This window comes from Enterococcus saccharolyticus subsp. saccharolyticus, assembly GCF_029023825.1.
GTDB classification, from domain to species: Bacteria; Bacillota; Bacilli; order Lactobacillales; family Enterococcaceae; genus Enterococcus_F; species Enterococcus_F saccharolyticus.
Window position 1 is genome coordinate 635,172 of the sequence record NZ_CP118957.1, and the last position, 197,329, is coordinate 832,500.

General features: G+C 36.8%; 203 protein-coding genes, 2 tRNA genes, 1 rRNA gene, 1 other RNA gene, 6 pseudogenes and 4 other annotated features (2 of these 217 only partly in view). Of the genes and pseudogenes, 167 read left to right on the forward strand and 46 right to left on the reverse strand.

Translation table 11 applies throughout. The features are described 5' to 3' along the window. From celB to PYW32_RS03340, 6 genes are all read right to left on the reverse strand, one after another. A protein-coding gene (celB, locus tag PYW32_RS03315; protein ID WP_016175749.1) for a PTS cellobiose transporter subunit IIC crosses the window boundary here: on the reverse strand, positions 1-23 show its beginning. The gene continues 1,309 nt to the left of window position 1, outside the view; the window shows 23 of its 1,332 coding nt (coding positions 1-23); its start codon is at positions 21-23; its stop codon lies beyond the left edge, outside the window. A gap of 15 nt (positions 24-38) precedes the next feature. Beyond that, on the reverse strand, positions 39-1,430 hold the full coding sequence (locus tag PYW32_RS03320) for a glycoside hydrolase family 1 protein (protein WP_016175748.1): 1,392 nt from the start codon (positions 1,428-1,430) through the stop codon (positions 39-41). A 100-nt stretch (positions 1,431-1,530) separates the two neighbouring features. Further along, complete coding sequence (locus tag PYW32_RS03325; protein WP_016175747.1) at positions 1,531-2,544, reverse strand: branched-chain amino acid aminotransferase; 1,014 nt, start codon at positions 2,542-2,544, stop codon at positions 1,531-1,533. Between the two features lie 248 nt (positions 2,545-2,792). Then, positions 2,793-3,596, reverse strand: coding sequence for a TPM domain-containing protein (locus tag PYW32_RS03330; RefSeq protein ID WP_016175746.1), 804 nt, complete (start codon positions 3,594-3,596; stop codon positions 2,793-2,795). Next, positions 3,593-4,681, reverse strand: a complete 1,089-nt coding sequence (locus PYW32_RS03335) for a TFIIB-type zinc ribbon-containing protein (protein ID WP_016175745.1) — start codon at positions 4,679-4,681, stop codon at positions 3,593-3,595. The genes PYW32_RS03330 and PYW32_RS03335 overlap by 4 nt, the downstream gene beginning before the upstream one ends. Positions 4,682-4,699: 18 nt before the next feature. Beyond that, positions 4,700-5,920 carry an SPFH domain-containing protein gene (locus PYW32_RS03340; RefSeq protein WP_016175744.1) on the reverse strand — a complete coding sequence of 407 codons (1,221 nt, stop codon included), beginning with the start codon at positions 5,918-5,920 and terminating at the stop codon, positions 4,700-4,702. 193 nt (positions 5,921-6,113) lie between these two features. Between PYW32_RS03340 and dnaX the strand changes: the two genes are divergently transcribed. The 10 genes from dnaX (at position 6,114) to dinB (ending at position 14,128) form a co-directional block, all read left to right on the forward strand. After that, entirely contained in the window at positions 6,114-7,835 is a 1,722-nt protein-coding gene (gene dnaX / locus PYW32_RS03345) for a DNA polymerase III subunit gamma/tau (protein ID WP_016175743.1), read from the forward strand. Positions 7,836-7,857: 22 nt separating this feature from the next. After that, entirely contained in the window at positions 7,858-8,172 is a 315-nt protein-coding gene (locus tag PYW32_RS03350; RefSeq protein ID WP_016175742.1) for a YbaB/EbfC family nucleoid-associated protein, read from the forward strand. 18 nt (positions 8,173-8,190) lie between these two features. Beyond that, a complete protein-coding gene (gene recR / locus PYW32_RS03355; protein WP_016175741.1) occupies positions 8,191-8,787 on the forward strand; it encodes a recombination mediator RecR in 597 nt (198 codons plus the stop codon). Positions 8,788-8,826: 39 nt separating this feature from the next. Next, positions 8,827-9,465 (forward strand): dTMP kinase, encoded by a 639-nt coding sequence (gene tmk / locus PYW32_RS03360; RefSeq protein WP_016175740.1) that lies wholly within the window; start codon positions 8,827-8,829, stop codon positions 9,463-9,465. A 28-nt stretch (positions 9,466-9,493) separates the two neighbouring features. Then, complete coding sequence (locus tag PYW32_RS03365) at positions 9,494-9,823, forward strand: cyclic di-AMP receptor DarA (RefSeq protein WP_016175739.1); 330 nt, start codon at positions 9,494-9,496, stop codon at positions 9,821-9,823. An 11-nt stretch (positions 9,824-9,834) separates the two neighbouring features. Then, positions 9,835-10,767 carry a DNA polymerase III subunit delta' gene (gene holB, locus PYW32_RS03370; RefSeq protein WP_016175738.1) on the forward strand — a complete coding sequence of 311 codons (933 nt, stop codon included), beginning with the start codon at positions 9,835-9,837 and terminating at the stop codon, positions 10,765-10,767. A gap of 28 nt (positions 10,768-10,795) precedes the next feature. Beyond that, positions 10,796-11,626 carry a PSP1 domain-containing protein gene (locus tag PYW32_RS03375; protein WP_016175737.1) on the forward strand — a complete coding sequence of 277 codons (831 nt, stop codon included), beginning with the start codon at positions 10,796-10,798 and terminating at the stop codon, positions 11,624-11,626. After that, positions 11,619-11,978 carry a DNA replication initiation control protein YabA gene (locus tag PYW32_RS03380; RefSeq protein WP_211210804.1) on the forward strand — a complete coding sequence of 120 codons (360 nt, stop codon included), beginning with the start codon at positions 11,619-11,621 and terminating at the stop codon, positions 11,976-11,978. Before PYW32_RS03375 ends, PYW32_RS03380 begins: the two co-directional genes overlap by 8 nt. 56 nt (positions 11,979-12,034) lie before the next feature. After that, the gene (gene rsmI, locus PYW32_RS03385) at positions 12,035-12,904 is read left to right on the forward strand and encodes a 16S rRNA (cytidine(1402)-2'-O)-methyltransferase (protein WP_016175735.1); all 870 of its coding nucleotides are present in this window, start codon (positions 12,035-12,037) and stop codon (positions 12,902-12,904) included. Positions 12,905-12,988: 84 nt separating this feature from the next. Then, the gene (dinB, locus tag PYW32_RS03390; protein WP_016175734.1) at positions 12,989-14,128 is read left to right on the forward strand and encodes a DNA polymerase IV; all 1,140 of its coding nucleotides are present in this window, start codon (positions 12,989-12,991) and stop codon (positions 14,126-14,128) included. On the opposite strand, the gene nrdG is transcribed toward dinB, so the two are convergent. Together nrdG and nrdD are read right to left on the reverse strand one after the other, a co-directional pair. Next, positions 14,125-14,727, reverse strand: coding sequence for an anaerobic ribonucleoside-triphosphate reductase activating protein (gene nrdG, locus PYW32_RS03395; RefSeq protein WP_016175733.1), 603 nt, complete (start codon positions 14,725-14,727; stop codon positions 14,125-14,127). The genes dinB and nrdG overlap by 4 nt on opposite strands. Positions 14,728-14,739: 12 nt before the next feature. Next, on the reverse strand, positions 14,740-16,929 hold the full coding sequence (nrdD, locus tag PYW32_RS03400) for an anaerobic ribonucleoside-triphosphate reductase (RefSeq protein WP_016175732.1): 2,190 nt from the start codon (positions 16,927-16,929) through the stop codon (positions 14,740-14,742). A gap of 244 nt (positions 16,930-17,173) precedes the next feature. On the opposite strand from nrdD, the gene PYW32_RS03405 reads away from it, so the two are divergent. The 11 genes from PYW32_RS03405 to map (PYW32_RS03455) all read left to right on the forward strand — a co-directional run bounded on the left by PYW32_RS03405 (position 17,174) and on the right by map (PYW32_RS03455) (position 28,357). Further along, positions 17,174-17,941, forward strand: a complete 768-nt coding sequence (locus tag PYW32_RS03405) for an ABC transporter ATP-binding protein (protein ID WP_016175731.1) — start codon at positions 17,174-17,176, stop codon at positions 17,939-17,941. Then, positions 17,931-19,994, forward strand: a complete 2,064-nt coding sequence (locus PYW32_RS03410) for an ABC transporter permease (protein ID WP_071859173.1) — start codon at positions 17,931-17,933, stop codon at positions 19,992-19,994. Before PYW32_RS03405 ends, PYW32_RS03410 begins: the two co-directional genes overlap by 11 nt. A gap of 3 nt (positions 19,995-19,997) precedes the next feature. Further along, positions 19,998-20,381 carry a MerR family transcriptional regulator gene (locus PYW32_RS03415; protein WP_016175728.1) on the forward strand — a complete coding sequence of 128 codons (384 nt, stop codon included), beginning with the start codon at positions 19,998-20,000 and terminating at the stop codon, positions 20,379-20,381. A gap of 41 nt (positions 20,382-20,422) precedes the next feature. Then, entirely contained in the window at positions 20,423-21,202 is a 780-nt protein-coding gene (locus tag PYW32_RS03420; protein ID WP_016175727.1) for an SDR family NAD(P)-dependent oxidoreductase, read from the forward strand. 92 nt (positions 21,203-21,294) lie between these two features. Further along, positions 21,295-22,380 (forward strand): M42 family metallopeptidase, encoded by a 1,086-nt coding sequence (locus tag PYW32_RS03425; protein WP_016175726.1) that lies wholly within the window; start codon positions 21,295-21,297, stop codon positions 22,378-22,380. Between the two features lie 107 nt (positions 22,381-22,487). After that, entirely contained in the window at positions 22,488-23,228 is a 741-nt protein-coding gene (locus PYW32_RS03430) for an MBL fold metallo-hydrolase (protein WP_016175725.1), read from the forward strand. A 12-nt stretch (positions 23,229-23,240) separates the two neighbouring features. Further along, positions 23,241-24,245 carry a lipoate--protein ligase gene (locus PYW32_RS03435; RefSeq protein WP_016175724.1) on the forward strand — a complete coding sequence of 335 codons (1,005 nt, stop codon included), beginning with the start codon at positions 23,241-23,243 and terminating at the stop codon, positions 24,243-24,245. A 60-nt stretch (positions 24,246-24,305) separates the two neighbouring features. Next, positions 24,306-25,148: an aldo/keto reductase gene (locus tag PYW32_RS03440; RefSeq protein WP_016175723.1), complete on the forward strand. Its 843-nt coding sequence runs from the start codon at positions 24,306-24,308 to the stop codon at positions 25,146-25,148. A 281-nt stretch (positions 25,149-25,429) separates the two neighbouring features. Next, a complete protein-coding gene (locus PYW32_RS03445) occupies positions 25,430-26,638 on the forward strand; it encodes a carbohydrate-binding domain-containing protein (protein WP_016175721.1) in 1,209 nt (402 codons plus the stop codon). A gap of 518 nt (positions 26,639-27,156) precedes the next feature. Beyond that, on the forward strand, positions 27,157-27,624 hold the full coding sequence (locus PYW32_RS03450) for a hypothetical protein (RefSeq protein WP_016175720.1): 468 nt from the start codon (positions 27,157-27,159) through the stop codon (positions 27,622-27,624). Further along, complete coding sequence (gene map, locus PYW32_RS03455) at positions 27,611-28,357, forward strand: type I methionyl aminopeptidase (protein ID WP_016175719.1); 747 nt, start codon at positions 27,611-27,613, stop codon at positions 28,355-28,357. Before PYW32_RS03450 ends, map (PYW32_RS03455) begins: the two co-directional genes overlap by 14 nt. A 40-nt stretch (positions 28,358-28,397) precedes the next feature. On the opposite strand, the gene proS is transcribed toward map (PYW32_RS03455), so the two are convergent. Further along, positions 28,398-29,834, reverse strand: a complete 1,437-nt coding sequence (proS, locus tag PYW32_RS03460) for a proline--tRNA ligase (RefSeq protein WP_016175718.1) — start codon at positions 29,832-29,834, stop codon at positions 28,398-28,400. An 88-nt stretch (positions 29,835-29,922) separates the two neighbouring features. Beyond that, positions 29,923-30,128, reverse strand: a binding site (T-box leader). Positions 30,129-30,238: 110 nt separating this feature from the next. On the opposite strand from proS, the gene PYW32_RS03465 reads away from it, so the two are divergent. From PYW32_RS03465 to recN, 39 genes and pseudogenes are all read left to right on the forward strand, one after another. Then, positions 30,239-30,934 (forward strand): O-methyltransferase, encoded by a 696-nt coding sequence (locus PYW32_RS03465; RefSeq protein WP_016175717.1) that lies wholly within the window; start codon positions 30,239-30,241, stop codon positions 30,932-30,934. A 102-nt stretch (positions 30,935-31,036) separates the two neighbouring features. Further along, a tRNA-Arg gene (locus PYW32_RS03470) sits at positions 31,037-31,110 on the forward strand. 164 nt (positions 31,111-31,274) lie between these two features. After that, positions 31,275-31,682, forward strand: coding sequence for a MarR family winged helix-turn-helix transcriptional regulator (locus PYW32_RS03475; protein ID WP_016175716.1), 408 nt, complete (start codon positions 31,275-31,277; stop codon positions 31,680-31,682). 15 nt (positions 31,683-31,697) lie between these two features. After that, positions 31,698-32,336 (forward strand): nitroreductase family protein, encoded by a 639-nt coding sequence (locus PYW32_RS03480; protein ID WP_016175715.1) that lies wholly within the window; start codon positions 31,698-31,700, stop codon positions 32,334-32,336. A 22-nt stretch (positions 32,337-32,358) separates the two neighbouring features. After that, the gene (locus tag PYW32_RS03485) at positions 32,359-32,721 is read left to right on the forward strand and encodes a DUF1304 domain-containing protein (protein ID WP_016175714.1); all 363 of its coding nucleotides are present in this window, start codon (positions 32,359-32,361) and stop codon (positions 32,719-32,721) included. Between the two features lie 77 nt (positions 32,722-32,798). Further along, positions 32,799-33,350 (forward strand): DUF3267 domain-containing protein, encoded by a 552-nt coding sequence (locus PYW32_RS03490; RefSeq protein WP_016175713.1) that lies wholly within the window; start codon positions 32,799-32,801, stop codon positions 33,348-33,350. A 125-nt stretch (positions 33,351-33,475) separates the two neighbouring features. Continuing rightward, the gene (locus PYW32_RS03495) at positions 33,476-34,315 is read left to right on the forward strand and encodes a transporter substrate-binding domain-containing protein (RefSeq protein WP_016175712.1); all 840 of its coding nucleotides are present in this window, start codon (positions 33,476-33,478) and stop codon (positions 34,313-34,315) included. Then, positions 34,315-34,983, forward strand: coding sequence for an amino acid ABC transporter permease (locus tag PYW32_RS03500; RefSeq protein WP_016175711.1), 669 nt, complete (start codon positions 34,315-34,317; stop codon positions 34,981-34,983). The genes PYW32_RS03495 and PYW32_RS03500 overlap by 1 nt, the downstream gene beginning before the upstream one ends. 227 nt (positions 34,984-35,210) lie before the next feature. Continuing rightward, positions 35,211-35,669, forward strand: a pseudogene (locus PYW32_RS03505) (GNAT family N-acetyltransferase); the annotation flags it as partial. Between the two features lie 93 nt (positions 35,670-35,762). Next, complete coding sequence (locus PYW32_RS03510; protein WP_016175709.1) at positions 35,763-36,944, forward strand: SulP family inorganic anion transporter; 1,182 nt, start codon at positions 35,763-35,765, stop codon at positions 36,942-36,944. An 84-nt stretch (positions 36,945-37,028) separates the two neighbouring features. Beyond that, positions 37,029-37,310, forward strand: coding sequence for a hypothetical protein (locus PYW32_RS03515; RefSeq protein ID WP_016175708.1), 282 nt, complete (start codon positions 37,029-37,031; stop codon positions 37,308-37,310). 355 nt (positions 37,311-37,665) lie between these two features. Further along, positions 37,666-39,189, forward strand: a complete 1,524-nt coding sequence (locus PYW32_RS03520; RefSeq protein ID WP_016175707.1) for a 2-isopropylmalate synthase — start codon at positions 37,666-37,668, stop codon at positions 39,187-39,189. Then, entirely contained in the window at positions 39,186-40,229 is a 1,044-nt protein-coding gene (gene leuB, locus PYW32_RS03525; protein ID WP_016175706.1) for a 3-isopropylmalate dehydrogenase, read from the forward strand. The genes PYW32_RS03520 and leuB overlap by 4 nt, the downstream gene beginning before the upstream one ends. A 33-nt stretch (positions 40,230-40,262) precedes the next feature. Next, a complete protein-coding gene (gene leuC / locus PYW32_RS03530) occupies positions 40,263-41,642 on the forward strand; it encodes a 3-isopropylmalate dehydratase large subunit (RefSeq protein WP_016175705.1) in 1,380 nt (459 codons plus the stop codon). Between the two features lies 1 nt (position 41,643). Further along, positions 41,644-42,231: a 3-isopropylmalate dehydratase small subunit gene (gene leuD, locus PYW32_RS03535; RefSeq protein ID WP_016175704.1), complete on the forward strand. Its 588-nt coding sequence runs from the start codon at positions 41,644-41,646 to the stop codon at positions 42,229-42,231. Positions 42,232-42,315: 84 nt separating this feature from the next. Then, positions 42,316-42,389: a sequence feature (ribosomal protein L21 leader region), on the forward strand. A gap of 19 nt (positions 42,390-42,408) precedes the next feature. Then, positions 42,409-42,717: a 50S ribosomal protein L21 gene (gene rplU, locus PYW32_RS03540; protein ID WP_016175703.1), complete on the forward strand. Its 309-nt coding sequence runs from the start codon at positions 42,409-42,411 to the stop codon at positions 42,715-42,717. Positions 42,718-42,742: 25 nt separating this feature from the next. After that, positions 42,743-43,081 (forward strand): ribosomal-processing cysteine protease Prp, encoded by a 339-nt coding sequence (locus tag PYW32_RS03545; RefSeq protein ID WP_016175702.1) that lies wholly within the window; start codon positions 42,743-42,745, stop codon positions 43,079-43,081. Between the two features lie 18 nt (positions 43,082-43,099). Further along, positions 43,100-43,393, forward strand: a complete 294-nt coding sequence (gene rpmA, locus PYW32_RS03550; protein ID WP_016175701.1) for a 50S ribosomal protein L27 — start codon at positions 43,100-43,102, stop codon at positions 43,391-43,393. Between the two features lie 70 nt (positions 43,394-43,463). After that, positions 43,464-43,679, forward strand: coding sequence for a hypothetical protein (locus tag PYW32_RS03555; RefSeq protein ID WP_016175700.1), 216 nt, complete (start codon positions 43,464-43,466; stop codon positions 43,677-43,679). A gap of 390 nt (positions 43,680-44,069) precedes the next feature. Continuing rightward, on the forward strand, positions 44,070-44,714 hold the full coding sequence (locus tag PYW32_RS03560; RefSeq protein WP_016175699.1) for an SIMPL domain-containing protein: 645 nt from the start codon (positions 44,070-44,072) through the stop codon (positions 44,712-44,714). A 12-nt stretch (positions 44,715-44,726) separates the two neighbouring features. After that, positions 44,727-45,623, forward strand: a complete 897-nt coding sequence (locus PYW32_RS03565) for a diacylglycerol/lipid kinase family protein (protein WP_016175698.1) — start codon at positions 44,727-44,729, stop codon at positions 45,621-45,623. Continuing rightward, positions 45,616-46,176, forward strand: a complete 561-nt coding sequence (locus PYW32_RS03570; protein ID WP_016175697.1) for a GNAT family N-acetyltransferase — start codon at positions 45,616-45,618, stop codon at positions 46,174-46,176. Before PYW32_RS03565 ends, PYW32_RS03570 begins: the two co-directional genes overlap by 8 nt. Before the next feature lie 99 nt (positions 46,177-46,275). Then, a complete protein-coding gene (locus tag PYW32_RS03575; protein WP_455330058.1) occupies positions 46,276-49,095 on the forward strand; it encodes a sigma-54-dependent transcriptional regulator in 2,820 nt (939 codons plus the stop codon). A gap of 179 nt (positions 49,096-49,274) precedes the next feature. After that, the gene (locus tag PYW32_RS03580; protein WP_016175695.1) at positions 49,275-49,757 is read left to right on the forward strand and encodes a mannose/fructose/sorbose PTS transporter subunit IIB; all 483 of its coding nucleotides are present in this window, start codon (positions 49,275-49,277) and stop codon (positions 49,755-49,757) included. A gap of 38 nt (positions 49,758-49,795) precedes the next feature. Further along, positions 49,796-50,782, forward strand: coding sequence for a mannose/fructose/sorbose PTS transporter subunit IIA (locus tag PYW32_RS03585; RefSeq protein WP_016175694.1), 987 nt, complete (start codon positions 49,796-49,798; stop codon positions 50,780-50,782). A 27-nt stretch (positions 50,783-50,809) separates the two neighbouring features. Next, the gene (locus PYW32_RS03590) at positions 50,810-51,622 is read left to right on the forward strand and encodes a PTS mannose/fructose/sorbose transporter subunit IIC (RefSeq protein ID WP_016175693.1); all 813 of its coding nucleotides are present in this window, start codon (positions 50,810-50,812) and stop codon (positions 51,620-51,622) included. Positions 51,623-51,646: 24 nt separating this feature from the next. Beyond that, positions 51,647-52,561: a PTS system mannose/fructose/sorbose family transporter subunit IID gene (locus PYW32_RS03595; RefSeq protein ID WP_016175692.1), complete on the forward strand. Its 915-nt coding sequence runs from the start codon at positions 51,647-51,649 to the stop codon at positions 52,559-52,561. A gap of 116 nt (positions 52,562-52,677) precedes the next feature. After that, positions 52,678-53,052, forward strand: a complete 375-nt coding sequence (locus PYW32_RS03600; protein ID WP_016175691.1) for a DUF956 family protein — start codon at positions 52,678-52,680, stop codon at positions 53,050-53,052. A gap of 81 nt (positions 53,053-53,133) precedes the next feature. Beyond that, entirely contained in the window at positions 53,134-53,373 is a 240-nt protein-coding gene (locus tag PYW32_RS03605; RefSeq protein ID WP_016175690.1) for a GlsB/YeaQ/YmgE family stress response membrane protein, read from the forward strand. 124 nt (positions 53,374-53,497) lie between these two features. Then, positions 53,498-54,562 (forward strand): M24 family metallopeptidase, encoded by a 1,065-nt coding sequence (locus PYW32_RS03610; protein ID WP_016175689.1) that lies wholly within the window; start codon positions 53,498-53,500, stop codon positions 54,560-54,562. A gap of 218 nt (positions 54,563-54,780) precedes the next feature. Continuing rightward, a complete protein-coding gene (locus tag PYW32_RS03615) occupies positions 54,781-55,206 on the forward strand; it encodes an Asp23/Gls24 family envelope stress response protein (RefSeq protein WP_016175688.1) in 426 nt (141 codons plus the stop codon). Further along, positions 55,199-55,648 (forward strand): transcription antitermination factor NusB, encoded by a 450-nt coding sequence (nusB, locus tag PYW32_RS03620; protein ID WP_016175687.1) that lies wholly within the window; start codon positions 55,199-55,201, stop codon positions 55,646-55,648. Before PYW32_RS03615 ends, nusB begins: the two co-directional genes overlap by 8 nt. 181 nt (positions 55,649-55,829) lie before the next feature. After that, complete coding sequence (locus PYW32_RS03625) at positions 55,830-56,684, forward strand: bifunctional methylenetetrahydrofolate dehydrogenase/methenyltetrahydrofolate cyclohydrolase (RefSeq protein ID WP_016175686.1); 855 nt, start codon at positions 55,830-55,832, stop codon at positions 56,682-56,684. Position 56,685: 1 nt separating this feature from the next. Then, positions 56,686-58,035, forward strand: coding sequence for an exodeoxyribonuclease VII large subunit (gene xseA / locus PYW32_RS03630; RefSeq protein ID WP_016175685.1), 1,350 nt, complete (start codon positions 56,686-56,688; stop codon positions 58,033-58,035). Next, complete coding sequence (locus PYW32_RS03635; RefSeq protein ID WP_016175684.1) at positions 58,016-58,237, forward strand: exodeoxyribonuclease VII small subunit; 222 nt, start codon at positions 58,016-58,018, stop codon at positions 58,235-58,237. The genes xseA and PYW32_RS03635 overlap by 20 nt, the downstream gene beginning before the upstream one ends. Then, positions 58,234-59,118, forward strand: a complete 885-nt coding sequence (locus PYW32_RS03640; protein ID WP_016175683.1) for a polyprenyl synthetase family protein — start codon at positions 58,234-58,236, stop codon at positions 59,116-59,118. The genes PYW32_RS03635 and PYW32_RS03640 overlap by 4 nt, the downstream gene beginning before the upstream one ends. A gap of 15 nt (positions 59,119-59,133) precedes the next feature. Further along, on the forward strand, positions 59,134-59,952 hold the full coding sequence (locus PYW32_RS03645; RefSeq protein ID WP_016175682.1) for a TlyA family RNA methyltransferase: 819 nt from the start codon (positions 59,134-59,136) through the stop codon (positions 59,950-59,952). 119 nt (positions 59,953-60,071) lie between these two features. Further along, the gene (argR, locus tag PYW32_RS03650; RefSeq protein WP_016175681.1) at positions 60,072-60,524 is read left to right on the forward strand and encodes an arginine repressor; all 453 of its coding nucleotides are present in this window, start codon (positions 60,072-60,074) and stop codon (positions 60,522-60,524) included. An 11-nt stretch (positions 60,525-60,535) separates the two neighbouring features. Next, entirely contained in the window at positions 60,536-62,221 is a 1,686-nt protein-coding gene (recN, locus tag PYW32_RS03655) for a DNA repair protein RecN (protein ID WP_016175680.1), read from the forward strand. 57 nt (positions 62,222-62,278) lie between these two features. On the opposite strand, the gene PYW32_RS03660 is transcribed toward recN, so the two are convergent. Beyond that, positions 62,279-62,395 carry a DUF4044 domain-containing protein gene (locus PYW32_RS03660; RefSeq protein WP_016175679.1) on the reverse strand — a complete coding sequence of 39 codons (117 nt, stop codon included), beginning with the start codon at positions 62,393-62,395 and terminating at the stop codon, positions 62,279-62,281. A gap of 209 nt (positions 62,396-62,604) precedes the next feature. On the opposite strand from PYW32_RS03660, the gene PYW32_RS03665 reads away from it, so the two are divergent. From PYW32_RS03665 to ileS, 17 genes are all read left to right on the forward strand, one after another. Then, positions 62,605-62,973 carry a DUF3397 domain-containing protein gene (locus PYW32_RS03665; protein WP_016175678.1) on the forward strand — a complete coding sequence of 123 codons (369 nt, stop codon included), beginning with the start codon at positions 62,605-62,607 and terminating at the stop codon, positions 62,971-62,973. A gap of 173 nt (positions 62,974-63,146) precedes the next feature. Continuing rightward, positions 63,147-63,578, forward strand: coding sequence for a division/cell wall cluster transcriptional repressor MraZ (gene mraZ / locus PYW32_RS03670; RefSeq protein WP_016175677.1), 432 nt, complete (start codon positions 63,147-63,149; stop codon positions 63,576-63,578). Positions 63,579-63,592: 14 nt separating this feature from the next. Next, positions 63,593-64,549, forward strand: coding sequence for a 16S rRNA (cytosine(1402)-N(4))-methyltransferase RsmH (gene rsmH / locus PYW32_RS03675; RefSeq protein WP_016175676.1), 957 nt, complete (start codon positions 63,593-63,595; stop codon positions 64,547-64,549). A 5-nt stretch (positions 64,550-64,554) separates the two neighbouring features. Next, the gene (ftsL, locus tag PYW32_RS03680; RefSeq protein WP_016175675.1) at positions 64,555-64,947 is read left to right on the forward strand and encodes a cell division protein FtsL; all 393 of its coding nucleotides are present in this window, start codon (positions 64,555-64,557) and stop codon (positions 64,945-64,947) included. Beyond that, positions 64,948-67,161 carry a penicillin-binding transpeptidase domain-containing protein gene (locus tag PYW32_RS03685; protein WP_016175674.1) on the forward strand — a complete coding sequence of 738 codons (2,214 nt, stop codon included), beginning with the start codon at positions 64,948-64,950 and terminating at the stop codon, positions 67,159-67,161. 17 nt (positions 67,162-67,178) lie between these two features. After that, positions 67,179-68,144, forward strand: coding sequence for a phospho-N-acetylmuramoyl-pentapeptide-transferase (mraY, locus tag PYW32_RS03690; protein ID WP_016175673.1), 966 nt, complete (start codon positions 67,179-67,181; stop codon positions 68,142-68,144). Between the two features lie 46 nt (positions 68,145-68,190). Then, the gene (gene murD / locus PYW32_RS03695; protein WP_016175672.1) at positions 68,191-69,552 is read left to right on the forward strand and encodes a UDP-N-acetylmuramoyl-L-alanine--D-glutamate ligase; all 1,362 of its coding nucleotides are present in this window, start codon (positions 68,191-68,193) and stop codon (positions 69,550-69,552) included. A gap of 20 nt (positions 69,553-69,572) precedes the next feature. Next, positions 69,573-70,664, forward strand: a complete 1,092-nt coding sequence (murG, locus tag PYW32_RS03700) for an undecaprenyldiphospho-muramoylpentapeptide beta-N-acetylglucosaminyltransferase (RefSeq protein WP_016175671.1) — start codon at positions 69,573-69,575, stop codon at positions 70,662-70,664. A 141-nt stretch (positions 70,665-70,805) separates the two neighbouring features. Further along, positions 70,806-71,654, forward strand: a complete 849-nt coding sequence (locus PYW32_RS03705; protein WP_016175670.1) for a cell division protein FtsQ/DivIB — start codon at positions 70,806-70,808, stop codon at positions 71,652-71,654. A 179-nt stretch (positions 71,655-71,833) separates the two neighbouring features. Then, positions 71,834-73,165: a cell division protein FtsA gene (gene ftsA, locus PYW32_RS03710; RefSeq protein WP_016175669.1), complete on the forward strand. Its 1,332-nt coding sequence runs from the start codon at positions 71,834-71,836 to the stop codon at positions 73,163-73,165. A 22-nt stretch (positions 73,166-73,187) separates the two neighbouring features. Beyond that, a complete protein-coding gene (ftsZ, locus tag PYW32_RS03715) occupies positions 73,188-74,426 on the forward strand; it encodes a cell division protein FtsZ (protein WP_016175668.1) in 1,239 nt (412 codons plus the stop codon). 15 nt (positions 74,427-74,441) lie between these two features. Beyond that, entirely contained in the window at positions 74,442-75,116 is a 675-nt protein-coding gene (locus PYW32_RS03720) for a YggS family pyridoxal phosphate-dependent enzyme (RefSeq protein ID WP_016175667.1), read from the forward strand. Between the two features lie 15 nt (positions 75,117-75,131). After that, positions 75,132-75,791 (forward strand): cell division protein SepF, encoded by a 660-nt coding sequence (locus PYW32_RS03725; RefSeq protein WP_016175666.1) that lies wholly within the window; start codon positions 75,132-75,134, stop codon positions 75,789-75,791. Positions 75,792-75,836: 45 nt separating this feature from the next. Further along, positions 75,837-76,079: a YggT family protein gene (locus PYW32_RS03730; protein WP_016175665.1), complete on the forward strand. Its 243-nt coding sequence runs from the start codon at positions 75,837-75,839 to the stop codon at positions 76,077-76,079. An 18-nt stretch (positions 76,080-76,097) separates the two neighbouring features. Then, positions 76,098-76,880 carry a YlmH family RNA-binding protein gene (locus tag PYW32_RS03735; protein WP_016175664.1) on the forward strand — a complete coding sequence of 261 codons (783 nt, stop codon included), beginning with the start codon at positions 76,098-76,100 and terminating at the stop codon, positions 76,878-76,880. 20 nt (positions 76,881-76,900) lie between these two features. Beyond that, positions 76,901-77,599, forward strand: a complete 699-nt coding sequence (locus tag PYW32_RS03740; RefSeq protein ID WP_016175663.1) for a DivIVA domain-containing protein — start codon at positions 76,901-76,903, stop codon at positions 77,597-77,599. Continuing rightward, positions 77,599-77,816, forward strand: a binding site (T-box leader). (Overlaps the previous gene by 1 nt.) A 67-nt stretch (positions 77,817-77,883) precedes the next feature. Further along, positions 77,884-80,679: an isoleucine--tRNA ligase gene (gene ileS, locus PYW32_RS03745; protein ID WP_016175662.1), complete on the forward strand. Its 2,796-nt coding sequence runs from the start codon at positions 77,884-77,886 to the stop codon at positions 80,677-80,679. A gap of 195 nt (positions 80,680-80,874) precedes the next feature. Here ileS and zwf read toward each other — a convergent pair whose 3' ends face one another. The 3 genes from zwf to PYW32_RS03760 form a co-directional block, all read right to left on the reverse strand. Then, entirely contained in the window at positions 80,875-82,392 is a 1,518-nt protein-coding gene (gene zwf / locus PYW32_RS03750) for a glucose-6-phosphate dehydrogenase (protein ID WP_016175661.1), read from the reverse strand. Positions 82,393-82,404: 12 nt separating this feature from the next. After that, the gene (efaR, locus tag PYW32_RS03755; protein ID WP_016175660.1) at positions 82,405-83,052 is read right to left on the reverse strand and encodes a transcriptional regulator EfaR; all 648 of its coding nucleotides are present in this window, start codon (positions 83,050-83,052) and stop codon (positions 82,405-82,407) included. 145 nt (positions 83,053-83,197) lie between these two features. Then, on the reverse strand, positions 83,198-84,433 hold the full coding sequence (locus tag PYW32_RS03760) for an aminopeptidase (RefSeq protein ID WP_016175659.1): 1,236 nt from the start codon (positions 84,431-84,433) through the stop codon (positions 83,198-83,200). A 228-nt stretch (positions 84,434-84,661) separates the two neighbouring features. Between PYW32_RS03760 and PYW32_RS03765 the strand changes: the two genes are divergently transcribed. Next, entirely contained in the window at positions 84,662-85,249 is a 588-nt protein-coding gene (locus tag PYW32_RS03765; protein ID WP_016175658.1) for a TetR/AcrR family transcriptional regulator, read from the forward strand. Positions 85,250-85,283: 34 nt separating this feature from the next. On the opposite strand, the gene PYW32_RS03770 is transcribed toward PYW32_RS03765, so the two are convergent. Next, complete coding sequence (locus PYW32_RS03770; protein WP_016175657.1) at positions 85,284-85,724, reverse strand: flavodoxin; 441 nt, start codon at positions 85,722-85,724, stop codon at positions 85,284-85,286. 159 nt (positions 85,725-85,883) lie between these two features. On the opposite strand from PYW32_RS03770, the gene map (PYW32_RS03775) reads away from it, so the two are divergent. The 12 genes from map (PYW32_RS03775) (at position 85,884) to PYW32_RS03830 (ending at position 95,059) form a co-directional block, all read left to right on the forward strand. After that, complete coding sequence (map, locus tag PYW32_RS03775) at positions 85,884-86,648, forward strand: type I methionyl aminopeptidase (protein WP_016175656.1); 765 nt, start codon at positions 85,884-85,886, stop codon at positions 86,646-86,648. Between the two features lie 16 nt (positions 86,649-86,664). Next, entirely contained in the window at positions 86,665-87,600 is a 936-nt protein-coding gene (locus tag PYW32_RS03780; protein ID WP_016175655.1) for a YihY/virulence factor BrkB family protein, read from the forward strand. Then, on the forward strand, positions 87,600-88,712 hold the full coding sequence (locus PYW32_RS03785) for a glycosyltransferase family 4 protein (protein WP_016175654.1): 1,113 nt from the start codon (positions 87,600-87,602) through the stop codon (positions 88,710-88,712). The genes PYW32_RS03780 and PYW32_RS03785 overlap by 1 nt, the downstream gene beginning before the upstream one ends. Positions 88,713-88,807: 95 nt before the next feature. Further along, positions 88,808-89,749: an ABC transporter substrate-binding protein gene (locus PYW32_RS03790; protein ID WP_016175653.1), complete on the forward strand. Its 942-nt coding sequence runs from the start codon at positions 88,808-88,810 to the stop codon at positions 89,747-89,749. Continuing rightward, complete coding sequence (locus PYW32_RS03795; protein WP_016175652.1) at positions 89,733-90,488, forward strand: ABC transporter ATP-binding protein; 756 nt, start codon at positions 89,733-89,735, stop codon at positions 90,486-90,488. The genes PYW32_RS03790 and PYW32_RS03795 overlap by 17 nt, the downstream gene beginning before the upstream one ends. Continuing rightward, on the forward strand, positions 90,485-91,234 hold the full coding sequence (locus tag PYW32_RS03800; RefSeq protein WP_016175651.1) for an ABC transporter permease: 750 nt from the start codon (positions 90,485-90,487) through the stop codon (positions 91,232-91,234). The genes PYW32_RS03795 and PYW32_RS03800 overlap by 4 nt, the downstream gene beginning before the upstream one ends. A 108-nt stretch (positions 91,235-91,342) precedes the next feature. Then, entirely contained in the window at positions 91,343-91,789 is a 447-nt protein-coding gene (locus PYW32_RS03805; protein WP_016175650.1) for a CopY/TcrY family copper transport repressor, read from the forward strand. Further along, positions 91,786-91,995 carry a copper chaperone CopZ gene (gene copZ, locus PYW32_RS03810; protein ID WP_016175649.1) on the forward strand — a complete coding sequence of 70 codons (210 nt, stop codon included), beginning with the start codon at positions 91,786-91,788 and terminating at the stop codon, positions 91,993-91,995. Before PYW32_RS03805 ends, copZ begins: the two co-directional genes overlap by 4 nt. A 249-nt stretch (positions 91,996-92,244) precedes the next feature. Continuing rightward, positions 92,245-92,784, forward strand: a complete 540-nt coding sequence (locus tag PYW32_RS03815; RefSeq protein WP_016175648.1) for a hypothetical protein — start codon at positions 92,245-92,247, stop codon at positions 92,782-92,784. A gap of 222 nt (positions 92,785-93,006) precedes the next feature. Continuing rightward, positions 93,007-93,336 carry a DMT family transporter gene (locus tag PYW32_RS03820; protein WP_016175647.1) on the forward strand — a complete coding sequence of 110 codons (330 nt, stop codon included), beginning with the start codon at positions 93,007-93,009 and terminating at the stop codon, positions 93,334-93,336. Continuing rightward, the gene (locus PYW32_RS03825) at positions 93,333-93,644 is read left to right on the forward strand and encodes a DMT family transporter (RefSeq protein WP_016175646.1); all 312 of its coding nucleotides are present in this window, start codon (positions 93,333-93,335) and stop codon (positions 93,642-93,644) included. The genes PYW32_RS03820 and PYW32_RS03825 overlap by 4 nt, the downstream gene beginning before the upstream one ends. Before the next feature lie 245 nt (positions 93,645-93,889). Further along, a complete protein-coding gene (locus tag PYW32_RS03830; RefSeq protein ID WP_016175645.1) occupies positions 93,890-95,059 on the forward strand; it encodes a pyridoxal phosphate-dependent aminotransferase in 1,170 nt (389 codons plus the stop codon). Positions 95,060-95,080: 21 nt separating this feature from the next. On the opposite strand, the gene PYW32_RS03835 is transcribed toward PYW32_RS03830, so the two are convergent. Continuing rightward, positions 95,081-95,671, reverse strand: coding sequence for a CGNR zinc finger domain-containing protein (locus PYW32_RS03835; RefSeq protein WP_245558550.1), 591 nt, complete (start codon positions 95,669-95,671; stop codon positions 95,081-95,083). A 62-nt stretch (positions 95,672-95,733) separates the two neighbouring features. Here PYW32_RS03835 and PYW32_RS03840 point away from each other — a divergent pair. Then, positions 95,734-96,000 (forward strand): annotated as a pseudogene (locus PYW32_RS03840) (GFA family protein); the annotation flags it as partial. Between the two features lie 47 nt (positions 96,001-96,047). On the opposite strand, the gene PYW32_RS03845 reads toward PYW32_RS03840, so the two are convergent. After that, positions 96,048-96,539: a GNAT family N-acetyltransferase gene (locus tag PYW32_RS03845; RefSeq protein WP_016175642.1), complete on the reverse strand. Its 492-nt coding sequence runs from the start codon at positions 96,537-96,539 to the stop codon at positions 96,048-96,050. A gap of 150 nt (positions 96,540-96,689) precedes the next feature. On the opposite strand from PYW32_RS03845, the gene PYW32_RS03850 reads away from it, so the two are divergent. Further along, positions 96,690-97,589: a phosphate ABC transporter substrate-binding protein PstS family protein gene (locus tag PYW32_RS03850; protein ID WP_016175641.1), complete on the forward strand. Its 900-nt coding sequence runs from the start codon at positions 96,690-96,692 to the stop codon at positions 97,587-97,589. Between the two features lie 51 nt (positions 97,590-97,640). Here PYW32_RS03850 and PYW32_RS03855 read toward each other — a convergent pair whose 3' ends face one another. The 3 genes from PYW32_RS03855 to PYW32_RS03865 are packed head-to-tail and all read right to left on the reverse strand — an operon-like array spanning position 97,641 to position 100,422. Continuing rightward, on the reverse strand, positions 97,641-98,006 hold the full coding sequence (locus tag PYW32_RS03855; RefSeq protein ID WP_016175640.1) for a YbaN family protein: 366 nt from the start codon (positions 98,004-98,006) through the stop codon (positions 97,641-97,643). 8 nt (positions 98,007-98,014) lie between these two features. Continuing rightward, on the reverse strand, positions 98,015-99,718 hold the full coding sequence (locus PYW32_RS03860; RefSeq protein ID WP_016175639.1) for a sensor histidine kinase: 1,704 nt from the start codon (positions 99,716-99,718) through the stop codon (positions 98,015-98,017). Next, a complete protein-coding gene (locus tag PYW32_RS03865; protein WP_016175638.1) occupies positions 99,715-100,422 on the reverse strand; it encodes a response regulator transcription factor in 708 nt (235 codons plus the stop codon). The genes PYW32_RS03860 and PYW32_RS03865 overlap by 4 nt, the downstream gene beginning before the upstream one ends. A 131-nt stretch (positions 100,423-100,553) precedes the next feature. On the opposite strand from PYW32_RS03865, the gene PYW32_RS03870 reads away from it, so the two are divergent. The 7 genes and pseudogenes from PYW32_RS03870 to PYW32_RS03900 all read left to right on the forward strand — a co-directional run bounded on the left by PYW32_RS03870 (position 100,554) and on the right by PYW32_RS03900 (position 105,586). Next, the gene (locus PYW32_RS03870; protein ID WP_016175637.1) at positions 100,554-101,018 is read left to right on the forward strand and encodes a 2-thiouracil desulfurase family protein; all 465 of its coding nucleotides are present in this window, start codon (positions 100,554-100,556) and stop codon (positions 101,016-101,018) included. Continuing rightward, positions 101,019-101,357, forward strand: coding sequence for a putative DNA-binding protein (locus PYW32_RS03875; protein ID WP_016175636.1), 339 nt, complete (start codon positions 101,019-101,021; stop codon positions 101,355-101,357). It begins immediately after the preceding gene. 15 nt (positions 101,358-101,372) lie between these two features. After that, positions 101,373-102,794, forward strand: coding sequence for a signal recognition particle protein (gene ffh / locus PYW32_RS03880; protein WP_016175635.1), 1,422 nt, complete (start codon positions 101,373-101,375; stop codon positions 102,792-102,794). A 52-nt stretch (positions 102,795-102,846) separates the two neighbouring features. Beyond that, complete coding sequence (locus PYW32_RS03885; protein ID WP_016175634.1) at positions 102,847-103,680, forward strand: S66 peptidase family protein; 834 nt, start codon at positions 102,847-102,849, stop codon at positions 103,678-103,680. Between the two features lie 73 nt (positions 103,681-103,753). Beyond that, a complete protein-coding gene (locus PYW32_RS03890) occupies positions 103,754-103,942 on the forward strand; it encodes a CsbD family protein (protein WP_016175633.1) in 189 nt (62 codons plus the stop codon). Positions 103,943-104,095: 153 nt separating this feature from the next. Beyond that, a pseudogene (locus tag PYW32_RS03895) lies at positions 104,096-105,411 on the forward strand (IS91 family transposase). A gap of 25 nt (positions 105,412-105,436) precedes the next feature. Then, on the forward strand, positions 105,437-105,586 hold the full coding sequence (locus PYW32_RS03900) for a hypothetical protein (protein ID WP_245558548.1): 150 nt from the start codon (positions 105,437-105,439) through the stop codon (positions 105,584-105,586). A 60-nt stretch (positions 105,587-105,646) separates the two neighbouring features. Here PYW32_RS03900 and PYW32_RS03905 read toward each other — a convergent pair whose 3' ends face one another. After that, positions 105,647-106,045, reverse strand: coding sequence for a DUF1801 domain-containing protein (locus PYW32_RS03905; protein WP_016175629.1), 399 nt, complete (start codon positions 106,043-106,045; stop codon positions 105,647-105,649). Positions 106,046-106,688: 643 nt separating this feature from the next. On the opposite strand from PYW32_RS03905, the gene PYW32_RS03910 reads away from it, so the two are divergent. The 6 genes and pseudogenes from PYW32_RS03910 (at position 106,689) to PYW32_RS03935 (ending at position 112,520) form a co-directional block, all read left to right on the forward strand. Further along, positions 106,689-107,510, forward strand: coding sequence for a MetQ/NlpA family ABC transporter substrate-binding protein (locus tag PYW32_RS03910; RefSeq protein WP_016175628.1), 822 nt, complete (start codon positions 106,689-106,691; stop codon positions 107,508-107,510). A gap of 14 nt (positions 107,511-107,524) precedes the next feature. Continuing rightward, the gene (locus tag PYW32_RS03915) at positions 107,525-108,511 is read left to right on the forward strand and encodes a thiamine pyrophosphate-dependent dehydrogenase E1 component subunit alpha (RefSeq protein WP_016175627.1); all 987 of its coding nucleotides are present in this window, start codon (positions 107,525-107,527) and stop codon (positions 108,509-108,511) included. Continuing rightward, positions 108,504-109,505 (forward strand): alpha-ketoacid dehydrogenase subunit beta, encoded by a 1,002-nt coding sequence (locus PYW32_RS03920; protein ID WP_016175626.1) that lies wholly within the window; start codon positions 108,504-108,506, stop codon positions 109,503-109,505. Before PYW32_RS03915 ends, PYW32_RS03920 begins: the two co-directional genes overlap by 8 nt. Beyond that, positions 109,502-110,290: pseudogene (locus tag PYW32_RS03925) on the forward strand (carbon-nitrogen family hydrolase). The gene PYW32_RS03920 and the pseudogene PYW32_RS03925 overlap by 4 nt, the downstream one beginning before the upstream one ends. Positions 110,291-110,301: 11 nt before the next feature. After that, on the forward strand, positions 110,302-111,471 hold the full coding sequence (locus PYW32_RS03930; protein ID WP_016175623.1) for a pyridoxal phosphate-dependent aminotransferase: 1,170 nt from the start codon (positions 110,302-110,304) through the stop codon (positions 111,469-111,471). Positions 111,472-111,563: 92 nt separating this feature from the next. Further along, positions 111,564-111,692 (forward strand) — a sequence feature (ribosomal protein L20 leader region). A 114-nt stretch (positions 111,693-111,806) separates the two neighbouring features. Continuing rightward, positions 111,807-112,520 (forward strand): hypothetical protein, encoded by a 714-nt coding sequence (locus PYW32_RS03935; protein WP_016175622.1) that lies wholly within the window; start codon positions 111,807-111,809, stop codon positions 112,518-112,520. A gap of 42 nt (positions 112,521-112,562) precedes the next feature. Here the strand turns inward: PYW32_RS03935 and PYW32_RS03940 are convergent, their stop codons facing one another. The 3 genes from PYW32_RS03940 to PYW32_RS03950 all read right to left on the reverse strand — a co-directional run bounded on the left by PYW32_RS03940 (position 112,563) and on the right by PYW32_RS03950 (position 113,840). Further along, a complete protein-coding gene (locus PYW32_RS03940; protein ID WP_248636482.1) occupies positions 112,563-113,084 on the reverse strand; it encodes a hypothetical protein in 522 nt (173 codons plus the stop codon). Between the two features lie 195 nt (positions 113,085-113,279). Next, on the reverse strand, positions 113,280-113,489 hold the full coding sequence (locus PYW32_RS03945; protein WP_016175620.1) for a helix-turn-helix domain-containing protein: 210 nt from the start codon (positions 113,487-113,489) through the stop codon (positions 113,280-113,282). 12 nt (positions 113,490-113,501) lie between these two features. Continuing rightward, on the reverse strand, positions 113,502-113,840 hold the full coding sequence (locus PYW32_RS03950; RefSeq protein ID WP_016175619.1) for a DUF2975 domain-containing protein: 339 nt from the start codon (positions 113,838-113,840) through the stop codon (positions 113,502-113,504). Between the two features lie 408 nt (positions 113,841-114,248). Between PYW32_RS03950 and rpsP the strand changes: the two genes are divergently transcribed. The 7 genes from rpsP (at position 114,249) to PYW32_RS03985 (ending at position 119,183) form a co-directional block, all read left to right on the forward strand. Then, a complete protein-coding gene (gene rpsP / locus PYW32_RS03955) occupies positions 114,249-114,524 on the forward strand; it encodes a 30S ribosomal protein S16 (protein WP_016175618.1) in 276 nt (91 codons plus the stop codon). 11 nt (positions 114,525-114,535) lie between these two features. Then, positions 114,536-114,781: a KH domain-containing protein gene (locus PYW32_RS03960; RefSeq protein WP_016175617.1), complete on the forward strand. Its 246-nt coding sequence runs from the start codon at positions 114,536-114,538 to the stop codon at positions 114,779-114,781. A 156-nt stretch (positions 114,782-114,937) separates the two neighbouring features. Continuing rightward, positions 114,938-115,198: a hypothetical protein gene (locus tag PYW32_RS03965; protein ID WP_016175616.1), complete on the forward strand. Its 261-nt coding sequence runs from the start codon at positions 114,938-114,940 to the stop codon at positions 115,196-115,198. Between the two features lie 37 nt (positions 115,199-115,235). Further along, complete coding sequence (locus PYW32_RS03970) at positions 115,236-116,177, forward strand: hypothetical protein (RefSeq protein ID WP_016175615.1); 942 nt, start codon at positions 115,236-115,238, stop codon at positions 116,175-116,177. 155 nt (positions 116,178-116,332) lie between these two features. Further along, positions 116,333-117,196 carry a VOC family protein gene (locus tag PYW32_RS03975; RefSeq protein WP_016175614.1) on the forward strand — a complete coding sequence of 288 codons (864 nt, stop codon included), beginning with the start codon at positions 116,333-116,335 and terminating at the stop codon, positions 117,194-117,196. 145 nt (positions 117,197-117,341) lie between these two features. Then, positions 117,342-118,019 (forward strand): ATP-binding cassette domain-containing protein, encoded by a 678-nt coding sequence (locus tag PYW32_RS03980; protein WP_016175613.1) that lies wholly within the window; start codon positions 117,342-117,344, stop codon positions 118,017-118,019. A gap of 12 nt (positions 118,020-118,031) precedes the next feature. Beyond that, complete coding sequence (locus PYW32_RS03985) at positions 118,032-119,183, forward strand: ABC transporter permease subunit (protein WP_016175612.1); 1,152 nt, start codon at positions 118,032-118,034, stop codon at positions 119,181-119,183. 51 nt (positions 119,184-119,234) lie between these two features. Here PYW32_RS03985 and PYW32_RS03990 read toward each other — a convergent pair whose 3' ends face one another. Then, positions 119,235-119,831 (reverse strand): TetR/AcrR family transcriptional regulator, encoded by a 597-nt coding sequence (locus tag PYW32_RS03990; protein ID WP_016175611.1) that lies wholly within the window; start codon positions 119,829-119,831, stop codon positions 119,235-119,237. Positions 119,832-120,015: 184 nt separating this feature from the next. Here PYW32_RS03990 and PYW32_RS03995 point away from each other — a divergent pair, with 184 nt between their 5' ends. From PYW32_RS03995 to PYW32_RS04005, 3 genes are read left to right on the forward strand one after another with little or no spacing between them, the layout of a single operon-like run. Next, entirely contained in the window at positions 120,016-120,900 is an 885-nt protein-coding gene (locus tag PYW32_RS03995) for an ABC transporter ATP-binding protein (RefSeq protein WP_016175610.1), read from the forward strand. A gap of 14 nt (positions 120,901-120,914) precedes the next feature. Further along, positions 120,915-122,528: an ABC transporter permease gene (locus PYW32_RS04000; RefSeq protein WP_016175609.1), complete on the forward strand. Its 1,614-nt coding sequence runs from the start codon at positions 120,915-120,917 to the stop codon at positions 122,526-122,528. A gap of 50 nt (positions 122,529-122,578) precedes the next feature. Then, positions 122,579-123,004 carry a universal stress protein gene (locus PYW32_RS04005; RefSeq protein WP_016175608.1) on the forward strand — a complete coding sequence of 142 codons (426 nt, stop codon included), beginning with the start codon at positions 122,579-122,581 and terminating at the stop codon, positions 123,002-123,004. A gap of 92 nt (positions 123,005-123,096) precedes the next feature. On the opposite strand, the gene PYW32_RS04010 is transcribed toward PYW32_RS04005, so the two are convergent. Then, positions 123,097-124,575 (reverse strand): helix-turn-helix domain-containing protein, encoded by a 1,479-nt coding sequence (locus tag PYW32_RS04010; protein WP_016175607.1) that lies wholly within the window; start codon positions 124,573-124,575, stop codon positions 123,097-123,099. A 764-nt stretch (positions 124,576-125,339) separates the two neighbouring features. On the opposite strand from PYW32_RS04010, the gene amaP reads away from it, so the two are divergent. From amaP to PYW32_RS04060, 10 genes and pseudogenes are all read left to right on the forward strand, one after another. Beyond that, a complete protein-coding gene (gene amaP, locus PYW32_RS04015) occupies positions 125,340-125,903 on the forward strand; it encodes an alkaline shock response membrane anchor protein AmaP (RefSeq protein WP_016175606.1) in 564 nt (187 codons plus the stop codon). Between the two features lie 13 nt (positions 125,904-125,916). Continuing rightward, positions 125,917-126,111, forward strand: coding sequence for a DUF2273 domain-containing protein (locus PYW32_RS04020; RefSeq protein WP_016175605.1), 195 nt, complete (start codon positions 125,917-125,919; stop codon positions 126,109-126,111). A gap of 23 nt (positions 126,112-126,134) precedes the next feature. Next, complete coding sequence (locus tag PYW32_RS04025) at positions 126,135-126,680, forward strand: Asp23/Gls24 family envelope stress response protein (protein ID WP_016175604.1); 546 nt, start codon at positions 126,135-126,137, stop codon at positions 126,678-126,680. A 41-nt stretch (positions 126,681-126,721) separates the two neighbouring features. Further along, the gene (locus PYW32_RS04030; RefSeq protein WP_016175603.1) at positions 126,722-126,967 is read left to right on the forward strand and encodes a GlsB/YeaQ/YmgE family stress response membrane protein; all 246 of its coding nucleotides are present in this window, start codon (positions 126,722-126,724) and stop codon (positions 126,965-126,967) included. 233 nt (positions 126,968-127,200) lie between these two features. Beyond that, a complete protein-coding gene (tnpA, locus tag PYW32_RS04035; RefSeq protein WP_016174131.1) occupies positions 127,201-127,674 on the forward strand; it encodes an IS200/IS605 family transposase in 474 nt (157 codons plus the stop codon). A gap of 219 nt (positions 127,675-127,893) precedes the next feature. After that, positions 127,894-128,190 (forward strand): methyl-accepting chemotaxis protein, encoded by a 297-nt coding sequence (locus tag PYW32_RS04040; protein ID WP_071859197.1) that lies wholly within the window; start codon positions 127,894-127,896, stop codon positions 128,188-128,190. Positions 128,191-128,487: 297 nt separating this feature from the next. After that, on the forward strand, positions 128,488-128,835 hold the full coding sequence (gene rplS, locus PYW32_RS04045; protein WP_002357176.1) for a 50S ribosomal protein L19: 348 nt from the start codon (positions 128,488-128,490) through the stop codon (positions 128,833-128,835). A gap of 396 nt (positions 128,836-129,231) precedes the next feature. Beyond that, positions 129,232-129,849 carry an FMN-dependent NADH-azoreductase gene (locus PYW32_RS04050; protein WP_016175601.1) on the forward strand — a complete coding sequence of 206 codons (618 nt, stop codon included), beginning with the start codon at positions 129,232-129,234 and terminating at the stop codon, positions 129,847-129,849. A 92-nt stretch (positions 129,850-129,941) separates the two neighbouring features. Continuing rightward, a pseudogene (locus PYW32_RS04055) lies at positions 129,942-130,673 on the forward strand (class I SAM-dependent methyltransferase). A 165-nt stretch (positions 130,674-130,838) separates the two neighbouring features. Then, entirely contained in the window at positions 130,839-131,177 is a 339-nt protein-coding gene (locus PYW32_RS04060; RefSeq protein WP_016175598.1) for a glycine cleavage system H family protein, read from the forward strand. Positions 131,178-131,215: 38 nt separating this feature from the next. Here the strand turns inward: PYW32_RS04060 and PYW32_RS04065 are convergent, their stop codons facing one another. Beyond that, positions 131,216-133,036 (reverse strand): heavy metal translocating P-type ATPase, encoded by a 1,821-nt coding sequence (locus tag PYW32_RS04065; protein WP_016175597.1) that lies wholly within the window; start codon positions 133,034-133,036, stop codon positions 131,216-131,218. A 154-nt stretch (positions 133,037-133,190) separates the two neighbouring features. Between PYW32_RS04065 and PYW32_RS04070 the strand changes: the two genes are divergently transcribed. The 9 genes from PYW32_RS04070 (at position 133,191) to PYW32_RS04110 (ending at position 143,049) form a co-directional block, all read left to right on the forward strand. Next, positions 133,191-133,586, forward strand: coding sequence for a hypothetical protein (locus PYW32_RS04070; protein ID WP_016175596.1), 396 nt, complete (start codon positions 133,191-133,193; stop codon positions 133,584-133,586). A 100-nt stretch (positions 133,587-133,686) separates the two neighbouring features. Next, positions 133,687-134,433 (forward strand): DeoR/GlpR family DNA-binding transcription regulator, encoded by a 747-nt coding sequence (locus tag PYW32_RS04075; RefSeq protein ID WP_016175595.1) that lies wholly within the window; start codon positions 133,687-133,689, stop codon positions 134,431-134,433. Positions 134,434-134,444: 11 nt separating this feature from the next. Beyond that, positions 134,445-135,269, forward strand: coding sequence for a Cof-type HAD-IIB family hydrolase (locus PYW32_RS04080; protein ID WP_016175594.1), 825 nt, complete (start codon positions 134,445-134,447; stop codon positions 135,267-135,269). 29 nt (positions 135,270-135,298) lie between these two features. After that, complete coding sequence (locus PYW32_RS04085) at positions 135,299-138,049, forward strand: sigma-54-dependent transcriptional regulator (protein WP_016175593.1); 2,751 nt, start codon at positions 135,299-135,301, stop codon at positions 138,047-138,049. 176 nt (positions 138,050-138,225) lie between these two features. Then, positions 138,226-138,660, forward strand: coding sequence for a PTS sugar transporter subunit IIA (locus tag PYW32_RS04090; protein ID WP_016175592.1), 435 nt, complete (start codon positions 138,226-138,228; stop codon positions 138,658-138,660). Next, on the forward strand, positions 138,657-139,148 hold the full coding sequence (locus tag PYW32_RS04095; RefSeq protein WP_016175591.1) for a PTS sugar transporter subunit IIB: 492 nt from the start codon (positions 138,657-138,659) through the stop codon (positions 139,146-139,148). The genes PYW32_RS04090 and PYW32_RS04095 overlap by 4 nt, the downstream gene beginning before the upstream one ends. An 11-nt stretch (positions 139,149-139,159) precedes the next feature. Beyond that, entirely contained in the window at positions 139,160-139,978 is an 819-nt protein-coding gene (locus tag PYW32_RS04100) for a PTS mannose/fructose/sorbose transporter subunit IIC (protein ID WP_016175590.1), read from the forward strand. A 14-nt stretch (positions 139,979-139,992) separates the two neighbouring features. Continuing rightward, entirely contained in the window at positions 139,993-140,823 is an 831-nt protein-coding gene (locus PYW32_RS04105) for a PTS system mannose/fructose/sorbose family transporter subunit IID (RefSeq protein WP_016175589.1), read from the forward strand. Between the two features lie 252 nt (positions 140,824-141,075). Continuing rightward, on the forward strand, positions 141,076-143,049 hold the full coding sequence (locus tag PYW32_RS04110; RefSeq protein ID WP_016175588.1) for an alpha-amylase family glycosyl hydrolase: 1,974 nt from the start codon (positions 141,076-141,078) through the stop codon (positions 143,047-143,049). Between the two features lie 51 nt (positions 143,050-143,100). Here PYW32_RS04110 and PYW32_RS04115 read toward each other — a convergent pair whose 3' ends face one another. Beyond that, a complete protein-coding gene (locus PYW32_RS04115) occupies positions 143,101-143,421 on the reverse strand; it encodes a hypothetical protein (RefSeq protein ID WP_016175587.1) in 321 nt (106 codons plus the stop codon). A gap of 107 nt (positions 143,422-143,528) precedes the next feature. Beyond that, positions 143,529-144,353, reverse strand: a complete 825-nt coding sequence (locus tag PYW32_RS04120; protein WP_016175586.1) for a helix-turn-helix transcriptional regulator — start codon at positions 144,351-144,353, stop codon at positions 143,529-143,531. 106 nt (positions 144,354-144,459) lie between these two features. Here PYW32_RS04120 and PYW32_RS04125 point away from each other — a divergent pair, with 106 nt between their 5' ends. Further along, the gene (locus PYW32_RS04125; RefSeq protein ID WP_016175585.1) at positions 144,460-145,344 is read left to right on the forward strand and encodes a DMT family transporter; all 885 of its coding nucleotides are present in this window, start codon (positions 144,460-144,462) and stop codon (positions 145,342-145,344) included. A 216-nt stretch (positions 145,345-145,560) separates the two neighbouring features. On the opposite strand, the gene trmD is transcribed toward PYW32_RS04125, so the two are convergent. Beyond that, positions 145,561-146,298, reverse strand: a complete 738-nt coding sequence (trmD, locus tag PYW32_RS04130; RefSeq protein ID WP_102035478.1) for a tRNA (guanosine(37)-N1)-methyltransferase TrmD — start codon at positions 146,296-146,298, stop codon at positions 145,561-145,563. Next, a complete protein-coding gene (rimM, locus tag PYW32_RS04135; RefSeq protein WP_016175583.1) occupies positions 146,288-146,812 on the reverse strand; it encodes a ribosome maturation factor RimM in 525 nt (174 codons plus the stop codon). The genes trmD and rimM overlap by 11 nt, the downstream gene beginning before the upstream one ends. 113 nt (positions 146,813-146,925) lie before the next feature. On the opposite strand from rimM, the gene PYW32_RS04140 reads away from it, so the two are divergent. The 5 genes from PYW32_RS04140 to PYW32_RS04160 all read left to right on the forward strand — a co-directional run bounded on the left by PYW32_RS04140 (position 146,926) and on the right by PYW32_RS04160 (position 151,963). Further along, positions 146,926-147,612: a response regulator transcription factor gene (locus PYW32_RS04140; protein WP_016175582.1), complete on the forward strand. Its 687-nt coding sequence runs from the start codon at positions 146,926-146,928 to the stop codon at positions 147,610-147,612. Continuing rightward, a complete protein-coding gene (locus PYW32_RS04145) occupies positions 147,609-148,595 on the forward strand; it encodes a sensor histidine kinase (RefSeq protein ID WP_016175581.1) in 987 nt (328 codons plus the stop codon). Before PYW32_RS04140 ends, PYW32_RS04145 begins: the two co-directional genes overlap by 4 nt. A 91-nt stretch (positions 148,596-148,686) precedes the next feature. Beyond that, entirely contained in the window at positions 148,687-149,448 is a 762-nt protein-coding gene (locus tag PYW32_RS04150) for an ABC transporter ATP-binding protein (protein WP_016175580.1), read from the forward strand. Between the two features lies 1 nt (position 149,449). Next, the gene (locus PYW32_RS04155; RefSeq protein ID WP_016175579.1) at positions 149,450-151,465 is read left to right on the forward strand and encodes an FtsX-like permease family protein; all 2,016 of its coding nucleotides are present in this window, start codon (positions 149,450-149,452) and stop codon (positions 151,463-151,465) included. A gap of 63 nt (positions 151,466-151,528) precedes the next feature. After that, a complete protein-coding gene (locus PYW32_RS04160) occupies positions 151,529-151,963 on the forward strand; it encodes a universal stress protein (protein WP_016175578.1) in 435 nt (144 codons plus the stop codon). 55 nt (positions 151,964-152,018) lie between these two features. On the opposite strand, the gene PYW32_RS04165 is transcribed toward PYW32_RS04160, so the two are convergent. Next, the gene (locus tag PYW32_RS04165; protein WP_016175577.1) at positions 152,019-153,452 is read right to left on the reverse strand and encodes a M23 family metallopeptidase; all 1,434 of its coding nucleotides are present in this window, start codon (positions 153,450-153,452) and stop codon (positions 152,019-152,021) included. Positions 153,453-153,645: 193 nt separating this feature from the next. On the opposite strand from PYW32_RS04165, the gene PYW32_RS04170 reads away from it, so the two are divergent. After that, entirely contained in the window at positions 153,646-154,308 is a 663-nt protein-coding gene (locus PYW32_RS04170; RefSeq protein ID WP_016175576.1) for a winged helix-turn-helix domain-containing protein, read from the forward strand. A gap of 12 nt (positions 154,309-154,320) precedes the next feature. After that, positions 154,321-154,785 (forward strand): GAF domain-containing protein, encoded by a 465-nt coding sequence (locus PYW32_RS04175; RefSeq protein WP_016175575.1) that lies wholly within the window; start codon positions 154,321-154,323, stop codon positions 154,783-154,785. A gap of 297 nt (positions 154,786-155,082) precedes the next feature. On the opposite strand, the gene PYW32_RS04180 is transcribed toward PYW32_RS04175, so the two are convergent. Continuing rightward, entirely contained in the window at positions 155,083-155,577 is a 495-nt protein-coding gene (locus tag PYW32_RS04180) for a hypothetical protein (protein ID WP_016175574.1), read from the reverse strand. Between the two features lie 59 nt (positions 155,578-155,636). Here PYW32_RS04180 and PYW32_RS04185 point away from each other — a divergent pair, with 59 nt between their 5' ends. The 3 genes from PYW32_RS04185 (at position 155,637) to ssrA (ending at position 157,772) form a co-directional block, all read left to right on the forward strand. After that, positions 155,637-156,623, forward strand: a complete 987-nt coding sequence (locus tag PYW32_RS04185) for a lyase family protein (RefSeq protein ID WP_016175573.1) — start codon at positions 155,637-155,639, stop codon at positions 156,621-156,623. A 12-nt stretch (positions 156,624-156,635) separates the two neighbouring features. After that, positions 156,636-157,103, forward strand: coding sequence for a PTS sugar transporter subunit IIA (locus PYW32_RS04190; RefSeq protein WP_016175572.1), 468 nt, complete (start codon positions 156,636-156,638; stop codon positions 157,101-157,103). Positions 157,104-157,405: 302 nt separating this feature from the next. Further along, positions 157,406-157,772: a transfer-messenger RNA gene (ssrA, locus tag PYW32_RS04195) on the forward strand. 53 nt (positions 157,773-157,825) lie between these two features. On the opposite strand, the gene PYW32_RS04200 is transcribed toward ssrA, so the two are convergent. Continuing rightward, positions 157,826-158,596, reverse strand: coding sequence for a Cof-type HAD-IIB family hydrolase (locus PYW32_RS04200; RefSeq protein ID WP_016175571.1), 771 nt, complete (start codon positions 158,594-158,596; stop codon positions 157,826-157,828). Between the two features lie 145 nt (positions 158,597-158,741). Between PYW32_RS04200 and PYW32_RS04205 the strand changes: the two genes are divergently transcribed. Genes PYW32_RS04205 through PYW32_RS04215 form a run of 3 tightly spaced genes read left to right on the forward strand, consistent with a single transcriptional unit; the run spans position 158,742 to position 161,235 of the window. Then, positions 158,742-159,077 (forward strand): SdpI family protein, encoded by a 336-nt coding sequence (locus PYW32_RS04205; protein WP_016175570.1) that lies wholly within the window; start codon positions 158,742-158,744, stop codon positions 159,075-159,077. Then, a complete protein-coding gene (locus PYW32_RS04210; protein ID WP_016175569.1) occupies positions 159,074-159,790 on the forward strand; it encodes a response regulator transcription factor in 717 nt (238 codons plus the stop codon). Before PYW32_RS04205 ends, PYW32_RS04210 begins: the two co-directional genes overlap by 4 nt. Beyond that, complete coding sequence (locus PYW32_RS04215; RefSeq protein WP_016175568.1) at positions 159,790-161,235, forward strand: sensor histidine kinase; 1,446 nt, start codon at positions 159,790-159,792, stop codon at positions 161,233-161,235. Before PYW32_RS04210 ends, PYW32_RS04215 begins: the two co-directional genes overlap by 1 nt. Positions 161,236-161,275: 40 nt before the next feature. On the opposite strand, the gene PYW32_RS04220 is transcribed toward PYW32_RS04215, so the two are convergent. The 3 genes from PYW32_RS04220 to PYW32_RS04230 form a co-directional block, all read right to left on the reverse strand. Continuing rightward, positions 161,276-161,761: a hypothetical protein gene (locus PYW32_RS04220; protein ID WP_016175567.1), complete on the reverse strand. Its 486-nt coding sequence runs from the start codon at positions 161,759-161,761 to the stop codon at positions 161,276-161,278. Continuing rightward, complete coding sequence (locus PYW32_RS04225) at positions 161,740-162,489, reverse strand: hypothetical protein (protein ID WP_016175566.1); 750 nt, start codon at positions 162,487-162,489, stop codon at positions 161,740-161,742. Before PYW32_RS04225 ends, PYW32_RS04220 begins: the two co-directional genes overlap by 22 nt. 117 nt (positions 162,490-162,606) lie before the next feature. Next, positions 162,607-164,751: an LTA synthase family protein gene (locus PYW32_RS04230; protein WP_016175565.1), complete on the reverse strand. Its 2,145-nt coding sequence runs from the start codon at positions 164,749-164,751 to the stop codon at positions 162,607-162,609. A 212-nt stretch (positions 164,752-164,963) separates the two neighbouring features. On the opposite strand from PYW32_RS04230, the gene PYW32_RS04235 reads away from it, so the two are divergent. The 3 genes from PYW32_RS04235 to ybaK are packed head-to-tail and all read left to right on the forward strand — an operon-like array spanning position 164,964 to position 167,395. Further along, positions 164,964-166,130 carry a class I SAM-dependent rRNA methyltransferase gene (locus PYW32_RS04235; protein WP_211210782.1) on the forward strand — a complete coding sequence of 389 codons (1,167 nt, stop codon included), beginning with the start codon at positions 164,964-164,966 and terminating at the stop codon, positions 166,128-166,130. A 16-nt stretch (positions 166,131-166,146) separates the two neighbouring features. After that, positions 166,147-166,896, forward strand: a complete 750-nt coding sequence (gene aroD, locus PYW32_RS04240; RefSeq protein ID WP_414841406.1) for a type I 3-dehydroquinate dehydratase — start codon at positions 166,147-166,149, stop codon at positions 166,894-166,896. Between the two features lie 16 nt (positions 166,897-166,912). Further along, on the forward strand, positions 166,913-167,395 hold the full coding sequence (ybaK, locus tag PYW32_RS04245; RefSeq protein WP_016175562.1) for a Cys-tRNA(Pro) deacylase: 483 nt from the start codon (positions 166,913-166,915) through the stop codon (positions 167,393-167,395). Positions 167,396-167,436: 41 nt separating this feature from the next. Here ybaK and PYW32_RS04250 read toward each other — a convergent pair whose 3' ends face one another. Further along, positions 167,437-168,699, reverse strand: coding sequence for a BaiN/RdsA family NAD(P)/FAD-dependent oxidoreductase (locus PYW32_RS04250; RefSeq protein ID WP_016175561.1), 1,263 nt, complete (start codon positions 168,697-168,699; stop codon positions 167,437-167,439). Between the two features lie 113 nt (positions 168,700-168,812). Here PYW32_RS04250 and gdhA point away from each other — a divergent pair, with 113 nt between their 5' ends. Together gdhA and PYW32_RS04260 are read left to right on the forward strand one after the other, a co-directional pair. Beyond that, entirely contained in the window at positions 168,813-170,159 is a 1,347-nt protein-coding gene (gene gdhA, locus PYW32_RS04255; RefSeq protein WP_016175560.1) for an NADP-specific glutamate dehydrogenase, read from the forward strand. 85 nt (positions 170,160-170,244) lie between these two features. Further along, the gene (locus tag PYW32_RS04260) at positions 170,245-171,591 is read left to right on the forward strand and encodes a glucose-6-phosphate isomerase (protein WP_016175559.1); all 1,347 of its coding nucleotides are present in this window, start codon (positions 170,245-170,247) and stop codon (positions 171,589-171,591) included. On the opposite strand, the gene PYW32_RS04265 is transcribed toward PYW32_RS04260, so the two are convergent. From PYW32_RS04265 to PYW32_RS04290, 6 genes are all read right to left on the reverse strand, one after another. After that, positions 171,513-172,184, reverse strand: a complete 672-nt coding sequence (locus tag PYW32_RS04265; RefSeq protein WP_016175558.1) for a histidine phosphatase family protein — start codon at positions 172,182-172,184, stop codon at positions 171,513-171,515. The genes PYW32_RS04260 and PYW32_RS04265 overlap by 79 nt on opposite strands. Positions 172,185-172,317: 133 nt before the next feature. After that, positions 172,318-172,467, reverse strand: a complete 150-nt coding sequence (locus PYW32_RS04270) for a hypothetical protein (RefSeq protein WP_016175557.1) — start codon at positions 172,465-172,467, stop codon at positions 172,318-172,320. A 298-nt stretch (positions 172,468-172,765) separates the two neighbouring features. Beyond that, the gene (locus PYW32_RS04275) at positions 172,766-174,568 is read right to left on the reverse strand and encodes a glycerophosphoryl diester phosphodiesterase membrane domain-containing protein (RefSeq protein ID WP_016175556.1); all 1,803 of its coding nucleotides are present in this window, start codon (positions 174,566-174,568) and stop codon (positions 172,766-172,768) included. Between the two features lie 87 nt (positions 174,569-174,655). Continuing rightward, entirely contained in the window at positions 174,656-175,249 is a 594-nt protein-coding gene (locus tag PYW32_RS04280) for a TVP38/TMEM64 family protein (protein WP_016175555.1), read from the reverse strand. 83 nt (positions 175,250-175,332) lie between these two features. Further along, positions 175,333-175,800, reverse strand: coding sequence for a threonine/serine exporter family protein (locus tag PYW32_RS04285; protein ID WP_016175554.1), 468 nt, complete (start codon positions 175,798-175,800; stop codon positions 175,333-175,335). Next, on the reverse strand, positions 175,797-176,558 hold the full coding sequence (locus tag PYW32_RS04290) for a threonine/serine exporter family protein (protein WP_016175553.1): 762 nt from the start codon (positions 176,556-176,558) through the stop codon (positions 175,797-175,799). The genes PYW32_RS04285 and PYW32_RS04290 overlap by 4 nt, the downstream gene beginning before the upstream one ends. A 324-nt stretch (positions 176,559-176,882) precedes the next feature. Between PYW32_RS04290 and PYW32_RS04295 the strand changes: the two genes are divergently transcribed. Then, a complete protein-coding gene (locus PYW32_RS04295) occupies positions 176,883-177,455 on the forward strand; it encodes a TetR/AcrR family transcriptional regulator (RefSeq protein WP_016175552.1) in 573 nt (190 codons plus the stop codon). A 55-nt stretch (positions 177,456-177,510) separates the two neighbouring features. On the opposite strand, the gene PYW32_RS04300 is transcribed toward PYW32_RS04295, so the two are convergent. Then, positions 177,511-177,597, reverse strand: a tRNA-Ser gene (locus PYW32_RS04300). 75 nt (positions 177,598-177,672) lie between these two features. After that, entirely contained in the window at positions 177,673-178,476 is an 804-nt protein-coding gene (locus tag PYW32_RS04305) for a Cof-type HAD-IIB family hydrolase (protein ID WP_016175551.1), read from the reverse strand. 283 nt (positions 178,477-178,759) lie between these two features. Here PYW32_RS04305 and PYW32_RS04310 point away from each other — a divergent pair, with 283 nt between their 5' ends. Next, a complete protein-coding gene (locus PYW32_RS04310; protein WP_016175550.1) occupies positions 178,760-180,199 on the forward strand; it encodes an NCS2 family permease in 1,440 nt (479 codons plus the stop codon). Positions 180,200-180,470: 271 nt separating this feature from the next. Beyond that, entirely contained in the window at positions 180,471-181,673 is a 1,203-nt protein-coding gene (locus PYW32_RS04315) for a multidrug efflux MFS transporter (protein WP_016175549.1), read from the forward strand. 43 nt (positions 181,674-181,716) lie between these two features. Here the strand turns inward: PYW32_RS04315 and PYW32_RS04320 are convergent, their stop codons facing one another. Then, positions 181,717-181,899, reverse strand: a complete 183-nt coding sequence (locus tag PYW32_RS04320; RefSeq protein WP_016175548.1) for a YjzD family protein — start codon at positions 181,897-181,899, stop codon at positions 181,717-181,719. A 110-nt stretch (positions 181,900-182,009) separates the two neighbouring features. Between PYW32_RS04320 and dnaE (PYW32_RS04325) the strand changes: the two genes are divergently transcribed. From dnaE (PYW32_RS04325) to PYW32_RS04375, 11 genes and pseudogenes are all read left to right on the forward strand, one after another. Continuing rightward, on the forward strand, positions 182,010-183,617 hold the full coding sequence (gene dnaE, locus PYW32_RS04325) for a DNA polymerase III subunit alpha (protein WP_016175547.1): 1,608 nt from the start codon (positions 182,010-182,012) through the stop codon (positions 183,615-183,617). 685 nt (positions 183,618-184,302) lie between these two features. Continuing rightward, positions 184,303-186,174, forward strand: a complete 1,872-nt coding sequence (gene ltrA / locus PYW32_RS04330) for a group II intron reverse transcriptase/maturase (protein WP_016175546.1) — start codon at positions 184,303-184,305, stop codon at positions 186,172-186,174. Positions 186,175-186,313: 139 nt separating this feature from the next. Then, positions 186,314-188,035: pseudogene (gene dnaE, locus PYW32_RS04335) on the forward strand (DNA polymerase III subunit alpha); the annotation flags it as partial. Between the two features lie 163 nt (positions 188,036-188,198). Continuing rightward, positions 188,199-189,161: a 6-phosphofructokinase gene (gene pfkA / locus PYW32_RS04340; protein ID WP_016175544.1), complete on the forward strand. Its 963-nt coding sequence runs from the start codon at positions 188,199-188,201 to the stop codon at positions 189,159-189,161. Positions 189,162-189,236: 75 nt separating this feature from the next. Further along, positions 189,237-191,021, forward strand: coding sequence for a pyruvate kinase (gene pyk, locus PYW32_RS04345; protein WP_016175543.1), 1,785 nt, complete (start codon positions 189,237-189,239; stop codon positions 191,019-191,021). Positions 191,022-191,250: 229 nt separating this feature from the next. Then, positions 191,251-191,805, forward strand: coding sequence for a YceD family protein (locus PYW32_RS04350; RefSeq protein WP_016175542.1), 555 nt, complete (start codon positions 191,251-191,253; stop codon positions 191,803-191,805). Positions 191,806-191,862: 57 nt separating this feature from the next. Then, the gene (gene rpmF / locus PYW32_RS04355; protein WP_016175541.1) at positions 191,863-192,042 is read left to right on the forward strand and encodes a 50S ribosomal protein L32; all 180 of its coding nucleotides are present in this window, start codon (positions 191,863-191,865) and stop codon (positions 192,040-192,042) included. 191 nt (positions 192,043-192,233) lie between these two features. Then, positions 192,234-193,655 (forward strand): NADP-dependent phosphogluconate dehydrogenase, encoded by a 1,422-nt coding sequence (gene gndA / locus PYW32_RS04360; protein ID WP_016175540.1) that lies wholly within the window; start codon positions 192,234-192,236, stop codon positions 193,653-193,655. A gap of 140 nt (positions 193,656-193,795) precedes the next feature. Continuing rightward, positions 193,796-194,482, forward strand: coding sequence for a response regulator transcription factor (locus PYW32_RS04365; RefSeq protein WP_016175539.1), 687 nt, complete (start codon positions 193,796-193,798; stop codon positions 194,480-194,482). Then, a complete protein-coding gene (locus PYW32_RS04370; RefSeq protein ID WP_016175538.1) occupies positions 194,479-195,996 on the forward strand; it encodes a sensor histidine kinase in 1,518 nt (505 codons plus the stop codon). The genes PYW32_RS04365 and PYW32_RS04370 overlap by 4 nt, the downstream gene beginning before the upstream one ends. A gap of 623 nt (positions 195,997-196,619) precedes the next feature. Beyond that, positions 196,620-197,329, forward strand: a 16S ribosomal RNA gene (locus PYW32_RS04375) (it continues 848 nt past the right edge of the window).

The following is a 197,329-nucleotide window of genomic DNA, read 5'->3' on the forward strand; positions in this document are numbered from 1 at the left end:
AAAAATTGAAAGAGACGATTCATTCGAAATTCTCCTTTCTACGACGGTAATTGATTGGTTTGAATTAATTGTTGGTACCAATAAAAACTATCTTTTTTATAACGTGCCAATTGTTTTTCATTGTCTTCTGTACGATCGACATAAATAAAACCATAGCGCTTGCTAATACCTTCGTGGACACTTACTAAATCAAGCGCAGACCATGGGCTGTAACCAAATAAGTCAACACCCGCTTCAATTGCTTGGAGACATTGTCCAATATGTTGTTCTAAATAGTTAATCCGATAACTATCGTGAATTTTTCCGTCGGCGGTTAGTTCATCACGCGCACCTAAGCCATTTTCAGTAATGATAATTGGTAAGTGGTAACGGTCATATAATGTTTGCAACGTGGTTTTTAAACCATCTGGATCAATCGTCCAATTGAATTCATTTTTTTGTAAGAACGGATTGGTGTATCCTTTGTAAAAGCCCCATTCCATAATATCTTCACTTTGTTGGTCGCTGATGCCATCTGACATCCCATCTTTTTTGACAGGTTTTTCAACTGTAACGGTCGTGTAGAAATTCATGGCAACAAAATCTGGGAAGTGGGTACGCATCATTTCTTCGTCTTCTTTTGCAAAGACAATTTCAACACCTTTTTGCTTCAAATAATCTTTAAAGACGGCATTGTAACGACCAAAGCAAGAAAAATCAAGATATGCCCAGTTACGAACGCTGTTGAAATAAAGTGCGGCTTGATTATCTGCGGGTTTGCTAGTGGCTGGATAGACTAAAGAAATATTGGGAACGGGTCCGATTTTTCCTGCAGCTACGAGCTCATGACAAAGTTTAAACGCATATTTTTCGGCCATCATTAAATGATGAAATTGTTGGTATTTTTCTTGCAACGGAATTTCTTTGCCCAGAATTTTTTTATCGACTAATAACATGATATTTGGTTCGTTAATCGTTAACCAATTCTTGACACGATCGCCATACGCTTCAAACAATGTTTGGGCATAAGCGGCAAAAGCATCTACCGTACTACGAACAGACCAACCACCTTCATCTTCCAACGCTTGAGGTAAATCAAAATGATTTAAAGTAACAAACGGTTGAATATTGTATTTGAGACATTCGTCGATGACCTTGTTGTAATGATCAATTCCTGCTTGATTGACTTCACCGCGTCCTTGAGGAAAAATTCTCGTCCACGCAATGGAAAAACGAAAGACATCTAAGCCTAATTCGGCTAATAAGCGAATATCCTCTTTGTAATGATGGTAATGATCTGAAGCTACCGTAAAGTCGGCAATCTCGTGGTTATCACGTGGTCGTGTATCTTGGACACTTAATCCTTTGCCATCTTCAAGGTAAGCTCCTTCTGTTTGATGGGCGCTAATGGAGGCACCCCATAAGAAATTTTTGGGAAATGGATGTGACATAGCATTCTTCCTTTCAAGATAGATTGTTATACAACTTAGTATAACAAGAGTTGCTAGAAGTACGCAAAAAAAGGACACTGCCCAAACAGTGTCCTTAGGCTTATTCTACGTCAAAAATCCAACCTTCTGGTGCTGGGCGATCACCGTATTGAATGCCAACTAACTCATTGTATAATTTTTTCGTCACTGGACCGACTTCTGTCTCGCTGTAAAAGACATGAAACTCGTCGTGTGTTTGAATACCACCAATTGGTGAAATAACCGCCGCTGTTCCACAGGCACCCGCTTCGACAAATTTATCTAATTCATTTAAGTAAACATCACCTTCAATGGCTTTTAAGCCTAGAGTGTGTTCTGCTAAATGCAATAGTGAATATTTGGTAATACTTGGCAAAATAGATGGTGACTTAGGGGTAATAAATTCATTGTCTTTTGTAATACCAAAGAAGTTTGCAGAACCAACTTCTTCAATTTTTGTATGGGTTTCAGGATCTAAATAAATACAGTCTGAAAAATTCTTTTTATGTGCTTCTTCACCAGGAAGTAGACTAGCGGCATAGTTTCCACCAACTTTAGCGGCACCGGTACCATTTGGTGCGGCACGGTCGTAATCAGAAACGATAAAGTTCGTTGGTGCTAACCCACCTTTAAAGTAAGGACCCACTGGCATACAGAAAACGGTGAAAATAAATTCATTGGCAGGTTTCACACCAATGACATCACCAACACCAATTAAGAGGGGACGGATGTATAAGGTTGCACCAGTGCCATATGGAGGCACAAACGCACGGTTTGCTTTAACTACTTCATTGACAGCCTTTAAAAATAGTTCTTCAGGAACTTGTGGCATTCGTAAACGATCGGCACTACGATTTAACCGTTTGCTGTTTTCATCAGGACGGAATAAATTCACACCGCCGTCTTTACGACCATACGCTTTTAATCCTTCAAAACATTGTTGTCCATAATGCAATGCAGGTGAAGATTCGCTAATATGTAAGACATTGTCTTCGGTTAGTTCGCCGTCATTCCAAGCGCCATTTTGCCATTTCGCAAGGAAACGCCAAGGTGTTTTTATATAATCAAAGCCTAAATTATTCCAATCAATTGTCATAAGACCACTCCTTTATTTTTTGATAGTATATCACTAATTCTAAGTATTGTCATTATTCTGAAAATTTACGAAAACTTTTATTTGCAAAAAAAAAATACCCTGATTTTTATAGAAGAAAGCGTTGATATTTATCCGAAATAACTATATGATAACTGTATTGATAGCACAACGCGTTGAAAAACTATTCAATACACATAAATAAAAACACCTTCGATTGAGTTTTTATACTCAATCGAAGGTGTTTTGTTTTAAAATTTGCCACCGCCGCCGCCAAATGTGCCGCCACCGGTTGAATGCGTAGTACTGCCACCACCGCCACCAGAACCACCACCGCTAGATGTGTTGCGGGGAATTCTTCGAGTAGTGACAAAAGAATTGGTTAATCGATCTTCTTTTTGACTTAATTTTAAAGAAGACTTTTCATTATAGGGATAGCGATAGCCGCCCATTTTTAGTTGGTATTTTGATTTAATTACGAAGAAGAAAATCGCACTAAGAATAGTTGCTGCTAGTAACGCGAAAAAAGCTTCCCAAACAGTTAATGCTTTGTAGTACGTAATTTTCCCTGTTTCACGATCAATGCGATAGTGTCCTTTAGGAACGCCATCAGAAACATATTGACTAGCTTCGACCAAGTAATTTTGCGCTGCTTTAAAATAATTTCCAGCTGAAAGAGATTCTTGAATCGATTCTTTCATACTGTTAATCCGTCGATCGTTTAAATAATCAATCATATTCCCCGATGTTGAAATGTGGTAGTCACGATAGGACATATTAACCATTAATGCCATACCATTATTATCGATGCCCACTTTATCTTTTAAATATAAATCAGTAAATTCTTCTGGGTCACTGTAACTTTGGTTCGTTGTTAAAATAAATACTTCACCTTTAATTTTGTTGTTTAATTCTTCGGCAAGTTGATTTAATTCTTGAATTTCCTGTTCGGTAAATAGTCCAGCTTCGTCATTGACCGCATCGGCTGCATACGCAGGTGCGGCAAAAACAAATAATCCCAAAAAGAGCGTAAAAAGATAGGCAAATTTTTTCATAACAGATACCCCACAATCATAAAGAGAGCTGCTAAGACGGCAAAAATGCCGGCTGTTGTGAATCCCAACTTTTTATAACTAATTGGCAAGACGCCGCTGACTTTTCCAGTTTGTCCATTCATTGCGTAATAGAAGACTTTTTTCGAATGGTCATTGCTACGATAAGTGACTAACCAAACGGGTAGTAAAACATATTGATTATCTTCTTTTGTTAATTGGAAATTTTGATGATTTCGTCTAAAACTTGTATAGCCGCTCACCGAATTGCTCAATAGTTTTTCTCCATAATTGGCTAACTCATTGCGAACAGATGATTGAATATCAGGGTATTCAATATCACGTTTTTCTGCTTGGAAACCCGCCAGGTATTGATTTTTAAATTCAACGGCTTTATCTAGTTGGAATGGTTGCACGCCTTCAACCATTTTTTGTTGTGTGTTTTTAGATAACGCATTTTTAATTAATTCTCTAAAGGCTAATTTCCCTTTGCGATTGACATCATATTGCTTGGTTTCGGTGTATTCTAAGTCACCGACACGCCAAACACGAATCGAAGTACCCGTTCCAGAAATTTCGCCATCAGCTTCTGCATCGACTGCCCAATAAGGGAAATAGACACCAGTTAGTTTTTCCACTTGATCTTTATTGAAGAAGGCGCGAGGAACGAACCATTTTTTTTGTGCCCACTTTAAGAAATTCTCCGTTGCGACTTCTTTTTCCACTGCAAAAGGCAACACTTTATTTGGTAAAAATTTCCCACTAAGCCGACCGGAAAGGACAACAGGATTATGACAGAAATAGCAATACGTCGCTGCAGTCGTCGAATCGGTCACTATCTCAGCGCCACAACTAGGGCAGAGAAATAAGTCCATGGTGCTTTCAGCCGTGTCTTCTGATGAATCAGTCAGTGTTTCTGTGACATCAGGTGTATCAGCTAAACGTGCTTCTTTTTGACTGGCTTCAAAAGCGGTGACTTCTGCTTCTGTGAAGATGCTTAAACAATAGGGACAGTGAAACTTTTGATCGCTTGGATCAAAAGTTAACGCACCGTCACAGTTAGGACATTTATGTGTAATGACTTCCATACCAATAACCTCCTAAATTTAGATTGGTACTCCTTGGAATGGTTTGCCGCATTCTGGACAGAATTTTGGTACACCGTTTGCTAAATCAATAACCGCATCACAAGAAGAACATTTCATTTTGATACTTGCACCTTTGGCTTCAGGTTTTGCTGTTCCACAGTTGCTACAGAATTTACCTGTGTTTTCTGTACCACAATCAGGACAGGTCCACGTATTTTCTTGTTTGGCTGCTTGTTGCTGTTGCATTTGTTGTTGGTTGGTTTGAGATGCTTGATTAAAGAAACCACCTGCCGCATTCATACCAACGCCCATACCCATGAAACTTTGTGCAGCACCACCAGGATTATTACCAGCAGCTTCCATGCCTTTAGCGATAGAGCCTTGAACGAATCCTTCACGAATATTGGCATCACCTAACATTGCTCCTTGGTTGCGCATGTTAATTAATTTCACTGAATCGTCAGTATACGAAATACTTGCCACAGCGACAGAAACAATTTCCATGCCACGTAATTCACGCCAACTATCATCTAACACATCACTCATGTATTTGCTTAGTTCCATGCTTTTTGATGGAACATAAGAAATCCGTTCGCCGTCTGCCGACATTTTGTTAATCGTTGCTTGGAGTGCTGTCAAAAATTCAGCCAGATATTGCTCGTTAATATCGTCGATTTCCACTTGTGTTTTATTGCGAGGAATTGCATTTGTATAAAATAAAATAGGGTCGCTCACTTTGATTGAGTAGGTTCCGTGTGTGCGTAAAAATAGTTCTGCATTATAAAAATTATCAAAATAATTTATCGGAGAAGATGTCCCAAAACGAATACCTTTGATTTCTTGTAAATTAATGTAAAAGACTTGTTGTTTCTGAGGTGTCACGCCACCAAATTTAAAACGGTCAAATGTTTCAGCAATCGCTGCTTTGAGTGAACCGTTAAACATGGAAGGAGCGGAATTGTTTTGTACTGTGTAGTAACCTTCTTCTGCTGTATAATCGATAATTTTTCCACCATCAACTAAAAGCATCATCATATTTGGATACACATGTACAACTGAACCATCTGTAATGACGTCGTCTGTTCCTTTGCGGTTTGACCCGCGTTTGCTATCTTTTCTAACTTTGACACCTTTTGTCATGACGGTTGTGTCACTCATATTGTCCGGTTCGATGATCTCTAGCCATTGGTCAGCAAGTCCGCCGCCAATTGTACTTGTTGCTGCTTTAATTAATCCCATGATGTTTCCTCCTTTAGTGAGTTGAAAATTGTTATTAAACATCTACAATCAAATTATACCACAAGATGAATTATTTCATGTATCCGCCGTAAGTCGTAAAAAAAGTTGATGAGAGTTCCTTCGAGTTGGTAGTTTTTTTTGCAAAAGTTTCGTATAATGATAGATAGCGAATTTTGAAAAGAGGTGGGCAAGTTTGGCATATCAAGCACTTTATCGCGTCTGGCGTTCACAACGCTTTGAGGATGTTGTCGGGCAACAAGCGATTACCCAAACGTTGAAAAATGCGATTATCCAAAATCAGATTTCTCACGCCTATTTATTTACGGGCCCACGAGGAACAGGAAAGACCAGTGCCGCAAAAATTCTTGCCAAAGCAGTCAATTGTCCGCATAGTCAAGACGGTGAACCATGCAATGAGTGTGACATGTGTCGTTCGATTACAGCAGGAAACCAAGAAGATGTCATTGAAATTGATGCTGCAAGTAATAATGGTGTAGAAGAGATTCGCTTTATTCGTGACCGAGCAAATTATGCTCCGACACAAGCAAAATATAAAGTGTATATCATCGATGAAGTTCATATGCTTTCGACTGGAGCATTCAATGCGTTATTAAAAACGTTAGAAGAACCTAGAAAAAATGTGATTTTCATCTTAGCAACGACAGAACCGCATAAAATTCCAGCGACGATTATTTCAAGAACGCAACGTTTTGATTTTAAACGGATACGCACGGAAGATATTGTGGAACATTTGGCACATATTTTAGCTGAGAGTCATATTGACTATGAAGACCAAGCGTTGCAAGTAATTGCACGTTCAGCAGAAGGCGGCATGCGCGATGCGTTAAGTATTCTAGACCAAGCGATTTCGTTTAGTGATGGGAAAATTACGATGCAAAATGCGATGGAAGTAACAGGCAGTCTCACGTTTGAAATGATGGATCAGTTTATTCAACACTGCGCGCAAAAAAATGTAGCAGGTGCATTAGAGATGTTGGGCGAAATGTTGGCATCGGGCAAAGAAGCACGCCGTTTGCTAGAAAATCTCTTAGTGTATTGCCGAGATTTATTAATTTACCAACAAGCACCGCAATTGTTAAATGAAAAGACGGGGTATCTGACAGAAGCGTTTCAACAGCTTGCAGCCCAAACGGCACCGCAACAATTATATCAATGGATTGATATTTTAAATGACACGCAAAATGATGTGCGTTTTACCACTAATCCGACGATTTATTTAGAGGTAGCAACAGTCAAATTAGCAAGTAGTGGTGGCGCACCAGCGATTGCGACTTCGGAGACATCGATGGATGAGCAACAAGTCCAACAGTTGAAAAAAGAACTGCAAGAATTACGTCAAGAAATCCAACAATTAAAACAAACAGGTGTAACGGCACAACCAGAAGCGCCGAAAGCACCCAAACGTAAACCACAAACCAATGGTTATCGGATTCCCAAAGAACGCGTGTTTAACGTATTGAAAGAAGCGACAAAGCAAAACTTAGTCAATGTTAAAATGGTTTGGGAAGATTTGTTGTCTAGCTTGACTGTAACGCAAAAGGCAATTTTGCGCGCAAGCGAACCAAAAGCAGCTAGTCCGAGTGGGTTAGTGATTGCGTTTGATTATGAAATCATTTGCCAAAAAGCAGCAAATGATTCAGAATTTGGTTTAGCGGTACACAATAATTTGAGTCGCATGATTCCAGATTATGCACCTGATCCAATTTTCATTACGGTAGATAGCTGGCCAGAATTGCGGAAAGAGTTCTTATCTGGCGATCATGAAGTCGTGGTAGAGGAAGTATTTGAAGACGCTGGCGATCTTTCTTTATTACCTGAAGAACCAGCAGATGATACTGTAGTGACCAAAGCACAAGAATTATTTGGTGAATTAGCCACAATTGAAGAAAATTAAACAAGAAATGGAGCGATTGAATATGATGCGAGGCATGGGCAATATGCAAGGCATGATGAAACAAGTACAAAAAATGCAAAAGAAAATGGCGGAAGAACAAGAAGTTTTAAATGCCACTGAATTTAAAGGTGAATCAACAAACGGTTATGTTAAAGTGACTGCAACTGGTGACCGTAAAGTGAAAGATATCGTGATTGATCCAGCAGTCATTGATGCAGATGATGCTGAAATGTTGCAAGACTTAGTCGTGATGGCAGTCAATGACGTTCTAGGAAAAGTTGAAAAAGCCACCGAATCAACAATCGGCAAATATACAAAAGGAATCCCAGGATTCTAAAAAAAGGAGTCTTGACTTGTGCAATATCCAGAACCAATTGCAAGATTAATTGCGAGTTATATGAATTTACCAGGGATTGGTCAGAAAACTGCGACACGTTTAGCTTTTCATACGATTGATATGAAAGATGAAGTCGTTAATGAATTTGCCAAATCATTATTAAGTGTCAAGCGTGATTTGACCTTTTGCAGTGTATGTGGGAACATTACAGAAGAAGATCCTTGTAACATTTGTTCCGATACAACGCGTGATCGCAGCACGATTTTAGTTGTTGAAGAACCAAAAGATGTGATGGCTTTGGAAAAAATGCGCGAGTATCGAGGGCTATATCACGTTTTACATGGCGTTCTTTCACCAATGGAAGGAACGGGACCAGAAGACATTAATATTCCTAGCTTGATTCAACGATTGCATAATGATGAAGTGACTGAAGTCATTTTAGCAACCAATGCAACCACTGAAGGAGAAGCCACTGCGATGTATCTTTCACGTTTAATCAAACCAGCGGGAATCAAAGTAACACGCCTAGCACATGGGCTATCTGTGGGTAGTGACATTGAATATGCAGACGAGGTAACTTTATTAAAAGCAGTTGAAGGTAGAAGAGAGTTGTAAAACTGTTAGTCAGAAAATGAATCAATGGAGGAAACCATAGTGAATGGATTATTCATAACAATTGAAGGACCTGATGGCGCTGGTAAAACAAGTGTCATCAATGAACTGTACCCTCGTTTACAGTTAATCGCTAAAAAAGGGATTGTAAAAACAAGAGAACCAGGAGGTGTTCGAATTTCTGAGAAAATTCGTCACATTATCCTAAATCCAGAACATGATGAAATGGACGAACGGACAGAAGCCTTGCTATACGCTGCTGCTCGTCGCCAGCATTTAGTCGAAGTTATTTTACCAGCATTAAATGCAGGGAAAATCGTGATCTGTGATCGTTTTGTTGACAGTTCATTAGCCTATCAAGGAGCGGGACGTCGCATTGGTATGGATGAAATTGCGGCAATCAATGAGTTCGCAACAGAAGGAACAACACCAGATTTTACGCTTTATTTAGACATTGATTCTGATTCAGGTTTACGAAGAATTCAACAAAATAGAGCCTATCAAATTGACCGATTGGACTCTGAAGGGTTAGAATTTCATCAAAGAGTTCGTCACGCGTATTTGAAATTAGCTGAAGAAGATCCATTCCGTATTCATCGAGTGGATGCGCGTATGAGTTTACCTGACGTTGTTGAAGCAAGTTATTCTGCAATCGTTGAAGCTTACCCACAATATTTTTAACTATCATACAAACTAAGGAGATGAGAACATGAAACTAATTATGGCAATTGTTCAAGACAAAGACAGCAACCGTTTAGCAAACGAATTTATTGATGCAAACATTCGTGCAACCAAACTATCTTCAACAGGTGGTTTTTTGAAAGCAGGAAATAGCACATTTATTATCGGGATTGAAGATGAACGTGTAGAAGAAGCGTTAGAATTGATCAAGAAAACATGCCAATCAAGAAAACAATATGTGTCAACACCAATGTCATTAGACGTTTCATTGGATGGACAAGTTCCTTATCCAGTTGAAGTCGAAGTTGGCGGTTCAACTGTATTTGTTTTACCAGTGGAAGGTTTTCATCAATATTAAGGAGGGCTAGTATGGAGGAAGGGAAATTTTTAGCCGAATACCAACCTCTTGTCTATTCTCAAATGAAAAAAAATGTTGAGCATGAGCGTTTGGCTCATGCTTATCTTTTTGAAGGGGACAATGGGACAGGCAAACATGAAATGAGTACATGGTTAGCCAAAACTATTTTTTGTGAGAATCGTCAAGCGAATGAACCATGTTATCAATGTATTAATTGTTTGCGTATTGAAATGAATGAACATCCCAATGTTCAGACGATTTCCCCTGATGGCCAAAGCATTAAAGTCGATCAGATTCGTCAATTACAAGCCGAATTTTCGAAAAGTGGTTTTGAGCGACGACATCAAGTATTTATTATCCAACAAGCCGAAAAAATGAATCCTAGTGCGGCAAATAGCTTGTTGAAATTTTTGGAAGAACCACCCGGTAGCTTTCTAGCTATTTTAGAAACTGATAGTGTCGGTCGCATTTTACCAACGATTCAATCACGATGTCAGATTGTGCATTTTACTCCGTTACCTAAAGGAAAATTACGTGAAAAATTACAAAATGACGGAATTGGTCAGCAGACGGCAGAACTTCTGGCAAGTCTGACAAATAGTTACGACAAAGCAGTTGAAATCTCTCAAGATGAATGGTTTAATGGTGCTAAGGACATTGTTTCAACTTGGTTTGACTACTTGCGAAAGAAAGATCCACAAGGGTTTATTTTTGTACAGAAAAAATTATTAGCCATTGCGAAAGAAAAAGGACAGCAACGTCAATTATTTGCGATTTTGTTGTTTTATTTTCAACGTGAGCGTAATCAATTTTTAACTCAAGGACTCCATGCAGAAGGATTGAATCGAGAACTTGAGCTGATTTTACAAGCACAACAAAAATTAGAAGCCAACGTTTCTTTTCAAGGTGTCGCTGAACAGTTGACATTGCGAATCATTACCTGAAATAAGTCCATAAGAAAGGAGGAGACACATGGTTAAAGTAGTGGGTGTTCGTTACCGACAAGCTGGACGAATCTATTATTTCTCTCCTGGTGAAACTGAATTTTTATATAATGACAAGGTCTTGGTGGAATCCCAGCAAGCAAAATATATAGCGACTGTTGCCATCCCCAATAAAGAGATGAACGCAGAGGATTTACCGGATGACATTAAACCAATCATTCATAAAGCAACCGAATCTGAATTGCAGCAAGATGAAAAGAATAAACAAGATGTGAAAGAAGCGTTACGGATTGGTAAAAAGAAAATTCGTGAACATAAATTAGAAATGAAATTGGTTGATGTCGAATATACCTTCGATCGCAGCAAAATGATTTTCCAATTTACTGCCGATGGACGAATTGATTTTAGAGAATTGGTGAAAGATTTAGCAGCAATTTTCCGAACTCGAATTGAATTACGTCAAATTGGTGTACGTGATGAAGCGAAAATCTTAGGCGGAATTGGTCCATGTGGTCGTCAATTATGTTGTTCCACTTTTTTAGGCGATTTTGTACCAGTATCCATTAAAATGGCAAAAGATCAAGGACTATCTTTAAATCCAACCAAGATTTCGGGTTTATGTGGTCGTTTAATGTGTTGTTTAAATTATGAAAATGATGAATATGAAGCAGCGAAAAAAGAATTACCGGATTTTGGTACTGAAATTGTGACGCCTGATGGCAAAGGTCGCGTGGTAGGTTTAAATTTATTAAGCCGTGTCATTAAAGTCCGTTTATTCGGAAAAGAAACGCCTGTGGAATATGATTATGAAGAGATAAAAGAAGTTGCCAAAGCAGGTGAAGCAAATGTCAATGGATAAACGTTCGATATATGATGGTCTGAATGATTTTGAGAGTGATTTGCAAAAATTATTGACAAATCTTGCTGAAATGAAGGATTCATTACAAGAAGTTGTGGAAAAAAATGCCACACTTGAGTTAGAGAATCAACGTTTACGTGAGCATATCCGTGAATTAAATCAAGAAAGTGAACCGCCTTCTGATACAGCGAAACAAGAAATTTCATCGGCATTATCGAAATCGCGTATGAATTTAGAAAAAATTTATGAAGAAGGTTTCCACGTTTGTTATGATTTATATGGATCAAGACGCGAACATGATGAACCATGTGCGTTTTGTTTAGAAGTAATTTATCGTGAAAGTGGCAATTAAGAAAAAAGACTGGCAGCGATTGGTGTCCAGTCTTTTTGTTTTAAGGAGTGAACAAGTTGAAAAAGCAACGCAGTTTTAAAGAGAAAACGTTTGGTATCTTGTATTTAGTACCCACACCGATTGGCAATTTAGAAGATATGACGTTTCGTAGTGTTAAAACATTACAAACAGTTGATTTGATTGCGAGCGAGGATACGCGCAATACGCAAAAGTTATTGAATCATTTTGACATTAACGTCCCGCAAAAAAGTTTACATGAGCACAATTATAAAGAACGTGTTCCGCAATTTATTGAACTGCTACAAGCAGGAAAATCAATTGCTCAAGTGAGTGATGCTGGGATGCCCTCGATTAGTGATCCAGGTCATGAATTAGTGGTTGCCTGTATCGCAGCAGAGATTGCTGTCGTGGCATTGCCGGGACCAACGGCGGGGTTAACGGCTTTAATTGCTTCTGGGTTAACACCGCAACCCAACTATTTTTATGGTTTTTTAAAACGTAAGAAGAAAGAACAGTTAGAAGAATTGACAAGTTTGGCTTATCAAAAAGCAACAATGATTTTTTATGAATCTCCGTATCGATTAGGCGCGACAATTGAGAATATGATGACGGTTTTTGGTCCAGAACGACAAGCAGTTGTTTGTCGTGAATTAACCAAGATTCATGAAGAATATTTACGTGGTACGCTCGCTGAATTACACGCCTATCTTGCGGAAACACCTGTTAAAGGCGAATGTTGTTTGATGGTTGCCGGCGCCACGGAAGAAGCACCACCAGCAGAAATTGTGGGAACCATCATTGAACAAGTAGACGCGTTAGTTGCAGAAGGAATCAAACCGAATGTAGCGATTAAAGAAGTTGCCAAAAAAAATGGGTTGAAAAAACAAGTTGTTTACAATGATTATCATGGATTGAATGGCGTCTAGGCATACTTGCCTAGACTTTTTTTGTAATAGAGCAGATTTGCAGGGGAATGTTCGTTCGTATATAATGGAGGAGAGGTGAGTAGGATGACCGGATTGCAGTTTCCATTAAAAAATGATACATCCCGTAAAATTATACATATTGATATGGATGCTTTTTTTGCATCAGTCGAAGAACGTGATCGACCAGAACTTGCCAAACATCCGTTAGTAATCGCTCGTCATCCGAGTGATACAGGGGGACGTGGTGTGGTAACCACTGCGAATTATTTAGCACGTCAATACGGGATTCATTCAGCGATGAGTGCGCAAAAAGCCTACGAATTATGTCCACATGCGGTGTTTGTACCAGGAAACTATCAGAAATATCGTGAAATTTCTCGACAAGTTCGGGCTATTTTTTATCGCTACACAGATTTAGTGGAAGTCGTTTCGATTGATGAAGCGTATTTGGATGTGACTGAAAATAAAATTCAAAGCAAATCGGCTATTAAAATCGCTAAATTGATCCAACACGATATTTGGCAAGAAGTGCATTTAACCTGTTCAGCTGGTGTCAGTTACAATAAATTTTTAGCTAAACTAGCGTCTGATTTTGAAAAACCTCGTGGCTTGACAGTGGTAATGCCCCAAGAGGCGATTGCCTTTTTACAGAAGCTACCTATTGAGAAATTTCATGGGGTCGGGAAAAAAACAGTTCCTAAAATGCATGAATTGGGCATTTTTACAGGAGCCGATTTATATGAACGTAGTGAAGCCACGTTGATACACCATTTTGGTAAAATGGGCTATTCCTTATATCGTAAAGTACGGGGCATTCATAATGCACCAGTAAATATTTCGCGCGAACGAAAGTCAATTGGCAAAGAAAATACGTATGGTCAACCTTTAGCGACAGAAGACGAATGTCTGTCACAATTACGCCAATTGTCAAATGCAGTCGCAGAGTCATTGAAAAAAGAACAAAAACATGGCAAAACAGTTGTCGTAAAAATTCGTTATGCCGACTATACGACTATCACTAAACGTGTGACGTTACGAGAATATGTGTTTCGGAAAGAAGAGATTTTTTCCCAAGCAAGTGTCATTTGGGAAGAAATTTTAGGTGTTGAAAAAGGGATTCGTTTATTAGGTGTAACGGTGACTAATTTAGATCCTTTGACGTATGAAAACATTGTATTGCCTTTGTGGGAAACTGGTAACCCTTATGAAAAAAGCAAGCCCTAAATTAGCGCTTGCTTTTTAATTTGTTCATATTGTTGTTCGGCGTCTAGGCATTTGTCCCAAATAATGGCTTGCCCTGCTGCTAACGATTTCGGTACATCAATAATGCGTTGATTACTACTGCCACGGAATTGTAAGTTGAGATTTCGTTTACTCAATTCAAAGCGTCCATCTACTAAGATATCAATTTGTTGTAACAAAGCCAATTTGTCCTCTGTTTCTTGCAATAATTCTTCAAAGGTGTACCCAGACCAACTCCAAATATCTTTTTGATGACCAAAAGTCTGACGTACCCGCTGAACAAGTTGGAGACAAACCGCTGTGTTTAAAAAAGGCTCACCACCTAATAAGGTCAGACCTTGCACGTAATCGTGGGCGAGATCGGCTAGAATTTGATTTTCTAATTCGATGGTATAAGGAGTGCCGTAACGAAAGTTTTGCACAGCTTTATTGAAGCATCCTTCACAAGCGAACAGACACCCACTGACATATAAACTGTTACGAACGCCTTCACCATCGACAAAATTAAAGGGTTTATAATCAGCGATACGTTGTTGACTATACTCTGCACTGCACCATTCTTTTGGTTGTGGATTTCTCATTTTCTCACATCCTTATTTCATATGTTTAACCCGAGCAGAAATTTCTTTATGACGACCATGAACCATGGGACGCGCTTGAGGATTTCCTAAATACCCACAAGTTCGTTTCACAACATCACATGTTTTCGGATCGTGATTGCCACATTCTGGACATTGAAACCCACGTTCAGTCGGTTCAAAATCGCCCTCATACCCACATTGATAACAACGATCGATAGGGGTATTGGTTCCTAAATACCCGACACGATGATAGGAATAATCCCAAACGGCTTCTAGTGCTTTGGGGTTTTGTTGCAAGATTGGGTATTCGCAATAATGAATAAAGCCACCACTGCAATAACGTGGATACTCTTTTTCAAAATCCAATTTTTCAAATGGTGTAGGATTTTTGCGGACATCATAGTGAAAACTATTCGTGTAATATTCTTTATCAGTAATGTTTTCAATAATGCCAAATTTTTCAGTATCCAAGCGACAAAAACGATCAGTTAAACTCTCACTAGGTGTTGAATACACACTAAAATGATAGCCGTATTCATCGGCCCAATCATCAGCATGTTTTTTTAAATCGTGTAAAATCGCCAAAGTAAATTCTTTTGCTTGGGGATTATTTTCCCATTCGCCACCGTAAAAAGCGGCAGCAACTTCATACAAACCAATATAACCCAAAGAAACGGTTGCTCGACGATGACGAAACAATTCATCGACAGTATCGGTGGGCGCTAATTTTTTCCCAAAAGCACCGTGCATATATAAAATAGGAGCATTCGTTGGTGTAGCTTCTTTGCAACGTTCGATACGATATACGAGTGCGTCTTTTACGATTTGTAGACGTTCTTCGAGCAATTGCCAGAATTTTGCTGTGTCTTTTTGTGCTTCGATAGCAATTCGCGGTAGATTTAACGTCACCACCCCTAAATTCATCCGTCCCACGTTGACTTCTTGACCATTCGCATCTTGCCACCCTTGTAAAAAGGAACGACACCCCATCGGTACTTTGAAACTGCCTGTTAGTTCCACGATTTTGTCATAGTTTAAAATATCGGGATACATCCGTTTTGTCGCACATGCTAATGCCAGTTGCTTAATGTCGTAATTCGGGTCTTGGGGGGCGAAATTAATGCCTTTTTTGATAGAGAAAATCAATTTCGGGAAAATTGCTGTTCGGTGTTCACTTCCTAAACCATTGATTCGATTTTGTAAGATTGCCCGCTGAATTTCACGTTCAAACCAATTGGTGCCTAAACCAAATCCAAGAGAAGTAAAAGGGGTTTGTCCGTTGGAAGTAAACAAGGTATTAATTTCATATTCCAAGCTTTGCATGGCATCAAAAATATCTTTTTGCGTTTTTTGGCGTGCAAATAAAATTTGACGCTCGTCGCCGTCAATCCACTCCTTTGCATCAGTTAAATGCTTTTCATAGTTTTTTTTAGCAAAAGGCGCTAATAATTCATCCACACGATCTGCTGAGCAACCGCCGTATTGGCTTGATGCAACATTCGCAATAATCTGCGAGATTTGTGCAGTTGCCGTTTGAATTGATTTCGGTGCTTCGACCTCTGCATTGCCCATTTTAAAACCTTCATTTAACATTTTTTTAAAGTCAATCAAGCAGCAATTGGTCATTGGTGCATAAGGGTGATAATCCAAATCATGGTAATGAATATCCCCTTTTTGATGCGCATTTGCAACATGTGGTGGGAGCATTTTTAAGCCAATGGATTTGCCGACGATTCCGGCTGTTAAATCGCGTTGTGTGTTAAAGACATTGCTATCTTTGTTGGCATTTTCATTCACGACACTTTGTTCTTTATTCATTAATTTTTCAATTGTAAAATTAATGTCCGTTGCTTGACTTCGTTCAAAATCACGTTGGGTACGGTAGCGAATGTATTCTTCGGCAAGTGTATAGTCATGCTGCTGTAATAACGTATGTTCCACGATATTTTGAATTTCATAAATTTTAACCGTCTTTTGGAAACGTGCCATAATTTCCTGAGTGATTTTAGTTACGAGATAATCTAATTGTTGATGATCGAGCGGTGAAAGAGCCCCCTGGATTTGTTGTTTGGCTTTGACTAACGCGTGATAAATCTTTTGGTCATCAAAATCTACAGTTCGTCCATCTCGTTTTACGACCTTGATTTTTATCCTATTCGTTGGCAGGAAAGATTGTTCATCTTTTCTTTTAGTTTCCATCATTTTGCGTCACTCCTTTGTTTGATTCTTCTCTATCATAAAATAAAAAATAGAGAAATACAACTATATATAGTGATCAATAGTGTTTATACACAATATGTAGTGTTTGTTAGAAGGTTTAGAAAAGAAGCAATGTCGGGTTTTTGTCTTGTTTTATCTTGCACAAAATGTATAAAAATTTCTTTGTAGATTTTAGAGAATTACTAGGAAATATGCTAAGATACAAGAGAGAAAAGAGGCGAGAGTTATGAAAAAAATAATTGATGTCAAACATTTAACGAAAACATACGGCACACGTTTTAATCAAACGAAAGTGCTAGATAACTTATCTTTTAGTGTCGATCAAGGGGAATTTGTCGGCATTATGGGACCAAGTGGTGCAGGAAAAACAACTTTGATGAATATTCTGTCTTCCATCAGTTTACCAACAATGGGTTCAGTATACATCGATGGCAAAGATATTACTCGGATGAAAGAAAACGAATTAAGTGATTTTCGTCGACAAAAAATTGGGTTTATTTTTCAAGACTTTAACTTATTAGATACCTTAACGAGCAAAGATAATATCTTATTGCCGTTAGCCATTGATCGACTACCAATTAAAGAAATGGAACAGCGCGTCCAAGAAGTGGCGGAACTATTAGGGATTTCGTATTTATTAAATCGTTACCCGGATGAATTATCCATTGGTCAAAAACAACGAGTGGCAGCAGCCCGTGCGATTGTTGCCCAACCATCAGTCATTTTTGCGGATGAACCAACGGGATCTTTGGATTCCAAATCGGCGACAGAACTATTACGTTATTTAAGTGAAGTGAATTTACACAAGGACACCACGATTTTAATGGTGACCCATGACCCATTTACCGCCAGTTATTGCAATCGAATTTTATTCATCAAAGATGGTGTTTTTTTCGCTGAAGTCGTTCGGCGTGGATCGCGCAAAGAATTTTTTGAACAGGTGATTGATATGCAGGCGACAATTGGAGGAGGCGGTCGACGGAATGCTCTTTAAAATCATTTGGCGTAGTTTTTTACGACAGACGAGAAACTACATTGTGTACTTTTTATCGATGACGACAGCTGTCATGATTTTTTATTCATTTAGTGCAATGACCTATGACCAACCGTTAACGTTACGTGCGCGACAAGACATTCAAATTGAAGGTGTCTTAACATTAGGAAATGTGTTTGTTGCAATGGTGGTCTTAATTTTCATGTTGGGAGCGAACCAATTTTTTATTCAACAACGTCAAAAAGAAATTGGTTTGTATCAATTATTTGGTTTAAGAAAATCACGAATTATTTTTCAATTTCTGATTGAAGGAGTCGTATTAAATGTTTTTTCCTTAATTGTAGGCATCGTCATGGGAATTATTTTTTCTAAATTTTTTGCTATGATTTTGATTAAAGCAATGGATTTAAACCTCGAAAGTCGTTTTTTTATTTCTTGGGCGTCCATTTTAACAACTGTTGTGATGTTTTTTGTAGCGATTAGTTTAATCTCTTTACAAAACATGTGGTTGATTTGGCAGAAACAGTTAATCGATTTGTTTCAACCGAAACGAGTGGTTTCTAGTCGCCGTTTCACTGTGCGTTGGAGTGCATATGTTATTGGGCTATTCAGTGTTTTATTGATTAGTATCGGGTATTATATTGCTGTGAATTTTGTAGAAGTATTGAATCGGTACATTCAACAAACAGAAGATTTTTCTTCGGTATTGTGGGTACCACTCTTGATTTTCTCATTGTGTGTGTGTGGAACGTATTTGTTTTTTGCGTATGGTATTCAAGCCTGCCTTTATTTAACTGCCAAATGGCGAATGTTTAGTTATCGGGATGTTCGTTTCTTTGCCTTGCAAAATACACGTCATTTGCTATCAAAAAGTTGGCGAACACTAGCGCTCATTTCTGTGATTGTGGGGATTGCGATTTCATTAATTGGAGGAGCAATTAGTGTGTTTGAGATGTCTTATCGTTACACAGATTTGAGTCAACCAGTTGATTTTCAAATCACTGCCGATGAATCCAAGCAGTTAGAACAATTGATTCAAGAAAGTGGGGGAGAAATTACGGATAAACTAACGGTTTCGTTGAAAGCCGTGGGTACTCATTCTTTGCAACCAATCCAATTTTTAGAAGACGAAACGTATGAAAATATTGCTATTTTTGATTTGATTTCTGAATCGATGTATCACGATATTCGTCAAATAGTTCCACGTTTGCCTGAACTCAAGTTAACCAAAGCCGATCAAGGAGTGATGGTTGATTTGAGCCCTGCGATGGTGAGTAAACGCCAATTCTCCAAAGCAGAACAGAAAATTACCTTACCGAATGAAAATACGGTTCACTTGACACAACGTTTTTCAACGATGATTGGCGATAGTTTATTACGATATGGTTCTAACTTATTGGTGGTGACGGATGAGTTGTATCAAAAAGTAGAAGGAATTGATTATCAGCTCGTTTATTTGAATGCAACTGGCTACAATGAGGAACAACTACAAAAAAAATATGTCTCACAATTGCCAACCGATTGGGGGCATGACGTAAGTTATCACTATGTATATAAAGAGGGGCAACTAAAAGGTAGCATCAAGCCAGTATCAGATGAAGCGTCATCGGAAAATAAAGAAGAACAACGGATTAGTCGATTAAATCAAACGAGTCGTTATCCCAATGTCCGTTCGGATCGCCGTCAGGGAGGTATTTTCTTGTATGTGGCATTGTTTGTCGGCATGATTGTGTTGATTACCACAGCGAGTACATTAATGGTTCGTCAGTTTTTTGAAGCTGGACGTGAAAAACAAAATTATCAACTTTTGCAACAAATTGGAATTCCCAAAAAGACGTTGCGTCGTGCGGTATATCATCAAAACGCATGGATTTTCTTTCCTACGATGTTATTGGCAACTACGCATGGTTCGTTTGCGATTTACATGCTGACAGAATTGGTGCAAGATGCCAATTATTGGGTAGCCTATCTGTTTTGTTTTATTACTATTTTTATTTTTACATCCGCTTATTTTTTAACAACGAATTTTTATTTACGAATTGTGGAGGAGTAATCAATGGCGAATCAACAAACATCCCAAAGGTATTCAATTAGTCATTTTGCTCAGCTGGTTGGTTTGAGTATTGATACATTGAGATATTATGAAAAAGAAGGTCTAATCACACCTGCTCGCAACCAACAAAATCAACGTGTTTATACAGAAAAAGATAGGAATTGGCTGGCGTTTATTTTGCGTTTAAAGCAAACGGGTATGCCGATTAATGAAATTAAAATTTATACCAAGCTACGTTATCAAGGCGAGGAAACAGTTCATGAACGATTAGAATTACTGTATCACCAACAAGAAGCTTTGGAAAAACAACGACAAGAAATTGATGACCATTTGCTGTTTCTAGCAGAAAAAATCAAGATATACAAAAAAATGATTGACATGGAGTAAACTCCAGCACGTATCCTTCAACTATGAAGGAGGGAATATCATTGAAAAAATATCATGTGATTACAGGGGCAAGCTCAGGGATTGGTGCTGCCGTAGCGATGGCTTTTGCTCAAAGAGGGAAACATGTCATCTTGATTGCGCGTCGAAAAGAAAAATTAGCGGAACTCAAGGAACAGATTCAACAACAATACCCCGCAGTCGAGGTCATTATTCAACCGTTTGATTTAACGAACATCGCGCAACTCGAAGATTTATTTCAACAATTGACACGTTACCATATAGAGACGTGGATTAATAATGCTGGTTTTGGTTATTACACAACAGTTGCGGAACAATCACTGACACGTACCAAAGATTTACTACAACTTAATGTCGAAGCACTCACAATTTTGTCGCTGTTGTATGTGCAAAAGTACCAAAATCAACCGAATACACAATTGATTAACATTTCATCGGCAGGTGGTTATACAATGGTTCCCACAGCAGTGACGTATTGTGCCTCAAAATTTTATGTCAGTGCTTTTACAGAAGGTCTAGCTTTAGAATTACAGGCATCTGGTTCACCTATGCAAGCCAAAGTATTAGCTCCTGCCGCAACTAAAACAGAATTTGGTAAAGTGGCCAATAACAGCACGACATATGATTACGATCAAACATTTCCAAGGTATCATGATGCCAATGAGATGGCCCAATTTTTAATGGAACTATACGATAGGCATCAGATTGTCGGTGCTATTGACCGAGAAACATTTACGTTTGTTTTGAGTGGACATAAATTTGCGGATGCGCGTTCAAGTAACAATAATCAACAAATTAAATGAGAGAAAATTAATTTAGACATAACGGACCTATTCTGTTCATTCTTTTATGGCGTGCTATAATTAAGAGGTAGTATAGAAAAGGAGCGTATGTGATGTTAGAAAAAAAAGAGGAACAATTATTAATTAACTTAACTTCTGCTCGTGGCGTACCTGGCAACGAAGAAGAAGTGCGTGAGGTCTTTAAAGCGTATGCGAAAGATTTTGCGGATGATATTTTCTTTGATGGATTAGGCAGTGTGATTGCCAAACATTCTGGTAAAGGTGGGGGTCCTAAAATCTTTATTTCTGGACATATGGATGAAGTTGGTTTCATGGTCACTAAAATTACAGAAAAAGGCTTTATCGAATTTCAAACACTTGGTGGCTGGTGGGGACAAGTTATGCTCGCGCAACAAGTTGAAATCAAAACGCAAGCAGGAAAATTGATTCATGGCGTGATTGGTTCAAAACCACCGCATGTTTTATCCATGGAAGCACGCAAAAAACCATATGATGTGAAAGAGATGTTTATTGATATCGGTGCATCAAGCGAAGAAGAAGCAAAGTCTTGGGGCATTCGTCCGGGAGACATGATTACACCTTATATCGAATACAAACGAATGAATGATAGTAAATTCTTATTAGCCAAAGCTTGGGATAATCGTGTGGGTACGGCTGTTTCTTTACGAGTGCTAGAAAATCTAGCCAAAGAAGGACATCCAAACTGCTTGTTTGCAGGTAGCGATGTGATGGAAGAAGTGGGCTTGCGTGGGGCACGTACGAGTACACACTTAGTAAATCCTGATATTGCGATTGCTTTAGATACGGGTACAGCAGGCGACACACCAGGAATGACACCAAAAGAAGCTGATTCGGTTCTTGGTAAAGGTCCACAAGTGTTAATTTTTGATGCTTCAATGATTCCACATAAAAAATTATTGAACTTTGTCATTAACGTTGCTGAAGAATTGGAAATTCCTTTCCAATATACGGTGATTACCGGTGGTGGAACCGATGCAGGACAAATGCATTTAACCCGAGATGGTATTCCATCGATTGCAATTACCGTACCTGTTCGTTATCTACATTCACATACATCCATTATTCATGAAGATGACTATTTAAATACTGTCAAATTAGTGACAGAAGTTGTTCGTCGCTTGGATGATAAAAAAGTGAGCGAATTGAGAAGTTATTAAATAAAAATAGAGCTAAGAATCTTTTATTAGATTTCTAGCTCTATTTTTTATTTGCGTGTCGTTAGCGAAACGTTTACACTAAGAACAAAAGGTGAGGAGGAATTTTTATGAAACTAACGGTTTTAGGTTGCCTGGGCGCCTATCCTTACAAAGGTGAAGGGACAACAAGCTTTTTGTTGCAATCAGAAGGCTATAATTTGTTGATTGATGCAGGGAGTGCCACATTGATTCAATTAGAAAAAGTATTCGATCCTTTGGCGTTGGATGCAGTGATTCTTAGTCATTATCATCCAGATCACATTGCTGATTTAGGGGTATTACAACACTACTGGCAACTATTTCCTAAGACAGAGGAACGTCCTGTTTTACCTATTTATGGTCATAGTGAAGATGCAGAGCAATTTGCTCGTTTGACGTTACCGAATGTTTCAGAAGGTCACGATTACCTAAAAGTAGAACAGTTGAACTTAGGGCCGTTTTCTGTTACATTTATGAAGACGATTCATCCTGTCGTTTGCTATGCAATGCGGTTTGTGGAAAATAGTACAGGTAAAATATTTGTATTTACTGGTGACTCTGGTTATTTGGAAAGTTTTGTTGAGTTTGCGAAAGATGCGGATTTATTCTTAGCAGATACGTACCTGTTTGAAGGGAATGAAAATCACATCGCACACTTTACTTCTAAAGAAGCTGGAGAAATTTCACGTCAAGCAAGTGTGAAAAAATTAGTTTTAACGCACTTGCCTCAATTCGGTGATTTAGAACAATTACGTACCGAAGCCAGTGCAGCAGCACAGCATGAAGTGCCTGTCGAATTAGCAAAAGTAGGGAAAACTTTTGAAATTTAGGAGGAACGAAGCATGATTTTTGTACCAAATGATTTAAGAGACCCACGAGTAAATTTAGCGATTGAAACGTTTTTATTACAAGAAATGGCGATTGACGAGCCGATTTTACTTTTTTATATCAATGAACCATCAATTATCATTGGTCGTAACCAAAATACGATTGAAGAAATTAATAAAGAATACGTTGATGAAAAAGGAATTCATGTTGTTCGCCGTTTTAGTGGTGGTGGGGCAGTTTATCACGATGAAGGAAATCTAAACTTTAGTTTCATCATGCCTGATGATGGGGATTCATTCCGTGATTTTGAAAAAGTAACGAAGCCGATTATTCAAGCGTTGCATGATATGGGCGTTGAAGGCGCACAATTAAAAGGACGTAATGATTTAGTTATTAATGACATGAAATTCTCAGGTAATGCGATGTACGCTACAAATGGTCGGATGTTTGCTCATGGAACAATCATGTTTGACAGCGATGTAAATGAAGTTGTGAACTCATTGAAAGTACGTAAAGATAAAATTGAATCAAAAGGGATTAAATCGATTCGTTCACGTGTTACGAATATTAAACCTTTCTTGCCGAAAGAAAATCAAGACATGACAACTGAAGAATTCAGTCAAGAAATCTTATTGAAAATCTTTGGTGTTGATTCGGTGGATGATATTAAAACATATACATTAACGGATGATGACTGGAAAAAAGTAAAAGCAATCTCTGAAAAATATTATGCAAACTGGGATTGGAACTACGGTAAGTCACCTGCTTTTGATATTGAACGTCGTAAACGATTCCCAATCGGTTCAATTGAAGTCCGTTTAAATGTTGCAGAAGGTAACATTACTGATGCAAAAATTTATGGTGATTTCTTCGGTTTAGGAGAAGTAAAAGACGTAGAAGATGCTCTAGTAGGAACAAAATATGAAAAAAATGCGTTAAAAGAAGCGGTTGATGCGATTGATGTGAAAAAATATTTTGGGAACATTGAAACAGCCGATTTATTTGAATTAATTTACTAATCTTGAAAATCTGCAAGAACAATTTTGTTGTTGCAGATTTTTTTATGGGAGGAAATTTCAATGGTAACAATCAATCAGAAGGCTATTTTTCCAATTGGTTTGGGGACTTGGCATATGGGGGATGATCCTCAAAAAAGAACACAAGAAATTCAAGCGTTGCGTGCTGGTTTAGATTATGGCGCAACAGTCATCGATACGGCGGAAATGTATGGTGAAGGCAATGCGGAACGTTTGGTTGGAGAAGCGATTCAACCTTATCATCGCGAAGACCTTTATTTGATTTCGAAAGTATATCCATGGCATGCTTCTCGTGAGCAATTGCCGATTTGTTTAGATCATAGTTTACAACGACTAGGGACAGACTATTTGGATATGTATTTACTTCATTGGCGTGGCAACATTCCCTTGGTTGAAACGGTTGAAGCGTTAGAAAAAGCGAAACAAGCAGGCAAAATTCGTGCGTGGGGTGTTTCTAATTTTGACGTAGCTGATATGGAAGAGTTAATGCGGGTGACAAATGGACAAAATTGTCAAACGAATCAAGTTTTATATAATTTGAGTGAGCGCGGAATTGAGTTTGACTTATTACCATATATGCAGCAACACCAACTGCCATTAATTGCTTATTCACCGATTGCACAAGGTGATAGCTTAGGTGGACATTTAACCGAGCAACGTGTCTTACAAGAAATTGCGCACCAGCATCAAGTAGATATTTTTCAAGTTATCTTAGCTTGGTGTATCCGCGATGGACAAACGCTTGCGATTCCTCAATCTAGTAGTGTGGCACATACGATTAGCAATATTCAAGCAGGACATCTTCAACTAACGGAGGAAGAATTGGCACTAATTGATGCTTTGTATCCCGCACCAACGAATAAACAGCCTTTAGCTATATTATAAGAAAGACCTTTCAATCGTCTCATGAAGATGATTTGAAAGGTTTTTTTGGAATATCGTTTTTTTTTTCAGAGAGTTAAGCTAACTTTAAGTTAAGTGACATATAGTAAACACAGTACTAAGAACGAATACATGACAGAAAAAAGGAGGGAATTATAATGGAGGCAAAGGAACGTTCTGCTTTGAAATTAATTTTTGTAACAGCCCTCGCATTTTCGACAATGGGCTTACTCGCAACGAAAAAAAGACACGTCATAATTTATAGAAGATAAGGAGAAACGAATATGAATAAGCGTAAAAAAGGATTAACCGCAGCTACTTTAGCACTTGCAGTAACAGTGATTGCCGCTTGCAGTCAAACAGAAAGTAGTCAAGCAGAGTCCGCTGCATTAGAAACAAATACCAGTATTGTAGCTACGACATCAACCTCTACCGCGACAACTGAAACACTCGTACAAACTAAAACGAGTGATACTGCTGACGTCGATTGGGATGCTTTGGAAACGACAGAAGTTGACTTAACCGATGAAGGGTTAAACATTACTGAAGCTGGTACGTACATTTTGAGTGGTGAAACCACTGGTCAAGTGACCGTTAATACAGAAGGCAATGTACGAATTATTTTAAACAATGCAACCATTACAAGCAGTGAAGGAGCAGCTATCTCAATTGAAAATGCAGAAAAAACAGTTTTAGAATTAGCAGATGGCACAACCAATACAGTCGAAGATGCGGCGACACGTAGTGATGAAGAAATTGATGGAGCGATCTACTCATCAGATGATATGATAATTACAGGTCAAGGAATATTGAACGTCACAGCCAATTTTGAAGACGGAATTGTAGGTAAAGATGACTTATGGATTGAATCGGGTACTATTAATGTTACGAGCGTAGATGGTGGGATTCGAGGCAAAGATTCCTTAACCGTTTCTGGTGGAGCCTTGACTATTGATGCAGGTGGCGATGGCATCAAATCAAGCAATGACACAGATTTAGGAAAAGGTCAGTTAACCATTAGTGGTGGTGAAATCACCATTACTTCAGGAGATGATGCGGTTAAAGCAGAGCAAAATATCTGGATTACAGGAGGAACTTTAGATATTGAGACTAGTGTAGAAGGTATTGAAGCACCTGTGATTGTTATTGATGATGGGGATGTGACTATCTACGCAACAGATGATGGTATCAACGCTTCTGCCTCTGAGATTATCACAACTGATTTAAGTTTAACTATTAATGGTGGCAATGTGATTGTAGAAGTCGGCCAAGGAGATACTGATGCGTTAGACAGTAACGGCGATTTGACTATTGCTGGCGGTGTGGTGACTTTAACCGCCCAATCTGCAGTCGACTATGATGGCACAGGCAGCTTTACTGGTGGAACCTTAATTGTGAATGGTGAAACGCTAACAGATTTACCAGAAGGTGGCATGATGGGTGGCCCTGGAGGTAATATGGGTGGCGGACCTGGCGGCAATGGAAACCCCTAATATAAAAAGAAACTGGAAACCGTATAGATAGTCTCAATGAATCAAAAATAGCGAGTCAAATTCTTTTTCAAGATGTTGACTCGCTATTTTTTTGATTCCTTATCCTTTTTTATAAATAATTCTTAGGAACGACCAAATAATCCACTACGTCTTTATCTTTAGTGTAGTCAATCGAAACGTTGTAATCTTTAGAGAAATACTCGTCATATTTTCTTTATGAATATCTCCTCCTCAGTCAATAATAAAATAAGCGAATGCGTTTTGCGGTTTTGCTCTAGATAGTAGTACATCCATAGCAATTAACTGCTACTAAGTACATTTTAGATGTACAAAATAGCGTTCTGTGTATGGCATCGAAATAAAATCATGTAACAAAGCATCCGCTGATTCAGTTTTTTTACCATTAAAATTAGAAATTAACCTGTCAGATTGGATTTTATTCTGGTATTTTTTAGAGAAAATAGTATAATTAAGCTTATTAATCGCTATAATAAGCTTAATTATAGAAAGGAAAGAGAATGAGTCCACAATTAGCGAGGGAAAATTTTTTTGTTTTCGTTTTAAATCAAATAAAAAATGAAACAGTCAAAAGCAAAGAAGAAACACAGTTACAGCAGTTGCTTTTAGAAATTGGTGAAGAGTTACTTCAAGCAGGAACAATCAATGAATTGTTAATTGAAAAAACAAATCAAACGTTACAAAAGCGCCATTACTTTGATTTACATGCGCAATTTCATGCAGGGGAGTTAATCGTTACTTCACAATTTTCACCTTCTTTAAGTAAGTTTGATCGTAATTGTATTGAAGCTATCGTGAGTGTCTTAGAAGCTTTAGAACAAGGGCCTATTGAAATGAAACGTTGCGAGCAATGCAGTGAGTGGTTTCTGCCTTATAAGCGAGCGAAAGTTTCGAAATTTTGTAGTAAAAAATGTCGCAATCGTGCCAATTACCTAATCAATAAGGAGAAAAACAATGACCATCATTAAATCAGAACGTGAATTAGACTTAATGCGTAAAGCTGGAAAAATTGTCGCTGAATGTCATCAATTAGTTCGTGAAATTATACGCCCAGGAATCACCACTTTAGAAATTGATGCAGTCGTCGAAAAAACAATTCGTGAGAAAGGAGCAATTCCTAGTTTTATCAATCATCATGATTTTTCGTATTCGATTTGTTCTGCACCAAATGATGTGATTTGTCATGGCTTTCCAGATAACCAACCATTGAAAGAAGGCGATGTGATTACCATTGATATTGGTGCATGTTATCAAGGTTATCATGGTGATTCTGGTTGGACATATGCAGTTGGGACAGTGAGTGAAGACATTCAGATGATAATGGAACATTGCGAAAGAAGTCTCTACTTAGGTATTCAAGAAGCAGTAGCAGGGCAACGAATTGGAGATATTGGGTACGTGATTGATCATTATGCAAGAGAACACCATTATGGCAATGTGTATGACTTTACCGGACATGGTGTTGGTCGAGAAATTTGGGAAGAGCCTACTGTTCCACATTATGGCATTCGTAACAAAGGTGCCCGATTGAAAAAAGGAATGGTAATTGCTATTGAACCTATGTTTACTTTAGGAAAAACGGCAAATTATACGGAGGACGATGGCTGGACAGTTCGAACAGTGGATCATTCGATTTGTGTGCAATATGAACATACAGTTGCTATTACAGAAAATGGGCCAGAAATTCTGACGAAATTATAAAAAAGAAGCAAAATCATTCGTGATTTTGCTTCTTTTCTTATTAATAAGCGCGAGCAATCCATACAGTATGTTTTGCTGGTTTACCGCTCACAATATCCACTGTTTTTTCCATTGGAACGTCAAATGGAATGTTACGTGTAGTGAAGCCAGTTTCTTCTTTGATTTTGGCTTCTGTTTCTTCTGATCCATCCCAACCAATTAGGACAAAACCAGTTACTTTATCTTCTGCTTTACAGTTTTCAATGTGTGCTTTTAAGTCATCTAAGGTTTCGATGTCATAATGTTCATTTTCTTTATTACGTGCACGTGCTGCTTCCAATAAGCGGTTTGGCATAATTGCTAATTGTTCTTTCACGTAGGTTGTTAATTCTTCAAAGCTGACTTTTTCTTTATCTGAAAGGTCACGAACTTTGACCATGACATGACCGTTTTCTAAGTCACGAGGACCACATTCGATGCGGACGCAGGCACCTTTTAATTCCCATTCGTTGAATTTATAACCTGGTGAATTGTCGCTATCATCTAAGCGTACACGGAAACCTTCCGCTTTGAATGCAGCAAAAATTTCATCTAATTTTTCCATAATTGCTGGATTTTTCTTCCAAGGACCAACTGGCATTAAGACAATTTGTGTTGGGGCAATTGTTGGTGGGAAGACTAAACCATTTTCATCCCCATGAGTCATGATTAATGAACCTAATAAACGTGTTGAAACGCCCCATGACGTAGTGTGTGCATGAACGTGTTTATTTTCTTTATTTAGATATGTGATGTCAAAAGCTTCGGCAAATTTTGTCCCCATGTAATGAGAAGTTCCGGCTTGTACAGCTTTTCCATCTTTCATCATTGCTTCGATTGAATACGTTTCTTCTGCACCGGCAAAACGTTCAGACGGTGTTTTTTCACCTTTATAGACAGGGATTGCTAGAAACTCTTCGCATAAACGTGCGTATTCATCTAAAACACGTAACGTACGTTTGCGCGCATCGTCAGCATCAGCGTGTGCAGTATGTCCTTCTTGCCATAAAAATTCAGACGTACGTAAGAACGGTAAAGTTTTCTTTTCCCAGCGGAAGACGTTAGCCCATTGGTTAATTTCGTAAGGTAAATCACGGTAAGAATTAATCCAATCAGAAAAAGCTGTTCCAATCATCGTTTCAGAAGTTGGACGCAATGCTAAAGGTTCTTCTAATTTTTCATCACCAACTTCAGTGACCCAAGGAAGTTCTGGAGCGAAACCTTCGATATGGTCAGCTTCTTTCATAAAGAAACTTTTTGGAATTAACATTGGGAAATAGGCGTTACGAATTCCTTCGCTACGGAGAAACTTATTGAACTCCTCTTGAATGTGTTCCCATAATTCAAAACCATCGGGACGGAAGATGATTGAGCCTCTAACAGGTGAGTAAGACATCAATTCTGCTTTTTGAACGGTTTGTAAATACCATTCTGTAAAATCATTTTTTTGTTCTGCCATTTTGTTTCCTCCTAAATATAATTGACAACAATTGGTATATTGGATTAGCTTTCGAGAGCTGAAAGCAAAATAAAAACACTTCATCCTAAAAAAGGACGAAGTGTTGAACATTCGCGGTACCACCTTTGTTGATTGTATTGTACAATCCAGCTCGAAAAAGGATAAGGGCTTTAACCCGACTGCTTTTCAGTCATTACCATTGGTAGGTTCACAAAAATAGGGGTATCAAGGTTCCAGCCTTGCCTTGACTCTCTAAAACATATTTTTGTTACTAATCCAAATCCTGTCTATAGACTAATCGGAATTACTAAAAAAAGCAAGTAGAAGTTTTTAGAGGGAAAAGATTGCAGGTTGTCTCTGAAATTCGTATAATGAAAAACAGTGAATAAGTAGGAGTGTAGAACATGAGAAACGAAATGATGTATCGACCAGTCGTAAAACCAGAACTTGTCGCGTTTTTACGTAATGAGCAAAAACAATTATCTGGAGAATTAGGTCAGATTGAAAAAGAAGCAAATGAAAATGAAGTGCCCATTATTCCGCACGAAACAGTTGTTTTTATGCAATTTTTATTAGGTCAAATTAAACCAAAACAAGTATTAGAAATTGGGACAGCGCTTGGTTTTTCTTCAAGTTTAATGGCTCAATATGTTGGTGAAGACGGGCACGTGACAACGATTGATCGTTTTGATGTGATGATTCGTAAAGCGAAAAAAACGTATAAACGTCTTGGCTTAGAAGATAGAGTAACGTTGTTAGAAGGACAGGCAGCAGATATTTTACCTGAATTAACTGGACCCTACGATTTTATTTTTATGGACAGCGCCAAATCAAAATACATTGAATTTTTACCAGAATGTCTGCGTCTATTAAAAAAAGGTGGCGTCCTAATGGTCGATGATATTTTTCAAGGGGGCACCATTTTAGATCCAATTGAAGAAATTCCACGTAATCGTCGGACGATTCATCGCAAGCTAAAACGCTTTTTAGATGTCATTAACAGTCATCCAGACTTAACTACCAGTTTAGTACCTTTAGGTGACGGGATTGCGTTAATTACCAAAGAAGCAGATGAAGTGATCATCGAGCCAGCAGAATAAGTGCTTTTAAGGTGTCTCTTGCAGACACCTTAAAAAATAACAGAAAAACAATTGACATTTGTGTGGATATTCCATATAATAATTTTTGTTGCTAAAACATCTGTCATAGTAGCTCAGCTGGATAGAGCATCCGCCTTCTAAGCGGACGGTCGGGGGTTCGAATCCCTCCTGTGACGCTAATGAACCACTAGAAACCTTGGTTTCTAGTGGTTTTTTGTTTGTTTAAATAGTTATTTCTTTCATTAATATAAATGATTCGAGCAAAGTAATTTACAAATATATTTTTTTCTTTTATATTTGACTAGTCAATTATTGATAAGTCAATTGTAGGGGGACAAAAATGAACCTTAGAGAAATAAGTAAGTTATTTTATCAATTAAAACTTGCGAACCAAGAACTGACAGCTAAGTTTGAGAAAGAAACAGGGTTTAGCATTACGCGGTATGAGTTGATGATGTTTTTAAAAGAAAATGGCCCTTGCTCGCAGACTAGTTTGCAACAAGAATTGAAAATTGATAGTGCGGCTGTGACGAGACATTTAAAAATATTAGAAGAAAAAAAGTATGTGACTCGTGAAAGAAATAAACACAATAATCGAGAAGTTTTTGTAAAAATCACACCACAAGCATTCGACGAGTTATCCACATGCGAGCAGAAGTACCATTCTTCTGAAAAGCCAATCAATATCTCGTTGAGTAAGCAAGAAGGAGAACTTCTACTAGAATTATTAACGAAATTAGTCAAATGAAAGAAGGAAATAGAAATGGCAAATAAATTAGTCAACAATGATTTTTCAGCAATTACCTTTGAAAGAAAATCTGTACGTGTGTATGATGAAACATATAAAATTTCTCATGAAGAAATGCTTGAGATGATTCAAGAGGCAACACTTGCACCATCTTCCGTGAATATGCAACCGTGGCGTTTTGTAGTAGTAGAAAGTGACGAGCAAAAAGCGAAGTTAAAACCGTTGATTCGTTTTAACACACGTCAAAATGATACCTCATCTGCGATGATTTTGATTTTTGGTGATATGGCGTGCTATGAATTAGGCGAAGAAATTTATAACCAAGCAGTAGCAGAAGGGAAAATGCCAGCAGAAGTGAGAGACCAACAATTGGAGGCAATTATTCCTTATTATCAAAATTTCACCAGAGAACAAATGAATGATGTTGTGAAAATTGATGCCAGTTTAGCAGCGATGCAATTGATGTTAGTTGCTCGTGCACATGGGTATGAAACCAATCCAATTGGTGGTTTTGAAGCAGATCAATTGGCTGAAATAGTTGATTTAGATAAAGAACGTTACGTGCCAGTGATGATTCTCTCGATTGGAAAAGCCAAGGAAACGGGTTATCCATCTGTCCGATTAGCGGCTGAACGAATTACCACATTCAAATAACATTTTTCTAAGGAGGCAAACGATGTCAATTATTTCCATAGTCTTAATACTTCTCGTTGCATGCGAATTTTTCTATATCATGTATTTGGAAACATTGGCTACCACGTCAGCAACGACAAGCCGTGTTTTTCATCTAAAGCAAGAAAAATTAGCAGATCAAGCGGTCAATACATTGTTTAAAAATCAAGGCGTTTATAATGGTTTAATTGGTGTGGGATTAGTGTATAGTGTCTTTTTTGCGACAGCTTCATTGGAAATTAGTCGCTTAATTTTAGTTTACATTATTTTAGTTGCATTATACGGTAGTTTAACCAGTGACAAAAAGATTATTTTAACGCAAGGTGGTTTAGCAATCCTCGCGTTCATCTCTACCTTTTTTAATTAGTTATTCAAAAGCACAGTCATGATTGGCTGTGCTTTTGGTATAATGAAAGGAAAGTAAGTGAATAAGGAGAGATCCATATGAGTAAGGAACAACGAACGTTAATAAGAGAAATCAATTTATTAGAAGATAAAAAGCTTATTTGGCTATTGAATGTTGCCGCAATTGTGTTGTTTTTTGGCTTTCTGTTGTTATTTTCAGGTGTAACTTTTTGGCATTCTGCGTCGATGTATCAATCATTTAATTTTTGGACACTTATATTGGGGTTGGGACTCTTTATTGTCTTAATCATTATTCATGAACTCATTCATGCGCTTTTTTTCAAAATGTTTCAGCCAACTAAAAAAGTAAAATTTGGTTTTAAAAATGGGATGGCGTATGCGACAAGTCCTCACTCTTATTATAAGAAATACCAATTTATTATTATTTGTTTAGCACCATTTGTTTTGCTGACTTCAGGATTGGTTGTACTATATCTTATGAATCTGTTATCAGCGAGTTTATTCATCTTCTTAGCTTCGATGCATGCATCAGGATGCGTGGGTGATTTTTATTTTACCTATTTAATTTTGCGTGCACCTAAAAATAGTTGGATAGAAGATACGGAGCAAGGGATAAACTTTTATCATTAGACTGTGCAGACAGTCTTTTTTTTATGCGCATCACTTCATTGGTAATCCCTTTTAATATCGGGTATAATCAAAACATTACAATATGTAACAGATAAAAAAACTGTTATAATTTTGGAGGGGAAAATATGAAGAAATGGGTAGTGACAGCGACACTTTTCACGGCAGGTTTATTATTAACTGCATGTGGGACAGAGAAGAAAGAAGCAAAAGATGTGAGTTGGGAAAAAGTTGAAGAAGCAGGTAAATTAACTGTATCAACTTCAGGTACACTTTTTCCATCTTCTTATTACAATGATAACAATGAACTAGTTGGATATGATGTCGATATTGCCAAAGAAGTAGCGAAACGTTTGGATGTTACTGTCGATTTTAAAGAATACAATGTAGATGGTCAAATTGCCGCCTTGCAACGTGGGGAAGCAGATTTTGCTGCCAACGATTTTGGTTTGTCTGGTGACCGTAAAGATAAATTTAGCTTAAGTACACCTATTAAATATTCCTTTACAAGTATGATTGTTCGTCAAAGTGATGATTCTGGGATTCATTCATTAGAGGATTTAAAAGGGAAAAAAGCTGCTGGTGAACCAAACACAAGCTATATGAAAATGGCTGAGAGTTATGGCGCTGAATTAGTCGTTTATGATAATGCGACAAACGATCAATATTTAACAGATGTTGCTAATGGTCGAACGGATGTCATTATTAATGATTATTATTTACAAAAAATGTCTGTGGGTGCATTACCTGATATCCCTGTAAAAATTTTAGAAGATGTTTATTTTGATTTAGCTGAAACAGGATTCTTGTTTGTCAAAGAAAACAACGAGCTACGTGAAAAAGTAGATGCGACATTAAAAGAGATGAAAGAAGATGGAACAATCGCTAAAATTTCAGAAGGGTATTTCCAAACTGATGTTTCTGAAAAACCAAAAGAAGATTTGATTGAAAGTAAAAAGACTGAGTAATGTATATTCCAACCTTTGATTTACAATTGATGTGGGAGTCGCTGCCTTTTGTCTTAGAGGGCTTATCTTATACAATTGGAATTGCGGTCGCTTCGTTCTTTTTTGGAAATATTTTGGGGATTTTATTGACGACACTGAGTTTTTTACCAAACCGTGTATTAAATAAGCTGATACGACTAGTCATTTCCTTTTTTCGTGGGGTTCCAGCTTTGGTCGTTTTATTTCTGTTATATTTTGGTTTGCCGTATCAATTAGATGCGTTGACAGCGACGATTATTTGTTTTAGTTTGACGAGTAGTGCATTTATTGGTGAGATTTATCGTGGTTCTATTGCAGGTGTTGACCGAGGACAATGGGATGCGGCGTATGCTTTAGGTTTTTCGTTTCCAAAAGTGATGCGTTCAATTATTTTGCCGCAAGCATTCCGAATTTCAATCCCTGCGTTAAGTAATGTAGCGATGGATTTAGTCAAAGGTACGTCGCTAGCTGCAATGATTACAATTCCCGATATTTTTCAAAAGGCTAAAATTGTGGGTGGTCGAACATTTGATTATATGTCGATGTATGTACTGGTTGCGATTATTTATTGGTGTATTTGTTTACTCATTGAATATTTACAGAAATATTTAGAACAGCACTATCTAAGACGTTATGGAAAAATAAAATGAGTAAACTGTGTCAGAAGGTAATGATAAACTATTCGAATGATAGACAGATTGTTTTTCAATCGCTATTGTTCGAATAGTTTTATTGTCTTTTTTAAACAGATAGATTGACGACCATCTGAGAAAATAAAATCATCAAAGAGGAAAAAATATTTTTGGGAGGAAGTATGTTAACTATTCGATCAATTGATTTACACGTACCAACAGAAATTTAAGCAGTTGAACAACTCTATGTATCGTCTTTTCCAGTAGAAGAGCGAGTACCTTTTGAGGAATTGATAGATAAAGCCATTCTGAAAAAAGGAAATTATTTTGGTTTATTTCAAGAAGAACAAGTCTGTGGCATGATTTATTATATTCTGTTAGACGACCTGTTGTATATTTTCTTCTTTGCTATTGATGGTACGATTCAATCAAAAGGGTATGGGAAATTTGTTTTAGATTATATGCAAGAAACATTCCCCAATAAGAAACAAATGCTGTTAATTGAAGAATTAGATAAAGAGGCGGATAATTTCGAACAACGCGTGCGCCGTAAAAACTTCTACGAAAAAAATAACTTTGTATGTACGGGTGTAACTATTGTCGCGGCGAATACTCCTTATGAATTGATGTCTCGAGGAAAAGCACTTGCAACAGAGGAAGAATGCGAACGCATATATCGCTATTTTTTCGATGAAGCCGAGTGATTCGTTTGCTTTTTTACAAACAGCAAGCTTTTGCCTTCTCATTCATTTGTGATAAGATGATAAAGTTTTCAAATGAAGTAAAGGAGTTTTAGTATGTTATTTCGAATAGAAAAAAAGGAATGGCTAGGAAATGAGCGCAATGATTTATTTGCTGGTTTAGTTTCTTCGGTGGCTATATTGCCAGAAGTAATTGGTTTTTCGATTATTGCAGGGGTACCGCCACTAGCTGCATTGTTTGCTTCGGCGGTTACTTTATTGGTGATTACTTTTACTGGTGGTCGTCCAGCAATGGTTTCAGCAGCAGCAGGTTCCATGGCATTAGTGATTGCGGGATTGGTGCAGTCTCACGGCTTGAATTATATGATTGCCGCCACGATTTTAACTGGGGTCTTACAAATGCTTTTTGGTTTTTTAGGCATTCATAAACTGATGCGTTTTATTTCTAAAACAGTGATGTTTGGTTTTGTGAATGCATTGGCTATTTTAATTTTTATGGCACAAGTACAACAATTACCAGCGCAAACGTGGACGTCTTATGCAATGGTTATTCTCAGTATTGGTTTGATTTATCTAATCCCTCGTTTTACAACAATTGTACCATCTGCGTTGATTGTGATTGTAGTCATGACTATCTTTGCTTTCTTATTTAAAGGCAATCTACAAACAGTCGGTGATTTAGGGGCGATGAATGATATTACGCCAATGCTCGCCTTACCTGCCGTACCATTGACAGTAGAAACGTTATGGATTATTTTGCCGACATCGTTAGCGTTAGCGATGATTGGTTTGATTGAATCCTTACTAACGGTGCCGATTGTAGATAAAATGACAGAGAGTACAAGTGATAGTCAGCGTGAAGTAAAAGCACAAGGGTTAGCCAATATTGTGACAGGGTTCTTTGGTGGTCAAGCGGGATGTGCCATGATTGGACAAGCCGTTATTAATGTTAAATCTGGTGGACGGAAACGTTTATCCACGTTTATTTCAGGTATGACCTTATTGCTATTTATTTTTGCATTTCGTGATTTAATGATTGGCATACCAACTGCTGCTTTAATCGGGATTATGATGACGGTGGCTGTTGATACATTTGATTGGGAAAGTTTGCGTTTGTTCAAAAATAGACAGATCAAAGACGGCTTTATCTTGATAATGACCGTGGCTGTGATTGTTTACACGCATAACTTAGCAATCGGTATTGTATTGGGTGTAATTGTTACGTTACTTATAGATACCGTTTTTGTCAGAAAATTAAGCGACAGCTCTAGTAAATAGGGCTGTTTTTTCATCTGTTAAAGCGCTCTGTATTGCTAAATATCAGAAGTTGTGTATAATTTTACAAAAAGGAGTGTGATGCAAATGGCAAAGAAAGTAAAAGTCATTGAGAGTTTATGTCAAGATGGTTATGAAAGTGGATATGCAAAGAACAAAAATTATGAATTCAAACGTGAGGATGATGTCGTTTCTTTATTATCTAAGGGCGAAATTTTGTGCCGATTTGTCATTACCGGTTATCGACAAGGACAAGTGGCAGAAGTGAACGTTTCGAATCATCATGAAGCAAATGCTGTTACAACATTTGTTCAATATTTTGGCTCAGAAGACGAATTTGAGGCAGAAAAAAAAGCAGTAAAGAAATAATTCTCAAATAGATAACTTTAGATCAAATGCCTAAAGTTATCTATTTTTTATTTTATGACGAAATATTCAGAAAATTAAAACAAAAGTGTTGACTTCTTTTTTCTTTTTCGGTATCTTTTTATCAAGAACTTATTGATTAGGTGGTTACTATGAAAAATACAGCAGTAATTTCAACAACTACATTTTTATTATTATTATTATAATCCAGGACTCTTTTCTATTTTACATTTAAGAAGAGTCCTATTCGCATTGCATAAAGGAAATCCTTTGTGGAGTGCTTTTTTTATTCATTAGATGGAAATTACGTGTATGTAACATCAAATAAAACGATGAAAAAAAGAGAGGTAGAAGAGTAATGAGAAAGATACAATTTTTTGATACAACCCTACGAGATGGAGAACAAACACCGGGGGTAAATTTTAATACCAATGAAAAGGTTCAAATTGCCCTTCAACTGGAAAAATGGGGCATTGATACAATTGAAGCGGGCTTTCCGATTGCTTCACCTGGTGATTTTGAAGCTGTCCAAGCGATTGCCCAAGTAGCAACGAAGATGACTGTTGCGGGTTTGGCACGTTGTCAGAAAAAAGATATTGATTGTGCGTATGAAGCCTTAAAAGATGCCAAACATCCTCAATTGCATGTATTCTTAGCAACAAGTGATGTGCATTTAAAATATAAATTAAAAATGACCCGTGAAGAAGTGCTAGCTTCTATTAAAGAACATGTTAGTTATGGGAGAGAACGTTTTGAAAAAGTCCAATTCTCACCAGAAGATGCGACACGAACGGATAAAGCCTTTTTATTAGAAGCTATTCAAACCGCAATTGATGCCGGCGCAACAATTATTAATGTTCCAGACACAGTCGGTTATTCTAATCCAACTGAATACGGCGCGTTATTTGCGTATTTAATTGAAAATATTAAGAGTGACGAAGAAATTATCTTCTCTTCTCATTGCCATGATGATTTAGGTATGGCGACAGCCAACGCATTAGCAGCGATTGAAAATGGTGCTAATCGTGTAGAAGGTGCGATTAATGGCATTGGCGAACGCGCAGGTAATACTGCATTAGAAGAAGTTGCCGTCGCATTGCACATTCGTAAAGATTTTTATGAATGTGAATCGACAATTGTTTTGAGCGAAACAAAACGTACAAGTGATATTGTTGCACGTCTATCAGGTTTTGCGATTCCTAAAAATAAAGCAGTAATTGGTGGAAATGCTTATGCGCATGAATCAGGTATTCACCAAGATGGCGTCTTGAAAAATCCCGAAACGTATGAAATTATTACTCCACAATTAGTTGGTGTTCATACAAACTCATTACCTTTAGGGAAACTGTCTGGTCGACATGCCTTTACAACAAAAATGGCAGAACTTGGCTATGATTTGTCAGATGAAGAAGTGCAACGTCTCTTCAAGAAGTTTAAAGAATTAGCCGATAAGAAAAAACAGATTACTGATGAAGACTTGATTGCTTTACAAGCCGATGAAGTTCGTCGTAGTGAAGAAACCTATCAATTAAAAACAGTGCAATTGCAATATGTATCAAATGGGTATCAAGGTGCTGTGGTATCTATCGCAGATGCTAACGAAGAAGTTCAGACGGCTTCTGCCATTGGTGCTGGAAGTATTCAAGCAATTTATAACTCGATTGATCAAATTTTTGGGCAACAACCACGCCTTGTGGAATATGACATTACGGCGTTAACCAGTGGCGAAGATGCGCAAGCAGAAGTCCATGTATCTATTGAGTGTGAAAAAACCAAAGAACGAATTAACGGCATTGGTGTTGATTTTGACGTATTGCAAGCTTCTGCAAAGGCATATACGCAAGCGAGTGCTATTCTTAAAGAAAAGGGAGAACGCAAATGAAAAAGAAAATTGTAGTGTTAGCCGGTGACGGTATTGGACCAGAAATTATGACAAGTGGCGTTACGATTCTAAAAAAAGCAGTAGAAAATTCAGAAATTGCGTTTGAATTTGAAGCACATCCTTTTGGGGGGGCTGCAATTGATGCTAAAGGAGAACCTTTACCCGAAGAGACGTTAACTGCTTGTCAGCAAGCGGATGCGATTTTATTAGGTGCGATTGGTGGACCAAAATGGGAACACGCAGCGCAAACACCTGAACAAGGATTATTGGCCTTACGTAAAGCGTTGCATCTCTTTGCAAATATTCGTCCAATTTCTGTGCCAAATGCGTTATTGCCACTTTCTCCTGTTAAAGAACAGATTGTCAAAGGAACAGATTTTGTGGTTGTTCGTGAATTAACGAGTGGCATTTATTTTGGTGAACCACGTCATTTAGGTGAAGCAGAAGCGTATGACACCAATCGTTACCAAGAAGATGAAATTCGTCGAATCATTCGTAAAGCCTTTGAAATTGCGCAAGATCGCCGGAAACATGTCTTGTCGGTAGATAAAGCCAATGTTTTAGCTACTAGTAAATTATGGCGTAAAATTGCTGAAGAAGTTGCACAAGAATTTCCAGATTGTACCTTAGAACATCAATATGTTGATTCAGCCGCAATGCGTATTGTGCAAAATCCAACTGCTTTTGATGTCATTGTCACAGAAAATTTATTCGGAGATATTTTAAGTGATGAAGCTTCTGTCTTACCAGGAACACTGGGCGTTTTACCAAGTGCTAGTCATAGCGAATCAGGCGTTTCATTGTACGAACCGATTCATGGTTCTGCACCAGATATTGCTGGTAAAAATATTGCTAACCCTGTGTCGATGATTTTATCGGCAAGTTTGATGCTACGTCAATCGTTTAATATGAACGATGAAGCAGATCGTATTGAAAATGCCTGCTTTGAAGCAATGGAAGAAGGTATTTTAACTAAAGATTTAGGTGGAGAAACAACGACTACCGCATTCACTGAAGCCATTCTAGAAAAACTAAAGTAATTGTGAAATCAAGAAATTAAAGGAGGCTTTCACATGGGAAAAACACTATTTGATAAAGTCTGGGAACGTCATATTGTCAGTGGTGAAGAAGGAGAAGCGCAACTCCTTTATATTGATTTACAAATGATTCACGAGGTAACATCACCTCAAGCGTTTGAAGGATTGCGTGAAGCTGGTCGTAAAGTTCGTCGTCCAGATAAAACATTCGGGACGATGGATCATAACGTACCAACAAAGGATATTTTTAACATTACCGATTTGATTTCAAAAAAACAAATCGATACATTGAGAAGAAACTGTGAAGAATTTGGTATTACCCTTTGTGATAATGGTTCGGCGCGTCAAGGAATTGTGCATATGGTAGGTCCTGAAGTTGGTTTAACGCAACCAGGGAAAACGATTGTTTGTGGCGATTCACATACAGCAACGCATGGCGCATTTGGTGCGATTGCGTTTGGGATTGGTACGAGTGAAGTCGAGCATGTATTAGCAACGCAAACCATTTGGCAAAAGAAACCAAAACGTTTAGGAATTCATGTTACCGGTAAATTGCAACCGGGTGTGTATGCGAAAGACATCATTCTTGCTTTAATTGCGACTTATGGCGTTGATTTTGGTGTTGGGTATGCAGCTGAATTTTATGGAGATACCATTCAAAATCTGACAATGGAAGAACGTATGACCATTTGTAATATGTCGATTGAAGGTGGAGCTAAAATGGGTATGATGGCACCTGATGAAAAAACCTTCGAATATGTTCGTGGCAGAGAATATGCACCAAAAGATATGGAGGCAGCGATTGCTGATTGGCAAACCTTGTATACCGATGAAGATGCTGAATATGATCGCGTGATTGAATTAGATGCAAACACGTTGGAACCATATATTACTTGGGGCACCAATCCAGAGATGGGTGTGTCAATCAATACGCCATTCCCAGAAATCAAAGACCACAATGATCGTCTTGCCTATGAATACATGGATTTACATCCTGGACAAAAAGCTGCCGATATTAATATTGAGTATGTCTTTATTGGTTCGTGTACGAATGGTCGTTTATCTGATTTACAAGAAGCTGCCAAAATTTTAAAAGGCAAAAAAATCAAAGAAGGCGTCACAGGAATTGTCGTTCCTGGATCAAGACCCGTTCGTCATGCCGCAGAAAAAATTGGACTAGATAAAGTCTTCATTGAAGCCGGTTTTGAATGGCGTGAACCTGGATGTTCTATGTGTTTGGGGATGAATCCAGATAAAGTTCCTGAATTTATCCATTGTGCGTCTACTTCAAACCGAAACTTTGTGGGGCGTCAAGGAAAAAATTCACGTACCCATCTATGTAGTCCGGCAATGGCTGCCGCAGCCGCAATTAATGGTCGCTTTATTGATGTACGAGAAATTATAGGAGGGGAATAATATGGAACCTTTTACAGTCTATGAGGGGAAAACAGTCCCCTTTATGAATGATAATTTAGATACGGACCAAATTTTACCGAAAACTTATCTAAAGTTAATTGAAAAAACTGGTTTTGGTGAATTTTTATTCGATGATTGGCGTTATATCAAAGGTCGTAAACCCAATCCAGATTTTGTTTTAAATTTTCCAGAATATAGTGAAGCCTCTATCTTAATTTCTGGAGATAACTTTGGTGGTGGTTCTTCTCGAGAACATGCTGTGTGGGCAATTTCCAACTATGGTTTCCGCGCAGTCATTGCGGGAAGTTTTGGGGATATCTTTTATATGAACTCATTAAAAAATGGCTTATTGCCAATTTCTCTTCCACGACCAGCATTGGAACAACTGGCAGCATTGGAGTCAACTGACAAAATTACGATTGATTTACCTAATCAAAAAGTCATCTCTGGTGACAATGAATATACCTTTGACATTGATGCAACATGGAAACACAAAATGTTAAATGGGTTAGATGAGATTGGAATTACGCTAAAAGAAGAAGAAGCCATTACGGCGTATGAACAAACAATTCCTGCTTATAGACAATAAGAAAAACTTTTGTAAAAAATTCAAAAGTTTTCATTGACTATCGTTTCATTTTTTGATAAAGTAGTATTGTTGTAATTGTGGACTCCACAGCTACAACCGCACAGAACAAGTTTTTAAGTACAAGAATGTCGCTTGGGATGGCGAGTCTAAGTATATTACAAGGAGGTGCTGTATAGCATGTACGCAATTATCAAAACTGGTGGTAAACAAGTTAAAGTTGAAGTTGGTCAAGCAATCTACGTTGAAAAATTAGACGTTGAAGCAGGACAAAAAGTAACTTTTGACGAAGTAATCTTAGTGGGTGGCGAATCTACAAAAGTTGGTGCTCCAACTGTAGCAGGTGCAACTGTTGAAGGAACTGTTGAAAAACACGGTAAACAAAAGAAAGTTGTTACTTACAAGTATAAACCTAAAAAACACACTCACCGTAAACAAGGTCACCGTCAACCTTACACAAAAGTTGTTATTGAAGCAATTAACGCATAATTCTTACAAAAAAGTAGGGTAAGCTATGATTAAAGGAACATTTAAACGCAATACTTCTGGAAGAATCGTTTCGTACGAGATTTCAGGACATGCAAATGCTGGAGAGTACGGGAATGATATTGTTTGTGCAGCCGTTTCGGCCTTAGCAATTAGCGCGGTGAATGGGATTGAAGCCTTAGCGGGTATTCAACCAATTCTCGATGTTAATCATGAAGAAGGTGGCTACTTATACGTAGAAGTACCTGCTGATATGACGCAAGAACAAATGAATATCGTGCAAATTCTATTAGAGAATTTGCTACTAGGTCTTCAAGCTGTTCAAGAAGAGAATAGCGAATATATCCAAATTAACACACAATTATAACCACAGGAGGTGCATCTCATGTTGATGAAAATGAATTTACAATTATTCGCCCACAAAAAAGGTGGCGGTTCTACATCTAACGGACGTGACTCTGAATCTAAACGTTTAGGCGCTAAACGTGCAGACGGTCAAACTGTTACAGGTGGTTCAATCCTTTATCGCCAACGCGGTACTAAAATCTACCCAGGCGTAAACGTAGGTATTGGTGGAGACGATACTTTATTTGCTAAAGTTGACGGCGTAGTACGTTTTGAACGTAAAGGTCGCGACAAAAAACAAGTATCTGTATACCCAGTAGCTCAAGAAGCTTAATTAGATATGTTTAGCTAGAAACTTTTCGGAGTTTCTAGCTTTTTTTTATTTTAGAAAGGAATGTTGTTTCATGTATGTACCACCAAGATTAGATGACATTGTGAATGGTACACAATTGAAGGAAGAAATAGTTGATGAAAATGTTGTTATTCAAGGAAGAGCGATGATTTTGTTTCCAATTGCGGAAAATTCTTCTTTTATCAAAGTGGTACCAAAAGTTGCTATGGAAGGACATGATCCAAATAGGCCGATTGAATTGTCATCATTCAACATTTATTTTGAGTAATCTTTCTCCACCTTTTTAGTTGTCTAAAAAAACGACGCATAGTATAGTAGAAGTGAAAAGAGGTCATCTACTTTTCAGAAACCCCAAGTTCATAAAAAGGACGTGAAGTTATGGAAAACGTATACCGAAGTAACTTATGCAAAAGAAAAATCAACAAGCTATTGATGAGCATGGGATTAATCAAAAAACCGCCAGATAATTGGATTAAGCTTTCGAATAACCGAGGTACTCGGGGAAAGGACGCGTGATTCACTATCTCGTAGCTATGCGTTAAATAGTAGAGAAATTCGATAAGATACAGCCCGTTGAAAAACGGGTTTTTTGTTTATTCACGCATTTTTTTGAACTTTCGTGTAAAATAAATTTAATGAAAACGAAAGGAATGATTTAGTGGGAAAATTAGTGACAGTCAAAGGGATTGGTCATGTGTCTATAGCACCTGATACAGTGAGTGTCTTTTTACAGGTGATAACTGTACATGCAGACTATGCGCAAGCAATTCAAGCAGCAAAAGAAAAAATTGCTCAATTAGAAAATGTCATTACGGCACAGGATTTTTCTGGTAAATCATTGAAGACACATTCATTTTCAGTCGATGTAAAAGAAAAAAGCGAATTAAAAGAAGATGTTTGGCAAACAGAACAAATTGGCTATGAAGTGAGTCAAACGGTTGAATTACAATTTCCGATTGATCAAAACCGTTTGAAAAAATTGTTAGCGAATATTGCTGAAACGAAAGTGCAACCAGTGATTTCACTGCAATTTACTGTGAAAAATCGGTTGGCGTTACAAAAACAACTACTGGAAAATGCAACAAGTGATGCGCGTTATCAAGCAGAAGTACTCGCCCAAGCTTCAAATGTAGTGTTAGGGGAGCTGGTGGAGATTAATCATAGTCCAACCAATCAACAGACGTTTCTTTCACCAGTTACATTTCAAACAGAAAGCCGTCAAGTTGCGCTACCAACGATTCATCCCGCAATGATTGAAGAAACAATTGAAGTGAATTTTTGCTGGAAATTAAAAAATAAATAGGAGGAACCAACAATGACAAAAGCCTTATTAATTGTAAATCCAAGTTCAGGTGGAGAAGAAGCAAAGAAATATGAAGACCAAGCAACAGAAAAATTACACTCTTTATTTGATGAAGTAATTGTAAAACATACCGAAGAAGCAGGAGACGCAATTGATTTTGCCAAGGAAGCTGCCCAAGAAAAAATCGACAGTGTCTTTGCAATGGGAGGCGATGGGACAGTTAATGAAGCAATCAGTGGGTTAGCTGAAGAAGAATTCCGTCCGAATTTTGGTTTCTTTCCGCTAGGTACAGTGAATGATTTAGCGCGAGCATTAAATTTACCGTTAGATCCTGAAGAAGCCATTGCGAATTTAGATCTTACACGTACGAAATCATTGGATGTAGGTAAATTGAATGATCAATATTTTATGAATGTGGTAGCTATTGGTAGGATTCCAGAATCGATTAACGATGTGGATGTAGAAGATAAAACAAAATTTGGGAAACTAGCCTATTTTATTTCAGGAATCAAAAATGTTATTGGAACAGAATCGTATGATTTTGAATTAACGATTGATGGTGAAGCACAAGCAGTCACTAGCACAACGATTATTATTGGGTTAACTAACTCTGTTGGTGGATTTGAGCAATTATTATCGGATGCACAAGTCGATGATGGTAAGATGCACTTACTATATCTGAAAGATGAAAGCTTATTAGATACCGTAAAAAGCTTGCCAGATTTATTAACAGGTGTCAAAGAAACAACAGATAACGTAGGGTATGTAACATTTACCAAAGGAACAATTGCTGTGAAAGAAAAAACACTGGTAACCAATGTTGACGGAGACGAAGGTCCAGAATTACCAATCGATGTTGCAGTGTTACCTGGACATTTAACGGTGTATGCAGGAAAAGCGAATGACTAATCTTTTCATTCGACCAGCAACGAGCTTGGATGCAGCAAAATTACTGGCAATTTATGCGCCTTACGTAGAAAAAACAACGATTACATTTGAATATACTGTCCCAACAGTTGCAGAATTTTCACAACGTGTTCAGCAAACACTTGAAAAATACCCGTATTTAGTTGCAGAAACAAAAGACGGTGATCTTCTTGGCTATGCGTATGCAGGAGCTTATAACAAACGTGCCGCCTATGATTGGGCTGTTGAAACAACGGTTTATGTTAAAGAAAATTGTCCGATAAAAGGTGTAGGAACACAACTATATCAAGCACTAGAACAAACCTTAGCTCGTCAACATGTAGTGCAATTATTAGCGTGTATTACTGCGGGAAATCAAAGAAGTGAGCAATTTCATCAAAAATTTGGTTACCAATACGTAGGCAAATATGCAAAAGTTGGGTTTAAGTTTGATCGATGGTGTGATGTGGTGTGGATGCAAAAAACGTTGAATGAACCAACGATTCCACCACAACCAATTATTCCATTTTCAACCCTTGATGAACAAACAAGATAGGTCATTTTTGATCTATCTTGTTTTTTTCGAGTGCCATTGGTAATTCATGATGAGACCGTTTATAATGAAAAGAAGAAGTGTGATGAAGAGGTGAGATGTTTGAGTAAGCGTATGGAAAGAATTTATCAATATATTGTCGATTTAGAAAATGAATCTTCCGGTGTAGAAAAAGTTACAGTAACCACTGCTGAAATTGCTGGAGCACTTCACATTCAACGAAGCAATGTAAGTAAAGATTTGAATCAACTGGTGCGTGAAGGTCGTTTACTTAAATTAGAGGGGCGTCCAGTCGGCTATACACTAGCAGCTACGATTCACAATGTACAGGAAAAATACGTCCCAAGTTATAAAGAAACAAGGCAACCGCGGGAAAAAAGAAAACCACAACGCGTATCCCAACTTTTGTCAGCAAGAGATATTTTCTCACGTATTATTGGGATGAACGGTAGTATGAAAAATGCTGGGGAGCAAGCCAAAGCGGCGATTTTGTATCCACCGCGTGGGTTGAATTGTTTAATTACTGGACCCACTGGCTCAGGGAAGACTTTTTTTGCTCATGCGATGTTTCAATTTGCTAAAGCGAATCAAGTGATTGCCCAAGAGAAAGAAATGATTGTTTTTAATTGTGCTGATTACGCCAATAATCCCGAGTTATTGATGAGTCATTTATTTGGATATGTTAAAGGTGCGTTTACGGGTGCCGATACAGAGAAACTAGGCGTGATTGATCAAGCTGATGGTAGTATGCTCTTTTTAGATGAAATACATCGCTTGCCACCAGAAGGTCAAGAAATGATTTTTTATTTTATGGATCACGGTTCTTATAGCCGTTTAGGTGAAACGGGGAAAAATCATTTTGCAGATGTGCGAATTGTAGGCGCAACGACAGAAGACCCTAATTCAGCTTTATTAGATACATTTGTGCGTCGGATTCCGATTAATATTCAAATGCCTTCGTTTGAAAAGCGACCTGCCAATGAAAAATTAGATTTGGTCAAAGTGATGATGTCCCATGAAGCGAGTCGCATTCAGCGAACGATTTCGTTAACCGAAGATGTAGTTAAAGCACTTATTGGTAGTGTTAGTTTTGGAAATATTGGACAATTAAAATCTAACGTCCAATTGGTTTGTGCTCGTGGTTTTTTAAATCATATGCACCAGTCACAAATTGATATAAGCTTAGATGATGTACCAGAAGGAATTCGATCTGGTTTGATTATGTTAGCAAATAAACGTGAAATCTTAATGGAATTGTCGCATAGTTTGGAACCGAAAATTGTGATTCAACCAAATGAAGACATTTTAAACATTCAATCTGATTCCTATGAATTACCTTACAATTTGTACGATATTATTGGAGATAAAGCAGCTTTGTTGAAAGCGGATGGTGTCGATCAAGAAGCTATTAACCATTTTATTTCAACGGACATTAACGTCCATTTGAAATCATTTTATAAAGACCACGGATTTTCTTTCCATGCAGATAATAAATTAAGTGAGTTTGTCGATCAAAAGATTATTGAATTAACGAATCGGATTTATACGATGGTTCGTAATCGTTTGAATTATGATTTTCAACAAAATTTTGTCTATGCGATGAGTTTACACATTAGTTCGTTTTTGAAAAAAATTCAATTAGGTGAAACGAGACACACGAATGACAATATTCGTGAAATGGTTGCGGATTATCCAGAAGAATTTAAAGTGGCGCAAGAAATTCGCCAGTTTATAGGTGAATCATTTCATGTGACAATTCCAGAAAGTGAAGAGTATTATCTAGCAGTATTGCTGGTTTCTTTAAAAAATAGTTCGGCGGAAGGCAAAATTGGCGTGGTGGTAGCTGCTCACGGGAATAGCACCGCGACAAGTATGGTAGACGTCGTGAAACAGTTATTAGGGATTGAACAAGTCGCAGCTGTTGACATGTCGTTGGATATGCCCCCGAAAATTGCCTTGGAAAAAATGAAACAAGCTGTATTAACTGTGAATGAAGGTAGTGGTGTGTTGTTATTAGTCGACATGGGCTCGCTGGTCACTTTTAATGCCGAAATCCAACGCGAGACAGGGGTATTTGTGCGAACGATTGATATGGTAACCACGCCGATTGTGTTAGAAGCTGTACGCAAAGCTTCGGTTTTAGGAACCAGTTTAGAAGAATTGTATGAGTCATTAGAAAACTTCCGAGGTTATAGCCGTCTAGAAGAGTTTCCTCATGCCGGGATTCAACCGCATTTACCACGAGGGATTTTAGCGATTTGTGCTTCTGGAGAAGGAACTGCACAACAGATTAAAGAAACGATTCAACGTGCGTTAGCTAAAAAACGCATTGCAGATATTGAAATCTTAACGTTGTCAGTAGTAGATTTAAAAGAAAAAGTGCCACAGATTCAAAAGAAATACGACTTAATTGCCACGACAGGCGTGATTGATCCTAAGCTACCTGTGCCGTTTATTTCTTTAGAAAGTTTTGTTACGCAAGATACCGATGAATTGATTGACCGGTTGTTGACAGGAAACCAATTGTTGGCTGAAACAGTCAGCATGAATCAAGAACAGACCAAACAAGTGTGTATCGAATTTTTAGAAAACAATTATACTTTCTTAAACCCGAAAAAGATGATTGAACCACTCTGGCAATTTACATCAGATATTATGAATAATTGGCATATTGCGAGTGAGGAAAAAGGTTTTCGTATTAATTTCTTATTACATGCGGCAGGAATATTAGAACGTGTGTTGTTAAATCAACCATTATCCACGACAAATGAGGAAGTACATTGGTTGCAAGCAAGTGAAGACTATGAGCAACTGCATGTACATGTTCAATCCTTAGGGCGTACATTAAATTTGATGATTCCTTTAGCAGAAGAATATTATTTATTGGCGATGATTCATCGCCAAACGAAAGAAAAAAATTAATACAATACACTAGGATAATACACAAAACACAGTGTATCGTTCTAGTGTATTGTATTTTTTTCTAAAGAAAGTATTAAGTTAACAGTGTATCGTTTAGTGTTTTGGCACGCTTCTTGCTTTTATTAAAGTGTATGGGGAGGTGGAGACTTACTAACAACCAGAGGCGAGGAGGCGAGACAATGGAGATTCGATTAGCAAGAATCGATGATCGACTAATTCATGGACAAGTAGCGACGACTTGGGCAAAGCAAATCGGAATTAACCGAATTATTGTTGTCAGTGATGAAGTAGCAAATGATTCACTAAGAAAGTTTTTACTGCAAGAAGCGGCGCCGCCAGGTATTAAATCAAATGTTGTAACTGTTTCACGTATGTTAGACGTTTACGACAACCAATTATTTCAAGAGCAAAAAGTCATGTTATTATTTACCAATCCGCAAGACGTAGAACGTTTGATTCGCGGAGGAATGAAATTGAACTCATTAAATATTGGTGGTATGCGCTTTACAACAGGGAAACGAATGATTACAAACTTTGTCTCAATTGATGAGCAAGATGCGGATGCTTTTCGTTACTTGAATGAACAAGACATTGAATTAGAAGTTCGTAAAGTTCCAACGGATCGCAAAGTCAATTTAATGGAATTGTTAGATAAATCGTAAGCACGAACATAGAAATTTAGAAAATAGGAGGTAAGAAGATGGTAGGAATTATCCTAGCAAGTCATGGAGATTTCGCTAAAGGAATTTTACAATCAGGAGCGATGATTTTCGGGGAACAAGAAAATGTTGCTGCTTGTGTGCTAGAACCAAGCGAAGGTCCGGATGATATCAAAGCAAAAATGCAAGAAGCAGTTAATTCATTTGATGACCAAGAAGAAGTACTTTTCTTAGTCGATCTTTGGGGAGGAACACCATTTAACCAAGCCAATAATTTATTAGAAGGCCATAAAGATAAATGGGCAATTGTTTCTGGAATGAATTTACCAATGGTGATTGAAGCATATGCTTCTCGTTTTTCTATGAATTCGGCACAAGATATTGCAGCAGCAATCTTAGCTACTGCTAGAGATGGTGTCAAAGTCAAACCAGAAGAACTAGAACCAGAAGTTGCTGCACCCGCTCAAGCAGCTGATGACGCAACACCAAAAGGAGCACTTCCTCCAGGTACGGTTGTTGGCGATGGCAAAATTAAATATGTGTTAGCTCGTATTGACTCGCGTTTATTACACGGGCAAGTCGCAACTGCTTGGACAAAAGCAACACAACCAACACGTATTATTGTCGTGAGTGATGCAGTTGCTAAAGATGATTTGCGCAAACGTTTGATTGAGCAAGCAGCACCTCCAGGGGTAAAAGCAAATGTCGTACCAATCGACAAAATGATTGAAGTTGCCAAAGATCCACGATTTGGTTCAACAAAAGCGTTATTATTATTTGAAAATCCTAATGATGTTGTTCGTGCGGTTGAAGGCGGCGTAGAAATTGAAGAAGTCAACGTTGGTTCAATGGCACACTCAACAGGAAAAGTAGTAGTAAATAACGTATTATCTATGGGCAAAGAAGATGTTCAAGCTTATGAAAAATTAAAAGGATTAGGCGTGAAATTTGATGTTCGTAAAGTACCAAACGACTCTCGAGCGAATTTCGATGAACTATTAAATAAAGCGAAAGCAGAGTTGAAATAAAAAATAAATTGAACTAGGAGGTTTATCATGTCAGATTTAAATTTTATCCAAGTGATATTGGTCGTTGCTGTTGCCTTTTTAGCTGGTATGGAAGGAATCTTGGATGAATTTCAATTCCATCAACCATTGGTAGCATGTACATTGATTGGGTTAGTAACAGGGAATTTAGAAGCAGGGATTATGCTAGGTGGTTCATTACAAATGATCGCTCTTGGTTGGGCAAACATTGGTGCAGCCGTAGCACCCGATGCAGCGTTAGCTTCAGTTGCAGCAGCAATTATTTTAGTTTTAGGTGGCCAAGGAGCCGCAGGTATTCCATCTGCGATTGCGATCGCTATTCCTTTAGCTGTAGCTGGTTTATTCTTAACAATGGTTGTTCGTACGTTAGCCGTACCATTAGTTCATATTATGGATGCCGCAGCCGAAGAAGGAAACTATCGCAAAATTGAAGTGTTGCAAATCTTAGCCATTTGTATGCAAGGTGTTCGTATTGCAATTCCAGCAGCTGCTTTACTATTTATTCCAGCGTCTGTTGTACAATCTGGTTTAGAATCAATGCCTGCATGGTTAACAGAAGGTATGGCCATCGGTGGTGGTATGGTTGTAGCCGTGGGTTACGCATTAGTTATTAATATGATGGCAAACAAAGAAGTTTGGCCTTTCTTCATTCTTGGATTTGTTGTAGCTGCCATTACTGATTTGACACTTATCGGAATTGGTGCAATCGGTGTTGCTTTAGCGCTTATCTACTTGAACCTATCTAAAATGGGTGGTTCATCAACAGGTGGAGGCGGAGGAAACGCAAGTGATCCTCTAGGTGACATTCTAAACGATTATTAATCTTTCAAAGGAGGAATAGGAAAAATGGCAGAAGAAAAAATTCAATTAACGAAAAGAGATCGTTTAGCTGTTGCATGGCGTTCAACATTTATCCAAGGTTCTTGGAACTACGAACGTATGCAAAATGGCGGATTCGCCTTTTCAATGATTCCAGCAATTAAAAAATTATATAAAACAAAAGAAGACCGTGCAGCTGCTTTAAAACGCCACTTGGAATTCTTTAATACACATCCATATATCGCATCACCAATTTTAGGTGTAACCTTAGCCTTAGAAGAAGAACGTGCCAATGGAGCAGCCGTTGATGATGTGGCTGTTCAAGGGGTAAAAGTTGGGATGATGGGACCTTTAGCCGGTATCGGTGATCCGGTATTCTGGTTTACTGTACGACCAATGTTAGGTGCATTAGGTGCCTCATTAGCAATGGGTGGTAACATCTTAGGTCCAATTATTTTCTTCTTAGCATGGAATATTATTCGTTGGGCATTCATGTGGTATACACAAGAATTTGGTTACAAAGCAGGTTCTGCAATTACAGATGACTTATCTGGTGGATTATTGCAAGACGTGACAAAAGGTGCGTCTATTTTAGGGATGTTCGTATTGGCTTCCTTAGTACAACGGTGGGTAAATATTAGTTTTGTGCCAACTGTCTCTGAAGTTGAACTTTCACCAGGTGCTTACATTGAGTGGGATAAAGTACAAATGACAGGTGCGGGTTTACAATCTGTCTTTGGAGATATTGCAGCAGGTAAAGCATTGTCAAATGTTAAAGTCACAACATTACAAGATAACTTAGATCAATTGATTCCTGGTTTAGCAGGTCTATTATTGACATTCTTATGTATGTGGTTATTGAAGAAAAAAGTTTCACCAATTGTGATTATCCTTGGTTTATTCGTTGTTGGTATCCTAGGTCACGTGATTGGACTTCTATAATTATTTCAAACGAAACCAGACAAGAAAACTTCTTCGTCTGGTTTTCTTTACATAATTTCATTTTACAAAGCGAAAGAAAAAACGCTATACTAATAGAAAAATACGAGGTGGAGAACATGGTTCAATCGTTAAATACAAAAGTTGATTTAGTCATTCCTGCGACGGCATTTACAGGATTAACCGATTACGGAAAGATTATGATTGGAGATAAAGGTTTTGAATTTTATAATGATCGAGATGCTCGAAAGTTCATTCAAATTCCATGGGAAGAAGTGGACTATGTTGTAGCTTCTGTGTTATTTAAAGGGAAATGGATTCCGCGATATGCAGTGCAAACGAAACGAAACGGCACCTATACGTTTGCATCGAAGCAACCAAAAGTCGTATTACGCGCGATAAGAGAATATGTCGATCCTAGTCGAATGGTACATTCTTTAAGCTTCTTTGATGTTGTTAAACGGGGTGTTTTATCGATTGTAAAGAAAAAATAACTAATTATATATAGATATCATTTTTCTTGAGGAAGTCGTCTATGTTAGAATAATGTTATCATATATGGGGAGGTGCTTTCTATGCATTGGTTATGGGTACTGATTGTCGGTGCAGTCATCGGCGCAATCGCAGGTTCCATCACAGGAGAAAAACGTGGCTGTTTGTTTAATATTATTGCAGGTATTATTGGTTCTTCAATTGGAGAAAGTTTATTTAGCAGCTGGGGTCCTAGATTAGCTGGCATGGCGATTATCCCGTCTATTTTAGGGGCAGTTATTTTTGCAGCTGTCGTCTCATTTTTCTTTGGAAAAAATAAATAAATAAAAGGTGAACTGACGGATTCGTTGGTTCACCTTTTTGTTTTTTTAAGTCTTCCCTTTTCGCTTTAAGAAGAAGTTTGTTATAATGAAACATGAATTCAAATGGAAAGAAGGAATTAATCACATGTTGCGAGTACAAAAACTACGTGAGCAAATGAGAAAAGAAGACGTGGATGGCTTTTTAGTCACAAGTTCTTACAATCTTCGTTACTTAACAAACTTTACTGGAACAACAGGCTTAGCGGTTATTACGTTAGATAAAGCTTTTTTTGTGACTGATTTTCGTTATACTGAACAAGCGGCAAAACAAGCACAAGGCTATGAAATCGTGAAAAATTCAGGACCAATTTTTGATGAAGTGGCACGAATTTGTCAAGAAGAGGAAATTCATGCCTTAGCTTTTGAAGAATCCTACGTTAGCTTTGCAGAATATACCGTGTTAGAAGATATTATTGAAGAATCATCATTGGTACCAATTTCTGGAATGATTGAAAGTTTGCGTGAAGTAAAAGATGAAGAAGAAATTGCCACAATTCAACAAGCATGTCATATTGCAGATCAAGGTTTTTCACATATTTTAAAAATGATTCGTCCTGGCATGACAGAAATTGAAGTAGCTAATCAATTAGATTTCTTTATGCGTTCATTAGGTGCTACGAGTGTTTCATTTGAGACGATTGTTGCAAGTGGTGTACGTTCAGCGATGCCTCATGGTGTGGCCAGCGAAAAAGTCATCGAACAAGGAGATTTGATTACTCTTGATTTTGGTTGTTACTATAATGGATATGTTTCAGATATGACACGTACGTTTGCCATTGGAGATCCAGGTGAAAAATTAAAAGAAATTTATCAAATTGTGTTAGATGCCCAATTAAAAGTCTTAGATGCAGCTAAACCCGGTATGACGGGCATTGAATTGGATGCTGTTGCTCGTGATTATATTGCTTCTTTTGGTTATGGCGAAGCATTTGGTCATTCAACTGGACATGGGATTGGTTTAGAGATTCACGAAGGACCAAACGTGTCATTCCGTGCAGATAAGGCATTTGTGCCCGGAAACGTGATTACAGATGAACCAGGTATTTATTTGCCAGGAATTGGTGGCGTGCGTATTGAAGATGATTTATTGATTACTGAGACTGGAAATAAAGTCTTAACGCATTCGCCTAAAGAATTAATCATCTTGTAATTTCGACTGAATAAAAAGACTTTTTATAGCTTATCTGGTGATTAAATGATAAACTAGAAGCGAAGTTCAGGCTCATTCTCCACTAGAAAAAAACAGTGGTAGGGATTGTTTGATGACTGTCAACATTGGATTTGAACTGTAAGATTTTTTTCAGTGGTGTCTGTTTACCAAAAATACCACAGAAGGTTAAATCGTATTCAGAGATGGAGGAATTTAGAATGGTCGATGAAAAAAATTTCGTATTAGATGCCAATCAAGAATTAGGAGAAATCGTAATTGCTCCTGAAGTGATTGAAGTAATTATTGGAATTGCGGCTTCAAAAGTAGAAGGTGTCTATCGTATGCAAGGTTCCTTTGCAAATAATGTAACAGAATTATTAGGTCGTTCAGCATACGGAAAAGGTGTCCGTTTAGAAATGGATGAAGTTGGGATCAAAGTAGATATCTATACCTATATGAAGTATGGTGTTTCAGTACCTAAAGTTGCAATGGAAATTCAAAAACGTGTGAAAGAACAAGTCTTGTTCATGACAGATGTTGAATTATCAGAAGTGAATATTCATGTGATGGCAGTAGTTCCAGAAAAACCTGAGCAATTAGATTTAGAAGAATTATTTGGAAATGACGAGGAAGAAAATGAGTAAAGAATTATCGAGACATGAAATCAGACAAATGGCTGTTCAAGCGCTATTCCCGTTAGATTTTAACCAAGATTTAGAAAAAAAAGATGCTATCTTGCATGCCATTGAATTGGAACATGAAGAGATGATTGATGAAGAACACGAAAATTTTGTGCCAACGTATCTAGACTTATTAGTAACAGGTGTTTGTGAGAACAAAGAGCCGCTAGATAAAATGATTCAAGAACATTTGCGTCGTGGTTGGAGTTTACAACGATTGTCTAAAATGGATGTCATTATTTTACGTATTGCATTATTTGAAATGTTGTATGTCGATAATGTACCCAATAAAGTTGCTTTAAATGAAGCAATTGAATTAGCAAAAACATTTAGTGACGATCAATCACGTAAATTTATCAATGGTGTATTGTCAACAATCAATAATAAATTAGAAGCTAGCGAATAAGCTAGCTTCTTTTCTACAATGAATTAACGAAGATTTATTGTGGTGTATCGTTGTTTTATGAATATTTTCAATGAATAGCCGAACGAAAATCAATAATTTGATGAAAATGGTAATGAAAATATTTTTTGGGAAATCAATATGTGTTAAAATGATAAAAAATGCAAGGGGGCTATGTAACAAAATGGGTGTATTAATCAATGGAAAAGAATTAGCAGAAAAAATGCAAGAGGAAATTCGTTTAGAGGTCCAACAATTAGTCAAAGAAAATCTTCAACCTGGTTTAGTCGTTTTATTAGTGGGCGATAATCCAGCAAGTAAAACGTATGTAAAAAATAAAGAATTAGCGGCAACACGTATCGGTATTCATTCGAAAGTGGAACGCTATCCAGAGACGATTACTGAAGATGAGTTGTTGGCTGAAATTGAAAAATACAACCAAGATTCAGCATTTCATGGAATCTTAGTCCAACTTCCTTTACCAAAACATATTGATGAAGAAAAGATTTTATTAGCAATTGATCCGAAAAAAGATGTTGATGGGTTTCATCCAATGAATTTGGGTCGTCTATTAGCTGGCGCACCAGAAATGATTCCTTGTACACCATATGGTATTATGAAGATGTTTGAAGCATATGATATTGATTTAGAAGGAAAAAATGCCGTGGTTATCGGACGTAGTAATATCGTAGGTAAACCGATGGGACAATTGTTGTTAGCAAAAAATGCGACAGTGACAATGACACACTCACGTACAAAGAACTTACCAGAAGTTGCTAAACAAGCAGATATTTTAGTAGTCGCAATTGGTCGTGGTCACTTTGTTACAAAAGAGTTTGTCAAAGAAGGAGCAGTTGTCATTGATGTAGGGATGAATCGTAGCCCAGAAGGCAAGTTAATTGGTGACGTGAAATTTGATGAAGTCGAACCGATTGCGAGCTACATTACACCAGTGCCAAAAGGTGTGGGTCCCATGACGATTACGATGTTAATGATGCAAACCGTTGAAGCGGCAAAACGTCAGGAGTTAGAAAAATAAAATGACACAGAAGTATTTGTCTGTGACTGCGCTGACGAAATACTTAAAGCGAAAATTTGATGTTGATCCATACTTAGAACGTGTGTTTTTAACAGGAGAAATTTCGAATTTTCGCTTGCGTCCCAATCATCAGTATTTCAGTTTGAAAGACGATGGTGCCAAAATTTCAGCAGTAATGTTCAAAGGAGCGTTTGACAAACTCACTTTCAGACCAGAAGAAGGGATGAAAGTGATGGCTGTTGGACGTATTTCTTTGTACGAAGCTAGTGGAAATTACCAAATCTATGTTGAGCATATGGAACCTGATGGTGTGGGGGCATTGTATCAAGCGTATGAGCAGTTAAAAGAAAAATTAAATAAAGAAGGCTTATTTCAAGCACCTAAAAAAGTTTTGCCACGTTATCCGAAACGAATTGCTGTACTTACTAGTCCCAGCGGTGCAGTCATTCGTGATATTATTACCACCACACGTCGCCGTTATCCGATTGCGCAAATTGTTTTGTTTCCAACTGTTGTTCAAGGTGAAAAAGCCGCCGATGATGTGGTAAAAAATATTGCGCGAGTGGAAGCGATGGGGAACTTTGATACCATGATTATTGGTCGTGGAGGTGGTTCAATTGAAGATTTATGGTCATTTAATGAAGAAAGAGTCGCGCGGGCGATTTTTGAAGCAAGTACCCCGGTTATTTCTTCTGTCGGTCATGAAACGGATACGACGATTGCCGATTTAGTCGCTGATGTTCGAGCAGCAACGCCAACAGCAGCAGCAGAGTTAGCTGTACCCGTATTAACAGATGAGATTTTACGAATTGAAGAACGTCAAGCCCGCTTGATTCAAGCGTATGCTAATCAAATGCAACGGAAAGATGAACGTTTTCAACGCGTACAAAATTCGTATCTATTCCGTCAACCTGAGCGTTTGTATGAAGCGCAATCGCTAAAATTAGATCAATTACAGCAACGTCTATTCCAACAAATGCAAACTTTGGTCTACGAAAAAGAGCGCGCAGCGAATCAAACGGTTCATCGATTAGCACAAGTTGTGCCAACTGCCCGTGTGCGTGAATCACAACAACAAGTGAATTATTTGTCGGAACGTTTAGACAAACAAATTCAACGAATTTTTGAACAGAAACAAAGACAATTTCAACAAACAATTCAATCACTGGATTTATTAAGTCCTTTAAAGATTATGGGACGCGGGTATAGTTATACAACAAAAGAAACTGTAGTAAAATCAGTGCAAGAATTAACCGTAGGGGATGTTTTAGATGTCCATTACCAAGACGGTCAAGCAAAAGTTGAAGTTCTTGAAATTAAGGAGGAAGATCATGTCAAATCCGACATTTGAAGAATCATTACAAGAATTAGAACAAATTGTTACGCGATTAGAACAAGGGGATGTCCCTTTGGAAGAAGCGTTAACAGCTTTTCAACAAGGAATGATTTTAAGTAAACAATGTAAAGATACCTTAGCAAAAGCAGAACAGACGTTAACAAAAATGATGACAGAATCAAATGAAGAAGTTCCTTTTGAAGAGGCAGAAAAATGAGTGAATTGACGCGTTTTCAAGCAAAAGAAATCCAACAAACCGAAGCAGAAATGGTTCGGTTTATTCGCGAGCAGACCAACGACCAAACGCTTCAAGAAAGTATGTTGTATTCAATAAATGCTGGTGGCAAACGGATTCGTCCCTTATTATTGTTAGCAACCATTGCTTCTTTTAAAAAAGAAATTTCTTTAGGCGGCTATCAAACGGCGGCTGCTTTAGAAATGATTCATACGTATTCTTTGATTCATGATGATTTACCAGCAATGGATAACGACGATTTACGTCGAGGAAAGCCAACCAATCATAAAATTTTCGGTGAGGCGATGGCGATTTTAGCTGGTGATGGTTTATTAACAACGGCTTTTGAATTATTAAGTATGGCTGAAATTGAACCAACTGAAAAAGTGTTGTTGCTACAATTGTTGGCGAAGGCTTCTGGCACACATGGCATGGTTGCTGGACAAGCAGCTGACATGCAAGCAGAAGGCAAGCAAGTGTCAATCGAAGACTTAATGGCGATTCATCAACGAAAAACAGGAGCGTTAATCCGTTTTGCCATGGTTGCTGGAGGAATCTTAGCAAATCAATCAGAAGCAACTTTGACGCAATTAGATCAAGTAGCGAAACATCTGGGATTAGCTTTTCAAATTCGTGATGATTTATTAGATGTGTTAAGCACAACGGAAGTGCTCGGCAAAGAAACCAATCGAGATGAATTTCTCGAAAAAAGCACGTATCCTGGATTATTAGGTGTCGCAGGAGCAAAACAAGCGTTGTTAGATGAATTGACTGCCGCTGAAACAATTTTGAATGAACTGGCTTCTTTCCCAACATTTGATGCCCGTTTATTGAAAGAAGTTTGTGGATTATTTTATTTATAAAGAAAGAGGAACTACATGAAAAAAGAACGAGTCGATGTGTTGGCATTCCAACAAGGACTTTTTGAAACCAGAGAACAAGCCAAACGTGGTGTGATGGCTGGTTTAGTTTATATGGAAAAAAATAATGAGCGTTTAGATAAACCTGGCGAAAAAATTCCATTAGATACGCCATTACAAATTAAAGGGCAAAAGTTGCCGTATGTCTCTCGTGGCGGATTAAAGTTAGAAAAAGCGTTGAAACTATTTGATTTTACGGTACAAGATAAAACTGTTTTAGACATTGGCGCGTCCACAGGTGGTTTTACAGATGTTGCCTTACAAAATGGGGCGAAACAAAGCTATGCCTTAGATGTTGGTTATAATCAATTAGCTTGGAAAATTCGTCAAGACCCGCGTGTGACTGTGATGGAGCGTACAAATTTCCGTTACTGTCAACCAACTGATTTTAAAAATGGTGCACCGGAAGTAGCGACAATTGACGTTTCTTTTATTTCACTGCGCTTAATGTTGCCCCCATTACATGCTATTTTAGCCGATAATGGAGATGTTATGGCATTGATTAAACCACAATTTGAAGCTGGTAGAGAAGCAGTTGGCAAAAATGGTATCGTTCGTGATCCAGCAACGCATAAAGCAGTGCTAGAAGATATTTTACATTTTGCTAGTCGTGAAAAATATGATGTGCAAAATTTAAGCTATTCACCAATCACTGGTGGTGAAGGGAATATCGAATTTATTGTCCATTTACAAAAATCACTGACGACAGGTGTCATTGCAGAAACAGTGAATATTGAACAAATTGTTGCTGATGCGCATCAACAACTAGATAAATAAAAATAAGATTCTTTAGAAAGAAATAGTTTTCTAAAGAGTCTTTTTTTATCAAGCTGGTTCTTTCTTTCTAGAAGAAAATGAGCTATGATAAATAAGAATTTAACTAGGAGGAAAGTTTTATGAGAAAAAAAGAGCGCCATCGTTTGATTACGCGTCTTTTGACAGAATATGACATTCAAAAACAAGAAGAATTTGTGGCGTATTTAAAGCAAAAAGACGTCTATGTCACGCAAGCGACAATTTCCAGAGATATTAAGGAATTAAAACTAATTAAAGTTCCAGCTGCTTCAGGTGGGTACCGTTACAGTTTACCATTGGAATCGACTGAAGATGTCGTTGAAAAATTAGATAAATTACTAAAAAACGCCTTTGTTTCTGTGGATGAAATGGATAAGTTTGTTATTTTGCGTACTTTACCAGGAAATGCTTCGGCAATTGCGAATTTAATTGATAAACGTTTTAAAGAAGAATTATTTGGTACCCTCAACGACGACGATAATATTTTAATGATTGCACGAACACAAGAAGGACGTAGTCTTTTGTTTAATGAACTTAAAAAATACAACCGCTAGGAGTGAATCGTATGCTACTAGAGCTAACGATTGAAAATTTTGCGATTATTCCCAAACTGCATTTAAGTTTTCATCAAGGCATGACGGCATTAACAGGTGAAACAGGTGCCGGGAAATCTATCATTATTGATGCGATGGGCTTATTAGCTGGCAGTCGTGGTTCCAGTGATTACATTCGCCAAGGAGCAGACAAATGCTTGTTGGAAGGATTATTTGAACTGCCACAACAAAATGGTTTTCAACAAGTGATGGATGAATTAGGCATTGATTGTTCAGAAGACGTATTAATCGTTCAACGCGACATGTCTATTTCAGGAAAAAGTGTTTGTCGTGTGAATGGTCGGACAGTGACCTTAGCAAATTTGCGTCGTATCGGGATGTATTTAGTAGACATTCAAGGACAAAATGAACACCAAGAACTCCTGCAAGCAGACAAACATTTATCATTAATGGATAGTTTTGGTTCGCAAGACTTTCAACATGCTTTAGCAAATTATCAAACACATTATCATGAATTTCGTCAATTAGAAAAACAAGTACGTAAAATTCAATCAAATGAACAATCTTATGTGCAACGAATGGATATGTTACGTTTTCAGCAAGAAGAAATTGAACAAGCCAAGTTACAACCGGATGAAGAAGAACTTTTAGTTGAAGAACGTGATAAGTTAAGTAACTTCCAAAAAATTGTTGATGCACTTGCTAAAGCATATGGCGTACTTTCTTCTGAAACAGGTAATAGTTTGGATGGTGTGAGCATTGCCTTAAATGAAATGCAAGGAATTGCACATTTAGACAATGATTATGAACAGATTAACGAAAATATTCAAAATGCCTATTATTTATTACAAGATGCGGCGAGTGATATTTCTCGGCAAATGGATCGATTAGAATTAGATGAAGGACGTTTAGAAGAAGTCGTTCTTCGTTTAGAAATCATCCGTCAATTGAAGCGAAAATATGGCGATTCAATTCCAACTATTTTAGCGTATTATGATAAAATTTCAGAAGAACTATCTGCCGCTACCATGACTGAAGGACAATTAGAAGAATTAGAAGCACAATTAGCAGAAAAACAGCAATATGTTTGGCAATTAGCAGAAGTACTACATGTCAAACGTCAAGAGATTGCGCAACAACTGGAACAAGAAATTTTACAAGAATTATCAGAACTATATATGGAAAATACCCAGTTTGATATCCATTTTGAAACTGGAAAAACGTTACGTGACACTGGTTTTGATCAAGTAGAGTTTTATTTAAGTACTAATCCAGGAGAACCGCTAAAACCATTAGTAAAAGTGGCTTCTGGAGGAGAATTGTCTCGTATTTTATTAGCGTTAAAGACGATTTTTTCCAAAACACAAGAAATGACCAGTATTGTTTTCGATGAAGTCGATACAGGCGTAAGTGGTCGGGTTGCTCAAGCGATTGCTGAAAAAATTGCGAAGATTGCTGATAATTCACAAGTATTATGTATTACTCATTTGCCACAAGTTGCTGCAGTCGCAGATTACCAATATTTTATTTCGAAAGCAGTCAAAGATGGGCGCACTCAAACCCATGTTGTTCAATTGACAAATGAAGAGCGTGTTGATGAAGTGGCTCGGATGTTAGCTGGCGCTGAAATTACGGAATTAACTTTAGAACATGCACGTGAATTGTTACGAATTGCTGGGAAAGTTGCACATCGATAATACAAAAAAAGAGGTCTGGGTAATTACACTCAGACCTCTTATTTAGAAAGTATTTGCTTATGAGAATGCTGCAAGAGCACCTAAAATGGCTGTACCAATGGTAATAATTAACATTAACCAAATCACAATTTTGGTTACTTTAGCAAAAGTACTTGTTGGTTTTTTGTCGTTCATTTTGAGTCATCCTTTTTTATTGATAGTGACAGTGTACAACCAATAGTCGAATAACTCAAGATTTCTAACCATAAAACTTAAAAGTTTTCCTAAAATCAAAACGGGAAATTTCTCTTTTTTGCCGTTTTAATTTTTGGTATAATAATTTGTTTTCAAGAACTACTTTAAAAATAAAATGAAACATCTGTAAACAGAAAGGATTTAATCTTATGACAACATTTTCACCGATTCTCTTACTTTGGTACATTTTTCCTCTGCTTGTACTGTTAGTGGCACAAGTGATTGTAAAATTATTGTCTTTAACGAAACGATTTCAAATGAAAGCCCCCGATTTAGCTGTGCCATTTTTACTTTACGGCATTCATAAATTATCGGCGACGACATTTGGTACAACTATTTTTCCATATTTTTTAATTTCTTTGCTTTCTTTAGGAATTGGCTTGGCTTTTTTTCACGCGTATTTTTATGCAGAGATTAAATATGGACGTTTCTTCAAAATGTATTGGCGCTCGGTTTATCTACTGTCATTATTGTTACATGCTATTCTAGTTATTTTGAACATTATTTCATTGGTGTAGACCTGTTTTCTTAAAGTTTTTTTAAAATCTTTTAAAAGCTTGTCGTTGCTAGAAATTCCTTTTTTGGTAAGGATAAATCAGAGAACTTCCCCTGCATTTTCGCATAAATTGTGGTAGAAAGTGGGGGATTGTGGTAGACTGTGTTTATCAGGTGGCGACTGGGGGAATCATCGATGTTTATGGGCGAATTTCAACATTCTATCGATGCAAAAGGCCGGCTTATTGTCCCATCCAAATTACGAGATAAACTCGGTGAAAAATTTGTGGTGACGCGAGGATTAGACGGCTGTCTTTTTGGCTACCCTTTACCTGAATGGGAGAAACTAGAAGAGAAATTAAATGAAATGCCTCTTGCGAAAAAAGATGCAAGGACATTTGTACGATTCTTCTACTCCGCAGCAACTGAATGTGAAATTGACAAGCAAGGTCGAATTAATATTCCTGCGACACTACGCAAACATGCAAACTTAGCAAAAAGTTGTGTGATTATCGGCGTTTCTAACCGCATTGAGATTTGGGATGAAGCGCGATGGGAAGCATTTTCGATAGAAGCTGAAGAAAACTTTGATGAGATTGCCGAAACCATGATTGATTTCGGTTTATAGAAAGAGGCAAATAAATGGTAGAGTTTCAACATTATACCGTCATGAAGAAAGAAACGGTTGATGGTTTGAATATAAAACCCGATGGAATATATGTAGACTGTACCCTAGGTGGAGCCGGCCACAGTGAATATATTTTAAAACAATTAAATGAACAAGGGCATTTATATGCATTTGACCAAGACCAAAAGGCCATTGATTTTGCAAATGAACGTTTAGCGTCATATGTAGAAAAAGGGCAAGTAACATTTATAAAACGTAATTTTCGCTATTTAAAAGAAGAATTAAATCAATTAGGTATTACCAAGGTAGATGGTGTTCTTTATGACCTAGGTGTTTCTTCCCCTCAATTAGATGAGGCAGAACGCGGGTTTAGTTATCATCAGGATGCGCCTTTAGACATGCGTATGGATCAGACAGCATCTCTTTCTGCCTACGAAGTTGTAAATGATTATGAGTATCATGCATTAGTTAAAATATTTTTCCGTTATGGTGAAGAAAAGTTTTCTAAACAAGTGGCACGAGCAATTGAGCGCACACGTGAAGTTTCACCAATTCAAACAACGGGTGAGTTAGTTGAAATTATTAAGTCAGCGATTCCAGCACCAGCTAGACGTAAAGGTGGTCATCCTGCGAAGCGAATTTTCCAAGCGATTCGTATTGCAGTAAATGATGAGTTGGGTGTCGTTGAAGATTCATTGGAACAAGCAATTGAATTATTAAATAAGAATGGGCGTATCAGCGTAATTACCTTCCACTCTTTAGAAGATCGTATTGTTAAAAACATCTTCAAAGAATACAGCACAATGAAAGATTTACCTCCAGGTTTACCGGTCATTCCCGAAGAATTCCAACCAGAATTAAAAGTAATTACCCGTAAGCCTCTGCTACCATCGGAAGAAGAGCTGGAAGAAAATAATCGTTCACGTAGTGCCAAACTGCGAATTGCTGAAAAACTAAAGGAAAAGGAGTAGCAGTTATGGCTGAATTAAATGCACATCATGAAGTGCCCTATGAAGAGCATCCAAATCATGAGCCATCGCATACTCCGGAACGTCCTGAAGTTGTTGTTGTCCCTTTATCTCCAGCCCGCAAGTTAAGTCGCATCACTAGTATGGAAAAAGTCATCAGCTTGAGTTTGTTGGTTGCGTTAATTGCTTTAGGAGTATTAATGATTAGCTTACGTACTACGATTAGCCAAGTCGAGCATGATGTTTCCATTCTTCAAGACGATGTGACAACTAACGAAGCAGAAATTCTTCAATTAGAACAAGAAAAAAATGAATTGTCTAAAAGTGAACGAATTCAAAAAATCGCTGAAGAAGAAGGATTATCCATTAATAGTGATAATTTAAGGAAAGTGAAGAAGTAAATGCGAATTATAGAGAAAATCAAGCAGTACTTTAAAAAGAAAAATTTGTCTACAATGAACAATCGCAAAAAAGTAGGAATTATTCTCTTTACTACGAGTATTGGATTGTTCTTTTTATTTGTCACACGATTGAGCTATATTGTTATTGTCGGACAAGTGGCAGGAACTTCTTTAGAAGAAAAAACTCAGAACTTATATAAAGGAAGTCAAGTGATTAAGGCAAAACGTGGCACAATTTATGACCGAAACGGCGTAGCCATTGCAGAAGATGCAACATCTTACTCTTTGTATGCGGTGTTGGATAAATCATATGAAAGTGGCAATAAAAAGTTATATGCCGAAGAAAAGAACTTTGACAAACTGGCAACAATTGTTTCAAACGTATTAAAAGGTCGTGTTCGTAAAACGACCGTTGAAAAAGTTTTAAATAGTGGTATAGAAAACGATAAATACCAAGTAGATATTCCCAACGGTAAAAACATTACTTTACAAGAAAAACAAGCGATTGAAGAAGGAATGAAAAAACAGGGAATTCAAGGGTTGTATTTTGATGAACATCCATCGCGCATCTATCCAAACGGGGTATTTTCTTCGCATTTTATTGGGTATGCAGATATTCAAGTGAATAAAGAAACCAATAAAGAAGATTTATTAGGACGTATGGGATTAGAAGAAGTTTATAATGATGTGCTAGCAGGGAAAGATGGAAAAATGACTTTCCAAAAAGATAATTTCCAAAATCCATTACCAGGGACAACGGCTGAAATTGAACCCGCACAAGATGGGCAAGATATTTATACGACTTTGGATGTCCGCCTTCAAAGCTATTTAGAAACATTGATGGACGAAGCGGTCAAAAATATTCAAGCAGAAGATATTACCGCAGTATTGATGGAAGCAAAAACGGGTGAAGTTGTTGCTATGTCACAGCGACCAACGTTTAATCCTGAAACCAAAGAAGAGTTTACAGAAGATGACTTTATCTGGCAAAATCTTTTTGCACAAGACAATTATGAACCGGGCTCAACCATTAAAATTCTAACAGTAGCAGGTGCCATTGATCAAGGCGTCTTTAATCCTAATGAAACATATAGTACGGATGCCATTCGTATTGGCGATACCACAATTCGCGACTGGGATTTGGGTGAAAAAGGCTCATTAACCATGCGCCAAGCATTATCTTGGTCAAGTAATATCGGAATGGTGAAACTTGAACAAAGAATGCCGGATCGTTGGCAACGTTATTTGAAAGAGTTTGGTTTTGGTCGTAGTACTTATTCAGGTATTGCTGAAGAACATACTGGGAACTTACCAGAAGATAATATTGTCAGTCAGGCAATGTCTTCATTTGGTCAAGCAATCGGCGTCACGCAATTACAAATGTTACAAGCCTTTACGGCGATTTCTAACGATGGTCAAATGTTAAAACCGCAATTTATTAAGAAAATTGTGAATCCGAAAACAGAAGAAGAAATGGTGACACAAAAAGAAGTTGTAGGTCATCCAGTTTCCGCATCGGCTGCACAAGCGGTACGTGAATACATGCGTGATACAGCAGAAGACCCAGATTATGGGACTGCCTATGGTCGTTATGATATTCCCGGGTACAATGTATCTGTTAAAACAGGGACTGCGCAAATTGCACGTGACGGTAGCTATCTATCGGGCGAAAGTGACTATTTGTATTCTTCAGTGGCGATGATTCCTTCTGAGGACCCTAAATATGTGATGTATGTGACAATGAAACGTCCAGATCATCAAGACGGTTCCATTATTCCAAGCATTGCGACACCATTATTAAAACGTGCTATGGATTTATATGATGTCGATTTGGTAGAAGATCCCGATGAAACAAGTACAGAAATGATTACAGTCGAAGATTATCGGAATTTAGATACTACCACCGCAGCTGAGTATGCACAAAGACGCGGTTTATCTGTTGTCGTTATCGGCAACGGGGATGAAGTTAAAAAGCAATCCATTGAAAATGGTAAAAAAGTGATGCCATCTGAAAAACTGTTCCTCTTAACCAATGGTGATCAACGTTATATGCCTGATACGATTGGTTGGTCCAAAGCCGACTTGATTAAACTAGGTGAATTATTAGATGTTGAGGTAACTTTTGAAGGAGAAGGATATTGTGTTGCGCAAAGTATCGCTCCATATGAAGCATTAACAGATACCGGTTTAACGTTTACGTTGAAAGAAAATTAATTTAGGAGAGAAAAAGCATGGAATGGACAAAAATGATTCTGCCACTTGCAAGTAGTTTTGGGATTACAGTGGCGACAATGCCGCTATTTATTGGGTACTTTCAAGCAAAAAAATATGGACAAGAAATTCGCGATGAAGGACCAAAATGGCACAACATCAAAGCAGGAACACCAACAATGGGAGGTTTGGTTTTCTTAGTTGCTTCGATTATTACCGCACTTTGGGTGGGATTATGGCAACAACAATTAACACCTTCACTATTCATTCTATTGTTTATCTTGGTACTTTATGGATTATTAGGTTTCTTAGATGATTTTATCAAGATTTTCAAAAAACGAAATATGGGATTAAATTCCTTACAAAAGTTAATTGGTCAAATCGTCGGAGCAGTTGTTTTCTATTTGGTCTTCTTATATGAAGGAAATGCCAATGTATTAAATCTGTTTGGTCTTTCAGTACCTTTATCTTATCTATATGGTTTGTTTGTCATTTTCTGGTTAGTCGGGTTTTCAAATGCAGTCAACTTAACGGATGGGATTGACGGATTGGTTTCAGGTTTAGGAACAATCTCTTTTGGAACGTATGCCATTATTGCTTGGCACCAACAACAATATGACATATTAATTTTATGTTTAAGTGTGATTGGTGGATTGATTGGTTTCTTTTTATACAATCATAAACCAGCAAAAATTTTCATGGGAGACGTTGGTTCTCTTGCGTTAGGTGGACTATTAGCAGCCATCTCTATCTTATTACATCAAGAATGGACACTGCTTTTAATTGGACTTGTTTATGTCATTGAAACAGCAAGTGTCATGTTACAAGTAGCTTCTTTCAAATTAACAGGGAAACGTATTTTTAAAATGTCACCCATTCATCATCATTTTGAAATGAGCGGTTGGACAGAATGGAAAATTGATAGTGTATTTTGGTTAGTAGCTTTAGGTTGCTCAGCTTTGACACTAGTCATTTATTTTCTATAATTAGTAAATAAGCGTTTGAAAGACACATTCGTAGGAGATGAATAAGATGAAAACTATTACTGAATACAAAAATAAAAAAGTCCTTGTTTTAGGACTAGCAAAAAGCGGATTTAGTGCGGCCAAATTGTTACATGATTTGGGCGCACTTGTTACCGTTAATGACGGAAAACCATTTGAAGACAATCCTGAAGCGCAAGATTTGTTGGCATTAGGTGTCAAAGTCGTGACAGGCAGTCATCCCATTGAACTATTGGATGAAGACTTTTCATTAATGGTAAAAAATCCAGGAATTCCTTATACACAACCATTAGTACAAAAAGCATTAGAAAAAAAGATTCCAATTTTAACAGAAGTGGAATTAGCTTACCAAATTTCAGAAGCACCAATTATTGGCATTACTGGAACAAATGGTAAAACAACAACAACAACTATGATTGAACGTGTATTAAATACAGGTCTATCAAAGGGAACCGCTCGCTTATCTGGAAATATTGGTTTTCCTGCAAGTTCTGTCGCTCAAGAAGTAACGAGTGATGATTGTTTGGTTATGGAGCTATCTAGTTTTCAATTAATGGGTACGCAAACTTTTCACCCGACAATAGCCGTTATTACGAACTTGTATGAAGCACATTTAGATTATCATGGCAGTCGCGAAGAATATGTTGCTGCTAAATGGAACATTCAAAAGAATATGACCAACGAAGATCATCTTGTGTTGAATTGGAATCAAACAGAAGTCCAAGCATTAGCGAAAACGACCAAAGCAACCGTCGTTCCTTTTTCAACTAAAGAAAAAGTGGAAGGTGCCTATTTATTTGAAGGACAACTTTATTTTAAAGAGGAAGCTATCTTACCAGTCGATCAATTAGGTGTTCCGGGAAAACATAATGTTGAGAATGCTTTAGCTGCTATCGCGGTAGGAAAACTTTGGGGAATTGACAATCAAGCTATTGCCAAAGCATTAAGCGTCTTTACAGGAGTTCCTCATCGTACCCAGTACGTGGATAAAATTGAAGAGGTTGTATTCTTTAATGATTCAAAAGCAACCAATATCTTAGCTACAGAAATGGCATTAGGTGGTTTTGATCATGAGCGATTGATTTTGCTTGCTGGTGGTTTAGACCGTGGCAATGGTTTTGATGAATTGGTGCCTTCATTAGAAGGTATTAAAGCGATTGTTTTGTTCGGCGAAACGAAACATAAACTAGAAGATGCTGCAAAAAAAGCAGGCATTCCAACAATTAAATTGACTGAAAATGTAGAAACAGCTGTACCGATTGCCTTTGAATTAAGTGAAAAAGGGGACACAATTTTATTATCACCAGCTAATGCTAGCTGGGATCAATATCCGAACTTTGAAGTTCGTGGTGACCGTTATATGGCCGCAGTTGCTGCATTGAAAAAATAATAAAGAGTGAGGAAGATACAATGAAAGTATTAGTCACTGGTGGTGGAACTGGAGGACATATTTATCCAGCCTTAGCCTTTGTGAAATATGTAAAAGAGCAAGACCCAACATCAAGTTTTTTATATGTGGGTGCAACAAGAGGATTGGAAAATAAAATCTTACCTCAAACCGATATTCCGTTTAAAACACTAGAAATTCAAGGGTTCAAGCGGAGTTTATCCTTTGATAATGTCAAAACGGTTCAATTATTTTTGAAAAGCATTCGTGAAGCAAAGAAAATTTTGCGTGAATTTAAACCAGATGTAGTGATTGGAACAGGTGGATACGTTTCAGGAGCAGTTGTTTATGCTGCTGCTAAAATGAAAATTCCAACGATTGTTCATGAACAAAATAGTGTGCCGGGTGTGACGAATAAATTTTTAGCGCGTTATGTTGATAAAATTGGGATTGCTTTTGAAGATGCTGCTCAATATTTTCCAAAACAAAAAACAGCTTTGGTTGGTAATCCACGTGCGCAAGAAGTAGGCGGGGTTGCCCAATCAACTATTTTAAAAAATTACAATTTAGACCCTGAAAAGAAAACTGTCTTAATTTTTGGTGGTAGTCAAGGTGCGCTAAAAATTAATCAAGCGGTGGTTGCTGCTATTCCAGAATTTGCGACGAAAGAGTATCAAATCTTGTATGCTTCTGGAGAGCGTTATTATCAAGAAATTGAAGAATCAATCGGCATGTCTAAAGACGCTTTTGCTAATATCAGTATTCAACCATATATCAATCAAATGATGGAAGTTATGGTTAACTGTGATCTATTAATTGGTCGTGCAGGAGCGACTTCAATTGCTGAATTTACTGGTCTAGGGTTACCGGCTATTTTAATTCCTAGTCCTTATGTGACGAATGACCATCAAACGAAAAATGCGATGAGTTTAGTGCATGCAGGCGCCGTAGCAATGATTAAAGATAGCGAATTGACAGAAGAAAACTTGGTTGCTAAAGTAGACGAAATTATGAATGACGAAGCTTTGCGCAGTCAAATGGCAAAAGCTTCAAAAGAACAAGGAATCACTGACGCTTCTGAACGTTTGTATCAATTAGTCCAATCCTTGATCTAGAAAAATGTAAAGGAGGCGATTACTATCAGTACGAATGAGGAAGAACCAAAAAAGGTTAAAAAAAATCAAGAAGAAAATTTAACTCCTTGGCAAAAGGAACATTTACTTTATCTTGAGAAAACAGGTCAAAGTGACCCAACAATGGAATTGGAAGAGGAAGAAGAACTCGAAGATTTAGAAGAAATAGAGGAAGTTACTGAAGAAGAGATTGATGAACGGGTCTCTTTTGCTGATCGTCTCCCAAAAATAAAAGAATATCGTAGTAAAAAACTGTATCAACGGTTGATTCTGTTAATTCTTTTATTTCTAATCCCTTTGTTAGGTACATTGTATTACATCTCACCTTTAAGTAAAGTTGCCGATATTACAGTTGTTGGCAATCAAAAAGTACCAGCAGAATCAATTTTAAATGAGTCTAATTTAAAGCGTGATGAAAGTCTATGGACACAATTTTTAAATCGTAGACAAACAGTGAAACAAATTAAAGAGAAAGCACCTCGCGTAGAAGACGCAAGCATTCGAATTGTTCATTGGAATCAATTACAAATCAGTGTCACCGAATATCAAGAAGTTGCTTGGTTAGTCAAAGGGAAAGAATACTTGCCAATTTTAGCAAGTGGTTATGTCATTCAAGAACCTCAAAAAGAAGCTGGTCAGGATAAAGTGATTTTTGAAGGATTTACCGATGAGAAAGTTATTTTACGGACATTACGAGCGTACGATAACTTACCAAAAGAAATTCAAGAAGGCATTTCACAAGTGAAATATGCACCATCAAAAAGTAATGACCAATTATTGAATCTTTACATGAATGATGGCAATCAAGTCATCGTCAATATTTCAAATATGTCTAGCCAAATGAAATACTACCCACAAGTTGCTAAAGAGATGGATGAAAAAGGGGTTATTGACATGGAAGTCGGCATTTTTGCTTACCCATATCAAACTTCTGAATCAACAACTGAAACAACTGCAGTCGAAAAAGAATAAAAAAGCGAGAAAAAACGAAATTTTAACATAATTGTCACATAATTTTTTATTAACTCCTTTCTAAAATGGGCTAAACTATGGTAAAATTGGTAGCAGTGAATAAATGATTCGATATAACTAAATACGAACGAATTTGTTCGAGATATATGGAAATTAGTAGGTAGGAGGGAACCCGATCCATGGCAAAAACGGGAATGCATGTTGGTCTAGATATTGGTACGACTTCTGTAAAAGTGGTTGTAGCAGAATATATTGAAGGTCAAATGAACATTATTGGTGTAGGAAATGCGAAATCAGAAGGAATTAATCGTGGGATTATTGTTGATATTGACAAAACTGTAAAAGCCATTCAGCGTGCAGTGCGCCAAGCTGAAGAAAAAGCAGGAATTCAAATCCACAATGTAAGTGTTGGTGTACCAGCAAATCTTTTAGAAGTAGAAAATTGTCAAGGGATGATTGCGGTAAGTAGTCAATCAAGAGAAATTTCAAACGAAGATGTACGTAATGTAGCTTCAGCAGCTATGGTACGCTCAATTCCTCCTGAAAGACAAATCATCACAATTATTCCACAAGAGTTTACAGTGGACGGCTTTGAAGGAATTAAAGATCCTCGCGGCATGATCGGTGTGCGTTTAGAAATGTTAGGTGTTGTCTTTACTGGGCCAAAAACAATCGTGCATAACATCCGTAAATGTGTCGAAAAAGCGGGATTAAATTTAAGCGAAATGGTTATCACGCCATTAGCATTAACTGAAACAGTTCTTTCTGACGGCGAGAAAGATTTCGGTACAACAGTTATCGATATCGGTGGTGGACAAACAACTGTTGCTGTAATGCATGACAAACAATTGAAATTTACGAATGTGAATCAAGAAGGTGGCGAATTTGTCACAAAAGATATCTCAACTGTCTTGAATACATCATTTAATAATGCAGAAGCATTGAAAATTAACTATGGTGATGCTTATCCAGAACGTACTTCTGCCAGCGAAGAATTTCCGGTAGACGTTATTGGTAAGTCAGAACCAGTAAAAATCGACGAACGTTATCTTTCTGAAATTATCGAAGCGCGTATGGAACAAATTTTTACCAAAGCAAAAGATGTTTTAGATGAGATTGAAGCTTTAGAACTACCTGGTGGTATCGTATTAACTGGTGGTGCAGCAAGCCTACCTGGTATTGTAGAACTAGCGCAAGAAGTATTTGGTGTTAACGTCAAATTATACGTACCAAACCACATGGGCTTACGCAATCCAGTTTTCACAAATGTTATTAGTATTGTTGATTACTCAGCAAACTTAAGTGAAGTTTACCAAATGGCGAAAAGCGCTGTTACTGGTGAAAAAGTTGTCTTAGATCGTCCGGCAGCTGTTCAACAAGAACCAGTCTACGAACAACCACAATATGAAACAGAAGAAGTTACTTATCAAGAGCCTGTCGCAACAGAAAAATCAGCGAATGAAGGATTTACAAGTAAAGTGAAAAACTTCTTTTCTAACATTTTCGATTAATAACTCAGGAGGAAATTAAATTATGGAATTCTCAATTGATAATACAATCAATGACGGCGCAGTAATTAAAGTTATCGGTGTCGGCGGCGGTGGCGGAAACGCTGTAAACCGTATGATTGAAGAAAACGTAAAAGGTGTTGAATTTATTACAGTTAACACTGACGTTCAAGCTTTAAAAAATTCAAAAGCCGAAACAGTTATCCAATTAGGCCCTAAATATACTCGTGGTCTAGGTGCTGGTTCTCAACCAGAAGTTGGACAAAAAGCAGCAGAAGAAAGTGAAGAGTTAATTCGTGAATCATTAGAAGGCGCTGATATGGTCTTCATCACTGCTGGTATGGGTGGCGGAACTGGTACAGGTGCTGCGCCAATCGTTGCAAGCATTGCAAAAGAATTAGGTGCATTAACTGTTGGTGTTGTGACACGTCCATTTACTTTTGAAGGTCCGAAACGTGGCCGTTTTGCAGCAGAAGGTATTGCAAAATTAAAAGAAAACGTAGATACATTACTAATCATTTCTAATAACCGTTTATTAGAAGTTGTTGACAAGAAAACACCTATGTTGGAAGCTTTCCGTGAAGCAGATAACGTATTACGTCAAGGCGTACAAGGTATTTCTGACTTAATCACTGCTCCTGGTTACGTAAACTTGGACTTTGCTGATGTGAAGACAGTTATGGAAAACCAAGGAACAGCATTAATGGGTATTGGTGTTGCGACTGGTGAAGAGCGTGTCATCGAAGCTACGAAGAAAGCTATTTCTTCTCCATTGTTAGAAACTTCTATTGAAGGTGCAGAACAAGTCTTATTAAACATCACAGGTGGTTTAGATATGACGTTATTCGAAGCACAAGATGCTTCTGATATTGTTGCTGGTGCTTCAGCTGGTGATGTGAATATTATCTTAGGTACTTCAATCAATGAAGAACTAGGTGATGAAATTCGCGTAACGGTTATTGCAACAGGTATTGACCCATCAAAACGTGAAAATAAACCAGCTCGTGCAAGACAAAATCAAGTTCAAGCTACGCCTCAAAGACCAGTTTTTGAAATGGAACAAGCAAAACCTACTGAACAAGAAGAAACTGCTGCGACATTTGGTGATTGGGACATTCGTAAAGAACAAAATGTTCGTCCAAAAATTGATGAAACACAATTTGAATCTATTGAAAAGAAAGATTTTGATACTTTCAGTCGTGAAGAAACAAAATCAAATGACGATGAGTTAAATACACCACCATTTTTCCGTCGTAAAAGATAAGAGGAGGCAGAGCACATGATTTCTGACAACTTGCGGGAGGTAGAGCAAGAGCTGCGGGATTCTTGTGCTCTTGTTTCTCGTCAACGAGACGAAGTGACGCTCATTGCTGTAACAAAAACGGTCGATGTTGAAAAAACGATCGAATTAGTGAATTTAGGCGTTCATCATTTAGCTGAGAACCGTGTTGACAAATTCTTAGAGAAAAAAGAAGAAATGGCCGTTTTTTCTAATGTTTCATGGCATTTCATTGGTAATTTGCAACGTAGAAAGGTAAAATCAGTTATAAATGAAATTGACTTTTTTCATGCATTAGACAGTTTAAAGCTAGCAAATGAAATTCAAAAACGTGCAGAAAAAGTGATTCGTTGTTTTATTGAAGTAAATGTTTCTGGTGAAGAAAGCAAACATGGTATTGCGCCAGAGGAAGTGGAAGCATTTATTGATTCACTTGCTACATATGATCGCATTCAAGCTGTAGGATTAATGACTATGGCACCATTTGATTCAACTGTAGAAGAACAACATCAACTTTTCGCAAAATTAAAAAACTTACAAAAAACTATAGCAGCAAAGAATCTACCGCATGCTCCTTGTACTGAAATCAGTATGGGCATGTCAAATGATTTTCCTGTTGCCGTTCAAGAAGGTGCAACTTTCGTCCGCGTGGGTACTGCACTATTTAAAGAGTAAAAGGGGGATTATTACATGTCATTTTTAGCGAAAGTATCAACTTTTTTTGGACTAGAGGATGAAGAGTACATGGAAGAGGCACAAGCATCTCAGCAAAAGCCAGTAGTTCAACAGGCAGCTTCTAGTTCTGCTAGACAGAAAAATACATTCAACCCTAGAGCGCAAACTACAAATACTAAGCCTAAACCTAAACTAAAGCCAAAACAAAAAGTAAAACAAAAACCAAGCTATTCGTCAGAACCTGTCTCTTCACGACAAGTGCTAACACAAGCGACTGAATCAATGTATAAAGAACCTGTGTATACGCAATCAGCGCAACCAGAACCAGAAAAAAAAGTTGTGTCTATGCGTCAATCATCACCGAAAAAACAAGTGAAAACAGAAGTTGCTTCGGTTGATGGAGCAAGTAAGATTATGATTGTTTCACCACGTGTTTATTCTGAAGCGATGATTATTGCGAAGCATGTCCTGAGTGGAGAATCGGTACTTGTTAATTTTCACTTAATTGAAGAGTACCAAGCAAGGAGAATTGTTGATTTCTTGACGGGAACAGTGTACGCTGAAGACGGTGATATTAAACGAGTAGCAGATGAAATCTTTTTATGTACACCAAAAGGTACTGAAATTGATGGGACGGCTCAATCACTAGTTGACAGTAACTTATTTGAAATGTAACTAGAGGAGGAAAAGCTTATATTTATTTATAGTTTAATCGATCTTTTGGGGAAAGCAGTTTATATTTATACTGTATTACTTGTAATTTATGCACTTTTATCGTGGTTTCCCGGAGGCTATCAATCGTCTTTTGGTCGCTTTTTATCGAAAATTTGCGAACCATATTTAAGTTTATTTGATCATTTAAATCTGTCTTTTGGACCAGTGAATTTTAATATTGCATTTGCTATCATCATTCTACAATTAGCGTCAGAAGCACTATTTCGTATTATTCTAGCGATTTTATAATGAAAGGGGTGAGAATCGATGAACGCAAATGTCTATCAGCATTTTCGAACCGATGAACACCCTTTTATTGATACCGTAGAACATTGGATTGAACAAGTAACAATGCAATATGCACCTGTGTTAACAGAATTTTTAGATCCTCGGCAAGCGTATATTTTAGAATCGCTTGTTCGTCAAACATCTGATTTGAAATTTCAATTTTTTGGTGGTTATGAAGCAGCTGAACGAACACGTTGTTTGATATTTCCCGATTATTATGAACCGACACAGGATGAATTTGATATTGTTTTATATGAAATTAATTACCCTAAAAAATTCACGACTTTAAGTCATGGAAAGATTTTGGGGACGCTTATTGGTACGGGTGTCAAACGTGAATTTTTTGGCGATATTATTTCTGATGGCGAGAATTGGCAAGTATTTATTGCTAAAGAAGTACATTCTTTTGTAGAATTACAAGTCACTAAAATGGGCAATGTCACTGTCCGTTTAGAAACACGTGATTATACACAAATTTTAGTACCAAAAGATGGTTGGTCAGAAGAACGAACGACTGTGAGTTCTTTACGACTAGATACAGTCATTTCTAATGTGTTTAATATTTCTCGTCAACGTTCGAAACAATTAATTGAGTCAGGAAAAATCAAAGTCAATTGGACAGAAACCGTGCGACCAGATTTTTTATTGGATTTGTTGGATATTGTTTCTATCCGCGGATTTGGACGATTACAAATTCAAGGATTAGAAGGCGCAACAAAAAAAGAAAAAATTCGCTTGTTGCTCGGTGTATTACGTAAATAACTATAAAGAGGTGTATAAATATGGCATTAACTCCATTAGATATTCAAAACAAAAGTTTCGCAGTGAAAATGCGTGGTTATGAAAAAAATGAAGTCGACGATTTTTTAGAAATTGTCGTTAGAGACTATGAAGATGTTACACAAAAAAATCGTGAGTTAGAAAAAGCATTACGTCATGCAGAAGAAAAATTAGAGTACTTCAACGAATTGAAAGATGCGTTGAATCAATCAATTATTGTTGCACAAGATACTGCTGATAAAGTAAAAACAAGTGCAAGTAAAGAATCTGAAGTTATTGTGACATCTGCGCAAAATAAAGCAGACGAATTAGTTACAACTGCAGAAAAACGTGCGGCAGCTTTAACAGCAGCAGCCGAATTAAAAGCCAAAGAAATTTTAACAGAAGCAACTGCACGTGCACGTCAGTTAGCAACTGAAACAAATGACTTGAAATCTAAAACAAGAGTCTTCCATAATAACTTATTGGTTATGTTGCAAGCACAATTAGAACAAGTAAAAAGTCCAGAATGGGATGAAATTTTGGCACCATTTTCAAGTTATGTTCAAGAAGACCACGAAGTTATTCGTGAGGTTTTATCTAAAGAACTTGACATTGAAAATACTTCTGCAGTAAACTCAGAAGAAGAAATTAACTCAGATGATGACATTTCAATTGTCGAAGCAAGTGGAAAAGTCGTAAAAGTATCTGAAAAAAATTAATACTTGATAGGAAGTAGAACAGAAAAGCTAATTGTATTTTTCCAGCGAAGCGGGGATAGTGGAAGCCCGTCAAAACCCTACAACTAGCCAGATCATCTATGTATCTTGATTTTGAAAGAACAGTAAAAATCAACGGTTAATCTCGTTAGCGATTACTAGAGAAAAACAAATTTTGTTTTTAAACTTTGGGTGGTACCACGACACGTTCGTCCCTATGCGATTAGGGATGAACGTTTTTTTGTTGTCGTTACTCAGATTTAATAGAAGAAAAGGGGCAAACAATAATGAAAATGAAAGAAACGCTACATCTTGGAAAAACAGCTTTTCCAATGCGTGGTAATTTGCCAAACCGTGAAGGAGAATGGCAAAAAGACTGGGAAGAAAAAGATATTTATGGACAACGTCAAAAACTAAATGAAGGAAAACCTTCGTTTGTTTTACATGATGGACCTCCTTATGCGAATGGAAATATCCACATTGGACATTCATTAAATAAAATCAGTAAAGATATTATTGTTCGTTCCAAATCAATGTCGGGTTTTCGTGCTCCTTACGTACCAGGTTGGGATACACATGGATTACCAATTGAACAAGTATTAGCTAAAAAAGGCGTTAAACGTAAAGAAATGGATATGGCTGAATACCGCCAAAAATGTTACGATTATGCGTTAACGCAAGTTGATACACAAAGAAATGATTTTAAACGTTTGGGTGTAGCTGGTGACTGGGAAAATCCATATATCACATTAACACCAGATTATGAAGCGGCTGAAATCCGCGTATTTGGTAAAATGGCTGAAAATGGTTATATCTACAAAGGATTAAAACCAATTTATTGGTCACCATCAAGTGAGTCTTCATTAGCAGAAGCGGAAATTGAATACCAAGATGTTAAATCACCATCTATTTACGTTGCCTTTAAAGTAGCAGATGGCAAAGGGGTATTAGACGAAGATACATCATTTGTTATCTGGACAACAACACCTTGGACATTGCCTGCAAACTTAGGAATTTCAGTGAATCCAGAATATACGTATGTACAAATTAAGGCAGATGGACGTAAATTTGTCGTTGCAAAAGATTTATTAGAAACTGTTCAACAAGCAATTGGTTGGGAATCAGTTGAAGTTTTACAAGAGATTTCAGGTGAAAAACTAGAAAATATGACCGGACAACATCCATTCTATGATCGTACTTCACTAGTTATGCTTGGTGATCACGTGACATTAGATGCTGGTACTGGTTTAGTTCATACTGCTCCTGGACACGGAGAAGATGACTACATTGTCAGCAAAAAATATGGGTTACCAGTTATTTCACCAGTGGATAACCGTGGTTGTTTTACCGAAGAAGCGCCAGGATTTGAAGGAATCTTCTACGATAAAGCCAACTCTATGATTACTGATTTATTAACAGAAAAAGATGCCTTGTTGAAACTTGATTTCTTCACACATAGCTATCCGCATGACTGGCGTACGAAAAAACCAGTTATCTATCGTGCGACACCACAATGGTTTGCATCAATTGATAAATTCCGTCAAAATATCTTAGACGAAATTGAAAAAGTTGACTGGATTATTCCTTGGGGGAAAACACGTTTGTATAACATGATTCGTGACCGTGGCGATTGGGTTATCTCTCGTCAACGTGCATGGGGCGTACCATTACCAGTATTTTATGCTGAAAATGGTGAAGAAATCATTACACCAGAAACGATTGAACATGTTGCCAATTTATTTGAAGAGCATGGATCAAATATCTGGTTTGAACGTGATGCCAAAGATTTACTGCCAGCAGGCTTTACTCATCCAGGTTCGCCAAATGGTGAGTTTACAAAAGAAACAGATATCATGGATGTATGGTTTGACTCAGGTTCTTCACATGAAGCAGTTCTACGTCAAAGAGAAGAGTTAACTTTCCCAGCAGATATGTACCTTGAAGGTTCTGATCAATACCGCGGTTGGTTCAACTCAAGTATTACAACAAGTGTTGCGATTAATGGTGTTGCACCTTACAAAGCTGTGTTATCTCAAGGATTTACTTTAGATGGTGAAGGTCGCAAAATGAGTAAATCTTTGGGTAATACAATTGCTCCTGAAAAAGTGATTAATCAAATGGGTGCAGACATCTTGCGTTTATGGGTAAGCAGTGTGGACTATGAAGCAGACGTACGTGTATCAATGGATATCTTAAATCAAGTATCAGAAGTGTACCGTAAAATCCGTAATACCATGCGTTTCTTATTAGCAAATACATCTGATTTTGATCCAAAAGATAGTGTGGCTTTTGATGATTTACGTTCAGTGGATAAATACATGACGGTTCGTTTAAATCAAGTGATTCAAGAAATTCGCGAAAAAGGTTATGAACAATATAATTTCCTACACATCTATCGTACGGTGATGAATTTCTTAACCGTTGAATTGTCTTCTTTCTATTTAGATTTTGCGAAAGATGTTGTTTATATCGAAGCAGAAGATGATTACCAACGTCGTTGCATGCAAACTGTGTTCTATCAAACAGCAGTTGCTTTAACAAAATTATTGACGCCAATTATTCCACATACGGCTGAAGAAATCTGGTCACACTTGAAAGAAGATGAGGAATATGTTCAATTAGCAGAATTCCCTGAATATCAAGAGTTTCCAAATCAAGCAGAGTTATTAGATACATGGTCTGCATTTATGGATTTCCGCGATAACGTCTTAAAAGCATTAGAAGTAGCTCGTAATGAAAAATTAATCGGTAAATCATTAGAAGCTAAAGTCACGATTTACCCATCAGAGCCGGTTCAAACACTTCTAACAGCAGTAGATACGAATTTAGCGCAGTTATTAATTGTTTCTCCTGATTTCTTTGAAGTGAAATCAGCAGGTACTGATGTTCCAGAACAAGCGCAAAAATTTGAAGATGTTGCAATTTTAGTTGAAAAAGCAGAAGGCGAAGTTTGCGAACGTTGTCGTCAAGTGAAGAACAGTGTGGGTTCTCATGAAGAATTACCTACATTATGCTCACATTGTGCGGAAGTAGTAGCAAAAGAATTCCCAGAAGCAGTATCAGAAGGATTTGAAACAAAATAAGAAAAAAAGCGCAATCGATTTTAGTCGATTGCGCTTTTTTATGGTGGAAATGAATAGGGCTGTGATATAAGAAAAAACAACCGAACGATGTAAAGTGAAAGATGCTCATTTTCAGTCATTTGCGATACGAAACTACTGAATCGCAAGAGCAACTTCTCTATCGTTCGGTTGTTTTACTAGTAAAGCTAATTTCTTTTAATCTAATAAATTGCGTTCACGGTACCATTCATCGGGTGTCCAAATCCATTCGAAACCATCTTTTGCTAATAAATCGTAGGCTTCTTTAGGACCCATTGTACGTGCTGGATATTGAGGGACATCTGAAGAATCTTGATCCCATGCTTGACGAATAACGTCAACGACACGCCATGATTGAGCAACTTCATCCCAGTGTGTGAAGTTTGTCCCGTCACCATTTAGCGCATCAAGCATTAATTTTTCATAGGCTTCTGGAGTGTTTGAAATCACTTCAGCGCTATTACGATGATCAAGGCTTAGTGGTAACATTGTAAATCCTGGGCCAACTTCTTTGCCATTTAATGATAAAGAGAAACCTTCAGTTGGCTGGATATAAATAGTTAACACGTTAGGTGAAAGTTTTTGTTCACATGTTGCACCAACAGATGACTTGAACACGTTAACTGGCACTTGTTTGAAAACAATATTGATACGTGTGCCTTTTTCTGTTAGACGTTTCCCTGTACGAACATAGAAAGGAACGCCAGACCAACGGAAATTGTCAATTACGAATTTACCAGCAACAAAGGTTTCTGTTTTTGAATCCGAATCAACATTTAATTCTTCTTTATAGCCAGGGATTGCTTCACCATCGAATTTACCTGCGCTGTATTGGCCGCGGATAAAGTTTTTAGCTACTTCTTCTGGTGTATACACACGAACCGCTTCTAACGCTTTAATTTTTTCTGAACGAATTTCTTTTTCAGAGAAGGCAACGGGTGGTTCCATTGCTAATAAAGCTAAAACTTGTAAGATATGGTTTTGTACCATGTCTTTTAATGCACCACTTTTATCGTAATAGCCACCACGTTCTTCTACACCTAAATCTTCAGCGATGTTAATTTGAACGTTATCGATGAAACGATTGCTCCATAGAGATTCAAAAATGCTATTTGCAAAACGAATCGCTGAAATGTTTTGAATCATTTCTTTTCCTAAGTAATGATCGATACGGTAAATATCTTCTTCTTCAAATACGGTGGCAATTTCTTCATTTAATTGACGAGCTGTTTCGTAATCCGTTCCAAAAGGTTTTTCAATAATGACACGATGGTAACCAGTCACATTTAACATGCCTTGTGATTTTAAATGAGCAACGATAGTGCCAAAAAAGTTAGGTGACATTGCCAAGTAAAAGAGACGATTGCCTTCTAATTGATATTTTTGATCTAATTCATCAGATAATTTTTTCAACGTATCGTAATGTTCTGTATCTTGAACATCATGTGATTGATAGTAAAAGTGAGAAGAGAATGCTTCTGCTTCTTCGGGTGTTGGATTTAATCCAACAATTGTTTCTTTTACGATGTTACGATAAACTTCATCGCTCCAAGGGCGTCGAGCTGTACCAATAACTGCAAATGATTCAACCAAATCACCTTTGCGGTACAAGCGGAATAGAGAAGGGTATAGCTTTCTTTGGGCTAAGTCACCTGTTGCACCAAAAATTGTAAACAAAACCTTTTTTTCGTTCATTTAGTTCACTCCTTATAGTTTATCAACGAATATTGTGCTGGCTGCTTTGTAACTGACGGCGAGCGTCTTTTCATGATTTTGAATTGTAATAGGACCTTCGTACGCAGCAACATCAATGATTTCATATTCTTCATGTAGCTTCAAATCAATAGAAACAAGATAATCTAATAACTCACGCTCATCTAAAACACGAGCAATTTTGATTCGTGTTCCTTTCGGATAAGTGCTAAGTGTTTCTCTTTTTTTCTCATGAATTGTTTGTGTTTCTTTCGGGATCATGCCACCATGGGGACAATACTCTGGATGATTTAAGTAAATTTCAAGACGATGAGCGAGTGTATCTGATGTGACGTGTTCAAGTACTTCGGCGTCATCATGAACTTCATTCCAAGAATAGTTGAGGTGTTCTACGAGAAATACTTCCCATAATCGGTGTCTGCGAATCAGCGAACTCGCTTTTTCTAAACCAGCAGTGGTTAATTGCACACCTTGATAAGGAGTATGTTTGACTAATCCTTCTTTAACGAGTTTAGAAATCATCTCACTGACAGAAGCAGCAGAAATGGCTAAACCAGATACAATTTGTTTATTGCTGATTTGCCGTTGGTCGCCGCCAAGTTCTAAAATCAGTTTTAGATAATCTTCACGATTTGGTGTCATTATGAATCATCCCTTCTGTATGAAGTAAATTCTATCAAAATTTTTCCTTTTTTACTATGCAAAATGATTGAGAAAATAAAGAAAATATTCAAAAAAATGGAAGCAAAAACGAAATACTCGTTTTTGCTTCCATTTTTCTCGGTTTTTAAGCCCAATCGCCGTTTCTGAAAATTGGTACAGTGCTACCATCTTTACGCACACCGTCGATATTCATTTCAGCAGAACCAATCATAAAGTCAACGTGTGTTTGACTACGATTTAAACCAGCTTCGGTTAATTCTTCTTCCGACATTTCTGTTCCACCTTGTAAGTTAAACGCATAAGCAGAACCAAAAGCTAAATGATTTGAGGCATTTTCATCAAATAAGGTATTGAAGAAAATAATCCCAGATTGAGAAATTGGTGAAGGGTCTGGAACTAAAGCAACTTCTCCTAAGCGACGTGCACCTTCATCAGTATCTAATAATTTGGCTAAGACTTCTTCGCCTTGTTCCGCAGAGAAATCAACTACTTTGCCATCTTTGAAAGTAAATGTCATTCCTGAAATAATTGTTCCAGCATAACTTAATGGTTTAGTACTTGACACAACACCATCGACACGACGACTATCGGGAGCAGTGAAGACTTCTTCGGTTGGCATATTTGCCATGAATTTTTCACCACGTGCATTAAAACTACCGGCACCTTCCCATAAGTGGCCTTTTGGTAAGCCAATTGTTAAATCAGTACCTGGGGCTGTATAGTGTAATGAATCAAATTGCTCTGCATTTAATTCATTCGCTTTTTCTTGTAACGTTTCGTCATGTTTTTTCCAAGCGGCAATCGGATCTTCTGTATAAATACGCGTTGTTTTGAAAATTTGATCCCATAACGCATCTTGCGCAGCTTCTTCTGATAAATCTGGGAAAACTTTTTTGGCCCATTCGCTACCAGCAGCAGCGACAACCGTCCAACTAACTTTATTTGATTGTGTCGCTAAACGTAATTTGTGCATGGCTTTCCCCATTGCTAGTTGGAAAGCAGCGACACGTTCAGGATCAACCCCTGCAAGGGAACCAGGATCAGCAGATACAACGCTAATACGGCTTGCACCTTTCTCAATCCAATCTTCTGTTTGATCGATTTTATGTTGAGGGACTGTCTCGATACGATCATTTGCTGCATGTGTTAAAAATTCTTTTTGAATGGTGTCATCTGACCATTGTACGACAACTTCGTCTGCACCTAATTCGTAAGCTTTTTTAGTAATTAAGCGGGCAAGAGGAGCTTGCTCTACACTAATTTGTAAGACCACTGTATGTGATTCTTGTACATTGACACCAACTTCAGCAATCAGTTGGGCATATTTTTCAAGATTTTCGTTAAAATTTGCTAAAACCATTGTTTTTTTCCTCCTAAAAATCATCTGTTTCCATAATAACACTAACTAAAAATCAATACAATTTAGAAGGGGGCAAAGCGCAAAAATGAAAGTTGTTAAAAAAGGATAAAATTTGTTTTTTTATTGTAAATAAAATAGACTGAATTTTGAATTATTTGAAAAACATGTTAAAATGAACAAAACGTATTTGTGAAAGCGGTATATATTAATGTAAGGAGACCGGAGATTATGGCAAGAAAAAAAACTATCACAAGAGATCAAATATTGAATGCTGCTTATGAAGTTGTTGCAAAAGAAGGTTTTTCCCGTTTTACTGCTCGAAACATCGCAGCTAAAATGAAATGTTCAACTCAACCTATTTATCTAGAATTTAAAAATATGGATGAATTGAAAAAGGTATTAGTGAAAGAAATCATTACAAAACTTTCAACAAAAATGTTAAGTAAAGAAGTGACCGGAAATAAATTAGTCGATTTAGGAATTAATTATATTGAGTTTGCGATTGAAGAAAAGCAATTATATAAAGCTCTTTATTTAGAAGGCGAAACAGAGATTGCCGATTTAGAAGAATATTCGTACGACTATTTTTATCATACAGTTATCCAAGGTACCGAATACGAGGAATTATCTAAAGACAAACTGCTTTCACTGTATACAGGTTTTTGGATTGTTGTTTCTGGCGTAGCTGCGTTAACTTCTTCAAATATTATCACACCGACAAGAGAAGAAATCATCGAATTGTTGGAAGATTCCTTTGATATGATAAAAACAAACAATCGTCCATTGGATCTTTCATTCAAAACATTGCATCTATAAAAAAAAGAACGTCGCAATTTCACGACGTTCTTTTTTAGACTTTTTCCACTAAAGCTTTTGCAAAGGCCTCAAGGTTTTGAATATCTTCTTCTTCAGCTGCTAGGTCAACTTTAACATTTTCTGCACCTTTAACAGCACCCGTTTTAAGGAAGGCTTCTTCAAAATCATCGACTGCTTTACAGAAGAAATCGTAAAAAGTATCACCTGAACCACACACACCAAAGATTTTTCCTGTTAAATCTAATTCTAATAAATCATCATAAAAATCCATGATTTCATCCGGTAAGTGTCCGTCATCATATGTGTATGTAGCTAACACGCAAATATCTGCATCTTCAAAATCTGCTGCATCCACTTGTGTACATTCATCTATTTCAACTTCAATGCCCATATCTTCCATAGTTTCAGCAACGATATCCGCAATTTCTTCGGTATTTCCAGTCATACTTGCATAAATAATTTTTGCTAAGGTCATAATATCCTCCTGTATGTGTTTCAAACTTCTAGATTTAGGTTGATTATAGCAAAATAAACGTCTTATGGAAACTATCGGTTAAACTGGATAGACGGAATTTGGAAAAAAGTTCCTTCCTATGGTAAAATAGATAAGATTTCAACAAAGGGGATAAGAAGAATGATTACATTAAAATCACAAAGAGAAATTGATCGTATGGCAGAATCAGGTGCCTTATTAGCTGATGTTCATAAACAACTACGTACATTTATTAAACCAGGTATTACAAGTTGGGATATCGAAGTGTTTGTTCGCGATTACATTGAAAGCCATGGTGGAGTTGCTGCACAAATTGGTTTTGAAGGATATAAATATGCGACTTGTTGCAGTATTAATGACGAAATTTGTCATGGTTTCCCAAGAAAAAAAGTCTTGAAACAAGGCGATTTGATTAAAGTCGACATGTGTATCGATTTAAAAGGTGCTATTTCAGATTCTTGTTGGTCTTATTCTGTAGGTGAACCAACACCTGAAGTGAAAAGATTGATGGAAGTGACAAAGAAAGCTTTATATCTAGGAATTGAACAAGCGCAAGTCGGCAATCGAATTGGTGATATTGGTCATGCAATTCAAACTTATGCAGAAGCAGAAGGTTATGGTGTCGTACGTGACTTTATCGGTCATGGGATTGGGCCTACGATTCATGAAAGCCCAGCGGTTCCTCACTATGGTGAAGCTGGTAAAGGACTACGCTTAAAAGAAGGCATGGTTATTACGATTGAACCAATGATTAACACGGGGACATGGAAAATGAAAATGGATCCCAACGGTTGGACAGCATATACCTTAGATGGTGGTTTAAGTTGCCAATACGAGCATAGTTTAGCAATTACTAAAGAAGGACCACGTATCTTGACTTCTCAAGGTGAAGAGGGAACTTACTAATATAAAGGAGAAGGCGATGGGTGCACTAAAAAAATTCCAAGCGAATAAAGAGGTGACACGCTTTATCCAAACTGTAAAAGCGCGTGTGACTGATTCAGAATTAAGTACGAGTTCGATTGTTGTCGCGTATTATTTGTTGCTTTCCTTGTTTCCTTTGCTAATTGCTGTGGGGAATTTACTCCCGTTTTTGAAGATTAACCCTAATACGGTGTTGCCTTATATTCAAGAGGTGATTCCAGAACCAGTCTATGATTTTTTAGGTCCAGCAATTCAAGACCTTTTGACACAAGGTTCAGGAAGTATGTTATCTATTTCAGCAATTGCTACGTTATGGTCGGCAAGTCAAAGTATTAATGCGTTACAAAAAGCGATGAATAAAGCCTATGGCGTAGAAGAACGCGGCAATTTTATTATTGTTCGTATCGTATCCGTGTTTGTCGTTGTGTTATTATTAATTGCTATTGTCGGAGTGACTCTAGTTGTCGGTTCAGGTAAACTTATTTTAGATCAGTTGCAACCGATTTTACTATTTTCTGATGATATTATTCGAACGTTCCAAACCGTGAAATGGCCATTAACAATTGTTACGATGATGACGTTGATGAGTGTCATTTATTGGATTGGACCGAATGTGAAAGTTCGCTTGCGTTCTGTTCTTCCAGGAGCCGCTTTTGCCACCATTGGCTGGATGTTATTGTCCCAAGTTTTCGGCTTGTATGCACAATACTTTGCTGCAAGAGTGAGTGGGTATCAAATCATTGGAAGTTTTGTGGTTCTGATGCTCTGGTTAAACTTTGCTGCGACCGTTATTGTATTAGGAGGCGTTCTTAATGCAGTTGTGGAAGAATTTGTAGGTGGCGAAGTTGTGGAGCGGACAGGACCAGTTGATAAAGTAAAAAAAGGATTCAAAAAGCATTGGTTCAAAAAGAGTGATGAAAGTGAGAAAAGCTAATGGGATTTACATTTCAATTTATTGTAAGACTATTTCTAACGATGCTACTTTCAATCATCTTAACACCATTAATCAAACTCCTGGCGTTTAAAATGGGCGCAGTTGATAAACCCGGAGAACGGCGAATTAACAAAAAGACGATGCCGACTGCCGGTGGATTGAGTATTTTTCTTTCCTTCTCCATTGCGGTGTTATGGGAGTTTAGTGATACCTTAGATGTTCATCGGATTTGGCCGATGCTTCTAGGGGCAACGATTGTCGTAATCACAGGCTTGTTGGATGATGTCTTTGAATTATCGCCTATGCAAAAAACGATAGGTTTAACACTAGCAGCGTTAGAAATTTATTTCCTTGCAGGTATTCGGATTAGTACTGTTTCGATTCCATTCATTGGTTACTTTGATTTAGGATGGTTAAGTTTACCAGTAACTTTATTGTGGATTTTAGCAATTACGAACGCAGTAAACCTGATTGATGGGTTAGATGGCTTAGCTGCCGGTGTTTCAATTATTGCGCTAGTCACAATTGGATTAGTTAGTTATTTCTTTTTACCAAGCAATGGTGTGATTTTAGCCGTATTAATCTTTACGTTAGTTGCAGCAATTATTGGTTTCTTTCCCTATAATTTCTATCCAGCAACCATCTTTTTGGGTGATACGGGCGCCTTGTTTTTAGGGTTTATGATTTCTGTCTTTTCGTTACAAGGACTCAAAAATGCGACATTTATTTCAGTAGTAACGCCAATGTTTATTTTGGGCGTACCGATTACGGATACGATTTATGCGATGATTCGTCGTCGGTTTAACAATCAACCTATTTCTTCTGCTGATAAAATGCACTTGCATCATCGTTTGTTATCACTAGGTTTTACTCATCGTGGGGCAGTGTTAACGATTTATGCGATGGCAATGGTCTTCTCATTTATTGCATTATTGATGAATTATGCCAGTAATTGGGCAATTATTTTACTCATCATTTCTACAACATTTGGGTTAGAATTATTTATCGAATTAATTGGTTTGGTTGGTGAAAACCGTCAACCATTGATGAAAACATTGAAATTCTTAGGTAATCGTAGTTATCGTCAAGAAGTTATGAAGAAGAAGAAGTAAAACATTTATCTGCGTGGATAAATGTTTTTTCTTTTTTCAGGAGAAATAGTGGTAAAATAAGTAGTTGAGAAGAACGTAAGAAAGGATTTAATGACATGAAAAAATTACTTGTAAGTTTTGGTTTAGTCGCATTATTGTTAGCAGGATGTGGGCAATCTGGAGATGAAAAAACAGAGGGTTCTAAAGAAACGGCGCCGGTTGTGACTGTCGGGGTGATGCCTTCTACCGATAATATGCCTTTTATTGTGGCACATGAACAAGGATTTGATAAAAAACATGGCGTGACAATTGAGTTAGAAACGTTTAAGTCAGGAAAAGATCGTGATGCTGCCTTTCAAGCAGGAACAGTAGATGGCATTAATGCCGATTTAGTGGGAGTAGCGGCTTATTTACAAGGTGGTATGGATGTTAAAATTACTAGTGCAACTTTTGGCCAATTTGATTTAATTGCTACTCCGGAAACTACATCCGTAGAAGAATTAAAAGGCAAAGAAGTGATTGTTTTAAAAAATCAAGGACCTGAATATGCTGTCGACCAAATTTTGGCACAATCTGGTATGACAGGTGCAGATGTCAAAATTGTAGATGTCCCTCAAGTCCCAAGTCGTGTTGAATTATTACAAAATAATCAAGCGGCAGCGGCCATTTTACCTGAACCATTTGTGACAATGACCACAACAAAAGGCATGACCAATTTAGGCTCAACGCGTAGTATAGGAATTAATCCGTTTGTTTTGTGTTTTACGACAGCTGTCATTGATGAAGAAGCGGAAGCGTTGAAAGGAATGTATGATGCGTATAATGAAGCCGTCGATTGGATGCAAGCACACGATCAATCGGAGTATATTCAATTATTTGTCGATGAGATTGGTTTTCCAGAAGAGTTAAAAGAGGAAATCCAAGTGCCTGACTATCCACATGCCGAACAAGCGACGGAAACCGATATTACGAAGGCCTTTGATTGGGCAACTGAAAAAGGTATTTTGAAAGAAACAATTGAACCAAAGGACGTATTAAGTGATGTCTACTTCAAATAAGCAATTTCAATTAAGAACAGTTTCTTTTCAGATTGAAAAGAAACCGATTCTTCAAGATGTTTCGCTCACGTTGGAAGGACAGAAAATTTATGCGTTAATTGGTGCTTCAGGCGCGGGTAAAACTACGTTACTACAACTTTTGGCAGGATTGAAGCAACCAACGAATGGCACACTTCAGTTTGGGAATCAGACTCCCAAAGAGATCGTTATTTCATTGGTGCCGCAAGAATACGGATTGCTACCGTGGCAAACCGCACGGCAAGCTGTTTTAGCAGGAAGAAAAATTAGTCGCCAACAAGGAATCACGCCAACAGATCAAGCCTTCGTTTCGCAGTTGTTTGAAAAAATGCAGTTGACTGCAGTCGCCGATAAATACCCGAATCAATTAAGTGGTGGGCAAAAACAACGGGTTGCGATTACGCGCGGATTGGCGAGCCAAAGTGAACTGTTATTGATGGACGAACCATTTTCGGCATTAGATGCTTTTACTAGAGAAACAGCCCAACAATTATTCTTAGATAGTTGGCATGAAGCGCCACGATTGACAGTATTTGTAACCCATGACATTGAAGAAGCATTATTGTTAGCACATGAAGTCATTGTGTTAGAATCGAATCCGGGACGTGTTAAGCAGATCATTACCTCGCCTTTTCAAGAAAAACAACAACTTGCTGATGAACGTCAATCTGAATTACTTTTTCAAACCACACGTTTGTTGCGAAAGGAGATTGAAGGATGAAAAAAAGCAGTCGCCAATTAATCGGTGCATTCGCAGCTGTAGCCTTAATCGTAGGTATGTGGTGGATAGGAAGTCTCGCCTTACAAAAACCATTATTGCCGACACCATGGTTGGTTTTTGCACGTATCCCGGAGTTATTTGTAGCAGGCATGTTCCAACATTTACAAGCTAGTTTTTATCGCGTGGTTGTTGGCATTGTTCTTTCGATTATGGGAGGATTTGGTTTAGGCTTAGTGATGGGGAGTTTTCCGAAGTGGAATCAATTTTTTGATCCATTGATTTATTTGACGTATCCGATTCCTAAAATGGCGTTATTACCAATTGTGATGTTGTTAGGAGGATTAGGTGATGCTTCCAAAATCACCATGATTGTCTTAATTGTTTTGCCGCAAGTGACCATTTCTGTGCGCGATGCTGTCAGAGAGGTTCCCAACCATTATTATGATGTTTATCGAGGTTTAAAGGCGAATCGTTGGCAACAGTTTGTTGCTATTACGTTTCCAGCAACTTTACCAGCGATGTTTAGCTCGACGCGTATTTCATTAGGGACTGCCATTTCTATTTTATTCTTTACTGAGAATTATGGAACGGAATTTGGGATGGGCTATTTCATTATGGATGCTTGGACACGCATGGATTATCCAGCGATGTATGGCGGCATTTTGGTTCTAAGCAGCTTTGGTTTCTTTTTATTTCTCTTGATGGATTTTCTTTCAGGGTATTTCTTTAAATGGCAACGCAAATAAGTACAGGTTCCAGAAAAATTATTTCTGGAATCTTTTTTTCAAGTACAAGTATTTATTTTTGACAAAAATAGATTACAGTTGTAAATTATATAAGAAGGAGGGATGTTGATGTCCACAATCAATGAGCCCGTAAAAATTAGTGATTCGGAGTGGGAAGTGATGCGTGTGATTTGGAACAATGACCAAATCGATGCTGCGACAATTAATGAACTTCTAAGTGAATCAAAAGGGTGGAAAATTGCCACAATTAAAACCCTGTTAGGGCGATTAGTAAAAAAAGATGTTTTACATACTGAACGAGAAGGAAAAAAATTTCTTTATTCCGCAAAGGTGAGTGAAGCCGAGACGGTACGTAGTGCAACCGAAAATTTGTTTTCACATATCTGTGCACGAAAAGCTGGTCAAACCATTGCGGATTTAATTGCTGAAGTTGAATTAACTGCCAACGATATTCAAGCGATTCAAGAAGAATTGGCCCAAAAACAACCCGTAAAAGAGATTGCTTGTAATTGTATCCCAGGTCAGTGTGAGTGCAAAAAGGAGGAGCATCAGTGAAACAAAAATTTACGATTAATGGTATGAGCTGTGATCATTGTGCCAACCGTGTTGAGACAACGATTAATGAATTACCTGGTATTCAAAAAGTAAAAATTCATTTGAAAAAAGGGCAAGGTGTTGTGAAATTTGACGACACACAAGTAAGTGCAGATGAGATTGCAAAAAAAGTAACCGAAATTGGCTATGAAACAACTGTCGCTTAACAATCTCAGACAGGAAACTTTTCGCTAAGACTAATTATTTGATAGAAAGTAACCGATAGATAGAATGTAGATTCATCTATCGGTTACTTTTTGTTTGAGGAAAACTATTTTCCACCTAGACACACGAACGTATGTTTGTTAAAATGAAAAAGAAATCGTTTGTGGATTTCACCATATTTTTTTGGTTGGAATGAAATCTATAGGAAAAGTTATGATATAATGTGAAAGTTAAGACAAGGAGGGGAAAAAATGGAACTGAAAAAGTTGGAAGTTCCCACAACTTCAATAACCGAAGTGAAGAAGTCTCCCATGGACGTATTTAGCCAAGCGCGCGAAGCTGGGACAGCTGTGTATGTATTCAATCGTGAAAAAGTCGCAGGTGTGATGCTAACGCAAGAGCAGTATGAAACATTGCTGCAAGAATTACATGAATTACGAGCACGTCCTAGCCAACAGTCCACGCATGAAGTGGAACCTGAACCAGTAACGGTCAGTGGGATGGAAGATTTTTCTCATACATTGCGCAAAGCATTGATTACGGGGGCAACAATGTCTGCGAAAAATGTGGATGAACGAATGGTTGCGTTAGGTTTTATTACGAAAAAGACGGGTTTTGGTGGCGTAGTAGATATGATTCATGAATTAAATGAGACAGGCAAACTTGTCTACCAATTACGTAAAAAAGCAGACGATAAAACAGTTGTTGCGGAAATTATTGCTGAACACGACAATAATTCGCATTTATTTGATAAATTAATTATTCGAAAAATCTATTTAAAAACAATTTAATAAAAAACCGAAGTCACTATAATGTGAAACCTAAAAATGAGACCAAAATCTAACTTTTAGGTTCAGCACATTGCTTCGGTTTTTTGTTAGTTGACTTTAAATGAGAGAATGAGTATAATTCAGGGAAATAAAAAATTCACATCGCCGGATGGACGCAAGAAACTAACTTTTAGGCCTCGTAAGTTAGTTTGTTGCTTTTTTTGCGTTTAAGGAGGAAAAAAGATGGCATTTACAAAATTATTAATTGCCGGATTACTAGAAATTTTATGGGCGTTTACGTTAGGAAAGAGTGCTGGGTTCACACAACTTGGGTGGGGTGTTGCAACAGTCTTTTTGTTACTAATTAGTTTGTATTTCTTAGAATCTGTCGTACAAGTATTTGGTGTAGGAGTGACGTATGCTGTTTTTACTGGAATTGGCACAGCAGGGACAGCAATTTTAGATAGTGTTGTTTTTCATGAACCGACCAATCTATTGAAATTAATTAGTTTGTTTGTTTTATTAGCAGGGATTATTGGATTGAAATTAACCAATCAGGAGGTAAGCCAATGAGTTGGTTATTATTAGGAATTGCTGGATTAATGGAATTGGTATTTGTTATTTGCTTAGAAAAAGCGAATCGTGGACATAAAGTTTGGTTGCTGTTTTCAGTTATGGCCATTTTAATTTCGATTTACTTATTAGGACAAGCCACAAATTATGTTTCATTAGGGGTGGCATATGCGGTATGGACAGGGATTGGTTCTGTTTTGACGGTCGGTTATGGGATTTTATTTTTAGGCGAAAGTCGTAGCAAATTAAAATTATTTTTTGTGGCATTAATTGTTGTTGGGATTATTGGATTAAAAGTATTTAGTTAATTTTTAAAAAGCGCTGAACAAAGTCAAAACAAAAGCGTCGAATAATGACGAGTGAAATCACTCAATCTAATGAGCGAATGTGCTAGCATACATGCTCTCATTCGAACAAGTTGTGCTTAAATGAATCGGATAGAACAGCTTCCGTTGGACTATTTAATTGTTAGAAAATTTCGATAAAAATAATAAAAAAATGACAAAAATCTGTGAATTTATGGTAGGATATCAACAATGAGGAGTGAGGAATAATGACGGATTTAACAAAACGATTCAATAAACAAGTGGATAAAATTGCAGTATCTTTAATTCGCCAATTTGATGAGCGTGTTTCAGATATTCCAAACATTTTAAAATTAACGCTAGGTGAGCCAGATTTTAATACACCAGAACACGTAAAACAAGCTGGGTCACAAGCGATTGAGGATAATTTTAGCCATTATACTGGGATGTCAGGTTTACCAGATATTCGTCAAGCAGCGAGTAAATTTTTAGAAGAAAAATATCAAGTTAGTTACGACTGGCAATCAGAAGTTTTGGTTACTGTTGGAGCAACTGAAGCTATTTCTGCTAGTTTATTAGGAATTTTAGAAGCTGGCGATAAAGTTTTACTACCATCACCAATTTATCCTGGATATGAGCCTATCATCACTTTAGCAGGTGCCGAGCCTGTCTACATTGATACAAGTGACAATGGGTTTGTTTTGGCTCCTGATGCATTAGAAGCGGCATTAAATGAACATGGTGAAGCAGTCAAAGCAGTCATTTTAAATTATCCAAGCAATCCAACAGGAGTTACTTATTCTCGTGAAGAAGTTCAAGCATTAGCAGAAGTTTTGAAAAAATATCCTGTTTTTGTTATTAGTGATGAAATTTATAGTGAGCTAACATATGATGAGGATCACGTATCGATTGCGGAATATTTACGTGAACAAACAATTTTAATTAATGGTTTGTCAAAATCGCATGCGATGACCGGTTGGCGCATTGGTTTTATTTATGCACCAAAAGAATTAACCAAAGAAATTATTAAAGTCCATCAATATTTAGTAACTGCCGCAGCAACGGTCTCACAAAAAGCAGCGGTTCGTGCATTAGTTGAAGGAATCAATGATGCCCAAGTGATGAAAAAAGAATACCAAAAACGCCGTGATTTTGTGTATGATAAAATGTCTAGTTTTGGTTTTGATGTTGCTAAACCATCAGGTGCATTTTATATTTTTGCTAAAATTCCAGCAAATTGTCTTCAAGATTCAATGGAATTTTGTGTAGAATTAGCGCAAAAGGAAGCATTAGCAGTTATTCCAGGTATTGCTTTTGGCGATGCAGGGGAAGGCTATATCCGTATCAGTTATGCTGCCAGTTTAGAAAGTTTAACAGAAGCAATGGCTCGCATGGAACGTTACGTAACAGCGAAATAAGAAGAAAACAAGGCGATGACATCAGGTTTTATGGATGTCATCGCCTTGTTTTTTAGAGGTTGATTTTTTTGAAAAGCGTTCAACTTTATGTCGATTGCCACATATTTTCATTGAGCACCACTTTCTTTTCCCTGTTTTATTGATAAAAACCAAAATACAATCGGGATTGGCGCAATGACACAATTTTTCAATATCATTTGTCTCGATTAATCCGTATAGATGGAGGAGAATAACGCTTTTGAAGCCTTCAAAATGAGTTTCAGTGGGTACAATTATTTTTTTGTTTTTAAAAAAATGCAAGATGAATGCAGCTTGTTGTAAATCGGTCTCGATTCTTTCTTTTAGCATCTCTTTTGAAATGACACCATTCATAAACGCAGCTAATTTTTCGGCTAGCTCTGTTCGGTAATTGGTTATTTCTTTTAGCATGTTTAAGGAATCAATCCATGACTGTAAATAAGAAAATTGGATAGTGACAGCATCATTTAACTGCGCCTCGTTAGTCATCCATATTTTAAATTCTTCTGGTGTACAAAGTAAGTCAATTTTTTTGTTGTTTCGAACAATGGTTGTATTTAAAAAATTTAAGCAGGACCATTGATTCATTGTCATTGTAATTATTGTAGAAAAACACATACTGCTGCGTTTTCATCTAATTTAACTGCAAAAAAACTGATTTTACGCTTACAAGTGGAGAGAACTATATCACGTTCTATGAATCTTCTCCCGGAAAGCAACGTTATTTTTGTTCCAATTGTGGTAGTTCTCTATGGCATGAAAAAAAAGAAACCAATCAATGGATGACAATTAAAATGGGTTCTATTGAAGAGTTTCCAGAATTTGAACAACAAGAATTTACTAGTTTTCATATTCATTGTGAATCAGATAAACCATGGTTAACGTATGAAAATTTAGAAAAACATCAACAACTGCCAAAGTAACCAATAATATAGCGCCCTATTTCTATAACAAGAGATAGAGCGCTGTATTATTGGTTACACTGTTTTTTTTTTGGAAAAATGTTTTTAGTAAAGAAAGTAATGGTCATGTTTTCTTGAATTTCTTGTGTGTCTTTTTGTTGATGATAGCCTGCTTTTTGATAGAAGTGTATTAATTTTTCTTCTTGTAAAATCGTACTTAGTTGCCAAGCCATCACAGTTGGAAAGGTTGTCTCGATTAATTGTAAAACGTGACTACCATATCCTTGATTTTCTTTATCAGGTAAAATCGCAATGGGCGCAATTCGTGCACGAGTCTGGGAATCATAGGTAACCACACGAATAAAGCCAATTGTTTCAGTCGTTGCAATCAAGAAAAAATAATTGTTTGGTAGTCGATATTTTTCTTGTAATCCTGCTAGTGTTTGTGTATAAGGCGATGTTTGGTGGTCTTGGTATTTTTTATATAATTTTTGGAAGGCGGCTTTTTGAATCATGATGATGTCAGATAAGTTATTTTCTGTGATGGGAATTAAACGCATTGTATGTCCTCCTAGGTAGGTAGTAACAAAAGCATAACATGTTTACACAATTTTTACATAGGTTGGTGAATTCTTTACATAAAGTCCATAAGGGATTTACATTCGCTTGTTAAACTATGGATGTTAGAAAGAGAGAGGAGAATTTCATCAATGAAAAAAATCACAGGTTTACTTGTATTAGCAGGTGTATTATTAGCAGGATGTGGCGGAGGAAATGGTTCAACTGACGGTTCAGGATCATCTTCATCAGCTGCGGGCGGATCAAATGAAAACGTAGAAATCGTGGCAGTAGGTTCCACAGCATTACAACCTTTAGTAGACGCTGCGAAAGATAGCTTTAGCGCTGAAAATCCTAACTATACTATTTCTGTCCAAGGTGGCGGAAGTGGAACTGGTTTAAGCCAAGTAGCAGCAGGTGCGGTAACGATTGGGAACTCGGATGTTTTCGCTGAAGAAAAAGATGGCATTCCAGCAGACGAATTAGTCGATCATAAAGTTGCAGTTGTAGGTATGGCACCAGTTGTGAACAAAGAAGTGGGTGTAACGGATATTACGAAACAACAATTAATTGATATCTTCACTGGCAAAATCAAAAACTGGAAAGAAGTTGGCGGAGCAGACCAAGAAATTTCTGTAGTCAATCGTGCATCAGGTAGTGGTACTCGTGCAACATTTGAAAAATGGGGCTTAGATGGTGCTGAAACAATTCAATCACAAGAACAAGATTCTTCAGGAACTGTTCGCAAAATTGTTGCAGAAACACCAGGAACAATCAGCTATTTAGCGTTATCTTACATTGATGACTCAATGCAAGAATTATCAATTGATGGTGTAAAACCAACACCAGAAACAATTCAAACAAACGATTGGACAATCTGGTCTTACGAGCATATGTATACAAAAGGTGAACCAGATGCGAATGTCAAAAAATTCTTAGATTACATGGTAACAGATGAAATCCAAAACGGTGTAGTAAAAGAATTAGGTTACTTACCAATCACTGACATGAAAGTAGAACGTACAGTTGACGGTGACATCAAAGACTTATAAAAGTAGAAAACAAGCGACTATCTTCCCCCTATGAGATAGTCGCTTGTTTTTTTATGCGATTGTTTTAATTTTAAAAGTAAAATACAACATCAAACAACACCAAATACCAAATAACATCAGTTGGAGCAATGGACGCTGGTGAACCATTAGAAAACTAATACTCATCGTAAGAGTAACAGTCACCATCGCGCGACGTTTGGTTTGTTTCGTCATACCTTTGCCGTTGACAAAATCAGCTAGATGATTTTGATAAAGTTTGGTATGGATAAACCATTGATGCATGCGCTCAGAACCTTTTGCAAAGGAATACGTCGCTAACAAGAGAAAAGGGACTGTTGGCAGGACGGGTAGTACTGTACCTGCTGCACCTAAACCCAGGCCTACGCAACCAAGTGTCAGATAAAATATTTTCTTCATTTTTCCTCCTAATTCACCGGCAAGTACACATAAAACGTCGAACCGACACCTAAGTGACTGTCGACATGAATACTTCCGCCTAAAATTTCAACATAATCTTTTACAATGGCTAAACCTAATCCTGTTCCGCCAGAATTCCGTGCTCGTGCTTTGTCTACTCGATAGAAACGTTCAAAAATTCTTGTTTGTTCTTCTTTTTCAATGCCAATTCCAAAATCTTGTACTTGGAAAACCAATCCATTTTTTTCAGCAAATTGAATGTTAATTTGACCATTCGGTAAGGAATAATTAATGGCATTTTCAATAAGGTTTTTACAGATTGGATAAAAAACTTCTACTTTTGTTGTAAATGTTAATTCAGGGTCACCCTCAAGTGTTACAGCGAGATTTTTTTCTTGAATAATTGGTGTATAATCTGCTAGAAGTTGTTGGAGTACTTGCTTTACGTTAAGTGTTTGAATGTGGTAATTGATATCCGCACTTTTCGAAAGTTGAATAATTTCTTGAATCAAACTTTCTAAGCGATAGGCATCTTTTTGCATGATTTTCAAAAAAGCAGTCAGTGTTTCTGGGTCATCTTTGGCACCATCTAACAAGGTTTCTGTAAAACCAATCAATGAAGTGACGGGTGTCTTCAATTCATGTGATACATTGCCGACGAAATCTTTTTGTAGTTTTTCAAGTTGGCGAATGCGTGTTAAGTCATAGGAAACACCCAGAATTTGGTTTGCCTCCTCAAAATAACGTAGTGTAATATCTAAGACACGTTCATGTGACGTTTTGATTTCTTCATGAATAAAAGGATGTCCCTCATTGATTTGATAAATCATTTGAATCAATTGTGTGTCAGTAATGGATTCAGTAAAGGAACGTTGTAAGGGAGCAGCAAAATTACCAAGTTGTTCTTGCATTGTTGCATTCATTAATAATAATTGACCATCGTCATCAATAATAAATACACCGATCATTAACTCATTTAAGAGGGTGTACAATCGTTTTTCACTTGCGCTATATGCTTGGTAAGTATGGCTCATTTGTTCGCTCAATACATTCACACTTTGGTATAATTCTTCCCATTGTGGTGACGATTGCATAATAATCTCGGGGCTATCGGGTTGTTCAATCATTTTTTTTATGACGGGCAAAATTGTTTCCACTGGTCGATTACGACGTCGTAAAATTTGTAAGATAATGCCACTTAAGATTAACCAGAACAAACTATACACAAGAAAAATCGCGTGTTTCATTTTTTGAGCGCTGGGCAAAAAATTGGCTGTAGGTTCCGCAATACGAAGAATGTTTTTTAATTGTCCTTCTTCTTTTATCGGAATCGCGACATAGAGTAATTCTTTATGTAATGTCGGACTCATCCGCACAGCACGACCTAAAGCACTACCATTTAACACAGCATTGACTTCGGGCCGTTTGGAACGGGTACCCGATAGTGTGGAATCATAAGTATCAAATAAAATATTGCCTTTTTCATCGAGCGAAGTAATTCGTTCTTCTGAATCAACGACGTATTTATTCGCAATTGTTTCTAGCGATTGGTTATTTTCTGATAAACGAATAAATAAATCGGCTTTTTGCTCAAGATACGTTTCATGTTGACTTAATACTTGTTGGTCGTAAAAATTTTGAATGAATTGCCAGCTACCAATAAAAATAGCGAGTAGCAGCAGTAACCATCCGAGATAATTTTGTTTTTTCATCCTTCATTTGGCTCCAAAAACTTATAGCCAAATCCACGGACGGTTTGTAAATATTGTGGATGTTTAGGATCTTGTTCAATTTTTTCACGTAGGTGACTGACATGGACATCTACGATTCGACTTTGACCATCAAAGTCAAAATGCCAAATTCGTTCTAATAATGTATCACGATCAATGACGCGTCCTTTACGTTTCATAAAATAAACAAGTAATTCAAACTCTTTTGGAGTTAAAACAATTGGTGTGCCTTTCACTGTGACATGGTAGTTTGTCACATCTGCGACAATATCACCAACGATTAATTCTTCTTCGTTTTCTTCTTGATTGGTTTGTTTGCGTGGCTCCATGCGACGGAAAATAGCTTTCATGCGTGCAAGAACTTCTCGTGGACTAAATGGTTTGGTTAAATAATCATCGGCACCAATTTCTAATCCTAAAATCCGGTCGATAGGATCATCTTTGGCAGTTAATACTAAAATGGGTGTTTCAATTTTTTCTTGACGTAATTTTCGTGTGATTTCAATACCATCTAAATTCGGTAACATGACATCTAGAATTAAAAAATCAAACGGCTGTGTGAGGGCAAGTTCATAACCTTCTAATCCATCACTGGCGCTAGTTACTTGGTAGCCTTCTTTTTCTAAATTAAATGTTAATAAAGTGACAATTGATGGTTCGTCATCAACGATTAAAACTTTTTTCATGGGGAAACTCCTTGTAAAGCATATTTTTGAGACTAGTTACATTTTACCATGAATACACGCTTGGGACTATTGTCTGACTTAAATAAATGTTATAATATAAAACGACTTTAGTAGAAGAAAGGCGTGTCGAAATGATTGGGATTAGTGCGTGTTTGGGCGGTAGTTGTTGTCGCTATGATGGGAAACATCAAGAAGTTTCTAGTTTGAAAAAACGACTGGAACAAAACCAAGCCATTCGCGTTTGTCCAGAAGTGCTAGGTGGTTTGCCAATACCACGTGATCCGGCTGAAATTAGCGGGGGAAACGGATTTGATGTTTGGCAAGGAACGGCGCAGGTGATTACCAATCAAGGAGAAGATGTGACAGACATGTTTAAAGAGGGAGCCAAACGTGCGTATGAAAAATTACAGGCACAAGGAATTACTCACCTCGTCTTAAAAGACAAAAGTCCATCTTGTGGCAGCCAAGTAATCTATGACGGGACTTTTTCGGGAACGAAAGTGCAAGGAATCGGTGTTGCGACAGCGTATTTTCTCTTGCAAGGAATGACCGTTCAATCCGAAGTTCAATGGTTAGCACAGCAAGGAGGGGAATAGATGGAAATTGAAAAAACAAATCGGATGAATGCTCTCTTTGAATTTTATTCAACGTTGCTGACAGAAAAACAAATGAATTATATGGAATTGTATTATGCGAATGATTTTTCTTTAGGAGAAATTGCAGAAGAATTTAATGTTAGTCGTCAAGCAGTTTATGATAATATAAAGAGGACCGAGAAAATTCTGGAAGACTATGAACGGAAACTACATATGTTTTCTGATTATATCGTTCGTAGTGAATTATTGGATCAATTAAATGACTATTTAGCTGAGCATTACCCGCAAGATACAACACTGGCTAATTTTGTGCGGGATATACAAGAAATCGAAGAATAAAGGAATGAATAAAAGATGGCATTTGAAAGTTTGACAGAACGTCTGCAACAGGCGATGAGCAAGCTTCGTAAAAAAGGCAAAGTCTCTGAAGCAGATGTAAAGGAAATGATGCGCGAGATTCGTTTGGCATTACTAGAAGCCGACGTTAACTTGCAAGTGGTAAAAGAATTCACGAAAAATGTTCGTGAACGTGCCGTTGGGGTGGAAGTATTAGAAAGTCTATCTCCCGCACAACAAATCGTGAAAATCGTTGATGAAGAATTAACGAAAACATTAGGTTCTGAAGCTGTTGGTATTGAAAAAAATCCAAAAATTCCAACAGTCATTATGATGGTTGGTTTACAAGGTGCAGGTAAAACAACGTTTGCTGGTAAATTAGCCAACCATTTGATTAAAACCGAAAAAGCTCGTCCGTTAATGATTGCAGGCGACGTGTACCGTCCAGCAGCGATTGATCAATTAAAAGTATTAGGACAACAGTTAGATGTGCCTGTATTTGATATGGGAACAGAAGTGAGTCCAGTTGAGATTGTTCGTCAAGGGATGGAACTAGCCCGTGAAAAGAAAAATGACTACGTTTTAATCGATACAGCGGGTCGTTTACACATTGATGAAGCCTTGATGGATGAGTTAAAACAAATCAAAGAAATTGCCCAACCAAACGAAATTTTATTAGTTGTCGATGCGATGACTGGTCAAGATGCTGTTAACGTGGCAGATAGTTTTAACCAACAATTAGGCATTACAGGGGTTGTTATCACGAAACTAGATGGTGACACTCGTGGTGGTGCGGCACTATCGATTCGTTCGGTCACAGGTGCACCTATTAAATTTACCGGTACTGGTGAAAAATTAACTGATTTAGAAGTCTTCCACCCAGATCGTATGTCTAGTCGTATTTTAGGCATGGGTGATATGTTAACGTTAATCGAAAAAGCCCAACAAGATTACGATGAGAAAAAAGCCGAAGAATTAGCGCAAAAAATGCGTGAAAACAGCTTTGACTTTAATGATTTTATTGAGCAATTTGAACAACTAGAAAACATGGGACCTTTGGAAGATTTGATGAAGATGATTCCGGGAATGAGTCAAATGCCAGGATTAGAAAACTTCAAATTAGATCCAAAAGATGTTGCGCGTAAAAAAGCGATGATCTATTCAATGACTCCTGCCGAACGTGAAAACCCAGATTTATTAAATCCAAGTCGTCGTCGTCGAATTGCGGCGGGTTCTGGAAATAGTGTCGTTGAAGTCAATCGCATGATTAAGCAATTCAAAGAGTCACGCAAAATGATGCAACAAGTTTCAAAAGGAAATATCAACAACATTCCGGGCATGGATCAAATGTTTGGTGGTGGCGTTAAAGGGAAACTTGGCAAAATGGCGATGAATCGTATGGTGAAGAAAAACAAGAAGAAAAAGAAAAAACGTAAATAAAAATTGGAGTCAACAGCGATGTTGACTCTCTTTTTACATTGGAGGAGATAGGATGCAGCTGAAAAAAGGTGATACAGTAGCACTAGTTGGCAATTCGAACCCACAGACCAAACCAGCAGAAGTTGAACAATTAGTTTACTTACTGCAAGCGATGGGCTTAGATGTCCAGACAAGTCCGTTGTTATTTGACACAGCGACAACCAATACAAAAGCTAAAGCAACTGTCTTACAAGATTATTTCGAAAATCCCCATATTCAAGCAATTTTTGATATTTCAGGAGGCGATCGTGCAAATAGTATTTTGCCCTATTTGGATTATGCGAAAATTGCGAAACATCCCACCCCTTTTTTTGGTTATAGTGATTTGACAACTGTTTTAAATAGTCTATTAGTGGTGCAATCCACAAAACTGTTTCAATTGAAAACACTTCTGTGGGATGAAAGTGGGCAACAGCGTCAAAAATTTTATGAGACCTTTTTCAAACAGCAGACCAGTTTATACGATGTGGCGTGGGAATTTGTTCAAGGAAATGACATTGAGGGCTTGGTAGTAGGTGGGAATATCCGTTGCTTGCTTAAATTATCAGGAACGCCTTATTTACCAGACTTGCGCGATAAAGTGTTGTTTCTTGAAAGCTTTGGTGGTGGTAAAGATGCCATTTTTTCAATGTTGCATCATTTGGTGCAATTGCCACATTTTGAACAGGTGAATGGGATTTTATTAGGAACTTTTACAAGCTATCAAAAAGAAGAAATATATCCCATTGAACAATTAATCAAAGATGTTTTACCAGTGGAATTGCCAATTGCTAAAACAACACAGATTGGTCATGGAAAGGATTCACACGCTCTTTCTTTAGGAAAAGTTATTCAATTACGTGCTTGATTACCATATCATTGGTTCTTTCTAAAAAAGGATGTTATCATAAAGATATATTCATGTAAAGGAGAGATACACTATGGTAAACAAAGAACAAGTTGAAGGTAAAGTAACCGAAGCTAAAGGGAAAGTAACTGGTGACGACTCCGAGGAATTAAAAGGCAAAATCAAAGAAAAATATGGTGAAGCCAAAGAAAAAGCCGAAGAATTAGTAGATGAAGTCGCTGGTAAAGTCAACGATTTATTCGATAAAAAAGATAAGAAATAGCCACCAAAAAGTATAAAAGTCAGAGATTGTATTGTTGCAATCTCTGACTTTTTTGACATTAAAGGGATTATAACATTTTGAGGGGATAGAAAGATTGATGTGTCAATCTTTCTATCCCTGTTCATTTGTCCAAAAAATGCGTAAAATGAAGATATGAAAAAGAATCTACTCCAAGCTATTTTCTTTGATGAATATAATCATTGGGATCGATTCGTAGAAAAGTATGGGCGAAGAATTCGTCCAGTCGTAAAAAAGGAAGTCAAAAAGTTTCGAAACTGCAGAGATATAAGAAAAGGTTATCGCTTGTTTGTATGCGAATGTTGCCATGATGTTAAAACAGTCCCTTTGAGTTGTAAAGGAAAGTTTTGTCCAAGTTGTTCTATTGGAGAAAGTCAAAAATGGGCGGAAGTAACTTCAAATGATTTGTTCCGAGTGGTTCATCGACATGTGATATTTACGATAGATGAAGGATTAAGAGATATCTTCTTGTTAGAGGAATATCGAAAAGAGTTACTAAAAGGACTGATGGATGAAGCTGCCCAAATTATATTGAACTTCTATAAAAAGTCTGGGCTACAACCAGGAATAATAGCGACCTTGCATACATTTGGCTCGAAACTAGAGTTTAATCCTCATGTTCATATGGTGGTTACCATGGGAGGTGTAACCAAAAAGGACAGTGGGAAAGCTACGACTATCTACCTTATACGATGTTAAGAAAGTATTGGCAGAACGCGGTCTCAAAGCTCATCCGAAAAACCTTATCTGATTGGCATAAAAGAAGAGTTCAACCAGCGCTTCAAAGAGCCTATACCAAAAACGGAGAAGGTTTCTATGTCAATGCGCCGAAAAGAAGCACGACTGATTCGCGATCGTTGTTAGAATATATCAGTCGTTACATGAAACGAGGCCCAATCGCCTTGAAAAACTTGTTAATGTATGACGGAGAACAAGTGATGTTTCACTATAAAGACAAGCGGACCAATACAAAAGAAACGATGACGATGACAGTAGAGGGATTCATAAGAGCGTTAATCCGACATATCCCAGACAAATATTTTAAAACGATTCGACGATATGGCATCTATAGTCGTAGGTTAAAATCACTGATGGAAAAAATATTAAAAAGCTATCAAAAATTAGTGAAACGATTATTGGTGAATGTCAAAAAAGCGTTAAAGCCAAAGACTTGGTCAGAGAGAATCTTCGAAGAATTTGGCATAAATCCAATGGAATGTACGGAATGTGGCGAGAGTTATGAGTGCCTAGGAATGAGTGTGCGAAAAAATGGGTACCTGCATATTCAATATGCGAAGGATGAAGAAGCGAGAAGATATATGGGAGAGGAGAATCGAAAGATTGAAAAAGAAGAATTTCAAACAGCTTACCAAAAAGCAGAAAAAGCAGCTTATGAAGCAATCCGGTTTGATTGGGACAAACAAGGTGAAATTTATATGTCTCGGATGTGATGAAAAAGAAGAAGTCCCACGAGATGTGGTTGAATTTTTAGATGGCATGGATGTCGACCACGACCCATTTAATCCTCCACAATTTACGTGTAAAAAATGTGGAGAAGAAATGTATCCAGAGTATTATAAGAATGAATTTGGCTATGAATTTCATATAAGTGATGTTCATCCGTAGGTTACACCAAACAAAGAATCCCTAGGAGTGGTTTTCTCCTAGGTTTTTTTTACATTAACCTTAGTTTGCTTCATTCCAAGCAATCGAGTCACGCACAATCGCTTCTAAAATGTCGAAATCTAGTTTTTTTACATTTTTTAGGCGGAGACAGATTTTGCCAACGTTTGATTTGGCAAAGTGTTCTTCGTAACTTTTTAAAATTGGTTGACCATTTTTTTCGCCACCAATATAAAAAGAAATATTGTTCTTTTGCGGCGCCAAACTGAGTAGGCAAGTATAGATATCATCAGCCGGATTTTTTAAATCGCCATAGCCAATAAAAGTAATCGTCCCACTAGCAATTAAACGTCTAGATAATTCAGGGAAAGTATCTTGCATCCAATGGTCTAAAGTTTGAAATAGTTCGCAATGGTCGCTTGAATCAATCAGTTCTTCAATTGTGTTTGCTTGGATATTCATTTGTTGACCTCCGATTTGTATGTGTTAAAAGTAAGCATAGTATAGCATGGGAGAATGGGAAGTGTTAATATCCAACCTGCTTATTTGAGAAAAACGAAATGACATTTAGTTATTTGAAAGCTAAGCGAAAATAAAAAAAAACAGTATCAAAACGCAAACTAAAATTTCAAGCGATTCATTTTATCTATCGGTTACAAATTTTTGTGCTTGTTCTATTTCTTAGCTAGGAAGCTTATAATTTGTTTGATTAAATTGCTTCTGTAATCGAAAAAAACTATGAGGCGTCTCATTGACTTCTTGATTTTTGAAGGCTATGATGACTCCAATAAAAAATTTATGCAATAAAAAGAAGAGTACAATTAGTTTTTTCTTTTAAAGAGAGCCTCGGTTGGTGAAAAGGGGTAAGGGAAGATAGTTGGAAGATGGTCTTTTTCGCATTCAACTGTGAGTTCGAAGAATAAGCAGTTGACGGGAGTGCCCGTTATAGTGACGCGGTCTGATCTTGAGTTAAAGATTGTACTGGCAGAGTTTCTATGTTGTGAGACATAGAATAAATGAAGGTGGTTACACGAGTTCATTCGTCCTTCCAGATTAATTTCTGGGAGGTTTTTTTATACTTAAATTTAAAAAGGAGGAAGTATGAATGAAGAAAATTAAAAGGTTAAGTTCAATAGTAATTTTGGCTGCAGCCGTGGTTGGTTTAGCAGCTTGTGGCAATGACTCAGCGGAAGAAACGGAGTCAACACTTGTCAAAATAGGAGTTGTTGGTGATAGTAATGAAGTCTGGGCGCCAGTGATTGAGCATCTTAAAGAGGAGAATATTGAAATAGAGTTAGTAAAATTTACTGACTATACGCAACCAAATGAAGCTTTAGAAAATGGCGATATTCAGCTTAATGCTTTTCAAGGATATATTTTGATGGATGATTTCAATGCGTCGAATGATGGTCATCTAGTGGCTATCGGTGAAACAGTATTAAATCCAATTGGTTTATATTCGGATAAGTATAGTTCTGTGGAAGAGATTGCAGATGGAGTAGAAGTGGCAATTGCTAATGACCCAGTGAACGCTGCACGCGGACTGTTGCTTTTACAATCAGCAGGTTTAATCAAACTTGAATACGAAGAAGGAACAAATCCAGCAGCAGAGGATATCGTTGAAAACCCTAAGAATTTAAAAATCTTAGAAATGGAAGCTGCCCAGACTGCTCGTTCGCTGACAGATGTTGGTGCTAGTGTAATCAACGTATTTATGGCGTTGGATGCAGGATTTATTCCTAAAGATGATGCGATTTTTATCGAACCAGTCAATGAAGAATCAAAGCCTTATTATAATATCATTGTTGCAAGAGAAGATGATAAAGATAACGAAGTCTATAAAAAAATCGTGGATGCCTATCGCACTGACGAATCCAAAAAACTGATTGATGAATTATATAAAGGTTCTGTATTGCCTTTATGGTAAAACGAGGTGGGAAGATGTCGACAAATCTAACTAAAGAAGAAGTATTGAAATTATATTATGAGATGCGACGAATTCGTCGTTTTGAAGAAACAGTGAAAGAAAAAAGTGGAACAGACATTGTTGGCCCAACACATTTATATATTGGGGAAGAGGCGATTGCTGTTGGAGTGTGTAGCAATCTGACAAAGGATGACTATGTGACTAGCACCCACCGTGGTCACGGTCATACTTTGGCTAAAGGTGCCAAACTGGATCGATCATTAGCTGAACTTTATGGGAAAAAAACAGGATACTGTAAAGGAAAAGGCGGGTCAATGCATCTGGCAGATTTTAGTGTTGGGATGTTGGGAGCAAATGGCGTAGTCGGTGGCGGATTCAATATTGCCACTGGCGCCGCTTTGGCAATACAGCAAAGAGGAGGAAAAGAGGTCGCTGTTTGTTTTTTTGGAGATGGTTCAAGTAATCGTGGGACATTTCATGAGGCGGTAAATCTAGCAGCAAGTTGGAAATTACCAGTAATCTTTGTCTGTGAGAATAATGGTTGGGCATCTACAACTAGATTTAGCGAAACGGGGTCGATTCCGCGATTGTCTGAACGAGCGAAAGGTTATGGTATTCCAGGAATTACGATTGATGGCAATGATGTTGAAGAAGTCAAAAACATTTCTGCTGAGTTGATTAATCGTGCTCGGAATGGAGAAGGTCCAAGTATTTTAGAGTGTCTTTCGTATCGAATCGAAGGACATTTTCTAGCTGATCCACAGTTGTATAGAACCAAAGAAGAGGTACAAGAGCAATATGAAAATAACAATCCCATCACCCGTTTTACAGAAAAAGTTATTCGCCAACAACTTGTTTCTGAAGCTGACTTGAGGGAAATAGATGACAAACTTGAGGCTGAATTGCAAGATGCAATCACCTTTGCAGAAAACAGTGTATTTCCAGAAGCAGAAGAAGCTTTGGAAGATTTATTTGTTGGGGAGGTAACATTGTATGAGTGATCGTATTATCACATTTTCAGAGGCAACTAGAGAAGCGATGATAGAAGAAATGAGAGCAGACAAGCGTGTTTTTGTTTTTGGAGAAGATATTGCCAAACAAGGGGGGATCTTTGGTCAGTTTACTGGACTAAAAGATGAGTTTGGCGAGCGTGTAAAAGATACCCCTATTTCTGAAACTGCTCTAGTTGGGGCAGGAGTCGGTGCAGCAATCGCCGGTTCCAAACCGATTATTGATCTTCATTTTGCGGATTTTATTGGCATTACCATGGATGAAATTTTAAATCAAATGGCAAAAGCACGTTATATGTTCGGTGGACAGGCTTCTTTACCACTAGTATTGCGAGCGCCAGATGGTTCAATGAAGCATGGGGCTGCACAACATTCGCAATCGTTGGAATCTTGGTTTATGGGAATCCCGGGAATTCGTGTTGTGATTCCTTCCACTCCGGAAAACGGAAAAGGTTTGTTAAAAGCGGCCATTCAAGACCCCAATCCAGTGATTTACTTTGAAAATAAGGGGCTATTTCCTATCACAGGCCACGTTCCTAAAGGAGAAGTAATTACTCCTTTGGATAAGGCAGAAGTAGTTAGAGAAGGGACAGACGTTACTTTAGTATCGTATTCGTTAATGTTGTCCAAAGCGTTAAATGCAGCGGAGCATATTCAGAGAACTTATGGAATTAATGTAGAAGTGATTGATTTAAGAAGTATTGTACCAATCGATACAGAAACAATTTATCAGTCAGTGAAAAAGACCGGACGTTTGGTGATTGCCCATGAGGCTATTAAAATTGGCGGTGTTGGGGGTGAGATTGCAGCGCGGGTGGCAGAAAATGTTTGGGAGTATTTACAAGCACCAATTCTGCGTGTGGGGGCTAAATTTGTTCCAGTTCCATTCAGTCCGCCATTGGAAAACTATGTCTTTGCCGATGAACAGGAAATCATTGCAACGATTTTGAAAAGTGTAGAAAAACGAGAAAAGGTAACGAAATGACAAAACTATCAATCGTATTATTGCAGATAGATGTTTCATTCGGCAATCCAAAGAAGAACAGAGAGAATATTCGCCGGTGGTTTGAACGAGCTGAACTAAAGCCAAATGAACTCGTGCTTTTACCAGAACTTTGGGATACGGGGTATGATTTGACTCGTCTCTCAGAAATTGCTGATAGGGACGGAGAAACGGCGCAATTATTTCTCTCGCAGCTGACCAAAGAATATCAGGTATATATTTCAGGAGGATCAATTGCCAGACAAAGCGATGACAAATTTTTCAATACCACGTATATAGTAACGCCAACTGGATCAATTCAAGCTAGTTATGATAAAGTGCATTTGTTTCGGTTAATGCAGGAAGAAAAATTCTTGCACGCAGGTAGTCAACTAGTGCAGACAACGATTTTAGGTGTACCATTGTCGCCTTTCATTTGTTATGACTTGCGGTTTCCAGAATTTTTGCGAAAAAGTGCTAACCAGAAGACTGAACTTTTCCTATTTTCAGCCTAATGGCCAACAGTTCGTATTGATCACTGGAAAAAACTTCTTCAAGCTAGAGCCATCGAAAATCAGTGTTTTGTAGCAGCAGTAAATCGTGTGGGTGAAGACCCTGACAATAAGTTTGGGGGCAATTCTATGATTGTCGATCCTCTAGGGAATATTCTTTTGGAGTTAGATGATTCAGAAGGTTTTGGACGGAAAGAAATTAATATGCAAGAAGTAAGTGATGTTAGGAAAGGGTTCCCGGTATTTGAAGATCGTCGAACAAACTTATATTATTGAGGAGGAAAGGTATGCTATCAAATGCTAAAATCTTGAATCAATTACCAACTCAGTTTTTTGCACAACTTGTTAAGCAGGTTAACCAAAAAATCTTAGAAGGAAATGATGTGATTAATTTAGGGCAAGGGAATCCTGATCAACCGACACCAGCAGGAATTGTTGCGGCGATGCAACAAGCTGTGGCGAATCATGAAAATCATAAATACTCTCAATTTAGAGGGAACCAATCGTTCAAACAAGCAGTAGCTGATTTTTATTGGAAACAATATGGCGTAAAACTAGATCCTGAGAAAGAAGTTGCTGTGATGGGTGGGGCTAAAATCGGATTGGTCGAGTTGCCATTGGCTTTACTTGATCCAGGAGACACTATATTGTTACCTGATCCAGGCTATCCAGATTATCTATCTGGTGTGGCTCTAGCAAAAGTACAGCAAGAATTAGTTCCTTTACTACCTGAAAATGGTTATTTACCTGATTATAATTCTTTAGAGGAAGAGATAGTAGAAAAAGCCAAGTTGTTGTTTTTGAATTATCCTAATAATCCAACTGGGGCTCAAGCTAATACCGCTTTTTTTGATGAAACTGTTGCGTTTGCAAAAGAAAATGGAATTGCTGTAGTACATGATTTTGCTTATGGAGCGTTGGGTAATGAGACGGAACCTCCAGTCAGCTTTTTACAAAGTCAAGGGGCAAAGGATGTAGGCATTGAGCTGTATACCTTGTCTAAAACATTTAACATGGCAGGGTGGCGAATTGCTTTTGCGGTAGGGAATCAAGTAATGATTGAAGCACTTAATTTGATACAAGATCACTTGTTTGTTGGAATATTTCCTGCGTTACAAGAAGCAAGTGTCTATGCATTGGAAAGTTTTGAACAGGTAGATGAGCTTGTTGCTTTATATAATCAAAGACGGCAGATTTTTGTACATGCTGCAGCTAAGATTGGTTGGATTGCCTATCCCACTAATGGAGCATTTTATGCATGGATGCCCGTCGCAAAAGGATATGACAGTGTAGCATTTACAGAGCTTTTATTGGAGAAGGCATCTGTTGCAGTTGCACCGGGAAGTGGCTTTGGTAAAGGCGGGGAGGGTTTCGTACGAATTGGTCTTCTTGTTGATGAGGCACGGTTAATTGAAGCTGTGAGAAGAATCAGCGAACTAGGACTAATTTTTGAATAGAAAGTGGATAAGAATCTAGGCAATATTAATAATATTTTTAACCCTAAACTATTGACAAAGACCTTCACAGATGATATGATATAAAATTTGAGAAATGAAAGCAGAAGCACCCGCTTCTCGCCTAAGTGAGAAAATTACTGGGCAGAATAGGATTCCGACTAAACGATTTAGTGTGGAGTACGTGCGGGTTCTTGTAGAAGAACTCGTTTTTTTATGTTTTCATACGTTTAGGCATGAAATAGTAACGTTTAGGGCAAAAATGATTTTAGAGAATACTTCTGACGTATAATACAGTTATCTGAACAATAGTGACTAATGAAATGGGAGGATAAACTATGAAAAAGTGGGTATTCGGAATACTTTGTGCCAGCGTATTACTTGGAGGATGGACTTATTGGTCTTTTGAACAAAAACAACAAGTTGCGGTAAAAGCGATGGAGCAAATCAATAAAAATAACCAACAAGTTAGTTTGACGGGGGAGCTGCGTAAACAAGTCAAACAATTAACTAAAGAAGGCTATCTGAAAGAAGACATCACTAAGAAAGAAGTCAATCAATTATCGAAAGAGCTAGAAAAATTGCAGCGTACAAACCAGTACTTGATTTCAGAGTATCAATTAAAAAATGTGTCGTTTGATGATTTTGCATTTGTCGAAAAACAATTAGATATTGTTTATGAAAAGATGGCGATTCAAGAATCGGTGAATGATTTATTCGATTCTAAAAAAATGGCATTGAATGGTTCTCAAATCAAAGACAATTTGCCTTTAAGAAAAAATCTAAAAGATTCTGAGTTAGTTGCGCTACGTCAAGATTTAAACAATGTTTTTGGCAGTCGTGATGTGGAATTTCGTGAAAGTATCGAACGACTATTAACCACTACGGAAGAACAATTACGCTTAAAAAACGCGGCATTAGATCGATTACATCAAGCAAAAAAAGAGAACCATTTAACTGAAATTGATCAATACTATATCGAGATGGTGATTGATATTTTAAATAATAAAAAAGATCAAGAACAAGTCGCTGCTGAATTAGAGAAGTTTTAGCTAAAAAATCCATTTCCCGAATGAAGGAAATGGATTTTTTGTTTAAGATTTTCGTTGTAAACGTAACACGCGTTTGGCAAACCACCAGTTGCGGATGGATGGTGCATAGACGAGTCCGACACTGATAATGATGATAACTATCGTTTGGATTGCTAAATCTTTCCAAAAAGAAGGATAGTCGTTCAATACCATATTCGTTAAATCAAGTTTCAATAATCCGAAAAAGATAAATCCACCAATAATCATGGTGAGACAAACGGGTAATCGAATTTCTGGTGAAGTGGTAAATTGGCTATTATTTTCTAGAGAAATTTTGTTTAACGTACGTTCACTAAGGTATAAAAGGAGGAAACTCATACCTAACATTAGTAATAGGAACAGCAAGGGAGTCCCTGTTTTTCCCGGAACGCGAACAAAAAGCGCCGACAATGAAATAAAACGGATTTGTTCAAAGAAATAGGTCACGAGTAGATTTAAATTGCTATACGCCCAAGAAAAATTTTGTATTAAAGTAAGGAAACCTACAAATATTACTAAAGGACCAAAGACGAGATTACCTAACATTGTGCCAAGAAAAATCCCAGCAGCTAACACAAAGATAAGGAATATCCAATGACTGAACCCTGAATAGAACAATTGAGAGAACGTCGCATTTATATATGGTTTGGGAATTCCTACATATTTTTTTGCCCAGGATAATTCCTCCTTTATATTTACACTTCTAACTTACTAAAAGTTAGATTGTAAGACAAAGGATAGTTATTCTTCTGGTTGATATTCTAAAATATCGCCCGGTTGGCAATCTAAAGCTTTACAAATGGCTTCTAAGGTAGAAAAACGAATGGCATTCACATGCCCATTTTTTAATTTTGAGAGATTGACATTACTAATACCGACTTTGTCTGATAGTTCATTTAAACTTATTTTTCGATCTGCCATGATACGATCGAGTCGCGAAATAATTGGCATTTGTCTCACATCCTAAACAGTTTCATCCACTTCATATTGGAGTGTAGCACCATATTTAAATACTTCCAACAATAAAGAAACACCAATTGCGAATAGTAGAGAAGTATTAAGACTAATCTTTATCTCGAGTGATTGGGTAAAAAGGGCAGAGAGAAACGGATTAATAATCATTGGTGCGAGTGGATACACATATAACCAAAAAGAGATTTTTTGCAATTGCTGTACAATTTGTGAATCAAAAACGGGTGTGCCTTGCGCAATTTTTTCAAATAATTGTTTGGTACGATAAAGAATGACTAAGAAGAAGGGCGCATATAGAAACAAAGAAGCTATTGTAAAGTTTTTCATCATTGTTTTGGTAGGTATCCCCCAAGAGTATTGATATTAAAAAGATAAAGAAAAATTATCGTCCGATTTTATGTTATTGGAGGTCAGCGGATAATGAGAAAAAAATAGCATAGCGAGTGCTAATAAAAGAGTGGCAGTTACAAGCCAAAAAGAAATGTGAAAAAATAGGGCCAAAAATTTGGAACGTTTTTGAATTTTTTGCTGTGTCATTAATGAAATCCTTTTCATTTTAAATTTATTTTAGCAATATTTTTAATGATTAACAACTAATAATTAACGTTTATCGTTAAAAAACTTCCTTTCTCAACTTTTTGTTGAAAAAAATGTAACGTGTAAAGAAAAAACTCTTTACACCTTTGTTAAAACCTGTTAAACTAGCTCTTGTGATTAAAACTAATGGAGGTGTAAATAATGGCAGTAAAAATTCGTTTAAAACGCATGGGTTCTAAAAAGAGTCCTTTTTACCGTATTGTAGTAGCAGATTCACGTTCTCCTCGTGATGGACGTTTCATCGAAACAGTAGGTACTTATAATCCTTTAACAAACCCAGCTCAAGTAACAATCAAAGAAGATTTAGTTCTTGATTGGTTATCAAAAGGTGCGCAACCTTCTGATACAGTTCGTAACTTACTTTCTAAAGAAGGCGTTATGAAAAAACACCACGAAGCTAAATTCTCTAAGAAATAAGGAGATAAAGTATGAAAGATTTGACAGATTTAGTCTTAACAATCGTTCGTCCTTTAGTAACCCAGCCTGACCAAGTTTCTTTAGAAATTGTAGAGTCAGACGATTTCTTTGAATATAATTTATCTGTTGCACCGGAAGATATTGGTCGCATCATCGGTAAACAAGGTCGTGTAGCGAAAGCTATTCGTACAATCGTTTATGGTGTGCGTACAGAAGGACCTAAAAAGGTTCGATTAAATATCTTGGACGGTAAATAAACATGAACACCAAGTTGTCTTAGTAGGATAGCTTGGTTTTTTTGTTATTTTTTATGAGAAACAAGTAAAAGTTTTGTATGAAAAATCAGTCTCTAGCACCATGTTCCTTGACCAAATTCCAAGGATAATAGAAAATAAAAGAGAGGAGGCGATTGAATGGAACAATTGATTGCTTTAGCTATTGTGATTTTACTTATTGTTTTTATTGTCAAAGTTGGTTCAGCCATTTGGCGTTTGTTAGGAATTTTATTACTAGCCTTTCTTGTGTGGGTTTTCCGAGCGGAGATTATGGCACAAATTAATGAATGGGCACGTATGATAGGTTCTGAGAATTTTTTAGAAGATGCCAAACAATTTATTTTAACTATTTGGGATATGTTAGTTCAATGGTTTGGTGATTTTATTAATCAATTTTAATCATCAATAGTCAGAGATGAAAGAAGAGGCGAGAAAGATGAAAAAAATGGCATTCGTCGGTATTCCTATGTTTTTACTTCTATTGGTGGGATGCGGACAAACAAGCGAAAAACCAGGAGAAACAGTAACAACAAATGAAACCGAAGTAGCAGAAACAACTCAGACAAGCGATTCGTCAACTGTAGAATCAAGTACCATTAATACTAAGACTGAGGCGTCAACGACAGCAGAAACGAATGCATCAACATCTATCGTTGAATCAGAAACAACTGAAACATCAACCGCTACAACAAACACGACAGACATGTCATCAGCAGTAGCAACAACCTCAACAGAAACCGCATCTTCAGAGTCGACTTCATCAAGTGAAGCTACCCAAACAGATGCGATGACACAATTGCAAACGAATTTTCCGAATATTGCCTTTCCAACAAATGTTCCACATACTCAAGGGAATGTAGTGAACGTAGCTAGTGGAGGCGATGAAAATCATTTGTCGGTTTTGTATTTTGATATGGCAACGCCAATGATTTTAAATAAATCCGAATTGAATTTTGAAACACCAATTGCTCGTTTCCAACAAACTATTTATCCATCCGAAACAGAAGCAAAAATTGCGGTAGAATTACGTGTCGATATGAGTGGACAACCCGTTGATTTAGGTTACAATATTACTGGATATCAACAAGGTGCTGCCGGTTCTTCCTATATCGCTTGGAAAGAAGGAAATTGGAACCTTTTAGTCCGTGCCAATAATCTGGAACAACAAGATCCAGTAGCAATGGCCAAGCAAGTGGTAGAATATTTAGAAGGAGCGATATTGCCAGCTCCACAACATATCGGTCAAATTACGATTGATATGGCGGGTTCTGAGTATGAAACGAATCAGGTGACATGGCAAGTAAATAATGTCGTTTACTCAATTAATCATCAAGATGCGATGGCAGCCTTGCAAATGGCTGTGTCCACACAACAATAATCCGTTGACACCGTTGAAATTTTTTCAACGGTGTTTTTTTAGGGATAATGAAAGACCCACTAATCATGCTACAAGAATAAATAGCTAGGCAGATTTATATAACTTACAATTAGTAAGGTGTATAATAGAGTGAAACTGAAAGAAAGAAGGTATACATGATGAACAATCACTCACGATTTCAATTATCTGAACAGACCCATCCAGGAATGGTTGCTTTAAAAGTAGCAGATTTACCAAAAATGACTGGCTTTTATCAAGATCTTGGTTTGCATGTATTAGAAACAACCCCACAGCAAACTATTCTAGGAGTAGAGCAAACGCCTTTAATCATTTTAAAGCAATTAGCTTATCCAAATCCCTTAACACGTAAAACAGGCTTATACCATGTTGCTTTTTTATTACCCACTAGAAAAGATCTAGGAAATACCCTGTTTCATTATGTGACAGCTAAAATTCCCATCGATGGTGCAAGTGATCATGGGTATAGTGAAGCGTTGTATTTAACAGATCCAGAAGGCAATGGGATTGAAGTCTATCGTGATAAACCAATGTCAGAATGGGATATTCGTGAAGATGGAGAAATTGTAGGTATTACGGTGGCAATGGACGCAGATGGTGTCTTAGCAGCAGGCGATCGTAGTCATAAAGATTTTCCTGCAGGAACAAAAATTGGTCATGTACATTTAAAAGTAGCTGATTTAGAAACGACTGAAACTTTTTATACAGAAATTTTAGGTTTTTCGTTAAAAAGTGATTTTGGCAATCAAGCAAAGTTTTTTGCAGCAGGTACATATCATCATCACGTGGGGACAAATATTTGGAGTGGTCGCCAGTTACCGCCAATGGATGAAAAAGATTTAGGGTTAGACTATGTCACTTTTTTTGTGAACGAACAAGCAGAATTAGAGGCATTAGTAGCCAATTGGCAAGAAAAAGAAGTCCTTTACGAAGCAAGCGACACACAATTACAAATTATTGATCCAAATGGCATCCAGTTTTATTTCCAAGTAGCGCAATAATGAGATATTCTTAAAAAAACACGAAACAATTTCTTAAAGAAAAAAGAATTGTTTCGTGTTTTTTGTTTGGATTTGGGAACATTAATGACTCGGCGTAGGATTTAATGGTAAAATAAGACACAATAAGTCATAACGAGGTGAAAAAATGTTAGAAGTAAAACAAGTGCATGTCGCATTCAAAAATCAATTGCTTTTACAAAATGCTTCTTTTACAGTTGAAGATGCATCAATTACTTGTTTGGTTGCGCCGAACGGTACTGGAAAAACAGCGTTACTTAATGTAATCTGTGGGTTATTGCCAAGCAAAACCGGTGGGATTAAATGTAACGGAATTTCTTTGCGATCAAAGCGTCGGGCTTTTTTACATCAACTTTTCTTTGTACAAAATGCAGACGATTTATTTGCTAATTTAACAGTAAAAGATCATTTGCGCTATGTAAAAAAAATGTGGCAATCAAGAATTGATATTGCACGAGTCTTAACACAAGTCGAATTAACGACAAGCCAGAATAAACAAATTCAGCAGTTATCCTTGGATAAAAAGCAACAGCTATTATTGGCAATGGCAATTGTCAGCGATGCACCGGTTGTCTTGATGGATGAACCATTAAATGGATTAGATGTAGAAGCCACGCAAAAATTTGAACAGATTTTTATGAGCTTACGTGAACAAGGAAAAACGCTACTTATTGCGTCTCATCAGTTAGATAGTGTGGGACGAGTTAGTGATAAAATCTTGTTTTTGAAAGAACAACAAATCTTAACCGTAGAAAATCTGGGACAAGATATTGCAACGCAATATGCAGAAATGTATTTAATTTAGGAGATGAAGGAAATGTTTGAACAAATGCGTATCGACATGAAGCGCTATATAAAATCAAGGTTTGCGTTCTTCTCCTTTTTATTATTAGCACTTCTTTTTTTAGCAAGTTTATTTAGTGGTTTAGGAAAAGCAGAAACACAACAATTAACAGCGCTTGGTGCCATCCAAGAAACGGCTTCACAAGTGCAAGCCAAAGCAGATAAATTATCAAAAGAGAAAAAAACAGACGAAGCAGACCGCGAAAAAGAACGACTCACTTATTTAGAACCACTGATTTCTGCCTATTCGTCAACAGGTAATACGCAAACACGAAACGAATTAAATTTAGCGTATGCCAATTTCAATTTACAAGAATTTACCGCGGGACGTCAAAAAGAGATTCAATTGATTCCTTATCCAAATAAAACGCAAGAAATCACGCAAGCTTCTTTACAGCAAGATGTGTTGTACTATCAATATTTGGTGGATCACAAGATAGCAGAAGTACCTGATAGTAGTAGTCAACCTGCTGTAAATTATGTGTCAAATCAACTAATGTATCGTATCTCATCTGTCGTATTATTTGCTTTTTTAGCGATTCAAGCGGCGCATTTCTTTATGTTAGATAAGAAGCAGGGCTCGATTCGGTTCCTCAATGTTCTGCCAGTATCTAAGCATAAATTAGTGATGAGTAAAGTTTGGACCTTCTTTTTATTAAACGCCGGCTTATTTTTTGTCGTAGCGGTGATTGTTTTCGTCGTAGTGACTAGTTTAAATGGGTTTGGTCATTTGAATACGCCATTCCTACAAGCGATGGTTGGAAAAACAGATGTCGCAACGATAGGACAATTTCTACTAGCTTACGGTAGCCTGTTTATTGCAGGAATGTTCTTTTTATCAATGCTTAGTGCCTTTGTTAGTTTGTTTACACGGCATTTTCTTTCACACATTGCTTGGCTGTTAGTCGTCTTAGTAGTTGTTCAATTCGGTTGGCTACAAGCGAGTCAAGCACATGACTGGTTTTATTACTTGCCATTTCATTACCTAGACATTTCAACAATGTTATTTGGTGAAACGTCACTATTTATGCATCCAGTCGGTTTAGGAGTCGTCATCCTGATTGATTGGGCGGTGGTGTTTTATGTTGGTATTTTGCTAACATTCGGTTTCCGCAAACGATTATAAACAAAACGTCTTATGTAGTTTCCTACGTAAGACGTTTTTTGATTCTATTAGTTATTGATTCGGTGCCATGCCTTTTAAAAGAATTTCTGTCCATTCTTGGGTATAAGGCAATAATTTTTCATATATTGTAGAATGTGACATCCCTTCAACCAGTGATTGGAAATATAGAATCAAAAATTCATCAGAATATTTTAAATCAACTTTACCTTCTTTTCGTCCACGATGAAAAAGGTCAAGCAACATATCGATGCTTTCTTTGCTATATTTTTCCATTAAGAGGGACAGCCCACGTTCGTTTTTTTCTGTCATATAGGCCATCATGTCTAAATAAAATTGTTTGCTAATTAGGTTTATTGCGTGCATTTTATTTTGACTCAAAGCAATCAAGGTTTCCTCAAATGGTAAATTTTTATCCATGATGACATGTGCTTCTTGTCGAATCTGATCAATAAACATGGTAAACGTTTCGTGAATAAGGGTTTCTTTGTTGCCAAAATATTTAAAAATAGTGGTTTTTCCAACATTGGCTGCTTGGGCAATATCTTCTATTTTCAAAGTTTTCAATCCTTGTTCACGATTAAGTAACGTAAATGTCGTATCGATAATCTGTTGTTTTTTTTCTAAGGTTCTTTTTTCAAAGCCATTCATAAATTATCCTCCATTATTAAAACTTTTTTTGTTTAATCATTCGCCATTTTACTTCCTATATAGTATAGGAAATAAATTACATACTTTCAAATGATTAAAGTTCATAACTTTGTGAAAATGTGTTTGACGGCTGATGCAATGCTATCTATAATGGGGGCGTGCGCAAGCAAGGGAGGTTACTCATATGACAAAAGTAGTCAATGTTCAACGTGTTCAAAAGAAATTTGGGAAATTTCAAGCATTAACAGATGTATCGTTTTCAGTCGATGCTGGTGAAGTAGTGGGGTTTATAGGCCCAAATGGAGCGGGAAAATCCACGACAATTCGAATTTTATTAGGCATTATTAATCGCCAAGCAGGTGAGGCACAAATTTTTGGCAAAGATGTTTGGAAAGATAGTTTAGAAATTCATAAACGTATTTCGTATGTACCTGGTGATGTTGCTTTATGGGGAAGTCTAACCGGTGGCGAAATCATTGATTTATTTATGAAACTACATGGTGGTGGCGATAAGCAAAAACGAGATGAATTGATTCGCCGTTTTGAATTAGATCCCAAGAAAAAGGCAAAAAGTTATTCAAAAGGGAATAGACAAAAAGTTGGTCTAATTGCAGCGTTAGCCGTACATTCTGATTTATATATTTTTGATGAGCCGACATCAGGATTGGACCCATTAATGGAAGCTGTCTTTCAAGATGAAGTGGAGCAACTAAAACAGGCAGGAAAAGCGATTTTGTTATCATCGCATATTTTAAGTGAAGTGGAGCGTTTGGCGGATAAAGTGGTGATTATTCGGCAAGGAAAAGTCGTAGAAACCGGAACGCTAAATGAATTACGTCATCTGACTCGTTCAACAATTACGTTAGAAACAAGCGATGAACTGACTGACTTAGCAAACATAACTGGGGTTCATGATTTCCAACAACAAGATGCACGTACAGCTGTTTTTTCAGCAGACAATCAATGTATCAATGATATTTTAGTTGCAGCAACGAAATTGGGCGTGAAGAAATTTGAATCTGTTCCTCCAACGCTTGAAGATTTATTTATGCGTCATTATGAAGGGTAGAGGAGGCAAACGAAATGAATGAAAAATTTGCACGTAGTGGCGTCTTATTTCTTCAATATATCAAGCGAGACTGGAAAAAAATCGGCTTTTGGGTTATTGGTTTGGGTATTTTTTGTGGTAGTTTTGTGCCCGCTTTTGAAGAAATTTCAAAAGGACAGGGCTTAGCTGGGATGTATGAAACACTGAAAAATCCTGCAATGATTTCAATGGTCGGGCCTACTGCTGCTAAAACTGCTAGCGATTATACACTGGGGGCGATGTATGCTCACACGATGCTTTTGTTTTGTGCTTTATTTGCAATGATTCTGACCGCACTACATGTTGTTAGTCATACCCGCAAGGAAGAAGAGTTAGGTCTGACTGAATTAGTGCGCTCGTTTCAAGTCGGACGACAAGCTAATTCGCTAGCTGTTGTCTTTGAAATTATTGTGATAAATGGTTTGCTAGCAAGTGTCATTAGTGGTATGATGGGCGCTTTTCAGGTTGCCACAATTGATTGGCAAGGAGCTATTTTATTTGGAGTATCCATTGGTGGTGCAGGTATTTTAGGCGGATTGATTGCTTTGGTATTGGCACAATTGATGCCCAATTCATCAGGTGCAACAGGTGCGACATTAGGTATTATTGGTTTACTTTATATTCTTCGTGCCGGCACAGATGTTGCAAATGACGGTCTATCCAATTGGAATCCTTTAGGTTGGACGTATTTAACCTATCCTTTTACTGAAAATAATTGGTTTTATCTCTATTGGTTGTTGTTTGGTGCAATGGTGTTATTCTTAGTTGCTTTTTTATTAGAAAATTATCGAGATATGGGTGTCGGGTATTTACCAGAACGCGAAGGGCGCGCACACGCAAAAGATTCATTACTCTCTATTCATGGCTTTTTACTACGTCTTAATCGTGGTGTAATGCTTGGTTGGTTTGTCGGTTTTCTGACGATGGGTGTTGCTTATGGTTCGATTTATGGGGATATGCAAGCTTTTTTAGATAGTAATGAGTTGATGAAACAAATGTTTACCCAAACAGGTACTTCTATTGAAGCTTCATTTACAAGCACTATTGTCGTCGTTTTAGTAATGTTAGTTGCAATCTTGCCGATAGCAATCATCAATAAATTGTTTTCAGAAGAAACACATTTACGTTTTAGTCAACTCTATGTAACGCAAGTGACAAGGGCAAAATTGTTTGCAACCACAGTGCTATTAGCGATGATTGCAAGTGCGATTGGCATTTTCTTAGCGGTTGGTGCATTGGGAGGCAGTGCCCTATACGTGATGAATGATACTTCAAGCTTAAATTTTGCTGATTTTCTAATGGCAGGTTTTAATTTGTATCCAGCTGTTTGCTTTTTCATTGGTTTGGCAGCCTGTTTCTTAGGATGGTTCCCTAAATTTGGAATGTTCAGTTACATTTATTTAAGCTATGCTTTTCTGTTGGATTATTTTGGTGGCATTCTTGATTTGCCCGAATGGTTTGCGAAAACGGGCATATTTAAATGGTTGCCTAAATTACCAGTGGAAACTTTTGATGTCGGTATTTTTGCCAGTTTGTTGGGGATTAGTTTGCTATTGGTGCTATTTGGTTTTTATGGGTACAAACGCCGCGATTTATTGGAAGGTGCTTAATTTTTTTGTTAAAATAAAAGGAGAAGGTACCTACAGAAAGGGTGTTTGTTGTGCATAAACATATATTAGTGGCCATTGATGGATCAGCGATGGAAGGAAAAGTCATTGCTAATGCTGTGGAAGAAGCGAAACTAAAACAAGCCAGCTTAACCGTTGTACGTATTCTAGATACACCTAGCTATTTATTGAATTCTCCACGTTTGATGAAGATGATGGAAGGAACAAGAAAATATTTAATCGAAGAGCTAGCGAATATCAAACAAGACATTGCTCAAACGCTACCAGAAGAAAATTTATCAGTCATTGTTTCTTATGGCAATCCGAAACAACAAATTATTGCTTTTGCCAAAGAACCAGAACGTGCCATTGATTTGATTGTCATTGGTGCAACTGGCGAATCAGAAGAGACCTTAGCTGGTTCGACGACCACTTATTTAATCAATCGAGCACCATGCGATGTGTTAGTGGTGCGTTAAAGCGTAAAAAGAGACAATAATAAAAATAAAAAAATATCCCAACGATAGAGAGTACTCATTCTAGCGTTGGGATATTTTATTTTTATAGAAGCTTATATCGCAGTCTTTTTTGTTTCTATTAATAAAGTAGATGTGAGTTGAATAAGTGCATCTTCAATTTTAGCAAAATCATTTTCTGAAATTTTGGAGTTAATTAAAATAATTGGAACTAAATTGTTGAAATTTGACACATAATCATCCATTTCCTTTAAAGCAGCTGTACTTAAAATGATATCTGCTTGATGAATATCTGTAGTAAATTCAATGAAATATTGGTCGCAAAAGCGAGTAGAAACACGAAATTCAATGTGTTTGGTATATAAAAATGTTAAATCTGAACGAATAAAAATCTTGATTCTCGGAAAGAAAATTTTTCGAGGAACGAGATAAAAACATAACAATAAACTTTCAATTTGAAAATACTCATACGATGTTTCGGATGTTTTTTGTAAAAAAGTTTTCCATAAACTATTATATTTATCAAATAAGATGGGATAGAGTGTTTTTAATTCTTCGCTGTACCGTTTGGTAAAATTATTTAAACTATTTTCATCAGGTTCAAAAAAGTAGTTTGCTAATAATTGTTTGACAAATTTTTTATAGACGAACTCTTGTTGAATATCTGTCAAAGGTAAAAATTTTTCTTCAAAGAGTTCAATCCAAATTTCCGCATCTTGCAAAGGGAGAACTTGTTCCAGAGAAGCTAAATTTACTTGTAAATGAAAATCAATAATATCTGAACTATAAATGGCCATGACGAATAATTGCCAGTCTTCATCTTTCCAATCTGTTAAAAAAGCGGGACGTTTGGGCATTGTAAAACTTTCTAAAATTTGTTGTTCCTGCTCAGTATAAGTCAGTGTCCAACCGTATTTCATGGCTGAAATGGTAATAAATACCCAAAGTGCGATGATCTCGATTGTTCGACTATCAGCTTCAATTGCTAACTGAGAAGCAATTTGTTCGGATAATTGAATCACTGTGGATTTATTTTTTGCCCATGAAATAAAAGAAAACTGACGATGAACGGTAAATAAAAAGACAAAAAAGAAAGAGCGTAATTTATACTCTTCACCGCTAATGGTAATATCATTTGATAGAGTAATGTGAATGTTGTGTTTTTTTAGTGATGCATTAATATCTTTTATTTTTCGACGTAATTGTGATTCGCTAATGTAATGGCTATTACAAAAAGCGACAGTAGAAATAGAACGTTTCAGTAATAATTGTTGTAGTAATTCGTAACCTAATTCGGCTGAAAAAATCGATGCAAGTAATTTCTGGTAATTGATACTTGATTGTCGGGTTAATTTAATCCCATTGCGTTGGTCAATAATTAATGTAGAGATATCAGTAGGATAAGTTTGCTCAATTTCTTCTTGTAACTCACGACAAATTTTTTTAATAGTTGATTGACTATAGTCGCCGACAATTTGTGTTAGTTCACGACTGGAGATGAATTGTGTTTCTTCTTCTAAAGCAAATAAAATGTTTTGTTTCAACCAAGCAGTTGAAGAAATTCCGTACATCATAGTTTGTTTGTCCTTTCTTGACACACACTTTAGATGGATAAAAGTTTAATTTATTTGTTATTTTAAATGAATCTAGCACGTTTAGAAAAGGGAAATACTTTTATTTTATCTAAAACTTATGTGTTTTATTATACGTGTTTCTTATAGAAAATAGATACTCATTTTTTTAAATATCCACACTGGTACAAAAGATGAAATGGTTCTGACGAGAAATATTTCAAAGATTATGTTACGCTATAATTGTAAGCGAATTCAAAAAAATGAGCGAAAAAAATAAATCAAACATTTGTTCATGAAAAACCAAGAAAATAAAGTTTTTTGGTATGAATCGCAAAAGAATTGTTTTCCTTGATATGACAAGGAATTCCACACATTCTAGATAGTAAAGTATCCAGAGTAGGTTAAAAAATGACATGTATTTAAAAAAAAAGCGTTGTACAATAAATGTATCGATAACAAGAGATTGATTGAAAACATAATTATTTTTGTTTTATTTTGAAACACAATAATGCTATTTCGTTTGATATAGAAATGATTATATGATAAAAGATATTGCATATTCGTATTCCTAAAAATATTTAAATAACAAAACGCTATGTTTTTAATCGGATTTTGTACGTATTTTATACGAACGATTATCTCTCTTTTCGGTAACTCTATTTATTATATACCATTTTAAAAAGGAATGCATACAATTTCTTTACAAGCATAACTCGTATAATTTATTTCAAACACAACCAATTTTTTATTAAAGAGGTGAAAGTATGAATAAGATATGGAAGTGGCTGATAGGAATTTTTTTGCTCTTGACACTTAGTATTTTTGTTTTCGTGATGATTGAAAATCAAACCGTAACGTATCTCCCGTTTAGTTTGCTTTCTATGTATGATTATCCATTTATTGGTGGTATCATCCCTTACTTTTTATTCTGGGGTAGCGTGATTTGTTCAATCATTCTTCTGGTATTGCTCGTCATGGTAATTTTTTATCCAAGCACGAAGCATTCCATTACTTTAGAAGATGAACATGGCAAATTAACCATTCAGAAAAAGGCAATTGAACATTTTGTCTTACAAATTGTTCGTAAAGAACCTTTTCTTGAAAACCCCTCAGTCAAGGTAGTCATGCGTAAAAAGAATATTAAAGTGAAAATTCAGGGGAAAATGCGGAAAGTGATTGCTGTTCCACAGCAACAACGCTTATTGATTGAAGAAGTCACTGCTGAATTAAGGCAATTGTTAGGTACCTCAGACAAATTGACTACACAAGTTGTTTTAGAAGACTATCAAGAAACGAAAAAAAACAACGATTCTCGTCGTGTAGAGTAAAGGAGAGGATCACATGAACAGACTATTTCAACAATACCAATATCCGATAATAGGTGGATTGGCGGGTTTGATCTTGGCGATTCTTCTCATTACAGTCGGATTTTTCAAGACGATATTGGTTATCTTTTTAACAGTTTTAGGTGCGTATATAGGTTTTTATCTGAATTCGATTGGTTTTTTCGATTCATTTAAACGACCTAAAATATAAAATAATTACTAGGAGGAATTAACATGGAAAAACAACCAAATGTACCAGTAGTACCGAATAAAGAAGTGACACCAAAACATATTACAGGAGAACTTACTTTCGACGATAAAGTAATTCAAAAAATTATTGGCATTGCTTTAGAGGAAATTGATGGCTTATTAACGGTTGATGGTGGATTCTTCTCAAACTTAGCTGAAAAATTAGTCAATACAGACAATGTAACATCTGGTATCAGTACAGAAGTTGGTAAAAAACAAGTAGCTGTAGATATGGATGTTGTTGTCGAATATGGCAAAGATATTAAAAAGATTTATGATGAAGTAAAAGAAGTTATCTCACGTGAAGTTGGCAATATGACACATCTTGATGTGATCGAAGTCAATGTAAATGTAGCAGATATTAAATCTAAAAAAGAATACGAAGAAGATAGCGAAACTGTGCAAGACAAAGTCACAGATGCAGCCAGTACTGCGGGAAGCTATATTTCAAAACAAACAACAAAAGCAAAACGTGGCGTAGATAAAGGCGTCAATGAAATTCAAGAACGTACAGAACCTCGTGTAGAATAAAACGAGACCTGATATAAATCAAAGTAAAGGAGAGGAATAACATGGGATTATTATGGTCATTAATTGTAGGTGGCGTTATCGGAGCAATTGCAGGAGCAATTACAAATAAAGGTTCCTCAATGGGAATTATTGCAAATGTTGTTGCTGGATTAATTGGTTCAGCAGTTGGTCAATCACTATTAGGAAATTGGGGGCCAAAACTTGCTGGTATGGCAATTGTTCCTTCAATTATCGGTGCAGTGATTGTAGTAGCAGTAGTATCATTTTTTACTCGAAAATCTGCGTAGCGTAGTGTCAGTTCATTCCCCAAAATTCTTACTAAACAGGAAGTAGAATTTTACTATCAAACTGGTCGATTAACTTGTTTAATCGATCAGTTTTTTTTATGTGTATTGAAAACCCCTGGCTAAGCCGGGGGTTCCAAAGAGCTTCCAGCGAGGTATTAAAAAAGCCTCCCAAAAATGATAAGATGAAATTGGTTTCCCGACCACCACATCCATCAATTTAGGAGGTGCCTATTATGAAAAAGGCTAATGAAAGTTTATCACACACGACATGGAAATGTAAGTACCACATTGTTTTTGCACCAAAATATAGACGACAAGTGATTTATGGAAAGTATAAGAAAAGTATAGGTGAGATCATCCGAACATTATGTGAAAGAAAAGGAGTGGAGATCATCGAAGCAAATGCGTGCAAAGATCATATCCACTTACTCGTAAGTATCCCACCAAAATATAGTGTATCAGGTTTTGTAGGCTATTTAAAAGGCAAGAGTAGCTTAATGATTTTTGACAGACATGCGAATTTGAAGTATCGGTATGGGAACCGAAAATTTTGGTGTAGAGGGTATTACGTGGATACAGTAGGAAGAAATAAGAAGCAGATCGAAGAATACATTCGGAATCAAGTACAAGAAGATTATGTAGCAGATCAGCTAACATTGTTTGAAGAGTATGATCCGTTTACAGGACAAAAAAACAAGAAGAAGTGAAAGAGATTCTTTAAGGATCAGTGAGTAAAAGTGGTGCAAGTGGGAAACCGTTCAGGAAGCCTTTTAGGCTATGGCCGGTAAAAGAGGCTTTCAGCCGAAGAACAAACCTCCAGTTCACACTGGAGGTTTTGATTGCTCTTTTTTAAATAACGGTCTATAAAAGCATCTATTTGTAACCGATAATACTAACAGAATTTATCACAATAATAGGCAACCTCAATTACGAAACTAACTACTGAAATCAAAAATGATACCAAAACAGTCACCCAAGCGATGACCAATACATTGCCTGCCGTTGAAAAAGGCGTGGAAGTAATTACTGATGCAGGTGATTCCTTTGAAGCTATTGTTGGTGCGGTGCATGAAATGGCGAATCAAATCCCGGATATTTCCACAACGTCAGAAGAATTATCAGTAAGTGCCGAAGAAGTGTCTGTGTCCGTTTTAGAAATTGCGACCGGTTCACATATAACATCAGACAATATTGAAGCAATTGCTGTTTCGATGAATGAATAATCAGAAACCATTAATGATGTCGCAACAGTGGCGATGTCATTCAGTCAAACAGCACAAGATCTCCAAGAAGAAGCGCGCAAATTTAAAGTATAATCGAACACCCACACAAATTGCTGATGATTTGTGTGGGTTTTTCATGAGTATAGAAAAAAATAAGAATGACAAGAAAATTTTCTTTACACCTGTTGGTAAGTATGCTAATATGTTTCAGTGAGTGTAATACTCAACTATTACAATATTCCGCTGAAGTGGCAAAAATACTTTAAGAATATTTGGAAATAAGGAGAATGATAAATTATGAATCCATTGATTCAAGAACTAACTCAAGAACAATTACGTACAGACATCCCAGCTTTCCGTCCTGGTGACACAGTTCGCGTACATGCGAAAGTTGTCGAAGGTACTCGTGAACGTATCCAGTTATTCGAAGGCGTTGTTATCAAACGTCGTGGTGCTGGAATCAGCGAAACTTATACAGTTCGTAAAGTTTCAAACGGTGTCGGTGTAGAACGTACATTCCCATTGCACACTCCACGTGTTGCACAAATTGAAGTTGTTCGTTACGGTAAAGTACGTCGTGCAAAATTGTACTACTTACGTGCATTACACGGAAAAGCAGCTCGTATCAAAGAAATCCGTCGTTAATTTTTTATTATCTGACAAACGAGAAACTCTTGTTCAATCAAGGGTTTCTTTTTTTGTTTTGTTTAATTTATTTATAAAGGAATAAGCGACAACTAATAATAAAAGGGGGGAAATGTTACATTTTACTTAAATTGATAAAACTTTCTCTTTCATATTTTTGGATAGCGTAAAATATTTTGTGTAAATAGAAATTTTAGGTAGATAAAAAGAAAGTCCATTCTGTAAAATTAAAGTTACCACAGAGGTTACCAATGAGTTTATGAGACGCTCCTAAAATGGATGCGTCTTTTTTGTCGGTTAAAAAACTTACAATTTGTAAGAGCTTATTTATTGTAAGTGAAATTCTTTTATAGTATACTACTTTTTGTTAACAATTATTGAAAAGGTGGAATACAAATGAAAAAAATCTTAGTAGTAAAAGCGAATAACCGTCCAGATGGCGTATCAGCAAAAATGTTTGATACGTTTGTAGAAAATTTAGATAAAAATAATGTAGAAATCACAACGTTTGATGTCTATGCACAACCAATGCCTTATATTGGTCAAACATTATTTGATGCGTTTGGTAAATTAGCGCAAAATGACACATTGAATGAAGCAGAACAAGCATTGATGACTATCCGTCAAGAAGTGCAAGATAAATTTGCAGCAGCGGATACGATTGTATTTGCTTTCCCAATGTGGAACTTAACTATTCCAGCAGCGTTGCATACATTCATTGATTATATTTTCCAAGCTGGATTTACGTTCTCTTACAACGAAGATGGTTCAATGAATCAATTATTAGCTGAGAAAGAAATCATTTTATTAAATGCTCGCGGTGGCGTTTACTCAGGTGAAATGAGCGGTATGGAAACAGCTGTAACCTTTATGGAAAAAGTCTTCGGCGGAATGTTTGGCATGACTATTACGGATGAAGTGATTATTGAAGGACACAATGCTGACCCATCGAAAACAGCTGAGATTATTGCAGAAGGAATGACACGTGTCGCAACTGTAGCAAAAAAATTCTAATTAAGTAAAGAAACGTCTGATGTCTCAATACATCGAACGTTTCTTTTTTATACAAAAATAGATATACTAGAACATGAAATGAGGGATGTGTGATGAAAGAAAATAAATACAATGACGAGAATTTTTTTCAAAAGTACAGCGCAATGTCTCGCTCCACAGAAGGATTAAAAGGTGCTGGAGAATGGCCAGAATTGCAAAAGATTCTACCTGGTTTTCAAGAAAAGAGCGTATTGGACTGAGGGTGTGGTTATGGTTGGCATTGTAAATACGCTGTTGAAAAGGGCGCAAGTGACGTGATAGGCATTGATCTTTCCGAGAAAATGTTACAGACTGCTCAAGAAAAAAATGCTGACGAAAAAATTAGTTATCGTTGTATGGCGATGGAAGAAGCACATTTTCCAGCAGCGACCTTTGATGTGGTCATTAGTTCGTTAGCTTTTCATTATATCCAAGATTTTGAATCGATTGTTCGTCGAATTGGAACGTGGTTAAAACCTCAAGGAGTGTTTGTTTTTTCTGTGGAGTACCCTGTTTTCACTTCTCAAGGAACACAAGATTGGTGGTATGATGAAAAGGGAGAGATTCTTCATTTTCCAGTTGATAATTATTATTATGAGGGACCAAGACAAGCAAATATCTTGGGAGAACAGGTGACAAAATATCATCGGACGCTCACAACCTATTTAAACACATTGTTGCAACATGGATTTGAGTTCCAACATATTATTGAACCACAACCACCCAAGGAAATGCGAACTATCGCAGGCATGCAAGATGAAATGCGGCGACCAATGATGTTATTAGTATCTGTGAGGAAAAAATAGCGGTATCAACAAGAAGTGCGAAAATCAGTTCTTGTTGATTTTTTTATTGTGAAAAAATATTCAATTTTTTTATAAAAGACTAGAAATTTAAGCCAAAAGAACCGATAGAATAAAATGAGAGGATCTATTTTAAGTACAAAAAAATAAATGAAAGGATTGTGTGAGATGAAAAAAATCATTTTTAAGGAGACCGATAATTTTTGGATTTTATTTAATGGTACAGAATATGTTGTGGGGTTGACGAAAAAGATGCAACAAGAGCTAGGATCAATTACACAAGTATCCTTACCTCAAGCAGAGCAACGAGTGGCAAGAGGTGAAACATTCCTTGAATTAAAAGCGGAGAAACTAGTCGGTGAATTTGTGAGTCCTTTAACAGGTATTGTATCTTCAGTCAATGAAAAAATCGATTTAGATATTTGTTCCTTGCATGCAGAAGATGAATTAGATGCTTGGATTTTAGCTTTTAAAGACGTGCCCCAAGAAGAATTTATGACCTTATAGGGAAACAGCAGGTTGATGATTGAAATCAACCTGCTGTTTTATGCAATATTTTTAAGTAAACGCAACCCGTTGAGAATGACTAGAATGGTACTGCCTTCGTGTCCGATGACGGCGAGTGGAATGGTTAAAATTTGTAAGAGATTTATAGCAATCAATAGCAAAATAACTGCAATGCTAAAGCAAATATTTTGGATAATCACGTGTTTCATTTTTTGTGATAATTGATGAGTATAGATTAATTTTGACAAATTATTTTCAAGAATAACCACATCGGCAATATCCATCGCCACGTCAGTTCCTTCACCCATCGCAATGCCAATGGTAGCACTAGCTAGAGCAGGAGCATCATTGACGCCATCACCTAACATGGCAGTTTTACCGAATTTTTGTTTCTGTTCATTTAAAAAGCGGACTTTATCTGCTGGCAATAAATTTGCTTGATAGTCGTGGATGCCTATTTCACGTGCAATCGTTTCAGCTGTATGCGGATTATCACCAGTTAGCATCATTGTGTGTACGTGTGCTTCATTGAAATAGTGAATAACCTCTTTGGCATGTGGATTTAATGTATCGCGTAGGGCAATAGCACCGACGAATTGTCGATTGCGTTCAACATAGACCACTGTTTTTCCTTGTTTTTTCCATTCTTGAATCATTGATGGTTCTGTGTAAGAACCCAGTTTTTTGCCAATATAATAATGGATGCCATTGTGCAAACTTTGAATTCCTTTAGCAGTTAGTTCTTCAACAAGCAATGGTTCTTTTGGAGAATCTGGCCAATGGCGAACAATTGCTTGTGCTAATGGATGGGTACTTTTTTCTTCTAAACCAATCACAAAAGGAATAATTTCTTCTTCAGGAATTGTCCAAAAAGTATCCGTCACATTTGGTTTGCCAGTAGTCAAGGTTCCTGTTTTATCAAAGGCAATACTTTTAATTTCTGCTAATGCTTCCAAATATGTGCCCCCTTTGAATAACACACCGTGACGAGCACCATTACTAATCGCACTTAATAATGCCGGCGTGCTACTAGCGACTAAAGCACACGGACTAGCAACGACTAATAAATTGACACCACGATATACACTTTCATTCCAAGCCCAATGCCATCCAAAATGGAAGAATAAAATAGCTAGAGGAACACCCACAAGTATCACCAACACATAACGATTTTCAATTTTTTGGATAAAGGTTTCTGTTTTTGTTTGACTATTTTGGGCTTCTTCGACCAGTTGAATAATTTTTGAAAAGACGGTTTCAGACTGCTCTTTATTTACTTCAATGATTAATTCATTCCCCAAATTGATTGTTCCACCGAACACTTCTGCTCCTTGCTGTTTGAGTTGAGGAATACTTTCGCCATTAACGATCGATTCATCTAATTCAGAAGCACCTTGTAAAATAATGGCATCTGTAGGAATATGTTCTCCTTTAAAAACAGCTAGTCGATCACCAATAGTCACTTGATTGACATCGACCAGTTGATAGTCGCCATTTGCTAAAATCATGCGGGCAACTTTTGGTTGGCGATTGACCAAATGATTAATGGCTCGAGCGCTTTTTTCTGTTGCATATTCCTCCATTAAATGACTCAAGCTAAAAATAAAAATAAGCAGTGCGCCTTCCCGCCAATCACCGATAATGCCTGCACTAACTGCAGCAATAATCATTAATAAGTCTACATTAAACTGTTTTTCTTTCATCAATTCCTGTAAACCTTCAATGGTGATTTCCAAACCACCTAAAATAATACCAACCAGATAAATCATCCAGCTACCTTCCCAATGCATCGCATCTAAAATAAGTCCGATAAATAAACTACTCGTACATGCGAGTGTACTAAATAATGTCCACATCATTATGCCCTCCTTCCTATTCAATATAGCACTACGATAGTTATTTAGACATCAGAATCCCTTAAATGATAAAGAGAATCGTTTCAAATAATTTTCTGTTTGTTTTTTTCACATGTTATAATGAATCAAAATGATAGTGAAAATGAGGAGGATAATAATGGGATTATTTCTAAAAGAAGAAGATTTTTGCACTTATATTCAAACGAACTATCCGGATATCAATATTGAAAAAGGACACACGATTGTTTCAGTTAATGTTGTAAATATGCAACCAATTATGAGTTTTGCATATATCACTAGAGAATTAGTTATTGCTGCTAAATATCAACGACAATTACAAATCTTTACGGATCATGTCATTTTTAGACGAGACCAATTAAGTGGAATAGAATATATTGCTAAAGGGATGAATGCGCAATTAATTATCCATACAAACGAAAAGTTACCCAATGGTATGAATGCAATTTTGACACTAAATGCTTCAACGATGACGGGAAATCGTTGGCATAAAGAAAATTTAAAGAAAATGAAATATACATTCCAACAGGACTAGTGAAAGAAAAGTATCTTCTAAACTGAAGATGCTTTTTTTGCTTATAAATACTTGTATGTGCTTACATATGCTTATATAATAATACTGAGAGGTGAGAATTGTGTATCAAGAAGAAAGAATTCAAAAAATCTATCAACTACTGGCACAACAAGGGAAAGTAACAAAAAAAGAAATGATGAATGCGTTTTCTGTTTCTGCGGATACAGCACGGCGTGATATTTTAGAAGTGTTAAAATCAGACAAAGTTATTCGTACTCATGGAGGAATTATGCTAGCAGTCGCTAGTCCACAAGTATTTGATTTCCTTGAACGTACGCATATGTCAAAACCTGAAAAAGAACATATGGCAGCCTTAGTGCAGAAGTATTTACCAGAAAATGGTGTATGCTTTTTAGATGTATCTACAACGCTTTTGTTAGTTGCACAACAGTTAGAAAAATGTTGTACAATCTACACACATTCTTTAGATCATGCGGTTGCTTTAACCAATACACCTCAGGTAGAGACGCATGTACTTGGTGGATTACTAGACAAAGAAAATCGTTTCTTTTTTTCAGAAGAAGCGTTAAATACAATTCAACAACTTAAGTTTGATTGTTGTATTATTGGTGCAGCAAGTTTGGAGCAAGAAGGAATTTTTTTTAAAGAAAGACACAATGCACTTATTAAACAAAAAATTATTGCACAAAGTAGGAGAGTTATTTTAGTTGCTGAAAATCAAAAATTTTTTAAACAAGGACACTTTAAAGGAGCAAACTATGATCAAATTGATCAATTTATTACAGATAAAGAATTAACAGAAGAACAATATTGTTATTTTATGCCAAAAACAGAAATTGTTTTTTAGGAGGAAATGCTATGACAAAGAAAATTATTTTTAGTGATATTGATGGGACATTGCTCGATGAAAACCATCAATTAACAAATGAAACTAGACAAGTTGTTCAAGAGTTACAACGCCGAGATGTGAAAATTGTTTTGACTTCAGCACGCCCACCAAAAGCAATGATAACTATTGCAGAAGAATTAACACTTCAGACGCCGTTAGTTTGTTTTAATGGGGCGTTGATTACACAGGTTCAAAGCCAACAATTTGTTGATTTGTATAGTGTCGCTTTAGAAAGATTAGACACTTTGATGTTATATCAATTAATTACTTCAATGTTTCCCGCTATAAGTATCAACATCTATTCTAGTGATCGTTGGTTAGTTGAAAAAATAGGGACTTGGGAACAACAAGAAATGGATATCACGGGAGTACAACCTGAAGTAGTAGATATGCATGTTTTTTTAAAAGAGTATCATCCTATACATAAAATTTTATGCATGGGAGATGAAAAAGAAATTGCTCAACTAGAAATTGCTTTAATTTCGGCGAATTTGTTAGGTGTAACTTGTCATCTTTCAAAAACAACGTATCTAGAAATTATAAATAAAGATGTTTCTAAGTTGGCAGCGTTAGAATTTCTTTGCCGAAAATATAGTTTATCATTAGAAGAAGCAGTTGCAATCGGCGATAATTATAATGATTTACCGATGATTCAACATGCTGGGATAGGCATTGCTATGGGAAATGCACCCGAAAGAATCAAACAACAAGCTGATGTAGTAACTGTTTCTAATCAAGAAAATGGTTTTAGTCAAGCGTTGGCAAACTGCTTTGAATTGGCTATACTTGAATAAAAAGTGTTTTAAAAAGGTTGGGAGTACACATGAAACGTATTGAAAAAGTGTATCAAGCGCTATTGGATATCTGGCAAGAATGTGAGAAACAAGATTTTTTAATGAAACCTGGGTCATCTGCAAAGGAACTTGCAGAACAGTTAAATTTAACCAGAGCAAATACTAGTTTGGAGTTAAATAAATTAGTGCGCGAAAAACGTGTTTTAAAAATTAAATCATATCCAGTAGGTTATTTACCGATTAAAGTACTAGAAGAAAAATTACAAATTCAATGGGATCATCAAATAGAAGAGATAACAGATTTATCCACATTTGTTCATCGTCCAACTCGAAAGGTCAAAAGAAATCCTTTTGAGATGATGATTGGGAGTAATAATAGTTTGAAAAAAGCTGTTTTTCAAGCCAAAGCGGCCGTTTATTATCCCCCTAATGGCTTGCATATGTTGTTATTAGGACCCACTGGTTCAGGAAAAACTTTTTTTGCAAATAAAATTTATCAATACTCTATTTTTGAAAAATTAATTGATGAAGATGCTCCTTTTGAAAGTTTTAATTGTGCGGATTATTATCATAATCCACAACTTTTACTTTCACAATTATTTGGTTATACGAAAGGTGCTTTTACTGGAGCAGAAGAAGATCACGCTGGTTTAGTAGAAAAGGCTAATGGAGGTATTCTTTTGCTTGATGAAATTCATCGATTAACTCCTGAAGGTCAAGAGATGTTGTTTTATTTTATTGACCACAATCGTTTTAATCGTTTAGGTGAAACGGGATTTAAACGCCAAGCGAAAGTTTTAATTATTTGTGCAACAACAGAAGATCCTAATTCTTCTTTATTAGAAACATTTTTGCGAAGAATTCCAATGACAATTCAAATTCCAGCATTAAACCAGCGTTCTTTACGAGAAAGAATAGAATTGACAAAGTTTTTATTTGAAAAAGAAGCTAAGCGGGTACAACGAACATTTGTCATTGATATAGATGTGATTAATGCATTAATTAATACAGCTGCGTATGGTAATGTAGGACAATTGCAATCTCATATCCAATTGATTTGTGCACAATCTTTCTTACACAATTTACATGAGAAAAATAAAATTAGTATTGGTATTCAAGAATTACCTGAAGAAATGTTATCACAGTGGAGTTCAAGTAGTAAGAATATACAGCGTTCTAGGGAAATTGAGGAGCTAGTGGGTGTGACAACTGTTATTCATCCTTCAGAAAAAGGATTGGATGAAGAGTATGAAGGATTAAATATCTATGAAATTATTGAAGAGAAAGTCAAGATTTTAGAAAATGAAGGAATTCCTGAAGCACAAATTCATCAATATATTTTGACTGATTTGCACCTTCATGTTAAAAATTTTATTAATAATAAAGCAGTGAACTATAATTTACTAAAGTTTGTGGATCCAACAATCTCTAATTTAACGATTGAACTTAAAAAAATTGCTGAAAAAAATCTAGGTGTTCGTTTTGATAGAAAATTTCTCTACTATATCGGGATGCATTTAGATGCTTATTTTCGTCGAGAAAAGAAAGATAAATTACTCTCTCAACTAGATATTCATACGATTACTTCGGATCATAGTCGGGAATATGAAGTTGCGCAATTATTTAAATTGGAAATAGAAACCTGTTTGGGGGTTTTTTTACCGGAAATTGAAGTGATTTATTTAACAATGTTATTAGTATCTATCGAAACAGTTGAGGAGAAAAGGCAAGTGAGTGTTTTAGTTGTTACACATGGGAATTCAACCGCCACTTCGATGGTACAAGTTGCAGTTGAATTGTTAGGAGCAGCACCAATTGTTGCTTTAGATATGCCTTTAAATCTTAGTCCAGATGAGATGTTCCAACGAATATTACACCAAATTGAAGAATTAGAAACAGAAAATGGTGTGTTGATGCTTGTTGATATGGGATCATTAGCAATGATGGAAAATAAATTGATGGAAAAATCAGGTGTTACTATTAAAACAATTCCAAATGTAACAACACTTATCGTGTTAGATGTTGTCCGTAAGATAAATTATATGGATTTAAGTTTAGCAGGAATTTATTCATCCGTAATGAAAGATTTTTTAGCAACCGTTCAATTACAAGACAATGGACGAGCAAAAGCCATTTTATCGATTTGTACAACTGGTCGGGGGACAGCGAAAAAAATGGAACAGATGATTGCAGGCGTACTGCAAAATTCTACTGAAGAATCTGTTGAGATTATTACTGTATCAAGTCTGAAAATTCACCAAGCGATGCCTAAGCTTATTGAACAATATCAAATTTTAGCGACAGTTGGTACGAAAGACCCTAAAATCGATGTCCCTCATATTAGTTTAGAAGATTTAATTGAAGGTTCAGGCGATAAAGTCTTACGACAAGCAGTTGGTTTACCTTATGAGAAAAAACAACGAAAACCAAAAAACACAGTCGTAAAAGACTTATGTCAAGATGCTTTAAACACGTATTTAGTTTATCTGAATCCGTATCACTTAACGGATTTATTACTTGATTGGACAAAAGAATTGCAAATGAAAGTTGAGACAACATTTTCAAATATTTTAATTTTGAAGTTAGTTGTGCATACGGCATTTGCATTTGAAAGAGTCATCAAGCAAGATTCATTAACTTATACTGATCCATGGCGTGAAGAACTAAAGGAACCTTTGGAAGTTGTCTCAAATACGATAAAATCTCTAGAAGAAAAATTGGTACTATCTTTGTCTGAAGATGAAAAAATTTTTATTGCCGAAGTTTTATTAAATGAATAAAACAGTTTTGTTTTAATGAAACAGTGTTTTGAAAGGAAAATAATTCAAAAAAAGAGTGTTTTTATTTTGAGACACTCTTTTTTTGATATCGATGAACGGTTAATAATCAATACTTTATTTTTGAAACACTGTTTGGCACAAATCTTGCAAATAGTAAGATGAAAGGAGTGAAAAAGATGGTATCAATTTTAATTAGTGGTCATGGTCAAATATCTTTAGGTGTTTTAGATGCTTTTGAAATGATTTTTGGTGCTGATCCTGATGTGCAAGCAGTTCCGTTTTTAAAGGGGGAAGGGTTACCACAAGTAAATGAAAAATTTACCAATGTGTACAATACGTTAGATGGGAATCAAGAATTATTAATTTTAGTAGATGTTTTTGGAGGAACACCTTACAACGCAGCAGCACAATTAGCATTTGGAAAAGAAAATGTAGATATTGTTACGGGAGTTAATTTACCCATGCTATTAGAAGCTGCGGCTGGTAAAAATCAATCATTGGCACAGTTAGTAGAGTATCTAAAAGAAGTAAGTAAAGATGGCATTAAAAATTTTAAAGAAGAAGTTCGGGGAATTCAAACTGATGAAGAAGATGAGGAGGATTTATTATGAAAATTGAATTAGCTAGAATTGATGATCGTTTTATTCATGGACAAGTTTTGACAAAGTGGGTGAAACTACGTCCAATTAGTCGTATTATTATTGTTTCGGATGCGGTTGCGCAAGATGAAATGCGCAAAACGTTAATTTTATCAGTAGCACCAGCTAACGTAAAAGCCAGTGCCGTTTCTGTTGATAAAATGGTACGTGCGTATCAATCACCACGCTATACCAATGATACAGTCATGCTATTATTTGAAAATCCAGAAGATATTGTTGATTTAGTACAGAAGGGTGTTCCTTTAACTGAAATTAATGTTGGTGGAATGCGTTTTGAACGTGACCGCCAACAAATTACTAAAGCCGTCAGTGTATCATCTAAAAATATTGAAGCTTTTAGAAAGTTACATGACTTAGGTGTCAAACTTGAATTACGCCAATTACCAGGTGATACAAGTGTGGATTTTTATAAAGAATTAGTTGCAAAAGTTGGCGAATAGGAGGAGCGAATATGTCTGTAGTACAAATTATACTGCTTTTAATTGTTGCTGGAATTACTGGCATGGGAAGTGTATTAGATGAAGGTCAAACCCATCGACCACTTGTCGCTTGTACACTTGTTGGTTTAGTTTTAGGTGATATTACCACTGGTGTTATTTTAGGTGGGACGTTAGAAATGATGGCGTTGGGGTGGATGAATGTAGGCTTAGCGATGGCTCCAGATACAGCGATTGCGTCAGTTATTTCGACTATTTTAGTCATTACTGCGCATCAAGGAATTGGAGAAGGGATTGCTATTGCGGTTCCTTTAGCAGCTGCGGGTCAAGCATTAACTATTTTTGTTCGTACGATTGCGGTATTTTTTGTTCATAAAGCGGATAGTTATGCTGAGCAAGGGAATTTTCGTGGGATAGAAATTATGCATATTTCTGCTTTATTACTCCAAGCATTGCGTGTTATGATTCCAACATTTATTATTTCAATGATTAGTGCGGATGCCGTCAGTCATTTTTTAAATGGTATTCCAGAAGTCGTAACAGGTGGTTTACAAATTGGTGGGGGAATTATTGTTGTTGTTGGATATGCGATGGTTATTAATATGATGGATGTTCCTTACTTAAAACCATTCTTTTATATGGGCTTCTTATTTGCTGCTTTTACCAATTTCAATCTTGTAGGTTTTGGTGGTTTAGGTTTATGTCTGGCATTGCTTTTCATTCAATTGAAATACAATGTGATTGGAGGCACTTCTGCACCACAACCAGTTGCCTCAAATCAAGTGGCATTTGATGACCTGGACGATGACTTAGATGATGATTTAGATGCGTAAGGAGGATAAGAAGTATGGAAAATACAGAAAAGAAATTAACAAAAAAAGATTTAAATAGTATGTTTTGGAGATCAAATTTCTTGCTAGGATCGTTTAATTTTGAACGTGTGCAAAACATGGGGTTTTGCTTTGTAATGATTCCTGCAATTAAGCGATTATATGCACCCGGACAAGAACGTAATGAAGCTCTGCAACGTCATTTAGAGTGGTTCAATACACAACCTTGGTTAACCGCACCTATCTTTGGTGTAGTCAGTGCGATGGAAGAAGAAAAAGCGAATAAAGGTGAAATGCCTGGTAGTTCAATTGCCGCAATGAAGATTGGGTTGATGGGACCTTTAGCAGGTGTAGGGGATCCTATTTTTTGGGGGACAGCTCGTCCAGTACTGGCTGCTTTAGGCGCTTCGTTAGCGATGGCAGGTAGTGTAAGTGGGCCATTATTATTCTTTCTTTTAATTAATGCTATCCGTTTGGTAACAAAATACTATGGATTAACATTAGGTTACGAAAAAGGAAATGAGATTATTAAGGAAATGGCTGGCGGAACAGTTAAAAAATTAACAGAAGGTGCATCGATTGTCGGATTATTTGTAATGGGCGCTTTAGTTAGTAAGTGGACTACAATCAATATTCCGATTGTTGCAACTAGAATTACTAACGATGATGGCGAAGTGGTTACACAAACTGTTCAAAATGTTCTAGATAGTATCATGCCTGGAATGTTAGCATTAGTATTAACATTATTTGTTGCATGGTTATTGAAGAAAAATGTGAGTCCATTACTAATTATCTTAGTTATCTTTGCAGTAGGGATTGCTGGAAAAGCATTTGGTTTCTTAGGTTAATGAAAAACGAGTGGGTAAAAGGGAGAAATTGCACCTTTATCTACTCGTTTTTGCTTGTATTTATAAATAAATCCTTTATTTATAATTCCTTGAAATATGGTATGATAAATTTAATCGTACTGGTGAGGAAATAGAAGGAGAAACTGTTTTGCTCAAACAGATTAAATGATTGGAGAGGCGCATTCGCTAGTGGTTTAAAATAAAACAGTCTCTTCTTTTCAAATATTGAAATAAACGGGAGGAAGCAATGTGATGAATGAAAAAATTTTAGAGATTGATCCGTTTTTAAAACCATATGTTTCAGATATTCGTTTAAGAAATAAAAATTATGTAGATACGAAAAAAAGATTACTAACAAAAGAGAAAAAATTGTCTAACTTTGCGAATGGTCATCATTATTTTGGTTTTCACAAGCAAAAGGATGGATGGGTTTATCGTGAATGGGCGCCCAATGCAAAAAAGATTGCGTTAATTGGTGATTTTAATCAATGGAATCGCACCAGCCATTTTTTACAATCGATTGGTGATGGTGTTTGGGAAATTAAATTGACAAAAAAAGACAAATTGGTTCATGGATCTAAGGTTCGTATTGAAATTACTACTGAAAAAGATACATTTGAGCGGATTCCAACATATTGTAAGCGAGTTGTTCAAAAGAAAGAAACCGTTGATTTTGATGGGGAAGTGTGGGCTCCTGAGACAGCTTTTGTATGGACTGACCAAGATTTTAAACGTAACCAAGATGAACCAGTCTTGATTTATGAAAGTCATGTGGGGATGGCAGGGATCAAAGAAGGAATTTCTACTTTTCAAGATTATATTGAAATCGTTTTACCTCGTGTGAAAAAATTAGGTTATAATACGATTCAATTAATGGCGATTGCAGAACATCCATATTATGGTTCCTTTGGTTACCAAGTATCCAATTTTTTTGCTGTTTCTTCTAAATTCGGGACACCAGAAGAATTGAAATTATTGATTGATACTGCACATCAGATGGGGATTAGTGTTTTATTGGACATTGTTCATTCGCATGCTGCAACGAATGTAGTGGAAGGTTTAGCCGAATTTGATGGAACAGAAATACAATATTTCTACTCAGGAAAAAGAGGAACGCATCCGGAATGGGGATCAAAACTATTTAACTATGGTAAAACAGAAGTTATCCATTTTCTGTTATCGAATGTGAAATATTGGTTGGAAGAATATCATTTTGATGGATTCCGTTTTGATGCGGTGACATCTATGTTGTATCACCATCACGGATTAGGTGTTGCTTTTGACAATTACGACAAATATTTTTCTACGAACACTGATACCGAAGCAGTAACCTATTTACAATTAGCTGCAGAAATCGCAAAAGAAGTAGACCCAGATTGTATTTTGATTGCAGAAGATATGAGTGGAATGCCAGGAATGTGTTTACCCATCGAAATTGGTGGTATAGGCTTTGATTATCGTTTGGGAATGGGTGTACCTGATTTTTGGATTAAGACATTGAAAAATATGTCGGATTACGATTGGAATTTAGGTTCCATTTGGTATGAATTAACACAAAGACGTCCGCAAGAAAAAGTGGTTGGGTACTGTGAATCGCATGACCAAGCGTTAGTTGGTGATAAAACGATTATGTTCCGGTTGGCAGACCAAGAAATGTATTGGAAAATGGATGTCTTCTCACAAAGTGATATTATTGATCGGGCAATTGCTCTGCATAAAATGATTCGTTTGATTACTTGTACCTGTGCAGGGGAAGGGTATTTAAACTTTATGGGAAATGAATTTGGTCATCCGGAATGGATTGATTTTCCAAATCCTGATAATGATTGGAGCTATTCAAAAGCGAGAAGACGTTGGGATTTAGCCGAAGATACCAATTTGAGATATCGTTTTTTACAAAGTTTTGACCATGCGATGATTCAATTAGTGAAAGAAAATAATTTATTAGCAACTCCATCGCAATTATTATTCCATCATGAAGACCATAAGTTACTTGCTTATCAAAAAGGGGCATATGTCTTTGTTTATAACTTCCATCCTGTTGCGCAGCACACAGTTACGCTACAAATTGAGAAGGCCTCAACTGCGGAAGTGGTGTTGCATTCTGATTGGCAACGATTTGGTGGATATTTGAATGCAGAGAATCCTGAAACAATAGTCATTACCAACAATAAATTAACGATTCCTATCAATCGAAGAGCCGTTGCTGTTTATAAAATATCATGATAAAAACGAACAATTATCAAAGCGAAACGGCTTTGTAATTGTTCGTTTTACTTATTGTCTTCGTTTTGTCTGAGTATTTGTTTCAATTTGTTCGAGTACAGCTTCTGCATTTAAACTAACATACGATCCAATGGTGAAATTCATCTGTTTTATGCGTTTCGGAATCCGTCGTAAGAGAGGGTGATTTAAAGAAATCACTGGGTCCACAAGCACCATTTTTTCTTTGGTAAAAACATACTTGTCAATATCTTCTAACTTAATAACGATCACATCAATTGCGTCATTTGTCAGCAATAAAATATTTCGTGCCAAAATTTTAACCACACTTCCTGCAATAGAAGAATGATCGATGAATACTACTTTCTCTGTCATTTTTCTCCATCCTTAATATAATAAAAATATTTAATTAAGAATATTAATTAAATGAAGGTTTGTAAATAGCAAACACAAAAAAACTACTTCGAATGTTTAGAAGTAGTTTAAGAGCGAAAGTGTTTTCGAAATTTTAATGGTGTACAGTTGTATTTTTGTTTGAATTTTGTAATGAAATAGCTAATATTGTTAAAACCAACAAAGTAACAAATTTCTGAAATGGAATGATTGGTAGTTTGTAATAATTCTTTTGCTTTATTTAACCGAAAGTCAATTAGGTAGTTGATGGGTGACAATTTTGTGTATTGCTTAAATAAGGTGGTACATTTATTTTTATTAATGGGAATCGATTGCGCAATATCGTCAACAGAGAGCGGTTGTTGATAATGGGTATGCACAAAATCTAGTAAGTGATAAATGTCGGACTGGCTTTTTTTGAAAGTCCCGGCTTCTGTTTGGACTTGAGACAACATACTTAATAATAATTCGTATAGCGTCAGATAATTTATTTTTGAAAAAACAGTTTCTCTTACTATAGATTCTTGCTGTGTCGTTAATTGAATGGGAATAAAATGAAACATGGGATCTTGTTGAATCGCTGATATCACGTTTTGGTAAAAGGATGTATTGATGAAAAAAGGTGAGAAATCAATACAAATATATTCGACGTTATCACTGATTGGTTTGGCACTATGTAATTTGGAACTATTAATTAAAATGCCTGATGAAGCAGAGAGCGTAATCGTACTCGTTTCAATCGAATAACTTAAGGTACCTTCAAGAATCCAGACAAATTGAAACTCTTGGTGCCAATGAGGCATGAGGCGATCTTGTTGTTGTTTATTTAAAATACGATGATAGATTGCTAGTGGTAAATTATCGGTGACATGTTTGGTCACTTCTTTTTGACTGTCCGTAATTTCAAAATACATGCAGATACTCCTTACAGAATAATGATAAAAATAGCCAGAATATTGAAAGATTTACATTGGTATGGCAATTATAATAATACAATATGAAAGAGAAAGAAAGAGGAGAATGATTATCAAAACGAAAGGAATTTTAGCAGCTTGCGGTGCGGCTAGTTTATGGGCAATCTCAGGCGTTTCAGGACAAATATTATTCAATCAATTTCATTTTTCAGCAAGTTGGTTAGTATCGACACGATTATTGATTGCTGGAATTGTTTTATTACTAATTGCTTTTTTTAGAAACCAGAAACAAATCTTTCAACCTTTTATGAATCAGAGAGATTTAGTAGCGTTACTTGCTTTTTCAGTGTTGGGGATGTTTCTCGTGCAGTTTACGTATTTTAAAACGATTGAATTAAGTAATGCTTCTTTTGCGACGATTATTCAATATACAGGCCCCTTTTTTGTCGTGTTGTATGAATCATTGCGTGGAAAACGATGGCCATCACTAATCACGATGTTTTTAATGGGGATTACTTTATTTGGTGTCACTTTGATTGCTTCTCACGGCGAAGGAATCAATTTATTTGCTTCCATCGATTCATTGTGTTGGGGGATTGGTTCGGCAATTGCTTTAGCTTTTTATTCCATTCAACCAAGAAATCTATTACGCAAGTATGGAAGTTTTACGATTGTTGGTTGGGGAATGATTCTAGGAAGTATCGTTGCAAATCTATATCATCCAGTGTGGCGAATAGATGGTCTTATCAATACAGCATCGTTTAGCCAGTTAGTCATTGTAGTAGTTTTCGGTACGGCAATAGCGTATTTAATTTATTTATCAAGTTTGAAATTTATCTCGTCAGCTTTAGCCAGTATTTTAACAGCATTTGAGCCTATTTTAGCAACGATTCTTTCCGTATTTTTATTCCATTTAGCCTTTTCATGGATTGAATTTATCGGGTTTGCTTGTGTGTTAGGATCAATTTTATTGTTACAAAAACGTGTATAAGATAGCTAGCGTAAGTCGCTAGTTATTTTTTTTGCCCACGGATAAAAAGTGGTCTTCGGCTAGGCATCTGTCCTGCTTTGATTTATTTCAAAGTAGGAGTTAACTGCACTTTGCGACGGGGAACTATGTTGTTAGCTCGATGGATATGTACTTGTTCCATTGAAAAAAGATAAGCAGTAGACAACCAATCTTTCTGGTTGTCTACTGCTTTTTAGGCTATTTTTCTTCTGCTTCAATCTCTTTAAGCATTTTTTTCATTTGATCGGTTAAGGCAAATGTTTCTAACATATCGGGACGACGTAAATAAGTACGACGTAAAGATTCTTTTAATTGCCATTCTTCAATTAACTTATGATTGCCATTCATTAAAACAGCAGGAACGTCCATGTCGTTAAATGAAGCCGGGCGTGTGTATTGGGGATGTTCCAATAAACCAGTTGAATGTGAATCTGTTTGGGCAGAAATAGTATTCCCTAAAACATCTGGTAACAAACGGACAGTCGCATCGATCATCACCATCGCACCTAATTCGCCTCCAGTTAACACATAATCACCTAAAGAAACTTCATCCGTAACTAGGGAACGAATACGCTCGTCATATCCTTCATAATGGCCACAAATAAACACGAGATGTTCTTCTTGTGAAAATTCTTCTGCCATTGCTTGATTGAAGGGTTTACCTGCTGGATCAAGCAAAATCACGCGTTTTTTGGTCGTTGGCGTTTCTTGTTCAATTGCTTTTATGTTGTCATAAATTGGTTGTACTTTTAACAACATGCCAGCACCACCACCATAAGGGTAGTCATCCACAGTTTGGTGTTTGTTATCGGAGAAATCACGGAAGTTGGAGACATTCATTTCAAGTAATCCTTTTTCACGTGCTTTACCAATAATTGATTCACCCATAGGACCTTCAAACATACGTGGGAAAAGGGTTAAGACATCAATCCTCATCATCTAACAACCCTTCTGGAATTTCGACATGTACTTCATTCGCATCTAGGTCAATATCTTTGACCACCGATTCAATATAAGGGATTAAAGCATCTTTTTGTCCTTTGCGTTGAACAACCCAAACATCGTTGGCACCAGGAGATAAAATTTCTTTGATTTTACCCAATGTTTTTCCTTGTTCATCAATGACGTTTAACCCAATTATTTCGTAATAATAATATTCATTTTCTTCTAAGTCTGTCAAAAATTCTTCGGCAACTTTTAAAATTCCATCACGGAAAGGTTCCACATCATTAATATTTGGGTAGCCTTCAAAAGTCAATAAGTCAAAGTTTTTGTGTTTACGATGTCCAGAGACAGTCAAATCTAAAGGTGCTTTGCCATTGCGGAATAAGGTCAGTTTTGCTCCTTTTTGATAACGTTGCTCAGGGAAATCCGTTTGTGAAATGACACGAACTTCACCACGAATGCCGTGTGTGTTGACGATTTTACCTACATTTAAATATTCAGTCACTTTTTTTCCTCATTTCTATTAAAGTCCTACTTATTTTAGCATGGTTGGCAATTGAATTCTAGATTTCTTACTTTGAACTTTTATGTTATAACTAAAATGAAAGGATTGACGAGATGGAGAAAACAATTTATTTAATTGAAGATGATGAAACAATTGTTTCTGTTTTGAAAAAACATTTGGAACATTGGGGGTATCGTGTTGTTTCACCAGAGAAATTTCCAGAGGTGTTGACTGAATTTCAGACAATTACCCCTGATTTAGTGTTGATGGATATTTCCTTGCCGTATTTCAATGGCTTTTATTGGTGCCAAGAAATTCGTCAATTTTCAGAAGTGCCAATTATTTTTTTGTCGTCTGCAGAAGAAAAAATGAATCAAATTATGGCGATGAATATGGGGGCAGATGATTTTATTGCAAAACCATTTGATTTAGGTGTGTTAGTTGCAAAAATCCAAGCGTTGTTTCGCCGTAGCTATCAATACGGACAACCAATCTTAACGTATCAACTGGCAGATGTCACTTTTAATCCTTTAGAAAATCAATTAAAATCTGCGCAAGAGTTAGTCACTTTATCGCCGACGGAAACGCGTATTTTAGCTGTTTTAATGCAAAAACAAGGGGACATTGTGCCCCGTGAAGAGATTATTCAAGCATTGTGGAATAGTGATGAATTTATTGATAATAATACCTTAGCTGTGAATATGACGCGTCTTCGAAAAAAGTTACAGAGTATTGGGATTGAAAATATCATTCAGACGGTTAAAAATCGTGGGTACATGATTGAGAAGGTGGATTCATGAAACTGCTTGGTAGCTATTTAAAAGAGAATAGTCACGTGTATGTGATGTATGGTTTGTTTGCTAGTTTAACGTTAGCAACCGTTTATTTGTATGATGTTTCTTTAGCATTATTTTGGGATGTTCTTTGGTTTTTAAGTTTTGCTTTGGTTATTTACTCGTTAATTAAAGGCTATCGTTATCGTCAAACAATCAAGCAATTACAACAAATTCAAAAACGTCCATTAACCACTCATAGCTTGGTATTTTTCCCACGACCAACGCAAAAAAGCGAGCAAATGTATCAAGAAATCATTCAACAACTTCTCCAAGAAAAAGAAATGCAACAACAGCAAATTTTAGAGCAACAAGAAGCCTTTTTAGAAGATTTTGGTCTGTGGATGCATCAAATAAAAACGCCACTTGCTGGCTTAGATTTATTGGTACAAGCCCCTGATGTGGATCGTCAACGAATGAAAAATGAATTGTTTAAAATCAATGAATATTTACAGTTGATGTTGAATTATTTGCGTCAAAATTTAAACCATGAAGATTTAGTCATTGAAAAAATTTCATTAGAACCTGTCGTGAAGGAAGTATTGAAAAAATATGCCATCTTTTTTTCACAAAAGAATTTACGGTTAGTCTTAAAAGGGTTAAATGTGACGGTGTATACGGATAAAAAGTGGTTCATCTTTATTCTAGAGCAATTACTATTTAATGCGATTAAATATACAGAAAATGGCGAGATTGCTATTTATTGGGACCAGCAATTAGTTATTGCGGATACAGGTATTGGTATTCGTCCAGAAGATGTTCCACGGGTCTTTGAAAAAGGATACACGGGGTACAATGGTCGAGAACAGCAACGGGCAAGTGGTTTAGGTTTGTATCTATGTCAGATGGTGGCTGATAAAATTGGGATGACGCTCACGTTGACGTCCCAAATGGGTCAAGGGACCCAACTCACTCTCACTTTTCCAACAGAACAAAATTTTAACGAGTAATCCAAACTTACGGAACTGTAAGTTTGGATTTCTTTTTGTAAGTAGTGCAATTCAACGAATATCGGTATGATAAATAAAAAGGGGGAGTATGATGACACGCTTATTAACAGTTAAAAATGTGAAGAAAACGTATCAAAGTCGGTTGAATGGACAACCAGTTGAGGCTTTGCGTCAAATGAATTTTACCGTTGAAAAAGGAGAATATGTAGCGATTATGGGGGAGTCTGGTTCGGGGAAAAGTACCTTACTAAACTTGATTGCAACGCTAGATAAACCAACAACGGGATTGATTCAATTAGAACAAATGAATTTAACCGAAATTCCAGAGAAAGAAGCTGCAAATTTTAGACGAGAACATTTGGGATTTGTCTTTCAAGATTTTAATTTACTTGAAAATTTTTCAGTCAAAGATAACATTTTATTGCCTTTAGTATTGTCACGGACACCGTATGCTAAAATGCAAGCACGGTTAATACCGGTGACAACGGCTTTAGGAATTGACAGCTTAGTAGACAAATATCCTTATGAATTATCGGGTGGACAACAACAGCGAGTGGCCATTGCTCGTGCCATAATCACCCAACCAGAATTGCTGTTAGCCGATGAACCAACGGGCGCCTTGGATTCTAAAACATCGAAACAATTGCTCCAAGTATTTGAACGTTTAAATGACCACGGACAAACGATTTTAATGGTAACGCATAGCTCCTTAGCAGCAAGTCATGCCAAGCGTGTGCTGTTTATTAAAGATGGGCAAGTTTTTCATCAATTGTATCGAGGTGAAAAGGACAATCAACAATTTTTCGAAACGATTGCAGAAACGATGACTGCATTATTGGCAAAGGAGGAATAAGATGTTTTTTGCAAAATTAAGTGGACAGAATATCCGGAAGAACCTCCAAGTGTATTTGCCCTTCTTCATTGCGATGATTTTAATGGTGGCGATTAATACGATGATTTACTTATTAGTAAACAACGTGGGAATGGAGACACTCACGCAAAGAGGTGGATTGCGCTTTGCTTTTTATCTAGGACAAATAGTTATTGTCCTTTTTACGTGGATTTTTGCTATTTACGCCAATCAATTTGTGATGAAACAACGAACGCGTGAGTTGGGACTATTTCATATCTTGGGTTTAGGTAAACGAGAGTTGTATCAAATTGTTTTGTGGGAAATGCTCTACGGGTTGTTGTTATCCTTAGTTGCAGGCTTGCTTTCTGGCTTTGTCTTATTCAAATTCACGTCACTTGTTTTAATGAAGATGTTGGCTATTGGTGAAATATTTACCTCGCAAATAACTATGGGAAGCATAGTTGTGATTTTTTTCGAATTCTTTTTTATTTTTAGTCTGTTATTCGCATTAAATTGTCGCCAAATCCATCGAACGAATCCGATTGAATTATTAACTAGTCATAAAAAAGGGGAACAAGAACCGAAAGCACGCAAGAAAATGACGATGATTGGTCTTCTTTCATTAAGTATTGGTTATGGGATTGCATTAACCATTCACTCACCGATTCAAGCAATGTTTTACTTTTTTATTGCGGTGCTGTTTGTCCTTTTAGGTACGTATCTATTATTTATTGGTGGTAGTATTACTTTACTTAAATTTTTGAAAAAGCGTCCGAATATTTACTATCGCCCACAATCTTTTATTGCTATTTCAGGAATGATGTATCGTATGAAACAACATGCTGCGGGGTTAGCGAGTATTTGTATTTTGTCTACGATGTCTTTGATTACGATTGCGATGACTGCAAGTTTATATTTTGGTCGCCAAGCAGAGTTAGATGCAGAATATGCGTATGATATTACGTTTACGCCTTCTGTCAAAACGCCGCAAGTGCAAGAAGCTACCTATGCCTTAGCACAAGAGATGGGAATTGAGATTACTGATTCGTTACAGGTGCAAACGAGACAAGAAGTACCTTATGGAAAAGAAGCGAACAAGTTACAATGGGTGAGTGATTCAGATTCAAGTATTCGTGGTGTCACGAAACTTTTTGTCGCTAATTATTACCGATTTATGACTTTAGATGAGTACAATCGTGTCACGCATTCAACGAATACGTTAAATGACCATGAAGTGATTGTTGACCAATTAGCACGTTCTAGTAATGAAAAGACTATCGCTTTTCAAGACAGCCAAACATTTCAAGTCAAAAAAGTCACCAATCAGTTAGCATCATTTTTCCAAGATAATCCAGCATTACCTACTATTGTCTTGGTATTTAGTGATGAAGAACCACTTAATCACGTTTTAGAAGAAACAATCTCGGAAATCAAAACGCAACAGCGTGTCATTGAAAAGGAATATCGTTGGTCGTTCAATTTTAAGGAAGATGACTCTGACAAACGCCTTCAGTTTGTGGACAATTTTTCAACATTGGTTCGTGAAAAGACCATCAGCAATCGGCGCAGTTATTCATATGGTTTGAAACTCAAAGATTTAGCTGTCGAATCCAACCGTTTATCGGATGCCAGTTTCTTCTTTATTGGTCTATTGTTAAGTAGTGTTTTCTTATTAGCAACGACTTTAATTATTTACTTTAAACAAATTTCGGAAGGTTTGGAAGATCGTCGTCGTTTCATCATTATGCAAAAAGTTGGTATGAGTCGTCAAGAAGTCAAACAGACCATTCGTCAGCAAGTAACCATGATTTTTTCCTTACCTGTAGTAGTGGCGTTAAGTCACTTGCTGTTTGCATTTCCTATGATGAAAAAACTGTTGTTTCTTTTTGAAATTACTCAAGTGACGATATTTGTCAAAGCAACTATCGGTGTAGTTAGTGGTTTCATCCTACTCTATTTATTGGTCTATGTTTTGACAGCAAAAGTCTATTACCAGCTAGTTGAAAGAGAGGGTTAGTTAACGTGTGTTTTGCTTGTTTGAAATGAGCGTGCTATAATAAAGGAAAAGGAGGCGCTTACAATGTTAGAAACTTATAAGAAATTATTAGTTGCGGTCGATGGTTCTACTCAATCAGAAAAGGCATTTAAGGAAGCAGTCGAAATTGCCAAGCGGAATGAATCAACGGTGTATCTTGTATGGATTATTAATGATGTTGAGTTGACAACAAGTGCATACGCGTTTTCCAAATTATTACAAGATGAAAAAGCATTTGTCGAGGATTTTATGGCGAAAAAAGCAGATGAAGTCAAGGCGGCAGGAATCAATGACGTACACGTGGTGATTGATGTTGGTTCACCAAAACGTAAAATTGCAGTAGACATTCCAAAAGAATTTGACATTAATTTAATTATTATGGGTTCTACAGGAAAAGGGGCAATTTCTCAAGCGTTAATTGGTTCAACAACGGCTTTTGTTGTCAATCATGCGGTTTGTAATGTGATGGTTGTTAAATAAGTATAAAAAAGAACGAGCAGTATCCCAACCGCTCGTTCTTTTTTTCTACCTATCATTAAGCGCCAATAAAGGGTGCTGGATTTACAAAACCTGACCAAACGCCAGTTCCAATTCCAAAGTGTAAGTGAACACCCGTTGAATTACCAGTTGTTCCCATCCCACCGACTGTTGCACCTTGGCTAACACTTTGACCATTTGCCACACCAATGCTGCTTAAGTGTAAGTAATGAGAGAAATAACCATCTCCATGGTCAATAATCACATAATTCCCACCACTTGGATCAAAACCAGTCTGGACAACAGTCCCTGATTTTGCTGCATAGATTGGGGTACCTGATGAGCCGACTAAATCAATCCCATTATGGAATTCAGTTCCTGGTCCAGTTGGATTGGCACGCATCCCAAATGGACTTGAAACAGAAATACTACTTACAGGTGAAGCCCAACCAGAAGAGTTTGATGTTGATGCCGCTGGTGTGTCGACTTTTTCTTCCACGACTTCTTCTACCACTGTTTCTGCTACAGGTTCAGCAGGTGTTTCTTGACGTTCTACTTTTGTTTCTACAGCAGGAGCAGCAACTTCTAAGCTTGCACGATCGACTTTAGTTGAAGAAGGTGTCGCTGGTTGTGGTGTTGGTGCTTGGGCAACCGATTCTTTCGCAGCTTCTGCTTGCGCTTGTTGTTGCGCTGCAGCTTGTTCTTGAGCTAAGCGTTGTGCTTCGGCAGCTGCACGAGCTTCTTCTTCTTGAATTTTCTTACGCGCAGCTTCTTCACGGGCACGTTGTTCAGCTAATGCTTTTAATTGTTCTTGACGTTTACGTTCAGCTTCTTCTTTTTGCTTCACGAATTTTTCTTTTTGTTTCTTTTCAGTAGCAACAGAGACTTGGATTTCTTGAATGGCTACTTCTTGATCTAATTGTGCTTCAACTAATTCTTGTTGTTTCTCATGTAGTTCTGCACTTTTTTCCTCAATCACACGTAGACGTTCTTCTGATTCAATGGATAATTCTTCTAAACGCTCTTTATCTTTTTGTTGTTCTTGAAGAATTTCGTTATTCGCGTCGACAATTGTATTTAATGCCATTGCGCGACTAAATGCTTCATTGATTGATTCAGAAGAGAGAATTGCTGAAAGAAAACCATCTGTATTGTGGTTTTCTTGAACGTTGCGTGCTTGTTCTTTTAACTTCTCATCGCGTTGCGCAATCACTTCTTTTAAATCTGCAATTTCCGCATTTAATTCATTTAAACGTTTTTCTTCTTCTAATTTCGAAGCCAATACTTCATCTATTTCTTGCTCAATTTGACCAATACGTGTTTGAATTTCCGCTAATTTCTTCTCCGCATTTTTTTGATCGTTTTCTAGAGCTTCAATTTTTTGATCTTGTTTTTGAATCTTTGCATCAAATTCGTCTGCCACAGCAAGAGCAGGACTAGCTAATAACGCCGCTAGTAGCGTTATTGATGCAACCTTTTTTAACTTAATCATAAATAACCTCGCACATTTTTATTGTTCACTTTATCCAATATAATGAAAAAATGTGAGTTTTGTGTGAGGGAATGAGAATTTGTTAAAAAAATCTTATGTTTTAATCTAATTGAAACAATCCTAAACGATTTGACACAATCTGTTATTTGGAAAAAATATTCTTCATTGTATAATAAACGTGAGGTGAGACATAATGAATATCCAATTGCTATCGCATCAACCAGAAAACTACCAACCATATGTTCAATGGTTAAAGACGGAGTTGCCATTCACGACCTGTTCTCTCTCCAATAAAATTGAAAAAAACCAAGATTTAATTTTTATCTTTCCAGATCAATCAAAGCGCTTGGACTGGCGACCGCTCGCAGAAGATGTCAAAGAAAAGACCTGGTATATCTTTTTTGATGATGCCTTAACCGCAGAGGAACGTTGTCAGTTGCTAAATGAAGGAATTGATCTTATTTGGGATTTTTCAATGGGTAAGAACGAATGGATTGCACGCATCAAAGCAATTTTTCGTTTGATTGAACGCTACCGTTTACCAGATGCTTTGAGTTATAATGAAGATGAATTGATTTTACAAACAGAAACACAACAAGTTTATGTGGAAGGACAAGAAGTATTGCTAACAGCTTCTGAATATCAGTTATTGTTACAATTTATGCAACATCCCAATCGAATTTATTCGCGAGATGAACTGTTAGTATTGTTGAACAACCAAAGGGGAATGCATCGAGCAATCGATACACATATAAAAAATTTACGTCGGAAAATTGAGTTGCAGAACAGAAAATTCGATTATATTCGAACCGTTCATGGACGCGGCTACCGTTTCCAATATCAATTGGATGACTAAGGAGTGAAGAAGTTGGAAAAAGAGAAAAAACGCCAAGCCTATGAATTATTACTAGCCCAACAAAAAGGGTTGTTAGAAGCTGAGACAAACTGGATTGCTAGTCTATCAAATTCTTCGGCATTATTAAATGAAACATTCGCAGATACGGTATTTGCAGGGTATTATTTATTTGAAGAGGGCGAATTGATTTTAGGACCTTTTCAAGGACGCGTTTCATGTACACGTATTAAATTAGGGAAAGGTGTATGTGGGGAATCTGCTGAAAAACAAGTCACGTTAATCGTAGATAATGTAAAAGAACATGAGAATTATATTTCTTGCGATTCAGCGGCGATGTCTGAAATCGTTGTTCCGATGGTTAAAGACGGACAATTAATCGGTGTGTTAGATATTGATAGTAGTCAGACACATAGTTATGATGAAATTGATCATGAGTTTTTAGAAAAATATGTTGCTTTAATGTTAAGCATTAAATAAAAAGAACCCTTTGTCACAAATGGCAAAGGGTTCTTTTTTTTAGACAAAAAAATTAGGATACGTTTCTTTTAAATAACCGTTCAGGTGTTCAGCAGGAATTTCCTTTATTTCTGAGACGAAATCAGACGCGACTAATTTCCGGTGAGAATTGTTTGAAAAATTCAATTTAGTTAAATAATCGATGTCGCTTGAATGAAAATAATAATTGACTTTGATATTAGGAAAGCCATTTTCATTTAAAATCGTCGAAATACGATTGGAAAAAGTCATTAAATTATCAAACTTTAAATATTTTAGCTAATACAGTTCATTAATATTTAAAATCGCAATCATTTTGGTATCAAAATAATACAAGAGTTGTTGGGAAAAGAAAGTACTTTTTTCTTTTGCTGAATTTGTAATGATAACGACTTTTTTCAAATTACGACTAGCAATTTTATTTTTGAGAACGTGCTCTCGAAAAATCAAGGTCAAGGTACTGATTTGACGTTCATCTAATGTTATTTTTTCGGATAAAAAGCGATCATAGCAATATTCGACTAATTGATATAAGAAGGAAAATTCTTTTTTGACATCATCTAGTTTATTGTCATAAAAATCATATTTCAAGAAATGGCGGATGAGACATTTATAAAGATATTGATCGAGATTATTTTCTAATTGCTCTTTTGAATAGAATGTGGTGTAGACCCGTTCTTCTACATACGTAAGTAATTGCGTACGACAGGTGACCACCAGTGAATCATTGGGATACATAATTTTTCCATGATTATCTAAACTTGCTAAAATCATACTTAGGGCAAAATCTTCCTGCTCATGCTGAAACAGTGTATATTCATGGACACTAACCGGTGGATTGTCTTTTAAAGGATATTTTATTCAATTTAGCAGACTTGGCAGAAAAGGAAGCAGAGACTGTCATGGCTGGACGGACACATGGCAAACATGCTATCCCCATCACATATGGGTATAAAGTTTCTGTGTGGATTTCAGAAATTTTAATGTCGGTTGAACGCATACAAGAAATTGAAAAGCGTGCCTTTACCACGATGATGGGTGGGGCAGTCGGCGCCTTTAATTCAACCGGTAAAATTGGTATTTCCGTACAAAATCGTGTGGCAGAAATTTTAGATATGCCAGCAATGATGATTCCTTCGCGTAATATTAGTTCACCAAAAATTGAGTATATTAATTGTTTAGCTTTACTTGCCAATAACCTACACAAAATTGGTGAAGAAGTATTTCAAACATCCATTGAAGAATTTGGTAAAGTATCAGAAGGATTCAGTAAAGGAACGGTAGGTAGTAGCACGATGCCTCATAAAATCAATCCTAAACTGTCTAAAGGAATTATTGCCAATGCGCAAAAATTGTATAGTTTAACGTCAGTTGGATATTATTCGGCAGCACGACCTTTTGAAGCAGACAGTACCTCAAATATGTTATTTGATGGTTTGATGACGGAAGCATGGGAGTTAATGACGGAAATCTTGATTCGTGCCGAAGAATTGACACGGACATTGACCATTCATCGCGAACGATTACGTCAAAATGCGGAGATTAATCAAGGCTTAGACAATAGCGAATACATTATGATGTTCTTTGCCCAACGTATCGGTAAAGATAAAGCACATGAACTAGTGTATGAACTTGCAATGGAATCGGAATTAACAAAGCAAAACTATCATGATGTATTAGTGGCAAATGAAGATGTTCGTGCGACGTTTACTGAAGAAGAACTTTTAGCAATGTTGAAACCAAAAAACCATATTGGGTTATCTAGTCAATTAGCGAAAGACATTGCCCAAAAAGGTCGCGCAGTGGGTAGTCAATTATAGAAAGGAAAAGTTATGTTTAATTTATTTAAAAAGAAGCGCAATGAAGTAGCGAGTCCAATGACAGGTCAAGTCATTCTGATTACCGAAGTGGAAGATGCGGTATTTTCGTCAAAAGCTATGGGCGATGGTTTTGCAGTGAAACCTTCTGAAAGGAATGTCTATTCACCGATTAAAGGGAAAGTCACTAGCATTTTTCCAACAAAATATGCTATTGGGTTAGTTGATGAAAAAGGGTTAGATGTTTTAGTCCACATTGGCATTGATACCGTAGAATTAGCGGGGAACGGTTTTGAAATTACCGTTCAAGAAGGAGCGAATGTTGACTTTGATACCCAAGTAGCAACCGTTGATTTAGCGTATTTAAAATCGAAAAATAAACCAACGACAACAATGGTTATTTGGACGAATGGTGCAAAGGCAACACTTGCTATTAAACCAGGACAATACACAGCCAAAACAATTATTGGTGAAGTGAAATAAAGAAAAAACGAGACAGGAAGAAATTGCGCCTGTCTCGTTTTGTTATTTACCATTACCTGAGATAATCCCGTATAACCAATCAAAAGGTGCAAAGAATAGTTCTTCCATAATCTCGTCCTCCTTTTTATATAAAAAGCTTAGCATGAAAAATGATTACAGATAGATGAGTTTTGTTACATTTTGTAAAAAATTTCGACAATTGTAACAAAATTTGATTAGTCAAGACTGGTCAAAACATTTTAGTTGAAATCAACGCTAGTTATGTTATACTAATATTCGGTAGCAATACCCCCTTATATAAGGGGGGCGTTACGGATTCGACAGGCATAGTTCGAACTTGAATTGCGTTTCGTAGGTTACGTCTACGTAAAAACGTTACAGTTAAATATAACTGCTAAAAACAATAACTCTTACGCTTTAGCTGCCTAAAAACAGTTAACGTAGATCCTCCCGGCATCGCCCATGTGCTCGGGTCAGGGTCCTATTCTAAGTGGGATACGCTAAATTTTTCCGTCTGTAAAATTTAGAAGAGATTATCAGACTAGCGACATAAATAGCCTGTCACTCGGCGATTTATCGAGCGAACCTCTTAAATAGAACTGACTATGAACGTAGATTTTTGAGTGGCGATATGTTTGGACGCGGGTTCGACTCCCGCCGCCTCCATATGGCTAGGCAAAAAGACGTCAAATTGTTGATAATCAACGATTTGACGTCTTTTTTTAGATTAAATCAAAATGTTTCAAGGCGTGAACAATTCCGCCTTCTGTATTTTTTTTCGTAACAAAACTCGCAATATCTTTCAATCCATCTACCGCATTTCCCATGGCAATTTTATGGTCGCAAGCTTCTAAAAGGGCAAAATCATTGTTGCCATCACCAAAACCAAATGTTGGTACATGTTCTAAGTTCATTAATTGTTGCAATCTGTTCACAGCTTTTCCTTTAGATGTTCCTTTATTAACTGTATCAATCGAATAAGGGCCATTCCGATAAAATGTTAGTTCTGGAAATAATTCATGGTAATATTCGTCGCCATCTTGTGACAGAATCAATAACATATTGACCTCTTTTTCTTTGTAACCCAAAGGATCGATGGCCGGCATGTCACTGTGAATTAAGTTATAAGCTTTGTGCATATTATCGTTATAACCAGTTGCCCAATAACCAGTCGGATTATAAAACGATAACGCATGATTTTTTTGTTCTACTGCGTGTAGCATACGTTCTGAAATTGTCGTGTCAATTTTTTCATTGTACACTTCTTCGCCATCAATGCGGATGAACGCACCATTCATAATGATATTTGAGGTGATTCCAGCTGCTTCACGAATATGATAAATCTCTGCTTCAGTACGACCAGTAGCGATAATTGGTAATACACAGTTGGCTTTTAATTGGGTCATTGCTTCCGTAATTTCAGGGGTGATTTTGGAATGTTGGTCTAATAAAGTGCCATCCAAATCGAAAAAAGCTAGTGCTTGATAAGTCATAGATTACTCTCCTTTAAATCGTATCTTCTTTATCTTAACAAAGAATGAAAAAAAGACAAATATTTATAGTAGAAAATATGAAGTTGTTGGTGTGAATAAAAATTTCGAGTATACTAGAACAAGAAGGTAAACTAGGAGTGTCGAAATGATTTTTTTGTATTGTGGCAGTATTTTTCTGATGATTGGTCTCGCCTTTTTACTAAAACCTGCCAAAATGGATAATTTAGTCTATGGCTATCGCTCGTATTTATCCAAACAAAGTGAAGCGCATTGGGTGTATGCACAAAAGACAAGTCGCCGCTTTTTTTTATTATTCGGTTTTGTGATGACCGCAATCGGTATTTTTTTGAATGTGACACAGCGTACAAATTTTTTTGTGGTTGAAATGTTAGCTCTGCCTTGGTTTATTGCACCGATGTTTGGCTGTATTGAAACAAAATTAAGCAAGTTTGACTTAGAACATAGAGGTGAAGAAAAATGAATATTTTAATGATTGAAGACAATGAATCCGTATCAGAAATGATGCAAATGTTTTTCTTAAATGAAGGGTGGGAGGCTACGTTTAAATACGATGGCAAAGAAGGACTGGATGCCTTTTTAGCAGAACCCGAAAAATGGGATATGATAACACTCGATTTGAACCTACCAAGCATGGATGGGATGATGGTGGCACGTGAAATTCGTAAAATCTCAAGCACAGTGCCAATTATTATGCTAACAGCGCGGGACTCAGAAAGTGATCAAGTGATTGGGCTAGAAATGGGCGCCGATGATTATGTGACTAAACCATTTAGTCCGTTAACCTTAATTGCTCGTATGAAGGCGTTACATCGTCGAAGTGAATTAGTTGATAAAATTGCGGTAACTGCCGATGATGACCAAACATTTGATGTGGAAACGAATCATTTTAAAATGAATACTAAAACGCGTGAAGCATATTTGGATAATCATCCTATTGATGGGTTAACACCCAAAGAGTTTGACTTATTGTATACCTTAGCAAAAAAACCGCGCCAAGTCTTTTCACGCGAACAATTATTAGAGCTTGTTTGGGATTACCAATATTTTGGTGATGAACGAACTGTCGATGCACATATTAAAAAATTGCGTCAAAAGATTGAAAAAGTGGGCCCACAAGTGATTCAAACGGTGTGGGGTGTGGGGTATAAATTTGATGATTCAGGTGTTGCCTAATGCGTTACCTTTATCAGCAATTACTGGCCTTTTGGTTTGTTATTGGCATTACATTAATGACGTTGGGGATTGCCTTTATTCAAATGACACGACAAACCATTGAAGAGAATAATTACCGTCAACTCCTTGGGTACGCCAATGCCGTGGTGAAGGTGATGGGCGTTACAAATGATGCGATGCCCTCGTATGATTTAGAACTCGATTTAATTCGTGCTTTGAATATTTCGGAAATAACTCTTAACCAACAAGATGTGACGTTTGTGTTCTTAAAAGAAGATGGTAAGGTGTTATATCCTGTAACTCCGGATAAGCAAATTGTTTTTCCAGCTCAAGAATATTGGGACAAATTAGAAGAGGGGCAAAAGCAACAAATTACTTCAGAACAAAATATTTTTGGAAAAAAAGAAGCGACCTCGTATACGATGATTCCTGTGAATCTTAATGAAGAATTTTATGGGGCATTGATTGTAACACAACCAGCGAGCAATATTCAAACAACTGCCAATGAATTTACCTTGAATTTGATTAAAGGGTTTGCTTTATCAGGGATTGTGGCGTTGATTATCAGTTATTTTTATGCGACATTCCAAGTTCGGCGGATTAATCGGATGAAACGGGCAACGAAAGAAGTCGCCAATGGGAATTTTGATAGTATTTTACCTGTTCACAATCGAGATGAATTTGATGAATTAGCGGAAGATTTCAATAAAATGACGGTGTCACTAAAGGAATCGCATGAAGAAATTAAACGACAAGAAGAACGCCGACGCCAGTTTATGGCAGATGCGTCTCATGAAATGCGTACGCCATTGACCACGATTAATGGGCTATTGGAAGGCTTAGAGTACAATGCTATTCCGGAAAACCAAAAAGAAAATGCGATTCGTCTGATGAAAAATGAAACGGAACGCTTGATTCGTTTGGTCAATGAGAATCTTGATTATGAAAAAATTCGTACCAATCAAATTTCCATTATTATCAAAAAATTTAGTGCAACCGAAGCTTTACAAACAATATTATCCCAATTGAAAAGTAAAGCAGCAGCAGCGAATGATCAGTTAATTTTAGAGACGACGCAAAACATTGAAGTTTTTGCGGATTATGACCGTTTCGTACAAATTATGGTGAATATCTTACAAAATGCGATTCAATTTACGACGGATGGTGACATTCGTGTGAAAATTGAAAAAGGTTACTTAGAAACAATCATTGAAATTTCAGATACAGGAATTGGCATGACTGAGGGACAATTAAAAAATATTTGGGATAGATATTATAAAGTAGATCCTTCACGTAAAAATCGTAAATTTGGTGAGTCAGGTTTAGGATTACCAATTGTACAACAGTTGGTTCGTTTGCATAAAGGAAAAATTGATGTGAAGAGTGAGCTACATCAGGGAACGACCTTTAGAATTAGTTTTCCTGATACAGAAATTAAAGATTAAAAAGACGAGAAACGTTATGATACGCGTTTCTCGTCTTTTTTTAAAGAATTTTGTCAATATATGGGGTAGCAGTTAATTGTTGGTCTGAGCTAAATAAAAGAATTTTCAATTGTTGATTTTGTGCAAGTTCTTGGCAAAATGGCAAGAGCCATTGCATCTCTTGCACAGCTAAGGAGTCACAACAATGCGTCAGTAAAAGAATTTTCTTTTGCTGCAACAATTGGCGAATGAGCTGTAATTTGATTTTATCTAACGCAGACAGTTCTTCAAGAGGTCGTGCAAAGACTTGCGGTGATAATTCCACATACATGAGATAAAAGGGCAACTTGAACTTCATGCGACGTTTGACACCTAATAGTAAATTATCTTTTAAAGATAAAAAAGGGAGTAGTTGCCAGTTTTTTGTCACACTACCGATGTCTTGTCGTCTAATCGCTGTCTGTTGGAACAGCTCTTGTTGACAATCATCATGTGAAATTAAATAAAATCCTGCATCTAATTGATTTAATGGGATGAGTTGTTCCAATGTCGATACCTCCAATAACTATAACTTATAAGTGTCGTAAATCCAATTGTCGAAATCACAAGCAGTAATGTCCGCATTGTTTTTAAAAGGGTCGTAAAGAAAATACTTAACCATTGTTTACTGGTCAGTTGTATAGAAGCAACTAACGCATCATTGGTTGTTGGAAATCGAATAAACAATTGATTGAGCGTCTGGTTGTCACTGATATGCAAGCTTAAAGATGCACCATTGAGATGGTCCATAAATTCTAAATGAGTCAGTAAGACCAGTTTTCCTAAAGAATACTGACAAAGTAAAAATAAAAATGAAAAGACACTTGTTACTAATAATAGTGGAATGAGACATTCTCCTAAATTTAAGAATACCCAACTCCAAAAAGAACTTCCTGATTGATACCAAACGGCAAATTCTTCGGCTTTTTTTCGTTGATAAATGAGCACTAGAAAGAAGAAAAAAACGCTGAATACCAAAAGCAACAGCATGCGTAACTGGTCATAATAAAGTAATAACCGTTGGCTTGATGTTTGCAATTGTTGGAAAATAACTTGTTTTCCTTCCTGATAACCGGAAGTATCAATCAAATCTTGTGTCTGTTTGACTAAAACAGGTAGTGATTCTTGTAGACTGTCTAATAATAAGAAGAAACAACTACTCACAGTCAAAAAGACTATGTAAATAAGGGTCGCACGTTTATGGTACTTCATGCTGGCTAGCGCGAATTTGAACACAATGCTTTTCCTCCCTTCTTATCATTAAGTATATAAAAGGAATTTGAAAAAAATATGAATATCTTATAGCAAAAAAAAGAATCCGTTACTTCTTTGTGAAATAACGGATGCCTTTTTTTATTTTGCTTCAGAAGTGGATGTGGTTGTTTCGTCTTTTTCAGCTTCTGGATGGTATTCTTTGTAAGATTTTGTTTCGTATAAATCAACAGTTGATTGATTATTGTTTTGTGAGAAAACGCTCGTTGATTGATTACCAAGTGTTTTTTCTTGTTCTAATAACCGTTCCATAATGTTTTTATAACTGTAGTCACTTGGATCTACTGGTTCTAAGCCGCTACCTGTATGGAAACGAAGTAGGTCGCCATTATTAATCTTGTCAGAAATTTCTAATTGACGATTGGCTTCTTTTTGTAACTCATCGATTTGTGCTTGGAGTTCTTCAGATGGTTCTGTAATTGGCAATTGTGTGTCATTGTCATATAGCGTCCCATTGTAGAACGTGTATTTTGAAGTCATGAATGACCCATCTCGGAAAACGGCCATATCTTTGTGTCCATTAGAGAACAAATCTTGTCCTAATTGGATATAGTTTTGTGTATCAATTCCTAATAAATGAAGCAAGGTTGGTAATGAATCGATTTGTGCACCGTACGTATGATTAATCCCACCATTTTCTTGACCAGGAATATGAATCATAAATGGTACGCGTTGCATTTGAGCATTGTCAAAGTCATTCCAAGTACTACTTGTTTTACCAACTAATTCAGCTAGGCTACGGTTACGGCCATTGGATACACCATAATGGTCTCCATATAACACAATGACTGAGTTGTCATATAAGCCACTTGCTTTTAGATAATTGAAGAATTCCTCAACTGATTTATCTAAATAATTCGCTGTTGCAAAGTAACCATTTACGGTTTCATCCGGTGTATTTGCCATTGGGAATCCTGCGTCATCATTGGTAAATTCAGCATATGGATAATGGTTTGATACAGCAATAAACTTAGAATAAAAAGGCTGTTGTAAGTGTTCTAAGTATTGCGCAGATTGTTCAAAGAATGGTTTGTCATGCAAACCATATTGGAATGAATTGTCTTCATTAACATCGTAATAAGAAGCATCGAAGAAATAATCATAACCAAAACGTTTGTAAATCTCATTACGGTTCCAGAAGTTTCCTGAATTTCCGTGGAAGACTGCAGTAGTATAACCTTGTGTTTGTTTTAAAATATCTGGAGCTGCTTCAAAAGTATTTTTCCCACCAAATTGGGTGAAGAAAGCACCTTGATTTAGGCCAAATAACGATGTTTCTAATAACGTTTCCGCATCACTTGTTTTCCCAGCTTTTACTTGATGGAAGAAATTATCAAAGCTGTAGGTACTCTTGTCATGGTAGATGCTATTTACAAATGGCATTACTTCATGTTCCACACCATTTTCATCTTTTAATTTATAATCGATTAAAAATTGTTGCGTACTTTCTAAATGGATATAAATGACGTTTTTGCCTTTTGCAATGCCAAACATTTCATCGTTAGGTGCCGCATAATGTCCTTTAACATAATCTTCGACTTCTTTCATGTCGTTGGGACTTGCTTCGGCACGAACTTGTGTTGTTTTGTATGTTTGTACAGCATCATAAGCAGTAAAGGCGTTAATTCCTAAATATTTAACAAGATAATCACGAGAGAAAGTTCTTGTTAATAAGCCAGAGCGATCAGTTTCTGCTAAGAAAAGATTTCCTGAGAAAATCATAACAGCTAAAGTTGAAACTGCTAAGGCAACACGAGCACGAATGGGACGTTCATCCATTTTAATTTTCTTCGTCATCAATGCACCACCTAAAAGAAGAAAATCGATGAAATAGAAAATATCGGTTGGATGGAACAATTTCAAGGCACTTTGTCCTAACCCTTCGGCAACTTTTCCGGCGCCTAACATGGTATTAATTGTAATGAAATCGGTAAACTCACGATAATAAGTTACGTTTGAAAACAGTAAGACTGTCATAATGAAGTAGATGAGCATCATCGTGATGTAGGACAATTTCGTTCGTCTGACATATAAAGCAATCGACAGGAGTAAGAGCGTTGTTGCGATTGGATTAATAAACAAAATAAAATACTGCATTGGACTTTCGATTCCTAAATTGAATTCAGTCATGTATGCAGCAATATTTTTAATCCAAAACAAAACAGCCAATAAGCTGAAAAAGCCCATACGAGTGTTTAAGAAGTTTGGTATTTTTAAATTTTTCAAAGGAGTATTCCCCACTTTCTTGAAATCTTTCGTGAAAAATAGTTCACGTCTTTTCAATCATCTCTATTATTCTACTAAGGAGAAGAAAGCGTGTCAATGAAATAGCGAGAACCGTTGTGAAATTAAATCTTTCTTTAAAATCAGAGGTGGCAGACAAAGGAAAAGGTTTTTGTTATACTACATACAATGAGTACAAAGCAGGTGGAGGAAATATGAACATAAAAGTGACACAACAAGCAGCAAAAAAAATCAAAAAAGGTTATCCCTTAATTCAAGAAGAAGATTTAGCTCAAAAAGTGGATACAAATGATTGGGTGACCTTTACGGATACCCAGGGCACTTATTTAGCACAAGGTTACTTAGGCAAACAAAACAAAGGTATGGGCTGGATTCTGACAAAAGAAGCATGCCCAATTGACCATGAATTTTTCGTTCAGCGCTTTGCTACTGCGAAAGCAAAACGACAAGCATATTATGCGGATAGTCAAACTACTGCTTTTCGGGTGTTAAATGGAGAAGGCGATGAGCTAGGTGGCCTAATTATTGACTTATACAATGAATATGCTGTTTTTTCTTGGTACAACGACACGTTATATCATCAAAAACAACCGTTAGTAACTGCATTTCAAGAAGTATTTCCAGAAGTAAAGGGTGTTTATGAGAAAATTCGTTTCGACTCAAACTTACCAGAAAGTCAATTTGTGTATGGCGATTTGGCACCGGAACCATTGGTGATTAAAGAAAATGGTATTCACTATGCCACCTATTTAAACGAAGGGCTGATGACTGGTATTTTTCTTGATCAACGAGAAGTTCGCGGCTTGTTAGCAGAAGGCTTTGCTTCAGGGAAAACGGTTTTAAATATGTTTAGTTATACGGGCGCTTTTTCAGTTGCTGCAGCAATGGGTGGAGCGATTGAGACAACTAGTGTCGATTTAGCCAAAAGGAGTTTGCCTAAAACCAAGGAACAATTTGCAGTCAATGGATTAGATGAAAGTCAGCAAAAAATTCATGTCATGGATACGTTTGAGTATTTCAAGTATGCAAAGAAGAAAGACTTACAGTTTGATTTGATTGTTCTAGATCCCCCTAGTTTTGCCCGTAATAAGAAAAAAGTTTTCCGTGTAGCCAAAAATTATGGTGAATTAATTGAAGATAGTGTCGATATATTAAATGAGGACGGCGTGATTATTGCTTCTACAAATGCAGCTAACGTGTCACCACAACGATTCCAACAAATGATTGAAGAAGCATTGACTAAAAAAGGAGTGCACTTTGAGAAAATAGCTACGTATCACTTGCCAAGCGATTTTGCTGTCTATCCACAGTTTCCAGAAGGAGATTATCTGAAGGTTTATTTCTATCAAGTGAAAAAATAAAAAATGGGGTGTCTTTTTGTTGCAAGTACGAAATGTCGAAATTGGAGCGGGGCGACCAAAGATTTGTGTTCCGTTGGTTGGTTCAACAAAAAAAGAAATAATTGAACAATGTATGAAAGCTGATGATTCAGCAGCAGATATTATTGAATGGCGCGTGGATTATTTTAGTGAAGTTGCTACCCTAGAAAAAGTGTATGATGTGTTGGAAGTACTCCGTGAAATGACGGATAAAGTGTTGTTGTTTACGTTTCGAACCAAAGAAGAAGGTGGAGAACGTGCCATTTCTTTGACCAATTATCAAGAACTATATACAAATATTGCTCGTTTAGGTCAAGTAGACTTAATGGATGTGGAATTGAGTATCGCGCAATTTTTAGGTCGGGAGTTTATTCGTGATTTAAAAAATGCAGCTGTTAAGGTGGTTATGAGTTCGCATGATTTCGATAAAACACCCGCTGATGGTGAGTTGGTTTATCGTGTCAATGTAATGAATCAATTTGGTGCAGATATAGGCAAATTAGCCGTGATGCCTCATAATTTACAAGATGTTTTACGCATTATGGGCATTCCGCAAAAAGTACAAGTTTTTAATCAATTACCATTAGCAGTTATGTCGATGGGGGATTTAGGAAAAGTGACGCGTGTGAGTGGTGAGATTATCGATTCTGTCTTTACGTTTGGGTCGTTAGGTCAAGCGTCTGCGCCAGGTCAAATTCCTGTCGAACAGCTAGATATCATTTTAGATGCCTTACATGTAACTGAATAAGTAGGAAGTGACAACTGTGGTAAAGAAAAAAATAGTGAAAACCAATGCCATTCGCTTAGTTGAGCAACAAAAAATCGCTTATGTAGAACATCAATATGAGTGGTCTGAAGAGCATCTTAGTGCAAACGATGTTGCGCAACAATTGGGTGAGCAAGAAAATATTTATAAAACGCTTGTTGCTGTGGGGAATAAAACCGGACCATTAGTCGCAGTTATTCCTGGAAATCGAGCACTCGATTTGAAAAAAATGGCAAAAGCTAGTGGCAATAAAAAGGTGGAAATGCTTCATTTACGTGATTTAGAGGCAACTACAGGCTACATTCGTGGTGGTTGCTCACCAGTCGGTATGAAAAAATTATTTCCCACTTATTTCGATCAGTCAGCCGAATCATTGCCAACGATGATTGTTTCGGCAGGGCGTCGCGGCTTACAAATAGAAGTCGCACCTCAAGACTTAGCTAAGATTACGCGGGGATATTTTGTAGATATTATCGAATAAAAAAAGTTTGAAACGTTTGGTTCGTTTCAAACTTTTTCATGTTAATAATGGAAATAAGAGGCGATTTCGGCAGCATGCTTTCCTGCAGAGTGACCTGTACAAAAAGCTGCGGTAATATTAAAGCCTCCTGTATAGCCGTTGATATCAATTAATTCGCCACCAAAGAATAAGCCTGGCATTACTTTGCTTTCCATCGTTTTTGGATTGATTTCTTTAAGATTAATTCCGCCACCTGTCACAAAAGATTTTTCTAGTGGGAAGGTTTTGACAATTTGAATCTGGAAATCTTTCCATAAAGCAATAATTTCTGCTAGTTGTTCTTCCGTCAATTGATTGGCGGGTAAATCAGCTAGCTCTAATTTTTCTAAATAAAAATGAAGTAGGCGTTCAGGTAAGAAGGCTAGCAAAGCATTTTTTAAGACTTTTTTAGTATCTTTTAAGGTTTCTTGTACTTGCTTGGTTAATTCTGCTTCTGAGATGTCTGGGAAGCAATCTAAGGAGACTGCGACCTGTTCTTGTGTTTCTAATAGTTGATTGACGAAAGACGAGCAACGCAATGCTGCAGGTCCGGATACACCAAAATGGGTAAACAACAAATCCATTTTATGACTAGTGACTGACTTGCCTTGTTCATTTAAAACCGATAAACAAATATCGCGCAAAGAAATTCCTTGTAAGGTTTTCTCACAAATGAAATCTTCTTCTGAGATGAGAGGGGACTCTGTTGGATAAAGTGGGGCAATCGTATGGCCAACTTTTTTTGCTAATTTATAGCCATCTCCCGTTGATCCCGTCGAAGGATACGTTCGTCCACCGGTTGTTAAAACCACACATGGGGCATAAAAAGTTTCAAATTCAGTTTCCACACCTTTTATTTCTGTTTCATGTAAAAGTTTCTTAACCACTGTATTGGTGGCAATTGTCACGCCTAGTTCTTTGACACGGTTCACTAATGTGTCGACAATTGTTTTTGATTTATTGCTTACAGGAAACATTCGTCCATGATCTTCTTCTTTTAATGATACACCTTGTGATTCAAAAAAGTTCATAATATCTTGATTATTAAACTGTGCAAACGTACTGTATAAAAATTTTCCATTTCCTGGAATGTGATGAATTAAATCGTCCACCATGCGATTATTTGTAACATTGCAGCGTCCACCTCCTGTCATTAATAATTTCTTACCAAAGCGTTTGTTTTTTTCAATAAGCAATACCTTTGCATTGCTTTCTGCAGCAGCGATTGCGGCCATTAAACCACTCGTGCCACCACCTACGACGATTACGTCATATGTTGATTCCATATATATCACCTCAATGTAAATAGTCTGAAAATTTCAACTTTTTGTTAAAAATTGCGTGCAAAATCATTTTTTTTCTGCTAAAATTCATACTACCAAAACAAGGGGGTATTTTCATGACAAAAGCATCAGAATATGTAAAAAGCATTCAAGAAGAAATTCACGCAAAGGATGCCAATCAACCAGAATTTTTACAAGCAGTAGATGAGTTCTTAACAACAGTTGTTCCATTCTTAGAGAAACATCCAGAGTATGAAGATAGCAACTTGTTGTCTCTTATTACAGAACCAGAGCGTTTCATTCAATTCCGTGTGCCTTGGCAAGATGATAAAGGGAACTGGCAAGTAAACCGCGGTTACCGCATTCAATTTAACTCAGCATTAGGCCCATATAAAGGTGGTTTGCGTTTCCACCCAAGCGTTAACTTAAGTATTTTGAAATTCTTAGCGTTTGAACAAATCTTCAAAAACAGCTTAACTGGTCTACCAATTGGTGGCGGTAAAGGTGGAAGTGACTTTGATCCTAAAGGAAAATCAGATGCAGAAATTATGCGATTCTGCCAAAGCTTCATGACAGAATTATCAAAATATATCGGACCTAGCTTAGATGTACCTGCAGGTGATATCGGTGTTGGTGGACGTGAAATTAGTTACCTATATGGTACTTACAAACGGTTGAAACAATATGATGCTGGCGTATTAACTGGTAAACCATTAGATTTCTGGGGAAGCAAAATCCGTACAGAAGCAACTGGTTACGGTGCAGTTTATTTAGTAAAACACTTATTAGCTGACTTAGATGAAAACTTTGAAGGTAAAACAGCAGTCATCTCTGGTAGTGGGAACGTTGCAATTTATGCGATTGAAAAATTACAAGCTTTAGGCGCTAACGCTGTAACTTGTTCAGATTCAAATGGTTTCATCTACGACAAAGAGGGTATTGATTTAGCTTTACTAAAAGATATCAAAGAAGTGAAACGTGAACGTTTAACAGCATACGCTGAACAACGTCCATCTGCTGAATACCATGAAGGTTCTGTTTGGGACTTCGACGTAACAGCTGAACTTGCATTCCCATGTGCAACACAAAATGAAATCAATATCGACCAAGCAAAACGCTTAGTTGCTAATGGTGTTCGTGTGGTTGCTGAAGGTGCGAACATGCCTAGCACACTTGAAGCAGCAGAATTCTTCATTGAAAACAATGTTTACTACTGCCCAGGTAAAGCAGCAAATGCTGGTGGTGTAGCTGTTTCAGCTCTAGAAATGAGCCAAAACTCTCAACGTTTACAATGGGAAGCAGAAGAAGTAGATGCTCGTTTAGACGGTATCATGAAAAATATCTACGAAGCATGTCGCGATACTGCCAAAGAATTTGATGCAGAAAATAACTTCATGTTAGGCGCAAACATTGCAGGTTTTGCAAGAGTTGCGAAAGCAATGTACGCACAAGGGCTAGTTTAGACAGAATTTACTTGAAAAAAAACATTAAAAAAAGTAAAGTAGTAGTTGTAATGACTACTACTTTATTTTTTAGGAGGATTCAAAAATGGGACACATTTCATTTGACCATTCTAAGTTAACACCATTTGTTCGCGAACATGAGCTAGACTACATGCAAACTCAAGTAACTGCAGCAGATAAAGCGTTACGTGAAGGAACAGGTCCAGGAAACGATTTTACTGGCTGGATCGATTTGCCAAAAGACTACGATAAAGAAGAATTTGCACGCATTAAAAAAGCGGCAGAAAAAATTCAATCTGATTCTGACGTTTTAATTGTAATCGGTATCGGTGGTTCTTATTTAGGTGCTCGTGCAGCAATCGAGTTTTTACAACATTCATTCTACAATGTATTACCAAAAGAAGAACGTAAAACACCACAAGTTTTCTTTGCTGGAAACTCAATTTCTTCAACTTATTTAGCTGACTTAATTGAAGTTATTGGTGACCGTGACTTCTCTGTGAACGTAATCTCTAAATCAGGTACAACAACTGAGCCAGCGATTGCTTTCCGTGTCTTCAAAGAATTATTAATCAAAAAATATGGAAAAGAAGAAGCCAACAAACGTATTTATGCGACAACTGACCGTGCAAAAGGCGCTGTAAAAGTTGAAGCTGATACAGAAGGTTGGGAAACTTTTGTGATTCCAGATGATGTTGGTGGACGTTTTACTGTCTTAACACCAGTTGGTTTATTACCAATCGCTGTTAGTGGTGCGGATATCGATGCGTTGATGCAAGGTGCAGCAGACGCTCGTGAAGCTTATTCAAATGCTGATTTGAAAGAAAACGAAGCTTACCAATATGCTGCTTTACGTAATATTTTATACCGTAAAGGCAAAGCTATTGAAATCTTGGTGAACTACGAACCAGGAATGCAATACTTCTCTGAATGGTGGAAACAATTATACGGCGAATCAGAAGGAAAAGATCAAAAAGGAATTTATCCTTCAAGCGCCAACTTCTCAACTGACTTACACTCTGTTGGACAAACAATCCAAGACGGTACACGTAATGTTTTTGAAACAGTTGTGAAAGTGGAAAAAGCACGCAAAGTCATTGATATTCCAGTTCAAGAATCTGACTTAGATGGTTTAGGTTACTTAGAAGGTAAAGATGTTGACTTTGTTAATACAAAAGCCTTCGAAGGAACACTATTAGCGCATACAGATGGGAATGTACCAAACCTATTAGTAAAAATTCCAACAATGGATGCTTACACATTAGGGCATTTAGTGTACTTCTTTGAAATTGCAGTAGGAATCTCAGGTTACTTAAATGGCGTAAATCCATTTGACCAACCAGGTGTAGAAGACTACAAACGTAACATGTTTGCTTTATTAGGTAAACCAGGTTTTGAAGAGTTAGCGAAAGAATTGAACGCACGTCTATAAAATAAAAACGATGGTCCTTGTTGAAAAACAGAAGGCCATCGTTTTTTTTTTAGGTGAGTAAAAGAGACGAGTGTATCTTGTTGATATTGCGCCAGAAAAATAGCGGGCATTTGCATTTTTTCAAAATCTTGGTATGTAAAATTCCCTTGTGTTAAGTGATGAAATAAAATAGCAAACGCTGTACCATGACCACAAATGAGGTTATTTTTAACAGGATGATTGAGAATTTCTTGGTAAACGGGCAATATTCGTTCCTTCACTTGACGAAATGATTCACCATTTGGCAAAGCATAGTCCACATTTTGCCATTGTTTTTTAGCAAAGGTAGGAAAATCATCGACCCATTTGCCAACAGTCCGTTCTCGTAAGTCCCAGCGTGTGGAAATCGCTAAATTAAAAAAGTCAGCAGTTGGTTGAATGGTTTGTATGGTGCGTAAATAAGGGCTAGAAAAAATTTGCTCAATTGATTTATCTTTGAAAAATGATACAAGTGCTTGCGCATGTTGGTGACCAGCTGCCGTCAAAGGGGCTGTTTCATCATCTTTATTACTAATATCACGAATGGAGCGACGGACAAAATAAATAGTTTTCATAGCAATCTTCTTATGTAAAAAAAGTCTTATCAATCCTTTATTATACAACAAAAAGCCGTCTTTAGTTTGAATGAACTAAAGACGGTTCTAATACGGACTAGGTGAAGTCATGAATTTGAAATCCTTTCTATATTTAAGCCATAGTTTTTAGGTTTTTAATTGCTTCTTCAATAGTTACGCCGTAAGCGATACGTGTATCATCTTTACTGTCGATTGCCATAAACATATTTGTTTGTGTATCAAAGGCAATGCGATATTCTAAATTTGCTTTTGTGAATGTCATATAAATTCCTCCTTTTTACTTATCATTCAGCCGCGACTCTAATGTAGCACGAACGTGAGAAAATTTCAAAGATAAACCTAAAACTTCTTAAAGTGTCTTAAGAAATTAGTTGTTTTCATTTAAACCAACTAAAAGACCAATCGTTAACATGAAAAAAATAGCCGTTTGAATAGCAATCATCGTACGCACCTCCTTTTCTTTACTCTCAGTATAGTAAAGAATAAGGCAATATACACGAACACCACAGTAACGAAGAGATAACAAAATTGTCATCTTTTCAACTGTGGTGTGTAAGAGATTAACCGACACCTAGGACAAAGTTCACTAGTTTATCCGAATAAGTAATCGTGTCATCGGGTTGTCGAATGGTTTTGTTTAACAAGCCCATTTGGTCTGTGATGATACCATCAACACCATAAAAAATCATGCGATTCATGGTGTCTTCATCATTGGGTGTCCATACATAGACTTGTTTGCTGTCACTATGCGCAGCATTGATAAAATTTCGATTGAGAGTAGTATATTCCATCGTTAGAAAGTCAGCTTGGGAAATCGGTGGACCAACTAAACTGAATGGTAAAATATACCCCGCTTTTAGTTCAGGTGCCGTTTGCTTAATTTCTTCAATCATTTGGAAAGACAAGCTTTGAATGATATGGCCTTTCTCAATTAAGCGCTCTTCGTATTTATCTAAGAAGGTTTGTACCAAATGAGACACATCTTTTTTCTGGGTTTTAATTTCGACCATTAACGGTTGTTCCAATTGATCCGCAACATCAAGATACTCATCGAATGTGCTAATTCTTGCTGTTTTTCCGTTTTCTTTTACAGTTAATGCCAAGGCTTCTTCCAAGGTAGATTCCTCTGGTTTTTGACGAAAACCGGTGAGAGCTTTGAAATTAAAATCATGGTAAACGATAAATTCATTATCTGTGGTTAACTGCACATCCATCTCAATATAATTGGGATGGAATTCTTTGCTCGTTTTTTCTAAAGCCGCAATCGAATTTTGGACGCCGTTACTATCACTCACACCGCGATGAGAAACAGTCGTAGGTGTTTTTAAGTTGAAGTTTGTTAGATAGTTATGATTGTATAGACTCACACCGACACCAAAAAAGATGGCAACAACTAAAAAGGTCGTTTGCATAAATTCGGAAAATCGAGTAGGTGCATGTTCTTCCATCATAAACCATTTGGGAATTTCTGGTAAAAATCCTTCATCATCCATAAAATCAATCGTGACATAAAAAACGGCGACCGTTGATAAGACGATATTGATTAATAGAATAAATTGCAATAAGGTCATCGCAAAAACGGCACTAATTAACGAATAATCAGGCAAGAAAGACTCCACAAGCACTTGCGCTGAAATAACTAAGAAAAATCCCAGTGATGCCAACAACAAAGTACTACCAGTGATGATAACAAATTGGGCAATAATGGCAAAAAAACGTTTTTTCGTTAAACGCCAACTTTCTTTTACGGCTAATTTAAAGGGACGATCCCGTAAAATCATTTCTGGTAAAGCGAAAATTACCCGAATACCTAAATAAATCATTGCTACATAAAATAAGACAAAAGAAGAAACAATGACTAATCGATTGGCAAAAATGAAATCAACGATAAATGCCGGAATTTTGACTTTTGAGAGTAAGTCCGAATGAAACGAAAACCCACCAATCGGCAAAATTAAAAAGAAGTAAAAAAAGAAAAATAGAATAGTTTCAATTCGCACTTTTTTTAATTGTAAAAAGGTGACGCTTAATAATTGCATTAAGCGAATCGGTTGCTGTTTTTTGATAAAATAAACACTTAATAATAAAAAGGTAAACTCAAAAAAAACAGCTAGGACAATTGCAATTAAAACAACGAGTAAAGAAAGTGACACCCATGGATGATGTACGAGAATTTCACCGATATTATCAAATGAGATGTAATTGATTTGCCCTCGCCGCAAAATAAATTTGGTGGAACTGCTGAGCAATGGTATGAGTAAAAAAAGCATAAAACCATGCATCAGTAACACGTTTTTAAAATAAGACCGTGTGCCCAGTAAAAAATCTCTGGTATTGATGAGACTATGTTTTAAATAATTCACTGTAATCACCTTTTTTCTATTCATGATTCTTTCATCATACTACAAAAAAAAAAGCTATCCAAGATTTTTGGATAGCTTGTTTTGGTTTTAGAATAACTGTGTTAAGAATGAGCTACCATAGACTAAACCCATACTATAAAGTAGGATGGAGGCTGGTTTTGCTAGTAAAATAATCCAAATATATTTCTTTACAGAAATGTTGGTCAATCCCGCCATAAGACATAAGGCATCATCTGGCGCAACGGGTAGGAAAATTGCTAGAGCAAATAATTTATCAAAGCGACTTTGGTTGTCTAACCAACCCGCATATTTATCATAAGTTTTTTCACTGACTAAACGTAGTACCAGCGGTTTACCATATTGGCGACTTAATAAGAAGATAATAATCGAACCAACACAGATACCGATATAGTTATAAATAAATCCTTCGACAGGGCCAAATAATAATACACCTGCTGCTAAGGAAATCCCACCTGGAATAATAGGGACAATTACTTGTAGAATTTGAATGAAGATAAACAAAATAGGTCCAGTAAGTGTCGATTGTCCGACGAGACTTTGTAAAGCATTCATATCTTTAAAGACACCTAGTTGGAAGAAATAAACAGTTAAAATAATCGAGACTGCCATCCCACTAAATGAAATCAAGTTTAGAATTTTCTTGGTTGTTGTTACGCTCATGAATAGACACTTCCTTTGCCGTATTTATCTTGATTATAATCGCAAACAATCAAAAAAGCATACATCCAAAGACTGAATTTCAGTTAATTTATCTTTTTGTTAAACTTTTTATGGAGTGTACTTTTTTTCCACTTTATTATAATTCGTTCCACAAGACTTGTCATCATGAAAGCGCTAGCGATGCTGCCAGCTGTGACCATGACAATCATAATATTTTCAAAGGCAACTGTGTTATTTCCCAAAACTAATTCACGCACAGCTTTATACGCAGGGCCACCTGGTACTAGAGGAACTAAACTGGGAATATTAAAAATAATCATGGGAATTCGTTTTTTACGTGAAAAGAAAATACTGAAACACCCAATTACAAAAGTAGCTAAAAAATTTGCCACACCTAACCCACCACCGTGTGAGTGAATCCCTACATAAATGAGCCAACCAATACAACCTGTAATCCCACTTGCTAACAGCGCGCGGCGAGGAATATTTGTCAGAACGCCAAAAGCTACCGTACTAAAAAAGCTAGCTATAATATGAACGAAAAGCATCATAAAATATCCCCTCCAAACAGCATAAAAACAGTCGCAATGCCCACACCAATGGAGGCGGCAATGATAATAGCTTCTGTTCCACGAGCAAGTCCGCTAATTAAATGTCCCGCAAGGATATCTCGAAATGAGTTTGTAATAGCCACACCAGGAACTAAAGGCATCACAGCGCCAATAATAATGTTGTCGACATTACTTGCCCAGTTAAGTCTGACACACAATAACGCAAGGGCGCCAATAATAAAAGACGCTAAAAAATTATCAAAAAATTGTAATTTTAATGTTTTATTGGCATAATAATTCGCAGAAAAACCAATCATACCAATAATAAAAGTTGCTATAAAATCATAAGAGGAACCACCGAAAGCATACATCAATAGACAACTCATGACACCCGCACAAACAATTTGTAACCAAATTGGAAACATCGGTGTTTCATAATCAATTTTTTTTAGCGAATTGTGTAACGTCAGCAAATCAATTTTATGTTCGGCAAATTCACGAGACAGTTGATTGACTGCAACAACTTTTTCTAAATTAATGGATCGACTACCAACATTTTCAACTTGGGTATAGTGGCTGTTTCGCAGCCCCATAAAGATGCCTGTTGCAGTCACATAGCTGACACTATTGGGTTCATTTGCATTCGTGGCGATACGTTTCATCGTATCTTCTACCCGATAGACCTCCGAACCACTTTCCATCATAATTTTTCCAGCCAACAAACAGGTTTCTACTACTAACTCTTTTGATGCAGTCATTTCTAAGCTCCTTTATCTAATTTATTTGATAGAAATGTTTTGTAAAGATGGTTTTATTCTATCCGTTTGCTTAGAAACCTACAAGAATAGTTTGCTTAAATTTAATAACATAACGGTTAAATTTGAATATTTTCTTTCATGTCTTTTCCGAAAATTTACAAAAAAACTCTTGTTAAAATGAAAACAGAGTGTTAGTAAACCTTGAAAGAATCATTTTTTTAATGAAAAAAGTGATTTTTAATTTTTTAATAAAAACCCTTTAAAAAATAGCGAATGTCGGTTAAAATAACATTAACAGATTAAATTTTGATGAGGGGGGTTACTATGCGACATAAAGTATATACACGTGAACATATCTTAAAAGCAGCTTATGAAGTAATTGCGAAAGATGGATTTACGAATTTCACTGCTCGAAACGTGGCAAAGAAAATGGGGGTCTCTACTCAACCCATTTATCTTGAATTTAAAAATATGCAGGATTTAAAAAACACGCTTGTTGAAACAGTTTATGAAGATTTAAAGAAGAAAGTTTTTTCTGTTGAGCATACAGGTGATAAATTGATGGATTTAGCGATTAATTATATTGATTTATCGCAAAAAAGTCCGAAGTTATTTATTGCTTTATTTATTGATAACTACGGTGGTGGGAAGTTGATGTATGACCAAGCCTATGAACATTTTCGTCACACGATTCATGATCACGAAGAATATGCCAACTTATCAGAAGAACACTTAAAAGCACTGCATACAGGAATCTGGATTTCTGTAACAGGAGTAGCGGCGTTGATGTCTTCGGGTGTTATCGAACCAACGCGTCAGCAAATTATTACCGTTGTCCAACAAACCATTGATTCTATTTTAGCGATTGAAGCAAAAAAACAAGAAAACAACGAATAAAAAAAGCTGTCCGACTTCTATTGAATTGAGTTGGACAACTTTTTTGTATTGTATAAGGAGAGTACGGGATTTGAACCCGTGCACCGCTTAACGCGGCTCGCTGGATTTCGAGTCCAGTGCATTACCACTCTGCCAACTCTCCGTGCCGTTATTATTTTCTTCCTTTTCTTGAAAAAAAGCAAGAAAAAACCGTCGAGGATAGCCTCTGACGGTCAAGTTATAGTGCAAGATATTTTTCAAGATAATTTGCGAGACCATCTTCATCATTCGTTTTATTTGTGATATCGTTAGCAATACCTTTTAATTGTTCGATACCATTGCTCATAGCCACACCCCAACCTGCGTAGTCGAGTAGTTCCAAATCATTATGTTCATCACCAAATGCGATGACATCTTTTTGATCAATCTGTAAGGAATCAGCAATAACTGAGACAGACATCGCTTTTTGCACGCCTTTAGGTACAATCTCTAAAATGGCGTTAGGGCCACCCCAGGTACGGACATCAATTTTATTTTCAAATTGTTTTGAAAGAGCATCTGAAACCTGTGCTGAAAATTGATGTTGCGTTTTAATTAATAGCGAAGTTGGATTAGTTGTTAAATTAGAAAATAAGTTGGCTTCGGTTACTTTATCTGTTGCAAAAAAGTGACCTTCAAAATCATTTAAATCATTGATAAAAAATGTTTCACGGTTTTCAGCGGCAACGAAATCTAAATTTAATTTTTCTTTTTGTGCCAAAATTTCAAAAGCAATATCTTTTTCAATAGATAATTCTCGTTCAAATTCCCATTTTTGATAAGGTTTGTGGACAAGTGCGCCATTGAAGTTCACCATCGGCGTGTCTAGCTTTAATTGACGATAAAATTGTTCGCTCATGCGAAATGGGCGTCCAGTGGCAATACTTACATAGTGCCCAGCTTTGATTGCTTTTCCTAAAACTTCGGCTGTTCGGGAGCTAATGAGAGACTGACTGTTTAAGGTTGTTCCATCTAAATCGATAGCGATTAATTTTTGAGACATAAAAGGATTCCTTTCTTTAATGAAATGCTCACCCAAAGTGTAACATATTCTAACGATTTGACAAATATCGGCACTTAAAAACAGTTTTATCTCTCTAGTGATGAGAAAAAATAGTGGCTAAACACGAACGATTTGTATATTTATCAAATATTTTGTTAATAAAATGTTGAAAAAACATTTGAGGCTAACTATAATCAGTAATTGTTCAGCGGAAAGCTTAAAATTGCCTTTATTTTCTTTTTTCTTTCTGAGGTCTAATTATATTTAGGAGTGAAGATGTATCATGGAAAAGTTTTTCAAATTAAAGGAAAACAAAACAACTGTATCAACAGAATTCGTCGCGGGGATTACAACCTTTTTTGCAATGAGCTATATTTTATTTGTTAATCCGTCTATTTTATCGGCATCAGGTATGCCATTTCAGGCTGTGTTCTTAGCAACGATTATTGCATCAATCATCGGTACTTTGATTATGGGACTATTTGCAAATGTGCCTTATGCACAAGCACCAGGAATGGGCTTAAATGCTTTTTTCACGTTTACAGTCGTGTTTGGTCTAGGGTATACATGGCAACAAGCATTAGCGATGGTCTTTATTTGTGGATTAATTAACATTTTTATTACGATTACTAAAATTCGTAAAATGATTATCCGTGCGATTCCTGAAAGCATGCAAAATGCTATTGGTGGCGGGATTGGTATCTTTGTTGCTTATGTAGGTCTTAAAAATGCAAATTTATTAAATTTTTCAGCGAGTTCAGATGTGATTACCAGTTCTGCTGTTGAAAACGGTGAGGCTGTAAATGTCACAATGAGTGGTGGGATTGTTCCAGCATTAACCAACTTCAATAATGCACCCGTGTTGCTGTCATTAATTGGTTTAGTTTTGATGACTGTTTTGGTTGTGATGAATGTTCGTGGAGCGGTCTTATTAGGAATTGTTGGGACAACGATTATTGGAATTTTGATGGGTGTGGTTGATTTAAGCAGCATTGATTGGAAAGCTAATTCATTAGGTAGTTCTATTGGTGAATTAAAAACCACATTTGGGGCAGCTTTTGGAGCAGAAGGGATGCAATCTTTGTTTAGTGACTCTTCTAAAATTCCGCAAGTGGTGATGACGATTATTGCGTTTAGTTTATCAGATACGTTTGATACGATTGGGACCTTCATTGGAACAGGTCGCCGTACCGGTATTTTCTCTAAAGAAGATGAAGCAGCTTTGGAAGATAGCAAAGGTTTTAGCACAAAAATGGATCGTGCATTGTTTGCCGATGCTGCAGCTACTTCTATTGGAGCAATTTTTGGTACCTCAAATACTACGACATTCGTTGAATCCGCAGCTGGAATCGGTGCTGGCGGGCGTACAGGTTTAACTTCTGTTGTTGTAGCGGGATTATTTGCTTTAAGTAGTTTATTCTCACCATTGATTGCGATTGTGCCAGCACAAGCAACAGCACCCGCTTTAATTTTAGTCGGGGTCATGATGATGGCATCCTTTAAAGATATTGAATGGACTAATTTAGAAGAGGCTGTCCCAGCTTTCTTCGCATCAATCTTTATGGGCCTATGTTACAGCATTTCTTATGGAATTGCAGTCGGATTCATTTTCTTCGCAATTGTTAAAGTAGTCAAAGGCAAAGCTAACGAAGTCTCACCAATTTTATGGTTTGTCAATGCGTTGTTTATTTTGAATTTTATTATTTTAGCATTATTAGGTTAAAACCCAACACTCTTCATTTTTTTGAAGAGTGTTTTTTTGTCTAAAAGAGTAGAAGGTTGAAGAGTTTTCTTTAAACTTCTATAATAAATGTAAGAGATTAAAAAAGTTTAATCATAAAGGGAGCTTTTCGTGGAAACAACGAGCGACCTTTTTCTATTGGTTAAAAAATAATGAAATTTTTTTGTAACGAACGCTTCTCTCGGTATTTCGGTTTAATGAGTTTGAAAATTCATGAAAATAGTCTATATTTGAGTAGAAAGAAGGTTTGTGTATGAAAGTAGATTGGAAAAGAAATTTACTAATTTCTTGGATAGGCTGTTTCTTTACAGGAGCGAGTTTTAGTTTAGTTATGCCTTTTATTCCCATATATATTGAGGAGTTAGGGGCACCCAAAAATCAGATTGAGCTTTTCTCAGGGTTGGCGATTTCAGTAACGGCATTTGCCGCAGCAATTGTTGCACCCATTTGGGGGAATTTAGCCGATCAAAAAGGTCGTCGTTTGATGATGATTCGGGCATCGATTGGGATGACACTAACAATGGGGTCATTAGCGTTTGTGCCGAACGTTTATTGGTTGTTAATTATGCGTTTCTTTACAGGTGTGTTATCTGGTTATGTGCCAAATGCCACGGCATTGATAGCTTCTCAAGCACCACGTGAAAAAAGTGGTTGGGCATTAGGAACCTTGGCAACAGGCGCGATTGCAGGTAATTTAATTGGTCCTTCGATGGGCGGTGCTCTTGCTGAAGGTTTTGGGATTAAAAATGTTTTTATCATTACCGGAGTTGTTCTATTTATCACGTCGTTATTAACTATTTTCATGGTGAAAGAAGATTTTGTACCGATTGAAAAACAAGAAATGCTGACAATGAAGCAATTGTTTGAAAAAATGACAAATTCACAAGTCATGATTGGTTTATTTATTACTTCGTTAATTCTACAAATTGGTATTACAAGCATTAGTCCAATTTTAACGTTGTATATTCGTCAGTTAAGTGGTGATACGGGAAATGTGTTGTTTGTCAGTGGGATGATTGTTTCGATTGCAGGTGTCTCTGCCATTATTTCCTCCCCCATTTTGGGCCGATTGGGTGATCGAATTGGAAATCATAAAATTTTATTAGGTGGTCTAGTGTTTTCTTTACTTTGCTTTATTCCCATGGGCTTTGTTCAAACACCTTTTCAATTAGGTGTGTTGCGATTTTTACTAGGTTTTTCAACAGGGGCGTTAATGCCTTCCGTTAATACCTTGATTAGTAAAATTTCGCCGCCAGAAGGAGTTAGTCGAATTTATAGTTACAATCAAATGTTTATGAATTTTGGTCAAGTACTTGGACCTTTAGTTGGATCTACAGTGGCGCATAGCATGGGTTATCCAGCAGTGTTTTGGGTAACCAGTTGCTTTGTAGGGTTTAACATTTGTTTGTCACTAGTTAATTTTAGAAAGTATTTGAAAAAAGATACAATTAGTTGAAAAGAAAAAAAAACCAGTTACAATAAAATGTAACTGGTCTTTTTTATGCTTGTTTTTTCTCTTTTGGTACGGCAAATTCTCCAATGATGATGACAAAAATTGCTACGATAATAGAAGCGATTAAGGTCATTTTGAAATCGTAAGGAGATTTAGATAAAGCCCCGCCAAGGAAACCAACGATTTGACCTAACACGATTGCCCAAACAAACGTTACAATGTAGTGCATTGCTACACCTTCTTTCAAACTTGAAATGTTGCTTTTAGTTTACCACATTTTTAAGACTTGTAAAGATTTTCACGTTTTTCAATAAAGAATATTATTTAGGAGGAATCCATATGACACGTGCCGCGCAATTAACGACAACGACGGCGTATTCTTTGCTACAAAGTACGATTAAAATTCCTCAATACGTCACTCTAGCGAAACAACTCGGGTATCAACAATTAGGTATGACCGATAGCGATAATTTACATGGTGCTTTAGAATTTATGCAAGCCTGCCAAAAAGAAGGGATGAAAGGGATTGTGGGGTTATTCTTGCGGTATCAATCACCAATCACCGAACAAGAACACGCCATTTTTCTATTCGCTAAAAATTATGCAGGCTACCAACAATTAATGAAACTTTCTAGTCAAAAAATGATTACAGGAGCTGTGTCATTAGAGTCATTCAAACCCATGGATGATGTGATTGCAGTATTGCCGAATGAAAATGAGTTAACAGTGTTGTTTTCAAGTGATGTGCAACAAGCTACCAAACGTTTGCAAGCATTTCAAGAACAGTTTGGTAACGATGACTTCTTTTATGGCATTGCTTATCAACAACCTATTTTACCTGTCCAAGAATGGCTTGCTTCACAACGAGTAGCGCCTGCAGCGTACCATTTAATTAATTCATTGCATAAAGAAGAAGCTTTTGCGGTGAATGTCTTGCATCGCATTAAAGAGGGCACTCAAATAGAGGATTTACGGCAAGAAATTGAACAGCTGACCGATCACAGTTTAAGCGCAGCTAACCAGCAACAAGCGTGGTATGCGGAACATTTTCCAGAAGCTTGGCAAAATACACTAAAAATCGCCGACAATTGCCAATTGGAATTACCGATTCATCAAACATTATTGCCTCATTATCCTTTAGACAATCAATCAGCCGACAACTATTTGCGTGAGCTTTGTTTTCGTTTGTTATCTGAGCGTATTCCACAAGCAGATGCTCGTTACCAAGAGCGCTTGGAATATGAGCTATCCGTCATCCATAAAATGGGCTTTGATGATTATTTTTTAATTATTTGGGATGTGATGGCCTTTGCTCATCGAGAACAAATTGTCACAGGTGCTGGACGAGGATCTGCTGCTGGTTCACTTGTGGCGTATGTCTTATCTATTACCGATGTAGACCCCATTCAATATCAGTTATTGTTTGAACGTTTTTTAAATCCAGAACGCTATACGATGCCAGATATCGATTTAGATATTCCTGATAATCGCCGAGAAGAAGTGTTGTTATATGTAAAAAATAAATATGGTCAAGAGCACGTTGCGCAAATTGCGACTTTTGGGACGATGGCAGCGAAAATGGTTTTACGCGATGTCGGACGTGTGTTTGGTTTGTCTCAAAGCGAAGCCAATCGTTGGTCACGCGCGATTCCTAATGCGTTAAAAATGACATTAGACAGGGCGTATCAAGAATCGAAAGCTTTACGAGAATTAGTCGAATTAAATGAACGCAATACGCGCATTTATCAAGTCGCTAAAACTCTAGAAGGTTTGCCACGCCATGTGTCAACCCATGCGGCAGGAGTGGTCATTAGCGATGATAAATTGGTAGACCTTGTGCCGTTACAAGCAGGTTCAGAAGAAATCTGGTTAACACAATTTACGATGAACGATGTAGAGACGGTTGGGTTATTGAAAATGGATTTCTTAGGGTGTGCGATACGTTAGTTTGAAAGATTATCAGAAATGGTAATCGGGGATAACTTGTTAGAAAACTGTAATTCTGATGGTTGGAATGAGAGCAGTCATGTTTGCTCGAAACACCACGCTAATATCCCACATGCATTATGTTTCATATAAAATATGATGTGTGAAGCTGGGTGAAGTCGTCGAATACTAAGGGAAATGAACCGAAGTATAGAGTAGGCGGGCGGTGGTAGGATATGGTTAGAATGTGGTTCAACACCACTGACGAATCTTCGAATGTAAGGCTCTAGAAGAAGTTATATAACCTGAGATGGTTATGTAGTACCGATGCGGTATGCTTGATAGGGAAAAGTAGTCATGTCCTAAGCGAAATTCCTGATACTCAACAAAGAGAGTATAATGCAAGCAGGGTCAAAGAAGAAACCTAAGTCTTATCAATACTAGGAATTACGGAACGTAGAAAGCTAGTGATTGCTATTTAAACCTTATATGAGGGGCAAGTATAACGAAAAGATATTTTATCTATAAGTTATTTAACGCTAGTGAGAGTGGAGTCACAGTACCAATGAAACCATGATAATAAGTGGTGGAGGGATAGGCTCTAGTCGTTTCATGAGATATTAATTAATTGATAAACTATTTCGCTTTTCGAGTATGACAGGGAAACAACTACCTCTAGATTTATAAAAGGAGGTTGCCCAGCGAAATGAATATATACAGATACAATCAATACTACCAAATGCAAGATATTTTCGATGGATTGTACAATGATTCATCAAACCAAGTTGAATTTAAAAACCTTATGGATATTATTGCAAGTGAAAACAACATTAAATTAGCTTTTAGAATTATTAAATCTAATACAGGCAGTAAAACCGCTGGAACTGACGGTATAACTATTCAAGATTTTAAAAAAGAATCTTTAAAAGAATACATTAGAATTGTGAAAGATAAACTTAACAATTTTAAACCAGATACAGTTAGACGAGTATTCATACCTAAAGAAAATGGTGATACTAGACCGTTAGGCATTCCATCTATGATTGACAGATTAGTGCAACAATGTCTTAAACAAGTTCTTGAACCGATATGTGAAGCGAAGTTTCATCCGCATAGTTATGGTTTTAGACCAAATAGAAGTACAAAACATGCCATAGCAAGACTTAATAGTTTAGTTAATCAAGCAGGTCTACACTATGTAGTAGATATAGACATTAAAGGATTTTTCGATAATGTCAGCCATAACAAACTGATTAAACAGATGATAGCTTTAGGTATTAAAGATTTTAAATTACTTAAAATCATCAAATTAATGCTTAAAGCACCTATACAGGGCGAAGGTATTCCGAATAAAGGTACACCACAAGGAGGAATATTATCACCGTTACTTTCTAATATTGTGTTAAACGAATTAGATTGGTGGATTAGCTCTCAATGGGAAACACATCCAACACATCATGAATACACGCAATTAAATAAATACAATGCAATGAAAAAATCAAAACTAAAAGAATTCTTTTTGGTAAGATATGCAGATGATTTCAAAATTGTTTGCAGAAGTTATACCGTTGCAAAGAAAATATTTATTGCAGTTGAAGAATGGCTTGCTAAAAGACTAAAACTTAAAATCAGCAAAGAAAAATCTAAAATAGTAAATCTTAGAAAAAACTATTCAGATTTCTTAGGTATTAAGGTCAAGGTTATAACTAGACCAAAAAGTAAACATGGTTATGTTGCACAATCAAGAATCGCGGATAAAAGATTTAATAAAATCTTGCAAGTCTATAAGGACAAAATTAACAAGATAAAGAAAACTCAAAATATAAAATATGTTGCAGAATTAAACAGCATGACACTAGGTATTCACGAATACTACAACATTGCAACGTATGTTAGCTTAGATTTCAAGCAAATAGGTTGGAAACTACTAAGATATATGTACAACTCTTTTAATAAATACGGTAAACAAGAAATCCCAAACAGTAATATAACTGATTCGATTTACAAAAAGTTTTACGGTAATTCTAAAAGTAAAACTTGGTTAATGTTTGGGAAATATATTTACCCAATTCATTATGTGAAACACAAATCAACAATGAACTTTAAACAAACCACTTGTGATTATACAATGCAAGGACGAGAATACTCGAACAAAGCATTAAAATCAAAAACAGATGTACTAGCAATTGAAATGGCAAAAAGATTTAATGCCAATGAAACGGTTGAATATAACGACAATCGAATTTCACGTGCGTCCATGACAAATATGAAATGCGAAGTCACTCAGATTGAACTTGAATTAGATAATCTACATTGTCATCATGTTATTCCACGAGAAAATGGTGGAGATGATAAATATGAGAATTTAAGAATTGTTCATAAAGATATTCATAAGTTAATACATGCGACAAGTGAAGAAACAATTAAAAAGTACATTCACATAATTAAAGATTCAAAAAATACCATTAAAAGAGTAGTAACAAACTTAAACAACCTTAGAATAAGAGCTAACAATTATAAACTTGAAGAAACTACTGTCAGAGAGTGGTTAGAGGTTAAAATTTGGAAAAACAAATAGGTAGTAATATCAACTAATTAGTATTCAAGAAGGGAACGATGGAACGCCGTATGATGGGAAACTATCACGTACGGTGTGAAGCGGGGGAAAGGGAGTAATCATAACAGGTAATGCTGATGAAGAAACCTACCTATCGCTATTGCGTAATCTGTCCATCATTGATGATACTTTACAAGGCATTCGGCAACTAACGAAACAAGCTTTTACACAAAAAGATATCTCTTTGGATGATGAACCAACATTAGCTTTATTTCAACGCGGGGAGACCGCGGGCGTTTTCCAATTTGAATCTGCGGGTATTCGTAATGTTTTGCGTCGCTTGCATCCTGAAAATATTGAAGACATTGCTGCGGTTAATGCACTGTATCGACCAGGACCAATGCAAAATATCGATACATTTATTCGTCGGAAACAAGGCAAAGAAAAAATCACGTATCCTGATGAACATTTACAGCCAATTTTAGAAAATACGTATGGCATTATGGTCTATCAAGAACAAATTATGCAAGTCGCTTCGCAAATGGCGGGATTTACGCTAGGACAAGCCGATATTTTACGGCGTGCGATTAGTAAAAAGAAAAAAGATGTCTTAGACGAAGAAAGACGTCATTTTGTCACTGGAGCGATGACTAATGGCTATCCAGAAGCCAAAGCCAATGAAGTGTATGATTACATCGAACGTTTTGCTGATTACGGTTTTAACCGATCGCATGCGTTTGCGTACTCATTTGTTGGGTTTCAAATGGCTTATTTAAAAGTACACTATCCCGCACCATTTTTTAAAGCGTTGTTGCAATCCGTTCGTCATAACCCTACCAAAGTGAAAGAATATATGAATGAAGCACAAAAACGTAACATTCAATTATTGCCTCCATCCATCAATCAAAGTAGTTATGGTTTTTGGTTGCTCTCTTTGACGGAAATTCGTTTTGGCTTAGGAACGATTAAAGGGGTTCGTCGTGATTTCTTAGCCGATATTTTAGAGGAAAGAAAGACAAATGGTCGGTTTGTTTCTTTAGACCAATTTTTAGTGCGTTTAAATCAACGAAATAGTAAATGGTTGAAAGAAGAGTTGATTATTCCTTTGATTTCAGTGGGGGCGTTTGATGAAATTGAACCAAATCGTCAACAAGCGATTCATCAACTAGAAGGAAAAATTCAAAATGTACTCTACAGCGGTGGTAGTATGGAATTGCTTGGTATGATGGCATTAAAAGATCAAACCATGCCAGATTATACTTTAGAAGAAAAGTTAGCACTTGAAGAAGAACTACTAGGTGTTTATTTATCGGGGCATCCGGTGCAACAATTTTCCAAAATTCGTCAACGAAAAAACATTCAAGATGTCGCGGAAGTAGTGAGTAATCAGCCAGCACATGTTTTATTGTATATTAAAAATATACGTGAAATTCGAACGAAAAAAGGGGAACAAATGGCGTTTTTTGAAGGAAATGATGCAAGTGGCGAGATTTCTGTGACAGTTTTTCCGGCACTTTATCGTCGCATTCGAAGCAATGTGGCTATCAACCAAGTCTTGTATATAGAAGGAAAAGTAGAGACGAGTTCATTTAATGGAGAATTACAAATTTTAGCTTCACGAGTGGAGCAAGCTAATCAAATTGAAGAAACGATTGCAGATAAAACGTGTTATTTGCGAATTAGCGCACAAGAAGAACAAGATGTCTTACCTGAACTGGCACAAATACTGACAGAATATACTGGAAATGTCCCTGTTATTCTCTTTTTTGAAGCAACACATAAGAAACAATTGTTGGATGAAAAAAGTTGGATTGTTTATACAGACAAGTCAGAAATGGCTTTGAAACAGCTTTTAGGGGCTGATAATGTGGTATTTCGTTGATTTTCTGTAATTTTTCATTTTATATTTTCATTTTTTTGGTTTTTTTCTCCATATTTCAAGACATTTGTCACAATTAATGGTAAAATACTAGTCGTAGTTAATGCTTATTAAAGCAATTAATTGGAATTTACTAAAATATAAATTTGATGAGGTGAAATTGAATATGAAACGCATCGGAATCTTAACCAGTGGCGGAGATGCACCTGGTATGAATGCTGCGATTCGTGCGGTAACCCGTAAAGCTATTTTCAATGGAATGGAAGTCTATGGAATTAACTATGGTTTTGCCGGATTAGTTGCAGGTGATATCCGCCCGTTAACAATTGCTGACGTTGGCGATAAGATTCAACGAGGAGGAACGTTCTTATATTCTGCACGCTATCCTGAATTCGCAACAGAAGAAGGACAGCTAAAAGGAATTGAACAATTAAAAGCACACGGTATTGAAGGGTTAGTTGTTATTGGTGGGGACGGTTCTTACCATGGCGCACTAGCTTTAACAAAACGTGGTTATCCAGCTGTGGGTATCCCAGGAACAATCGATAATGATATTCCAGGAACTGACTTCACAATTGGTTTTGATACAGCAATTAATACTGTATTAGACTCATTAGACCGCATCCGTGATACTGCTACTTCTCACGTACGTACATTCATCATCGAAGTAATGGGACGTAACGCAGGTGACATCGCTTTATGGGCTGGTGTTGCAGGTGGCGCAGACGAAATCATTATTCCAGAACATGACTTTGATATGTCAACAGTTGCAAAACGTATCCAAGAAGGCCGCGACCGAGGCAAAAAACATTGCTTAATTGTTTTAGCTGAAGGTGTAATGGGTGGAAACGAATTTGCAGACAAATTAAACGAGTACGGCGATTTCCATGCACGTGTAACTATTTTAGGACACGTAGTACGTGGTGGATCACCAAGTGCGCGTGACCGCGTTCTTGCAAGTAAATTTGGTGGCTACGCTGTTGAATTATTGCAACAAGGTAAAGGTGGACTATGTGTAGGTATGTTAGACAATAAAGTTGTTGCTTCTGACATTATTGATACATTAGAAAATGGCAAACATAAACCAGACCTTTCATTATACGCATTGAACCAAGAATTATCATTCTAAGCAAACAAAGATTGTATTGTTTTGAGTAAAAGGCATTAAGCTGTTATAAAAAAACGAATAGGAGCATAACATTCAATGAAAAAAACAAAAATCGTTAGCACATTAGGACCAGCTAGTAATACTGTGGAAATTATCTCTCAATTAATCGAATCAGGCGCAAATGCATTCCGTTTCAATTTCTCTCACGGAGATCATGAAGAACAATTAGCTCGTATGAACTTAGTTCGTGAAGCAGTAGAAGTAACAGGGAAAGATGTGGCAATTCTTTTAGATACAAAAGGTGCTGAAATTCGTACAACTGTTCAAGATACAACAGATGAAGACTACGGACGCGCTGGCTACATCAAGTTTAACGTAGGCGACATCACTCGTATTGCAATGGATCCAGAACTAAAAGGAACAAAAGAAAAAATCTCAGTGACTTATCCTGGATTATTCGACGATGCACGTGTAGGTGGACACATCTTATTTGATGATGGTTTAATCGACATGGAAGTTATCGAAAAAGACGAAGCTAACCGTGAATTAGTAGTAGAAGTTAAAAACAATGGTATGTTAGGTTCTCGTAAAGGGGTTAACGCTCCAGGTATTTCAATCAGCTTACCAGGGATTACTGAAAAAGATGCAGAAGATATTCGTTTTGGTTTAGATCATGAAATCAACTTTATCGCTGCAAGTTTTGTTCGTAAAGCACAAGACGTTTTAGAAATCCGTGAAATCTTAGAAGAGAAAAATATGACACACGTTCAAATTTTCTCGAAAATTGAATCTCAAGAAGGTATCGACAATATCGAAGAAATTTTAAAAGTTTCTGACGGTATCATGGTTGCTCGTGGCGACATGGGTGTAGAAATTCCTGCTGAATTCGTACCAATGGTTCAAAAAGACATCATTAAAAAATGTAACGCTGCTGGTAAAGCAGTTATTACAGCGACTCAAATGTTAGAATCTATGCAATCAAATCCACGTCCAACACGTGCGGAAGCTTCTGACGTGGCCAACGCAGTATTTGATGGTACAGATGCAACAATGTTATCAGGTGAGTCTGCAAATGGTTCTTACCCAGTAGAAGCTGTTGCAACAATGGCTCGTATTGATGAAGAAGCTGAAAAATCAATGCTTAAATTAGGCACATATCAAATCAACCAATTTGATAAAACAGACGTAACTGAAACAATCGGTTTATCTGTGGCTCGTGCTGCGAAAAACTTAGGCGTTAAATGTATTGTAGCTGCAACTGAATCAGGACACACTGCTAAAATGATTTCTAAATACCGTCCAGATGCAGATATCTTAGCTGTAACTTTTGATGATCGTACAAAACGTGGTTTGATGTTAAACTGGGGCGTATACCCAACTGTTACTGAAAAACCATCTACAACAGATGAAATGTTCGACTTAGCAACTAAAAAAGCTGTTGAATTAGGTTTCGCTGAAGAAGGCGACTTAATCCTTATCACAGCCGGTGTACCAGTTGGTGAACGTGGAACAACAAACGTAATGAAAATTCAATTAATCGGTTCTAAATTAATTGAAGCACAAGGTGTTGGTGGACGCGCAATTGTTGCAAACGCAGTTGTTGCATCAAATGCAGAAGAAGCAATTGCTAAAGCGAAAGACGGTATGGTATTAGTTGTACCTACAACAGATAAAGAATACATGCCAGCAATCGAAAAAGCAGCAGCATTAGTTGTTGAAGATGGCGGATTGACTTCACACGCAGCTGTTGTCGGTATTGCTAAAGACCTTCCAGTAATCGTTGGTGCCAAAGATGCAACAACAATTATCCAAGACGGTGAATTAGTAACTGTAGACCCTCGTCGTGGTATTATCTACCGTGGAGAAACAACAGCAATCTAATCGTTGTATTGAAAAGCAGGGAAGTAAACAATCCCTGCTTTTTTTTGTAAAAAATAGCAACAAAGAAGAGAATTCCTAGAAGAAAATGAGATGTTTTTCATTCAAAAATAGCTTAAAAATAACAATTCAAGTCTATTTTTGAAAAATGAAAAAGGTGTCAAGAAAATTTCATTGACAAAGGGAAATAACCTCTGTATAATAGCTTTTGTTGCTTAGAGGTGATGAAAAAATGAAATGGTCTTTATTAGAATTAAGAAAATATCAAGACATGCCGCTAACGTTTGAAGAGACATTAGATCTTAAAAACGAATTGATGGGGCGGGATAATCAAATAATCGATTTAGCTCCAGTTAAAGTGCAAGGATTGGTAACTGTAAGTAAAAAAGACTATATCTTACATTATACAGTGGATACAGTCATTACATTACCGTCTACTCGTTCTCTCGAGCCTGTAGAATTACCATTGCAATTTTCAGTCAATGAGGTATTCATGACACCAGAGCAATATCAGCAAAGAGATGACCTCCTTCCAGAAGAAGAGATTTTATTATTAGAAACTCAAACGTTGGATTTAGATGATTCTGTCGCTGATAATATTTTACTTGAGATTCCGATGCAAGTCTTGACGGAAGCTGAAAAAGCCTCTAATGATTTGCCTTCAGGTGATGACTGGGCAGTCATTTCAGAAGCTGATTTCCAACGTCAACAAGAATCACAAGAACAAACAACTATCGATCCTCGTCTTGCAAAACTATCCGCTTTATTCAAAGAGGAAGAAGAGTAAGATTGGAATATATCGCAATCAAATTGGTTGCTTGCAATTTTAAGGAGGTGTAGCAAAATGGCAGTACCAGCTAGAAGAACTTCAAAAGCTAAAAAAGCTAAACGTCGTACACACTACAAATTATCTATCAACGGTTTAAACGAATGTCCAAACTGTGGTGAATTGAAAAAAAGCCACCACGTTTGCGGAAACTGTGGACATTACGATGGTAAAGATGTAGCAACAAAAGAAGCTTAATTCATTTTTTCAGAAAATGAATTTCAAACCTTAGGCTAACCATGGGGCCTAAGGTTTATTTTTTTCATTTTATTTTCGCAAAATTCCAAAAAATTATCAACCTTAGAATAGTTTTCATTTGAATGAACAGCATTTTGAGTTATAATAAAAGAGGTTAAAAATTTCCAATGATTGATATAGGAGGAGTACAGATGACAAAACAACAAATTGGCGTTGTTGGAATGGCCGTAATGGGTAAAAACTTAGCGCTAAACATCGAAAGCCGCGGCTATTCTGTTGCTTTATACAACCGTACAGGATCAAAAACAGAAGAAGTGGTCAATGAAAATCCCGATAAAAACTTAAAAGGAACTTACAGCGTGGAAGAATTCGTTGATGCTATCGAAAAACCACGTCGAATTGTTTTAATGGTTCAAGCAGGTCGCGGGACAGATGCAACGATTCAATCGTTATTACCACATTTAGATAAAGGCGACGTGTTAATCGATGGTGGGAATACGTTCTTCCAAGACACAATCCGTCGTAGCAATGAATTAGCAGATTCTGGTATTAACTTTATCGGAACAGGAGTATCTGGTGGGGAAGAAGGCGCCTTAAAAGGTCCATCGATTATGCCTGGTGGACAAAAAGAAGCTTACGAATTAGTCGCACCTATTTTAGAACAAATTTCTGCAAAAGCAGAAGATGGTTCTCCTTGTGTGACTTATATCGGGCCAGATGGCGCGGGTCATTACGTGAAAATGGTGCATAATGGTATCGAGTATGGTGATATGCAATTAATTGCAGAATCGTATGATTTAATGCAAAACATTTTAGGCCTTTCTGTAGAAGAAATGGCCGAAATCTTTGCCGAGTGGAATACAGGCGAATTGGATAGTTTCTTAATCGAAATTACTGCCGATATCTTAACGCGTAAAGATGATTTAGGAACTGGCAAACCAATCGTGGATGTCATCTTAGATGCTGCAGGCAACAAAGGTACTGGAAAATGGACGAGTCAAAGTGCGTTAGATTTAGGTGTACCATTGCCATTAATCACCGAATCAGTTTTCGCTCGTTACATTTCGGCGTATAAAGAAGAACGTGTTCAAGCAAGTAACGTCTTGCCAAAACCAGAAGCATCGGCTTATGCGGGAGATAAAAAAGAGCTTGTTGAAAAAATTCGTCAAGCACTGTACTTCAGTAAAATTATGAGTTACGCGCAAGGATTTGCTCAATTGCGTTCTGCGTCAAAAGAATACAAGTGGGACTTACCATTTGGTGAAATTGCTAAAATCTGGCGTGAAGGATGTATTATCCGTGCGCAATTCTTACAAAAAATTACGGATGCTTATGACAAAGAAGCTGATTTAGAAAACTTGTTGTTGGATGATTACTTCAAAGATATTACAGCGAACTACCAACAAGCAGTTCGTGATGTCGTGGCTTTAGCCGTTCAATCAGGTGTTCCTGTGCCAACATTCTCATCAGCAATTTCATACTTTGATTCGTATCGTTCAGATCGTTTACCAGCAAACTTGATCCAAGCCCAACGTGATTACTTTGGTGCCCATACGTACGAACGTACAGATCGTGAAGGTATCTTCCATTATTCATGGTATGATGAAAAATAAGAACAATTTTTATTAAAAAAGAAAGAGGTTTGTCTATTATGAGAAGAAATAGACCAATCTCTTTTTTAATTTGGCTATCCATGATAAAATCGAGGTAACATTTTAATATGTAATGACTGACAAAAGGGGAATATAATTAAATGAGTAATATTCTAATCATAGAAGATGAAAAGAACCTCGCTCGATTTGTAGAATTAGAATTGAAGCATGAGGGGTACAAAACAGAAGTTCACTATAACGGCAGAACAGGTTTGGATGCTGCACTGAATAGTGAATGGGATGCAATTTTGCTTGATTTAATGTTACCTGAACTAAACGGACTAGAAGTGTGCCGTCGTATTCGTCAAGTAAAGAATACACCAATCATCATGATGACAGCTAGAGATTCTGTGATTGACCGCGTATCTGGATTAGATCATGGTGCTGACGACTATATTGTGAAGCCATTTGCTATCGAAGAATTATTAGCACGTTTACGCGCATTATTACGTCGAATCGATATTGAAGGTGATAAAAATGTTGCGAAACAAACAACGATTACCTATCGTGATTTAACAATTGAAAAAGAAAATCGTGTCGTTCGACGTGGCTCTGAAATTATTGAATTAACAAAACGTGAATATGAATTACTATTAACTTTAATGGAAAATGTCAATGTTGTATTAGCTAGAGACGTGCTATTAAATAAAGTTTGGGGTTACGAAACAGAAGTTGAAACAAACGTAGTTGATGTTTATATTCGCTATCTACGTAACAAAATTGATGTTCCTGGAGACGAAAGCTATATTCAGACTGTTCGTGGAACTGGTTATGTGATGCGTTCATGAAACGTTTGAAATTAAGAATATTGAAGATACGAGAACTACAAAAGCCTTCTTTGACTATCAAATGGGCTTTTGCCAGTTCTTTCTTTATATTTGTTGTGTTTACAATCTTCGCGGTGATGACTTATAAGTCTGCCGTGACCTTATTCGTTGAAAAAGAACGAAAAAATGCTGAACAAGCGACTTATGAAGTTGTTTCTCGTTTAGCAAATGCCAATAGTCAGTTAAGTTTGGTCAACACGTACCGTAATTTAACGAATAGTGCGAATGGTGAAAATCGTTTGTATGACCGGACATCGACATTAGAAGGAATTCTAATGAATATTGATCCGTTTATTTCTGAATTAGGACAACCAGAATTGACTCTCTATGTGTATAACTTAAGTGAAGAGTTGATTTTTAAAACACGCGAAAAAAACTTACAATTAACCCAAACAGAGGTGAAGAAACCTTCAGTGGTTGAGATTGATGGTTTAACAGGATTTATTATTGTTCATCCTATTTATTCCAAAGAAACTCGTGAGAAGATTGGCTATGTTCAAACTTTTTATGAACTCACTTCTTTTTATGCCATCCGAGAACGTTTATTAATTCTTTTAATTGTAATCGAAATTGTTTCTATTATAGTAAGTAGTGTCTTAGGTTATTTCTTATCTTCGTATTTCTTAAAGCCGTTAAAAATATTACGTGATACTATGGAAAAAATTCAAGAAGACCCACAAACAGATATTCACACGCCTAAAATTGAGACAAATGACGAATTAGCGGATATGGCAGAAATCTTTAATGGCATGCTAGATCGAATGCGTTCATATACGGAACAACAAGAACAGTTTGTGGAAGATGTGTCTCATGAATTGCGCACACCAGTAGCAGTGATTGAAGGACATTTAAACATGTTGAATCGTTGGGGAAAAAATGATCCAGAGATTTTGGAAGAATCATTAGCTGCCAGCCTGCAAGAAATTAGTCGTATGAAGACATTAGTTCAAGAGATGTTGGATCTTTCACGTGCTGAACAAGTGGATGTTTATTATGGCAATGAGACGACGCAAGCTAAAGAAGTTGTTTATCAAGTCTTTAATAATTTTAAGATGTTATATCCAAATTTTGTTTTTACATTAGATGATGACTTGCCAACAGAAAAAACGTTGAAGATTTATAGGAATCATTTTGAACAGATTCTAATTATTATTATGGATAATGCGGTGAAGTATTCGACAGATCGAAATGAAGTCCATGTTTCTATTTCAAGTAATGCGAAAGATTTTGAAATTGTTATTCAAGATTTTGGAGAAGGAATATCGGAAGAAGATATGCCAAAAATCTTTAATCGTTTTTATCGAGTAGACAAAGCGCGTGCGCGAACAAAAGGTGGAAATGGATTAGGACTTTCGATTGCAAAACAACTTTTAGAAAGTTATAAAGGGAAAATAGTTCCTGAAAGTAGTTTAGGACAAGGCACTATTTTTAGAATTTATATCCCTATTGCGAAAAAAATGTCAGAATTTCAATAAGTAACAATTAAAACATCCGAAATTTAATTGGCTGACATGCCATATTTAGAATGAAAAAGAATGTTTTTACGAACGATAGAAGCGAAGTTTTTTTATAAAATTCGCTTCTATATTTTTTTGGAAAATATTGCCAGTTTCTAGTTGCTTTTTGGGTTCAGACTTGCTATATTAGTACATGTCCTCAATGACGAGCTTAAAATAATTTTTGAAAAATAATTTTAAAAAAGTTGTTGACGAAACAAAAAACACATGATATTATAACAAAGTCGTCAAGAGCAAAACGATGAAAAACATTGAGTTATCAATAAATAAATCGAAAAAAACTTGTTGACAAATAACAAACTAATTGTTATTATAAGAAAGTCGCTTGATGCAACTGAGAATGTTTTAGGAAAAATTCTCGAAAAAATATTTTAAAAAAGTGTTGACAATTGATTGTCGAACTGATAAGATATAAGAGTTGCTAGAGTAACAAATGTAGACCTTTGAAAACTGAACAAAGCAAGCAAACGAACCAATTGTGTAGGACACTTCTACGAGGTAGAAGTTATACAACAAGCAAGCAAATAGCTAGCAAAGTTAATTTTTTATGAGCTTAACAATCGCAAGATTGTTTCAAATTTTTTTATGAGAGTTTGATCCTGGCTCAGGACGAACGCTGGCGGCGTGCCTAATACATGCAAGTCGAACGCTTCTTTTCCGCCGAACTTCGGTTCATTGGAAAAGAGGAGTGGCGAACGGGTGAGTAACACGTGGGTAACCTGCCCATCAGAGGGGGATAACACTTGGAAACAGGTGCTAATACCGCATAATGCTTTTTCTCGCATGAGAGAAAGCTGAAAGGCGCTTTTGCGTCACTGATGGATGGACCCGCGGTGCATTAGCTAGTTGGTGAGGTAACGGCTCACCAAGGCAACGATGCATAGCCGACCTGAGAGGGTGATCGGCCACACTGGGACTGAGACACGGCCCAGACTCCTACGGGAGGCAGCAGTAGGGAATCTTCGGCAATGGACGAAAGTCTGACCGAGCAACGCCGCGTGAGTGAAGAAGGTTTTCGGATCGTAAAACTCTGTTGTTAGAGAAGAACAAGGATGAGAAGAGAATGTTCATCCCTTGACGGTATCTAACCAGAAAGCCACGGCTAACTACGTGCCAGCAGCCGCGGTAATACGTAGGTGGCAAGCGTTGTCCGGATTTATTGGGCGTAAAGCGAGCGCAGGCGGTTTCTTAAGTCTGATGTGAAAGCCCCCGGCTCAACCGGGGAGGGTCATTGGAAACTGGGAGACTTGAGTGCAGAAGAGGAGAGTGGAATTCCATGTGTAGCGGTGAA

Bases quoted from the DNA above. Each gene is read 5' to 3' on its own strand.
- PYW32_RS03320 (WP_016175748.1), bottom strand. From the start codon at position 1,430: ATGTCACATCCATTTCCCAAAAATTTCTTATGGGGTGCCTCCATTAGC.
- PYW32_RS03325 (WP_016175747.1), bottom strand. From the start codon at position 2,544: ATGACAATTGATTGGAATAATTTAGGCTTTGATTATATAAAAACACCT.
- PYW32_RS03330 (WP_016175746.1), bottom strand. From the start codon at position 3,596: ATGAAAAAATTTGCCTATCTTTTTACGCTCTTTTTGGGATTATTTGTT.
- PYW32_RS03335 (WP_016175745.1), bottom strand. From the start codon at position 4,681: ATGGAAGTCATTACACATAAATGTCCTAACTGTGACGGTGCGTTAACT.
- PYW32_RS03340 (WP_016175744.1), bottom strand. From the start codon at position 5,920: ATGGGATTAATTAAAGCAGCAACAAGTACAATTGGCGGCGGACTTGCT.
- PYW32_RS03350 (WP_016175742.1), top strand. From the start codon at position 7,858: ATGATGCGAGGCATGGGCAATATGCAAGGCATGATGAAACAAGTACAA.
- PYW32_RS03365 (WP_016175739.1), top strand. From the start codon at position 9,494: ATGAAACTAATTATGGCAATTGTTCAAGACAAAGACAGCAACCGTTTA.
- holB (WP_016175738.1), top strand. From the start codon at position 9,835: ATGGAGGAAGGGAAATTTTTAGCCGAATACCAACCTCTTGTCTATTCT.
- PYW32_RS03375 (WP_016175737.1), top strand. From the start codon at position 10,796: ATGGTTAAAGTAGTGGGTGTTCGTTACCGACAAGCTGGACGAATCTAT.
- PYW32_RS03380 (WP_211210804.1), top strand. From the start codon at position 11,619: ATGGATAAACGTTCGATATATGATGGTCTGAATGATTTTGAGAGTGAT.
- dinB (WP_016175734.1), top strand. From the start codon at position 12,989: ATGACCGGATTGCAGTTTCCATTAAAAAATGATACATCCCGTAAAATT.
- nrdG (WP_016175733.1), bottom strand. From the start codon at position 14,727: ATGAGAAATCCACAACCAAAAGAATGGTGCAGTGCAGAGTATAGTCAA.
- nrdD (WP_016175732.1), bottom strand. From the start codon at position 16,929: ATGATGGAAACTAAAAGAAAAGATGAACAATCTTTCCTGCCAACGAAT.
- PYW32_RS03405 (WP_016175731.1), top strand. From the start codon at position 17,174: ATGAAAAAAATAATTGATGTCAAACATTTAACGAAAACATACGGCACA.
- PYW32_RS03410 (WP_071859173.1), top strand. From the start codon at position 17,931: ATGCTCTTTAAAATCATTTGGCGTAGTTTTTTACGACAGACGAGAAAC.
- PYW32_RS03415 (WP_016175728.1), top strand. From the start codon at position 19,998: ATGGCGAATCAACAAACATCCCAAAGGTATTCAATTAGTCATTTTGCT.
- PYW32_RS03425 (WP_016175726.1), top strand. From the start codon at position 21,295: ATGTTAGAAAAAAAAGAGGAACAATTATTAATTAACTTAACTTCTGCT.
- PYW32_RS03430 (WP_016175725.1), top strand. From the start codon at position 22,488: ATGAAACTAACGGTTTTAGGTTGCCTGGGCGCCTATCCTTACAAAGGT.
- PYW32_RS03435 (WP_016175724.1), top strand. From the start codon at position 23,241: ATGATTTTTGTACCAAATGATTTAAGAGACCCACGAGTAAATTTAGCG.
- PYW32_RS03440 (WP_016175723.1), top strand. From the start codon at position 24,306: ATGGTAACAATCAATCAGAAGGCTATTTTTCCAATTGGTTTGGGGACT.
- PYW32_RS03445 (WP_016175721.1), top strand. From the start codon at position 25,430: ATGAATAAGCGTAAAAAAGGATTAACCGCAGCTACTTTAGCACTTGCA.
- PYW32_RS03450 (WP_016175720.1), top strand. From the start codon at position 27,157: ATGAGTCCACAATTAGCGAGGGAAAATTTTTTTGTTTTCGTTTTAAAT.
- map (WP_016175719.1), top strand. From the start codon at position 27,611: ATGACCATCATTAAATCAGAACGTGAATTAGACTTAATGCGTAAAGCT.
- proS (WP_016175718.1), bottom strand. From the start codon at position 29,834: ATGGCAGAACAAAAAAATGATTTTACAGAATGGTATTTACAAACCGTT.
- PYW32_RS03465 (WP_016175717.1), top strand. From the start codon at position 30,239: ATGAGAAACGAAATGATGTATCGACCAGTCGTAAAACCAGAACTTGTC.
- PYW32_RS03475 (WP_016175716.1), top strand. From the start codon at position 31,275: ATGAACCTTAGAGAAATAAGTAAGTTATTTTATCAATTAAAACTTGCG.
- PYW32_RS03480 (WP_016175715.1), top strand. From the start codon at position 31,698: ATGGCAAATAAATTAGTCAACAATGATTTTTCAGCAATTACCTTTGAA.
- PYW32_RS03485 (WP_016175714.1), top strand. From the start codon at position 32,359: ATGTCAATTATTTCCATAGTCTTAATACTTCTCGTTGCATGCGAATTT.
- PYW32_RS03490 (WP_016175713.1), top strand. From the start codon at position 32,799: ATGAGTAAGGAACAACGAACGTTAATAAGAGAAATCAATTTATTAGAA.
- PYW32_RS03495 (WP_016175712.1), top strand. From the start codon at position 33,476: ATGAAGAAATGGGTAGTGACAGCGACACTTTTCACGGCAGGTTTATTA.
- PYW32_RS03500 (WP_016175711.1), top strand. From the start codon at position 34,315: ATGTATATTCCAACCTTTGATTTACAATTGATGTGGGAGTCGCTGCCT.
- PYW32_RS03510 (WP_016175709.1), top strand. From the start codon at position 35,763: ATGTTATTTCGAATAGAAAAAAAGGAATGGCTAGGAAATGAGCGCAAT.
- PYW32_RS03515 (WP_016175708.1), top strand. From the start codon at position 37,029: ATGGCAAAGAAAGTAAAAGTCATTGAGAGTTTATGTCAAGATGGTTAT.
- PYW32_RS03520 (WP_016175707.1), top strand. From the start codon at position 37,666: ATGAGAAAGATACAATTTTTTGATACAACCCTACGAGATGGAGAACAA.
- leuB (WP_016175706.1), top strand. From the start codon at position 39,186: ATGAAAAAGAAAATTGTAGTGTTAGCCGGTGACGGTATTGGACCAGAA.
- leuC (WP_016175705.1), top strand. From the start codon at position 40,263: ATGGGAAAAACACTATTTGATAAAGTCTGGGAACGTCATATTGTCAGT.
- leuD (WP_016175704.1), top strand. From the start codon at position 41,644: ATGGAACCTTTTACAGTCTATGAGGGGAAAACAGTCCCCTTTATGAAT.
- rplU (WP_016175703.1), top strand. From the start codon at position 42,409: ATGTACGCAATTATCAAAACTGGTGGTAAACAAGTTAAAGTTGAAGTT.
- PYW32_RS03545 (WP_016175702.1), top strand. From the start codon at position 42,743: ATGATTAAAGGAACATTTAAACGCAATACTTCTGGAAGAATCGTTTCG.
- rpmA (WP_016175701.1), top strand. From the start codon at position 43,100: ATGTTGATGAAAATGAATTTACAATTATTCGCCCACAAAAAAGGTGGC.
- PYW32_RS03555 (WP_016175700.1), top strand. From the start codon at position 43,464: ATGTATGTACCACCAAGATTAGATGACATTGTGAATGGTACACAATTG.
- PYW32_RS03565 (WP_016175698.1), top strand. From the start codon at position 44,727: ATGACAAAAGCCTTATTAATTGTAAATCCAAGTTCAGGTGGAGAAGAA.
- PYW32_RS03570 (WP_016175697.1), top strand. From the start codon at position 45,616: ATGACTAATCTTTTCATTCGACCAGCAACGAGCTTGGATGCAGCAAAA.
- PYW32_RS03580 (WP_016175695.1), top strand. From the start codon at position 49,275: ATGGAGATTCGATTAGCAAGAATCGATGATCGACTAATTCATGGACAA.
- PYW32_RS03585 (WP_016175694.1), top strand. From the start codon at position 49,796: ATGGTAGGAATTATCCTAGCAAGTCATGGAGATTTCGCTAAAGGAATT.
- PYW32_RS03590 (WP_016175693.1), top strand. From the start codon at position 50,810: ATGTCAGATTTAAATTTTATCCAAGTGATATTGGTCGTTGCTGTTGCC.
- PYW32_RS03595 (WP_016175692.1), top strand. From the start codon at position 51,647: ATGGCAGAAGAAAAAATTCAATTAACGAAAAGAGATCGTTTAGCTGTT.
- PYW32_RS03600 (WP_016175691.1), top strand. From the start codon at position 52,678: ATGGTTCAATCGTTAAATACAAAAGTTGATTTAGTCATTCCTGCGACG.
- PYW32_RS03605 (WP_016175690.1), top strand. From the start codon at position 53,134: ATGCATTGGTTATGGGTACTGATTGTCGGTGCAGTCATCGGCGCAATC.
- PYW32_RS03610 (WP_016175689.1), top strand. From the start codon at position 53,498: ATGTTGCGAGTACAAAAACTACGTGAGCAAATGAGAAAAGAAGACGTG.
- PYW32_RS03615 (WP_016175688.1), top strand. From the start codon at position 54,781: ATGGTCGATGAAAAAAATTTCGTATTAGATGCCAATCAAGAATTAGGA.
- nusB (WP_016175687.1), top strand. From the start codon at position 55,199: ATGAGTAAAGAATTATCGAGACATGAAATCAGACAAATGGCTGTTCAA.
- PYW32_RS03625 (WP_016175686.1), top strand. From the start codon at position 55,830: ATGGGTGTATTAATCAATGGAAAAGAATTAGCAGAAAAAATGCAAGAG.
- xseA (WP_016175685.1), top strand. From the start codon at position 56,686: ATGACACAGAAGTATTTGTCTGTGACTGCGCTGACGAAATACTTAAAG.
- PYW32_RS03635 (WP_016175684.1), top strand. From the start codon at position 58,016: ATGTCAAATCCGACATTTGAAGAATCATTACAAGAATTAGAACAAATT.
- PYW32_RS03640 (WP_016175683.1), top strand. From the start codon at position 58,234: ATGAGTGAATTGACGCGTTTTCAAGCAAAAGAAATCCAACAAACCGAA.
- PYW32_RS03645 (WP_016175682.1), top strand. From the start codon at position 59,134: ATGAAAAAAGAACGAGTCGATGTGTTGGCATTCCAACAAGGACTTTTT.
- argR (WP_016175681.1), top strand. From the start codon at position 60,072: ATGAGAAAAAAAGAGCGCCATCGTTTGATTACGCGTCTTTTGACAGAA.
- recN (WP_016175680.1), top strand. From the start codon at position 60,536: ATGCTACTAGAGCTAACGATTGAAAATTTTGCGATTATTCCCAAACTG.
- PYW32_RS03660 (WP_016175679.1), bottom strand. From the start codon at position 62,395: ATGAACGACAAAAAACCAACAAGTACTTTTGCTAAAGTAACCAAAATT.
- PYW32_RS03665 (WP_016175678.1), top strand. From the start codon at position 62,605: ATGACAACATTTTCACCGATTCTCTTACTTTGGTACATTTTTCCTCTG.
- mraZ (WP_016175677.1), top strand. From the start codon at position 63,147: ATGTTTATGGGCGAATTTCAACATTCTATCGATGCAAAAGGCCGGCTT.
- rsmH (WP_016175676.1), top strand. From the start codon at position 63,593: ATGGTAGAGTTTCAACATTATACCGTCATGAAGAAAGAAACGGTTGAT.
- ftsL (WP_016175675.1), top strand. From the start codon at position 64,555: ATGGCTGAATTAAATGCACATCATGAAGTGCCCTATGAAGAGCATCCA.
- PYW32_RS03685 (WP_016175674.1), top strand. From the start codon at position 64,948: ATGCGAATTATAGAGAAAATCAAGCAGTACTTTAAAAAGAAAAATTTG.
- mraY (WP_016175673.1), top strand. From the start codon at position 67,179: ATGGAATGGACAAAAATGATTCTGCCACTTGCAAGTAGTTTTGGGATT.
- murD (WP_016175672.1), top strand. From the start codon at position 68,191: ATGAAAACTATTACTGAATACAAAAATAAAAAAGTCCTTGTTTTAGGA.
- murG (WP_016175671.1), top strand. From the start codon at position 69,573: ATGAAAGTATTAGTCACTGGTGGTGGAACTGGAGGACATATTTATCCA.
- PYW32_RS03705 (WP_016175670.1), top strand. From the start codon at position 70,806: ATGGAATTGGAAGAGGAAGAAGAACTCGAAGATTTAGAAGAAATAGAG.
- ftsA (WP_016175669.1), top strand. From the start codon at position 71,834: ATGGCAAAAACGGGAATGCATGTTGGTCTAGATATTGGTACGACTTCT.
- ftsZ (WP_016175668.1), top strand. From the start codon at position 73,188: ATGGAATTCTCAATTGATAATACAATCAATGACGGCGCAGTAATTAAA.
- PYW32_RS03720 (WP_016175667.1), top strand. From the start codon at position 74,442: ATGATTTCTGACAACTTGCGGGAGGTAGAGCAAGAGCTGCGGGATTCT.
- PYW32_RS03725 (WP_016175666.1), top strand. From the start codon at position 75,132: ATGTCATTTTTAGCGAAAGTATCAACTTTTTTTGGACTAGAGGATGAA.
- PYW32_RS03735 (WP_016175664.1), top strand. From the start codon at position 76,098: ATGAACGCAAATGTCTATCAGCATTTTCGAACCGATGAACACCCTTTT.
- PYW32_RS03740 (WP_016175663.1), top strand. From the start codon at position 76,901: ATGGCATTAACTCCATTAGATATTCAAAACAAAAGTTTCGCAGTGAAA.
- ileS (WP_016175662.1), top strand. From the start codon at position 77,884: ATGAAAATGAAAGAAACGCTACATCTTGGAAAAACAGCTTTTCCAATG.
- zwf (WP_016175661.1), bottom strand. From the start codon at position 82,392: ATGAACGAAAAAAAGGTTTTGTTTACAATTTTTGGTGCAACAGGTGAC.
- efaR (WP_016175660.1), bottom strand. From the start codon at position 83,052: ATGACACCAAATCGTGAAGATTATCTAAAACTGATTTTAGAACTTGGC.
- PYW32_RS03760 (WP_016175659.1), bottom strand. From the start codon at position 84,433: ATGGTTTTAGCAAATTTTAACGAAAATCTTGAAAAATATGCCCAACTG.
- PYW32_RS03765 (WP_016175658.1), top strand. From the start codon at position 84,662: ATGGCAAGAAAAAAAACTATCACAAGAGATCAAATATTGAATGCTGCT.
- PYW32_RS03770 (WP_016175657.1), bottom strand. From the start codon at position 85,724: ATGACCTTAGCAAAAATTATTTATGCAAGTATGACTGGAAATACCGAA.
- map (WP_016175656.1), top strand. From the start codon at position 85,884: ATGATTACATTAAAATCACAAAGAGAAATTGATCGTATGGCAGAATCA.
- PYW32_RS03780 (WP_016175655.1), top strand. From the start codon at position 86,665: ATGGGTGCACTAAAAAAATTCCAAGCGAATAAAGAGGTGACACGCTTT.
- PYW32_RS03785 (WP_016175654.1), top strand. From the start codon at position 87,600: ATGGGATTTACATTTCAATTTATTGTAAGACTATTTCTAACGATGCTA.
- PYW32_RS03790 (WP_016175653.1), top strand. From the start codon at position 88,808: ATGAAAAAATTACTTGTAAGTTTTGGTTTAGTCGCATTATTGTTAGCA.
- PYW32_RS03795 (WP_016175652.1), top strand. From the start codon at position 89,733: ATGTCTACTTCAAATAAGCAATTTCAATTAAGAACAGTTTCTTTTCAG.
- PYW32_RS03800 (WP_016175651.1), top strand. From the start codon at position 90,485: ATGAAAAAAAGCAGTCGCCAATTAATCGGTGCATTCGCAGCTGTAGCC.
- PYW32_RS03805 (WP_016175650.1), top strand. From the start codon at position 91,343: ATGTCCACAATCAATGAGCCCGTAAAAATTAGTGATTCGGAGTGGGAA.
- PYW32_RS03815 (WP_016175648.1), top strand. From the start codon at position 92,245: ATGGAACTGAAAAAGTTGGAAGTTCCCACAACTTCAATAACCGAAGTG.
- PYW32_RS03820 (WP_016175647.1), top strand. From the start codon at position 93,007: ATGGCATTTACAAAATTATTAATTGCCGGATTACTAGAAATTTTATGG.
- PYW32_RS03825 (WP_016175646.1), top strand. From the start codon at position 93,333: ATGAGTTGGTTATTATTAGGAATTGCTGGATTAATGGAATTGGTATTT.
- PYW32_RS03830 (WP_016175645.1), top strand. From the start codon at position 93,890: ATGACGGATTTAACAAAACGATTCAATAAACAAGTGGATAAAATTGCA.
- PYW32_RS03835 (WP_245558550.1), bottom strand. From the start codon at position 95,671: ATGACAATGAATCAATGGTCCTGCTTAAATTTTTTAAATACAACCATT.
- PYW32_RS03845 (WP_016175642.1), bottom strand. From the start codon at position 96,539: ATGCGTTTAATTCCCATCACAGAAAATAACTTATCTGACATCATCATG.
- PYW32_RS03850 (WP_016175641.1), top strand. From the start codon at position 96,690: ATGAAAAAAATCACAGGTTTACTTGTATTAGCAGGTGTATTATTAGCA.
- PYW32_RS03855 (WP_016175640.1), bottom strand. From the start codon at position 98,006: ATGAAGAAAATATTTTATCTGACACTTGGTTGCGTAGGCCTGGGTTTA.
- PYW32_RS03860 (WP_016175639.1), bottom strand. From the start codon at position 99,718: ATGAAAAAACAAAATTATCTCGGATGGTTACTGCTGCTACTCGCTATT.
- PYW32_RS03865 (WP_016175638.1), bottom strand. From the start codon at position 100,422: ATGAAAAAAGTTTTAATCGTTGATGACGAACCATCAATTGTCACTTTA.
- PYW32_RS03870 (WP_016175637.1), top strand. From the start codon at position 100,554: ATGATTGGGATTAGTGCGTGTTTGGGCGGTAGTTGTTGTCGCTATGAT.
- PYW32_RS03875 (WP_016175636.1), top strand. From the start codon at position 101,019: ATGGAAATTGAAAAAACAAATCGGATGAATGCTCTCTTTGAATTTTAT.
- ffh (WP_016175635.1), top strand. From the start codon at position 101,373: ATGGCATTTGAAAGTTTGACAGAACGTCTGCAACAGGCGATGAGCAAG.
- PYW32_RS03885 (WP_016175634.1), top strand. From the start codon at position 102,847: ATGCAGCTGAAAAAAGGTGATACAGTAGCACTAGTTGGCAATTCGAAC.
- PYW32_RS03890 (WP_016175633.1), top strand. From the start codon at position 103,754: ATGGTAAACAAAGAACAAGTTGAAGGTAAAGTAACCGAAGCTAAAGGG.
- PYW32_RS03905 (WP_016175629.1), bottom strand. From the start codon at position 106,045: ATGAATATCCAAGCAAACACAATTGAAGAACTGATTGATTCAAGCGAC.
- PYW32_RS03910 (WP_016175628.1), top strand. From the start codon at position 106,689: ATGAAGAAAATTAAAAGGTTAAGTTCAATAGTAATTTTGGCTGCAGCC.
- PYW32_RS03915 (WP_016175627.1), top strand. From the start codon at position 107,525: ATGTCGACAAATCTAACTAAAGAAGAAGTATTGAAATTATATTATGAG.
- PYW32_RS03920 (WP_016175626.1), top strand. From the start codon at position 108,504: ATGAGTGATCGTATTATCACATTTTCAGAGGCAACTAGAGAAGCGATG.
- PYW32_RS03930 (WP_016175623.1), top strand. From the start codon at position 110,302: ATGCTATCAAATGCTAAAATCTTGAATCAATTACCAACTCAGTTTTTT.
- PYW32_RS03935 (WP_016175622.1), top strand. From the start codon at position 111,807: ATGAAAAAGTGGGTATTCGGAATACTTTGTGCCAGCGTATTACTTGGA.
- PYW32_RS03940 (WP_248636482.1), bottom strand. From the start codon at position 113,084: ATGTTAGGTAATCTCGTCTTTGGTCCTTTAGTAATATTTGTAGGTTTC.
- PYW32_RS03945 (WP_016175620.1), bottom strand. From the start codon at position 113,489: ATGCCAATTATTTCGCGACTCGATCGTATCATGGCAGATCGAAAAATA.
- PYW32_RS03950 (WP_016175619.1), bottom strand. From the start codon at position 113,840: ATGATGAAAAACTTTACAATAGCTTCTTTGTTTCTATATGCGCCCTTC.
- rpsP (WP_016175618.1), top strand. From the start codon at position 114,249: ATGGCAGTAAAAATTCGTTTAAAACGCATGGGTTCTAAAAAGAGTCCT.
- PYW32_RS03960 (WP_016175617.1), top strand. From the start codon at position 114,536: ATGAAAGATTTGACAGATTTAGTCTTAACAATCGTTCGTCCTTTAGTA.
- PYW32_RS03965 (WP_016175616.1), top strand. From the start codon at position 114,938: ATGGAACAATTGATTGCTTTAGCTATTGTGATTTTACTTATTGTTTTT.
- PYW32_RS03970 (WP_016175615.1), top strand. From the start codon at position 115,236: ATGAAAAAAATGGCATTCGTCGGTATTCCTATGTTTTTACTTCTATTG.
- PYW32_RS03975 (WP_016175614.1), top strand. From the start codon at position 116,333: ATGATGAACAATCACTCACGATTTCAATTATCTGAACAGACCCATCCA.
- PYW32_RS03980 (WP_016175613.1), top strand. From the start codon at position 117,342: ATGTTAGAAGTAAAACAAGTGCATGTCGCATTCAAAAATCAATTGCTT.
- PYW32_RS03985 (WP_016175612.1), top strand. From the start codon at position 118,032: ATGTTTGAACAAATGCGTATCGACATGAAGCGCTATATAAAATCAAGG.
- PYW32_RS03990 (WP_016175611.1), bottom strand. From the start codon at position 119,831: ATGAATGGCTTTGAAAAAAGAACCTTAGAAAAAAAACAACAGATTATC.
- PYW32_RS03995 (WP_016175610.1), top strand. From the start codon at position 120,016: ATGACAAAAGTAGTCAATGTTCAACGTGTTCAAAAGAAATTTGGGAAA.
- PYW32_RS04000 (WP_016175609.1), top strand. From the start codon at position 120,915: ATGAATGAAAAATTTGCACGTAGTGGCGTCTTATTTCTTCAATATATC.
- PYW32_RS04010 (WP_016175607.1), bottom strand. From the start codon at position 124,575: ATGATGTACGGAATTTCTTCAACTGCTTGGTTGAAACAAAACATTTTA.
- amaP (WP_016175606.1), top strand. From the start codon at position 125,340: ATGAATAAGATATGGAAGTGGCTGATAGGAATTTTTTTGCTCTTGACA.
- PYW32_RS04020 (WP_016175605.1), top strand. From the start codon at position 125,917: ATGAACAGACTATTTCAACAATACCAATATCCGATAATAGGTGGATTG.
- PYW32_RS04025 (WP_016175604.1), top strand. From the start codon at position 126,135: ATGGAAAAACAACCAAATGTACCAGTAGTACCGAATAAAGAAGTGACA.
- PYW32_RS04030 (WP_016175603.1), top strand. From the start codon at position 126,722: ATGGGATTATTATGGTCATTAATTGTAGGTGGCGTTATCGGAGCAATT.
- tnpA (WP_016174131.1), top strand. From the start codon at position 127,201: ATGAAAAAGGCTAATGAAAGTTTATCACACACGACATGGAAATGTAAG.
- rplS (WP_002357176.1), top strand. From the start codon at position 128,488: ATGAATCCATTGATTCAAGAACTAACTCAAGAACAATTACGTACAGAC.
- PYW32_RS04050 (WP_016175601.1), top strand. From the start codon at position 129,232: ATGAAAAAAATCTTAGTAGTAAAAGCGAATAACCGTCCAGATGGCGTA.
- PYW32_RS04060 (WP_016175598.1), top strand. From the start codon at position 130,839: ATGAAAAAAATCATTTTTAAGGAGACCGATAATTTTTGGATTTTATTT.
- PYW32_RS04065 (WP_016175597.1), bottom strand. From the start codon at position 133,036: ATGATGTGGACATTATTTAGTACACTCGCATGTACGAGTAGTTTATTT.
- PYW32_RS04070 (WP_016175596.1), top strand. From the start codon at position 133,191: ATGGGATTATTTCTAAAAGAAGAAGATTTTTGCACTTATATTCAAACG.
- PYW32_RS04080 (WP_016175594.1), top strand. From the start codon at position 134,445: ATGACAAAGAAAATTATTTTTAGTGATATTGATGGGACATTGCTCGAT.
- PYW32_RS04085 (WP_016175593.1), top strand. From the start codon at position 135,299: ATGAAACGTATTGAAAAAGTGTATCAAGCGCTATTGGATATCTGGCAA.
- PYW32_RS04090 (WP_016175592.1), top strand. From the start codon at position 138,226: ATGGTATCAATTTTAATTAGTGGTCATGGTCAAATATCTTTAGGTGTT.
- PYW32_RS04095 (WP_016175591.1), top strand. From the start codon at position 138,657: ATGAAAATTGAATTAGCTAGAATTGATGATCGTTTTATTCATGGACAA.
- PYW32_RS04100 (WP_016175590.1), top strand. From the start codon at position 139,160: ATGTCTGTAGTACAAATTATACTGCTTTTAATTGTTGCTGGAATTACT.
- PYW32_RS04105 (WP_016175589.1), top strand. From the start codon at position 139,993: ATGGAAAATACAGAAAAGAAATTAACAAAAAAAGATTTAAATAGTATG.
- PYW32_RS04110 (WP_016175588.1), top strand. From the start codon at position 141,076: ATGAATGAAAAAATTTTAGAGATTGATCCGTTTTTAAAACCATATGTT.
- PYW32_RS04115 (WP_016175587.1), bottom strand. From the start codon at position 143,421: ATGACAGAGAAAGTAGTATTCATCGATCATTCTTCTATTGCAGGAAGT.
- PYW32_RS04120 (WP_016175586.1), bottom strand. From the start codon at position 144,353: ATGTATTTTGAAATTACGGACAGTCAAAAAGAAGTGACCAAACATGTC.
- PYW32_RS04125 (WP_016175585.1), top strand. From the start codon at position 144,460: ATGATTATCAAAACGAAAGGAATTTTAGCAGCTTGCGGTGCGGCTAGT.
- trmD (WP_102035478.1), bottom strand. From the start codon at position 146,298: ATGAGGATTGATGTCTTAACCCTTTTCCCACGTATGTTTGAAGGTCCT.
- PYW32_RS04140 (WP_016175582.1), top strand. From the start codon at position 146,926: ATGGAGAAAACAATTTATTTAATTGAAGATGATGAAACAATTGTTTCT.
- PYW32_RS04145 (WP_016175581.1), top strand. From the start codon at position 147,609: ATGAAACTGCTTGGTAGCTATTTAAAAGAGAATAGTCACGTGTATGTG.
- PYW32_RS04150 (WP_016175580.1), top strand. From the start codon at position 148,687: ATGACACGCTTATTAACAGTTAAAAATGTGAAGAAAACGTATCAAAGT.
- PYW32_RS04155 (WP_016175579.1), top strand. From the start codon at position 149,450: ATGTTTTTTGCAAAATTAAGTGGACAGAATATCCGGAAGAACCTCCAA.
- PYW32_RS04160 (WP_016175578.1), top strand. From the start codon at position 151,529: ATGTTAGAAACTTATAAGAAATTATTAGTTGCGGTCGATGGTTCTACT.
- PYW32_RS04165 (WP_016175577.1), bottom strand. From the start codon at position 153,452: ATGATTAAGTTAAAAAAGGTTGCATCAATAACGCTACTAGCGGCGTTA.
- PYW32_RS04170 (WP_016175576.1), top strand. From the start codon at position 153,646: ATGAATATCCAATTGCTATCGCATCAACCAGAAAACTACCAACCATAT.
- PYW32_RS04180 (WP_016175574.1), bottom strand. From the start codon at position 155,577: ATGATTTTAGCAAGTTTAGATAATCATGGAAAAATTATGTATCCCAAT.
- PYW32_RS04190 (WP_016175572.1), top strand. From the start codon at position 156,636: ATGTTTAATTTATTTAAAAAGAAGCGCAATGAAGTAGCGAGTCCAATG.
- PYW32_RS04200 (WP_016175571.1), bottom strand. From the start codon at position 158,596: ATGACTTATCAAGCACTAGCTTTTTTCGATTTGGATGGCACTTTATTA.
- PYW32_RS04205 (WP_016175570.1), top strand. From the start codon at position 158,742: ATGATTTTTTTGTATTGTGGCAGTATTTTTCTGATGATTGGTCTCGCC.
- PYW32_RS04210 (WP_016175569.1), top strand. From the start codon at position 159,074: ATGAATATTTTAATGATTGAAGACAATGAATCCGTATCAGAAATGATG.
- PYW32_RS04215 (WP_016175568.1), top strand. From the start codon at position 159,790: ATGCGTTACCTTTATCAGCAATTACTGGCCTTTTGGTTTGTTATTGGC.
- PYW32_RS04235 (WP_211210782.1), top strand. From the start codon at position 164,964: ATGAACATAAAAGTGACACAACAAGCAGCAAAAAAAATCAAAAAAGGT.
- PYW32_RS04250 (WP_016175561.1), bottom strand. From the start codon at position 168,699: ATGGAATCAACATATGACGTAATCGTCGTAGGTGGTGGCACGAGTGGT.
- gdhA (WP_016175560.1), top strand. From the start codon at position 168,813: ATGACAAAAGCATCAGAATATGTAAAAAGCATTCAAGAAGAAATTCAC.
- PYW32_RS04260 (WP_016175559.1), top strand. From the start codon at position 170,245: ATGGGACACATTTCATTTGACCATTCTAAGTTAACACCATTTGTTCGC.
- PYW32_RS04265 (WP_016175558.1), bottom strand. From the start codon at position 172,184: ATGAAAACTATTTATTTTGTCCGTCGCTCCATTCGTGATATTAGTAAT.
- PYW32_RS04270 (WP_016175557.1), bottom strand. From the start codon at position 172,467: ATGACATTCACAAAAGCAAATTTAGAATATCGCATTGCCTTTGATACA.
- PYW32_RS04280 (WP_016175555.1), bottom strand. From the start codon at position 175,249: ATGAGCGTAACAACAACCAAGAAAATTCTAAACTTGATTTCATTTAGT.
- PYW32_RS04285 (WP_016175554.1), bottom strand. From the start codon at position 175,800: ATGATGCTTTTCGTTCATATTATAGCTAGCTTTTTTAGTACGGTAGCT.
- PYW32_RS04290 (WP_016175553.1), bottom strand. From the start codon at position 176,558: ATGACTGCATCAAAAGAGTTAGTAGTAGAAACCTGTTTGTTGGCTGGA.
- PYW32_RS04295 (WP_016175552.1), top strand. From the start codon at position 176,883: ATGCGACATAAAGTATATACACGTGAACATATCTTAAAAGCAGCTTAT.
- PYW32_RS04305 (WP_016175551.1), bottom strand. From the start codon at position 178,476: ATGTCTCAAAAATTAATCGCTATCGATTTAGATGGAACAACCTTAAAC.
- PYW32_RS04310 (WP_016175550.1), top strand. From the start codon at position 178,760: ATGGAAAAGTTTTTCAAATTAAAGGAAAACAAAACAACTGTATCAACA.
- PYW32_RS04315 (WP_016175549.1), top strand. From the start codon at position 180,471: ATGAAAGTAGATTGGAAAAGAAATTTACTAATTTCTTGGATAGGCTGT.
- PYW32_RS04320 (WP_016175548.1), bottom strand. From the start codon at position 181,899: ATGCACTACATTGTAACGTTTGTTTGGGCAATCGTGTTAGGTCAAATC.
- dnaE (WP_016175547.1), top strand. From the start codon at position 182,010: ATGACACGTGCCGCGCAATTAACGACAACGACGGCGTATTCTTTGCTA.
- ltrA (WP_016175546.1), top strand. From the start codon at position 184,303: ATGAATATATACAGATACAATCAATACTACCAAATGCAAGATATTTTC.
- pfkA (WP_016175544.1), top strand. From the start codon at position 188,199: ATGAAACGCATCGGAATCTTAACCAGTGGCGGAGATGCACCTGGTATG.
- pyk (WP_016175543.1), top strand. From the start codon at position 189,237: ATGAAAAAAACAAAAATCGTTAGCACATTAGGACCAGCTAGTAATACT.
- PYW32_RS04350 (WP_016175542.1), top strand. From the start codon at position 191,251: ATGAAATGGTCTTTATTAGAATTAAGAAAATATCAAGACATGCCGCTA.
- rpmF (WP_016175541.1), top strand. From the start codon at position 191,863: ATGGCAGTACCAGCTAGAAGAACTTCAAAAGCTAAAAAAGCTAAACGT.
- gndA (WP_016175540.1), top strand. From the start codon at position 192,234: ATGACAAAACAACAAATTGGCGTTGTTGGAATGGCCGTAATGGGTAAA.
- PYW32_RS04365 (WP_016175539.1), top strand. From the start codon at position 193,796: ATGAGTAATATTCTAATCATAGAAGATGAAAAGAACCTCGCTCGATTT.
- PYW32_RS04370 (WP_016175538.1), top strand. From the start codon at position 194,479: ATGAAACGTTTGAAATTAAGAATATTGAAGATACGAGAACTACAAAAG.